At 67.3% G+C, this 173,455-nt stretch carries 181 protein-coding genes, 2 tRNA genes, 2 pseudogenes and 1 riboswitch (1 of these 186 only partly in view); of the genes and pseudogenes, 68 read left to right on the top strand and 117 right to left on the bottom strand.

The genetic code is table 11. The features are described from left to right. From MFM001_RS15185 to rimP, 4 genes are all read right to left on the bottom strand, one after another. Nucleotides 1-313 (bottom strand): translation initiation factor IF-2 N-terminal domain-containing protein (locus tag MFM001_RS15185; RefSeq protein WP_238159187.1); only part of this gene is annotated, 313 nt, incomplete at its 3' end. A gap of 66 nt (nucleotides 314-379) precedes the next feature. After that, the gene (locus tag MFM001_RS15180; protein ID WP_192886951.1) at nucleotides 380-742 is read right to left on the bottom strand and encodes a YlxR family protein; all 363 of its coding nucleotides are present in this window, start codon (nucleotides 740-742) and stop codon (nucleotides 380-382) included. Nucleotides 743-837: 95 nt separating this feature from the next. Then, nucleotides 838-1,881: a transcription termination factor NusA gene (gene nusA / locus MFM001_RS15175; protein ID WP_083129383.1), complete on the bottom strand. Its 1,044-nt coding sequence runs from the start codon at nucleotides 1,879-1,881 to the stop codon at nucleotides 838-840. Beyond that, entirely contained in the window at nucleotides 1,881-2,417 is a 537-nt protein-coding gene (gene rimP / locus MFM001_RS15170; protein WP_116376071.1) for a ribosome maturation factor RimP, read from the bottom strand. The genes nusA and rimP overlap by 1 nt, the downstream gene beginning before the upstream one ends. A 147-nt stretch (nucleotides 2,418-2,564) precedes the next feature. Between rimP and MFM001_RS15165 the strand changes: the two genes are divergently transcribed. Next, nucleotides 2,565-3,077, top strand: coding sequence for a hypothetical protein (locus MFM001_RS15165; protein WP_116376070.1), 513 nt, complete (start codon nucleotides 2,565-2,567; stop codon nucleotides 3,075-3,077). Continuing rightward, nucleotides 3,074-3,508, top strand: coding sequence for a ferritin-like domain-containing protein (locus MFM001_RS15160; protein WP_238159186.1), 435 nt, complete (start codon nucleotides 3,074-3,076; stop codon nucleotides 3,506-3,508). Before MFM001_RS15165 ends, MFM001_RS15160 begins: the two co-directional genes overlap by 4 nt. A gap of 58 nt (nucleotides 3,509-3,566) precedes the next feature. Here MFM001_RS15160 and MFM001_RS15155 read toward each other — a convergent pair whose 3' ends face one another. The 8 genes from MFM001_RS15155 to mqo all read right to left on the bottom strand — a co-directional run bounded on the left by MFM001_RS15155 (nucleotide 3,567) and on the right by mqo (nucleotide 14,045). Continuing rightward, nucleotides 3,567-5,315, bottom strand: coding sequence for a proline--tRNA ligase (locus MFM001_RS15155; RefSeq protein ID WP_116376068.1), 1,749 nt, complete (start codon nucleotides 5,313-5,315; stop codon nucleotides 3,567-3,569). Between the two features lie 174 nt (nucleotides 5,316-5,489). Beyond that, nucleotides 5,490-7,079 (bottom strand): MFS transporter, encoded by a 1,590-nt coding sequence (locus MFM001_RS15150; protein WP_116376067.1) that lies wholly within the window; start codon nucleotides 7,077-7,079, stop codon nucleotides 5,490-5,492. Between the two features lie 33 nt (nucleotides 7,080-7,112). Next, a complete protein-coding gene (gene cobA, locus MFM001_RS15145) occupies nucleotides 7,113-8,309 on the bottom strand; it encodes a uroporphyrinogen-III C-methyltransferase (protein ID WP_116376066.1) in 1,197 nt (398 codons plus the stop codon). Beyond that, nucleotides 8,306-9,664 carry a cobyrinate a,c-diamide synthase gene (locus MFM001_RS15140; protein ID WP_116376122.1) on the bottom strand — a complete coding sequence of 453 codons (1,359 nt, stop codon included), beginning with the start codon at nucleotides 9,662-9,664 and terminating at the stop codon, nucleotides 8,306-8,308. The genes cobA and MFM001_RS15140 overlap by 4 nt, the downstream gene beginning before the upstream one ends. After that, nucleotides 9,661-10,275 carry a cob(I)yrinic acid a,c-diamide adenosyltransferase gene (cobO, locus tag MFM001_RS15135; protein ID WP_116376065.1) on the bottom strand — a complete coding sequence of 205 codons (615 nt, stop codon included), beginning with the start codon at nucleotides 10,273-10,275 and terminating at the stop codon, nucleotides 9,661-9,663. Before cobO ends, MFM001_RS15140 begins: the two co-directional genes overlap by 4 nt. A gap of 1 nt (nucleotide 10,276) precedes the next feature. Continuing rightward, complete coding sequence (locus MFM001_RS15130; RefSeq protein ID WP_116376064.1) at nucleotides 10,277-12,079, bottom strand: magnesium chelatase subunit D family protein; 1,803 nt, start codon at nucleotides 12,077-12,079, stop codon at nucleotides 10,277-10,279. Then, on the bottom strand, nucleotides 12,076-12,603 hold the full coding sequence (locus tag MFM001_RS15125) for a GNAT family N-acetyltransferase (protein WP_116376063.1): 528 nt from the start codon (nucleotides 12,601-12,603) through the stop codon (nucleotides 12,076-12,078). The genes MFM001_RS15130 and MFM001_RS15125 overlap by 4 nt, the downstream gene beginning before the upstream one ends. Next, the gene (gene mqo, locus MFM001_RS15120; RefSeq protein WP_116376062.1) at nucleotides 12,600-14,045 is read right to left on the bottom strand and encodes a malate dehydrogenase (quinone); all 1,446 of its coding nucleotides are present in this window, start codon (nucleotides 14,043-14,045) and stop codon (nucleotides 12,600-12,602) included. Before mqo ends, MFM001_RS15125 begins: the two co-directional genes overlap by 4 nt. A 60-nt stretch (nucleotides 14,046-14,105) precedes the next feature. Here mqo and MFM001_RS15115 point away from each other — a divergent pair, with 60 nt between their 5' ends. After that, nucleotides 14,106-15,095 carry an alpha/beta hydrolase gene (locus MFM001_RS15115; RefSeq protein WP_116376061.1) on the top strand — a complete coding sequence of 330 codons (990 nt, stop codon included), beginning with the start codon at nucleotides 14,106-14,108 and terminating at the stop codon, nucleotides 15,093-15,095. Between the two features lie 13 nt (nucleotides 15,096-15,108). Further along, nucleotides 15,109-16,488, top strand: coding sequence for a mycothione reductase (gene mtr / locus MFM001_RS15110; RefSeq protein ID WP_116376060.1), 1,380 nt, complete (start codon nucleotides 15,109-15,111; stop codon nucleotides 16,486-16,488). On the opposite strand, the gene MFM001_RS15105 is transcribed toward mtr, so the two are convergent. After that, the gene (locus MFM001_RS15105; RefSeq protein ID WP_116376059.1) at nucleotides 16,471-16,998 is read right to left on the bottom strand and encodes a Fur family transcriptional regulator; all 528 of its coding nucleotides are present in this window, start codon (nucleotides 16,996-16,998) and stop codon (nucleotides 16,471-16,473) included. The two genes, mtr and MFM001_RS15105, sit on opposite strands and share 18 nt — an antisense overlap. On the opposite strand from MFM001_RS15105, the gene MFM001_RS15100 reads away from it, so the two are divergent. Then, complete coding sequence (locus tag MFM001_RS15100; RefSeq protein WP_116376058.1) at nucleotides 16,997-18,115, top strand: alkaline phosphatase family protein; 1,119 nt, start codon at nucleotides 16,997-16,999, stop codon at nucleotides 18,113-18,115. The two genes, MFM001_RS15105 and MFM001_RS15100, sit on opposite strands and share 2 nt — an antisense overlap. A gap of 7 nt (nucleotides 18,116-18,122) precedes the next feature. On the opposite strand, the gene MFM001_RS15095 is transcribed toward MFM001_RS15100, so the two are convergent. The 4 genes from MFM001_RS15095 to MFM001_RS15080 all read right to left on the bottom strand — a co-directional run bounded on the left by MFM001_RS15095 (nucleotide 18,123) and on the right by MFM001_RS15080 (nucleotide 20,074). After that, nucleotides 18,123-18,344 carry a hypothetical protein gene (locus MFM001_RS15095; protein ID WP_116376057.1) on the bottom strand — a complete coding sequence of 74 codons (222 nt, stop codon included), beginning with the start codon at nucleotides 18,342-18,344 and terminating at the stop codon, nucleotides 18,123-18,125. Beyond that, nucleotides 18,331-18,567: a DUF6400 family protein gene (locus MFM001_RS15090; protein ID WP_116376056.1), complete on the bottom strand. Its 237-nt coding sequence runs from the start codon at nucleotides 18,565-18,567 to the stop codon at nucleotides 18,331-18,333. The genes MFM001_RS15095 and MFM001_RS15090 overlap by 14 nt, the downstream gene beginning before the upstream one ends. Before the next feature lie 119 nt (nucleotides 18,568-18,686). Continuing rightward, nucleotides 18,687-19,787: a hypothetical protein gene (locus MFM001_RS15085; RefSeq protein ID WP_116376055.1), complete on the bottom strand. Its 1,101-nt coding sequence runs from the start codon at nucleotides 19,785-19,787 to the stop codon at nucleotides 18,687-18,689. Continuing rightward, nucleotides 19,769-20,074, bottom strand: coding sequence for a hypothetical protein (locus MFM001_RS15080; RefSeq protein WP_116376054.1), 306 nt, complete (start codon nucleotides 20,072-20,074; stop codon nucleotides 19,769-19,771). The genes MFM001_RS15085 and MFM001_RS15080 overlap by 19 nt, the downstream gene beginning before the upstream one ends. A 159-nt stretch (nucleotides 20,075-20,233) precedes the next feature. On the opposite strand from MFM001_RS15080, the gene MFM001_RS15075 reads away from it, so the two are divergent. Beyond that, nucleotides 20,234-20,569, top strand: a complete 336-nt coding sequence (locus MFM001_RS15075; RefSeq protein ID WP_116376053.1) for a hydrogenase maturation nickel metallochaperone HypA — start codon at nucleotides 20,234-20,236, stop codon at nucleotides 20,567-20,569. Nucleotides 20,570-20,581: 12 nt separating this feature from the next. Next, nucleotides 20,582-21,364: a hydrogenase nickel incorporation protein HypB gene (gene hypB, locus MFM001_RS15070; protein WP_116376052.1), complete on the top strand. Its 783-nt coding sequence runs from the start codon at nucleotides 20,582-20,584 to the stop codon at nucleotides 21,362-21,364. 55 nt (nucleotides 21,365-21,419) lie between these two features. Here the strand turns inward: hypB and MFM001_RS15065 are convergent, their stop codons facing one another. Further along, nucleotides 21,420-21,728 (bottom strand): hypothetical protein, encoded by a 309-nt coding sequence (locus tag MFM001_RS15065; RefSeq protein ID WP_116376051.1) that lies wholly within the window; start codon nucleotides 21,726-21,728, stop codon nucleotides 21,420-21,422. A gap of 381 nt (nucleotides 21,729-22,109) precedes the next feature. On the opposite strand from MFM001_RS15065, the gene MFM001_RS15060 reads away from it, so the two are divergent. From MFM001_RS15060 to MFM001_RS14960, 22 genes are all read left to right on the top strand, one after another. Next, nucleotides 22,110-23,165, top strand: a complete 1,056-nt coding sequence (locus tag MFM001_RS15060; protein WP_116376050.1) for a hydrogenase expression protein HypE — start codon at nucleotides 22,110-22,112, stop codon at nucleotides 23,163-23,165. A gap of 34 nt (nucleotides 23,166-23,199) precedes the next feature. Further along, on the top strand, nucleotides 23,200-24,993 hold the full coding sequence (locus MFM001_RS15055) for a nickel-dependent hydrogenase large subunit (protein WP_116376049.1): 1,794 nt from the start codon (nucleotides 23,200-23,202) through the stop codon (nucleotides 24,991-24,993). A gap of 3 nt (nucleotides 24,994-24,996) precedes the next feature. Beyond that, nucleotides 24,997-25,884 carry a NifU family protein gene (locus tag MFM001_RS15050; protein ID WP_116376048.1) on the top strand — a complete coding sequence of 296 codons (888 nt, stop codon included), beginning with the start codon at nucleotides 24,997-24,999 and terminating at the stop codon, nucleotides 25,882-25,884. After that, nucleotides 25,881-26,507 carry a DUF5947 family protein gene (locus MFM001_RS15045; protein ID WP_116376047.1) on the top strand — a complete coding sequence of 209 codons (627 nt, stop codon included), beginning with the start codon at nucleotides 25,881-25,883 and terminating at the stop codon, nucleotides 26,505-26,507. The genes MFM001_RS15050 and MFM001_RS15045 overlap by 4 nt, the downstream gene beginning before the upstream one ends. Then, nucleotides 26,504-27,151 (top strand): DUF6084 family protein, encoded by a 648-nt coding sequence (locus tag MFM001_RS15040; protein ID WP_116376046.1) that lies wholly within the window; start codon nucleotides 26,504-26,506, stop codon nucleotides 27,149-27,151. Before MFM001_RS15045 ends, MFM001_RS15040 begins: the two co-directional genes overlap by 4 nt. Continuing rightward, nucleotides 27,148-28,500 (top strand): hypothetical protein, encoded by a 1,353-nt coding sequence (locus MFM001_RS15035; protein WP_116376045.1) that lies wholly within the window; start codon nucleotides 27,148-27,150, stop codon nucleotides 28,498-28,500. The genes MFM001_RS15040 and MFM001_RS15035 overlap by 4 nt, the downstream gene beginning before the upstream one ends. Beyond that, nucleotides 28,488-28,607: a hypothetical protein gene (locus MFM001_RS25215; protein WP_371685544.1), complete on the top strand. Its 120-nt coding sequence runs from the start codon at nucleotides 28,488-28,490 to the stop codon at nucleotides 28,605-28,607. The genes MFM001_RS15035 and MFM001_RS25215 overlap by 13 nt, the downstream gene beginning before the upstream one ends. A gap of 19 nt (nucleotides 28,608-28,626) precedes the next feature. Then, nucleotides 28,627-29,121 (top strand): hydrogenase maturation protease, encoded by a 495-nt coding sequence (locus MFM001_RS15030; protein WP_116376121.1) that lies wholly within the window; start codon nucleotides 28,627-28,629, stop codon nucleotides 29,119-29,121. A 3-nt stretch (nucleotides 29,122-29,124) separates the two neighbouring features. Then, entirely contained in the window at nucleotides 29,125-29,373 is a 249-nt protein-coding gene (locus MFM001_RS15025) for a HypC/HybG/HupF family hydrogenase formation chaperone (RefSeq protein WP_116376044.1), read from the top strand. Further along, nucleotides 29,370-31,715, top strand: a complete 2,346-nt coding sequence (gene hypF / locus MFM001_RS15020; RefSeq protein WP_116376043.1) for a carbamoyltransferase HypF — start codon at nucleotides 29,370-29,372, stop codon at nucleotides 31,713-31,715. Before MFM001_RS15025 ends, hypF begins: the two co-directional genes overlap by 4 nt. Further along, the gene (locus MFM001_RS15015; protein ID WP_116376042.1) at nucleotides 31,712-32,431 is read left to right on the top strand and encodes a HypC/HybG/HupF family hydrogenase formation chaperone; all 720 of its coding nucleotides are present in this window, start codon (nucleotides 31,712-31,714) and stop codon (nucleotides 32,429-32,431) included. Before hypF ends, MFM001_RS15015 begins: the two co-directional genes overlap by 4 nt. Before the next feature lie 49 nt (nucleotides 32,432-32,480). Beyond that, nucleotides 32,481-33,134: an SIS domain-containing protein gene (locus tag MFM001_RS15010; RefSeq protein ID WP_116376041.1), complete on the top strand. Its 654-nt coding sequence runs from the start codon at nucleotides 32,481-32,483 to the stop codon at nucleotides 33,132-33,134. Further along, nucleotides 33,134-34,246 carry a hydrogenase expression/formation protein HypE gene (gene hypE, locus MFM001_RS15005; protein WP_116376040.1) on the top strand — a complete coding sequence of 371 codons (1,113 nt, stop codon included), beginning with the start codon at nucleotides 33,134-33,136 and terminating at the stop codon, nucleotides 34,244-34,246. Before MFM001_RS15010 ends, hypE begins: the two co-directional genes overlap by 1 nt. 62 nt (nucleotides 34,247-34,308) lie before the next feature. Further along, the gene (locus tag MFM001_RS15000; protein WP_116376039.1) at nucleotides 34,309-34,581 is read left to right on the top strand and encodes a HypC/HybG/HupF family hydrogenase formation chaperone; all 273 of its coding nucleotides are present in this window, start codon (nucleotides 34,309-34,311) and stop codon (nucleotides 34,579-34,581) included. Between the two features lie 8 nt (nucleotides 34,582-34,589). Then, a complete protein-coding gene (gene hypD / locus MFM001_RS14995) occupies nucleotides 34,590-35,723 on the top strand; it encodes a hydrogenase formation protein HypD (protein ID WP_116376120.1) in 1,134 nt (377 codons plus the stop codon). Beyond that, complete coding sequence (locus MFM001_RS14990; RefSeq protein ID WP_255422377.1) at nucleotides 35,720-36,472, top strand: DUF6390 family protein; 753 nt, start codon at nucleotides 35,720-35,722, stop codon at nucleotides 36,470-36,472. Before hypD ends, MFM001_RS14990 begins: the two co-directional genes overlap by 4 nt. A gap of 133 nt (nucleotides 36,473-36,605) precedes the next feature. Then, a complete protein-coding gene (locus tag MFM001_RS14985; RefSeq protein ID WP_116376038.1) occupies nucleotides 36,606-37,883 on the top strand; it encodes an ATP-binding protein in 1,278 nt (425 codons plus the stop codon). A gap of 121 nt (nucleotides 37,884-38,004) precedes the next feature. Beyond that, the gene (locus tag MFM001_RS14980; protein ID WP_116376037.1) at nucleotides 38,005-39,123 is read left to right on the top strand and encodes a HoxN/HupN/NixA family nickel/cobalt transporter; all 1,119 of its coding nucleotides are present in this window, start codon (nucleotides 38,005-38,007) and stop codon (nucleotides 39,121-39,123) included. Nucleotides 39,124-39,306: 183 nt separating this feature from the next. After that, nucleotides 39,307-39,606 carry a PE family protein gene (locus MFM001_RS14975; protein ID WP_116376036.1) on the top strand — a complete coding sequence of 100 codons (300 nt, stop codon included), beginning with the start codon at nucleotides 39,307-39,309 and terminating at the stop codon, nucleotides 39,604-39,606. An 11-nt stretch (nucleotides 39,607-39,617) separates the two neighbouring features. After that, the gene (locus MFM001_RS14970; RefSeq protein ID WP_116376035.1) at nucleotides 39,618-40,838 is read left to right on the top strand and encodes a PPE family protein; all 1,221 of its coding nucleotides are present in this window, start codon (nucleotides 39,618-39,620) and stop codon (nucleotides 40,836-40,838) included. A 55-nt stretch (nucleotides 40,839-40,893) separates the two neighbouring features. Then, nucleotides 40,894-41,283, top strand: coding sequence for a hypothetical protein (locus MFM001_RS14965; protein ID WP_116376034.1), 390 nt, complete (start codon nucleotides 40,894-40,896; stop codon nucleotides 41,281-41,283). A 121-nt stretch (nucleotides 41,284-41,404) separates the two neighbouring features. Continuing rightward, nucleotides 41,405-42,508, top strand: a complete 1,104-nt coding sequence (locus tag MFM001_RS14960) for a PPE family protein (protein WP_116376033.1) — start codon at nucleotides 41,405-41,407, stop codon at nucleotides 42,506-42,508. A gap of 3 nt (nucleotides 42,509-42,511) precedes the next feature. Here MFM001_RS14960 and MFM001_RS14955 read toward each other — a convergent pair whose 3' ends face one another. From MFM001_RS14955 to map, 5 genes are all read right to left on the bottom strand, one after another. Beyond that, nucleotides 42,512-43,288 (bottom strand): 3-oxoacyl-ACP reductase, encoded by a 777-nt coding sequence (locus MFM001_RS14955; protein WP_192886955.1) that lies wholly within the window; start codon nucleotides 43,286-43,288, stop codon nucleotides 42,512-42,514. After that, nucleotides 43,285-43,986 carry a gamma-glutamyl-gamma-aminobutyrate hydrolase family protein gene (locus tag MFM001_RS14950; RefSeq protein WP_238159184.1) on the bottom strand — a complete coding sequence of 234 codons (702 nt, stop codon included), beginning with the start codon at nucleotides 43,984-43,986 and terminating at the stop codon, nucleotides 43,285-43,287. Before MFM001_RS14950 ends, MFM001_RS14955 begins: the two co-directional genes overlap by 4 nt. A gap of 115 nt (nucleotides 43,987-44,101) precedes the next feature. After that, nucleotides 44,102-44,653 carry an alpha/beta fold hydrolase gene (locus tag MFM001_RS14945; protein WP_116376118.1) on the bottom strand — a complete coding sequence of 184 codons (552 nt, stop codon included), beginning with the start codon at nucleotides 44,651-44,653 and terminating at the stop codon, nucleotides 44,102-44,104. 172 nt (nucleotides 44,654-44,825) lie between these two features. Beyond that, entirely contained in the window at nucleotides 44,826-46,325 is a 1,500-nt protein-coding gene (locus MFM001_RS14940) for a cobyric acid synthase (protein ID WP_116376030.1), read from the bottom strand. 79 nt (nucleotides 46,326-46,404) lie between these two features. Continuing rightward, on the bottom strand, nucleotides 46,405-47,262 hold the full coding sequence (gene map / locus MFM001_RS14935; protein ID WP_116376117.1) for a type I methionyl aminopeptidase: 858 nt from the start codon (nucleotides 47,260-47,262) through the stop codon (nucleotides 46,405-46,407). Nucleotides 47,263-47,302: 40 nt separating this feature from the next. Here map and MFM001_RS14930 point away from each other — a divergent pair, with 40 nt between their 5' ends. Then, complete coding sequence (locus MFM001_RS14930) at nucleotides 47,303-47,740, top strand: nuclear transport factor 2 family protein (protein ID WP_116376029.1); 438 nt, start codon at nucleotides 47,303-47,305, stop codon at nucleotides 47,738-47,740. A 9-nt stretch (nucleotides 47,741-47,749) separates the two neighbouring features. On the opposite strand, the gene MFM001_RS14925 is transcribed toward MFM001_RS14930, so the two are convergent. The 6 genes from MFM001_RS14925 to dxr all read right to left on the bottom strand — a co-directional run bounded on the left by MFM001_RS14925 (nucleotide 47,750) and on the right by dxr (nucleotide 54,764). Then, nucleotides 47,750-48,325 carry a DUF1707 domain-containing protein gene (locus MFM001_RS14925; RefSeq protein ID WP_116376028.1) on the bottom strand — a complete coding sequence of 192 codons (576 nt, stop codon included), beginning with the start codon at nucleotides 48,323-48,325 and terminating at the stop codon, nucleotides 47,750-47,752. Between the two features lie 40 nt (nucleotides 48,326-48,365). After that, nucleotides 48,366-50,177: a penicillin-binding transpeptidase domain-containing protein gene (locus tag MFM001_RS14920; RefSeq protein ID WP_116376027.1), complete on the bottom strand. Its 1,812-nt coding sequence runs from the start codon at nucleotides 50,175-50,177 to the stop codon at nucleotides 48,366-48,368. A gap of 137 nt (nucleotides 50,178-50,314) precedes the next feature. After that, entirely contained in the window at nucleotides 50,315-51,169 is an 855-nt protein-coding gene (locus tag MFM001_RS14915) for a GNAT family N-acetyltransferase (RefSeq protein WP_116376026.1), read from the bottom strand. Between the two features lie 30 nt (nucleotides 51,170-51,199). After that, nucleotides 51,200-52,345: a flavodoxin-dependent (E)-4-hydroxy-3-methylbut-2-enyl-diphosphate synthase gene (gene ispG, locus MFM001_RS14910; protein WP_116376025.1), complete on the bottom strand. Its 1,146-nt coding sequence runs from the start codon at nucleotides 52,343-52,345 to the stop codon at nucleotides 51,200-51,202. Nucleotides 52,346-52,356: 11 nt separating this feature from the next. Continuing rightward, nucleotides 52,357-53,565 (bottom strand): RIP metalloprotease, encoded by a 1,209-nt coding sequence (locus tag MFM001_RS14905; RefSeq protein WP_116376024.1) that lies wholly within the window; start codon nucleotides 53,563-53,565, stop codon nucleotides 52,357-52,359. Beyond that, the gene (gene dxr / locus MFM001_RS14900; protein ID WP_192886950.1) at nucleotides 53,562-54,764 is read right to left on the bottom strand and encodes a 1-deoxy-D-xylulose-5-phosphate reductoisomerase; all 1,203 of its coding nucleotides are present in this window, start codon (nucleotides 54,762-54,764) and stop codon (nucleotides 53,562-53,564) included. The genes MFM001_RS14905 and dxr overlap by 4 nt, the downstream gene beginning before the upstream one ends. An 85-nt stretch (nucleotides 54,765-54,849) precedes the next feature. Here dxr and MFM001_RS14895 point away from each other — a divergent pair, with 85 nt between their 5' ends. Then, on the top strand, nucleotides 54,850-55,530 hold the full coding sequence (locus MFM001_RS14895) for a fasciclin domain-containing protein (RefSeq protein ID WP_116376115.1): 681 nt from the start codon (nucleotides 54,850-54,852) through the stop codon (nucleotides 55,528-55,530). Nucleotides 55,531-55,595: 65 nt separating this feature from the next. Beyond that, on the top strand, nucleotides 55,596-55,850 hold the full coding sequence (locus MFM001_RS14890) for a DUF2631 domain-containing protein (protein ID WP_192886949.1): 255 nt from the start codon (nucleotides 55,596-55,598) through the stop codon (nucleotides 55,848-55,850). On the opposite strand, the gene MFM001_RS14885 is transcribed toward MFM001_RS14890, so the two are convergent. From MFM001_RS14885 to MFM001_RS14845, 9 genes are all read right to left on the bottom strand, one after another. Continuing rightward, on the bottom strand, nucleotides 55,843-56,592 hold the full coding sequence (locus MFM001_RS14885; protein WP_116376022.1) for a DUF4097 family beta strand repeat-containing protein: 750 nt from the start codon (nucleotides 56,590-56,592) through the stop codon (nucleotides 55,843-55,845). The genes MFM001_RS14890 and MFM001_RS14885 overlap by 8 nt on opposite strands. A gap of 24 nt (nucleotides 56,593-56,616) precedes the next feature. Next, nucleotides 56,617-57,081, bottom strand: coding sequence for a toxin-antitoxin system HicB family antitoxin (locus tag MFM001_RS14880; RefSeq protein ID WP_116376021.1), 465 nt, complete (start codon nucleotides 57,079-57,081; stop codon nucleotides 56,617-56,619). A 31-nt stretch (nucleotides 57,082-57,112) separates the two neighbouring features. Continuing rightward, nucleotides 57,113-57,967 carry a cytochrome c biogenesis CcdA family protein gene (locus MFM001_RS14875; RefSeq protein ID WP_116376020.1) on the bottom strand — a complete coding sequence of 285 codons (855 nt, stop codon included), beginning with the start codon at nucleotides 57,965-57,967 and terminating at the stop codon, nucleotides 57,113-57,115. Nucleotides 57,968-57,970: 3 nt separating this feature from the next. Beyond that, nucleotides 57,971-58,465, bottom strand: a complete 495-nt coding sequence (locus tag MFM001_RS14870) for a protein disulfide oxidoreductase (RefSeq protein WP_116376019.1) — start codon at nucleotides 58,463-58,465, stop codon at nucleotides 57,971-57,973. 63 nt (nucleotides 58,466-58,528) lie between these two features. Further along, on the bottom strand, nucleotides 58,529-59,611 hold the full coding sequence (rlmN, locus tag MFM001_RS14865) for a 23S rRNA (adenine(2503)-C(2))-methyltransferase RlmN (RefSeq protein WP_116376018.1): 1,083 nt from the start codon (nucleotides 59,609-59,611) through the stop codon (nucleotides 58,529-58,531). After that, nucleotides 59,608-60,501: a phosphatidate cytidylyltransferase gene (locus MFM001_RS14860; RefSeq protein WP_371685543.1), complete on the bottom strand. Its 894-nt coding sequence runs from the start codon at nucleotides 60,499-60,501 to the stop codon at nucleotides 59,608-59,610. Before MFM001_RS14860 ends, rlmN begins: the two co-directional genes overlap by 4 nt. 22 nt (nucleotides 60,502-60,523) lie before the next feature. After that, entirely contained in the window at nucleotides 60,524-61,081 is a 558-nt protein-coding gene (gene frr, locus MFM001_RS14855; RefSeq protein ID WP_116376016.1) for a ribosome recycling factor, read from the bottom strand. A 13-nt stretch (nucleotides 61,082-61,094) separates the two neighbouring features. After that, nucleotides 61,095-61,886, bottom strand: coding sequence for a UMP kinase (gene pyrH, locus MFM001_RS14850; RefSeq protein ID WP_238159183.1), 792 nt, complete (start codon nucleotides 61,884-61,886; stop codon nucleotides 61,095-61,097). A 103-nt stretch (nucleotides 61,887-61,989) separates the two neighbouring features. Next, nucleotides 61,990-63,480 (bottom strand): FAD-dependent oxidoreductase, encoded by a 1,491-nt coding sequence (locus MFM001_RS14845; RefSeq protein ID WP_116376113.1) that lies wholly within the window; start codon nucleotides 63,478-63,480, stop codon nucleotides 61,990-61,992. A gap of 179 nt (nucleotides 63,481-63,659) precedes the next feature. On the opposite strand from MFM001_RS14845, the gene MFM001_RS14840 reads away from it, so the two are divergent. Next, on the top strand, nucleotides 63,660-63,902 hold the full coding sequence (locus MFM001_RS14840) for a CsbD family protein (RefSeq protein ID WP_116376112.1): 243 nt from the start codon (nucleotides 63,660-63,662) through the stop codon (nucleotides 63,900-63,902). A gap of 140 nt (nucleotides 63,903-64,042) precedes the next feature. Next, on the top strand, nucleotides 64,043-64,750 hold the full coding sequence (locus MFM001_RS14835) for a response regulator transcription factor (protein WP_116376015.1): 708 nt from the start codon (nucleotides 64,043-64,045) through the stop codon (nucleotides 64,748-64,750). On the opposite strand, the gene MFM001_RS14830 is transcribed toward MFM001_RS14835, so the two are convergent. Beyond that, nucleotides 64,751-65,686 carry a lysophospholipid acyltransferase family protein gene (locus MFM001_RS14830; protein WP_116376014.1) on the bottom strand — a complete coding sequence of 312 codons (936 nt, stop codon included), beginning with the start codon at nucleotides 65,684-65,686 and terminating at the stop codon, nucleotides 64,751-64,753. It lies immediately after the preceding gene. A gap of 68 nt (nucleotides 65,687-65,754) precedes the next feature. Then, the gene (locus tag MFM001_RS14825; RefSeq protein WP_116376013.1) at nucleotides 65,755-66,252 is read right to left on the bottom strand and encodes an MPT63 family protein; all 498 of its coding nucleotides are present in this window, start codon (nucleotides 66,250-66,252) and stop codon (nucleotides 65,755-65,757) included. A 260-nt stretch (nucleotides 66,253-66,512) separates the two neighbouring features. On the opposite strand from MFM001_RS14825, the gene MFM001_RS14820 reads away from it, so the two are divergent. The 3 genes from MFM001_RS14820 to MFM001_RS14805 all read left to right on the top strand — a co-directional run bounded on the left by MFM001_RS14820 (nucleotide 66,513) and on the right by MFM001_RS14805 (nucleotide 69,696). Next, on the top strand, nucleotides 66,513-67,352 hold the full coding sequence (locus MFM001_RS14820) for a glucose 1-dehydrogenase (protein ID WP_116376012.1): 840 nt from the start codon (nucleotides 66,513-66,515) through the stop codon (nucleotides 67,350-67,352). A gap of 133 nt (nucleotides 67,353-67,485) precedes the next feature. Then, the gene (locus MFM001_RS14815; protein WP_116376011.1) at nucleotides 67,486-68,646 is read left to right on the top strand and encodes a 1,4-beta-xylanase; all 1,161 of its coding nucleotides are present in this window, start codon (nucleotides 67,486-67,488) and stop codon (nucleotides 68,644-68,646) included. Nucleotides 68,647-69,258: 612 nt separating this feature from the next. Further along, nucleotides 69,259-69,696, top strand: a complete 438-nt coding sequence (locus MFM001_RS14805; protein WP_116376009.1) for an anti-sigma factor antagonist — start codon at nucleotides 69,259-69,261, stop codon at nucleotides 69,694-69,696. 25 nt (nucleotides 69,697-69,721) lie between these two features. Here the strand turns inward: MFM001_RS14805 and MFM001_RS14800 are convergent, their stop codons facing one another. Continuing rightward, nucleotides 69,722-70,666 (bottom strand): esterase family protein, encoded by a 945-nt coding sequence (locus tag MFM001_RS14800; RefSeq protein WP_116376008.1) that lies wholly within the window; start codon nucleotides 70,664-70,666, stop codon nucleotides 69,722-69,724. Nucleotides 70,667-70,947: 281 nt separating this feature from the next. Here MFM001_RS14800 and MFM001_RS14795 point away from each other — a divergent pair, with 281 nt between their 5' ends. After that, nucleotides 70,948-71,697: a cutinase family protein gene (locus tag MFM001_RS14795; RefSeq protein ID WP_116376007.1), complete on the top strand. Its 750-nt coding sequence runs from the start codon at nucleotides 70,948-70,950 to the stop codon at nucleotides 71,695-71,697. A 193-nt stretch (nucleotides 71,698-71,890) separates the two neighbouring features. Then, a complete protein-coding gene (locus tag MFM001_RS14790; protein ID WP_116376006.1) occupies nucleotides 71,891-72,535 on the top strand; it encodes a PhoU domain-containing protein in 645 nt (214 codons plus the stop codon). 4 nt (nucleotides 72,536-72,539) lie between these two features. Here the strand turns inward: MFM001_RS14790 and MFM001_RS14785 are convergent, their stop codons facing one another. Further along, the gene (locus MFM001_RS14785; protein ID WP_116376005.1) at nucleotides 72,540-73,778 is read right to left on the bottom strand and encodes a GNAT family N-acetyltransferase; all 1,239 of its coding nucleotides are present in this window, start codon (nucleotides 73,776-73,778) and stop codon (nucleotides 72,540-72,542) included. A 161-nt stretch (nucleotides 73,779-73,939) separates the two neighbouring features. Here MFM001_RS14785 and MFM001_RS14780 point away from each other — a divergent pair, with 161 nt between their 5' ends. Next, complete coding sequence (locus MFM001_RS14780) at nucleotides 73,940-76,258, top strand: MMPL family transporter (protein ID WP_116376004.1); 2,319 nt, start codon at nucleotides 73,940-73,942, stop codon at nucleotides 76,256-76,258. Here the strand turns inward: MFM001_RS14780 and MFM001_RS14775 are convergent. Further along, nucleotides 76,238-77,149, bottom strand: coding sequence for a DMT family transporter (locus tag MFM001_RS14775; RefSeq protein ID WP_116376003.1), 912 nt, complete (start codon nucleotides 77,147-77,149; stop codon nucleotides 76,238-76,240). The genes MFM001_RS14780 and MFM001_RS14775 overlap by 21 nt on opposite strands. 57 nt (nucleotides 77,150-77,206) lie before the next feature. Between MFM001_RS14775 and MFM001_RS14770 the strand changes: the two genes are divergently transcribed. Continuing rightward, nucleotides 77,207-78,643, top strand: coding sequence for an RtcB family protein (locus tag MFM001_RS14770; protein WP_116376002.1), 1,437 nt, complete (start codon nucleotides 77,207-77,209; stop codon nucleotides 78,641-78,643). Between the two features lie 2 nt (nucleotides 78,644-78,645). Further along, nucleotides 78,646-79,062, top strand: coding sequence for an archease (locus tag MFM001_RS14765; RefSeq protein WP_160118018.1), 417 nt, complete (start codon nucleotides 78,646-78,648; stop codon nucleotides 79,060-79,062). 3 nt (nucleotides 79,063-79,065) lie between these two features. Here the strand turns inward: MFM001_RS14765 and MFM001_RS14760 are convergent, their stop codons facing one another. The 3 genes and pseudogenes from MFM001_RS14760 to MFM001_RS14750 form a co-directional block, all read right to left on the bottom strand. After that, nucleotides 79,066-80,535, bottom strand: coding sequence for an NAD(P)/FAD-dependent oxidoreductase (locus MFM001_RS14760; protein WP_116376000.1), 1,470 nt, complete (start codon nucleotides 80,533-80,535; stop codon nucleotides 79,066-79,068). A gap of 58 nt (nucleotides 80,536-80,593) precedes the next feature. Then, the gene (locus tag MFM001_RS14755) at nucleotides 80,594-82,432 is read right to left on the bottom strand and encodes a hypothetical protein (protein WP_116375999.1); all 1,839 of its coding nucleotides are present in this window, start codon (nucleotides 82,430-82,432) and stop codon (nucleotides 80,594-80,596) included. Between the two features lie 228 nt (nucleotides 82,433-82,660). Continuing rightward, nucleotides 82,661-82,972 (bottom strand): annotated as a pseudogene (locus MFM001_RS14750) (PAS domain-containing protein); the annotation flags it as partial. A 124-nt stretch (nucleotides 82,973-83,096) separates the two neighbouring features. Between MFM001_RS14750 and MFM001_RS14745 the strand changes: the two are divergent. After that, nucleotides 83,097-84,272, top strand: coding sequence for a phosphatidylserine decarboxylase (locus tag MFM001_RS14745; protein ID WP_116375998.1), 1,176 nt, complete (start codon nucleotides 83,097-83,099; stop codon nucleotides 84,270-84,272). Nucleotides 84,273-84,308: 36 nt separating this feature from the next. On the opposite strand, the gene MFM001_RS14740 is transcribed toward MFM001_RS14745, so the two are convergent. The 11 genes from MFM001_RS14740 to MFM001_RS14690 form a co-directional block, all read right to left on the bottom strand. After that, nucleotides 84,309-85,400, bottom strand: coding sequence for a wax ester/triacylglycerol synthase family O-acyltransferase (locus tag MFM001_RS14740; RefSeq protein WP_116375997.1), 1,092 nt, complete (start codon nucleotides 85,398-85,400; stop codon nucleotides 84,309-84,311). Nucleotides 85,401-85,403: 3 nt separating this feature from the next. Next, nucleotides 85,404-86,123 (bottom strand): GAF and ANTAR domain-containing protein, encoded by a 720-nt coding sequence (locus MFM001_RS14735; protein WP_116375996.1) that lies wholly within the window; start codon nucleotides 86,121-86,123, stop codon nucleotides 85,404-85,406. A 100-nt stretch (nucleotides 86,124-86,223) separates the two neighbouring features. Then, complete coding sequence (locus MFM001_RS14730; protein WP_202864143.1) at nucleotides 86,224-88,017, bottom strand: complex I subunit 5 family protein; 1,794 nt, start codon at nucleotides 88,015-88,017, stop codon at nucleotides 86,224-86,226. A gap of 7 nt (nucleotides 88,018-88,024) precedes the next feature. Continuing rightward, nucleotides 88,025-88,375 carry a sodium:proton antiporter gene (locus tag MFM001_RS14725; RefSeq protein ID WP_116375995.1) on the bottom strand — a complete coding sequence of 117 codons (351 nt, stop codon included), beginning with the start codon at nucleotides 88,373-88,375 and terminating at the stop codon, nucleotides 88,025-88,027. Then, the gene (locus MFM001_RS14720; RefSeq protein ID WP_116375994.1) at nucleotides 88,372-89,115 is read right to left on the bottom strand and encodes an MnhB domain-containing protein; all 744 of its coding nucleotides are present in this window, start codon (nucleotides 89,113-89,115) and stop codon (nucleotides 88,372-88,374) included. The genes MFM001_RS14725 and MFM001_RS14720 overlap by 4 nt, the downstream gene beginning before the upstream one ends. After that, a complete protein-coding gene (locus MFM001_RS14715; protein ID WP_116375993.1) occupies nucleotides 89,112-89,366 on the bottom strand; it encodes a DUF4040 domain-containing protein in 255 nt (84 codons plus the stop codon). The genes MFM001_RS14720 and MFM001_RS14715 overlap by 4 nt, the downstream gene beginning before the upstream one ends. Beyond that, nucleotides 89,363-89,656 (bottom strand): monovalent cation/H(+) antiporter subunit G, encoded by a 294-nt coding sequence (locus MFM001_RS14710; protein ID WP_116375992.1) that lies wholly within the window; start codon nucleotides 89,654-89,656, stop codon nucleotides 89,363-89,365. The genes MFM001_RS14715 and MFM001_RS14710 overlap by 4 nt, the downstream gene beginning before the upstream one ends. Continuing rightward, nucleotides 89,653-89,907 (bottom strand): hypothetical protein, encoded by a 255-nt coding sequence (locus MFM001_RS14705; RefSeq protein ID WP_116375991.1) that lies wholly within the window; start codon nucleotides 89,905-89,907, stop codon nucleotides 89,653-89,655. Before MFM001_RS14705 ends, MFM001_RS14710 begins: the two co-directional genes overlap by 4 nt. Further along, nucleotides 89,904-90,374 carry a Na+/H+ antiporter subunit E gene (locus MFM001_RS14700; protein WP_116375990.1) on the bottom strand — a complete coding sequence of 157 codons (471 nt, stop codon included), beginning with the start codon at nucleotides 90,372-90,374 and terminating at the stop codon, nucleotides 89,904-89,906. Before MFM001_RS14700 ends, MFM001_RS14705 begins: the two co-directional genes overlap by 4 nt. Further along, nucleotides 90,358-90,771 carry a ChaB family protein gene (locus MFM001_RS14695; RefSeq protein ID WP_116375989.1) on the bottom strand — a complete coding sequence of 138 codons (414 nt, stop codon included), beginning with the start codon at nucleotides 90,769-90,771 and terminating at the stop codon, nucleotides 90,358-90,360. Before MFM001_RS14695 ends, MFM001_RS14700 begins: the two co-directional genes overlap by 17 nt. 16 nt (nucleotides 90,772-90,787) lie before the next feature. Continuing rightward, a complete protein-coding gene (locus MFM001_RS14690; RefSeq protein ID WP_116375988.1) occupies nucleotides 90,788-91,312 on the bottom strand; it encodes a DUF1360 domain-containing protein in 525 nt (174 codons plus the stop codon). 128 nt (nucleotides 91,313-91,440) lie between these two features. Here MFM001_RS14690 and MFM001_RS14685 point away from each other — a divergent pair, with 128 nt between their 5' ends. After that, nucleotides 91,441-92,115: an HAD family hydrolase gene (locus tag MFM001_RS14685; RefSeq protein ID WP_116376109.1), complete on the top strand. Its 675-nt coding sequence runs from the start codon at nucleotides 91,441-91,443 to the stop codon at nucleotides 92,113-92,115. Nucleotides 92,116-92,119: 4 nt separating this feature from the next. On the opposite strand, the gene MFM001_RS14680 is transcribed toward MFM001_RS14685, so the two are convergent. Next, nucleotides 92,120-92,806 carry a class I SAM-dependent methyltransferase gene (locus tag MFM001_RS14680; RefSeq protein WP_116375987.1) on the bottom strand — a complete coding sequence of 229 codons (687 nt, stop codon included), beginning with the start codon at nucleotides 92,804-92,806 and terminating at the stop codon, nucleotides 92,120-92,122. A 46-nt stretch (nucleotides 92,807-92,852) separates the two neighbouring features. On the opposite strand from MFM001_RS14680, the gene MFM001_RS14675 reads away from it, so the two are divergent. Beyond that, nucleotides 92,853-93,272 (top strand): MarR family winged helix-turn-helix transcriptional regulator, encoded by a 420-nt coding sequence (locus tag MFM001_RS14675; protein ID WP_238159181.1) that lies wholly within the window; start codon nucleotides 92,853-92,855, stop codon nucleotides 93,270-93,272. Here MFM001_RS14675 and MFM001_RS14670 read toward each other — a convergent pair. The 3 genes from MFM001_RS14670 to rpsB form a co-directional block, all read right to left on the bottom strand. Continuing rightward, complete coding sequence (locus MFM001_RS14670; protein WP_116375985.1) at nucleotides 93,269-94,681, bottom strand: amidase; 1,413 nt, start codon at nucleotides 94,679-94,681, stop codon at nucleotides 93,269-93,271. The two genes, MFM001_RS14675 and MFM001_RS14670, sit on opposite strands and share 4 nt — an antisense overlap. A 64-nt stretch (nucleotides 94,682-94,745) precedes the next feature. Next, nucleotides 94,746-95,561, bottom strand: coding sequence for a translation elongation factor Ts (tsf, locus tag MFM001_RS14665; RefSeq protein WP_116375984.1), 816 nt, complete (start codon nucleotides 95,559-95,561; stop codon nucleotides 94,746-94,748). Between the two features lies 1 nt (nucleotide 95,562). Further along, nucleotides 95,563-96,390, bottom strand: a complete 828-nt coding sequence (gene rpsB, locus MFM001_RS14660; protein ID WP_116375983.1) for a 30S ribosomal protein S2 — start codon at nucleotides 96,388-96,390, stop codon at nucleotides 95,563-95,565. Between the two features lie 271 nt (nucleotides 96,391-96,661). Here rpsB and MFM001_RS14655 point away from each other — a divergent pair. After that, nucleotides 96,662-97,105: pseudogene (locus MFM001_RS14655) on the top strand (M23 family metallopeptidase); the annotation flags it as partial. A gap of 70 nt (nucleotides 97,106-97,175) precedes the next feature. Here the strand turns inward: MFM001_RS14655 and MFM001_RS14650 are convergent. Genes MFM001_RS14650 through MFM001_RS14625 form a run of 6 tightly spaced genes read right to left on the bottom strand, consistent with a single transcriptional unit; the run spans nucleotide 97,176 to nucleotide 103,167 of the window. Then, the gene (locus MFM001_RS14650) at nucleotides 97,176-98,078 is read right to left on the bottom strand and encodes a tyrosine recombinase XerC (RefSeq protein ID WP_116375981.1); all 903 of its coding nucleotides are present in this window, start codon (nucleotides 98,076-98,078) and stop codon (nucleotides 97,176-97,178) included. A 32-nt stretch (nucleotides 98,079-98,110) separates the two neighbouring features. Next, nucleotides 98,111-99,271, bottom strand: coding sequence for an alpha-hydroxy-acid oxidizing protein (locus MFM001_RS14645; RefSeq protein WP_116375980.1), 1,161 nt, complete (start codon nucleotides 99,269-99,271; stop codon nucleotides 98,111-98,113). A gap of 23 nt (nucleotides 99,272-99,294) precedes the next feature. Then, a complete protein-coding gene (locus tag MFM001_RS14640; protein ID WP_116375979.1) occupies nucleotides 99,295-100,140 on the bottom strand; it encodes a siderophore-interacting protein in 846 nt (281 codons plus the stop codon). Between the two features lie 8 nt (nucleotides 100,141-100,148). Beyond that, nucleotides 100,149-101,291, bottom strand: a complete 1,143-nt coding sequence (dprA, locus tag MFM001_RS14635; RefSeq protein WP_116375978.1) for a DNA-processing protein DprA — start codon at nucleotides 101,289-101,291, stop codon at nucleotides 100,149-100,151. Next, on the bottom strand, nucleotides 101,288-102,799 hold the full coding sequence (locus tag MFM001_RS14630; protein ID WP_116375977.1) for a YifB family Mg chelatase-like AAA ATPase: 1,512 nt from the start codon (nucleotides 102,797-102,799) through the stop codon (nucleotides 101,288-101,290). The genes dprA and MFM001_RS14630 overlap by 4 nt, the downstream gene beginning before the upstream one ends. Then, nucleotides 102,799-103,167: a YraN family protein gene (locus tag MFM001_RS14625; protein ID WP_116375976.1), complete on the bottom strand. Its 369-nt coding sequence runs from the start codon at nucleotides 103,165-103,167 to the stop codon at nucleotides 102,799-102,801. The genes MFM001_RS14630 and MFM001_RS14625 overlap by 1 nt, the downstream gene beginning before the upstream one ends. 129 nt (nucleotides 103,168-103,296) lie before the next feature. Next, nucleotides 103,297-103,358: riboswitch (Fluoride riboswitch) on the top strand. Between the two features lie 158 nt (nucleotides 103,359-103,516). Between MFM001_RS14625 and MFM001_RS14620 the strand changes: the two genes are divergently transcribed. The 4 genes from MFM001_RS14620 to MFM001_RS14605 all read left to right on the top strand — a co-directional run bounded on the left by MFM001_RS14620 (nucleotide 103,517) and on the right by MFM001_RS14605 (nucleotide 106,920). Continuing rightward, a complete protein-coding gene (locus MFM001_RS14620; RefSeq protein ID WP_116375975.1) occupies nucleotides 103,517-103,816 on the top strand; it encodes a PE family protein in 300 nt (99 codons plus the stop codon). A gap of 14 nt (nucleotides 103,817-103,830) precedes the next feature. Continuing rightward, the gene (locus MFM001_RS14615) at nucleotides 103,831-104,901 is read left to right on the top strand and encodes a PPE family protein (RefSeq protein ID WP_202864144.1); all 1,071 of its coding nucleotides are present in this window, start codon (nucleotides 103,831-103,833) and stop codon (nucleotides 104,899-104,901) included. Between the two features lie 32 nt (nucleotides 104,902-104,933). Further along, nucleotides 104,934-106,061 carry a PPE family protein gene (locus tag MFM001_RS25120; protein ID WP_116375974.1) on the top strand — a complete coding sequence of 376 codons (1,128 nt, stop codon included), beginning with the start codon at nucleotides 104,934-104,936 and terminating at the stop codon, nucleotides 106,059-106,061. A 67-nt stretch (nucleotides 106,062-106,128) separates the two neighbouring features. Next, nucleotides 106,129-106,920 (top strand): ANTAR domain-containing protein, encoded by a 792-nt coding sequence (locus MFM001_RS14605; protein ID WP_116375973.1) that lies wholly within the window; start codon nucleotides 106,129-106,131, stop codon nucleotides 106,918-106,920. On the opposite strand, the gene MFM001_RS14600 is transcribed toward MFM001_RS14605, so the two are convergent. From MFM001_RS14600 to rplS, 4 genes are read right to left on the bottom strand one after another with little or no spacing between them, the layout of a single operon-like run. After that, the gene (locus tag MFM001_RS14600; RefSeq protein ID WP_012393608.1) at nucleotides 106,909-107,214 is read right to left on the bottom strand and encodes a DUF2469 domain-containing protein; all 306 of its coding nucleotides are present in this window, start codon (nucleotides 107,212-107,214) and stop codon (nucleotides 106,909-106,911) included. The genes MFM001_RS14605 and MFM001_RS14600 overlap by 12 nt on opposite strands. Before the next feature lie 4 nt (nucleotides 107,215-107,218). Then, entirely contained in the window at nucleotides 107,219-107,959 is a 741-nt protein-coding gene (locus MFM001_RS14595; RefSeq protein ID WP_116375972.1) for a ribonuclease HII, read from the bottom strand. 2 nt (nucleotides 107,960-107,961) lie between these two features. Further along, nucleotides 107,962-108,816: a signal peptidase I gene (lepB, locus tag MFM001_RS14590; protein ID WP_116375971.1), complete on the bottom strand. Its 855-nt coding sequence runs from the start codon at nucleotides 108,814-108,816 to the stop codon at nucleotides 107,962-107,964. Nucleotides 108,817-108,859: 43 nt separating this feature from the next. Then, nucleotides 108,860-109,201: a 50S ribosomal protein L19 gene (rplS, locus tag MFM001_RS14585; protein WP_116376108.1), complete on the bottom strand. Its 342-nt coding sequence runs from the start codon at nucleotides 109,199-109,201 to the stop codon at nucleotides 108,860-108,862. A 348-nt stretch (nucleotides 109,202-109,549) separates the two neighbouring features. Between rplS and MFM001_RS14580 the strand changes: the two genes are divergently transcribed. After that, the gene (locus MFM001_RS14580; protein ID WP_116375970.1) at nucleotides 109,550-110,467 is read left to right on the top strand and encodes a hypothetical protein; all 918 of its coding nucleotides are present in this window, start codon (nucleotides 109,550-109,552) and stop codon (nucleotides 110,465-110,467) included. A 17-nt stretch (nucleotides 110,468-110,484) separates the two neighbouring features. Here MFM001_RS14580 and trmD read toward each other — a convergent pair whose 3' ends face one another. The 5 genes from trmD to MFM001_RS14555 form a co-directional block, all read right to left on the bottom strand. Next, entirely contained in the window at nucleotides 110,485-111,162 is a 678-nt protein-coding gene (trmD, locus tag MFM001_RS14575) for a tRNA (guanosine(37)-N1)-methyltransferase TrmD (RefSeq protein WP_116375969.1), read from the bottom strand. Beyond that, complete coding sequence (rimM, locus tag MFM001_RS14570) at nucleotides 111,162-111,683, bottom strand: ribosome maturation factor RimM (protein WP_116375968.1); 522 nt, start codon at nucleotides 111,681-111,683, stop codon at nucleotides 111,162-111,164. The genes trmD and rimM overlap by 1 nt, the downstream gene beginning before the upstream one ends. A 5-nt stretch (nucleotides 111,684-111,688) precedes the next feature. Continuing rightward, a complete protein-coding gene (locus MFM001_RS14565) occupies nucleotides 111,689-111,931 on the bottom strand; it encodes an RNA-binding protein (protein ID WP_003878715.1) in 243 nt (80 codons plus the stop codon). A 7-nt stretch (nucleotides 111,932-111,938) separates the two neighbouring features. Beyond that, the gene (gene rpsP / locus MFM001_RS14560) at nucleotides 111,939-112,442 is read right to left on the bottom strand and encodes a 30S ribosomal protein S16 (protein ID WP_116376107.1); all 504 of its coding nucleotides are present in this window, start codon (nucleotides 112,440-112,442) and stop codon (nucleotides 111,939-111,941) included. A gap of 130 nt (nucleotides 112,443-112,572) precedes the next feature. Then, nucleotides 112,573-112,992 (bottom strand): nuclear transport factor 2 family protein, encoded by a 420-nt coding sequence (locus tag MFM001_RS14555; RefSeq protein ID WP_062539143.1) that lies wholly within the window; start codon nucleotides 112,990-112,992, stop codon nucleotides 112,573-112,575. Between the two features lie 20 nt (nucleotides 112,993-113,012). Here MFM001_RS14555 and MFM001_RS14550 point away from each other — a divergent pair, with 20 nt between their 5' ends. Beyond that, complete coding sequence (locus MFM001_RS14550) at nucleotides 113,013-113,882, top strand: D-alanyl-D-alanine carboxypeptidase family protein (RefSeq protein WP_116375967.1); 870 nt, start codon at nucleotides 113,013-113,015, stop codon at nucleotides 113,880-113,882. A 163-nt stretch (nucleotides 113,883-114,045) separates the two neighbouring features. Beyond that, nucleotides 114,046-114,456 (top strand): STAS domain-containing protein, encoded by a 411-nt coding sequence (locus tag MFM001_RS14545; protein WP_238159179.1) that lies wholly within the window; start codon nucleotides 114,046-114,048, stop codon nucleotides 114,454-114,456. Between the two features lie 4 nt (nucleotides 114,457-114,460). Here the strand turns inward: MFM001_RS14545 and MFM001_RS14540 are convergent, their stop codons facing one another. The 8 genes from MFM001_RS14540 to MFM001_RS14505 all read right to left on the bottom strand — a co-directional run bounded on the left by MFM001_RS14540 (nucleotide 114,461) and on the right by MFM001_RS14505 (nucleotide 123,648). Then, nucleotides 114,461-115,069 (bottom strand): TetR/AcrR family transcriptional regulator, encoded by a 609-nt coding sequence (locus tag MFM001_RS14540; protein WP_116375965.1) that lies wholly within the window; start codon nucleotides 115,067-115,069, stop codon nucleotides 114,461-114,463. 2 nt (nucleotides 115,070-115,071) lie between these two features. Next, the gene (locus tag MFM001_RS14535; protein WP_116375964.1) at nucleotides 115,072-116,847 is read right to left on the bottom strand and encodes an amidohydrolase family protein; all 1,776 of its coding nucleotides are present in this window, start codon (nucleotides 116,845-116,847) and stop codon (nucleotides 115,072-115,074) included. A gap of 55 nt (nucleotides 116,848-116,902) precedes the next feature. Beyond that, a complete protein-coding gene (locus tag MFM001_RS14530; protein WP_116375963.1) occupies nucleotides 116,903-118,489 on the bottom strand; it encodes a serine/threonine-protein kinase in 1,587 nt (528 codons plus the stop codon). 37 nt (nucleotides 118,490-118,526) lie between these two features. Continuing rightward, a complete protein-coding gene (locus MFM001_RS14525; protein ID WP_116375962.1) occupies nucleotides 118,527-119,594 on the bottom strand; it encodes an amidohydrolase family protein in 1,068 nt (355 codons plus the stop codon). A gap of 4 nt (nucleotides 119,595-119,598) precedes the next feature. Continuing rightward, complete coding sequence (ffh, locus tag MFM001_RS14520) at nucleotides 119,599-121,131, bottom strand: signal recognition particle protein (protein ID WP_116375961.1); 1,533 nt, start codon at nucleotides 121,129-121,131, stop codon at nucleotides 119,599-119,601. Nucleotides 121,132-121,494: 363 nt separating this feature from the next. Further along, complete coding sequence (locus tag MFM001_RS14515) at nucleotides 121,495-121,806, bottom strand: DUF732 domain-containing protein (protein ID WP_160118017.1); 312 nt, start codon at nucleotides 121,804-121,806, stop codon at nucleotides 121,495-121,497. Nucleotides 121,807-121,937: 131 nt separating this feature from the next. Then, nucleotides 121,938-122,432: a hypothetical protein gene (locus tag MFM001_RS14510; protein ID WP_116375959.1), complete on the bottom strand. Its 495-nt coding sequence runs from the start codon at nucleotides 122,430-122,432 to the stop codon at nucleotides 121,938-121,940. A 28-nt stretch (nucleotides 122,433-122,460) separates the two neighbouring features. Beyond that, nucleotides 122,461-123,648, bottom strand: coding sequence for a cytochrome P450 (locus MFM001_RS14505; RefSeq protein WP_142760699.1), 1,188 nt, complete (start codon nucleotides 123,646-123,648; stop codon nucleotides 122,461-122,463). Between the two features lie 467 nt (nucleotides 123,649-124,115). Between MFM001_RS14505 and MFM001_RS14500 the strand changes: the two genes are divergently transcribed. Genes MFM001_RS14500 through MFM001_RS14490 form a run of 3 tightly spaced genes read left to right on the top strand, consistent with a single transcriptional unit; the run spans nucleotide 124,116 to nucleotide 126,546 of the window. Beyond that, complete coding sequence (locus MFM001_RS14500) at nucleotides 124,116-124,985, top strand: PE domain-containing protein (RefSeq protein ID WP_116375957.1); 870 nt, start codon at nucleotides 124,116-124,118, stop codon at nucleotides 124,983-124,985. A gap of 35 nt (nucleotides 124,986-125,020) precedes the next feature. Continuing rightward, nucleotides 125,021-126,208 (top strand): PPE family protein, encoded by a 1,188-nt coding sequence (locus tag MFM001_RS14495; RefSeq protein WP_116375956.1) that lies wholly within the window; start codon nucleotides 125,021-125,023, stop codon nucleotides 126,206-126,208. A 56-nt stretch (nucleotides 126,209-126,264) separates the two neighbouring features. Continuing rightward, on the top strand, nucleotides 126,265-126,546 hold the full coding sequence (locus tag MFM001_RS14490; protein ID WP_116375955.1) for a PE family protein: 282 nt from the start codon (nucleotides 126,265-126,267) through the stop codon (nucleotides 126,544-126,546). Between the two features lie 470 nt (nucleotides 126,547-127,016). Here MFM001_RS14490 and MFM001_RS14485 read toward each other — a convergent pair whose 3' ends face one another. The 11 genes from MFM001_RS14485 to sepIVA form a co-directional block, all read right to left on the bottom strand. Continuing rightward, nucleotides 127,017-129,434 carry a [protein-PII] uridylyltransferase gene (locus MFM001_RS14485; RefSeq protein WP_116375954.1) on the bottom strand — a complete coding sequence of 806 codons (2,418 nt, stop codon included), beginning with the start codon at nucleotides 129,432-129,434 and terminating at the stop codon, nucleotides 127,017-127,019. 36 nt (nucleotides 129,435-129,470) lie between these two features. Next, nucleotides 129,471-129,752 (bottom strand): P-II family nitrogen regulator, encoded by a 282-nt coding sequence (locus MFM001_RS14480; RefSeq protein ID WP_238159211.1) that lies wholly within the window; start codon nucleotides 129,750-129,752, stop codon nucleotides 129,471-129,473. Beyond that, on the bottom strand, nucleotides 129,679-131,202 hold the full coding sequence (locus MFM001_RS14475) for an ammonium transporter (protein WP_192886947.1): 1,524 nt from the start codon (nucleotides 131,200-131,202) through the stop codon (nucleotides 129,679-129,681). The genes MFM001_RS14480 and MFM001_RS14475 overlap by 74 nt, the downstream gene beginning before the upstream one ends. Nucleotides 131,203-131,361: 159 nt before the next feature. Continuing rightward, nucleotides 131,362-132,603 carry a signal recognition particle-docking protein FtsY gene (gene ftsY / locus MFM001_RS14465; RefSeq protein WP_116375951.1) on the bottom strand — a complete coding sequence of 414 codons (1,242 nt, stop codon included), beginning with the start codon at nucleotides 132,601-132,603 and terminating at the stop codon, nucleotides 131,362-131,364. 114 nt (nucleotides 132,604-132,717) lie between these two features. Then, entirely contained in the window at nucleotides 132,718-136,302 is a 3,585-nt protein-coding gene (smc, locus tag MFM001_RS14460; protein ID WP_116375950.1) for a chromosome segregation protein SMC, read from the bottom strand. Nucleotides 136,303-136,340: 38 nt separating this feature from the next. After that, complete coding sequence (locus MFM001_RS14455) at nucleotides 136,341-136,622, bottom strand: acylphosphatase (protein WP_116375949.1); 282 nt, start codon at nucleotides 136,620-136,622, stop codon at nucleotides 136,341-136,343. After that, entirely contained in the window at nucleotides 136,609-137,022 is a 414-nt protein-coding gene (locus MFM001_RS14450; protein ID WP_116375948.1) for an OsmC family protein, read from the bottom strand. Before MFM001_RS14450 ends, MFM001_RS14455 begins: the two co-directional genes overlap by 14 nt. Nucleotides 137,023-137,045: 23 nt before the next feature. Further along, a complete protein-coding gene (mutM, locus tag MFM001_RS14445) occupies nucleotides 137,046-137,888 on the bottom strand; it encodes a DNA-formamidopyrimidine glycosylase (protein WP_116375947.1) in 843 nt (280 codons plus the stop codon). Continuing rightward, nucleotides 137,881-138,561 carry a ribonuclease III gene (rnc, locus tag MFM001_RS14440; RefSeq protein WP_116375946.1) on the bottom strand — a complete coding sequence of 227 codons (681 nt, stop codon included), beginning with the start codon at nucleotides 138,559-138,561 and terminating at the stop codon, nucleotides 137,881-137,883. Before rnc ends, mutM begins: the two co-directional genes overlap by 8 nt. Beyond that, complete coding sequence (locus MFM001_RS14435; protein ID WP_116375945.1) at nucleotides 138,558-139,139, bottom strand: DUF177 domain-containing protein; 582 nt, start codon at nucleotides 139,137-139,139, stop codon at nucleotides 138,558-138,560. The genes rnc and MFM001_RS14435 overlap by 4 nt, the downstream gene beginning before the upstream one ends. Before the next feature lie 26 nt (nucleotides 139,140-139,165). Next, nucleotides 139,166-139,903: a cell division protein SepIVA gene (sepIVA, locus tag MFM001_RS14430; RefSeq protein ID WP_116375944.1), complete on the bottom strand. Its 738-nt coding sequence runs from the start codon at nucleotides 139,901-139,903 to the stop codon at nucleotides 139,166-139,168. A gap of 179 nt (nucleotides 139,904-140,082) precedes the next feature. Between sepIVA and MFM001_RS14425 the strand changes: the two genes are divergently transcribed. Both MFM001_RS14425 and MFM001_RS14420 read left to right on the top strand, forming a co-directional pair. Then, nucleotides 140,083-141,243, top strand: a complete 1,161-nt coding sequence (locus tag MFM001_RS14425) for a permease (protein WP_255422355.1) — start codon at nucleotides 140,083-140,085, stop codon at nucleotides 141,241-141,243. A gap of 67 nt (nucleotides 141,244-141,310) precedes the next feature. After that, nucleotides 141,311-141,406, top strand: a complete 96-nt coding sequence (locus tag MFM001_RS14420; RefSeq protein WP_116375942.1) for a YgjP-like metallopeptidase domain-containing protein — start codon at nucleotides 141,311-141,313, stop codon at nucleotides 141,404-141,406. Between the two features lie 87 nt (nucleotides 141,407-141,493). Here the strand turns inward: MFM001_RS14420 and MFM001_RS14415 are convergent, their stop codons facing one another. Together MFM001_RS14415 and MFM001_RS25210 are read right to left on the bottom strand one after the other, a co-directional pair. Next, nucleotides 141,494-142,018, bottom strand: a complete 525-nt coding sequence (locus tag MFM001_RS14415; protein WP_116376106.1) for a hypothetical protein — start codon at nucleotides 142,016-142,018, stop codon at nucleotides 141,494-141,496. Nucleotides 142,019-142,120: 102 nt separating this feature from the next. Next, nucleotides 142,121-143,155 carry a hypothetical protein gene (locus MFM001_RS25210; RefSeq protein ID WP_371685542.1) on the bottom strand — a complete coding sequence of 345 codons (1,035 nt, stop codon included), beginning with the start codon at nucleotides 143,153-143,155 and terminating at the stop codon, nucleotides 142,121-142,123. 515 nt (nucleotides 143,156-143,670) lie between these two features. On the opposite strand from MFM001_RS25210, the gene MFM001_RS14400 reads away from it, so the two are divergent. Then, entirely contained in the window at nucleotides 143,671-145,035 is a 1,365-nt protein-coding gene (locus MFM001_RS14400) for a 13E12 repeat family protein (RefSeq protein WP_116375940.1), read from the top strand. Between the two features lie 4 nt (nucleotides 145,036-145,039). On the opposite strand, the gene coaD is transcribed toward MFM001_RS14400, so the two are convergent. The 6 genes from coaD to MFM001_RS14370 are packed head-to-tail and all read right to left on the bottom strand — an operon-like array spanning nucleotide 145,040 to nucleotide 152,018. Beyond that, complete coding sequence (gene coaD / locus MFM001_RS14395) at nucleotides 145,040-145,522, bottom strand: pantetheine-phosphate adenylyltransferase (protein WP_116375939.1); 483 nt, start codon at nucleotides 145,520-145,522, stop codon at nucleotides 145,040-145,042. Nucleotides 145,523-145,533: 11 nt separating this feature from the next. Then, nucleotides 145,534-146,100 carry a 16S rRNA (guanine(966)-N(2))-methyltransferase RsmD gene (gene rsmD / locus MFM001_RS14390; RefSeq protein ID WP_116375938.1) on the bottom strand — a complete coding sequence of 189 codons (567 nt, stop codon included), beginning with the start codon at nucleotides 146,098-146,100 and terminating at the stop codon, nucleotides 145,534-145,536. Next, nucleotides 146,097-149,480 (bottom strand): pyruvate carboxylase, encoded by a 3,384-nt coding sequence (locus MFM001_RS14385; RefSeq protein ID WP_116375937.1) that lies wholly within the window; start codon nucleotides 149,478-149,480, stop codon nucleotides 146,097-146,099. Before MFM001_RS14385 ends, rsmD begins: the two co-directional genes overlap by 4 nt. 22 nt (nucleotides 149,481-149,502) lie before the next feature. Continuing rightward, nucleotides 149,503-150,129 carry a vitamin K epoxide reductase family protein gene (locus MFM001_RS14380; protein WP_116375936.1) on the bottom strand — a complete coding sequence of 209 codons (627 nt, stop codon included), beginning with the start codon at nucleotides 150,127-150,129 and terminating at the stop codon, nucleotides 149,503-149,505. Next, entirely contained in the window at nucleotides 150,126-150,878 is a 753-nt protein-coding gene (locus tag MFM001_RS14375; protein WP_116375935.1) for a DsbA family protein, read from the bottom strand. Before MFM001_RS14375 ends, MFM001_RS14380 begins: the two co-directional genes overlap by 4 nt. A 54-nt stretch (nucleotides 150,879-150,932) precedes the next feature. Next, nucleotides 150,933-152,018, bottom strand: coding sequence for an alpha/beta hydrolase (locus MFM001_RS14370; protein WP_116375934.1), 1,086 nt, complete (start codon nucleotides 152,016-152,018; stop codon nucleotides 150,933-150,935). Between MFM001_RS14370 and MFM001_RS14365 the strand changes: the two genes are divergently transcribed. Both MFM001_RS14365 and MFM001_RS14360 read left to right on the top strand, forming a co-directional pair. Next, nucleotides 152,017-152,850, top strand: coding sequence for an aldo/keto reductase (locus MFM001_RS14365; protein ID WP_192886953.1), 834 nt, complete (start codon nucleotides 152,017-152,019; stop codon nucleotides 152,848-152,850). The genes MFM001_RS14370 and MFM001_RS14365 overlap by 2 nt on opposite strands. A gap of 6 nt (nucleotides 152,851-152,856) precedes the next feature. Continuing rightward, complete coding sequence (locus MFM001_RS14360; protein ID WP_116376104.1) at nucleotides 152,857-153,702, top strand: aldo/keto reductase; 846 nt, start codon at nucleotides 152,857-152,859, stop codon at nucleotides 153,700-153,702. A gap of 9 nt (nucleotides 153,703-153,711) precedes the next feature. On the opposite strand, the gene MFM001_RS14355 is transcribed toward MFM001_RS14360, so the two are convergent. The 3 genes from MFM001_RS14355 to MFM001_RS14345 are packed head-to-tail and all read right to left on the bottom strand — an operon-like array spanning nucleotide 153,712 to nucleotide 158,308. Then, on the bottom strand, nucleotides 153,712-154,425 hold the full coding sequence (locus MFM001_RS14355) for an HNH endonuclease family protein (RefSeq protein WP_116375933.1): 714 nt from the start codon (nucleotides 154,423-154,425) through the stop codon (nucleotides 153,712-153,714). Beyond that, nucleotides 154,422-156,644, bottom strand: coding sequence for an ATP-dependent DNA helicase RecG (recG, locus tag MFM001_RS14350; protein WP_116375932.1), 2,223 nt, complete (start codon nucleotides 156,642-156,644; stop codon nucleotides 154,422-154,424). The genes MFM001_RS14355 and recG overlap by 4 nt, the downstream gene beginning before the upstream one ends. Nucleotides 156,645-156,646: 2 nt before the next feature. Next, complete coding sequence (locus tag MFM001_RS14345) at nucleotides 156,647-158,308, bottom strand: DAK2 domain-containing protein (RefSeq protein ID WP_116376103.1); 1,662 nt, start codon at nucleotides 158,306-158,308, stop codon at nucleotides 156,647-156,649. A 198-nt stretch (nucleotides 158,309-158,506) separates the two neighbouring features. On the opposite strand from MFM001_RS14345, the gene rpmB reads away from it, so the two are divergent. Continuing rightward, a complete protein-coding gene (gene rpmB / locus MFM001_RS14340; RefSeq protein ID WP_045380948.1) occupies nucleotides 158,507-158,701 on the top strand; it encodes a 50S ribosomal protein L28 in 195 nt (64 codons plus the stop codon). Here rpmB and MFM001_RS14335 read toward each other — a convergent pair. Both MFM001_RS14335 and MFM001_RS14330 read right to left on the bottom strand, forming a co-directional pair. After that, the gene (locus MFM001_RS14335; protein WP_116375931.1) at nucleotides 158,698-159,381 is read right to left on the bottom strand and encodes a uracil-DNA glycosylase; all 684 of its coding nucleotides are present in this window, start codon (nucleotides 159,379-159,381) and stop codon (nucleotides 158,698-158,700) included. The genes rpmB and MFM001_RS14335 overlap by 4 nt on opposite strands. 28 nt (nucleotides 159,382-159,409) lie before the next feature. Further along, nucleotides 159,410-160,324, bottom strand: coding sequence for a thiamine-phosphate kinase (locus MFM001_RS14330; protein WP_116376102.1), 915 nt, complete (start codon nucleotides 160,322-160,324; stop codon nucleotides 159,410-159,412). Nucleotides 160,325-160,407: 83 nt separating this feature from the next. Here MFM001_RS14330 and MFM001_RS14325 point away from each other — a divergent pair, with 83 nt between their 5' ends. Continuing rightward, nucleotides 160,408-160,929, top strand: a complete 522-nt coding sequence (locus MFM001_RS14325; RefSeq protein ID WP_192886946.1) for a DUF3515 domain-containing protein — start codon at nucleotides 160,408-160,410, stop codon at nucleotides 160,927-160,929. Between the two features lie 69 nt (nucleotides 160,930-160,998). On the opposite strand, the gene MFM001_RS14320 is transcribed toward MFM001_RS14325, so the two are convergent. Next, nucleotides 160,999-162,108, bottom strand: coding sequence for a D-alanine--D-alanine ligase family protein (locus MFM001_RS14320; protein WP_116375929.1), 1,110 nt, complete (start codon nucleotides 162,106-162,108; stop codon nucleotides 160,999-161,001). A gap of 43 nt (nucleotides 162,109-162,151) precedes the next feature. Continuing rightward, a complete protein-coding gene (locus tag MFM001_RS14315) occupies nucleotides 162,152-163,153 on the bottom strand; it encodes an NAD(P)H-dependent glycerol-3-phosphate dehydrogenase (RefSeq protein ID WP_116375928.1) in 1,002 nt (333 codons plus the stop codon). A gap of 42 nt (nucleotides 163,154-163,195) precedes the next feature. Here MFM001_RS14315 and cofC point away from each other — a divergent pair, with 42 nt between their 5' ends. The 3 genes from cofC (at nucleotide 163,196) to MFM001_RS14300 (ending at nucleotide 167,121) form a co-directional block, all read left to right on the top strand. Continuing rightward, nucleotides 163,196-163,849, top strand: coding sequence for a 2-phospho-L-lactate guanylyltransferase (gene cofC, locus MFM001_RS14310; RefSeq protein ID WP_116375927.1), 654 nt, complete (start codon nucleotides 163,196-163,198; stop codon nucleotides 163,847-163,849). A 63-nt stretch (nucleotides 163,850-163,912) separates the two neighbouring features. After that, the gene (locus MFM001_RS14305; protein ID WP_116376101.1) at nucleotides 163,913-166,120 is read left to right on the top strand and encodes an RNA degradosome polyphosphate kinase; all 2,208 of its coding nucleotides are present in this window, start codon (nucleotides 163,913-163,915) and stop codon (nucleotides 166,118-166,120) included. Between the two features lie 68 nt (nucleotides 166,121-166,188). Further along, complete coding sequence (locus MFM001_RS14300) at nucleotides 166,189-167,121, top strand: bifunctional NUDIX hydrolase/histidine phosphatase family protein (RefSeq protein ID WP_238159177.1); 933 nt, start codon at nucleotides 166,189-166,191, stop codon at nucleotides 167,119-167,121. A gap of 66 nt (nucleotides 167,122-167,187) precedes the next feature. Here MFM001_RS14300 and MFM001_RS14295 read toward each other — a convergent pair whose 3' ends face one another. The 3 genes from MFM001_RS14295 to leuC form a co-directional block, all read right to left on the bottom strand. Beyond that, nucleotides 167,188-167,817, bottom strand: a complete 630-nt coding sequence (locus MFM001_RS14295; RefSeq protein WP_116375925.1) for an HU family DNA-binding protein — start codon at nucleotides 167,815-167,817, stop codon at nucleotides 167,188-167,190. Nucleotides 167,818-168,016: 199 nt separating this feature from the next. Further along, nucleotides 168,017-168,613 carry a 3-isopropylmalate dehydratase small subunit gene (leuD, locus tag MFM001_RS14290; protein WP_116375924.1) on the bottom strand — a complete coding sequence of 199 codons (597 nt, stop codon included), beginning with the start codon at nucleotides 168,611-168,613 and terminating at the stop codon, nucleotides 168,017-168,019. 16 nt (nucleotides 168,614-168,629) lie between these two features. After that, nucleotides 168,630-170,042, bottom strand: a complete 1,413-nt coding sequence (leuC, locus tag MFM001_RS14285; RefSeq protein ID WP_371685541.1) for a 3-isopropylmalate dehydratase large subunit — start codon at nucleotides 170,040-170,042, stop codon at nucleotides 168,630-168,632. A 24-nt stretch (nucleotides 170,043-170,066) separates the two neighbouring features. Here leuC and MFM001_RS14280 point away from each other — a divergent pair, with 24 nt between their 5' ends. Both MFM001_RS14280 and MFM001_RS14275 read left to right on the top strand, forming a co-directional pair. Next, on the top strand, nucleotides 170,067-170,768 hold the full coding sequence (locus MFM001_RS14280) for an IclR family transcriptional regulator (protein WP_116375922.1): 702 nt from the start codon (nucleotides 170,067-170,069) through the stop codon (nucleotides 170,766-170,768). 67 nt (nucleotides 170,769-170,835) lie between these two features. Then, a complete protein-coding gene (locus tag MFM001_RS14275; RefSeq protein ID WP_116375921.1) occupies nucleotides 170,836-171,336 on the top strand; it encodes a pyridoxamine 5'-phosphate oxidase family protein in 501 nt (166 codons plus the stop codon). A 25-nt stretch (nucleotides 171,337-171,361) separates the two neighbouring features. On the opposite strand, the gene MFM001_RS14270 is transcribed toward MFM001_RS14275, so the two are convergent. The 4 genes from MFM001_RS14270 to MFM001_RS14255 all read right to left on the bottom strand — a co-directional run. Continuing rightward, nucleotides 171,362-171,434: transfer RNA gene (locus MFM001_RS14270), tRNA-Glu, on the bottom strand. Between the two features lie 72 nt (nucleotides 171,435-171,506). Further along, nucleotides 171,507-171,578: transfer RNA gene (locus MFM001_RS14265), tRNA-Gln, on the bottom strand. A 91-nt stretch (nucleotides 171,579-171,669) separates the two neighbouring features. After that, entirely contained in the window at nucleotides 171,670-173,118 is a 1,449-nt protein-coding gene (gltX, locus tag MFM001_RS14260) for a glutamate--tRNA ligase (RefSeq protein ID WP_192886945.1), read from the bottom strand. Next, nucleotides 173,115-173,455: the final stretch of a fumarylacetoacetate hydrolase family protein gene (locus MFM001_RS14255; RefSeq protein ID WP_116375919.1), read on the bottom strand. 454 nt of this gene lie beyond the right edge of the window; 341 of the gene's 795 nt are visible here — the last part of the coding sequence; the start codon falls outside the window, past its right edge; its stop codon occupies nucleotides 173,115-173,117. The genes gltX and MFM001_RS14255 overlap by 4 nt, the downstream gene beginning before the upstream one ends.

Genomic DNA, 173,455 nt, shown 5'->3' with positions numbered 1-173,455 from the left:
GCGGCGCGGCTTGGGGTTGCGCGGCTTGCGGCTGCGCGGGCGGGGCCGGCGGCGCGGGCGGCTCAGCGGCCGGCGCCTTTTTCTCCGGCGCCGGGGCCTTGGCTGCCTTCGCGGGTGCGCCGTTGCCGGCGGTCTTCTCCGCGGCGGGCTTGCCGCCGCCGAACGATTCACGCAGCCGGCGCGCGACGGGCGCCTCGACCGTCGAGGATGCCGATTTGACGAATTCGCCCTGTTCGCTCAGCCGGGCGAGAACTTCCTTGCTGGTAACACCGAGTTCCTTGGCCAACTCGTGTACGCGGGCCTTGCCTGCCACTACATCTCCTGTCCATGAGGCGACAGCGGTGGTGGGCCGCGCCTCGGGTTTAGCTATGACGCATGGTCATCGGGACTTCACGGTGTGCTCATGTTCTTTGCTACCTGTCCTGTTGCCGGGTGTGCCGAGCGAATCGACATGCTCGACCACCGCGGATGTATCCGGTGAACCGGTGATGCGCAGCGCTCGGGTGAAAGCTCGTCGCCGGATCGCTTCGCGTGTGCACTGCGGTGAGGGATGCAGCCACGCACCCCGCCCCGGCAGGTTACCTGCTGTGTCGACGATTACGGCGGATTTGCCGTTCTCGCTCGACACCGCCACCACTCGAAGCAGTTCGACGGCCAACTCTCGCTTCCGGCAGCCGACGCAGGTCCGCACCGGTCCTTCGGTGCGTCGATGCGCCGAGGCCGAAGTCTCGCGCTGGATCACGGCTCAGTTTACCTGCACCAGGCCGGCGCTCGGCACCGGCTAGCCCGTTGGGTGGCGACCCACTGCGCCCGGCTCCGCCGCGCTTGCGATCGCCACTACCGGTCGTGGGCCATGCCGTGGCTTGCGCCGTGTTCCGGCTGGCCGGCGGGGTGTTCGGGCGAATCGCCGCGGATGTCGATCCGCCAGCCCGTCAGCCGGGCAGCCAGCCGCGCATTCTGGCCTTCCTTACCAATTGCCAGCGACAACTGGAAGTCGGGCACGACCACCCGGGCGGCCCGCGCGGACTGGTCGATGACCGTGACCGAAACCACCTTGGCCGGCGAGAGCGCATTGGCGACGAAGCGGGCAGGGTCCTCGTCGTAGTCGATGATGTCGATCTTCTCCCCGGACAGCTCGCTCATCACATTGCGCACCCGCTGTCCCATCGGGCCGATGCAGGCGCCCTTGGCGTTGAGACCGGGGACGTTCGACCGCACGGCGATCTTGGAACGATGGCCCGCCTCACGGGCGACCGCGACAATCTCCACTGACCCGTCGGCGATCTCGGGCACTTCCAGCGAGAACAGCTTGCGCACCAGGTTCGGGTGGGTACGCGAGAGCGTGATCAGCGGCTCGCGGGCACCGCGGGTCACCCCGACCACGTAGCAGCGCAGCCGGTCGCCGTGCTCGTAGGTCTCGCCGGGCACCTGCTCGGCCGCCGGGATCACCCCTTCGGATCCCTTGGTTTCGCTGCCCATCCGGACGACGACGAGCCCGCGCGCGTTGGCGCGGCTGTCGCGTTGGATCACCCCCGCGACGATTTCACCCTCCCGGGTGGAGAACTCGCCGTAGTTGCGCTCGTTCTCGGCGTCGCGCAGCCGCTGCAGGATCACCTGCCGCGCAGTGGTGGCGGCGATCCGGCCGAAACCCTCAGGGGTGTCGTCCCATTCGGACAGCACATTGCCGTCCTCGTCGACCTCGCGGGCGATCACCCGCACGACCCCCGTCTTGCGGTCGATGTCGATGTATGCGTCCTGCTGGTGTCCTTCGGTGTGCCGGTAGGCGGTGAGCAGCGCCGACTTGATGGTCTCGACGACCACATCCACCGAAATGCCTTTGTCCGCTTCGATCGCGTGCAGCGCGGCCATGTCGATATTCATCAGCGCCGCTCCTCCGTTTCCGCACCCCGACCCACTTGGGTCGCCAGCTCCAACTCCCGTTGGGCGGGCGACGAAAACTCAACTTGCACAACAGCTTCCACGATCTGATCGAGCGGGATACTGCGCAGCGCCCAGTCGCGGCCGTCGCGAACGACCAGCGACACGGCGTTGTCGCGGGTTTCCCCGAGCCGCCCGACCAGTTGGGATCCGTCCGTCAAGGCCATGTCGACCTTGCGGCCGCGGGCGCGGCGGAAATGCTTTTCGCTGGTCAGCGGGCGCTCCACACCGGGCGAGCTGACCTCGAGCACGTACTGTCCGTGAATGCTTTTGACGCCGTCGAGCACCCTCGATGCCGATCGGGACAACGCGGCTATGGTGTCCAGGTCCAAGGCGGTGTCGCCGTCGGCGATCACCGTGATCCGCGGCGGACGGGTTCGGGTGTCGACGACGACGTCTTCGATCTCGTAGCCTGCGCGCGCGAACTCGCCATCGAGTAGCTCGATCACCTGCGTTTGCGAAGGTAGCCCGGTGGCCACGGCGAGCTCCTCATCTTGAGTTGTCCGGTCATGAAGTTCCGGGGAACAGCAACCAACGATACGCCAGGAATCCGCGCTCAGCCGGGGACCGCGAATGCCCGCTCACCGCTTTGGTACCAGCGTCGCGCGCAATGGCAGGATGTTGCTGTGCCACCGACAGTGCCGGTCGTGACCAGGCGACGCGTGCTAGCCGGCGGTGCCGCATTGGCCGCGTTGGGGATCACGGCGTCGGCGTGCGGTTCACGCCAGGAAAAGCCCCCCGAGGTCGACCCACTGCAAGCGCAATTGACGTTGGCCCGCAACGACAGCGAAAAGGCAGCGGCCGCGGCCACTGCAGAGTCGCCGCGCGTTGCTGCCGCGTTGAGGCAGGTCGCCTCCGAACGCTCGCAGCACGCGGACGCGCTGTCGGCCGAGATCGACCGGGTCGCCGGGATCACCTCGAGCACCTCCAGTTCGACGACGACAACGACGAGCAGCGCCCCGCCCGGACCGCCACCGACACTGTCCGACGTCGTCGGCTCGTTGCGCGGGTCGGCCGCAAGCGCCAGTCAGCTGGCCATCACGGAGTCGGGATACCGGGCCGGGCTGATGGGCTCGATCGCCGCCGCGTGTACCGCCGCGTACACCGTTGCGCTGGTGTTCGGGGACGCCACAACGTGACCGCCTACGACGACGCGTTATGTGCGGCGCTGAGCACCGAACACGCCGTCATCTACGGCTACGGCATTGTCTCCGCCCGGTGCGCGCCGGCCATGAACGACCTGGTGGTTGCCTCGATGAACCAGCACCGGGAACGTCGCGACCAGGTCATCGGGATGCTGGACGCACGTCAGGTCACCGCCCCGGTCGCCGCCGCGGGCTACCAGCTGCCCATGCGGGTGGACAACGAGGTCGATGCGGCCCGGCTCGCGGCGCGCATGGAAAAGGACACCGAGGTGGCCTGGCGAGCGGTGGTCGAGCAGGCCGAGGCGTCGCAGGACCGCGGATTCGCCGTCACCGCATTGATCCAGAGCAGTGTGCTGGCGGCGCGGTGGAACCGGGCGGCGGGCGCCTGGCCGATCACCACCGCCTTCCCAGGCGGCAGCGACTAGCCGGGTTAGTGCGGCGATCGCAAGCTCGGCGAAGCCGAGTGCAGCGGGTCGACGCTGGCTACCCGGTGACCGCTGCCGTGATGTCGGTGGCCAGCCCGGCGCCTGCCGTCAGCTCCCGGGTTTCGCCGCTGAACCGGTTACGCAGCTCGACCACGCCGTCGGCCCAGCCGCGACCCACCACGACGATCCACGGCACCCCCAGCAGTTCGGCGTCCTTGAACTTCACGCCGGGCGACGCCTGGCGGTCGTCGAGCAGGACCTCGATGCCCAGCCGGTCCAAATCGCGGGCGAGCGTGGTGGCTCCGGTGCGGGCTTCGGCGTCCTTGTTCGCGATCACCACATGCACGTCGAACGGCGAAACGCTCGACGGCCAGCGCAGACCGAGCTCGTCGTGGTGTTGTTCGGCGATCACGGCCACCAGCCGCGACACCCCGACGCCGTAGGAGCCCATGGTCAGCCGGACCGGTTTGCCGTCCTCACCGAGCACGTCGGCGGTGAACGCATCGGTGTATTTGCGGCCGAGCTGGAAGATATGACCGATCTCGATGCCGCGGGCGCTCACCAGCGGACCGGCGCCGTCGGGTGAGGGGTCGCCGTCGCGCACCTCGGCGGCCTCGATGGTGCCGTCGGCGGTGAAGTCGCGGCCGGCGACCAGACCGACGACGTGCTTGCCGGGCTGGTCGGCACCGGTGATCCAGCTGGTGCCGTCCACGACCCTCGGGTCGACGAGATAGCGGATTTCGTTGTCCCGCAATGCTTTCGGCCCGATATACCCCTTGACCAAGAACGGATACTTGGCGAAATCACCGTCGTCGAGCAGTTTGTAGTCGGCCGGTTCGAGGGCGGCAGCCAGTCGCTTCTCGTCGATTTCGCGATCGCCCGGCACCCCGATGCCCAGCAACTCACGCTCGCCGCCCGGCTGGCGGACCTCGAGCATCACGTTCTTGAGCGTGTCGGCGGCGGTGATCGTGCGGCCGAGGCCGGCGCTGTTGGCCCACTCCACCAGGGTCGCGATCGTCGGGGTGTCGCCGGTGTCGTGGACGACGGCTTCCGGCAACCCGTAGACGGGCCGGCTCTCCGGCCGCGCAGTGATGACCGCCTCGACGTTGGCCGCATACCCGGATTCCAGGCAGCGCACGAAGGTGTCCTCGCCGATCGGGCTTTCGGCCAAGAACTCCTCCGAGGCGCTGCCGCCCATCGCGCCGGACACCGCCGAGACGATGACGTAGCGCACCTGCATCCGGTCGAACATGCGTTGATAGGCCTCGCGGTGCGCGTGGTAGGCGGACTTGAGCCCTGCGTCGTCGATGTCGAAGGAGTACGCGTCCTTCATCAGGAATTCCCGGGCACGCAGGATGCCGGCCCGCGGGCGCGCTTCGTCGCGGTATTTGGTCGCGATCTGGTAGAGCACCAGCGGGAAGTCCTTGTAGGAGGAGTACTCCCCCTTCACGGTCAGCGCGAACATCTCTTCGAGGGTCGGCGCCAGCAGGTAGTCGTTCTCACGCCGGTCATGCAGCCGAAAGATGGTGTCGCCGTACTCAGTCCACCGGTTCGTGGTCTCATACGGGGCGCGCGGCAGCAGTGCGGGAAACAGGATCTCCTGCCCGCCAATGGCATTCATCTCCTCGCGGACCACCCGCTCGATCTTGCGCAGCACGCGCAGCCCGAGCGGCAGCCAGCTGTACAGGCCGGGCGCGATCGGCCGGATGTAGCCGGCCCGGATCAACAGCTTGTGGCTGGGGACCTCCGCGTCGGCGGGGTCGTCGCGCAGCGTGCGCAGAAACAACTCGGACATCCGGGTGATCACAGCGCGCAAGCCTATGCGGCGACTGCAAGCGCGGCGAAGCCGGGCGCGGCAGGTCGCCGCCGCCTATCTGTGAGCCTTGGGGATCCGCGAAACGGCAGCTATGGCTGTGATCCGCGCTGGATCACGACCGTGGCTTCTGCTTCGCGGAACTTCGCGGAACTTCGCGGGACGGAGTTACAGCTCGCCGGCGTCGATGGCTTGCTGGACTTCCTGGGCGTGCGCGACTTGCGCGGAGGTGTAGCCGATGAGCAGCGACACACCGCCGACCAGGACGGCCACGCCGGCCACCCACAGCAGCCCGTAGGTGTAGCCGTGGTCCAGCGCATGCAGCTGGGCGGCGTTCATGTCCTTCACCGGGCCGTTGGTGCCGCCCAGGTAGAGGGTGCGCGACGTGATGACGGCCTGGATGATGGCCAGCACCACCGGGCCGCCGAGGTTCTGCAGCATCAGCGTGATCGCCGAGGTCGGTCCGATCCGGTCGAACCCGACGCCGGCGATCGCCGAGAGCACCAACGGGACGACGATCACGCCGATACCGATACCGCCGACGACGATCGGCATCACGAGGTTCGGGAAATACGGGATGTTGGCGTTCAGCGTTGAGCCGTACAGCATCGCGCCCAACACCAGGATTCCGCCGCCGATCACGAGGACCCGCGGCGGGAACCACGACACCAGTTGCGACGACGCGCCCAGCCCGATACCCATTGCGATCGCGAACGGGATGAAGCCGACGCCGGCGCGCAGCGCGCTGTAACCCATGATGTCCTGCACGTACAGGCCGATCAGCACGGTCAGGGTGAACATCACGCCGCCGGCCAGGAAGATGGCGGCGAAAGTCGCCAGCCGGTTGCGGTCGAAGAACAGGTCGAATGGCACGACGGGATTCTCCGCCGTGCGCTCCACGATGACGAATGCGACGAACGCGCCCAGAGCCACCAAACCCGACCCGATGGTGGTAACCGAGATCCAGCCCTTCTCCGGGCCCACCGAGAACGCGAAAACCGCGGCAGTACAGGCCAGCGTGGCCAGCAGGGCCCCGGTGGCGTCGAGCTTCATCCGCTCCTTCTGCGTTTCCCGCAGCGCAGTGCGGGCCACGTAGACGATCACCAGCCCGATCGGCACGTTCACCAAAAACGCCAGCCGCCACGACAATTCGGTCAGCGCGCCGCCCACTACCAGGCCCATCACCGAGCCGACGCCGGTCATCGCGCCCAACACCGCCGTCGCGGCGTTGCGCGCCGGCCCCTTCGGGAACGTCGTTGCCACCAGCGCCAGAGCAGTGGGTGAGGCGATCGCGGCGCCGATGCCCTGCAGCAGCCGGGCGAGGACCAAAGTGGGCTCGTTCCAGGCGATGCCGCACATCGCCGAGGCGATCGTGAACAGGGCGACGCCGACGATGAAGGTGCGCTTGCGCCCGATGGTGTCGCCGAGCCGGCCGCCGAGCAGCATGAGTCCGCCGAACGTCAGCACGTAGGCGGTGATCACCCAGCTGCGGCCGGCGTCGGACAAGCCGAGCTCGTTTTGAATCTTGGGAAGCGCGACGATGGCGATGGTGCCGTCCATGGTCGCCATCAGCTGCATACCGCTGAGCGCGATGACCGCGGCAACGAACCTGCGCGACGTCAGCCACGTCGGCAAGTACCGGCCGATACGGCCTAACGCTGTTACTGAGGTGTGTGTGGAAGGCATCGGGACCGCTCGTTCGGGGCGTTCAGTTGTCCAGCTTTGGACAGCCTGCTCTACGTCATTAAGAGCCGTCATAAGGGGCTACCCTACAGTAATCTTAAGATTCGCTTAAGTACCGAAGGCGGCCACAGCGCCGATCACGATGATCGCCGGAGGCCGGATACCTTCGGCCCTGATCTTTTCCGGCGCGTCGGCGAGCGTCGCCCGCAACGTGCGTTCGGCGGCCGTCGTGCCGTGCTGAACCACCAGCACCGGCGTATCCGCAGGTCGGCCGCCTTTGCGCAGGGCTTCGGTGAAAAGTTCGATGCGCTCGACGGCCATCAGCAAAACGATCGTGCCGGACAGCGCGGCCAATGCATCCCAATTCACTAACGATTCGGGCTCCCCGGGCGCAATATGGCCGCTGACCACCACAAATTCGTGGTTGACGGCGCGATGGGTGACCGGAACACCCACCGACGCGGGCACTGCTATGGCACTCGTCACACCCGGCACGACGGTCACCGGAATGGCGGCGTCGGCGCAGGCCAGAACTTCCTCGTAGCCGCGGGCGAACACGAACGGGTCGCCGCCTTTGAGGCGCACCACGAATTGCCCGGCCTTCGCGCGCTCGATCATCACCGCATTGATGGCGTCCTGGGCCATCGCTCGGCCGTACGGGATCTTGGCGGCGTCGATCACCTCGACGTGCGGGGGCAGCTCGGCGAGCAGTTCCGGCGGCGCCAGCCGGTCGGCGACGACGACGTCGGCCTGGGTGAGCAGTCGCCGGCCGCGCACGGTGATCAGTTCCGGGTCGCCCGGGCCGCCGCCGACCAGCGCTACTCCTCCGCGGATCACGTCGTCGCTCTCGGCGGTGATGAGCCCGCCCTGCAGCGCCTCACGGATGGCGGAGCGGATTGCCGCCGAGCGGCGGTGCTCACCGCCGGCCAGCACGCCTACCGACAGCCCGGCGTAGTCGAACGTCGCCGGGGTGACGGCGCTGCCCTCGACGGCGATGTCGGCGCGCACGCAGAAGATTCGCCGCCGGTCGGCTTCGGCGACCACCGCGGCGTTGACGTGTGCGTCGTCGGTGGCCGCGATCGCATACCAGGCGCCGTCGAGGTCGCCGTCGCGATACTCGCGCAGCGACAACTGGATTCGGCTCATCGCTTCGACGGCGGGGGTGGCGGAGCGGGTGATGACGTGCACGTCGGCGCCGCTGGCGACCAGCAGCGGCAGCCGGCGCTGGGCGACGGTGCCGCCGCCCACCACGACGACCTTCTTGCCGGCCAGCCGCAACCCGGCCAGATAGGCGTTCTCGGTCACCGGCTAACTCTAGAGGCCGCGGCACGAGCCACGAAGCGTGCCACCGCGTCCGGCGCGGCCGCCGGGTGGGTGTGCAGGTACGCGGCGTGCACGCCGTCGTGTACGGCGCCGTCCCAGGCGCCGTGTCCCGCATAAACCCACGCCGGTTCGTAGCTTTTTCCGAAACTGACTGTGGTGCGGTGAAATTCGTGCCCCACGATCCGTTGGCCGGCGTCGTATAGCGGCGAATCGGTCACTGCGACAGCGTCGCGATAGCCCAACGTCAGCTGCTCGGTGAACCGCGCCGATCCGGCCAGCACGTCGCACATCGGGTATCCGTCGAGTTCGGACACCAGATACACCAGCCCGGCGCATTCGGCGTGCACCGGTGCTCCGGCCGCGGCCAGCGCGTTGATCTGGCCGCGGGCCACGTGGTTGGCGGACAGCTCCGCGGCGAACTGCTCGGGGAAACCGCCGGGCAGCAGCACGGCGTCGGCATTGTCGGGCAGCGGGTCGACCAGCGGGTCGAATTCGGCCACGTCCGCCCCGGTCGCCCGCAACAACTCCGCATGTTCGGCGTAGCCGAAAGTGAACGCCCTTCCACTGGCCAGCGCGACCGTGACGCCGGGGGCCGCGGGGAGTTCGGCCGCGGGATCCCACGGCGGGTCGATCACCCGGCTTGCGGCTGCGGCGAATACCGCGCCGACGTCGACGTGGCGGGCGACCAGTGCCGTCATCGCCTCAACGGCCTGTTGTGCGCGCCGACCGTATTCTGCCGCGGTGACCAAGCCCAGATACCGTGTCGGCACTTCGATTTCGTCGTTGCGCGGGATCACGCCCAGCACCGGCACACCGGCGTGCTCGCACGCCTGCCGCAGCACTTGTTCGTGTCGGGGCGAGCCGACCCGGTTGAGAATGACACCGGCGATGCGGGTCTGGCTGTCGAACGTCGAAAAGCCCTGCAGCAGTGCGGCGATGCTGTGGCTCTGGCCGCGGGCATCGACAACCAGGACGACAGGAGCGCCCAGCAGGGCGGCGACGTGCGCGGTGGAACCGGATGCCGGCACCGCCGTACCGGGGTCGATGCGCCCGTCGAAAAGCCCCATCACGCCTTCGATCACGGCGATGTCGGCGCCGGCGGCGCCGTGTGCGTACAGCGGGCCGACGAGGTGCTCCCCTACCAGTACCGGGTCCAGGTTGCGGCCGGCGCGGCCGGCGGCCAGCGTGTGATAGCCCGGGTCGATGAAGTCCGGACCGACCTTGAACGGTGCGACGACATGGCCTGCCTGCCGCAGGGCGCCGATCAAACCCGTTGCGACCGTGGTCTTTCCGCTGCCCGATGCGGGGGCGGCGATGACGACCGCGGGCGTGCTCACCACTCGATGCCCTTCTGGCCTTTGCGGCCGAGGTCCATCGGGTGCTTGACCTTGGTCATCTCGGTGACCAGATCGGCGGCGTCGACCAGCCGTCGAGGGGCGTCGCGTCCGGTGATCACCACATGCTGGCTGCCCGGGCGGGCCAGTAGGGTGTCCACCACCTCGTCGACATCGACCCAGCCCCACTTCAGCGGATACGTGAACTCGTCGAGCACGTAGAAGTCGTGGCGCTGTTCGGCAAGTCGCCGCGCGATCTCGGCCCAGCCGTCGGCGGCCGCCGCCGCGTGGTCCTCGTCGCTGCCGGCCTTACGCGACCATGACCAGCCGGAGCCCATCTTGTGCCATTCCACCGCTCCGCCAACGCCATGTTCGTCGTGCACGCGGCCGAGTTGCCGAAATGCCGCCTCCTCGCCGACCTTCCATTTCGCGCTCTTGACGAACTGGAACACCGCGACGTTCAGCCCGGAATTCCACGCCCGCAACGCCATACCGAAGGCGGCCGTCGACTTTCCCTTGCCGGGGCCGGTGTGGACCGCCAGGACCGGCGTGTTGCGCCGGGCCCGGGTGGTCAGCCCGTCGTCGGGAACCTGCAGCGGACGGCCTTGGGGCATCTCAGGCGGCCCCGCGCACGGCCTGGGTCAGATAGTCGGCTCGCAGCTGCTCCAGCCGCACCGCCGGCGCTCCGAGTTGGCGGGCCAGCTGCTCGGCCAAACCCAGCCGCACGAAAGATGTCTCGCAGTCCACCACCACCGAGGCGACGCCTTCGGCGACAAGCAACGCCGCTGCGGAGCTGCTGCGCCCCAACGGATCCGGCCCTGCGGTGGCGCGGCCGTCGGTGAGCACCACCACCAGCGGGCGGCGCGACCGGTCGCGCACCTTCTCTCGGAGCACCAGTTCGCGGGCGGCCAGCAAGCCTTCCGCCAGAGGCGTTTTGCCGCCGGTATCGAACCGGGACAGTCGGCGCCCGGCGATGTGCGCCGACGACGTCGGTGGCAGCAATAGTCGTGCCCCGTCGTGGCGGAAGGTGATCACCGCAACCTTGTCGCGGCGCTGATAGGCGTCGCGCAGCAGCGAGAGCGTGGCGCCGCTGACAGCCGCCATCCGGTCCCGTGCCGCCATCGAGCCGGACGCGTCGACGACGAAGATCACCAGGTTGCCTTCCCGGCCCTCGCGCACAGCACGACGAATATCATTGGGCTGCAACCGAAGTCGGCCATCAGTGGTGTGTTCGGCGGCTGCCAGCACGCTGGCGAACAGGTGCAGCCCGTGGCCGTCGGTGTCGCTGGAGGCCACCACGGCGCCGGTGGTGTTGCGGGCGCGGGATCGGCGGCCCGGCGCGCCTTCGCCGACACCGGGGACCGTCAGCGCCCGGGTACGGAAGGTTGCCGACGGCGGCGCGCTGGGCTTGGGAGGTCGAGGTGCCGAATCCCGTTGCGGCGCAGCGTCTGGCCCACTCTGGCCGCCGCCGGGCGGGTCGGGGTCAGGCTCTGGGTCGTCCGGAGCCGCCTGTTGCAGCGCCTCGTCGAGCTGGTTGCGGTCGATGCCCGGCTCGTCGAACGGGTCGCGGCGGCGCCGGTGCGGCAAGGCCAGCTCGGCGGCAACCCGGATGTCCTGCTCGTCGACGGTGTCGGCACCGCGCCAGGCGGCGTGCGCCACCGCGGTGCGCGCCACCACCAAATCGGCGCGCATCCCGTCGACGTCGAACGCCGCGCACAGCGCGGCGATGCGGCGTAACTCGTTGTCCGGCAAAGCGATATCGTCCACCAGGGCGCGGGCCATACCGATGCGGCGGGCCAGCTCGGCGTCCGCGTCGGCGTAGCGCGCGGCGAATTCCTCCGGGTCGGCCTCGTAGGCCATCCGCTGCCGGATGACCTGGACCCGCACGTCGACGTCGCGGGATGCGTGCACGTCGACGGTCAGGCCGAAGCGGTCCAGCAGCTGGGGGCGCAGCTCGCCCTCCTCCGGGTTCATCGTGCCGATCAACACGAAGCGGGCCTCGTGAGAATGCGAGATGCCGTCGCGTTCGATGTGCACCCGGCCCATCGCGGCCGCGTCGAGCAGCAGGTCGACCAGATGATCGTGCAGCAGGTTGACCTCGTCGACGTAGAGGACGCCGCCGTGCGCACGGGCCAGCAGGCCGGGGGAAAACGCGTGCTCGCCGTCGCGCAGCACCCGCTGGAGGTCCAGTGAGCCGACGACCCGGTCTTCGGTGGCGCCGATCGGTAACTCGACCAGCTGAGCGTCTTCGGAAGCGGCCGACAGCAACGCGGCCAGGCCGCGCACCGCCGTCGACTTGGCGGTGCCCTTCTCGCCGCGGATCAGCACCCCGCCGATCTCCGGGCGTACCGCACACAGGATCAGCGCCAGCCGAAGCTGCTCGTGACCGACGATCGCGCTGAACGGGTACGGCTTCACGGGTGGGCCTCCGCGCCGCTACCTGGCTCGCCCGCCGACGATGCAGGCCGTGGAACGGCCTGAGGAGGAGGCGGGCTACCTGGCTTGAGCATCGGCACATGCGGGATGCCGTCCTCGACGAAATCGTCGCCGTCGCGGACGAAGCCGTGCTGGGCGTACATGTCCGCCAGGTAGGCCTGCGCGTCGATGCGGCACGGATAGTCGCCGACCTCCGCCAACGCGGCGCGCAGCAGCCGAGTGGTGTGGCCTTGGCCGCGCGCGCGGCGCTTGGTGCACAGCCGCCCGAGCCGGAACGCCTTCTCGCCGCCGGCGTGCTCTTCCATCAGCCGCAACGTGCAGATCACTTCTCCGTCGGGGGCTTCCAGCCAGAAATGCCGCGTTTCCGCCAGCAGATCGCGGCCGTCCAGTTCCGGATACGGGCAGGCCTGCTCCACGACGAACACCTCCACCCGCAGTTTGAGCAATTCGTAAAGGGTCGGCGCGTCAAGGTCTTTGGCCCACGCGCGGCGCAGCGAGACCGTCATAAGCCCAACACCCTGCTGCCCCACGACCACACCTCCTCGAACAGCGCCGGCTCGCGCGACAACGTAGCCCCCAGCGACGGCACCATGTCCTTGAGGGTCGGCAGCCACGCCTGGTAGCGGTCGGCGAAGCAGCGCTCCAGCACCTCCAGCATTGCCGACACCGCCGTCGACGCTCCGGGCGACGCCCCGAGCAGGCCCGCGATGCTGCCGTCGGCGGAAGTCAGGACCGTGGTGTCGAATTCGAGTCCGCCGCGCCGGATCACCTGCACGCGTTGGCCGGCCGTCACCAACTCCCAGTCGGAATCCGTTGCGCTGGGTGCGAATTCGCGCAGCGCGTCCATCCGGTCGGACTGCGACAGGCGCAGCTGGCCGATCAGGTAGTTCACCAGTCGGCGCTCGCGCACGCCCACTCGCAGCAACGACACAAGGTTGTCCGGTCGCACCGAGCGCGGCAGATCGGTGACCCGGCCCTGCTTGAGGAACCTCGGTGACCAGCTGGCGAACGGGCCGAACAGCAACCACGACGTGCCGTCGACGATCCGCGCATCCAGATGCGGGGCGGTGATCCCCGGCGCGCCGGGCGCGGGAAGGCCGTACACCTTGGCCCGGTGCGCGTCGACAAATTGCCGGCTCCGCAAGAATTGCCCGCCGATCGGGAAGCCGCCGAATCCCCTGACCTCTGTGATGTCGGCTCGCTGCAACAGCCGCAGCGCGTCGCCGCCGGCACCGACGAAAACGAATTTGGTGTTCAGGTTGCGGTTTTCGCCACTGCGACGGTCGCGGATCGTCAGCGTCCAGCCGCCGTCGTAGGAGATGTTGCGCACCTCGTGGCCAAACAGCGCGGTGGCGCCGCCCTGCACGGCGTAGTCGATGAGCTGGCTGGCCAGCACCCCGAAGTCGACGTCGGTGCCATCGGCGGCCCAGTTGAGCGCCACCGGCTCGGTGAACTCGCGTCCCGCCGCCATCAACGGCAGCCGGCGGGCGAACTCGTCGGCGCCGGTGACGAATTCGGTGTGGGCGAACAGCGGGTTGGCGGCCAGGGCCTCCCGGCGGCGCCGTAGGTAGTCGACCCGTTGCGCGCCCTCTACGAAGCTGACGTGCGGGATCGGGTTGAGGAACTCGCGCGCGTCGGACAGGATGCCGTTCTCCACCGCGTACGCCCAGAACTGGCGGGTGACCTGGAACTGCTCGTTGACCCGCACCGCCTTGGTGACGTCGATCGAGCCGTCCGGCCGCTCGGGTGTGTAGAACAGCTCGCACAGCCCGGAGTGGCCGGTACCGGCGTTGTTCCATGCGGCGCTGCTTTCGGCGGCGGCGTGATCGAGACGCTCGACGATCGTGATGGACCAGTCCGGTTCCAGCCGCCGCAGCAACGCGCCCAGCGTGGCGCTCATGATGCCCGCGCCCACCAGCACGACGTCGGTCTTCGCGGTCATGGTCATTGGTCCTCAGGTTATCCCGGCCGGGTCGGGCACGATCGAGCACGCTTTAAGCTGGCGAACGTGACTGGCTGGCAGCGCGATGTCCTGCCCGGTTACTGGCAGCACACCATCGAGCTGGGGCCGGATCCCGACGGCGAGGGCGAGCTTGTAGCGACCCTGGTGCGCCGCGGCGACGCCGCGCCGGCGTCCCATGCCGTGCTGGCCGTGCACGGCTACACCGACTACTTCTTCCACACCGCGCTGGCCGACCGCTTCGCCGACCGCGGTTTCGCCTTCTATGCGCTGGACCTGCAGAAATGCGGGCGGTCGCGGCGGGCCGGGCAAACACCGCACTTCACCACCGAGCTGGCCCGCTACGACGCCGAGCTCGAAAACGCGCTGACGGTCATCGGTGAGCACGCCAACCGGGTGCTGGTGTACGGCCATTCCACCGGCGGGCTGATCGTGTCGCTGTGGCTGGACCGGCTGCGTCGGCGCGGCGCGACCGAGCAGGCCGGCGTCGGCGGCCTGGTACTCAACAGCCCGTTGCTGGATCTGCCCGGGCCGGCGGTGGTGCGCTGGCCGCTGACCGCGGCGCTGATCGCCGCGATCGCGCGGGTGGCCAAGTGGCGGGTGGCCCGGGCGCCCGGCCCGGGTGGGTACGGGGCCAGCCTGCACCGCGACTACCACGGCGAGTTCGACTACGACCTGGCCTGGAAGCCGCTGGGCGGCTTCCCGATCACGTTCGGCTGGCTGCACGCCGTGCGGCGCGGACAGGCGCGGCTGCACCGCGGGCTCGACGTGGGTGTGCCCAACCTGATTCTGCGTTCGGATCACAGCGTGGCCGAGGACGCCGATTCGGTCGAGCTGCAATGCGGCGACGCGGTTCTCGACGTCACCCAGATCTCCCGGTGGGCCGGCTGCATCGGTAACCGCAGCACCGTCGTCCCGATCAAAGACGCCAAGCACGACGTGTTTTTGTCCATGCCGGAGCCGCGGCAGGCCGCGTACCGTCAGCTGGACCTCTGGCTGGACGACTATGTCGGCGCCACTCAACCCGCCCAGTCTTGAGAATGGATGAAGGATGGAAACCTACGACCTCGCGATCATCGGAACCGGTTCGGGCAACAGCATTCTCGACGAGCGCTACGCCGGCAAGCGCGTCGCGATCTGCGAGCAGGGCACCTTCGGCGGCACCTGCCTCAACGTGGGATGCATCCCCACCAAGATGTTCGTCTACGCCGCCGAGGTCGCCCAAACCGTCCGCGACGCCGCCCGTTACGGCGTCGACGCGCACATCGACCGGGTGCGCTGGGACGACATCGTCTCGCGCATCTTCGGGCGCATCGACCCGATCGGGATCAGCGGCGAAGACTACCGACGGTCCTCCCCCAACGTCGACGTCTATGGCCGGCACACGAGATTCGGGCCGGTCCAGCCGGACGGGCGCTACCTGCTGCGCACCGATGACGGCGACGAGTTCACCGCCGACCAGGTCGTGATCGCGGCCGGATCGCGGCCCGTCGCACCGCCGGCCGTGCTCGAGTGCGGCGTCGAGCACCACACCAGCGACACGATCATGCGGATCGCCGAGTTGCCTGAGCATCTGGTGATCATCGGCGGCGGTTTTGTGGCAGCCGAATTCGCGCATATCTTCTCCGCACTGGGTGTCCGGATCACGCTGGTGATCCGGGGCGGCACGCTGCTGCGGCACCTCGATGACACGCTGTGCGAACGGTTTACCCGCATCGCGTCGACCAAATGGGAGTTGCGCACGCAGCGCAACGTCGTCGGAGCGCATCACCAGGGCTCGCAGATCGTGCTGGAGCTCGACGACGGCTCGACGCTGAGCGCCGACGCCGTGCTGGTGGCCACCGGTCGCAAACCCAACGGTGATCTGCTGGACGCCGAGCAGGCCGGCATCGAGATCGCGGGCAGCCGGGTGGTGGTCGACGAATACCAACGGACCTCGGCGCGTGGTGTTTTCGCGCTGGGCGACGTGTCGTCGCCGTACGAGCTCAAGCACGTCGCCAACCACGAGGCCCGCGTCGTGCAACACAATCTGCTCTGCGACTGGGACGACACCGAGGCGATGGTGGCCACCGACCACCGCTACGTTCCGTCCGCGGTGTTCACCGACCCGCAGATCGCCAGCGTGGGTCTGACCGAAAACCAGGCTGTTGCAAAGGGTTTCGACGTGTCGGTGAAGATCCAGGACTATGGCGACGTGGCGTACGGCTGGGCGATGGAGGACACCACCGGCATTGTCAAGCTCGTCGCCGAATGCGGTACCGGCCGGCTGCTGGGCGCACACATCATGGGCTACCAGGCGTCGTCGATCATTCAGCCGCTGATTCAGGCAATGAGCTTCGGGCTGCCTGCCCACAAGATGGCCCGCGGCCAGTACTGGATTCACCCGGCGCTGGCGGAGGTCGTGGAGAACGCGCTACTCGGGTTGCGCTGAGTCGGCCTGGCATTGCGGGCACAGGCCGTGCAGGGTCAGGCCGGCCCGCTCCGACAGCGTGAACGAACTGCCCGCCATCGCATGCTCCAGCGCTGAGGTCAGCTGCTGCGCCGGCACTTCGATGATCGCGCCGCAGCGCGTGCACACCGCGTGATGGTGCGGGTCGGTGGCCAAACCGTAAGTGGTGACGCCGCTTTCGAGAGTCAGCGCATGCAGCACACCCTGGTCGACAAGGGTGGTCACCGTGCGATAGATCGTCGCCAGGTCCGGTGGCGGCTCGCCGGCGGGCAGGCAGTCCCGCAGCCGCTGGTCGATCTCGGCCACCGAGAGATGGCCGTGGACCGGCTCGAGCACCGCCAGCACCGCGATCCGCGACGCCATTCGCCGCAGCCCGTGCGCGCGCAGCAGCTCGCCGATCCGCTCGGTGACGGCCGGGTCCAACGCCGATGGCCTGGTCACCCATCCAGTATCGCGCAGGACGCGCGGCGCGGCTGCCAGACTGACCGTCATGGTCGGTTCCATCTGCGACGTGCTGCCTGCCGCCGCTGCCCTGCTCGGGGCACCGGATGCGGTCGACGCGTTGGGTCTGACCGAGCGGGTCGGCGAGGTGCGTCGCGTCGCGGTGGTGCTGGTCGACGGGATGGGCTGGCACCTGCTGCCGGAGTTGGCCGCGGACGCTCCGCTTCTTGCGTCGATGCTGGCCGGGGAAACCGGCCGGCTCGACGAGCTGGCCTGCACATTCCCGTCGACGACGCCGACCAGCCTGGTGTCTCTGGGCACCGGGGTGCCACCCGGCGAGCACGGCATCCTGGGCTTCACCGTTAAGCTGCCCGACTCCGACCGGGTGCTGAACCACATCTTCTGGCGCGACGATCCTCCACCCGCGGCATGGCAGCCGGTCCCGACCTGGTTCGAGCGGCTGCGTCGGGCCGGCCTGAGTGCGCGGGCCGTGCTGCCGGCCCACTTCATCGGCAGCGGCCTCACCGAGGCGGCCTACCGGGGCGCGAAGTTCCACGCGACGGTCCCGAACGACGATTACGCCGGGCGCCTAGCCGATGTCCTGGCCGCGGGACCGGGCCTGGTGTACGGCTACACCGCGCAACTCGACACCGCCGCGCATCTGTGCGGTATCGGCTCGCCCGAGTGGCACGCTGCGGCGGCCGATGTCGACGCGCTGCTGACGCGGCTGGTCGAGGCGCTGCCGCCCGACGCGGCGCTGCTGGTCACCGCCGACCACGGCGGGCTGAACGTGCCGTCGGCCGCGCGCGTCGACCTCGATGCCGACCGGCGGCTGGCCGCAGGTGTGCGTGCGGTGGCCGGGGACCCGCGGGTGCGCTACCTACATACCGTCGAGGGCGCGACGCCCGACGTGGTCGCCGCGTGGAGCGAACTGCTGGCCGGCCGCGCCGAGGTGTACAGCCGCGACCACGCGGTGGCGGCCGGGTTGTTCGGACCGGTGCGCCCCGAGCACCTGCGGCGGATCGGCGACGTCGTCGTCACGTGCACCGACGACACCGCGGTGCTGGCCACCGATCATGAGCCACCGGAAGTGGCGCGGCTGGTGGGCTTCCACGGCGCCGCCACCGCGGCTGAGATGGCGATCCCGCTGATCACCTTCCGCGGTTGATGCCGGGTTAGGCGGCGCGGGTCGACGACCGACTGTCGATCGACCACAGATGGCCGCAGTCAGGGCATTGCAGATGCAGCAGCCACGCCTGGTTGCTCAACAGGTACTGCCAGTGGTCACGGCAGTTGCGGGTGCTCTGGCACTCGGTGCAACCCGCGCCGTGCTTGCACTGCGGGCAGCCGAACCAGGCGCGGCGACTCCGATCGGCGGTGGGATCAATCGGGAACATGCCCGGTCCTCCGATCCGGAAGCACTCCGGCGACCACCAGCTCGTCGTAGAGACGCTGCTGTTCGTCGTCGAGGCCGGAGTACAGCATCGCGTAGGCGCGTTCCTCTTCGGCAAGCACCTCGACCGGGTCCCAGTCGTCCCCGATCGCCTCGAGGACGGCGGCACGCCGACGTGCCTCATCGAGGGTCAGGTCGTAGGCAAACGCCACATGACTTGGCTCCATGGCCACCGGTTCTCCCCTGAACAAAGATGTCGATCGGGTCAGGGTGGGTGGTCAGAGCTGCGACCGGCAATGGCGCCGGTCACATTCGGCCGTTGACATTGGTCACAATCGGTGCGTATTCACCACGTGGGTGGTGCGGCTCCCCTGCCGAAGCCCCACGTCGACTGGCCCAGCCGGGGCCTGCGCGGATCGTCGGCCGGGTGCCGGCGAAACCGTTGGGCCAGCAGGGGTTCGGGGTCGGCTCCCTCGGTTTGTGCCAGGCACGGACCGCTGAATTCGCACGACTGGCAGTGGGGGGCGAACGTCGGGTAGATCGCCGGGTCACTGGTCATGTCGACGGCCTCGGCACCGATCAACGTGCCGACCGCTCCGATCTCGGCACGACTGCGGCGGATGTGGGTCCGCCGCAGCAGGGCCGCGGTGCACTGCCGGACGCGGTTTGGCTCGTCGGCTCGTTTCGCCCGCGCCGAGTGCCGCCTGTGCTGCGGGATCGCCCGACCGCCGCCGCTGGGCTCGCTTTGACGAACCCGTGTCGACACCCCGTTCGTGGCGCGATCGGAACCAGCCGGGTCGAGCGGGCCGTGGATGCGCACCTCGTTATGGATCGTGCCCACGATCTCCATTCCCAGGTATTCGCGTTCCCAGGCCCAACAGCCTGCGACCGCCGCCTCGTCCCGAATCAACGCGTCCAGCTCCTGCCATTCCTCAACTATCTGGTGGCGCACTACCCAGTACTCGTCGGCGGCGTCGACCGCCAGCAGATCGATCCGGCAGGTGTAGATCACCGGCAATCCGTCCGCGGTCACCAACCCGCGGTCCGGATCGCGCGGATCGGGCACCAGGCCTTGAACGTCATGGCCGATCTTGATGGGCGCGAAGTCGTCGACGGTGCGCGCCCAGGCGTCGTAGGTGTCGAGCAGCGCCGTCACGGTCGGCAGCTGGTCGGTTGCGCAGGCGTCGTCGAGTGCGCGTTTGGCGGCCTTGTGCACCAGCGATTGCTTCAATTCATGTGGCCAGTCCCAGGTGCCCGGGTAGTAGTAGACGGCAAGCGCGTCGTTGAGCGCGGCCGGCAAGGCGGCATCGACGGCGCCGATGGGCTCAAGTCCGCGGCGGTGCGGCGACGCGAAATCCCACTGTCGCCGGCAGCGTTTGAACCGAGCGCGGTCGTCGGGAGTAATCCGGTAGTCCATGGTGGCCCCGATCAGTGGGTGTGCGGCCACGGGTCGTCGATCGGCCAGCGGCATCGATCGGTATGGACGGCCATCGACTCCAGCTCGGCGAGCAGATCGTCGAAGAACGCTTGCAACTGTTGCGGGTCGTCGACGGGCCACTCCGCGGAGAGCGACATCCACACATCGGGCTCAACCGCGGGCCGAAGATCGGCGATCACGCCGTCCACGGGCACCATCCGCCACTCGTATTCGTCGCCACGCCGCGCGAGATACACGATGTCATCGCGACCGGGGCGCGCCGCCTCGATCGAGGCGAACAACTCATCACGCTTCATGCTGCGCCCCGCCGGGTTCAGGATAACCCTGCCGCTCCGCCAGATCCCGTGGTAAAGCGTTGCGGACAGTTGCCCTCCGACGGCGGGCTGCCAGGTGTAGAACGGTGTTCATGGGCCTGCCGGCGATCAGGGGCTCTGTGGGAATGGCGGTGAGTCACCGTGCATGAGCTGTCGCTGTGTCAGGCCATCGCCGGGGTGGTCAAACCGTATGCGGACGGCCGCCACGTCGACATCGTCCGCGTGCGGATCGGGGCCCTGCGCCAAGTGGTTCCCGAATCGCTGTCGTTCTGCTGGAGCCTTGTCCGCGATTATGAGGACATGCCCGACGCCGAGCTGGAGTTCGAGCTCGTCACCGCAGAGGTGCACTGCCGGTCATGCGGCCGGTGCTCGACGATTGCCTCGCAGTGGTGTTTGTTGTGCCCGCTCTGCGAGAGCGCTGACGTCGATGTGCTGCACGGTGACGAATTCCTGGTGACCTCACTGGACGTTTCATGAAAGGTGCTCACCATGGGTAGGTTTCATCGCCACGACGACGGAACCGTGCACACCCACGACCACGACGACCTGCCGCACACCCACGAGCACGACCACGGGGACCACAGCGGCTACGACACCGGCACCGAGCGCATCGACGTGCTGGAGTCGATCTTCGCCGAAAACGACATCCGCGCCGGCTATAACCGAGAGGCGTTCGAGCGCAACGGGATTCGGGCTCTCAACCTGATGAGCTCACCCGGCTCAGGGAAGACGACGATCCTGGAAGCCACCCTCGACGAACTGGCCGGCGACCTCGCGGTCGGGGTGATCGAAGGCGACATCGCCACCGACCTCGACGCGGCCAAGCTCGGTGGCCGCGGCGCTCAGATATCGCTGCTGAACACCGGCAACGGATTCGGCGGTGAATGCCACCTGGACGCGCCGATGGTCAACCGGGCGCTGCAGGGTCTGGACCTGGCCGCGCTGGATCTGGTCATCATCGAGAACGTCGGCAACCTGGTATGCCCGGCGGAGTTCGACGTCGGCGAGCATGCCAAGGCCATGGTCTACTCGGTGACCGAAGGCGACGACAAGCCCCTGAAGTATCCAGTGATGTTCCGGGCCGTGGATCTGGTGCTGCTCAACAAGATCGATCTGGTCCCGTATCTGGATGTCGATGTCGACACGTACATCGCCCGTGTCCGCGACGTCAACCCGACCGCGACGGTTTTGCCGGTCAGCGCCCGCACGGGGGCCGGCATGTCGGCGTGGTTCGGCTGGTTGCGGCGATTCGTGGCGGGCGCTGCAACATGAGTTGATCCGCGCCGAGCGGCTTCGCGCCCGGCGTCTTCTCCGCGGCGGAGCCTCTTCATGACTCGACGGGTTTGACGCCTCCTTCGGCATCGCTCTCCCCGGTCGGCTTGGCTTCCGCCTGGCGTCCCTCGTAAGGCGGGACTGCCGGCCCGGTCGCCTGCGGCGTGAGATTTCCGGTGCCTCCGATTTGGCTTTCGTCGGAGCCGCCGTGCGACGGGACCGCTTCGTCACCCTGAACTGCGCCTTCCGGCCGGCCGGTAGGCCCGCCACCCGGCTGATCGGATCCGGTGTCTCGCGACCCCATCTCGCCTCGCTCGGATTGTGGTTCCTCCGGTACCTGGCCGCCAGATGTGTTGTCTTCCATGGGTCCTCCTTGTGACCCGCAGCGCGCGCTGCGCTGAGGATCACCGGTGGCGTACCCAGGCGTGCGTGACCCCAACCAGGAAAGCACATGACCCGATTGGCTTTTCAGATGCAATCAATTTGCAGGACGACGAAACCGGCCCGATTAATTTGACGCGCGAAAGTTAGCGCCCCGCCGCTGGTGATGTGCGTTCAGAATACGCTGCGCCGCGGCGAAATACGGCGAATAGGACAACTCCGCGAAAGGTTTTCGATTCCCACCACAACATCGTTGACAAGGCAACTTTCCCGGAGTAGACCCAGGAATTAGCGCCGCGTAAGCGGGCCGACGGACGACTCCGGCGGTGTTAGGGACCTCAGTCCGGCCCCGGAAAGCTGCGGTATGCCAACGGAAGCAGCAGTCAAGGCAGAAGAAACTTTGATCCACGTGCTGTGGATCAACGCGGGTCTGAGTTGCGACGGTGATTCGGTGGCGCTGACTGCCGCCACCCAGCCCAGCGTCGAGGAGATCGCGCTGGGCGCACTCCCCGGCTTGCCCAGGATCGCCGTGCACTGGCCACTGATCGATTTCGAATGTGGGCCCAACGGCGGGGCCGACGATTTCCTCGAGTGGTTCTTCAAAGCCGACCGTGGCGAGCTTGAACCATTCGTCTTGGTGGTCGAGGGATCCATACCCAACGAGGCGATCAAAAGCGAAGGGTATTGGTGCGGGTTCGGCAACAACCCGGAGACCGGCCAGCCGATGACGACCAGCGAATGGCTGGACCGGCTCACGCCCAAGGCCACGGCGGTTGTCGCGGTGGGGACCTGCGCCACCTACGGCGGCATTCACGCGATGGCCGGCAACCCCACCGGAGCGATGGGCGTGCCGGACTATCTCGGCTGGGATTGGAAGAGTAAAGCCGGAATCCCGATCGTCTGCGTGCCCGGCTGCCCGATCCACCCGGACAACCTGTCCGAAACATTGACCTACCTGCTGTACATGGCCACCGGGCAGGCGCCGATGATCCCGCTCGACGACGCGCTGCGGCCGCAGTGGCTGTTCGGCCACACCGTGCATGAAGGTTGCGACCGAGCCGGCTACTACGAGCAGGGTGACTTCGCCACCGAGTATGGATCACCCAAATGCATTGTGAAGCTTGGGTGTTGGGGCCCAGTCGTCAAATGCAACGTGCCCAAACGCGGTTGGATCAACGGCATCGGCGGTTGCCCGAACGTGGGCGGTATCTGCATCGGGTGCACCATGCCCGGATTCCCGGACAAGTTCATGCCGTTCATGGACGAGCCGCCGGGCGGCAAGGTTTCGACGACCGCGTCGGGGCTGTACGGCTCGCTGATCCGCAACCTGCGCGGCATCACCGGGCGCACCGTCGACAAGGAGCCGCGCTGGCGGCACAAGGGCACCGAACTCACCACGGGCGCCCGCCGCACCTGGTAAGCCCGTTATTCAGCGATTGAGAAAGTGAATTCCGATGACAACGATCATCCCCGAGCCGTCCCAGGCCAAGCGCGAAGCCGGCCAGCTGGTGGAAATGGCATGGGACCCGATCACCCGGATCGTGGGCAGTCTCGGCATCTACACCAAGATCGACTTCGACAACAAAGAAGTGGTGGAATGCCATAGCACGTCGTCGATCTTCCGCGGCTACTCATTGTTCATGAAGGGCAAGGATCCCCGCGACGCGCACTTCATCACCAGCCGCATCTGCGGCATCTGCGGCGACAACCACGCCACCTGTTCGTGTTACACGCAGAACATGGCCTACGGCGTCAAGCCGCCACATCTCGGCGAGTGGATCGTCAACCTCGGCGAGGCTGCGGAATACATGTTCGACCACAACATCTTCCAGGAGAATCTGGTCGGCGTGGACTTCTGCGAGAAGATGGTCTCCGAGACCAACCCCGGTGTGCTCTCCAAAGCCGAGAACACCGCGGCTCCGCACGCCGATATGCACGGCTACAAAACCATCGCCGACATCATGCGCTCCCTCAACCCCTTCTCGGGCGAGTTCTACCGCGAGGCGCTGCAGGTCAGCCGCTACACGCGGGAAATGTTCTGCCTTATGGAAGGCCGCCACGTGCACCCGTCGACGTTGTACCCCGGCGGGGTCGGCACGGTCGCGACCGTTCAGCTGATGACCGACTACATGACCCGGCTGATGCGCTACGTCGAGTTCATGAAGAAGGTCGTGCCCATGCACGACGACCTGTTCGACTTCTTCTACGAGGCGATACCCGGCTACGAGAAGGTGGGCCTGCGGCGCACCCTGCTGGGCTGCTGGGGCTCCTTCCAGGATCCCGAGCACTGCAACTTCTCCTACAAGGACATGGAGTCCTGGGGCCGCAAGATGTTCGTCACACCCGGTGTGGTCATCGACGGCAAGCTCGTCACCACATCGTTGGTCGACATCAACCTGGGCATCCGGATCCTTTTGGGCAGTTCGTATTACGACGACTGGGCCGATCAGGAGATGTTCGTCAAGACCGACCCGCTGGGTAACACGGTGGATCGGCGCCACCCGTGGAACCAGCACACCAACCCCCGCCCGCAGAAGCGGGACATGGACGGCGGCAACTACAGCTGGGTGATGTCGCCGCGCTGGTTCGACGGCAAAGACCATCTCGCGCTGGACACCGGCGGCGGCCCGCTGGCCCGATTGTGGGCGACCGCGCTGGCCGGACTGGTCGATATCGGCTACGTCAAATCCACCGGGCACAGTGTGCAGATCAACCTGCCCAAGACCGTGCTCAAGGGTCCGGTCGAACTGGAATGGAAGATCCCGCAGCACGGGTCGAACACGATCGAACGGGACCGGGCGCGGACCTACTTCCAGGCCTACGCGGCGGCATGCGCGCTGCACTTCGCGGAGAAGGCGCTCGCCGAGATCCGAGCCGGACGCACCAAGACCTGGGAGAAGTTCGAGGTGCCCGACGAAGGCATTGGTTGCGGCTTCACCGAGGCGGTGCGCGGAGTCTTGAGCCACCACATGGTGATTCGCGACGGCAAGATCGCCAACTATCACCCGTACCCGCCGACGCCGTGGAATGCCAACCCGCGCGACAGCTTTGGCACGCCGGGCCCGTACGAGGACGCGGTGCAGGGCCAGCCGATCTTCGAGGAGAACGATCGCGAGCACTTCAAAGGCATCGACATCATGCGCACGGTGCGCAGCTTCGACCCGTGTCTGCCCTGCGGGGTCCACATGTACCTGGGCAAGGGCAAGACGCTGGAGCGGCTGCACTCGCCGACCCAAGCGACGGAGTGATGCATGGCAGATCGCCCGGAACAATCACAGGGGGACGCGCAATGGCGCACGGCGGGCGATCGGATCCAGACGCTGCTGGACGCGACCTCGACGGGCGGGGTGGCCGCCCGTGAGCGCGCCGAACAACTCGTCCGCGAGGTAGTCGGACTCTACGGTGCGACCTTGTCGCGGATCGTGGATCTGGTCGGCGATGCGGCAGTGGTCGAACGGCTGGCCGGCGACGACTTGGTGGCCAGTCTGCTGTTGGTGCACGGGCTGCATCCGCATGACGTGCACCGCCGTATCTCCGATGCGCTGGACCGGGTGCGTCCCTATTTGGGGTCCCACGGCGGGGACGTGCACCTGCTCGACGTCGTCGATGATACTGTGCGCCTTCAGTTCTCCGGCAGCTGCAAGAGCTGCCCGTCGTCGGCGGTGACGTTGGAGTTGGCTGTCGAGGATGCGATTCGCGCTGCCGCGCCCGAGATTTCGTCGATCGAAGTCGTCACCGCCGACGCCGAGGCGGCGGTGATCCCAGCCGAATCCTTGCTCACCAAAGTTCATTCCAACGGCAGTGCGCCGCACTGGCATCCGGTGCCCGGCTTCGCGGACCTCGTCCCCGGCGAAGTCGGCGGCTTCATGGTCGCCGATATGCCGGTGCTGGCGTGTCGAGTAGGCGACCGGTGCTACGCCTATCGCGACCACTGCCCGGGTTGTGACGGTTCGCTGGCGGGCGCGGAACTGCAGGATGCACTGTTGCGGTGCGCCCGCTGTCACGCCCGTTTCGACGTCGTCCACGCTGGCGCCGGGCTGGATGACACGAGCACACACCTGGATCCCATCCCGCTCCTGGTGCGCGACGGAGTCTTGTCCCTCGCCGTGCCCGCCGAGTCTGTGGGTGTGTCGGCATGACCAGCCCCTACGATGTCTTGGCCCGCATCACCGGCAACCGCCGTGCGCCCGGCCCCGCAGCCCAGCGGTGCGAGATGTGCTCGGAGCCCATCGCGGACGCGCACCAGCACGTCGTGAATGTCGCTGGCCGCCAGCTGATGTGCGTCTGCCGCGGCTGCTATCTGTTGTTCACCGACTCCGAAGCCGAGCTGCGCTATCGCGCAGTGCCCGACCGGTATCTGGCCTTCCCGGATTTCGCACTGGATCGTCGTGCCTGGGAGGCGCTGCAGATTCCGGTCGGTCTGGCGTTCTTCTTCCGCAACTCGGCGCTGGACCGCACCGTGGCGTTCTATCCGGGACCGGCGGGAGCATGCGAATCCGAACTCGACCTCGGTGCGTGGAGCGCGATCAGCACCGCCGAACCCCGGGTGGGACTGCTCGCCGACGACGTCGAAGCTCTGCTGGTGCGTGTCCCCGACGAGGGCCAGCCCGTCTGCCATCTGGTCCCGATCGATGCCTGCTACGAATTCGTGGGCCGGCTGCGAAAGTTGTGGCGCGGCTTCGACGGTGGGCAGGAGGCTCGCGAGTACATCGACGAATTCTTCGCGACACTGGCCGCGCGCAGTACGGAGCGACGACGATGAGCGCGGCAGATCTTGCGTTCGCCGTCGTCGACGTCGCCCCAGAACCGTACGCAGTCACCCCTTCGCTGACTGCGCGTGTCGAGGTTTCGATGTCCGCGGAGGAACCGGTGCACGCGATCGCACTACGCGCTCAGGTGCGGATCGAGCCGCTGCGGCGTAGCTATTCCGACGACGAGGCCGCCGGGCTCACCGATCTTTTCGGGCTCCGGGAACGCTGGGCGACCACCCAGCGCACGTTCCTCTGGCAGCACTGCACGGCGATGGTCCCGGGGTTCACCGGCGCAACCGAGGCAGCGCTTCCGTTGCCGTGCACGTACGACTTCGAGGTCGCGGCAGCCAAGTACTTCCACGCCTTACGAGACGGCGCGGTGCCGCTGCTGTTCCTGTTCAGCGGAACGGTGTTCACGGCGGGCACGCGTGGGTTGTCAGTTCAACAGGTGCCGTGGGAGTGCGAAGACCGTTACGACATGCCGGTTGCAGTGTGGCGGGATCTCATCCGGCAGCACTACCCCAGCAGCGGGTGGGTGCGGCTCAGCCACGACACGGCGGCCGCGCTGGCCGCGTACAAGTCGGCGCACGGCCTGTTGTCGATCGAGGACGCCGTTACCGCGCTGCTCGCAATGGCTCGCCAGGAGGTCCCATGAGCTCTCATTGGGACCGGGCCCGCGCGGTCGCCGACGCGGTGCTCTACGAGGGCTATCTGCTCTACCCGTACCGCGCCTCGTCGAGCAGGAACCAATCACGGTGGCAATGGGGTGTTCTTGGCCCGCCGGGCGCCGCTGATACCGGAATCGGCGAGGATGACAGCCTGTCGGCGCAATTCCTGGTGTCCGCCGATGCCATCAGGTTGGTGCTGCGATTCTTGCAACTTCAGCACCGCAGCGCCCAGCAAGGTCTTGGCGACGGGCGCTACCAGCCGGTCGACGAACTCACCGCTGCGTCCGGCTGCTGGCTTTCCTGGGACGAGGCCGTCGAGCGTGAGTTGTCTTTCGGTCCTTTCGAACTCGACGAGCCGCCCCGGCGGTGGACGGTGCCGGTGACGGTGCCGTCGGGAACCGACATCGAAGTGGTCGGGGGCGGCAGGCTGGTGCGCAGCCGGCAAGAGATACGCGCGTCGCTGACTGTCGACGTCGAGAGTGAGCAGGGTCTGGACCGTGTCACGGTGTCCGTGCACAACAGCGGCGCGCGGGCAGCCGACAAACACGATGCCATCGCCGGATCGCTGATCGGCACGCACATCATCGCCGAAGCGGTTGGCGGAAAATTCATTTCGTTGCTGGATCCTCCGGAGTCCGCCGCGGCCGCCGCCGGACGCTGCCAACAACACCGATGCTTTCCGGTGCTGGCCGGCCCGCCCGGAGAGCATGACTTGCTGCTGATCTCGCCAATCATCCTCTACGACCATCCCGAGATCGCCGAGCAGAGCGAAGGCGCGCTCTACGACGCCACCGAGATCGACGAGATCCTCACCTTGCGAGTGATGACGATGACCGAGGAGGAAAAAGCGCAGGCCCGCGCGACCGATCCGCTGGCTGCGCAGATCATCGATCGCTGCGACGCGATGTCACCGGAGGCGATGCAGCGCATGCACGGAGTGTTGCGCGATCCACACACCGGCAGTGCAGCGGGCCGGCCGGATCTCATTCCCGAGATATCCGACGGTGTGCAGTGGTGGGATCCCCTGGCCGACAACGCCGTCCGGCCTGACAGTGATGCCGTCCTGGTGAACGGTGTGCGAGTGGCCCGCGGCAGCCGGGTGCGGCTGCACCCCGCCCGACGTGCCGACGCGCAAGATCTGTTCTTCTCCGGCAAGACCGCTCGCGTGACCTCGGTACACGAGGACGTCGACGGCAACCAGCATGTCGGTGTCGTGGTCGAAGATGACCCCGCTGCCGAGTTGCATGACTGGTACGGCCGCTATCTGTACTTCGCGCCCGACGAAGTCGAACCGCTCGAAGTCCACGAAGAAAGGAATCCGACATGGAGATCTTAGGTTGGGTGTTCGTAGCCATTCTGGCGGTGATCGGTTTGATCGCGGTTGGTTTGGGGCTGCGATCGGTTCCGGATGCCAGACGGTATCTGAAGATCCGGCACATGTAGCGGAGCCATTGTCGACGTGGTGGCGTCCCGCATCCTGATAGCCGGGATCGGCAACATCTTCCTCGGTGATGACGGCTTTGGTCCCGAGGTGATGCGTTTTGTGTGTGATCGGGTCGCCGGGTCGGATGGGGTACGCGCCACCGACTACGGAATCGGAGGCATGCACTTGGCCTATGACCTCCTTGACGGTTGGGACGCCCTAGTGCTCGTCGACGCGGTGCCCAACCGGGGCTCCCCCGGTACGGTCCACGTCTTCGAAGCCGACCATGGGGCGCACGACTTGACCCCGGCACTGGATGCGCACGGCATGGACCCGGCAGCGGTGTTCGCGAGCCTTCGGGCCCTCGGCGGCGTCGCTCCGCGGACTGTCGTGGTGGGGTGCGAGGTCGCCGACGTCTCCGACGGCCTGGGTTTGAGCGAGATCGTCCAGGCCGCCATTCCGGATGCGGTGGCGGCAGTCGAGTCGGCAGTGGGGATGCTGCGTGACGGGGACCAGAGCCTGCGAGAGGTTTGACAGATGTGTCTGGGTATTCCGGGTCAAGTCGTCCAGATGCTCGACGGCTATGACGGGCAACTCGCGCTAGTCGACGTCGCCGGCGAGACCCGCAAGGTCAATGTGGGCATGCTGCCGGAGGAAACGTTGGCTCCCGGTGACTGGGTGATCATCCACATGGGATTCGCCGTCGAAAAGACAGACCGGGCCGGTGCCGAGCAGGCGATGGCCGGTCTCGAGATGATGGGCCGCGGCGGCGGTGGGGCGACATGACCGACGTGTTGCTGCCATCCGGAGATGTTCGGCGGCGGTTCACCGTGACCGGCGTGGTCCAAGGGGTGGGCTTTCGTCCGTTCGTGCACCGGATTGCCGGCGAGCTTGGTCTGGCCGGGTTTGTCGGAAACGATTCCGGCGCAGTGTTTCTCGAAGCGCAAGGTCCGGCCGCGCGCATTGACGAGTTTGCCCGCCGGCTGCGGGCGGAGGCGCCGCCGCTGGCCCGAATCACCGAAATCTCCGTCGTCGACGTCCAGACCACGTGCGACGCCGGTTTCCGGATCGTCGAGAGTCAATCGGTCCCCGGGGCCACTACGCCGATTCCGCCCGACATCGCGGTCTGCGAGGACTGTGTGCGCGAGCTGTTCGATCCGGCCGACCGCCGTTACCGGCACCCGTTCGTGACCTGTACCAACTGCGGGCCCCGGTTCACGCTCGTCCGCGCGCTGCCCTACGACCGGCCGGGCACGACCATGGCCGGTTTCGCGATGTGCGAGCGTTGCGCCGCGGAATACCACGATCCGGCGGATCGCCGCTTCCACGCGCAGCCGATCGCCTGCCCGCACTGCGGGCCGTCGCTGTGCTTCCGCTCCGACGCCGGCCGCGTCGACGGAGCGGATGCCGCGCTGGCCGCCGCGCAGCAGGCGCTGGCCGACGGGGCGGTGGTGGCGATCAAGGGTATCGGCGGCTACCACCTGGCCTGCGCCGTTGACGACGAGGCGGCGTTGGGCGTGTTGCGGGCTCGAAAAATGCGTGGTGCCAAGCCATTTGCGATGCTGGTGCGGGATCTCGACGTGGCACGCCGCTTTGCGTGGATCGATGACGCCGAGGCCGCGATCATGTCCGGCCCGGCGCGTCCCGTCGTGTTGCTGCGACGGCGCCCCCACGCGCCGGTCGCCGAGGCCGTCGCGCCGGGTAATCCATTGCTGGGGTTGATGTTGCCGTACTCTCCCATCCATCACCTGCTGCTCGCGCCCATCCCCGCCGTCGACACACCGGTGCCCGATGCGCTGGTGCTGACCAGCGCCAACCGCTCCGACGAGCCGATCTGCTTCACCGCCGACGATGCCGCACAACGGCTTCCGCCGCTGTGCGATGCGGTGCTCGATCACAATCGGCCGATCCACGTGCCCTGCGACGACTCGGTGGTACGCGTCCTCGACGGTCGGGAACTGCCCATCCGGCGCTCCCGGGGTTACGCGCCGCTGCCGGTCGATCTCGGCCGCGAAGGCCCGGCCGTGCTGGCGGTCGGCGGCGAACTGAAGAACACGTTCTGCCTCACCGACGGCTCGCGCGCGTTCATGTCTGGACACATCGGTGACATGGGCACGCTGGAGACGCTGCGGGCGTTCGAACGCGCGGTGGACCAGCTCAGCGAAATCCGGCACCAGCCGGTGCGATTGAGCGCCGATCTGCATCCGGGGTATCAGACCCGCAGTTGGGCCGAGCGCCATGCCGGTGGCCGGCCATTGGATCTCGTCCAGCACCACCACGCGCACGTCGTCTCGCTGCTGGTCGAGCATGGCCGCATCGGCGAACCAATCATCGGTGTCTCCTTCGACGGCACCGGATATGGCTGCGACGGCACCATCTGGGGCGGAGAAATCCTGGCGGTCGGTCGCGACAGCCACCGGTTCACCCGGGCCGGTTATCTGATGCCGGTGCCGCTGCCGGGCGGGGATGCCGCAGTGCGCAATCCGTGGCGGATGGCGTTGTCGCAGTTGCGGACCGCCGGCATCGACTGGAGCCGGGATTTGCCGCCGGTGACGGCCGCGACGCCCGCCGAGCTGTCCGCCGTGCGCTCGCAGCTGGACACCGGTGTGGGCTGTGTGCGGTGTTCCAGCATGGGCCGGCTGTTCGACGCGATCGCCTCGCTGCTCGGGGTCCGTCACCGCATCGACTACGAGGCCCAGGCCGCCATAGAACTCGAGGTGCTAGCCGAAACCGCCGGCGAGGCTGCGCCGTTGCGGCTGGAGGTGCGCGACGACGGTGTGATCGACCCGCGTGGCCTGGTGCGGGCAATGGTGTCGGAACTGCGCGCGGGAGCCGAACCGTCGGCGCTGGCGGCGGGCTTCCATGAGGCAGTCGCCGTCGCCGTCGGCGAGGCGGTTGCTCTGGTCGCCGGGCCCGTCCGAGTGGTCGGCCTCACCGGTGGGGTGTTCCAGAACGTGTTGCTGCTTGGCGCATGCCGAGAACGGCTGCAACAGGCAGGATTCGAAGTCCTGACTCATCATATCGTGCCATCTAATGACGGTGGACTAGCGCTCGGTCAGGCGGCAGTCTCCATACTGACAGCGCTTGACTCGCAACACAATTCACTCCTACAGGAGGTGTCCTCATGACTACCACCGCGGTTGACCGCGGACTCGGCGCCGAGCTGACCGCCGATCTGGCTGCTACCGCGCTCACTCTGGCCAGGCGATTCGCGACCGGTGCCACCATGTGGTCTATAGCACCTGGGTGGGAGCCGCACGCCTTACACATCGCGGTGGAGTTCATCCATCCGGTGATCGTGGGCAAGCGGGCATTGCCGGCTGTCGCGTTGACCGGACCCGACGTGGTGGACCTGGTCAGGGTGTCGGTCCGTCCCGGCGACATCGTGGTCGGCGTCGGCGGCGCCGATAATCGCGAGGTCCGGTCGGTGATGCGTCGATGCCCGGCCTGGGGTGCCACCACGGTGTGGATCGGCAGCGGGGAGCGGCCGCCGGCCGGAATGGCGGATCACGTGCTCTGGCTTGACGATCCGGACCCCAGGGTGCCCGCGACGGGGGGCTTCGTGCTGTTCTACCACCTGTTGTGGGAACTGACCCATGTTTGCTTCGAGCATCCGGGGCTGCTGAAACCTGCTGCTGCAGAGGAGGTCTGCACCACGTGCAGCGACGAGGGCCGCCTCGGTGAGGTCAGCGCGGCGTCGGCGGACGGCACAGCGGAGGTGCGCACCGCCCAGGGGGTCGAGACCGTCGCGACCACGCTGGTCGAGCCTGTCGCGCCGGGCGATCTCGTGCTCGTACATGCGGGGACGGCGATCAGCCGGGCCAGCGAGGAGGACGTCCGATGACTCGCGCCGGCGACGATGCAGAGCGAAGCGATGAGGAGGAGCGGCGCCGATGACTGACGAACCGACCAACTTCCTGTACCCGTTCATCGACGCGCAGGAAGACGACGCCACGTCGCTGCTGGCCGATCTCACCGCCTCGGCGCAGGCAAAAGCAACCGAAAGCTTGGCGCTGCGCCGCTCCACCGTGGAATCCAATGCGGAACTATTGGCCACCGCCGCCGGCGAGATGGCGCGCCGGTTCGCGGCCGGGGGGCGGTTATTCACCTTCGGCAATGGCGGCAGCTGCACTGATTCCACCACGCTCGCGAAATTGTTCGCCCGGCCGCCGATCGGGAAGCCGCTGCCGTCCTGGTCGCTGACCGCCGATCAGGCGATCCTGACGGCGCTGGGCAACGACGTCGGATACGAGCTGGTGTTCGCCCGGCAGTTGATCGCACGAGCGAAGCCGGGCGACATCGCGATCGCGATGTCGACCAGCGGCAGCTCACCGAATCTGATGGCGGGGCTTAAAGAAGCGCGTCATCGCGACATGTACACCATCGGTTTCGCCGGGTACGACGGCGGCGCGTTCGCCAAAAGCAAGGATGTCGATGCCTGTTTCGTCGTTCGTTCGCAAAGCGTGCACCGCATCCAGGAAGCCCAAGCGCTACTGGGCTACGAATTGTGGCTGGCGGTGCACCAACAGATGGAAGTGGTTGCCTAATGCCTAAATCAGCAAGCGAATACCTGGCGTCGGGCCCGAAATTCGCCGAGAACGACGTGATCGAACGGATCGAGTCGTTCCGCAAACGCCGGCCTCGGTTGCTCGACGACCACGTGACGCTGGCGCACGGAGCGGGCGGCAAAGCCTCGGCGGCTCTGGTGGACGCGGTGTTCATGGAGGCGTTCGCCAATCCGCTGCTGGCGTCGCTGGGTGACGGCGCGGTGATCGAATTGCCCAGCGGCGAGCGGATTGTGTTGTCTACCGATTCGTTTGTGGTGCAGCCCAGGCGTTTTCCTGGAGGCTCCATCGGTGAACTCGCGGTGCACGGCACCGTCAATGACCTCGCTGTGACCGGTGCTGTGCCGCAATGGATTTCGGCGGCATTCGTGCTCGAAGAAGGCCTGCCGATTGCCGAGCTGAAGGAGATCACCGCGGACATGGCGGCGGCCGCGGCGGCGTGCGGGGTGCAGATTGTCACCGGTGACACCAAAGTGGTGCCCAACGGCGCGGCCGACGGCCTGTTCATCACCACCACCGGCGCCGGCGTCATTCCCGCCGGACGGAGGCTCTCGGCACAGTCGGTCCGCGCGGGCGACGTGGTGCTGCTGTCCGGTTCGATGGGCGATCACGGGATGGCAGTGATGCTGGCGCGCGGCGATTTGGCGATCGAGGCCGACATCTGCTCGGACACCGCCGCAGTGAGCCCGCTGGTGGAACTGCTGTTGGCCGCCGCACCGTCCACCCGCTGGCTGCGCGACGCGACCCGCGGCGGGGTGGGCACCGTCTGCAACGAACTGGCCCAGGCATGCGGTCTCGGGGTGCTGCTCGAGGAAGAGAAGCTGCCCGTGCACCCGATGGTTAGCGGCGCATGCGAATTGCTGGGCATCGACCCGCTCTACGTCGCCAACGAAGGCAAGTTCGTCGCCGTCGTCGCGCCGGAGGAAGCCGACGCCGGGCTGGCCGCGTTGCGGTCCCATCCGCTGGGCGCCGAGGCGGCCGAGGTCGGGGAAATCATCGCCGAACCATCAGAAACCGTCGTGGTGCGCACCGGATTTGGGGGTACCCGGATTGTCGACATGCTCGTCGGTGACCCGTTGCCGCGGATCTGTTGACGTGGCGATCGCAAGCGCGGCGAAGCCGGGCGCAGCTGGTCGCCACGAGAAAGGAGCCGAATATGTGTCTTGGAATTCCCGGGAGGGTTGTCGAAATCACCGACCCGGCCAACTATTTGGCCAAGGTCGACGTCAGTGGCGTGCAGCGCACGATCAGCGTGCGGCTGCTGGAAAAAGACATGCCCGAACCCGACGACTGGGTGCTGATCCACGTCGGGTTCGCGATGGCCAAGATCGACGAGACCGAAGCGCTGCTCACGCTGGCCGCGGTCCAAATGATGGGTGACGCCTACGCCACCGAAATGGAAGCCTTCGACAAGTCCGCGATCGTGTAGGAGTGACCATGAAATTCGTCGACGAATTCCGCGATCCGGCGGCGGCCCGCAGACTGCTGGTGGCGATCGAGCACCTGGCCGGTGACGCCGGTGAGCACTTCAAGTTCATGGAAGTCTGCGGCGGCCACACCCACACCATCTACCGGCACGGCATCGAACACATGTTGCCGGAGAATGTGGAACTGGTACACGGCCCGGGCTGCCCCGTCTGTGTGATCCCGATGGGCCGCATCGACGACGCGATGTGGCTGGCCGAACAACCCGACGTGATCTTCACCTGCTTCGGTGACATGATGCGAGTCCCCGGCTCCAACGGCAGTCTGCTGGACGCCAAGGCGCGCGGCGCCGACGTGCGGTTCGTCTACTCGCCGCTGGACGCGCTCAAGATCGCGGTCGACAATCCGGACAAACACGTGGTGTTCTTCGCGATCGGTTTCGAGACCACCGCACCGTCGACGGCAGTGACGCTGGTGCGGGCACGCGATTTGGGCCTGCGCAACTTTTCCGTGTTCTGCAATCACGTCACGATCATTCCGCCGATCAAGGCCATCCTGGAATCACCTGATTTGCGGCTCTCCGGGTTCATCGGACCCGGTCACGTGTCAACCGTCGTCGGGAACCGGCCGTACCGATTCGTGCCCGAAGTCTACGGAAAGCCCTTGGTGGTCTCGGGATTCGAGCCGCTGGACATCCTGGCTTCGGTCGCGATGCTGCTGACCCAGCTCCGCGAGGGTCGCTGCGAGGTGGAAAACCAGTACAAGCGGGTGGTGCCCGAAAACGGCAACCCGGCAGCGCTGGCGCTGATGGGCAAAGTGTTCGCGCTGCGCCCGCACTTCGAATGGCGCGGACTGGGCTTCATCTCGCAGAGCGCGCTGCGGTTGCACGACGACTTCGCCGAGTTCGACGCCGAGCTGCGCTACGACATGCCCGGCGTGCGGGTCGCCGACCCCAAGGCCTGCCAGTGCGGTGAGGTGCTCAAAGGTGTGCTCAAGCCTTGGGAGTGCAAGGTTTTCGGCACCGCATGCACTCCGGAGACCCCGATCGGGACCTGCATGGTGTCCCCCGAGGGCGCGTGCGCGGCCTACTACAACTTCGGCCGCATGCACCGCGACGCGGTCAAGCTGGTGGGTTCCCGGACGTGACCGTATCGGTCGACACGCGGGGCGCGGAGATGTTCGCCCGCTACGCGTATGCGCCCAATGCCCTCGGCTTTTGCGGCCCGCCGCTGGGTGCAACGCTGCGGGAGGGGTCGGCAGAAGAGGTGCGCACAGCGGCGACGAAGTTTTCCGGCGCCTGGCCGTATCTGCAGGTGCTGTCGGCGATGACCGGTATCGCCGACCCGCTGGATTACCGGCTGGTCGAATCGTATTGGCACGGCGGCGGTGTCGGCGCCGAGGTGGACCCGAAGGCATTCCTCGACGAGTTGCTCGCCGTCATCGGTCCGCAGGCGGGTCGTTACTGGTCATATCTTGGGCCGGATCTGGCACGTGAGGCCGCCGCGAATCACAGCTTCCACGTGTTCGGCATCTACCCGTGGTCACGGTTGCTGGGCCTAAAAGGGGGAAGCCTCGACGAGCACCCGCTCAGCGTCCTGGATAACTGCCGAATCACTTGGGGCACTGTGCTTTCCCGTGACAGCGAAACTGTCGAGGTGTCGTGCCGTCGGCTGGTCTGGGACGGTCACGGGCTGGAGCTTTCCGAGCCGTCGCCGCGTGCACTCGATGTCTGGGTCGACGGGTACAGCGCGGTGCCCGATGTGGCGGTCGGTGACGACGTCGCGATCCACTGGGACCGACTGTGCGGGCGGCTGCAGCCCGAACAGATCGAGGCGCTCGCGGTCAGCACAGCCCGCCAGTTGCGAGTGACGAATAGGCGATTGGCGCAGGCCTAGGCTCGCTCTGCGACGGGCACAATTCACCCGGTCAAGCACCCATTTGGGTGGTTCGGTAGCGCCTGCGGCTCATGCAGAGTGTGTGCCCTGCTCTGACCGGCCTCACCCGCCGTAAGCGGAAGGGTACGACGACATGCCTCCGTGGCGGCTGCGCGACTTTCATGACGACGACTTGGACCAGGCGATTTCGATCTGGGATCAGAGTCGCACTCCAGGCGAGGCACAACCGGCCTTTCTCATCTCGGAGGTGGTGTCGGCGGCGAAGTCTGGGCAGCCCGCTGTCGTCGCCGTGGTCGGCGAGGAGCTGGTGGGCATGGCCGGCGCGCATTTCCAGGGCGAACGAGCGTGGATCTCGCTCGTCGCGCTGAGTAGCCGCTGGCGCAACCGCGGCATCGGCAGCGCGCTGCTCGGCGAACTCGAGCTTCGGCTGCGTTCCCTCGGTGCCCGCCGGATTGGCGCGCTGCTGCCGCCCGAGGCGACGGGGACCGCGGCGCTACGCAACTCGGGTTATCAAGAGCGAACCGACCTTTCGTTTTTCGAGAAAACCGACCATGTCGGCGCCTCGGACGCGGGCCTGCTGGCCGAACTTGGCGCGCAGGTGATGCCTCGCGGGCTGTGGCATGCGATGGCGGGCATGGAATCGGAAAAGCAGATCATCGAACGCCGGATTGTGCTGCCGCTCACCGAGCCGGGAGTAGCCGAGCAGTACGGGGTCTCGGCGCCGAAGGCGGTGATCCTGTTCGGGCCGCCGGGAACCGGCAAAACCAGCTTCGCCAAGGCGGTCGCCGGCCGGCTCGGCTGGCCGTTCGTCGAGTTGTTCCCGTCTCGGCTGGCCGCTCCCGACGTGGCAATGGCCGCCGCGCTGCGAGAGGCGTTCATGACGCTGATGGAGCTGGAAGCCGCCGTGGTCTTCATCGACGAAGTCGAAGAGATCGCCGGGGCGCGCTCGGGGATACCGTCGGATCCGGCTCACGGGGTCACCAACGAGTTGCTCAAGTTGATCCCGGTGTTCCGCCAGCGCGACGAGAGGCTGCTCGTCTGCGCGACGAACTCGGTGCGGTCGCTCGATTCGGCGTTTCTGCGACCCGGCCGGTTCGACTACATCATTCCGGTGCGACCTCCAGATGCAAAGGCGCGGACAGCGATTTGGCGCCGCTACCTTGGGCCGGCCGCCGATTTTGTTGACGTCGGCGCCTTGGTGGACGCCAGCGAGATGTTCACCCCGGCCGATATCGAATTCGCCGCCCGCAAGGGCGCGCAGTTCGGGTTCGAACGGGAGGTCGAGTTCCGTCGCGGCGAACCGGCACAGACCCAGGATTACCTGACGGCGATCAACGAGACGCGTCCCTCGCTGACCGAAGCCATGATCGCGGAGTTCCTGGAGGACATCGAGCAACGCACGCGGCTATGAGTGCATTCGCGACCTATTTGCGAAAAATTTGCAGAATACTTGCGAATCACATGCATGAAGCGGGCGCGTGGGTTACCGTCGTCGCGGTCGGGGGTTTTCTTCTCAGCGCAGGAGAAGCGACATGGCCGGTGATGCGCTCACCCGCCAGAAATCGTCGTGGTCGGGGCTGCGGGCGGCATTGACGCCCACCGAGTGGTTGCGCCTGGGCGTAATGTCCGCGGTGATTGTCGCGCTGCACGTCGTCGGCTGGTGCACCCTGGTGCTCGTCGTCGAGCCGGCACACTTTTCCGTCGGGGACAAGGCATTCGGCATCGGCATTGGTCTGACCGCCTACACGCTGGGTCTGCGGCACGCGTTCGACGCCGACCACATCGCCGCCATCGACAACACCACCCGAAAGCTGATGAACGACGGGCAGCGCCCGCTCGCCGCGGGGTTCTTCTTTTCGCTCGGCCACTCGTCGGTGGTCTTCGGACTGGCCTTACTACTGGCAATCGGCGTCAAAGCCATCGTCGGGCCAGTGAAAGAGGACTCGTCGGCGCTGCATCACTACACCAGCCTGATCGGCACCAGCGTCTCGGGCGTTTTCCTCTACCTGATCGCCGTCATCAACGTGGTCATCCTGGCCGGGATCCTGCGGGTGTTCGCCCGGATGCGTCGCGGCGTCTATGACGAGAACGAGCTCGAAGAGCAGTTGAACAATCGCGGGTTGCTCAACCGGTTCCTGGGCCGTTTCACCGGATCGATCACCGCGTCGTGGCACATGTATCCGGTCGGCGTGTTGTTCGGACTGGGTTTCGACACGGCCACCGAGGTTGCGCTGCTGGTGCTAGCAGGCACCAGCGCCGCCGCCGGCCTGCCCTGGTATGCGATCTTGTGTCTGCCGGTGCTGTTCACCGCCGGAATGTGCTTGCTGGACACCATCGATGGCTCGTTCATGAACTTCGCGTACGGCTGGGCGTTTTCCAATCCGGTGCGCAAGGTCTACTACAACATCACCATCACCGGGCTATCCGTTGCGGTGGCCCTGCTCATCGGCAGCATCGAGCTGCTGGGGCTGCTCGCCGACCAATTCGGCTGGAGCGGCCCATTTTGGGATTGGGTCGGCGGCATCAACCTCAACGCGATCGGCTTCGTCATCGTTGGACTGTTCGCGGTGACTTGGATTGCTGCCATGGCTATTTGGCGTTACGGACGCATCGAGGAGAAGTGGAGCGTGCAGGCCGAACGCGTCGGCTGAAGCGCGTCGACAAACCGGCCTGGATTGATGCCAGGTCGCGTTCGCCCCCGCCGCCGCATGCGGGTTCTCACTCATACGGTGCACAGGCACCGCTAACCACTGATCGTTCCGTTCGATCCGGTCCCGGCTTGAGCCAGGCCAATTCTTAGACACATTTGCGTCTTTTTCCGAAGGAGCCGTCCAATGTCGTTCGTCAACATCGTACCCGAAATGCTTTCTGCAGCAGCAGATAACCTGCACTCTGTCGGCGCGGCGGTGAGCGCCCAGAACGCCGCAGCGCTAGTACCGACCACCGGCCTGATTCCCGCTGCCGCCGACGAGGTGTCAGCGCTGACCGCGTTGCAATTCTCCGCGCACGGCCAGCTGTATCAAACGGTCAGCGCCCAAGCGTCCGCTATTCATCACGCGTTCGTGACCGTTCTGGCAACCAGTGCCGGCTCGTATGCGGTCACTGAAGCCGCCAACACGGTCTGCACGGGCTAGGGAGCGCAGCAATGGATTTCGCAGCGTTACCACCGGAAATCAACTCCGCTCGGATGTACGCCGGAGCTGGCGCTGGGCCATTGTTGACCGCGGCCGCGACCTGGCATGGCCTTGCCGCCGAATTATCCTCGGCCGCCGGCGATTACGGGTCGATTGTCTCCACAGTGGCCAGTGGGCCCTGGCGCGGCCCAGCCTCCGCGTCGATGGCGGCCGCCGCAGCTCCCTACGTCACATGGATGGGACAGGCGGCCGCGCAGGCTTCGCAGACGGCGGTGCAGGCGCAAGTTGCTGCGACGGCATATGAAACCGCATTCGCGATGACAGTGCCGCCACCCGTGATCGCCGCCAACCGGGCGCTGCTGGCTTCGTTGGTTGCGACGAATTTCTTGGGTCAGAACACACCGGCCATCGCAGCCACCGAAGCACACTATGCCGAGATGTGGGCCCAGGACGCGGCGGCAATGTACGGCTACGCCGGATCCTCGGCCGCCGCATCGACGGTGACACCCTTCACTACCCCGCCGACAACCACCAACGGCGCAGGACCGGCCATTCAGACCGCTGCAGTTGCCCAGGCCACCGGCACCGCCACGCCGACAACGGCCCTCTCGCAGTTGACGTCTGGGATTCCTCAAACACTGCAGAGCATGGCATCACCGTCGGCATCGTCGTCCTCGGGCCTTTCGGGAATCCTTGGCCTGCTGACCGGAGGGTCCTCGGGGAATACGGCACTGGATAACTTCTGGAATACCTGGGGTCCGAACGCCAACATCTGGAACACGATTTTTTCGTCGGGGTTCTACATGCCGAGCAACACGATGGCGCCGTTTCTGGGTTTACTCGGCGGCGCGGCAGCGGGTGAGGCCGCCGCTGGAGAGGCGCTGGCACCGGCAGCGGCTGCGGCGGACAGTCTGGGAGGCACGTTGGCGGCTCCGGTTGGTGGACTGGGCGGGCTCGGAGGTCTCGGCGGCGCCGTGTCCGCAGGGCTGGGACAGGCCGGTTCGATCGGAGCGCTGTCTGTCCCGCCGACGTGGACGGCGCCGATCGGCGCAGCCGCCTCGGCGTTGCCCAGTGCCGGCCTGGGCGCTACCCCGAACGCTGCGACAGGTGGCCCGGCGAGCATGCTCGGCGGGATGCCACTCGCGGGTGCGCCCGGGCATGGCATGAACGGTGCCGCGCCTCGGTACGGGTTCCGCCCGACGGTGATCGCACATCCGCCGGCCGCCGGATAGCCGCCGCATCGGTTGCGCTGTCGTTCTCCCTGCGCGCTGCTAGATTCGAGACATTGTGAAATCCAGCGAGGCGCGCACACCGTCGCGATCGGCCATCGCCATTGTCGCGGTGGTAGGCGTGCTCGCCGCCGTCGCGGGATGCTGGCTGCTGCGCGTCGAACGCACCACACCTGACACCGATTCGACGACGCTCACTGTCAGCGTCGAGCAGGTGCATCTCGACCACGCGTCGTCACCGGCGAGTCACACACCGTTCAAGTCCGCGGGCCTGCATCGCGATCGGCCACCGACTCCACTGCGCGTGATACCGGTATCGCAGGCCTTTCCGTCACCAATTTCGTTGCCGTGCATCTCGTGGCGGCCGGATGGAACGCAGGCTCGTGCACCAGCAACGGCTCATTCCGGCCGAGATCTCCTAACCCACTTCTGCATCGCCCGTCGCTGATCGGTCAGCGCTGATCGCTGACCCCGTGGAGCGCTGGCTCGCGACGCGGTAATCGACGCCCGTCATTGGCTGCGGCGTCGCACAAATCCATTTCTTTTTCCAGGAGAACTCGATGTCTTTTATGGACTACGGCTTGTTGCCACCCGAAATCAACTCTGCCCGAATGTATTCCGGACCAGGCCCGGGGTCGATGCTGACTGCCGCGTCGGCGTGGGACGACCTGGCCGCCGCTCTCGGCTCGGCGGCAGTCTCTTACTCGTCGGTGGTCGCCGGGCTGACCGCCGGGCCGTGGCTGGGCCCGTCGTCGACCGCGATGGCCGCCGCGGCCGCACCCTATGTGACCTGGCTGCACACCACCGCCGCGCAAGCCGGGCAGACCGCCGCGCAGGCCAAAGCTGCCGTCGCAGCCTACGAAACTGCGTTCGCGATGACTGTCCCGCCGCCGCTTATCGCGGCCAACCGCGCTGCGCTGACGGCGCTGATCGCGACCAATGTGCTGGGACAGAACGCGCCGGCGATCGCCGCCACCGAGGCACACTACGAACAAATGTGGGCCCAGGATGCGGCGGCCATGTACGGCTACGCCGGGTCGTCCGCGGCGGCCTCACAGGTGACGCCGTTCAGCGCACCGCCGCCGACCACGACGACGGCGGGACTGGCCGGCGGCAATGCGGGCACCGTCATGGCGACAGCTCCGCAGGTGCTGTCGTCGGTGCCTTCCGTGCTGCAGGGGCTCACGTCGCCGTCGACGCCGGGGACACCGTCGCTGTCTTCGTTGACCTCATCTCTGAATACCCTCGCAATCCCAGCGAGATTCGCGACCTACCCGCTGACTTTTCTGATGCGGGGGCTTTCGTTCGCGAAAGCCGGCGCAGTTCCGGCAGCCGCGGCCGCCTCGAGCGTCAAGGCGGCCGGATCGGGTCTCGCAGGCGTGCTGGGCTCGACGCCGGCCTTGAGTGCAGGTGGGGCGGTGTCCGCGGGCATAGGCAAAGCGGTCTCGATCGGACCGCTGTCGGCGCCGCAAGCGTGGACCGCAATCCCAAGCGCTGCAAGCCAATCCGCTGCGGTAGTGCCCGCCGGCGGCGTGAGTGCGGCACCGGCAAGCACGCCTGCCGGCATGCCGCTGATGCCGATCACGAACATGGCCGGGCGCGTTGCGGGCGGTACGACTCCGCAATACGACATGCGGCCCACCGTGATTCCGCGTTCACCATCCGCCGGGTAGCCACTACAGCGGAGTGACGTAGGCGGCGCTGATGCCGCCGTCGACCAGGAACGTCGACGCGGTGATGAACGACGCGTCATCACTGGCGAGAAACGCGACGGCGGCGGCAATTTCGTGCGCCTCGGCGAATCGGCCCATCGGCACGTGAACCAGCCGGCGTGCGGCGCGTTCGGGGTCCTTAGCGAAAAGCTCAGTCAGCAGCGGAGTATTCACGGGGCCTGGGCACAGCGCGTTGACCCGGATGCCCTGGCGGGCGAACTGGACACCCAGCTCGCGGGACATCGCCAGCACGCCGCCTTTGGACGCGGTGTAGGAGATCTGCGAGGTGGCCGAACCCATCACCGCGACGAAGGAGGCGACGTTGACAATGGCGCCCTTGCCCGCAGGGACCATGTGCCGCAACGCCGCCCGGCTGCACAAGTACACCGATTTGAGGTTGACGTCTTGTACCCGCTGCCACACCGCCGGCTCGGTGTTCTCGATCAGCTCGTCGTCGGGTGGGGAGATGCCGGCGTTGTTGACCGCGATGTCGACCGTGCCGTGGCTTGCCGCGGCGGTGTCGAACAGCGCGTTGACAGCGGCTTCGTCCGAAACATCCACCGGCACAAACGAACCGGCCAACTCGTCGGCCGCCTTGGCGCCAGCGCGTTCGTCGATGTCACCGACGACTATTGTGGCTCCCTCGGCGTGCAGTCGTCGCGCCGCGGCCAGGCCGATGCCGCTACCCGCGCCGGTGACGACGGCGACCCTGCCGGCCAGCCGCTGAGTCAGATCCATCAGGCCACGCTCGCATACGCCCGCGCCGCGTCCACGATCGCGGCGAACAGCCGCAAATCGTCGAGGCTTTCCTCCGGATGCCACTGCACGGCGAGCACAAATTCGTCGCCGGGCAACTCGAGGGCCTCGACCACGCCGTCGGCATCCCACGCGCTGACCACCAGGCCGTCGGCGACGTCGGCGATGGCCTGGTGGTGATAGCAGCGCACGTCGGCCGACTCCCCCAGCAGTTTCGCCAGCCGGGTTCCGCGCAACGTGCGCACCCCCAATGTGGTGAACACGGCGTTGCCGGCCCGATGGCCGCTGTGCCCGATGACGTCGGGCAGGTGCTGGTGCAGCGTTCCGCCGAGCGCCACGTTGAGCACCTGGGCGCCGCGGCAGATGCCCAGCACCGGCAGTTTCCGATCGAGCGCCCCGCGCAGCAGCGCGAACTCCCACGCGTCGCGCTCCGGCCCGGGTTCGTCGCTGGCCGGGTGCGGCGGCTGGCCGTAGGCGGCCGGGTCGACATCCTTGCCGCCGGTGATCACCAGTCCGTCCAGGCCGTCGAGCACTCGCGCGGCGATGCCGGCGTCGACGGGCTGCGGCGGCAGCAACACCGCCACACCCCCGGCGAGCGTGACGCCCTGAAAGTAGGCAGCCGGCAAAAAGCTGGCGCGAACATCCCAAATTCCGGTCTGGGCCTGATCCAGGTAGGTGGTCATGCCGATCACCGGCGGTCTCTGCGGCGATCGCAAGCGCGGCGCAGCCAGGCGCTGCGGGTCGCCGCCAATCCTTGAGGCGTGCACGCCACCACCGTAGGCACGATCCGCCGCTGGGTTACCAGGTGCTGGTGCGCAGGACGATCTCGGCAGCCAGTTGTGCGGTGGACTCCTGCGCATTGCGCCGGCTCAGCAGCTCCACGATGCGGTAGTCGGCGTAGACCCAACGTTGGCTGGCGCGCGCGACCGCCTGGGAGGCCGGAGTACTGACCAGCGCGGTGGTGTTGATCTCCACCGGCGGGCAGTGGGCGTCGCGGATCACTCCGGTCGGATCGGCGACCCGGGGGTGCCCACGGTCGATGACGATCAGGCTGGTGAACCGGTCGAGCCGGGTGGCGGCCAACTCCCAGGCCAACTCGCCGCCGATGCGGTCGCCGACCAGCACGCCCCAGTTGATGTCGAGTACGTCCATGATCCCGACCACCGATTTGGGGGTCAGCCGTTGGTCCGGCCCGATGACAATCGTCCGCAGCGACGCGGTGTGCAAGCGTTCGCACACCGGGTCATAGGCGGCGAGCGCCCGCTGCGCCGCACCCAACACCACCACGACGGAACCCTTTTCCGGACCTGCCAGATTGACCTCGATGGGGAATCCGTCGACGGTGGTCATCATCGTCGAAGGCACCTGTGCAAGGTAGCGCCAATTGGCCGGTGCGCGGGGCGTTTCTGCACGGACTCTCAGGCCACTATCAGGCGCAGATTTCTCGGGCGCCGCGTGCGAAGCGACGCATGTGGCTGCTGAGACGGGCGTAAACCCTTGGTGCAGTGAGGGTTTGACGCGACTACGTCAAGTCGGCGACGAGGGTCGGGCGCGGCGGCGGTCCGTCGTCGAGCAGTCCGATAATGGCATCCATGTCGGCGTGAGCGTCCAATAAATCGGCCATTACGTCCAATTGGGCATCGCGGCGGGCCGCCACATTGACATCGTCAGCCACAACGAAACCGCTCCGGCCGGCCGCGGCGGCCGCGACTCTCAGCCACTGGCGGCGGAAATGGTCGTTGTCGAACAGCCCGTGCCAATGGGTGCCGAACACATGCTCGCGGCGATACCCCTGCGGCGATGCGTCCGCGTCGAACCAAGCGGCCTCGGCACAGCGGGTCACCCGCCCGTGGTGGATCTCGTAGCCGGTCAACGGGTTCTGCCACCGCCGCAGCACCTTGTCGGTGTCGAACGCGACATCGACGTCCAGAAGGCCCAAACCCTCGACGCGACCGGATCGCGTCTCCACCGGGTCGTCGATCGAACAGCACAGCATCTGGAAGCCGCCGCAGATGCCCAGCAGCGGCCGGCCCGACGCAGCGTGCGCCACCAGGCCGTCGGCCAGCCCTTGCTCACGCACCCACTGGAGGTCGGCGACGGTGGCCTTGCTGCCCGGCAGCACGATCACGTCGGCGTCGGCGAGGTCGGCAGGCTCGGTGACCCATCGCACCAGCACCCCGGGCTCGCAGGCCAGTGCCTCGACGTCGGTGGAGTTGGAGATTCGCGGCAGCCTGACCGCAGCGACACGCAACCACTGCCGGCCGCGCGGAGGCTGCGGGGTGCCCAGGACCCGGTGGGCCAGTACGGAGACGGAATCCTCGGCGTCCAGCCAGAGCTCGTCGGCGTGCGGCAGCACTCCGTAGGTGGGGCGGCCAGTGAGCTCGGCCAGTTGGCGCAGGCCGGGTTCCAGCAGTGCGGGGTCGCCGCGGAATTTGTTGACGACGAACCCGGCGATCAGCGCCTGGTCTTGCGGGTCGAGTATCGCGACGGTGCCGAACAGGTGGGCCAGCAGGCCGCCGCGGTCGATGTCGCCGACCAGGATCACCGGCAGGTTCGCGGCCCGGGCCAATCCCATGTTGGCCACATCGGTTGCCCGCAGGTTGATCTCGGCCGGCGAGCCGGCGCCCTCGCAGATTACCGCGTCGAATTCTGCTCGTAGACTTGATAATTCGTCTGTCACGACGGTCGCCAGGTGTTCGCGGTGCGACCAGTAGTCGGCTGCGGTGACCGAGTCGGCGACCCGGCCGCGGATCACCAGCTGCGACGTGCGATCGCTGCCGGGCTTGAGCAGGATCGGGTTGAACCTGACGCTCGGCTGTAAGCCCGCGGCCCTGGCCTGCATGGCCTGCGCCCGGCCGATTTCGCCGCCTTCGACGGTGACCGCCGAGTTGTTCGACATGTTCTGCGCCTTGAACGGGGCGACCCGGATGCCCTTGCGGGCCAGCAGTCGGCACAGTCCCGCGACCACCATGGATTTGCCGGCGTCGGAGCTGGTGCCCGCCACCAGCAGAGCACCACTCACTGTGGTTGCGGCGAGTGTGCGGTTTCATACGCGACACGCCGCGGAGGGCGTATCAAACCGCACAGTCGCGGCACGCGCGTCACGGCAGCGTCAGGATTTCGGCGCCGGTCTCGGTGACCAGCAGCGTGTGCTCGAATTGCGCGGTCCACTTGCGGTCCCTGGTGACCACCGTCCAGCCGTCGTCCCATATTTCGTAGTCCAGCGCGCCGAGATTGATCATCGGCTCGATGGTGAACGTCATTCCCGGCTCCAGGATCGTGGTGACCGATGGCTGGTCGTAGTGCAGCACCACCAGCCCGTTGTGGAACGTGGTGCCGATGCCGTGGCCGGTGAAATCGCGAACTACGTTGTAGCCGAACCGGTTTGCGTACGACTCGATGACGCGCCCGACCACCGACAACGACCGGCCCGGCTTGACGGCCTTGATCGCACGCATTGTCGCCTCGTGGGTGCGCTCGACGAGCAGCCGGTGCTCTTCGGTCACGTCGCCGGCCAGGAACGTCGCGTTGGTGTCGCCGTGCACGCCGTCGATGTAGGCAGTGACGTCGATGTTGACGATGTCACCGTCCTCAATGACCGTCGAATCGGGGATGCCGTGGCAGATCACCTCGTTCAGCGAGGTGCAGCACGACTTCGGATAGCCCTTGTAACCCAGCGTCGACGGGTAGGCGCCGTGGTCGACCATGTAGTCGTGGGCGATGCGGTCCAGCTCGTCGGTGGTGACCCCGGGTGCGACGGCCTTACCCGCTTCGGCCAGCGCGCCAGCGGCAATGCGACCCGCGACGCGCATCTTCTCGATCACCTCTGGCGTTTGCACCCAGGGCTCGCTGCCCTCGCGTGCGGTGGACTTGCCGACGTACTCCGGGCGCGGGATCGACTTGGGCACCGGGCGCGTCGGGGACAGCACGCCCGGGGAAAGCGCGGTGCGAACAGGCATGTCGCCAGCGTAGTCGGACCCCGCCGATACATTGACGAGCATGCACGTCGACGCCGAGTTCGCTGCCGAGTTCGCCGAGCGGTTCGCCGACACCTGGCGCACGCCGAACCTCGCCAAGCACGAAGCGTTATGGAGCGACGACATCGTGCTGATCCAGCCCATGATGGGCACCCTGCGGGGCAAGCAGGCGTGCCGGTCGGCGTTTCACCGGCTGTTCGTCCTGGTTCCCGACCTGCACGCCGACGTGCACGCCGTCGGCCATAGCGGCCAGGAGGTGTTCATCGAATTCACCTTGAGCGGAACGTATGGAGGCAAACCGATCGCGTGGGACGCCGTCGATCGGTTCACGTTCACCGACAGTCTGATTGCGCAGCGGGTTTCGTACTTCAATGCCGGCCCGCTGATGCTCAAGCTGCTCGGCCGGCCACGCGGATGGGGCCGGCTGGCGCGCGTCGGGGTCGGGCTTTTCAGGCGCTAGCGCCGATCGCTAGCGCCGGCGCAGCAGCGACCGGCGCGGCCCGCGGATGACCACCGAGCCGCACACCACCCGGCCGGTCAACACCACATGCGGCGTCCCCTCGGCGGGCGGGTTCTTGCGGCGGTCACTTGCGCTGCCGGCGTAGACCTCGACGTCGTCGATCGAGGCGCTGGCGCCGTCGGGCAGGCGAATGTCGACGCCACCGAACTTCATGTCGAGCTCTATCACGACGACCGGCCCGGCGAAGCGGGCATGCACGAGGTCCAATTCGCATGAGCCCACCCGGCGCACCAGTGCCAGCCTGGTCGGCACCATCCATTCGCCGTGCCGCTTGAGCGATCCCAGCCAGCCGCGCAGCTCGACCCGGTCGGCCGCCGAGGTGACGATCGCGCCCGGGCCGGGCAGGTCGCCGACGAGGCTGTCGAGCTCGCTGCGGGTGCGGGCGTACGACACCTGCGACGAGCGTTCCTCGAACTCGCCGATATCGATCAGACCGAGCGCGACGGCATTGTGCAGGCGCCGCAGCGTGCCGTTGCGGTCGGCATCCGATACCCGCAGTTCGGTCAGCTCGTCGGGGCGCGTCATAGCGGTACCAATCTACCGCCACCAGCGGGAAAGCCCAGCGTCACGCCAGGTAGTCGCCTGGCAGCGTCTGGAACATCCGCTTGGTCATCCGGACCGCGTGTTCCGAACTGCCGCCCCCGACGATCAGCGCCGCGAACGCCATGTCGCCGCGGTAGCCGGCGAACCAGGAATGCGACCCGCCGGGAAACTCGGCTTCCCCGGTCTTCCCGAACACCGCACCGCAGTCGGCGATGTCGGTGGCGGTGCCGTTGGTCACGACGAGCCGCATCATCGGCCGCAGGCCGTCGAGCATCTTCGGGGTGATCGGAGTGGTGTCGCCGTTGACTGTCGTCGGCCGGCCTTCAATCAGCCGTGGTACCGGGGTTTTTCCGGCCGCCACCGTGGCCGCGACCAGCGCCATGCCGAACGGGCTGGCCAGTACCTTGCCTTGGCCGAAGCCGTCTTCGGTGCGCTCGGCCAGGTCGACCGTCGGCGGCACCGAACCGGTGACCGTGGTGATGCCGTCGAGCTGATAGTCCAGTCCGAGGCCGTACCGGGCGGCCGCCTGACTCAAACCGCGCGGCGGCATCCGGCTGGCCAGTTCGGCGAACGTGGTGTTGCAGGAGCTGGCGAACGCCCGCGACATCGGCACCACCCCGAGGTCGAATCCGCCGTAGTTGGGCACGGTGCGATGCCCGATGTCGATCTCGCCGGGGCAACCCAGCAGCGTGTTGGGGGTGGCCATGTCGCGCTCGATGGCCGCGCCCGCGGTGACCATCTTGAACGTCGACCCCGGCGGGTAGAGACCGGTGGTGGCGACCGGCCCGTCGGCGTCGGCGGCGCCGTTTTGCGCGACGGCCAACAGCTCGCCGGTCGACGGTCTGATCACCACGATCATCGCCTTGCCGGGCTGAGTGTCGACGGCGTGCTGGGCAGCGTCCTGCACGGAGCGGTCCAGGCTGATCGAGACCGACGGCGCTGGCGACGGCTCGACCTCATGCAGCACCGCGACGTCGACGCCGTTCTGGTTGACGCTGACCACCCGCCAGCCGGCCTCGCCGTCGAGCTGGTCGACCACGGCCTTTTTCACCTCGTTGAGCAGGGCGGGGGCGAAATGGTCGTCGGTGGGCAGCAGCTCGGCCTGCGGGGTGATCACCACGCCGGGCAGCTGACCGATCGCGGGTGCGACGTTGTTGTTGTCGTCGACGCGCAGCGTGATCAGATCCAGCGGCTTGGCCGACGAGCTGGCCTGCTCGGCCAGTTGCTGCGGGTCGTTCAGCGCCTCGTCGAAGGGGTGCAGCGCGTCGACGACGGCGCGGGCCGTCGAGATCAGGTTCGCTCCGGCCCGGGTGGCGTCCAGTGTGTAGTGGTAGAGGTAGCCGGGCACCAGCACGTCGGTGCCGCCGACTTCGTTGACCGAGGCCCGCCGCGGCGGGTCGGCGCGCAGTGCGAACGTCTGGTGCTCGCCGAGCCGCGGGTGCAGGTCGGTGGTGCTCCAGCGGACCAGCCAGCGACCCTCGTCGCGAGCCATCTTCAGCTGACCCTCGTAGGTCCAGGTCCGGTCCTTGGGCAGATGCCAGGTGTAGCGGTAGGCCACCGTGCCGGTGTCCTCGGTGTACTTCGAGCCGAGGATTTCGGTGTCCACGTGGGTGGCCTGCAGACCGGCCCATGCCGCGTTGAGCGCTTCGCGGGCGTCGCTCGGGTCGTCGCTGAGGTCGGCGGCCGCTGCGGTGTCGCCGGTGGACAGCGCGGCGAAGAACAGCTTCGCCGCCGGGGCGGGGCCATCCGGCCGCGGCGTGCAGGCGGGTAAGGCGACGGCTGCGAGAAGCACCAGGCATGCGGCTTGCGATGCCAATGTTGTCTTTGTTGCCATTGGGGCTGATGTTACGAATTGCTAACGCTGATCTGTCGGAGGCGCACCGAGACCAGACAGCGAGGGCAACGCGCGTCACGCCAGCGTGGCCGGCGCACCCGAGCGTCACGCTGGCGTGACGCTCGAGGGCAACCGACTCAGTCGAGGAGCACCGTCGCGAAGCTGCCGACCTCGGTGAACCCGACGCGCGAGTACGCGGCGCGGGCCACGGTGTTGAAGCTGTTGACGTACAGGCTGGCGATCCGTCCCGTGCCGACGATCACGGCCGCCAGCGTCGCGGTGCCTGCGGTTCCCAGACCCTGGCCTCGGCGATCGGGATGCACCCAGACGCCCTGGATCTGGCCGACCGCCGGAGACTGTGACCCGACTTCGGCCTTGAACACAACCTGACCGTGCTCGAAACGAGCCCACGCCCGGCCCTGGGTGATCAGGTTGGCCACCCGGCGGCGGTAGCCGCGACCGCCGTCGCCCAGCCGCGGGTCCACCCCCACCTCGCCGATGAACATGTCGACCGCGGCCACCAGGTAGGCGTCGATTTCGGTGAGCTTCACCTGGCGCACCTCAGGGTCGATCGCGTAACTAGGCATGCGGCCCAGTGCCATCAACGGCTGATGCTCACGCACGTCGCGTGCCGGCCCCCAGGCTGACTCCAGTCGCCGCCACATCGGCATCACCAGTTCGGCGCGGCCCACCAGCGACGAGCATCGCCGCGATCCGCTCATCGCCTCGTCCGCGAAGGCATTCAAGTCGTCCGGCCCGCCGCGCAGCGGAATCAGGTTTGGCCCTGCGTAGCAAAGGGATTCGTCGACGCCGCGCCGGGTCCACAGTTCGCCGCCGATAGCCGACGGCTCGATCCCGTGATCGGCGACCCGTGCGGCCACCATGCACGACCCGACGGGGTCATGGTCGAGAACGCGGCACACCGCCGCGACGTCCCGCACCACCGACACCCGTCGCTCATCGACCAAGCGATGGATGGGGGGAGCCGACATGGTGGTTCTTTCTGCGAAAGCGGGCGCCCCTCAGCTTACGGTCACAACGGGCGAACCGCTTGCAGTACCTTGCTCTCCGGCGAGCCGCATGGCCTCTTCGATCAGCGTCTCGACGATCTGTGCTTCGGGCACCGTCTTGATCACCTCGCCGCGCACGAAGATCTGGCCCTTGCCGTTGCCCGACGCCACCCCGAGGTCCGCTTCGCGGGCCTCCCCCGGCCCGTTGACCACGCAGCCCATCACCGCCACCCGCAGCGGAACCTCCAGGCCGTCCAGACCGGCGCTGACCTCGTTGGCCAGCGTGTACACGTCGACCTGGGCACGGCCACACGACGGGCAGGACACGATTTCCAGCGAGCGGGGCCGCAGGTTGAGCGATTCGAGGATCTGGTTGCCGACCTTGACCTCTTCGACCGGCGGCGCCGACAGCGACACCCGGATGGTGTCGCCGATCCCCCGGCTCAGCAGCGCACCGAACGCGACTGCCGACTTGATGGTGCCCTGGAACGCCGGGCCGGCCTCGGTGACGCCCAGGTGCAGCGGGTAGTCGCACTGCGCGGCCAGCTGCTCGTAGGCGGCGACCATGATCACCGGGTCGTTGTGCTTGACGCTGATCTTGATGTCGGAAAAGCCGTGCTCCTCGAACAGCGACGCCTCCCACAGCGCGGACTCCACCAGCGCCTCCGGGGTGGCCTTGCCGTACTTGGCCATGAACCGCTTGTCCAGCGAGCCGGCGTTGACGCCGATGCGGATCGGAATGCCTGCCGCCGCAGCAGCTTTGGCGACCTCGCCGACCCGGCCGTCGAATTCCTTGATGTTGCCGGGGTTTACCCGCACGGCCGCACACCCCGCGTCGATCGCGGCGAAGATGTACTTGGGCTGGAAATGGATGTCGGCGATCACCGGAATCTGGCTGTGCCGGGCGATTTCGGCGAGCGCGTCGGCGTCCTCCTGGCGCGGGCAGGCCACCCGCACGATGTCGCAGCCGGCGGCGGTCAGCTCGGCGATCTGCTGCAGCGTGGCGTTGACGTCGTGGGTTTTGGTGGTGGTCATCGACTGCACCGCAATCGGATAATCGCTGCCGATGCCGACGTCGCCGACCATCAGCTGGCGGGTCTTGCGCCGCGGCGCCAACGTGGGCGCCGGTGGTTCCGGCATGCCCAATCCGACAGACATCAGTGAATCTCCTACTGGAACAACCTGATCGGGTTGACCAGGTCGGCGGTAACGGTCAGCAGCATGTAGCCGACCACCACGACCAGGATGACGTAGGTGGCGGGCATCAGCTTGAGGTAGTTGACCGGCGCCGCGGCGACCATGCCGCGCGCCGACCGGATCATGTTGCGGATCTTCTCGTACACGGCGATCGCGATGTGTCCGCCGTCGAACGGCAGCAGCGGCAGCAGGTTGATGGCGCCCAGCACGAAGTTCAGCTGGGCCAAGAAGAACCAGAACGCCACCCACAAGCCGTGATCGACGGTGTCGCCGCCGATGATGCTGGCGCCGACGACGCTGATCGGGGTCTCGGGATCACGTTCTCCGCCGCTGATCGAGTGCACCAGCGCGCCGACTTTGGTGGGGATCTTGGCCAGCGACTTGCCCAGCTCCACGGACAAGTCGCCGGTGAACGTGAACGTGGCGGGCACCGCTGTCAGCACGTTGTACTTCGTGGGCCCGGACAGCGCACTGCTGCTGATTCCGATGGCGCCGACGGTCGATGCGGCCTCGGCGTGCTGGGACGTGAACCGCTTTGTCTGCGTGACGTTCACGGTGAAGTCGAGCCGGTGGCCGTCGCGTTCCACCACCACCGGCGTGGGCCCGCTTCGCGGCTGCACGGCGGCCTGCACGTCGGCGAACGAATGCACGTCCTTGTCGGCGACCTTGACGATCACGTCGCCGGGCTTGATGCCGGCGATGGCCGCCGGGCCTGGGCCGGTGCACTGGCCGAGTTCACCCTTGCTGACTTCCGGTGCGACACAAGCGGTTCCGCCGACGACGGCGCGGGTCTCGGGGTGTAGGTTCGGCAGCCCCCAGACGACGGCGATGCCGTAGATCAGCACCAGGCCGATCAAGAAGTTCATCCCCGGCCCGGCCAGCAGCACCGCGGTGCGCTTCCAGGTCTTCTGCTTGTACATCGCGCGGTCGCGTTCGTCGGGCCGCAGCTCCTCGATCGCCGTCATCCCGGCGATGTCGCAGAACCCGCCGGCGGGCACAGCCTTCAAGCCGTATTCGGTTTCGCCGCGCCGGGTCGACCACAGCGTCGGGCCGAAGCCGACGAAATAGCGGCGCACTTTCATCCCCGTGGCGCGCGCGACCCACATGTGGCCGCATTCGTGCAGCGCCACCGAGATCAGGATCGCGAGCGCGAACAAAACGATGCCGACGACGAACATCATCGAGTGGGTATGACCTCCTGTGTGACCGCGCGCCTGGCCGCGTCGCGGGCCCAGCGCTGCGCGTCGAGTACGTCTTCCACGGTAGCGGGTGAAACGGCCCACTGGTCGGCGGCGCTCAGCACGTCGGCGATTGTGCGCACGATCGCCGGGAACCGGATCCGCCCGGCCAGGAACGCCGCGGCTGCTTCTTCGTTGGCGGCGTTGTAGACCGCGGTCATGCAGCCGCCGGTCCGGCCGGCCTGCCGGGCGAGGTCGACGGCCGGAAACACCGCGGCGTCCAGCGGCTCGAACTCCCAGCTCGACGCGGTGGTGAAGTCGCAGGCGGCCGCGGCGCCGGGCACCCGGTCCGGCCAGCCCAGCGCCAGCGCGATCGGCAGCTTCATGTCCGGCGGGCTGGCCTGCGCGATTGTCGAGCCGTCGGTGAAGGTGACCATCGAGTGCACGATCGACTGCGGGTGCACGACGACGTCGATGCGCTCGTACGGGACGCCGAACAGCAGGTGGGTCTCGATGAGCTCGAGGCCCTTGTTGACCAGCGACGCCGAGTTCAGCGTGTTCATCGGGCCCATCGACCAGGTCGGGTGGGCGCCGGCCTGCTCGGGGGTGACGTGTTCGAGCTGGGCGGCCGACCAGCCGCGGAACGGGCCGCCGGAGGCGGTGAGCACGATCTTGGCGACCTCGTGCGGGCTGCCGCTGCGCAGGCATTGCGCCATCGCGGAGTGCTCGGAGTCGACGGGCACGATCTGGCCGGGCTTGGCCGCTTGCAGCACCAGCGGCCCGCCGGCGACCAGCGACTCCTTGTTGGCCAGCGCCAGCCGGGCGCCGGTTGCCAGCGCAGCCAGCGTCGGCCGCAGACCCAGCGCCCCGACCAGGGCATTGAGTACGACGTCGGCCTCGGTGTTCTCGACCAGTCGGGTGACGGCGTCGGGTCCGCGATAGGTGACGTCACTCAGAGGCGCGTGCTCGTCGGCGACGGCGACGTTGGTCACCCCGGTCTCGGCGCGCTGCCGGGCGAGCAGGTCCGGGTTGGCCCCGCCGGCGGCCAGCCCGACCAGCTCGAAGCGATCCGGGTTGGCGGCGATGACGTCCAGCGCCTGGGTCCCGATCGAGCCGGTGCTGCCCAGCACCAGGACGCGCAGGCGTTCGTCGAGCGTGCGGCTAGCTTCACGTTCGGCGCGGCCGTCAGCAGGGCTTGTCACCAATTCATTGTGCCGCGCATCGCGCGGCGGGTTTAGCGTCAGCTCAAACCGGGAAAGGGGACGGACACCTAATGGCAGGGAGAGGATGGCAAAAATGAATAGACCGCTTGCCGCGGCCGGCGTCGTTGTGCTGGCGGTGATGGGGTCGTCGGCCTGTACCACCGAGGTTCACGAACCCGTCCAGTCCCCGCCATCCACCGTGACCACCACGGTCGTCGTCACCTCGCCGACGTCTTCGACCACCAGCGGAACCGCCGCTCCCGCAGGCAATCCCGTCGGCCCCGGCTGTGCCGAGTACGAGCAGCAGGTGCCCACCGGGCCCGGTTCGGTGTCGGGCATGGCCAAAGACCCGGTCTACGTCGCGGCGTCGAACAACCCGCGGCTGACCACGCTGACCCAGGCACTGTCGGGCCGGATGAACCCGGACGTGAACCTCGTCGACACGGTGAACAAGGGCCAGTTCACGCTGTTCGCGCCCACCGACCAGGCGTTCGCCAAGCTCGACCCCGCCACGATGGACCGGTTCAAGACCGACGGAGCGTTCCTGAACAGCCTCCTGACCTACCACCTGGTCAACGGGCAGCTGACCCCCGCCCAGGTCGACGGCGTGCACCAGACCCTTGACGCCAACACCACGCTGACCGTCACCGGCACCGCCGACAGCCTGAAGGTCAACGAGGCCGCGGTCACCTGTGGCGGCATCAGCACCGCGAACGCGCAGCTGTACATGATCGACACCGTGCTGATGCCCCCGCCCGGCCCGTAGCCCGATTGCTCTTTCCCGCGTATGCCAGAATGTCGGGGCGTCGGAGTCCAAGTGGAGGAGTAGCCGTGGCCGGTACTGAGGTGGAGCGTTACACCGGGGTCGACCTTGCCGAAGTGCCCTCCGCGCAATGGGGCTGGAGCAGGATCAACCACCGCACCTGGCACATCGTCGGGCTGTGCATCGCCGGGTTTTTGCTGCTGATGCTGCGCGGCAACCACGTCGGCCACATCGAGAACTGGTTTTTGATCAGCTTCGCCGTGCTGACGCTATTCGTGGTCGTGCGCGACTGGTGGGGCCGCCGCCGCGGCTGGATCAGGTAAGCGTCGCCACGGCCCGGTGGATGTCGACGTCACCGGAGCCGGTGCGCACCTTTACTAATAGCGTCTGGTCACCGTCCTCGGGCCCGTCGGAGGGCTGCAGCCGATTGGTGACGAGGCCGGATCCCGTCATGATGTCGAGCTGAGCCGCGCTTCCCTCCGGGACACCGATTGCGACGTCGCCGCTACTGGTATTCGCGACGACGGCGCCGCTGGCCGCCGCGGTGATGCGAACCGAACCGGACGCGGTTGCCGACTTCACGCGACCCTGCAGCCGATCGATCGACAGTGAGCCGCTGGAGGCCTGGAACGTCAGCTCACCGTCGAGCGCGTCGATGTCGACTCCGCCCGACGCCGTCGAGGCCTTGAGCCTGCCGGTAATGGTTTGGGCCGCAAGGCTTCCGCTGGCCGATGCGAAGTCGAAGTCGGCGAATTCCCCGTCGGCCTGCACATCGGCGGACGCCACCGCAACACGGACCCGGGAGTGCGAGGGCAATTCGACGACGATGTCGACGGCGCCCATCCGATAGCCGAGGAAGCCGAACTTCGACGGCGCGACGGTCAGCTGCCCGTTGGCATAGGACACTCGGGCCTGCTCGGCCGACCGAACGTCGGCCGGCCGGCTTTCGTCGCGCGGTCGGACCTCGACGACGGTGTCGGTGCGGTCAGTGGCGATCAGCCGGATCGAGCCAGCGGCCGCGTCGATTCGCGCGGAGATGGGTTGGGGTGTCGCGAATGTGGGCATCGTTGTCCTCCTTTGGTTTTCGTGTCAACGCACCCAGCCGGTGACGCGGTGGCGGGTGTCGGTTCGTGCCGCCGGTTCGACCCGCGCCGCAGCCGCGCGGACCAACCAGGCGTTCAGCGAAATGCCGTCGCGGCGGGCGGCCGCCTCGATGCCGGCCCGCAGCGATTCGGGGAGCCGCAGGGTGACTCGCCAGGTGCCGCCGTCGTCGTCGACGTTCGCCGCCGGCGCCTCGTCGGCCGGCTCCTCGAGCGGCGCGCTGACGACGAACTCCGGATCGCGGCCTCGCAGCCGGACCTCCACCGAGCGGGGCGCGAGCTCGCGGGTGATTTCTTCGGCGCCGCTCGACAGCGCCTCCAGCAGCGCCAACCGGATGGCCGACTCGAGCGGAGCGATCAGCCGGTCGGCAAGCGCCTGTGCATCGGGGCCGCCGACCGCGGCAGCGACGTTCAGTTCGTGGCGGACCCCGTCGACGTACGGCTGCAAATCCATAGTGTCATCGTGACACCATCATGATGTCATTTCAAGTGTCACGGTGTTTCCGCTGGTACAACGCATGTGCGAGTCCGGCCCCCACCAGCAGGACCAGCGCCGACACCCACGGCCAGGCGCCGTGCTGATGCACCCAGCCGGCCAGTGCGCCCTGGACCCGGCCGGCTGCGGCGATCACCGCGTCCTGCGGATGACCGTGCAAGCTGAACAACCGCACCTCATAGAGGCCGTAGTAGCCGACGTACAGCCCGACGACCACCAGCAGCGCGCCGCCGACCCGGTTCACGAACGGCAGGATCCGCCGCAGGCGATCGGCCAGCGCCGAGCTCGCGCATGCGGCGGCGACGGCCAGCACGCCGACGACCAACGTCAGCCCCGCGACGTAGGCCAGATAGATCACGACGCTGCCCAGAATCGATCCACCGCGAAGACCGGCAGCGGTAACCGCCAGGAACGGGCCGACGGTGCACGACAACGACGCGATCGCATAGCCGAGGCCGTAGCCGTACATCGACCCCAGCCGAACGGTCGGGGCTCGTTGCGTGCCAAGCTGTTTCGGCATCAGCAAGGTCAGCTCTCGACCGGACAGCAGCCAAATACCAAGGGCGACAAGCACAATGCCGATCAACACCGTGACGTACGGCATGTAACGCTGCACCGCCGTCGCCGCGGACACGGTGAGCGCCCCGAACACTGCGAACACTGTCAGGAAGCCGAGCGCCATTCCGACCGTGGCCACCAATGCGCGGCCGACCGCCGTCAGTCCCGACGATCCGCCGCCGCGCACCACCAGAACGAGATAGCCCGGCAGCATGGCGAATCCGCACGGGTTCAGTGCCGCCACCAATCCGGCAGCGAACGCCAAACCGACCAGTCCCTGGTCCACTGATTACTTGAGTGCCGCCACCCGGTCGGACAGCTCTTGCTGGGGCATGGCCGCCGTCGGGTTGTTCACGAACGTCGATGTGCCGTCGGCACGGTAGAACACATACGCGGGCTGCCAGGGCACGTTGTAGCGCGCCCAGATCGAACCGTCAGCGTCGTTGAGGTTGGTGAAGTTCAGGTTGTACTTGGACACGAAGTTCTGCATCGCCGCGACATCCGAGTGCGCCGCGACGCCCACGAAGGTCACCCCGGGATTCGCCGCCGCCACCTGGCTGACGCCCGGCGCTTCGGCGTTGCAGTAGGGGCACCACGGCGTCCAGAACCAGAGCACAGCCGGCTTGCCTTGCAGGCTGGCGCCGTTGAACGGGCCGCCGCTCAGCGTGGTTGCGGTGAAGTTCAGCCGATCGTCGGCCGCCAGCGCACTCGGTGCAATGCTGGTCGCTACCGTGATGACAACCAGGGCAAGCAGTTTCGTCAGGATGGAACAGTGAACCCTCATGGCAGGCCTCCACTTTCGTGTTTAACCTAACCACGTAAAGCGGGCCGGATTTGGTTCAAATGCTCAGCTGTCTGCGGCCAGCTGGCCGCAGGCGGCGGCGATCTCCCGGCCGCGGGTGTCGCGAACCGTGCAGGAGACGCCCTCGGCCCGCACGCGCCGGACGAATTCCCGCTCCGCGGGTTTCGGGCTGGCGTCCCAGTCGCTGCCCGGTGTGGGGTTGAGCGGGATGACGTTCACGTGGGCCAGCGGCCCCAGCGTGCGATGCAACAGTCTGCCCAGCAGCTCGGCCCGCCACGGCTGGTCGTTGACGTCGCGGATCAGCGCGTATTCGATCGACACCCGCCGGCCGGTGACGTCGGCGTAGTAGCGCGCCGCGTCCAGCGCTTCGGCGATCTTCCACCGGTTGTTGACCGGCACCAGCGTGTCGCGCAGCTCGTCGTCGGGCGCGTGCAGCGACAGCGCCAGCGTCACACCCAGCCGTTCGTCGGCGAGCTTGCGGATGGCCGGGGCGAGACCGACGGTCGACACCGTCACGGCCCGCGCCGAGATCCCGAAGCCGGCGGTGATGCCGCGCACCGCGGCGACCACCCGCGCGTAGTTGGCCAGCGGCTCCCCCATGCCCATGAACACCACATTCGACAGACGGTCGCCGAACTCGTCGCGCAGCTCCGCGGCGGCGGAACGCACCTGTTCGAGGATCTCCGCAGCAGAGAGGTTGCGGGTCAGGCCGCCCTGGCCCGTCGCGCAGAACGGGCACGCCATGCCGCAGCCGGCCTGCGACGAAATGCAGACGGTGTTGCGCTGCGGGTAGCGCATCAGCACCGACTCGAAGGTGGTGCCGGCAGGGTCGTTAACGGCCCGCCACAGCATCTTGCGGGTCTGGCCGGCATCGCAGGTGACCTCGCGCGCCGAAACGAGGAGGCTCGGGAACAACGCCTCGGCAACCCGGTCGCGAACCGCGGCGGGCAGGTCGGTCATCTGCCGCGGGTCGGCGATCAGCCGGCCGTAGTACTGGCGGGCGAGCTGCTTGGCGCGATACGCCGGCAGGCCCAGCTCGGCGACGGCGGCCGCGCGGCCGGCTTCGTCGAGGTCGGCGAAATGCCGCGGCGGCAGGGCCCGCCGGGGTGCGTCGAACACCAGCTTCATGGCACCAGGGTCAGCACGACCCAGGCGGCCACCGCCGACGGCAAAAACCCGTCGAAGCGGTCCATCACCCCGCCGTGGCCCGGCAGCGACCTGCCCATGTCCTTGATGCCCAGATCGCGTTTGACCTGCGATTCCACCAGATCGCCGAGGGTCGCCGTGGCGACCACGGTCAGACCCAGCAAAACGCCGATCCACGGTGGCTTGCCGACCAGATACGTCACGCTCAGCGTCGTCGCGGTCGTCCCCAGGATCAGCGAACCGGCCAGGCCCTCCCAGGATTTCTTCGGGCTGATCGCCGGGACCATCGGGTGCTTTCCGAACAACACCCCCGCGGCGTAGCCGCCAACGTCGGAGGCCACCACGCCGATCGCCAGGGAGAACACCCGGCCGGGCCCGTCGTGCGGATAGATCAGCAACGCGGCAAACGACGCGAACAGCGGAACCCAGGCGGCCAGGAATACCGTCGCCGAGACGTCGCGCAGGTAGTTCGCCGGCGAGGCGTCGGGAACCGGCGCTGCCCGGCGACCGTGGCGGCTCAGCAGCCGCCAGATCATGCAGATGACCACCGTGGCGCCGAACCCGGCCAGCGCACCGCGCGCCCCGAACGGCCAGGTGAGCCAGACGGTGGCCTGGCCACCGACCACCAGCGGGATCACCGGAATCACATAGCCGGCGCCGCTTAGCCGCCGCCCCACCTCGAGCGTGGCCAGCAGCACGCCGACGGCAAGGATGCCGACGAACGCGTGGGGGGCGTACAGCAAGCTCGCGACGACGGCCCCGCCTAGTACGGCGCCGACGGTGATCGCGACGGGCAGGTTGCGGCCCGCCCGTGACTTGTTCTGCGCCGACCCCTCCGCCGGGGTGCCTGCGCCGGTATCAGTGTCTGCCACGGACATCGTTGCTGAGCGGCCGCTAGACCTCCAGCAGCTCGCCTTCCTTGTGTTTGACCAGCTCGTCGATCTGGGCGACGTACTGGTGCGTGGTCTTGTCCAGGTCCTTTTCCGCGCGGCCGACCTCGTCCTCGCCGGCTTCGCCGTCCTTGCGGATGCGGTGCAGCTCCTCCATCGCCTTGCGGCGGATGTTGCGCACCGAAACCCTGGCTTCCTCGCCCTTGTGCTTGGCCTGCTTGACCAGCTCGCGGCGGCGCTCCTCGGTCAGCTGCGGCACGGCCACCCGGATCACGTTGCCGTCGTTGGTCGGATTGACCCCCAGGTCGGAGTTGCGGATCGCGGTCTCGATGGCGTGCAGCTGATTGTTTTCGTACGGCTTGATGACAACCAGGCGGGCCTCGGGAACGTTGATGCTGGCCAGCTGGGTGATCGGGGTGTTGGTGCCGTAGTAGTCGATGACGATCCGGTTGAACATTCCGGGGTTGGCCCGGCCGGTCCGGATGGTCGACAGGTCGTCGCGGGCCACCGACACGGCCTTTTCCATTTTCTCTTCGGCGTCGAAGAGAGTCTCGTCGATCATCGCGTCTTCCCCTTTAAGTGGTGACCAGCGTCCCGATTTTCTCACCGGCGACCGCGCGGGCGATATTGCCGTCGGTCAGCAGGTTGAACACCAGGATCGGCATGCCATTGTCCATACACAGGCTGAACGCGGTGGCGTCGGCCACCCGCAGCCCGCGGTCGATCACTTCCCGGTGGCTGATCGCGGTGAGGAGCTCCGCCTCGGGGTTGACCCGCGGGTCGTCGGCGAACACCCCGTCGACCGCCTTGGCCATCAACACCACCTCGGCGCCGATCTCCAGGGCCCGCTGCGCGGCGGTGGTGTCGGTGGAGAAGTACGGCAGCCCCATGCCGGCGCCGAAGATCACCACCCGCCCCTTCTCCAGATGCCGGCGGGCCCGCAGCGGAATGTAGGGCTCGGCCACCTGACCCATCGTGATGGCGGTCTGGACGCGCGTATCGATGCCTTCTTTTTGCAGAAAGTCTTGCAGCGCAAGGCTGTTCATCACGGTGCCGAGCATGCCCATGTAGTCCGAGCGGGTGCGCTCCATGCCGCGCTGTTGAAGCTGCGCGCCGCGGAAGAAGTTGCCCCCGCCGATCACCACGGCCACCTGCACACCGTCGCGGACCACCTCGGCGATCTGGCGGGCCACCTGCGCCACCACGTCGGGATCAAGCCCGACCTGTCCGCCGCCGAACATTTCACCGCCGAGTTTGAGCAACACCCGCGAGTAGCGCGGCCGGCGTGGCGGTTCGGCGCCGGGATAGCCGTTGTCCGGTGGAAATGCCTCGACGCCGTTGGTACTCGTCGACTCCTGCTCCGTCATCAGACTCCTCGCATGCGAGAGCGCCTTGCGGCCACCCCCAGGACAGCACCTTCTATCCTGCCTCATGGCTGGTCGCGGCGTTCGAGGTGGAGCAGAATTCGCGTTAAGACCGGGTCAGGCCGCGAGTCGCCGGTCCCTCCAACAACGTGCCGTCCGGCGCGAAGCGTGATCCGTGCAGCGGGCACTCCCACGCCTTGTCGGCGTCATTCCAGTTGACGATGCCGCCCAAATGCGGGCACACCGGCGAAACCTTGTGCTGCACACCATCAACCGTGCACTGCGCTTGCATATGCCACGGCGGGCCCTTGACCACGCCGCCGTCGGTCGACACATCACGGCCCAGTCGCGTCACCGGTGCCAGCCACCCTTTGGCCATGTGCAGTGCGACCTCGAGATTCGCGCGCACGGCGGTGGTGATGCCGCTGATTTCGTGCGGGCTCCACGCCGCGAACGCCTTCGACCAGTCCATCCGCCCGCCGAGGATGCGGCTGCTGAGCAGAAGCGCCGCCGCCGCCCCGGCGGCCAGCCCCCACTTGTTGAAACCTGTTGCGATCAACACCTTTTCATCGCCCGGCAAGATCGGCCCGACATAGGGCAGATGGTCGGCGGGTGTGTAGTCCTGCGCCGACCACTGGTGAGTCTGCGCGGCGCCGGGATAGTGCTCGCGCGCCCACGACGCCAACTCGTCCAGAGCGGCGGTGGGATTGTTGCGGCCCACCACGTGACCGGCACCACCGACGATGAGCCGTTCGCCGTCGCCGACCGGCGCGTATCGCACCGACCTGGTCGGTGAACCGGCCGAGATGAACATCGGCCGGGTGATGGCACCGGGAACTTCGAACGCCATGCAGTACGACCGGTTGGGCTTCACCCTGGCGAAGTATGCGCCGCGGTCCAGGATCGGCATGCCGGTGGCGAGTACGCACTGCGCCGCATCCACGTCGACCTTTGCGTCGCCGGTCCGCGCGGTCAGCCGCACGCGACCGTCGCGGTGCGACAGCCCCTGCACGCGCACACCCTCGGCGAGTCGGCCGCCGCGCTGGGTGAGCTCACCAATCAGACTGTCCAGCAAGGGCATTGGATTGAACTGCGCCTGGTTGGCCAGCCGTACGCCGCCGTGGTAGGGAAACGGTACGTCGGCGTCGTCGTCCCATTCGGCGTCGAGGCCTGCCAGTCGCGCCGCAGCCAATTCCGCGCGCGCCGTTTCCACCTCGGCTGCGGACTGCGCGTAGGTGTAGGCGTCCTCGCGCTGAACCGGAACCCCGTTCGCCTCGCAATAGTGCAGCAGCCAATCCTGGCCTTCCTGGTTGCCCCGCACGTAGTCGCGCGCGAGGTCGGCGCCGTGGTGGGCCACGATCTGCGAGAGCACGGTGCCCTGCAGCAGGCTGATCTTGCCGGTGGTGTTGCCGGTGGTCACCGCGCCGGCGCTGCGTGCCTCCAGCACCAGCACGTCCTTGCCGGCCCGGGCGAGCAGCACGGCGGTGGTCAGGCCGGTGATGCCGGCGCCCACGACCACCACGTCGGCAGATGGTTGTCCCAGATTGATTTCCGCGTTTTGCCGACTTCGGTCGGCCAGCCACAGCGACGTCGTCATCGCCTCCAAATACCCGGCGCGGCGTGGGCGAAACAACGGAGGTTTGAGCGTGCCGCGCGACGGGAATCCGCCGAGACGCGGCGGGAAGAGCGCGAAGATAACGAAGTCTTTGCGCCGCGCCGACAACCGGTCGAGACGATGGCCGGTCCATGAGCAAGACAGCCAATGAGGAGGAATCCATGGCGGAGGACAACAAGAGCGGACCCGCGGAAGGCGTGAAGGGCGTCGTCGAGGACGTCAAGGGCAAGGCCAAGGAAGCCGCAGGCAACGTGCTCGGCCAGGACGACATGGCCCGCGAGGGTCAAGCCCAGCAGGACAAGGCCGAAGCGCAACGCGACGCGGCCAAGAAGGAAGCCGAAGCCGAAGCCGCCCGCGGCAGCGCCGCCGCCTCGGAAAAGCGCGAGCAGTCTCACCAGCAGTAGCTGGATACAAGGACGGGCCCGGTCTGCGACGACGGACCGGGCCTGTCGCATGTCCGGGGCCGGACAGAAATTCCGGCTTACCGGAATATTTTCCCAAGGATCCGGGTAATCTTTGCCTCTACCAGGGGTTGGAGTTTCGGGTGGACGTCCTGCTGATTACCGATGAAGCCGATTTCGCATCGGTATTGCCGACGCTGGAACTCTTCGCCGAGGACGTCCGCCAGGTCCCGCTCAGCGACAGCACCGCCGGCCGCCACGAGCGCGCCGATGTCGCGGTCATCGACGCGCGGGCCAATCTACCTGCCGCCCGCAGGGCTTGCCGGCGGCTGACCGCGACGGCGCCCGCGATCGCGGTGGTGGCCGTCGTGGACGCCGCCGATTTCGTGGCGGTGGACTTCGACTGGCACCTCGACGACGTGTTGCTGGCCAACGCCAGTGCCGCGGAGTTGCAGGCGCGGCTGCGCCTAGCGATCGCACGCCGGCGCAGCACCCTGGAGGGCACGCTGGAGTTCGGTGACCTGGTGCTGCATCCGGCGCGCTACACCGCAACGCTGGCAGGCCGCGAACTCGACCTCACGCTCACCGAGTTCAAATTGCTCAATTACCTTGTGCAGCATGCCGGTCAGGCCTTCACCCGGACCCGGCTGATGCATGAGGTGTGGGGTTACGAATACGAGCACCGGGCCCGCACCGTCGACGTCCACGTGCAACGCCTGCGCGCCAAACTCGGTCCCGAGCACGAGTCGATCGTGGACACGGTCCGCGGGGTCGGCTACATGGCAATGACCCCGCCGCAACCACGCTGGATCGTCGGCGAGCGGGCGATCAGCCCGGTGCGGGCGTCGTAGTCAACCGAACAGCGGGAACGCCCGCTTGCGGGTCAATGCGTCCATCCCGCGCTGAATGCTGTCCTGCACCTCGCGGTATTTGGCGTCGACGTACTCGTCGTCGTCGGCGCGGGCGGGGTCGTGGTCCAGCTCGACGGGGGGCATGAACCGGGTCCGGATCTTGGCCGGCAGCGGAAACTGCGGCAGCGCCGCAGGAGCAATGCCCCACGGCAAGGAGACCGCCAGCGGGAACACCTTGAGCCGCAACAACTTATCCAGCCGCAGGGCATGGGAGAGCTTGTCGCCGCGGATCAGCACCGGCATAGCGTCGGCGCCGCCCACCGTGGCAATCGGGACGATCGGCACGCCGGCGCGAATCGCCATCTTGACAAAGCCTTTTCGGCCGGCCAGGTTGGCGCGGTCGCGCTCGCTCCACGGCCGCAGCGAGTCCACCTCGCCGCCCGGCCACAACGCGACGTCACGCCCTTCGGCCAGCGCGGTGGCGATGGCATCCGGTGCTGCGGGCAGCACTCCCATCGAGCGGAAGAATTGGCCGAAGCCCGGGATGGCCATCAACGCGTCGTGAGCGGTGCCGTGCAGCGTGCGCTCCGAACCGAACCGCCGCCACCACTGCAGCCCGACGGTCCACGCATCCCACACGAACGGCGCACCCGAATGGATGCCCACCAGCAGCACGGGCGGCTCGCCGACGTTCTCCCAGCCGTCGATCTCCATCCGGAACCAGTAGTCCACCAAGACATTCCAGAAGAACTTCTGGCGGTGCAAACTGGCTTCGTCCTGACGGGACAGATCCCAGCGGCCCGCGCGGCGGGCCACCCAGCCGGAGAGGCCGCCCTGCGCTCCGCTGCGCCGGTCCTCCATTGCCGCACGCGCCCGGTCAGCTTGTTCTTGGGCCTGCCGGCGCACCTCGGCAGGTCGGTGGTCGCTATTAGTCATGGCGGTTTGAGTACCCGATAACAGCCTCCCCGCGCCAAAAATGACGCGGGGAGGTCGCCGATAACCGGTCAGGGATGGGTGACGTTGGACGGCGTCGTCCAGATCAGGACGTCCTCTACCCCGTCGTTGTAGACCACGCCGTTAGGCGGCGGGCCAGTCACGTCGAAGTAGATCTCGCCGTTGGCCTGCTGACCCTGATTCAGCGGCGCAGGCGGAACCCCGTTCGGAGCCGGGACCGTGTCGAGGACGCGGTAGGTTGTCCCGTCGGCCGCGCGGGCGTTGAAGTCGGAGATCAGCGGTGTAACGGTTCCGCCGTCCGACCGTACGGTGACGTCGGCCTGGTAGAGCTTGCCCTGCGGCGTGTAGCCGGGAATCACCGCGTTGCTCGGCTGCAGATTGCTCACCGTGTAGTTGGTGACCATCGGGCCGTCGAACAGCGCTTCACTGGTGCCCAAGGACTGGACGGTCGGGGGCGCCGCCGAGGCTACGCCCGCGCCGAAAACACCGGCAGCCGCAAGTGCCGCGGCCCCTATCCCCGTTTTCACAGTTGTCGAGGTGAACTTCACGCTAACTCCTCCCGTTCGCGTCGTTCAGGATTGGTTTTCGATGCGACGACCGCACTTGTCGTAGTCGCCGCCCGCAATCGCCGCATACCCACCTGTCCGGGCCTCAAACACCCTCAAACACAATCTGGGGGCACTGTGGCAAATACGCCGCTTACCGCCAGGTAAACGCATGCATTCGTGATTAGGCGTTTCTTCACCCGGGTAGCCGACCAAATAGGCCGCCGGCAAAAGAACATTCGACCCTTCGGAAAGGAGAAGACATGAGTTTTCCCGAGCAGCAGCAACCGGTGCCGGGCGTCCAGGCTCGAATGGACCCGGTCCCCGATTGCGGCGAAAAAAGCTACCGCGGTTCGGGAAAGCTCACCGGCAAACGGGCGGTCATCACCGGCGGCGACAGCGGAATCGGACGAGCCGTCGCGATCGCCTATGCGCGGGAAGGCGCCGATGTGCTGATCGCCTACCTCAACGAAGACGACGACGCCCGCGACGTCGCTCGCTACGTTGAGGAGGCCGGCCGCAAATGCGTGCTGGTCCCCGGGGACCTTTCCGAGCCGGCACACTGCCGCGCGGTAATCGACCGGGCCGTACAGGAATTCGGCGGCATCGACATACTGGTCAACAATGCCGGCTTCCAAATGACCCACCAAACCCTGGAAGAGATCAGCGACGACGAGTGGGACTACACGTTCAAACTCAATGTGGGAGCGTACTTCTACCTCACCAAGGCGGCTTTGCCGTTCATGGGTCCCGGTTCGTCGGTCATCGGTAGCTCGTCGGTCAACTCCGACACCCCCAACCCGACGTTGGCGCCCTACGCGGCCACCAAGGCGGCGATCGCGAATTTCTCGGCCAGCCTCGCGCAACTCCTCGGCGACAAGGGAATTCGCGTCAACAGCGTGGCGCCCGGACCGATCTGGACGCCGCTGATCCCGTCGACGATGCCTGCGGAGAAAGTGAAGTCGTTCGGACAGAACGTGCCGCTGGGCCGCGCCGGTCAGCCAGCCGAGCTGGCGTCCGTCTATGTGCTGCTGGCCTCCGACGACGCCAGCTACATCTCCGGCGCACGGGTGGCGGTCACCGGCGGGCGGCCTATTCTATAGGCACCTCGCAAGCCACCGTCAGCCACCCAAACACGTTTGGGGGCATTGCAATTGGTGTAGAATGGCCTTGTGCGGGTGGAGTGACTCCCGCCGCTCCTTAAGAACAGAACGTCGGCCCGCGGTTAGGCAGCTCATGCATCGTCGGACGGTCCTGAAGCTGCCGGTGATGCTTGTCGCAGGCACAGCACTGGCCCGGCTACCGCGCGCCAACGCGGAGGAACCGGGCCGCTGGCCAGCCGAGCGTGCACACCAGTGGTATCGAGCACAAGGCTGGCTCGTCGGCGCGAACTACATCACCTCCAACGCGGTCAACCAGCTCGAGATGTTCCAGGCCGAGACGTTCGACCCGCGCCGCATCGACATCGAGTTGGGCTGGGCCCGATTGCTCGGGTTCAACTGTGCGCGAGTCTTTCTGCACGATCTGCTGTGGGCCCAGGATTACCGCGGCTTCCAGCGACGTCTCGCGCAGTTCGTCGACATCGCGGCGCGCCACGGCATCAAACCGATGTTCGTCCTGTTCGACTCGTGCTGGGATCCGTTCCCCAAACCGGGCGAGCAGCCCGCACCCCGGCCCGGGGTGCACAACTCCCGCTGGGTTCAGAGTCCCGGGGCCGAGCACCTCGGCGACCGCGCCTACATCGGCGTCCTCCAGGACTATGTCACGGGGGTGATGACCCAATTCCGCAGCGACGACCGTGTTTTGGGCTGGGATCTGTGGAACGAACCCGACAATCCCTCTCGGGTGTATCACCAGGTCGAGCGACAAGACAAGCAGGAACTCGTCGCAGACCTGCTTCCCCAGGTGTTCCGGTGGGCGCGTTCCGTCGATCCGAGCCAGCCGCTGACCAGTGGGGTGTGGCGCGGTGCGTGGGCAGATCCGGGGCAGCGCAGCGTAATTGTGGACACCCAACTGGCCAACTCCGACATCGTCACGTTCCACAACTATGGCCAGCCGGCGGCGTTTGAGGCACGGATCGCTGAGCTACTGCCGTTCGGGCGACCGATCCTCTGTACCGAGTACATGGCCCGGCCGCTGGGCAGCACCGTCGAGGGGATACTGCCAATTGCCAAGCGGTACAACGTTGCCGCACTCAACTGGGGCCTGGTGGCCGGCAAGACTCAGACCTACTTTCCGTGGGACTCGTGGGACCACCCCTACCCGGCGATTCCCGACGTGTGGTTTCACGATTTGCTACAGCCGGACGGGCGGCCTCACCGCGATTCGGAAATCGCTGCGATTGCGCCCGTCGATCGGCTGGCGGTCCCCCCGGGCGCTCGGGAGCAAAGCCACTGACCACCGGGCGCCCGTCGGCTGGGCGCGAGGAATCCCCGAAGAAATTCGCCGAAAATCCGCGAAAGTCTGTTTGGTGCTGTTCAATTGAGGGTAGACGGCGAACATGGACGTAACTGCGCCCGCGGTAAAACCGTGCGCAGTTGGCTAACGCCCGGCCGGGAATGCACCGCTTCCGGTTGACCGAGAGGTACGGCGATGGGAACGGCGTCTGCGACAGACGGTGGCACTACCGACCTGATGGAGCCGGCGACGGCCCCGGAATTGCTCCGACTACTGCACGTCGACCGTCAGCCTGTCGCTAAACAGTGGCCGGCAATCACCGAATGGTTGTCGGATCACAAAGCGCCTATCTCGCTGAGGTGCAGTCTGCGCGCCAACGGCTACGGCTACCTGCTGAGGAAAGCGCGGCAGGGCGCTCCGCCGATCGGCAGCATCACGGCGCCCACTCACCATCCATAGCCCCGCCGACTGTTGCATTTCTGCAGCCAATTCTCATAAAGCCTGGACATTGTGACCAATCGGGGTTACTAAGGAGTAACCCGCTGTCTTCAGAAACGTAGGGTCAGCATCCATCGAAGGCGCCCACGGGGGCGCGCACGATAGGAGTGCGTTATGGCCTCTGCAACAATCAAAGTTTCTCGTTCGCGGGCTGATTCGAACCCGCGGCCCAATTCCGAACGCGCTGCGCCGCTCGGCGCGCTGAGTGCCACCACGTCGCAACGCGGCAGGGCGGTGATCATCTCCGTCGCGGGTGAAGTAGATGCAAGTAACGAACGTGACTGGAGATATCTGCTGGCCGAGATGGCTGCGATCGCGGCCGTACCCGGTCGGGTCGTGGTCGACGTTCGCGACCTCGACTTCATGGGCTGCTGCGCCTACGCGGCGCTGGCGCGCGAGGCCGAACGGTGCCGGCGCCGCGGCCTGACCCTGTGCTTGGTCAGCCAGGACCCGATCGTCGCGCGAATCGTGGCGGCGTGTGGGCTGCGCTGGCTCCTGCCGATGTACCCGACGACCGAGGCCGCGTTGGGCATCAAGGGCGAAACCGTTTAGCGGCCAAGGCTTTACAGATCCGGCGTCAGGCCGATCCTGCCCCGGCGCCCAAGGTGCTCTGCATGTCCGGCTTCATCGCCGCCAGCTGCGCACCCCAATACCCCCAACTGTGAACGCCATTGCTGTCGATGTTGAACGTGGCGTTGTGCCCGCCCGCGGCGTTGTAGGCGTCCTGGAAGGCGACGTTGCTTTGCAGGATGATCTGCTCGATCACCTGGCCGGGCAAGCTGCCCTGACCGATGGCTTCCGACGGCGTGCCGTTGCCGCTGTAGATCCACAGCCGGGTGTTGTTGCCGGCCAGTCGTCCAGCCTGCACCGTGGGATCGTTGCGCTGCCACCCCGGGCCGCCGGTTGGTCCCCACATGTCCTGTGGGTTGAAGCCGCCTTCGTCGTTCATCGCCATCCCGATCAAGGTGGGCCCATTTCCGCTGGAGGGGTTCAACAACGCCGATAACGAGCCGGCGTAGGCGAATTGCCCCGGATGGTAAGCCGCCAGGATCAACGCCGACGACCCGGACATGGACACGCCCACCACTGCGTTACGGTTCGCCCGGACCCCTTTGCCCGACAGGTAACCGGGCAACTCGCTGGTCAAAAAGGTCTCCCATTTGTAGGTTTGGCCGTTCGCCGAGCCGTACCAATCGCAATAGAAGCTCGACCGCCCGCCCACCGGCGCCACCACCGATATGCCGGAACCGGCGTAGTCGTTGAAAGCGTTGGTCTCGATGTCCCAGCCGCTGCGGTCGTCGCGGGCACGCAGGCCGTCGAGCAGATAGACCGCCGGCGCTCCCCCGCTTTGGAACTCGACGGTGATGTTGTGACCCATGCTCGGCGAGGGCACCTGGAGAAATTCCGGCGCAGCCGCCCGCGCGGGCGGCACGCTCCCCAGGCCGGCGAGCCCCGGCAACGCAGCGACCGCGACGCCGGCAACCAGTAGTCGACGCATCCAGCGCTGTTTGTTCCCGTTCATCCCCGCTCCTTTCGTTCAGGGGGATTCCCAATTGCGATCTCGGCCGCCCGGCCACCCTTTTTCCGCCCGCTTTCGAATCCAGCGAGCCAGAGGTTCTCGGAGTACCCAGAGCAGCCGCGTTTCTACCGCCGGATGAATCGCCGCCAGATGACGCGCACCGGGGCGCAAGGACGGCGTGGGGTGACGCGTCAACCGTGGCGCGCCCGACCCGGACTCAAGCCCTCAATAAATTGCCAAAAAAACTCTGTTTGGGGACGCGCATGCATGGGCACCTAAGCGGCATGATCGCACATCACAACCTCATTCGTTACCTTGCTCCCGCGGCAGTCGCCGCGGGAGGACTCGGCGCCTGCTACCTCGCCGGCCTTGCGGCCGCTCCATCCGCTTCCGCCCAACCGTGCCCCGACGTGCAGGTGGTCTTTGCCCGCGGTACGGGCGAAGAGCCCGGCGTGGGCCCCACCGGACAGGCATTCGTCGACGACCTGCACAGCCGTGTCGGCCCAAGGTCATTCGACGTCTACCCGGTCAACTACCCGGCCACCGAGCAGTGGGAGACCGGCCTGGACGGTATTCGCGACGAAGGGGCTCACGTCGTCTCCACGGCGCAGAACTGCCCTAACACCAAGATGGTGCTCGGCGGTTACTCCCAGGGTGCGGCCGTGACGGGCTTCGTCACCTCTCCCGCAGTGCCGGACGGCATCGACCCCGCGACGGTCCCGAAACCGCTGGACCCCAGCATCGCTGACCACGTCGCGGCCGTCGTGCTGTTCGGGATGCCCAACGTCCGGGCGATGAACTTCCTCGGCGAGCCGCCGGTCGTCATCGGGCCCGCCTATCAGGGCAAGACCATCAAGGTCTGCGCGCCCGAGGACCCGGTCTGCTCTGACGGGATGAATTTCGCCGCGCACGACGCCTACGCCGAGGACAGCGCAATCATCGACCAGGGGGCGGCATTCGCCGCCAGTCGCCTCGGCGGGAATTCGGCCGGGCTGGCGCCGGGCAACACGCCGGGCGGAGGCTTCGGCGAGTAAGTCGACGGATGGTGTGGCGCACCTCGATGCGACGGTGCGCCATACCCGGTTGGCCTAGCCGTCACGAAAGTTCAATAACCGGAGGCCATTTGGGCTTCCCATGGTGTTGCGCGCATCAAAGCGGTTCCATCCCAGTTCGGTAACAAACCGCGGCGAAGGGTTTAACCCTTGTACCCCAGGCTGATTCATAGGCATGAGAAGCCGATTTCAGTACGAGTTATCGGGGCTTACCGCACAACTCGCACAGATGTGTGTGATGGCCGGGCAGGCGATGGACGATGCCACGTTTGCCTTGCTACAGGCCGACATTGGGGTAGCCGACGGTGTCATCCGTAGGCACGAGGACATTTCGGCGATGGGTTCGAGTGCAGAAGAAACCGCGTTCCTCTTGTTGACGTCGCAAGCGCGGATGGCTGCCGACCTGCGCTCGGTGGTCAGCGCGCTTCACATCACCGCCGACGCGGAACGCATGGGCGAACTGGCGGTGCGAGTTGCCGAGATCGCGCGTCGCCGCCACCCGGGTCATGCGGTGGCCGACCAGGTGAGCGGGCCGGTAGCCGATATGGGTTCGTTGGCGGCGGCACAGGCTCGTACAGCTCAGGAAGCGCTGCTGTCCGGCGAGCCACGAACACCGGTGCACGCACTTCACGACCACGGCGTCATGAAGGAACTCCACCGCCGACTGCTGATCGCGCTGATCGACAAGGGACGGACCGGCGTCGACGTCGCCCTACTGGGCTGCTTGTACGAGCGCTTCTCCGACCACGCCGTCCACATCGCCCGGCACGTCATCTCCCGGCACCCCGCGCACTACGAGCGGCCGGCACTGAGCGGGTAGCGCATCAAAAAAGCGTGCCGCAATACGGTGCACGTTCGGTACAAAAGGCGGCGTCAAGGTCGTGCAGCGCACCGGCATTCAGTTCGGTGATGCGGTTCGCCCGGTGCAGTTCCAGCGCCCGGTGCGCCCCCATATAGATGGTTCCCAGTTCGCCCAGCCCGATTTGGATGTCCGCGGAGCCTTCGTGTGGCACGCATTTCCCGACGCCGTCGCGAGTCTGCAGCAGGAATTGTCCCCCGGCGACGCCGAGCGGATCCGTGACATCCAGGACGACGTCGACATCCGCGGAGTACACGCGCGCCCCCAGCGCTTCGGGCACGTTCATGATCCGCACCCACAAAAAATCTCCCAGGCAGGTCGTTTGGGCGGCGGCCTGGTCTTGGAATTTGAGCGGAAGCGGATCGTCGACCGGGACCTCGATCTCGATGCTGTCGAACATCTCCAAGCCCGACAACGTCGCAAGCAGCTCGGTATGCGCTCGGTCCGTGACCGCGCAGAAGTCTTGGATGACCACTTTTCCGAAAGGCGGCCGAAACGCATGGGCCGGCGCGCCGATCACTCGGTAGGTCAGAAATCCGTCTGGATGGATGACGAAATTGAGCGGCGAGCCATTGTCGCGCTGGGTCAATCGGTCTTCCAAAAAATCGCCCCACCACGAACTGTCCCGACTCAACGCGCCGGGTGTTTTGGCAAACCACCGGTCATAAATCGGAGGTAAGTGGCTTTCCGCCTGGGCCGCCAGCACCTCCCGGGCCGGATTTCGGCTGGGCGCGGATCGCAGTTTCGCAGAATGCGGATCGATCTGGTACGTCCGGGCATAACTCGCCACGCCGGCGCCCAGGATTTCGTACACCGGCGGCCGAGTCGGAACGCCGCACAGGATCGGATAACCACGCTCTTGGAGTATTCCGAAGCCCTGCACGCTGATCTGCTGCCAAATCCCTCGTCTTTGATGCGTCGCCGCGACGGTGATCATGGCCAGCCAGGCCGCTTCGAGGCTGGTGCCGCCTGGCACGGTGATCTGCAGCCGGTAGTAAAGCGAGGTACCGACGAGGAATGGGTTTTGCGGATCGGAGATATCCTCGGCAACCAGAATGTCTTCGGGATTGACCTTGCGTTTCCAGGCCTCGATATCGCGAGGCTCCACCGAATTTCCGTAGACCCGGGCCTGGCTTTCGTAAACCGCCTGCAAGTCGTCGTCGTTGGCAAATCGGATTCTGATGGTTTCGTCTATGTTGTTCATCGGCATCCATGTGGTTTTTATTTGTCGAGACCTGGGTGCAGCTTCGGTTCTGCTTACCCATCGAGCCGCGCGGCCAACCACGATGACGGCGGCTGTGGTCAGCCAGCCCGGATCGGGTATAGCGGTAAGGGCCGGGAAATCGACTGCGGGAGGACGCCGAGATGCTGCACGCAATCACCCGACTGGCCATCGCGGCGCCGCGGCGCATCATCACGGTCGCCATTTTGGCGGTGCTGGCGGCGGCCGTGTTCGGCGTCCCGGTGGTCAACAGCTTGTCGGCCGGCGGTTTTCAGGACCCGACGGCTGAGTCGTCGCGGGCGACCGAGCTGCTGCGGGACAAGTTCGACCAAACCGACCAGAAGATGATGATCGTGATCACCGCGCCGGCCGGCGTCCGCAGCGATCAGGCGCGTCGAGTCGGCACCGACATCGTCGACCACTTGGCACGCTCGCCGTGGGTGCTCAACGTGTCGTCGGCGTGGACGTCGCCGCCCCAGGCAGCCGCCAGGTTGGTCAGCAAGGACAACAAGTCCGGACTGATCGTGGCCAACCTCAAGGGCGGGGAGAACGACGCGCAGAAGTACGCCAAAACGCTGTCGGCGCAACTGGTGCATGACCGCGACGGCGTCACTGTGCGTGCCGGTGGGATGGCGGTGGCGTATGCCGAGGTGAACCAGCAGAACGCGCGCGACTTGCTGATGATGGAGGCGATCGCGATTCCGCTGAGCTTCGCGGTGCTGGTCTGGGTGTTCGGCGGTCTGGTGGCCGCAGCGTTGCCAATTGCCTTGGGGGCACTGGCGATTCTCGGCACCATGTCGGTGTTGCGGCTCATCAGCTTCGCCACCGATGTGTCGACGTATGCACTGGACCTAAGCATCGCGATGGGTCTCGCCCTGGCGATCGACTACACCTTGCTGATCATCAGCCGCTACCGCCAGGAGCTGGTCCAGGCCGGCGGCCGTGAGCAGGCACTGTTTCGGACCATGGCCACCGCCGGCCGTACCGTGCTGTTCTCAGCGACCACGGTCGCGTTGTCGATGGCGGTGTTGCTGCTATTTCCGATGTATTTCTTGAAATCGGCCGGCTACACCGTGGTCGCGACCGCCGTCATCGTGGCCCTGGCATCTGTCGTCGTGACCCCGGCGATCATCATGCTGCTGGGTCCGCGACTGGACGCGCTGGACGTGCGCCCGCTGGCGCGGCGACTGCTTCCCTCGCGACCCGACTATGCGCGCAAACCGGCAAACCCGATGTTTTGGTATCGCTCAACCAAATTCGTGTCGCGCCACGCGGTCCCGGTCGGGCTGAGCGTGATCGCGGTGCTGCTGTTGCTCGGACTCCCGTTCTTGGGGGTGCGCTGGGGTTTTCCCGACGAACGCGTGCTGCCCCCGTCGGCGTCGTCGCGTCAAGTGGCCGACATGCTGGAGAACAATTTCGCCGACGACCTGGGCACGTCGGTGTTCGTTGTCGTCCCCGACGCCCGTGGGGTCAGCCCCGCCGACCTGGATCGCTACGGCGCCGAGCTGTCGCGAGTGCCTGACGTGTCGGCGGTGACCGCCCCAACCGCGACATTCGTGGCCGGGCGCCGGGTGGGCCCGCCCGCGGCGCCGACCGGAATCGCCCACGGCAGCGCGTTTTTGACCGTGGCCAGCACCGCGCCGCTTTTCTCCCAAGCCTCCAACTCACAGCTCGACCGGTTGCACCAGGTCGCCGGACCGGCAGGACGGTCGGTGCAGATCGCCGGGCTGGCACAAACCAACCGCGACAGCGTCGACGCGCTCACCAAACGGCTGCCGGCCGTGCTGTTGCTGATCGCCGTCATCACCTTCGCATTATTGTTCTTGCTCACCGGCAGCGCGGTGCTGCCGCTAGAGGCGCTGGTGTGCAACGTGTTGTCGCTGACCGCCGCATTCGGCGCCATGGTGTGGATCTTCCAGGACGGTCATCTGAGCGCGCTGGGCACCACCCCCACCGGAACATTGAATGCCAACATCCCGGTGTTGTTGTTCTGCATAGCTTTTGGGCTGTCCATGGACTACGAGGTGTTTTTGGTCTCGCGCATCCGGGAGTACTGGCTGGCATCCGGAGCCGCCCGCGAATTGCCACCGAGCTCAGCCGAGGCGCGCGCCGCCAACGACGAGAGCACGGCCCTGGGCATATCCGGCATCGCGCGGGTGGTCACCGCGGCCGCGCTGGTGATGTCGATTTCGTTCGCCGCCCTGATTCCGGCACATGTGTCGTTAATCCGAATGCTCGGGCTTGGGCTGACCCTTGCAGTACTGGCCGACGCCACCCTCGTGCGCATGGTGCTGGTTCCGGCCTTCATGCACCTGTTCGGCCCGTGGAGTTGGTGGGCGCCAAAACCGTTGGCATGGCTGCACGAACGGTTCGCGCCCGGTGAAGCCGCCGCCGCCGCGGTCGGACGCCGGCACTGGACGGCCGAGGCGTCGCCGCCGCGGTTAGCGAGCCAATCGCGTTAGCACGCCGCGTCGTCGGGTTTTCTCCTCGGCGCCCAACCGCGCGGCGATAGCCTCCACGCGCGCCAGCTGGACGATGGCCGTCGTCATCGCCAGTGCTGCCACCACCAGACCGACCATCCCGACGCGACCGGTGTCCAGCGTTTCGCCGAGAACGACGACACCCAGTACTGCCCCTACGACCGGCTGGGACACCTGCAGCGTCGGCATCGACGCGGTCAGCGGCCCGGCCCGAAACGCCGACTGGCTCCACACCAGGCCCCCGAGCACGGCCAGCAGGCAGGCGTAGAGCTCCGGTGTCCGGACCACCGCCCATCCACCGTCGCCGAGCCGGGCGACAACCTCCTTGGTGATCACCGCGAAAACCCCCCACAGCGAGCCCGACACGAAGGCGAACAACACCGCGGCCACCGCGCCACCCCGAATGCGGCCGAACACCACGCATCCAGCCAGCAGCGGTCCCAACGCCACGACCACAGCGGCCCAGGTGTGCAGCGATGCGCCGGTACGACCCGCCTGCGGGTGGCCGACAGTGACGATCACCGCCACCGCAGCGGTCAGCAAGCCGGCCCAGACCCACTCCTGGCCGGTCACCGCGCGCTGCGACAGTCGCGCGTTGATCGGCAGCGCGAACAGCAGCGAACACGTCAGCAACGGCTGTACCAGCAACACCGAACCCGCGCCCAGCGCAGCCGCCTGCAATCCGATGCTCGCGATCAGCACCAGGGCGCCCAACCACCACCGTCCGTCGCGCAGCAACTTCGCCAGCAATTCGAGGTGGCCGACCGGTTTGTCGGTGACCCGGTGCGCCGCCCGCTGCTGGACTACGTCGCCAATCGCCACGCACAGCGCCGAAGCCAACGCGAGCAGGGCGGCCAGCTGCATCGGGGTCATCACCGCTAGTTACCCCTTTTCCGCTGGCGCGAAAGCCACATAGCGCACGATGGTGATATGCGGATCTCACCGTCGGCGCTGACAGCGGAAACACCGTTTCGCTTCCGCATCGAGCGATCCGGCGCCATGTTGGTGCCCGGGGTGATCTTCGCCTCACGATCGCTGCTGCCCGAGACCAACCTGGACCCGCTGCTGGCGCAAGTGGCGAACGTCGCGACCCTTCCCGGCATCGTCGAGGCGTCGTATGCGATGCCGGACATCCATCTCGGATACGGGTTTCCGATCGGTGGTGTGGCGGCCACCGATGTGCGCGACGGCGGCGTGATCTCGCCGGGCGGAGTGGGATTCGACATCTCGTGCGGTGTCCGGCTGCTGGCCGCCGACCTCGACCGGGCGGACTTCGTCCCTGTCGCCGGCAAGGTGATGGACGGATTGAGCAAGCGGATCCCGCGGGGTGCCGGACCGGGAGCTGTGTGGTCGGGCGTGAACGGCGGTGAACTGGACGAGGTGCTGCGCCGCGGTGCGCGCTACGTGGTCGAGCACCGTGGGGGCTCTCGACTGGACGTGGAGCGCTGCGAAGACGGCGGCGCGTTCGACGACGCCGACCCCGCGGCGGTCAGTGAGCAGGCGCGCGCCCGCGGGATGCGCCAGCTCGGCAGCCTGGGCTCGGGGAACCACTTCCTGGAGGTGCAAGCGGTGTCCGAGGTGTTCGACGAGCCGGCCGCCAAGACGTTCGGGCTGCGCGTCGGGCAGGTCTGCGTGATGATCCACTGCGGCTCGCGGGGCCTTGGCCACCAGATCTGCACCGACCAGGTGCGAGGCATGGACCAGAGCATGCGCCGACACGGCCTGCAGGTTCCCGACCGGCAACTAGCTTGTGCCCCAGTCGATTCCGCCGAAGGCCGGCGTTACCTGGCGGCGATGTCGGCCGCGGCCAATTACGCGCGGGCCAACCGACAGCTCCTCGGATCGTCGGCAAGCGAGGTGTTTCGGTCCATCACCGGCAAGGGGCTGGAGTTGGTCTATGACATCTCGCACAACCTCGCCCGGATCGAGCGGCACGAGGTCGACGGCCAGGTCCGCGAGCTGTGCGTCCACCGCAAGGGTGCGACCAGGGCGTTGCCACCCGGGCATCCTGATTTGCCAACGGATTTGGCCGACGTGGGTCAGCCGGTGCTGATCCCCGGGTCGATGGGGACGTCGTCGTATGTGCTGGCCGGGGTACCAGGCGGCGGCGCGTTTCATTCGACGTGTCACGGCGCCGGCCGGCGGCTCAGCCGGCACCAGGCGGCCCGCTCGGTGACCCCGAAGGCGCTGCGGGACCAACTCGAGCGACAGCAGGGAATTCAGGTCAGGGGCGCGTCAGCGCGCGGGCTGGTCGAGGAGGCGCCCTCGGCCTACAAGGATGTCTCCGAAGTCGTCGCCGTCGCCGAACAGGCGGGTCTGTGCCGCACGGTTGCCCGGCTGGTGCCGCTGGGCGTGGTGAAAGGCTGACCGTGGCCGGCAGCGGACATCGAACTGTGCCGCATCCGGCCGACGTGACGATCGAGGCGTGGGGACCGACCCGTGAGGCATGTCTCGGCGAGGCGGTTGTCGGGTTGGCGGCCAGCTTCGTCGACCTCTCCGATGCGAGGCCCGTCGACACCGTCACGTTGGATCTGGCTGCCGCCGACGACGAGGACCGCTTGGTGGCGGCGCTCGACCAGCTGATCTATCTGCTTGACACGCAAGGAGTTATCCCGACGGGCGCCGACGTGGACATCGGCGGACAAACGTTCCGGCTGACCATGCCGGTGGCTTCGATTGACGACGTCACGACGATCGGCGCGTCACCGAAGGCGGTTGCGCTGTCCGGGCTGGAATTCCGGCGCGCCGGCGACGAGTGGCGCTGCCGCGTGACGATCGACGTGTGATCGCTAAGCCGCCAGCGAGACAGGCTTTTTGGTGAACCGCAGCCCCTCGTCGTCGACCTTGCCGCGCCTGATCATCTGCACGTCGAGCAGATAGTTCTGGTTCAGCCGCCACGGTTTGCGTGAGCCCTGTTTGGGCAGCTCGTCGAGTTTGCGCAGGACATAGCCCGGGGTGAAATCCAGGAACGGCCGCTCTTCGACGTCCGGGGCCGGCTGCTCGGGTACCACGACGTCATAACCGTTGGCGTCCATGTAATTCAAGATGCGGCAGACGAATTCCGACACGAGGTCCGCCTTGAGGGTCCACCCGATGTTGGTGTAGCCGACGGTGTAGGCCAGGTTGGGCAGACCCGAAAGCATCATGCCCTTGTAGGCCATTGTCTGGGTCAGGTCCACCTCCTGCCCGTCGACTGTGCCGGTCGCCCCGCCGAACAGTTGCAGGTCGAGTCCCGTGGCGGTGACGATGATGTCGGCGGCCAATTCGCGGCCCGAGCCGAGCTTGATGCCGGTCGAAGTGAACCGGTCGATGGTGTCGGTGACCACCTCGACGTTGCCGTGGCGGATGGCACGGAACAGGTCGCCGTTGGGCACCACACACAGCCGTTGGTCCCACGGGTTGTAGCGCGGGCCGAAGTGCTTTTCGACGTCATACCCCTTGGGCAGTTGGCTTTTGACAAGGGCCATCAGGACTTTGCGCATCCGCTGCGGGAACCGTCGGCACAGCTGGTAGAGCATTACCTGCAGTACCACGTTCTTCCACCGGAGCATGGCGTAGGCCAGGCCTTTGGGCAGCCAGCGGTTAAGCCCGGACGCGACGGGATCACGCTCGGGCTGGGAGATGATGTAGGTCGGTGAACGCTGCAGCATCGTGACATGCTTGGCCCCCGAATTAGCAAGGGCGGGAACCAGTGTCACCGATGTCGAACCGCTGCCGATGACGATGATGTTCTTGCCGCTGTAGTCGAGGTCTTCCGGCCAGTGCTGCGGATGGATGATCGGGCCGGTGAAGTCCTGGCGGCCGGGAAACGTTGGTGTGTAACCCTGCTCGTAGTTGTAGTAGCCGCTGCACAAAAACAGGAACGAGCAGCTGATCGTGCTGTCCTGCCCGTCTGTCTCGACGCGCACGCTCCAGCGGCTCTCGGCGCTCGACCAGTCGACGCCGACGACCTTGTGGTTGAACCGGATGTGCTGGTTGATGCCATACGTGGCGGCGGTGTCCTTGATGTACTCCAGGATCGACTTGCCGTCGGCGATGGCCAAGCTGCCGCTCCACGGCCGGAAGCGAAAGCCGAGTGTGTACATGTCGGAGTCGGATCGGATGCCCGGGTACCGGAACAGGTTCCAGGTGCCGCCCATGTCCGGCCGCTTTTCCAGGATGGCGTAACTCTTGGTGGGGCAGCGTTCCTGCAGATGCCAGGCGGCGCTGATTCCCGAAATGCCGGCTCCCACGATTACGACGTCGAAGTGTTCGCCCATAGCCCACGGTAACAACAGATTGAGCAGCGGTTTCGGTAATTCGCGAGGTCGCATGCCCTCATGCGGCTTGTGGTGGGGAGAGGTCGGCTGCTGCTTCTTCGGGTTGGGTGGGAACGGTATTGGCCGCGTTGATCCGGCCGGCGCCCCAGGTTAGCGCCGAGATGACCATCAGTGTGAAGATCAGCACCACGATGCCGCCGGCGGTGAACAACCACGCGGGCACGTTCGGGTCGCGTTCGCGCTGCAGGATCGACACCTCCAGCACGAACGGCCGCGTGCTGGAGCCCAATGCCGGAATCTCGGGCGCAGGAATGGCGTCGTCGGCCGGGGCGTAGATCGGCACCCCGGTCATTGTCCTGCCGTCCTGCACGCGCACCAGCGTCTTCCAAGTCCCCCACACCGGGATGGGCTGGGTGGAGCGATAGTGGCCGGGTCCGACTTTGTCGAGCCAGTCGATGACCAGGCCGCGGTGGTGCTCCATGCGGCCCTGCCACGACAAGATGGTCAGCCAATCGGGGTGCTCGCTGACCAGGGTGGGTGGATTGATCTGCACGTCGGCGGAGACCATCCGCTGTCCCGGTGGACTGGGCAGATCGGTCAACGTGATCATGGCCGTGTCGTGTTTGGGCACTCGGATGTGCAGTCCATTGGCCACCGCACCGCCGATCACCAGGACCGTCAGCGCCACCACCGCGATGCCGATCGCGCGGCCGGGCAGGCGTTGACCGGTCAGCACCATGCCCAGCATCGCCCCGCAGATTCCGGTCAGCACCGACGCCGGCACCGCCATCGCCAGCGCTTCGCCCCAGGCGCTGACCGGCCACGGGTAGTGATACACCGCGCCGATCCACAGCGACTCCAGCCACAGTCCGACCGTGCCGACTAGCGCACCACCGACGGCGCCGAACAGCATCGGGCGGCGCAGAAGCGGTGTGAGAGCCAGCAATTCGACCACCACCGCCGGACCCAGATACAGCGGGAACCAGTTGATCGGCGCACCCAAAATCGGGCCGACCATTATCGCCACCGCGGCGCGCAACGTGATCGCGAACAGCGCCGCGATAATCGCCCCGCCACGCCCCATCGTCATGCGGGCTGCCACAGACGCGACGGCCGCCGCCGCGGCAATCAGCATCGGCTGGAACACCAACCGGAACTGCGGCACACCGAAGTCGAACTCGATCTGCCACACCGACATCCCGATGAACAACCCGCCGAACGACAGGTAGCGCAGAAGCCTGACGAACAGTCCCTTGATCGGCGCGTCGGGAAGTACTTGCCCCCCTTCGTAATCCAGCATCAGCATCGCAAACAAAGAGAAGCCGGCGCCGCCGATCATCATCAGATGGGTTGGGCCCCACAGTGTTACGTCTTGGCCGAAGATGCGGTGCCAGATGTCGTCGAGCGGAAAGCCAATCAGCGCGTACAGCCCGCAACCGGCCATCAGCACGCCGCCGACAGGTGCGTACCAGTCGCGAGTGATGCGCACCGCCGCCCGCCCGGGTTTCTCGAACGGCACGACGACCGCGATCGCGCCGGCCAGAAAGATGCCGAACAAACCGATCACGATGAAGTAGTGCGCCGGGTTGGCCAGCGGGCCGGGGTCGCGGCCGTTGCCGATATGCCAGCTGACGTCCCAGATGAACCCGAACAGCGCACAGATGATCGACGTGGTGAATACCAGCACCGGCAGCGCCACCCACGGCGGGTTGTCGAACTTCCGGCCCATCCAGTCGGCGGCGCGCGCCAGCCAGGTGATCCGGTGGGTGCGGTGCGCATAGCCGGTCCACAGCATCAACGCGGCGATCACTGCCGCGGCGATCGACAGACCGATCACCTGGTTCAGCCCGGCGCCACGCGCCGGCGCCTCGGCAAGAACAGCTAGTCCCACAGTCATCCCCTCCAGGGCCGGGAGATCCGGTAGCGCGCACTCAAGCTAATGAGCACGGCTGTTCACTGAAAGTGACGGTACCACCGGAATAGCAGTGGTCAAACCCCTAGAAAGTTTCGCCAGTTAGAAGTACACCCGTTCACTAGTCCAAGGTGAGCAGGGCGTGGTCCACGTGCGCCACGGAGTCGGTTGACACCTTGCCCGCGACGGCGGAAAGAAACCGCGCGGCAAGGACGCGGACCTCGACTCACCCGAAAGCACCCGGCCCAGCACCGCGGCGACGCGCTGACGATCCTCGGGATGCTTGTGCTGCAGTAGCAGTTCGGTGGTGGGCACCACCGTCCCCGGCTCGTAGCCGTGCATTCGCGCCACGGCGTCCGACCACTCCCAGCGCTGGCCGTCGAGGAAGAACCAGAATCTGCCGACGCGCTGCGGCTCGCCCGAGGCAATGACCAGGTGAACGGCGCTGAGCTCGTCGGGCCCGACCGAGTCCAGTACCGGCTCGACCGAGGCCTGAGCGGGTTTCTCTTCGATGTTGTCAGCCATCGCCCACGCGTCCTTTCCCAGGTGACCCGAGTACCCGTCCACAACCGCGACGAAGCCGGGTAAATCACCTTTTCTGCGGGTATCTCCGATGGGACGGACAAGCACAGCATCGAGGAGTATCCCCATGGGCCCGCCCGAAGCGATCGTCGCGAAACTGCGAAAGACGCTCGATAACGAGCCGAGCCTGGCCGATCTGCTGGAGGGCTCGTTGGTCAAGGCCCGGGAGTGGGCTGAGGCCGACCTAGACCCCCAGCTGTTCGAGGCGCTGGAATGGCCCACCGACATCGGTCAGTACGAGGAGTATGTGAAGCGCTTCGTGCGGTGGGTCCCTCACGAAACGGATGCGGCAGCCTGGAAGCAAGAGGGCAGCGCCCAAGAGCTCAGCGACCGGATGAGCCACTTCTACTTTCTGGCGAGTCAGAAAGTCGGCGACAAGGCGCTGCAAGACTCCGACGTGTTCCGGGAGTGGATGACCGAGTTTGCCCGTGAGTGGGGCGAGTTCCTGGACTCGCCGGAGTCGTTCAGCCCGGAGGCGTTGCAGTCGTTCATGGACAACGCGCCCGAGTACCGCCTTCACGAATCACTGATCGACGGCACGCCGAACGCTCCCAGCGGCTGGCTGACCGCGAATCAATTCATTGCCCGAGAAATCAACGGCGGGTTGCGCCGGATCGCCGAACCAGGTAGCAATGCGGTGATCACCCGGCCGGCCGACTGCAGTTACCAGCACGCCTACGACATCGACGCCGAGTCGTACATTCCCGCCACCACTGTCAAGAGCGAAAAGTACGGCAACATCAAGCAACTCATCGAAGGCAGCAAGTACGCCGAGAGCTTCGCCGGGGGCACGTTCGTGCACTACATGCTGCCGGTGCATGCCTATCACCGCTACCACCTGCCGGTCGGAGGCCTGGTCAACGAGTCGTTCCGGATCAACGGCAAGGTCTTCATGCAGGTGGGCATCGAAGATCAGCAGCTCCAAGGCAGCGACAGCGCCAGCAGTGGATACGAGTTCTCCCAGACGCGAGGCGTGGTGACCATCGACACCGCGCAATCCGACTGCGGCGACATCGGCGTCGTCGCCGTGATTCCGGTGGGTATGGCGCATGTGTCGTCGGTGGTGCTCACCTCGACCGCCGGGCGGCACATGGCCAAGGGAGAAGAGTTCGGCTACTTCCAGTTCGGCGGCTCGGACATCATCATCCTCTTCCAGAAAGGGGTTGACCCGCAGATAGACAGGAGTGAGGAGTTCCGGCTCGTGGGTACACCCGTAGCCCGCTGCAACCCTCGGTGTCGATGAAGTCCAGGGTTGGTTGCCGGGTCGAGACCGAACCTGTCATCCAGGTCTTGGGCGGGTAGGACGGCGTCGGCGCGGTCGCGCGCTGCGATCACGGCGGCTCGACGCGGGGAGTCGATGGAAGACGTCAAGGAGGTCGAGTTCGCGGCCGAGGAAATCTGCGAGGGTACCGATCGCCGGAACGGCGCGACGGCAGCCGGTCAAGCCGAAGGCGAGCTGGCCGTTGGTACTGGTGCAGGTGATGTTGAGGGTCTGCCCGTCAACCGGAACAGACAGCGGGTAGAGCGGGTCGAAGCGTGCGCCGTTCCAGTACAGCGGGGTGGCCGGGCCGGGAACGTTGGAAATCATGACGTTCGGCGGGCGCGGCGGGCCAGACGTACGGCCCAGCGCCATGGCGAGCGCTAGCGGCGCGGCGCCGAGCGCGCTCATCGCCAAAACCTGCAGCCGGCTGCGGCCGGCGGACGCGGCCTTGCCCTCGCCCATACTGGTCTGCACCGCCGCGAGTCGTTCGGCCGGGTCGGCCAGGTGAGTGCCCAGCGAGCACATCAAGGTCCCGATGTTGTTGCCGGGTACCTCACCCGCCGTGACAACGGGCTCGTCGCCGCGCAACGATACCGGCACCATCGCCATCAGCGGCGCGGTCGGCAGCGCGTTGCGGGCCAATAGGTAGCGGCGGAGTGCGCCCGAGCACATGGCGAGCACGAGGTCGTTGAGGGTGGCTTCGGTGTGCTTGGCGACCAGCCGCAGCCGGTCGATGGGGAAGGTGCATCCGGCGAATGTCCTTGCGTCGCTTATTGGTACGCTGAGCGGGGTATGCGGTGCGGCCAGGCTCAGAGGACCTCCGCGGCCTCGCACCGCCCGCCAGGCGGTGTCGACAAGCGCGGCCGGTACTCCCGCGAGGTCTCTGGTCGCACTGACCACACGCCACCCAGCATCTAAAACATCATGTGTCCCAGCGGGTTTCGCGGCAGGCTCGGTTGTCTCCCATAGGGCCGGCATCCCGCGCTGACCGGGGTCTGAGCTGACCGTCTGCTGTAACAACCGCATCGCCGAAACCCCGTCGGCCAGTGCACGATGCGTTTTGATGTAGATGGCGAATCGCCCGTCGGCGAGGCCTTCGAGCGACCGCACGTGCTATGTCGGCGGGCGGTCTGCGAACACGAGTTTGCGAGCGATCTCGTATAGGGGTGTGTTCGAATTCTGCGACAGCTTGGTAAGCAGAATGAAAGCCTCGCCCGAAGTGACCTTATAGCTTTCCATGATGATGCCCTTGGCTTGGCCGATGATGTCGCGCGAGGCCAATGCACTCCGCAGGTCGTCGCTGCTGCGGGCGGCGGCGAGTCCGACAGCTGCTTGAGCGGCCAGCGCCACCGCAAGTTCCTCGATTTCAGGCGTGAAGGTGCCGGCTTCTTCAGAGTACAAGTTGAGCGTCCCGAGCTCATTTTCGTTGGTGTAGAGCTGGATGGACAAACTAGAGCGCACGGGTGTCTGTTCGACCAAATCGGCGACGAAGTCGGGCCAACGCGTCTCCTGGTCATAGTCGTCGACGCGGACGGTGTACTGGTTCCACAGCGATTCCAGGCACGGCCCTTGCTGATGCTCGTCCTGCAGCCTGTCAATCGCTCTGGCGACCGCCCCGGTGGCAGCGACCGATTCAAGTGCTCGGCGGCGGCGGTTGACGACGAGTGCCACGCCGCCATGCGCCACCCCCGGCAGAATCTGCGTGGCAAGTTCGGTCACCCCGCGCAACAGTCGGTCGGAATCAAGGTCGCTCGCCTGCTGACTTTGCAAGCTGCGCGCCAGCCGCCCCAAATCGAGATAAATGTCCTGCTTAGGTTGAGATTCGTCGCTCATTGCGGGCTCCCGATTTTTACGCCGGACTACGACGACTTGTCAATCCCTCGACCCCCGACGCCACCTGCAGTATACCGACCAGCGATCTCCTGAGTGTTGCTCACCGGACCTGGATGCCCATCGCCGCCGCCAGCACACTCAGCGCGGCGAATAACCAGGCGGCATAGTCGCCAACGTGTCCCGAGTGAACCTTGTGTAGCACCGCGACAGCCGGTTCGTACACACGCCGTAGTGCAGATTTATTGTCCCGCAAGCCAATAGCTGCCACGCCGACGGCGGCTGTGACTGCGATCAACGCCAGGACTATCCCCCAGACAGACCAACCCGGCGCCGGACCGGCCGGCGCACTGGTGCTGTGCCCGAGGATGGCGGCCAGGTAGCCGGCCGTGTCGACGAAGTGTCGTCCGGCAACGTGCGCGGCCTCGGATACTCCGGGCAGCACACCGACCGCGAGGCAGCCGGCCAACAGCACGGCGATCGCGACGTACATGCTCGGCGGGGTGCGGCTCAACACCGTGTCCGGTTCCTCCTCCCCCTTCGTCGCACCGTTCGTGGATTCCTCCGCGCCACTGCCCCATCGGGTGAAGCACCGCACGCCGGCACGCAACACCGCGCCGCCGGTGACCGCCGAGATCACCAGGAACAGCACAGCACCCCATCCCGACTCGATCGTCTCCTCGCACAACGACTTTCCCAGCGCCGTGCCGAACGGCGGCAACCCGGCCAGCGCCGCGGCCGCCAGCAGGTAGAACCCACCCAACAACCATTGGCCTCGCCCACGCCCGGACAGCTCGAATTCGTCGACCGTCTGATGGCGGTCGAGCAGCAGCCCCACGATCAAGAACAGTGCCGACTTCGCCCCGGCATGGCCCACCACGTACACCGCGGTCCCGCCGACCGCTTCGGGCCGCAGCGTCGCAGTGGTCACCAAAAACAAGCCCATGTGGCCGATCGTCGAATAGGCAAGCAGCCGCTTGAGATGCCGCTGCAGCAGGCACATTACGGCGCCAACTGCCGCCGTCAGCACCCCCACGACCACGAAGGTGTGCTCGACGGCCGAGCGCGGCAGCGCCCCGGCGAACGTCACCCAGTACACCCGCCACATCCCGTAGAGGCCGAGCTCGACCATCACGCCGGAGAACAGCACGCACACCCCGGCTGGCGCGACGGCGTGTGCGTCGGCCAGCCAAAAGTGCAGCGGCACAATGGCGCCCTTCACCAGCAGCCCGGCGAGGATCAGCACGAACGCGGCGACGGTGACCGCCTTGGGTGCACCCCGCGCCAGCGCCATCCCTGCCTGAGCCATGCCCAGCTGGCCCACCTGCGCGTAGAGCATCGCGATGCCGACCAGCGACAGGCACGCCGAAAGCGATTGGACGATCCCGAAATTGAGCGCGCCCTGGATCGCCGACTTGTCTTCGATCTTGATGCCGGTCAACGCATAGGCGACGGCGCCCATCAGCTCCAGAAACACGAATAGGTTGAACAAATCGCTCGCCAGCACAAAGCCGTTCATCGCCGCCAGGAACAGCAGCATCAGCGCATCGAAGCGGGGGCCGGCCTCGTCGAGGCCCCGACGGCTGTAGAGCGCCGCACAGGCCATCAACACGCTCACCAACGTCGCCAGGCCGGCGGACAACGGGTCCGCCGCGAGCGCGATGCCGACCGTTGCGCGCCCCAGCATGGACCAGCCGCCGATCCAGGTCACCAGCATGTGCTCCCGTGCGGCCACTGCAGCGAACCCGGCAACGCCGGCCGAGGCGATCGACACCGCCAATGTCAGCCACGTCGCCGTCGTACGCGAGGCCCGGGCACCGAGCGCGAGCAGCAGGCAGCCCGCCACGATGGGCACCGCGACCAGCAGCGGCAGCAGCTGCGCCGCAGTCGTCTGCACGGCCGGCTCAGCCCTTCAGCGCCGAGAGCTCGTCGGGATCCAAAGTGCCGTGGCGCTTGTGGATCTGGATGGCCAGCGCCAGCAACAGCGCGGTGACGGTGGCCTGGATGACGATGTCGGTCAGGGTCATCGCCTGCACGACGGGATCGACGACGTTGGTCGGCGGCGGCGGATTGGGCCCGGCGAAAATCGGCGGCGCGGCGCCGCGTTGAAATCCGATCGCCAGCAGAAGAAGATAAGTGCCGGACTGCGCGACCGACAAGCACACCACTGCGTGGATCAGGTTGCGGCTGCGCATGATTCCCCAGGCGCCGATCAGCACCAGCCAGCCGGCCACGCAGTACGGGTAGATGCTCATCCGCCGTCACCCCGCTTGACCACGGTGATCTCCTGGGCCAGGAATTGCGCCAGCAACACCGTCATCCCGCAGGCCACCTCCACGCCGACGGCGATGTTGAGCAGCACCACCGAACCCGACGAGAACAAGTTGCCCATGGTCCCGGTCGGCAGCAGGTTGACGAAAAACACTCCGCCGACGACCATCCCGGCCAACCCGATCGCCACGAATGCCGCCGCCCCCAGCGCCTCGCCGATGTCGAAGACGTTGACGGGCCGCAGCCGATCCAGCGCCCGGAAGCTGCCGGTGATGTACAGCAGATGCAACCCGGCGGCCAGCACCACCCCGCCCTGAAAACCACCGCCCGGCGTGAGATGCCCGTGCACGACGATGTCGATACCCAGCGCAATGGTCACCGGCAACATCAGATAGCCGACCAGCCGGGTCGCGTCCAGCGCCGAACCGCGGCCCGGTGCGTGGTATTCGCGCTCCTCGATGGCCGGGCGCAGCAGCGCCATCACCCCCGTCACCGACCCGAGCAGGATCGTCTCCTCCCCCATGGTGTCCAGCGCGCGCTGATCGAAGTTCACCGAGGCGACGACGTTGGCGGTCGCGCGTGAAAACGCCGCCGGCACAGCCAGATCCCGATACAGGTGCCGGGCCTGCCCGAAAGCCGGCAGTTGCGCGAAACCCAACCACAGCAGCACCGCCAGCCCGCCCGCCCCGGCGAGGAAAAGCGCCGTCCGCACACCGCGATTCATCGGCTGTCCTCTTCAGCTTGGTGACGGCGTACGGCGCGAAAGGTCAGCATGACCATCAACGGCACCACGACCCCGCCGATCACCAGTTGCGACAGCGCGACATCGGGAGCCTGCAGCACCACGAACAACATCGTCAACGCCAGACCGAAGACAGACAGCGGGATCGCCTGCTGCTCGGGGCGGCCGGTCAGCGCGACCACCGTGCCGGTCACCCCGACTAGCGTGATCACCACCAGCACCAGGGGGGTCACGACGGCGAGTCCTCGTCGACCAGGCCCTCGTGCTGTGCCGCCAGCCGGCCCGTCGCCGCTGAGATCACCGGAGAGCTCACTGCCACCAACACGGCCGTCACCGCGATCATCGCCGACGATTCGGTCCAGCCCTGCGAAATCATCAGCCCCACACCGGTCAACGGCGCGCCGAGCGACGTCGTGGCTGCCAGCAGGTGCAGCCGGTCGAACACCCGGGGCAGCGTGGCGGCGCCCAACGCGGACAGCGCCATGACCGCAATGCCGGCGAAAACCACGCACCACGCGATCACGTCTTACCCACCAGCAGCCGGGTGAACACCAACGTTCCCGGCAACGTCACCAACGCCAACACCAATGCAACGATCAGATCTGAATTCCGTTGCCAGGCAACAGCAACCACCATCACCGTCATGACCGCCGCGACGCCGGCGAACTCCAATCCCACCAGCCGGCTCCGGGGCTCACCATGGGAAGCGATCCAGGCGCCGGGCAGGAACACGCCGAGTAGCAAGGCCAGCGCCGCGAGCTCCCCCGGGTTCACCGCTGCACCACCGTCGCCAGCCGACCGGTACCCGGCCGGATCCGGTGCAGCAGGACCTGTGAATCGCAGTCCAGCACAACAGTTCCCGGCGTGGCGGCAAACGCCAACACCGCCAGCGCGCGTCGCGCGTTCGCAACCGGGTCAGGTTCGGCCGGCAAGGGCACGGCGCTGATCACGCCGCGCCGGCGTCGCATCAGCACGTATGCCCACGCCTGGACGGTTTGCACCGGTACGTCGCGCAAAACGGTTGCCGCCCAACGCAACCAGCCGACGCGGAACCGCCAGCGCCCCCGGTTGGCCCGTCGCGCAGACCGTGCCGCCACAGCGCAGGGCAACGTGGCGCCCACGGCCACCGCGAGTTCGGCGGCGGTGAACGACGTCAGGGTCGCAATCCAGAACACCGTGGTGGCTACCCACCACGCCAGGATTTCGGTCAGTGCTGCGAACCGGTCACCGGGTCCGGGCACGACGGTTGGCCTTTTTGATCGCGTCGACCAACTGGGCCTTGTTCATCGTCGAGCGTCCGTGAACGTCGAGGCGGCGCGCGACGTCGAGCAGATGCTTCTTGCTGGCGTTGGCGTCGACGCCTTCCGCCGACGGGATCGGGTTGCGCAGACCGCCGCGCTCGGAACGCTTGTCGGACGGCCCTTTCTTCTTCTTGGGCTCCCAGTGGTCGCCGACCTTTTCGAAGCTGTGCTTGACCGCGGAATAGGCGACCCGGTGGGCCCGCTCCTCGCTGCCGTATTCTTCGGCGGCCGCGTCATGCGCTTTGGCGAATGTGCGCTGGGCCTTGCCGCTGGAGCGCTGAAGCGTGCTGGGCAACTCGCTCTTTTTGGCCTGGCCGCCCTTCGTGGTCTTGGGCATGAATCCTCCTTGTTTGTCAACCTTGAGCGGATTGCTGCGCCATCGCGTAGGCGAGCTGTAAGAAGTCGGCGCCGGCCAGTGCGGTGAAACTGCCGGCCACCAGCCGGGTGAACCGGGGCGCGAAGATCAGGCCGATGACAAACACGGTGGCCACCCACATGTCCAGACAGAACGGGCAAGTCAACAGCTCGCCCAGGCTATGCCGCATCTGGCTGTCCTGCCGGGTCTCCTCCTGCACCTCGGCAGGGCCGCCGGTGCCGGCATAGTGGGCGAACGGCGCCCGCAGCGGGCTGGTCACCGCGTCTTTGGTCAACGTGCGGGACAGCTTGTGGGACCCGAGTGTCACCGTGAGAAGGTCTTGGGTCAGCCACCGTTCGGGCAGTTTGCGCCCGGTGAGCGAGGCAATGATCGCCGTCACCGCGATCACCGTGCCGTACACGAACAGTACGACCAGGTAGCCACCCAACGGCCGTGGATTGTCGCCGCGGTAGGCTTCGGCCTCCTGACGGGCCCGTTTGCCGATTTCCCTTACGTCGCCCACAACACTCCTCGAGGTCGGCTCCGGCACCCGGTTACCCGATGTCGGCGACCGGCAATCACGGGAGGGGTTGGCGGACCGCCGACTGGGTATTCACCGGCTGGCCCACTGATGGAAAGGATTGCGTGGTCATGGTCGAACCCAAACCGGCTGTGCTCTTCGATGTCGACGGAACGCTGGTCGATTCCAACTTCCACCACGTCGTGGCGTGGCATCGCGCACTTCTCGACGTCGGCAAGGAGGTGCCGTGCTGGCGCATCCACGGGCTGATCGGCCGGTCGGGCTCGGAACTGGTCCAAATTCTGCTCGGCGACGAGTTCGCCGAGGTACACGGCGCCGACGTCGAAAAGCGCCACACCCGCTACTTCCTCGACAGCGCGTCCACGCTGCGCACGCTTCCTGGTGCGCGTGAGCTGCTCGGCGCGATCGCCGACCAAGGCTGGCGGGCGGTGTTGGCGACGTCTGCGGGCGAAGAGGAGTTGGCCGTACTGCGCGACGTGCTCGACGCCGAGGACCTGGTGGCCGCGGTGACGTCGGCGGCCGACGCCGACAAGAGCAAGCCGCACCCGGACATCGTCACCAGCGCGTTGGAATGCATTGGCGCCCAGCCGGGCCAGGCCGTTTTTCTCGGCGACACCGTCTGGGATGTCCAGGCGGGCCGCCGCGCCGGCGTTCCGACCGCCGCGGTGCTCAGTGGCGGTATCGCCCGGGAGGCGCTGGAACATGCCGGCGCGGCGGCAATCTATGCCGGACCACTCGATGTGCGGGCCCACCTCGAGGAGTTCGGCCAACTCCTGCGGTTGTGACCGGTCAGCCCAAGTGGGCGGACAGCAGCCAGGCGGGCACCGACTTGCGTCCGTTGCCCTCGTCGCGCAGATCCACCACCGGGAACTCCGGGGACGGGCCGCCGGGGAAGTTGGCGTGAATCCGCGCGGGTCGGATTTCGTCGATCACCCAGTACTTGGACACCACGTCGCGTAGCTCGTCTTCGGTGACCGGATTGGGGCCAGGGCTCTCCGGCATTCCGGCGCGGTCGAAGACCAGCACGAAGTACGACGCGCCGGGGGCGGCGGCGCGGACGATCGATTGCTGGTATCCGTCGCGAAGTTCGACCGGCATCGAATGGAACAGCGTGCTGTCGATGATGGTGCCGAATCTGCCGTCGTAGCCGGTGAACGACGAGATGTCGGCGACCTCGAACGTGGCGTTGGTCAACCCGCGCCGGGCGGCCTCGGCCCGGGCCAACTCGATGGCGGTGGGCGATGCGTCCAGCCCGACGGTGTTGTGTCCCAACGCCGCCAGGTGCAGCGAGACCGCTGCCTCGCCGCAGCCGGCGTCGAGCACGTCGCCGTGGATCTTGCCTTGGTCTATGAGCGCCGCGATCTCCGGTTGCGGCTCACCGAGACTCCATGGCGGGCGGACGCCTTCGCCGAACTGGGGTGCCTCGCCGCGGTAGGCCGGGTCGAAATCGAAATCGAATTTCTGCGTTTCAGTCATGCCATCCTGTATATCAACCTGCCTGATATATGTCAAGATGGTTGATGTGGGTCAGACGAACGACGCGCCGCTCGGTTATTTGCTGCACCGGGTTGGGGCCGCGCTGCGCCCGGAGGTGACCGCGGCGCTGCGGCCGCTGGGCCTCTCGCTTCCCGAATTCGTTTGCATGCGAATACTTTCCCTGTACCCGGGGATGTCGAGCGCTGAGCTGTCGCGCTACGGCAACGTCACACCGCAGGCGATGAACACCGTGTTGCGAAGGTTGGAAGACCTCGGCGCAGTGTCTCGGCCGGCATCGGTGCCGTCCGGGCGGGCGCTACCGGCCACACTCACCGGGTCGGGCCGAACGTTGCTGAAACGCGCCGAAGCCGCCGTGCGGGAAGCCGACGCCCGAATCTTGGGCAAGCTGTCTGCGGCCGAGCAGCGCGAGTTCAAACGGATGCTCGACGCGCTGGGCTCAGATTAGCCATTCCGGTGGATGCGCGCCCAGGGGCGCGCCTCTTCCAACTCGTAGCTCAGCTCCAGCAGCCGCGCTTCCTGCCCGAGGTCGGCGGAGAACATCATGCCCACCGGCAGACCGCCCGCAGATTGGGCCAGCGGCAGCGATATTGCGGGTTCACCGGTGACGTTTTGCAGCGGCGTGAAGGCAACCCAGTCGATCAATCGGTCAATGATCTGCTGATAGTCGGCGGTCGGGTCGAGATGGCCGATCAGCGGCGGCGGGTCGGCCACGGTCGGCGTGAGCACCGCATCGTAGGTCCGGAAGAACTGCGCAGTGCGTCGCCGTATCGCACGCAGCCGCATGACAACCCGCGGCATCCGATGCAGGTTGCGACCGGCGTGCCGAGCAAGCCCCAGCGTCAGGTTGTCCAGCCGGGTGCGGTCGAAGCTCGCACCGAAGAAGTGCCGACCCGTACGCACCTGAAACAGGGACAGCAGCGACCAATACAGCACGAAGTCGTCCGCGAAACTGGTTGGCACCGGCGGTGTGTCGACGTGCTCGATCTGGTGGCCGAGTTCCTCGAGCAGCCGCGCGGACTTCAGCGTCAGGTCACGGATTTCGGGGCCGCATTCGCGTTCCACCGAGCGGGTGATGACCGCGATCTTCAGCCGCTGCGTCCCGGACCGCCGCACGTCGCCGATTGGCGGGAGCCTGCGCGGTTGCCAGGCCCGTTCGGCTTCACGGTAGAAGGCCGCGGTGTCGCGCACCGAGCGGCTCAGCACGCCGTTGGCGACGATTCCGATCGGCAGCCGGCGCAGCTCGCCGTCGACCGGCAACCGGCCCCGCGTCGGCTTCAAGCCCACTAATCCGTTGCAGGAGGCCGGAATTCGGATCGACCCGCCGCCGTCATTCGCGTGCGCGATCGGCACCACCCCGGCGGCGACGAACGCTCCGGATCCCGACGACGAGGCGCCCGGGGTGTAGTCGGTGTTCCACGGGTTGCGCACCGGCCCGAGTCGAGGATGCTCGGCCGATGCGCTGAACCCGAATTCCGACATCTGCGTCTTGCCCAGCGGTGTCAGGCCGCTGGCCAGATACACGTTGGCGAAGTCGCTGTCGGCGCGCGCCGGGTGGGGCAGCCACGCGTCGGTGCCCCGCATTGTCGGCATCCCGGCGACGTCGACGTTGTCTTTGACGAACGTCGGCACACCGCTGAAAAAGCCAGGCTTCGGCGGCTTCGACGCGTCGGCACGCGCCCGGTCGAACGCCTGATAGGCCAGCCCGTTCAGCGTCGGGTTGACGGCTTCGGTGCGGGCGATCGCTGCCTCGACGAGTTCGCCGGGCGAGACGTGGCCGGCCCGCAATTCCTCGACGAGTCCGACGGCGTCATGCGTGCCCAGGGCGTCGTCGCCGAAGGCGTGCACGTGTCGCATGCCCGCACACGCTATGCGATTTCGGCGCGATTATGTGCGCTGGGCGACGATTATCGCGCCGAAATCAGCTTTGGCCGACCTCGAAACGGACGAATCGCGTCACGGTGACGCCGGCCTCGTCGAGCAACGCCTTGACGGTCTTCTTGTTGTCGGACACCGACGGCTGCTCGAGCAGCACGACGTCCTTGAAGAACCCGTTGAGCCGGCCCTCGACGATCTTGGGCAGCGCCTGCTCGGGCTTGCCCTCGTTCTTGGCGGTTTCCTCGGCGATGCGGCGCTCATTGGCCACCACGTCGGCGGGCACGTCGTCGCGGCTCAGGTAACGCGCCTTGAGCGCGGCGATCTGCAGTGCGGCCGCGTGCGCGGCGTCTTTGTCGGAGCCGGTGTACTCGACCAGCACACCCACCGCCGGCGGCAGGTCAGCGGCCCGCTTGTGCAGGTAGGTCTCCACGGTGCCGTCGAAGTGGGCCACCCGGCGCAATTCCAGCTTTTCGCCGATCTTGGCCGACAGCTCGGCGATGGCCTGTTCGACGGTCTTGTCGCCGACTTTGGCTGCCTTCAGCGTGTCGACATCGGAGGCCTTGGCGGCCGCGGCGGCGCTCACGATGTCGTCGGCCAGCTTCTGGAACTCGGCGTTCTTGGCGACGAAGTCGGTCTCGGAGTTCAGCTCGATCAGCGCGCCGTCCTTGGCGGCGACCAGACCCTCGGCGGTGGCGCGCTCGGCGCGCTTGCCGACGTCCTTGGCGCCCTTGATCCGCAGCGCCTCGACGGCCTTGTCGAAGTCGCCGTCGGTTTCGGCCAGCGCGTTCTTGCAGTCGAGCATGCCGGCGCCGGTGAGCTCACGCAGCCGCTTGACGTCGGCAGCGGTGTAGTTCGCCATCTCAGCCTTCCGTGGTGGTCGTGGTGTCAGTGGTGGTCTCGGCGCCGGCCGCAGGGGTAGCGGAGGCCAGCAGTTCCTGCTCCCACTCGGCCAGCGGCTCGGCGGCCTCGGCCTCGGGCTTGCCGTCGCCGCGCCCCAGACCGGCGCGGGCCTGCAGGCCCTCCGCCACTGCCGAGGCGATCACCTTGGTCAGCAGCGCGGCCGAGCGGATCGCGTCGTCGTTGCCCGGGATCGGGTAGTCGACCAGGTCGGGATCGCAGTTGGTGTCCAGGATCGCGATCACCGGGATGCCCAGCTTGCGGGCCTCGCCGACGGCGATGTGCTCCTTGTTGGTGTCGACGACCCAGACCGCGGACGGCACCTTGTTCATGTCGCGGATACCGCCGAGGCTGCGCTCCAGCTTGTTCTTCTCGCGGGTCAGGCCCAGGATCTCCTTCTTGGTGCGCCCCTCGAAGCCGCCGGTCTGCTCCATGGCCTCGAGCTCCTTGAGACGCTGCAGCCGCTTGTGCACGGTCGAGAAGTTGGTGAGCATGCCGCCCAGCCAGCGCTGGTTCACATACGGCATGCCGACGCGGGTGGCCTCGGCGGCGATCGACTCCTGCGCCTGCTTCTTGGTGCCGACGAAGAGGATGGTGCCGCCGTGGGCGACGGTCTCCTTGACGAACTCGTACGCCTTGTCGATGAACGTCAGCGTCTGCTGCAGGTCGATGATGTAGATGCCGTTGCGGTCGGTGAAGATGAACCGCTTCATCTTGGGATTCCAGCGACGGGTCTGATGCCCGAAGTGGGTGCCGCTGTCAAGCAGCTGCTTCATGGTCACTACGGCCATGGGTGTGCCTAGCTTTCATGTGTCGGTTGTCGCCCGGCGACGGGTGAAGCCGGGCCCTGGTGTCTGCGGGATGCCAGACCCTTGGGAGGGACCGAGCGACATCCGTTCGGCGGCAGACACGCGAAGTCAGCCCGCTTGACGCGAACTGCGTGGATGAGTTTACACGCAGGTAGAGGGTGCTTTGTCCACAGCCCGGCTGGCGGGGCGGTCGGCGACGGGGTGAACTCGGCGAGTGCGGCTCTTGGCGATCCCGCTGGTGGCGGTGGTTTGCGCCGTCCCGGCGGTTGCCGACGACGTGCGGCTGGACTGGCCGTTGCGGCCGCGCCCGGCGGTGATGCGGGCGTTCGACGCGCCGTCGCCGGATTGGAACCGGGGCCACCGCGGCGTGGACCTGGCCGGCGTGGCGGGCCAGCCGGTGTACGCGGCGGGGCCCGCAACGGTGGTGTTCGCCGGCATTCTGGCCGGTCGGCCGGTGGTGTCGCTGGCCCATCCCGGCGGCTTGCACACCAGCTACGAACCGGTGCGGGCGGCGGTCCGGCCCGGACAGCGAGTGAGCGCCTCGACCGTGATCGGCGAATTGGTGTCCGGTCATCCGGGCTGCGGGGCCGCCGCGTGCCTGCATTGGGGCGCCATGTGGGGTCCGGCGTCGCGCGCCGACTACGTCGACCCGCTGGGGCTGCTGGCGTCGACGCCGATCCGGCTGAAGCCGCTTTCCTGATCGCCGAATGTGGGGTTGAGGCACGCTTCGGGCGAAAAAGCGTGACACAAGTCCACACTCGGCGGGCCTAGGCCCGCGGGTGGGCCTGGTCGTGCACCTTGCGCAGCCGGGCGACCGTCACGTGGGTGTAGAGCTGGGTGGTGGCCAGGCTGGAGTGGCCGAGCAGCTCCTGGACGACGCGCAGGTCCGCCCCGCCTTCCAGCAGATGGGTGGCCGCGCTGTGCCGCAGCCCGTGCGGGCCCATGTCGGGTGCGCCGTCGACGGCGGCGACGGTCTGGTGCACGACGGTGCGGGCCTGACGCACGTCGAGGCGCCGCCCGCGGGCACCCAATAGCAGCGCGGGCCCGGACTGCGCGGTGGCCAATGCAGGGCGGCCGTCGGACAACCATGCACTGAGCGCCTCGGCCGCCGGCTCGCCGAACGGCGCGGTGCGCTGCTTGTCACCCTTACCGAGTACGCGCACCAGCCGATGCCCGGTGTCGACGTCGTCGATGTCCAGCCCGCACAACTCGCTGACCCGGATGCCGGTGGCGTAGAGCAGCTCGACGATCAGCCTATCCCGCAGCGCGAGCGGATCACGTTGCTGCGTACCGGATTTCGCGGCGGTCATGGCGGCCAGGGCCTGATCCTGGCGTAGCACCGCCGGCAGCGTGCGATGCGCCTTGGGCATCTGCAGCCGGGTGGCCGGATCGGTGCTCAACAGGCCGCGCCGCGTCGCCCACGCGGTGAACGCCTTGACCGCCGAGGTGCGACGGGCCAGGGTCGTGCGGGCCGCCCCCGAACCCGCTTGCACCGCCAGCCAGGAGCGCAGTATCGGCAGCGTCAGCCCGGACAGACCCGATCCCGGGGCACGCTCGTCGATGAATGCGAACAGCGACCGCAAATCACCGAGGTAGGCGCGCCGGGTGTGCGCCGACCGCCCGCGCTGCAGCGCCAGGTAGTCGTCGAACTCCTCGAGGATCGCCTCCACGCTCCTACGGTCACAGACCTCGGCCGTCGGGCTCAGGTGACGCGCCGGAGCGCGTCGCGATCGAGATCTTCCCGGGTCGCATACCCGTCGACGGCCATGATCAGGTCGGCTTCGGCCAGCAGCGTGCGCAGTACGTGCACGATGCCGTCGACCCCGCCGAGCGCCAGCCCGTAGGCATACGGGCGGCCGATGCCGACCGCCGTCGCACCCAGCGCCAGCGCCTTGACGACGTCGGCGCCGGTGCGGATCCCCGAGTCGAACAGCACCGGCAGTCCATCGGCGGCGTCGACGACCGCCGGCAGACAGTCCAGGGCGGGCAGCCCGCCGTTGGCTTGCCGCCCGCCGTGGTTGGAGCAGTAGATACCGTCGACGCCGCCGTCTTTGGCGCGACGGGCGTCCTCGGGATGGCAGATGCCCTTGACGATCAGCGGCAGGCTGGTCAACGAGCGCAGCCAGGGCAGGTCGTCCCAGGTGAGCGGGTTGCCGAACAGCTGCGCCCAGCGCAGTACCACTGCCCGCGGGTCGGCTTCCGGGGGCTGTTGCAGGCCCGCGCGGAACACCGGGTCACTGGTGTAGTTGGAAAGGCAATGTCCGCGCAGCTGCGGGAAGTTGGCGGTGGTCAGGTCGCGCGGGCGCCAGCCCGGCACCCAGGTGTCGAGCGTGACGACGATGCCTTGATAGCCGGCGGCCTCCGCGCGATGCACCAGGCTGGCCGCCAGCTCGCGGTCTTTCGGGGTATACAACTGGAAAAAGCCTGGGGTATCGCCGAATTCAGCGGCGACGTCTTCGAGCGGGTCGGCGGTCAGCGTCGACACCATCATCGGCACACCGGTGCGTGCCGCCGCGCGTGCGGTGGCCAAGTCGCCGTGGCCGTCCTGGGCGCAGATGCCGATGACGCCGATGGGCGCCATGAACAGCGGCGCGGGCAGCGTCATCCCGAACAGCTCGACGGACAAGTCGCGGTCGTCGGCGCCGACGAACATCCGCGGGATCAGCCCCCAGCCTTCGAAGGCCTCGCAGTTGGCCCGCTGGGTGCGTTCGTCGCCCGCGCCGCCGGCGACGTACGACCACACCGACGGGGACATCGCGGCCTGCGCTTTGGCCTCCAATTCGGCGTATGCGATCGGCAGCGACGGCACCACCCCGGCGAGGCCCTGCAGGTAGATCTCGAACTGGTAATCGCCGAATGCCATGCGCTGAGAATGCCAGGCCGCGGTCAGCCGGCTGCTTCAGCCTCGGCCAGTTCCTTTTTCCACTGCCGGAAGGTCTCTTCGGTGCGGCCGCGGCGCCAGTACCCGGAGATCGAGGCCCATTTGGCGTCGACCTCGCGGTCTTTGCGGATGTAGGGCCGGAGGTTGTGCATCACGGCCTGGGCCTCGCCGTGGACGAAAGCGTGCACCTGACCCGGTAGCCATGCTGTGGTCTTGACCGCCTCGATCAGCGGGGCATGGTCGCCGGCGCGATCCTCGGGAACCAGGTCGGCGCGCCCGCCGCGGTAGATCCAATTGATCTGCACACCTTCCGGGGCGGTCAGCGGGATCTCGTCCTCGGGGTCGGCCACCTCGATGAACGCCTTGCCGATTGCGTTGGCGGGCAAGGCTTCCAGGGCCACACTGATCGCGGGCAGCGCGGTTTCGTCGCCGGCGAACAGATGCCAGTCGGCGGCCGGGTCGGGGGCGTAGGCCCCGCCGGGTCCCATCAGATACGCCGGCTGCCCGGGCTCGGCCGCCACGGCCCACAGCCCGGCCGCGCCGTGCTCGCCGTGCACCACGATGTCGATCGCGATCTGCCGGTTGGCCGGGTCGACGCGGCGCACGGTCATCGTGCGGATGACGGGCTGCCGTTCGGCGGGCAGCTCGGCGAAGCTGTCCAGCGTCAGCGGCTGCGGCAGACCGGCCACGTCGACGTCGTCGGCGACGAATACCAGCTTGACGTAGGAGTCGGTGAACTCGCTGGGCCTGAAGGTGTCGAACCCACTGCCGCCGAGCACCACTCGGACGATATGCGGCGCAAGCTCCTCGGTGCGCACTACTTCGAAGGTGTGTACTGGTCGACCGGCCACGTCGTCGACTATACGGACACCTCCTTTCGCCGCCGGACGATGCGCCAGCCGCCGTCATGCCGCTCGGCCAGCCCGGCCATCTCCAGCATCGCCAGCGGGCCGAGCACCCGCTCCGGGGCCAGGCCGGCGGTAACGGCGATCTGGTCGACGGTCGCGATTCCGCGGGCCGGCAGCGCCTCGTACACCTGCCGCTCGCCGTCGCTGAGGCCGTCGAGCGCTGTCGTCGGCCGGGGCGGCTCGGTGGCCAACTCGCCGATGCGGCCCACCAGTTCGACAACGTCCGCAGCGCGGGTGATGACTTCCGCGCCGTTTTGCAACAGGACATGGCAACCCGCCGACGCCGACGACGTCACCGGCCCGGGCACTGCGCCCACCACGCGGCCCTGTGCGCGGGCCCAGGCGGCGGTGTTGGCCGCGCCGCTGCGCAGACCGGCCTCCACCACCACCGCCGCACCGGCGAATGCGGCCACCAGGCGGTTGCGGGTCAAAAACCGGTACCGCGCCGGGCGTACACCCGGCGGGTATTCGGTGACCAGCAGTCCCTGGCCGGCGATGCGGTGGAGCAGCGCGGAATGCCCTGCGGGATAAGGGATGTCGATACCGCTGGCGAGAACCGCGATGGTGATGCCGTCCGCGGCAAGCGCGGCCCGGTGGGCAGTGCCGTCGATTCCGTAGGCGCCGCCGGAGACGACCGTCACCTCACGCTCGGCCAACCCGGCCGCGAGGTCGGCCGTGACGAGCTCGCCGTATGTGGTGGACGCCCGGGTTCCGACAAGGGCGGCCGCCCGCAGGGTGATCTCGTCGAGCCGTTCCTCCCCCAGCACCCACAGCGCCATCGGCGGGCCGCTTCGCGGTTTGGCGGCCATCGCCGGCCCGGCGAAGGCAGTGAACGCCAGCACCGGCCACTCGTCGTCGTCCGGTGTGATCAGTCGCCCGCCGCGACGGAAGAGCAACTCGAGATCGTCTGTTGCCCGGTCGATTTCGCGTCTGGCCTCGGTGTGCCGAGCCAGGGCGTCGTCGACCTGGCCGCGCCGGATGCGTTCGGCGGCATCCACCGGGCCGACGAGGTCCACCAAGGCGCCGAGTTCCGGGCACGGCGGTTCGGCCACCCGTGACAGATAGGCCCATGCCCGCAGCGTCGGATCGCTCATCGCGACGCCCCGGCTTGGCGGAAGCTCAACGCGGCGGCAACCTCTTCGATCCCCGGCGATGTTCGGCCGGCCAGGTCTGCCAATGTCCAAGCAACTCTTAGTGTTCTGTCCATACCGCGAATGGACAGCAGTCCGCGGTCCAGCGCGGTGCGCAGTGGTGCCATGACGGCGTGGCTGAGGCGGAATTTCCGCCGCAGCAGCGGGCCGTTGACTTCGCCGTTGGTGGAAAAGCCGTGTGCGCGCCAGCGTTCGGCGGCGGCCGCGCGGGCCGCTGCCACCCTGGCGCGCACCTGTGCCGTCGACTCGGCCTCCGCGGCCGAGAAGGCGTCCCGGGGCACCGAGTGCATTTCGACGCGCAGGTCGACGCGGTCCAGCAGCGGCCCGGACAGCCGACCCAGGTAGCGGCGTTTGACCGCTCCGGCGCAAATGCAGTCGCGCGGATTGGCGGGCGCACAGGGACACGGGTTGGCGGCCAGCACCAGTTGGAACCGGGCCGGGTAGCATGCCACACCGTCGCGACGGGCAAGCCGAATCTGTCCGTCCTCCAACGGTGTTCGCAATGCCTCCAGCGCGCTGACCCCGATTTCGGCGCACTCGTCGAGAAAGAGCACGCCACGATGCGCCCGGCTGACGGCGCCTGGCCGGGCGAGTCCCGACCCGCCGCCGACCAGTGCGGCGACGCTGGAGCTGTGATGCGGCGCCACGAACGGCGGCCTGGTGATCAACGGCGTGGCATCCGACAGCAGCCCGGCAACAGAGTGGATCGCGGTGACCTCCAGCGACTCGCTGTCCGACAACGGCGGCAGCAGACCCGGAAGACGTTGGGCCAGCATCGTTTTGCCGACCCCGGGCGGTCCGGTCAACATGAGGTGATGAGCACCGGCGGCGGCCACCTCGACGGCGAAGCGCGCCTGAGCCTGTCCGACGACGTCAGCCAGATCCGCCGTCGGCTCTGGTGCGGTGATCGCGCCGGTGACGCGCCCGGCCAATTGCTCCCTTCCGCGCAGCCAGGCCTTCAGCTGCTGAAGCGTCTGCAAACCCAAGACCTCGATGCCGTCGACCAGGCTGGCTTCGGCCAGGTTCTCGACCGGCACCACCACGGTCCGCCAGCCGTCGTTTTTGGCCGCCAGCACGGCCGGCAGCACCCCGCGCACCGGCCGGACCCGGCCGTCAAGCGCCAATTCGCCCAACAGCACCACGGACTCCAGCCGCCGCCACGGTTTTTTTCGCTGCGCTGAGAGCACGGCCGCGGCCAAGGCAACGTCGTAAACCGAGCCCATTTTCGGCAGCGTGGCCGGCGAGAGCGCCAGCGTCAGCCGGGCCTGCGGCCACTGGTTGCCGCAGTTGGTGATCGCCGCCCGCACCCGGTCGCGGGACTCCTGCAGCGCGGCGTCGGGCAGCCCGACCAGGTGCACTCCCGGCAGGCCGGAGGTGATGTGCGCCTCGATCTCCACGATCGCGCCGTCCAATCCACGCACCGCCACCGAAAACGCGCGCCCCAGCGCCATCAGCCGACTCCCCGCAGATGAGTGATTTCCGGAGTGCGCTGCCGGCCGATCCGCACACCGACCACATCGATCCGGATCGCCGCCCAGCGCCGATCCTGGCCGGCCAGCCACAGCCCGGCCAGCCGACGCAGCCGTCGCACCTTCTGCTCGGTGACCGCGTAAGCCAGCCCGCCGAAGCCGTCCCCCGTGCGGGTCTTGACCTCGACGAAAACCACAGTGCGCGTTGACGGCTCGACGGCGATGATGTCGAGCTCGCCGTATCGGCAGCGCCAGTTGCGGGTCAGCACTTCCAATCCCAGCCCCATCAGGTGGTCGACGGCCAACCGCTCACCCAGCGCTCCGAGTTGGGCCCGCGTCAACGTCGTCATGCCGCTACCCTGCGCGCCAGCCCCGACAAGTGCGGTCAAGCGCCGCGCTGCAACAGCCAGTTATCCACAGTTGCACAACAATCCACAGGCTGGTCATTCCATTGCGCGCTCAGTCGGCCGAGGCGTAGCATCCGGCTAGGCGATGAAGCTCGCCTTAACCGCCGCACCCGGCTGATGGCTTCTACCCGTAGGTAGAAGGCTGGTGGCGGCGAATGGCATGGATTGCCAATCTTTCTCGCGACGTGCTGCAAATGCACTCGTGGACTCGCGCGCTCGTTATCGCGGCCAGGGCTCCCCCGGCGGATTGCGCGTCGAGTCACACGTCATCACCGTAGAGAAAGGAAATCCCATGTCATTCGTTACCGCACAGCCAGAAGCGCTCACCGCTGCAGCGGGCAGCCTGGCGGGTATCGGCTCAACGATTACCGCCGAGAATGCGGCGGCGGCGGCCCCCACTACCGGCGTGGTACCGGCCGCGGCCGACGAAGTGTCCGCCCTGACCGCGGCGCAGTTCGCCGTTCAAGGGCAGCTGTATCAAGCGGTCAGCGCCCAAGCCGCGGCGATTCACGAAATGTTCGTCAGCACATTGGGTATCAGCGCCGGCTCTTACGCCGCCACCGAGGCAGCCAACGCCATCGCGACTGGCTAGGAGGTGGCTTCGTGCTGGATTTCGGGGTTCTACCACCGGAGATCAACTCGGCCAGAATGTATGCCGGCCCCGGATCGGGGCCGATGCTGGCCGCCGCGGCAGCCTGGGACGCACTTGCCGTCCAGCTGTCGGCCAGCGCAGCCGGCTATGGATCGGTGGTCTCCGAGCTGGCCGGCGCGGGGTGGCTGGGGCCGGCATCGTCGTCGATGGCCGCGGCTGCCGCACCGTATGTGGCGTGGCTGCACAGCACCGCCGCGCAGGCCGAGCAGACCGCGGCCCAAGCCAAGGCCGCCGCGGCAGCCTACGAGTTCGCGTTCGCGATGACGGTTCCACCGCCGGTGATCGCGGCCAACCGCAGCTTGTTGATGACTCTGATCGCCACCAACTTCTTCGGGCAGAACGCGCCGGCGATCGCCGCCACCGAGGCAAACTATGCCGAGATGTGGCTACAGGATGCGGCCGCGATGTACGGATACGCCGGATCATCGCTTGCTGCAAGCCGATTGACGCCATTCACGCCGCCGAAGCCCACTACCGATCCGGCCGGGGTGGTTGCCCAATCCGTCGCGGTGGCCAAGGCCGCCGCCCCGCTGCAGGCGCCCGCACCGCCGTCGGCGCCGTCCCCGCTGCTGTTGGTGGGAACGCTGGAGCGTATCCCGAACGTACTGAACACCGTGCTCTCGTTCACCAACGCCGCGATGTCCGGACGCAACATCCTCATCACGAACGAGCGCCTTGCGTTCCAGCAGGCTCAGGACGCGGAAAGGGGCGCCGAGTTCGGCCGTCTCGTCTCGACGGCTCCCGTCCGGCTGGGCGGCTCGGCAGTACGGGCGGTGTCGGCGGGAATGGGTCGCGGCACGGTGGTCGGATCCTTGTCGGTGCCACCGAACTGGGCTACGGCCGCGCCGGAGATCCGAACGGTCGCATTGGCTTTGCCAGACACCCCGGCCGAGGCGATAAATATGCCGCAGATTCCGGGAAGCGCGTTCAGCCAATCGGTGCTGGGGACGCTTTCTCGGCAAGGCTTTGACGGCCCTCGCGCGAAGAGCAAACCGGTCATAGTGCGGTCTCCGGCCGCCGGATAACGCACGGATTTAATCGAGAAAGGGTTTCAGACATGGACTTTGGCGCTTTTCCCCCGGAAATCAACTCAGCCAGAATGTATTCCGGCCCCGGCTCGGCTTCCATGGTGGCCGCCGCCTCCGCCTGGGGCCAACTCGCGCACGAACTGAACTCGTCGGCTGCGGCCTACGGTTCGGTGATTGCCGGGCTGACCACCACGGGATGGCAGGGCCCGTCGTCGATGATGATGGCGAATGCCATCGCGCCCTACGTGGCGTGGATGCACAGCACCGCCGCCCAGGCCGAGCAGACCTCCGCCCAAGCCATGACCGCTGCGGGCGCCTACCAATCGGCGTTCGCGATGACGGTTCCGCCGCCGCTGATCGAGGCGAACCGCACCCAGCTGACGTCGCTGATCGCGAGCAACTTCTTCGGCCAGAACAGCCCGGCGATCGCGGCCACCGAAGCCGACTACGACCGGATGTGGGCCCAGGATGCCGCGGCGATGTATGGCTATGCCGCGTCCTCGGCGACGGCGTCGCGGCTGACGCCGTTCACTGCCCCGCCCCGCACCACGGATCCGGCCGGTGTGGCCGCCCAAACGGCGGCAGCCGCGCAGGCCGCGGGCAGTCCGGCGCAGGCCGCCGCGCCGCAGTTGCTCGCTCAACTACCGATGGCCATGCAGCAACTCGCCGCGCCGGCGCAAGCCCCTGCGCCGCCCGCCCTGCCGTCACCCGCGGATCTGCTGCTGCAGATCCCGTCGATCACCAGCGCGACGGCGTCGATTTCGAGTTCGTCGTTCTCGGGTGCGGCCATTGCCACCACGAATCGCGCCATCACGATCAACGCCATGCGCGACGAGGCCCAGGGAATCGGGCCGTTCCTGGCGGGGTCGACGGGACCGGTAGTGCCGGCGGGCGTCGGCGGGCCGGCGGTGTCGGCCGGGATGGGCCGGGCCAGTCTGGTCGGCACCTTGTCGGTACCGCAGACCTGGGCCGCGACTGCCACGCTGCCCACCAGCTCGGCGACACCGTTGCCCGCCGCCCCTGTGGCCGCCGAAACCATGCCTGGCAGCGGCATGTTCGGCGAAGCGCTCCTGGGCACATTGGCCGGACGCGGCGTCAGCAATATCGCCGGCAAGATGCGCAGCAGCGTCGTACCCAAGTCACCTGCCGCGGGATGAGGCCACCGGGGCAGCCGACCAGGTATAGCGTGGGATCCGGCGCACCCGGTCGGCGGGAGGCCCTGAGATGAGGAACACCGTGGCAGACGAGGCACAAATCGGCGCGGAGGGATCGGTTCAGCCGGTCAAGGCGGATCCTGCGACGGTGTTCGCGGCGCTGGCCGAGATCATCTATCAGGGCTCGGACCCCGCCGAGTTGTATGCGGCCCTCTGCATCGCCGCGACCCTGGTCGTGCCCGGCTGCGACCACGCCAGCCTGCTGACCCGCCGCGGCGATCGCTATGTCACCGTCGGTGCCAGCGACCGCATCGCCAAACGCATCGACGACATGGAGCGCGCCGTCGGCGACGGGCCGTGCGTCGACGCCATCGAAGAAGAAACCCCGCAAATCGAGACCGACCTGACCAGGCCGTCCCAATGGCACGGCCTGGCCGCACGGCTGGTCGCCGACACACCGGTGCGCGGCGCGATGGGGTTTCGGCTGCTGATAGACCAACGCAAAGCCGGCGCGCTGAACCTGTTCAGCGATACCCCGAACCGCTTCGACAACGAATCGGCCGACCAGGCCATAGTGCTGGCGGCGTTCGCCAGCGTGGCGATCAACGCCATCGCCCGGGGGGAAGACGCCGCCACGCTGCGTCACGGGCTGTTGTCCAACCGGGAGATCGGCAAGGCCGTCGGCATGCTGATGCTGCTGCACAACATCTCCGAGGATGAGGCGTTCGACGTGCTGCGCCGCAACTCCCAGGAACTCAACATCAAGCTCGCCGACGTCGCACGGACGGTCATCGAAAACCGCGGCAAGCTGCAATTCGGCGACGACGAGCTGTCGCTGGGTAGTCGAGACCTACTCGGGTAGGCGCAGCTCCGGCTTCTCTACCTCTTCGATGTTGACGTCTTTGAAGGTCACTACCCGCACCTGCTTGACGAACCGAGCCGGCCGGTACATGTCCCACACCCAGGCGTCGGCCAGCCTCAGCTCGAAGTACACCTCGCCGTCGGCGTTGCGCGGCACCATCTCCACGCTGTTTGCCAGGTAGAACCGCCGCTCGGTTTCCACGACGTAGCTGAACTGGCCCACGATGTCCTTGTATTCGCGGTACAGCGAGAGCTCCATCTCGGTTTCGTACTTCTCGAGATCTTCGGCACTCATCTGCTCAGCCGTCCTTCTGCTCGCCGTTCTGGTCCCATCTTCCTCCATCGGGAGAGCCCGGTTTGCATTCGGCCACCACCCGGGTGCCCGATCCGGTTGCCACCCGGCGCACGTTGATGAACGAATAGCGGTGTTGCGGGCAGGGGCCCAGCTCGGTCAGCGCCGCCGAGTGGGCCGGCGTGCTATAGCCCTTGTGCTCGGCGAACCCGTAGCCGGGATGCTCGGCCTCCATCGCCACCATCAACCGGTCGCGGCTGACCTTGGCCAGCACGCTGGCCGCCGCGATGCAGGCCGCGGCCGCGTCGCCCCCGACCACGGGCAGCGACGGCACCGGCAACCCTGGCACCCGAAAGCCGTCGGACAGCACGTACCCGGGACGCACCGACAGCCCGGCGACCGCGCGCCGCATGCCCTCGATGTTGGCCGCGTGCACACCGCGCCGGTCCACCTCGGTCGACGGGATGAACACCACGTGGTACGCCAGCGCGTAGCGGCGGATCAGCGGGTACAGCTTCTCCCGCGTCTGCTCGGTGAGTTTCTTCGAATCATCCAGGGCGGCAAGGCTTTCCAGTCGGCCGGGGCCCAGCACGCAGGCCGCCACCACCAGCGGGCCGGCGCACGCTCCACGGCCCACCTCGTCGACCCCGGCCACCGGTCCCAGCCCACTGCGGTACAGCGCCGACTCCAGGGTGCGCAAACCCGAAGATTTGCGGATCACCGTTCGCGGCGGCCAAGTGGTGGCCATGACTACCGATTCTGCTGCGGATTCACCGAACCGACACCACCCCACCGCGACGGCGGCCACACGATGAACCTGGCCTTGCCGATCACGTTGTCCACCGGCACGGTGCCCGACATCGGGTCACCGGTGCACAGCAGGCCCTTCATCGCGTCGGCCGGGACGCTGGTGCAGTGCGCGCGCGAGTCCGCCGAGTGAGTCCGGTTGTCGCCCATCACCCACAACCGGTCCGGCGGCACGGTGACCGGCCCGAACTCGTTGCCCAGGCACGGGTAGACCGACGGGTCGGCCATCATCGTCGCCGGATCCAGGTATGGCTCGTCCAGCCGCTTCCCGTCGACGGTCAGGCCGGTGTTGGCGCGGCACTGCACGGTCTGGCCCGCCACCGCGATGACGCGCTTGACCAGGTCGTTCTCGTCGGGCGGCACGAAGCCGACGAACGAGAGCGCGTTTTGCAGCCAGCGCACCACGGTGTTGTCCGACCGGATCGACTTGTAGCCGACGTTCCAGGACGGCGGTCCCTTGAACACGATGACGTCGCCGGGACGCGGCTCGCCGAACCGGTAGCTGATCTTGTCCACCATGATGCGGTCACCCACGCAGCCCGAGCATCCATGCAACGTCGGCTCCATCGACTCCGACGGGATCAGGTAGGGCCGGGCCACGAACGTCAGCATGACGTAGTAGAGGACCACGGCGATTGCCGCCAGGATCGCGACTTCCCGCAGCGCGGCGCGCTTCTTGCCTGTGAGCTCTTCGGTGGTCTCGGCCTCGGGCGTCGCGGGATCGCGAGTAGCGACCTTGGGTTCGACCGGGCCGGAATCGGGTTGGTCCTCCGGCGACGAATCGGTGGTGTCGGTCACCAGATCAGCGTAGCCAGGGCGAGGTGCGGCAGCTGCGGCACACTCAGCGCTTCTCCTTGATCTTGGCCTTCTTGCCACGCAGCTCGCGCAGGTAGTACAGCTTGGCGCGACGGACGTCGCCGCGGGTCACGACCTCGATGTGGTCGACGTTGGGCGAATGCACCGGGAAGGTGCGCTCGACGCCGACGCCGTAGCTTTCCTTGCGCACGGTGAAGGTCTCACGGACGCCGCCGCCCTGCCGGCGGATCACCACGCCCTTGAACACCTGGATGCGCTGCTTGTTGCCCTCGATCACCTTGACGTGCACGTTGACCGTGTCGCCGGGGCCGAAAGCCGGGATGTCGTCGCGCAGCGACGCCTTGTCGACGAAGTCCAGCGTGTTCATTTCCGAAGACACTTCCTTGCGGTTCGCGGCTGCCGGTACGACCAGGGATTCAGCGGTCAACCGAGCCGATGGTTCGGGCATCTGGGCGCATCTCGCAGCAGGCGGCACAGCCCGGCCGGCCGGCAAACTGCTGGAGACAACTGGTCAATTGTGCCAGATGGCCCGCAGGGAGTGAAATCACACAAAAACGCCGCTCAGCGCGGCCGTCTCAACGGCGTGCGAGTGGTACATATGAACGGGGTCGCACCACACCAACTGGAAAACCACACGTTAATCTGACGGGTCGGGCGGATGGCGGTTGTGGCGAGCCCGACCCAGGTCATTCTCGGTAACCGGTTGAGGAGACGCATGCGAGCGCGGCCCCTGATGCTGCTCGTCGCCACCGTGTTGGCGGCGGTGCTGGTCGCGGGCTGCGAAGCCAAGGTCTACGGCGCCGCCAACAGCAGGTCTCCGGAACACCGGACGAGCCGCGTCGCGCCGCTGGTGCAGGCAGTCATGCCTCCCGAATTGCCGCAGGCCGTGCCCGCCGCCGCGCTGACCGGGTTGCCGGCCCGCATCCAGCAGGCCACCGAAGAAGCCGCGGACCAGGGCGCCACGATCTCGGTTGCGGTGTTCGACCGCGTCACCAACCAGACGTTCTCCAACGGCAACGACCGGCTGATCGGCATCGCGTCGGTGGCCAAGCTGTTCATCGCCGACGACCTGTTGCTGCAGGAATCCGAGGGCAAGACCCACCTGTCGGCGGAAGACCGCCAGGCGCTCGACGCCATGCTGCGCTCCTCCGACGACGGCGCTGCGGAGAATTTCTGGGCGCAGGGCGGCGGCGAGTCGATCATCACCGAGGTCGCCGCCCGCTACGGGCTGACCTCCACCACGCCGCCCAGCAGCGGCCGCTGGTGGGACACCATGAGCTCGGCATCCGATCTGATCCGCTACTACGACATGCTGCTTGCCGGCTCCGGCGGCCTTCCCGCGGAACGGGCCGACATCATCGTCAAGAATCTGGCGCAGTCCACCCCGATCGGGATCGACGGCTATCCGCAGCGGTTCGGCATCCCCGAAGGGTTGTACGCCGAACCCGTTGCGGTCAAGCAGGGTTGGATGTGCTGCATCGGCAGCGACTGGATGCACCTGTCGACCGGGATCGTGGGCGCGGACCGGCGCTACATCATGGTGATCGAGTCGCTGCAGCCCTCCGACGACGCCGCCGCGCGGGCCACGATCACCCAGGCGGTCAAGACAATGTTTCCGCAGGGCCGGATTTAACGCGCGAGCAGACGCGCTTACTGCAGGAGGTCCGGGCGGCGCTCGCGGGTGCGCTGCTCGGAGGCTTGCCGCCGCCACTCGGCGACGCGGGCATGGTCCCCCGACAGCAGCACCTCAGGCACGTCGAGCCCGCGCCACGTCGGCGGCCGGGTGTACGACGGGCCTTCCAGCAGGCCGTTGGAATGCGAATCGTCTTGGTGCGACAGCGGATTGCCGATGACCTCGGGCAGCAGCCGGACCACCGCCTCGATCATCACCAGCGCCGCGGATTCGCCTCCGGGCAGCACGTAGTCGCCGATCGAAACCTCCTCGACGCGCATGCGCCGGGCGGCGTCGTCGACGACCCGCTGGTCGATGCCCTCGTAGCGACCACACGCGAACACCAGATGTTCCTCGGTGCTCCACCGCTGCGCGGTCGCCTGGGTGAACAACCTGCCGGCAGGGGTGGGGACAACGAGAAGCGAAGTCTCCGAGCAGATTTCGTCGAGCGCCTCCCCCCACACCGGTGCTCGCATCACCATCCCGGGGCCGCCGCCGTAGGGGGCGTCGTCCACCGAGCGATGCACGTCGTGGGTCCAGCGCCGCAGGTCGTGCACCCCGAACTCGACGACACCCGATTCGATTGCCTTGCCCGGCAACGACTGTCGCAGCGGCTCCAAGTAATCCGGAAAGATCGTGACGACATCGATGCGCACTACTGCCCCAGTTCCAGCAGACCCTCGGGCGGGTCGATCTCGACGGTGCCGGCGTCCAGCGACACCGTCGTCACGATCGCGCCGACGAACGGCACCAGCAGTTCACCACCGTCGTCGCGGCGAACCGCCAGCAGCTCAGCGCCGGCGGTGTGCAGCACCTCGGCGACGGTGCCGATGTCGCGCCCGGTTGTCGTGCGCACCCGAAGGCCTTCCAGCTGGTGGTCGTAGTAGGTGTCCGGCTCGTCGATCGGCGGCAGGTCCGCCGAGTCGATGACCAACAGGCTGCCCCGCAACGCGTCGGCGGCATCGCGATCGTGTATCCCCGCCAACCGGACCAGCAGCCGCGCGCCGTGATCGCGGGCGGCCGCTACGGTGTAGTTACGCTCGCGGCCGTCAGATCCCTTGGCCCGCAATACCGTTCCCGGGGCGAACCGGCTGTCGGGGTCGTCGGTGCGCACCTCGACGACGACCTCGCCGGCGATGCCGTGCGCTTTGGCCACCCGCCCTATGACGAGTTCCATCAGAACTACTGGTCGGTGTCCACCACGTCGACGCGGATTCCGCGGCCACCGATTCCGGCGACCAGGGTGCGCAGCGCGGTCGCGGTGCGCCCACCGCGACCGATCACCTTGCCCAGATCGTCGGGATGGACGTGCACCTCGACGGTTCGGCCGCGCCGGCTGGTCACCATGTCGACCCGGACATCGTCGGGGTTGTCGACGATCCCGCGGACCAGGTGCTCGACGGCGTCGACGACGACGGTACTCATGGTCGGGTCAGCTTTCGGCTGGCGACTCGGCCTGCTCGCCGGCGGTGTCGGCTGCGGCGGCGGGCTCTTCGGACTTCTCGGCCGGCTCGTCGGCCTTCTCGGCCTTGGCGGCCTTCTTGGCCGGGGCTTTCTTCTTCTTCGGTGTCGCCGCCTCGGTGGTGGGCCCACCCTCGGCTGCGGCAAGCGCGGCGTTGAACAGCTCCAGCTTGCTCGGCTTGGGCTCGGCGACCTTCAGCCTGCCCTCGGCGCCGGGCAGCCCCTTGAACTTCTGCCAGTCGCCGGTGATCTTCAACAGCTTGAGGACGGGCTCGGTGGGCTGGGCACCCACCGACAGCCAGTACTGCGCGCGCTCGGAGTCGATCTCGATCAGGCTCGGCTCTTCCTTGGGGTGGTAGCGGCCGATGATCTCGATGGCGCGGCCGTCGCGCCGTGTGCGAGCGTCGGCGACGGCGATGCGGTACTGGGGATTGCGGATTTTGCCAAGCCGGGTCAGCTTGATCTTCACAGCCATGAATTGCTCCTGTGGTGTCACGCTGCAATTCAGCGATCCGGGCGGGATGCCGGGATCCGGTTTTGCCTCGCGTGTGCAGCCGCCCATTGTGCCAGAGCCCGCTGGTCCGGCGGAAATCCGGCCGCGAGCCTCAGGGCCGCCGGTCGAAGCACTTGGTCTCGACGCGCCGGCTCATCCGCCAGCCGTCGGCGGTGCGGACGAACTCGTCGTCGTACCAAAGACCCAGCAGCATCGTGCTGGGCGCCTCGCCGCCGAACACCATCGGGTTGAAGCAGAACGTCCGCGCGGTGGCGGTGTCTCCGTCGATGCGGATCGACGGCAGGCCCAGCATGTGGGCGTAGTTGGCGAAATTCGGCAGCACCTCCGCAAGCCACGCCTTGACCTCGGGATAGCGGCCGACGATGCCGTCGAAGGCGCTGTAGTCGATGTGTGCGTCGGGGGTGAACACCGCATCCAGGTCGTCGAACCGGCGGGTATCGATCGCCGTCGAGTAATCCACGAGTAGCTGCTGGATCTCCAACCTGTCGGAGATCTCGGCTTGGCTGAGCATGCCGGTTAGGCTAATCGGCCATGCGGAGGCTTCTGGCCGCAGTGGCGGCTTTTCTCGCGGTCCTCGGATGCACTGCGACGGCCGCTGCCGATACCAGCGTGCAGCCGGTCGGCTCGGTGCCCATCCCCGACGGCCCGGCGCAGACCTGGATCGTCGCCGACCTGGACAGCGGACAGGTGCTGGCCGCGCGCGACGAAAACGTCGGGCACCCGCCGGCCAGCACCATCAAGGTGCTGTTGGCGCTGGTCGCCCTCGACGAGCTGAGCCTGGACTCCACCGTGGTCGCCGACGAGTCCGCCACCCATGTCGAGTGCAACTGCGTGGGCGTCAAACCCGGCCGCACCTACACGGCGCGCCAACTCCTTGACGGCCTGCTGCTGGTGTCGGGCAACGACGCTGCCAACACCCTGGCGCAGATGCTGGGCGGCCCGCAGGCCACCGTGGCCAAGATGAACGCCAAGGCCGCGTCGCTGGGCGCGGTGAACACCCACGCGGCGACCCCGTCGGGCCTCGACGGCCCCGGCGGCTCGGGCTCCTCGACCGCCCACGACCTGGCCGTCATCTTCCGGGCCGCATTGGCCAACCCGGTGTTCGCCGAGATCACCGCCGAGCCGTCGGCGATGTTCCCGGGCGACGGCGGCGACCGTCAGATCGTCAACCAGGACGAACTGCTCTACCGCTATCCCGGCGCGATCGGCGGCAAGACCGGCTTCACCAACGCCGCCCGCAAGACGTTCGTCGGCGCCGCGGCCCGCGACGGGCGCCGGCTGGTGGTCGCCATGATGTACGGGCTGGTGCACGAGGGCGGGCCGACCTACTGGGACCAGGCGGCTACCTTGCTGGACTGGGGCTTCGCCCTCAACCCGCAGTCGGGCATCGGGACGCTCTAGATCGGTGCGCTAATCTGCCACTGCCGTGGCATCCTGTTCTGCAGATGTCGAATATGGTTTCCGCGGCACCGCGCCGACACCCGTCGACGCTGTTCATTCGTGGGTTGAGCTCACAGCCCTTGCCAGCATGCCGACGTCGCGAACTGGCCGCACAAAGGTGCGCATGGAACGAGGATCGATGATGGCCGAACACCACCACGCTGCGGAGGGTTCTCCTCAACCCGCCAAGGACGACTTCAACGTCGACGAGAAGTGGGTCGACCAGCTCGTCGTGCTCTCGGTATCCGGCAGCGTGGACATGCTCAGTGCGCCGTGGCTGACCGCCGCCATCGAATCCGCTCGTGCCAAGAATCCGGCCGGAATGGTCGTCGACCTGTCCCATGTCGAGTTTCTGGGATCGGCGGGAATCAGCGTGCTGATCGCCACCCACGAAAACATCGGTGGCTCAGGCAAATTCGCCGTGGTCGCCAACGGGCCGGCCACGCACCGGCCACTCACCCTGTTGGGTCTGGGCGAGATCATGTCGCTGTACCGCACATTGGACGACGCGCTGAGCGAACTCTCCGACCGGTAACAGCTCAGCCAGACTCGGCGTCGGGCGCATACATTTCGTTCAGCAGCGACGCCAGCAACCCGATGCGCTGCGCCTCGATATCCGGTTGCGGCAGCACGGCCCGCACCAACGCGGCACCGTCGAACGTATTCGTCATCACCGCCACCAGCGCCGGGAAAACGTCCTCCGGGATGCTGTCGGCACCGGGCAGCTCCCGCGCGGCGTCGTGGATCTTGGCGCCGTACTCCTCGAGGACGTTCTGCAACGTGGCTTTGAGTTTTTCGTCGGTACGTGCGGCGACCATGAGTTCGTACATCACGGTGTTGGTGGCGTTGGCGGTCAGATCGCGCAAGATGGTCAGCGCCGCCTCCAAAACCGGTTTGTCAGCGGGTATTTCGGCGACCTTTTTGCTGAATTCGCCGAGTTGACGGCGCATCACCTCGTAGGCGGTGGCGGCCATGAAATCGCCCATGGTGTCGAAGTGCCGAAACAGGGCGCCCACAGAGACGTTGGCGCGCTTGGTGATTACCGCGGCCGACGCGCGGGCGTAGCCGACTTCGGCGATTGTCTCGATGCTGGCATCCAGCAGCCGCGCGACTGTCTCCTCGCGGCGCTGCTGCTGGGTTCTGGCCATCGTCAGACCCGCTGCAGTTGGCGCGCGCCCGCCCGCAGGAAACGCCCCGACTTGACCGTGCTGCCGTACCCCTCACGAAATCGCCCGTCGCGGAACACCACAACACCGCCGACCCCGGTGGCGACGACGGCGGCGTCGTTGCGGTTCACCATGCGGCGCAGCCCTCCGTAGAACGGCACCTCTTCCTCGTAGTAGCCCTCCACGGATTCGTCGAGACCGGCCGGATCGATCACCGCGAAATCCGCTCGGTCCCCTTCCCGTAAGGTGCCCGCGTCGAGTCCGAACCAATCAGCCACCTCGGCGGTCAGCCGATACACGGCGCGTTCCACGCTGAGGAAGGGCGCGCCGGTGCGGCTGGCGTCCAACGTGCGCTTGAGTAACCGCACCGGATAGTTGTAGAAGGCCATGTTGCGCAGATGCGCGCCGGCGTCCGAAAACCCCATGTGCACACTGGGTTCGGCGGCCAGCTTGTCGAGCTGCTTGGGGCGGTGGTTGGCCAGCACGGTGGTCCAGCGCACGTTGCGTTCGCCGTTGTCGATCAGCACGTCGAGGAACGCGTCGAGCGGGTGCAGCCCGCGCTCGTCGGCGATCGTGCCGAAGCTCTTACCGATCAGCGTCTCGTCCGGGCATTCGACGATCACCGCGTCGTGAAAGTCGCGGTGCCACAACGACGCCCCAAGTTTGCGGCGGTCGAACTCGCGACGGAACGTGCGGCGATATTCCGTGTCGGCGAACAGCTGGTTGCGCTCGAGTTGGTCGCGCAGGTGCAGCGCCGCGGTGCCGGCGCCGAACTCCTCGAAGACCGGCAGATCGATTCCATCGGAGTACACCTCGAACGGCACCGGAAGATGCTGGAACCGCACGCTGGCACCGAGGACGGCGTTGAGCAGGCGGGTGAGCGGACCGAAGATGGTTGCCGAGCCCGGCATCGCCTTGGAGTCCGCCGAGACCAGCAGGCTCATCCGAACACCCTTGCGCCGACCGAACATTCGGCTGCTGGCCAAAAAGAACAGCACGCCCGACAGTATGTTGTCGACATCGGGTGCGCTCTGCAGAATCCGGCCGCGACGGCGCAGCACGCCGATCAGCTTGCGGCGTTCGCGCCAGGTGGCAAACGTCGAGGGCAGCGCCCGGGAGCGGTAGCGGTCGCCGTCGAGTTTGTCGATCGCCGCGTCCATCCCGGACATGCCCAAAATACCGGCGTCCAGCGCCTCGTCGAGCATGGCGGCCATCCGGTCCAGTTCGGCGTTCGTCGGCGTGACATGGTCGTCGGTGGCGCGGCCCAGCCCGAGCACCGCGGTGCGCAGATCCGAATGACCCAGCAGCGAGCCGACATTGGGGCCCAGCGGCAGTTCGTCGAGCGCCCGAACGTAATCGGCCGGCCCTGACCAGGTCTTCTTGGCTTGCAGCGCGCCGAGGACGAATTTCCGCGGCACCGCCTCGACCCGGCTGAACAGGTCCGCGGCGTCCTCGGCGGTGGCGTAAATCGTCGACAGCGAGCAGTTCCCCAGCAGCACGGTGGTGACCCCGTGCCGCACCGATTCCCGCAGCCCGGGATCCAGCAGCACCTCTGCGTCGTAGTGGGTGTGCACATCGATGAAGCCGGGCACCACCCACTTGCCGGCCGCATCGACCACCTCGCCGCAGCCGGTCTCGTCGAGCGGCTTGGCCGACACCACGGAGACCACGCCGTCGCGGATCCCGAGGTGGCGGACCTGCGGCGGGGCGCCGGTGCCGTCGAACCACAAACCGTCGCGGACGATCACGTCATAGGCCATGGCAGCAGACGCTAGCAGAGATAGTGAGTACTTACAATCTTTTTGTCGATGCTGGTCAGCGGCCCGGCGTTGACGGCGGGGCGGCGGGGCTTTCGGTAGACGGCGCAGCGGGGCCGGTCGTGGGCGGTGCCGCGGTGTCGGTGGCCGCCCCGGGGCCGGGGATTGTGACGTCGGGCGGGGCAGCGCCGACCCGTCCGGCCACCGCCGGGATCGTGATCCGGCCGCCCTGCTGGGCGCACTCGTCGGTTTCGACGGTCACCGTCATCACGCCACGCAACGGGCCGTGAATCTGCGGTTGCAGGGACAACACCTGCGTCGTCGTCTCGCTGTCCGCGGTCCCCTTCGGCCCGATGCAGGGGAACCGCAGCGTTTCGGGCCGTGATTGCCAGGCGCCCTGGCGGAAATCCAGCGTGAGCGTGCCGCCGGGATTGCTCGCCGTTCGGTGGTCGTTGTCGTCGAGTTGCGTTCCGGCGGCGACACATCCGGCGGACGTGCACCAAGAACGGAATGCCCACCACGTGGTGACGTCGGGCGGTTGCGGGTCCGGGTTGTCGTTGAACGTCTGCTGGGAGCGGTTGATGTCCACCTGGTAGGTGCCGTCGAGCAGCTGGTCCCGAGCGGGCATGACGGGCGCGGTGGTGGTGGTCGTGGGGAGAGCGGCCGGCGCGCGGACCGTGCTCGACGGGCCGGCCTGGGTGACGGTCGGGTGGTTCGTGCGGCCGAGCAGGAACCCGGCCAGCAGGCCGGTCAGCAGCAATAGCACCGCGACTGCTGCTGCCGCCGGCAAAAGCCACGGCCTCGGGCGTCGGGTCGGGGCGACGGGCTCTGCGTCGTCGGGATAGTCGACGACGGCGAGAGCGGCCTCGGGGCTGCGCTCACCGGTCCAGCCGCCGGCCCGCTCGATGAGCGCCGCAGCGAAGTCGCCGCACCGCCCGAATCGGTCCCGGGGGTTCTTGGCCAGGGCCCTGGCCAATACGTCGTCGAGCCGCGCCAGCTCGGGGCGTCGCGCGCTGAGTCGCGGCGACTGGTCCGGTGGCGCACCGGTGAACAGGTGATAGGCAGTGGCCGCCAACCCGTATTGATCGGCGCGGCCGTCGATGTCGGCACTCAGTAATTGCTCGGGCGCGGCGTAGCCCGGTTGACCTGGATATCGCGTTATCCCGAAGTCGCTCAACAGGATTCGCTGCTCACCAGCCTGCGGGTTGGTGAGCAAGATGTTGCTGGGTTTGACGGCGCGATGCAGGAGTCCGCGCCGGTGAGCGTAGTCCAGCGCCGCCGCCACGGCTGCGACGATCGCCAGCACGTCGCCGGCGGGCATGCCGCCGGGATGCCCCTCGGCGACGAGCTGGGCCGCGTTGATCCCGTCGACGTAATCCATCGCGATCCACAGCCGGCCGTCGAACTCGCCGCGGGCGTGCACGTCGACGATGTGCGGGTGGTACAGCGTCGTCACCGCCTCGGTTTCCCGGGTGAACCTCTCACGGAATTCGGTGTCGGCGGTCAGCGCCGCGGGAAGGACTTTGAGGGCGTCGTAGCGGGTCAGCGTGGGGTGCTGCGCCAGATACACCTCGCCCATGCCGCCGAAGCCCAGCATCCGAAGGATGGTGTATTCAGCAAACGTCGTGCCACTGGCCAACGACATCCTTCGATGCTAACGGCCAGTCCCCTACCTCGCCGGGTCAGAACACCCGGCCGCGCAGGATCACCAGGTCCGGCCGGTTGAGCACAGCCGCGCCGCGACGCGGATCGTCGGTGTAGCACAACAGATCTGCCGAGGCGCCGTCCTCCAGACCCGGGCGGCCCAGCCAGCGCCGGGCGTCCCAGCACGCCGCCCCGAGCGCCTCGGTCGGGCTCATCCCGATGCCCTTGAGCGCGTCGACCTCGTCGGCGATGCGACCGTGACTGATACCGCCGCCGGCGTCGGTGCCGGCGTAGATCGGCACGCCGGCGTCGCGCGCCGCACCGACCCGCTGACGGCCGCGGGCATACAGGTCGCGCATGTGGTCGGCGTAAACCGGGTAGCGCGAGGCCTTCTCGGCGATGCCCGGGAAGTTCTCGATGTTGATCAGCGTGGGCACCAGGGCGGTGCCGTGCTCGACCATCAGCTCGATGGTCTCGTCGGTGAGCCCGCTGCCGTGCTCGATGCAATCGATGCCGGCGTTGATCAGCCCGGGCAGCGCGTCCTCACCGAAGACGTGGGCGGTGACGCGGGCGCCGTGGGCGTGCGCGGTGTCGATCGCAGCCTTGAGCACCTCGTCGGACCACAGCGGCGCCAAATCGCCGACCTCGCGGTCGATCCAGTCGCCGACCAGCTTGACCCAGCCGTCGCCGCGGCGCGCCTGCTCGGCCACCGCCGCGGGCAGCTGCGACTCGTCGTCGAGGTCAATCGGCAACCCGGGGATATAGCGTTTGGGTTTGGCCAGATGCCGTCCGGCGCGGATGATCCGGGGCAAGTCCTCGCGCTCGTCGAGACTGCGGGTGTCGATCGGTGAACCGCAGTCGCGCAGGAGCAGAGCACCGGCGTCGCGTTCGGTTTCGGCCTGCCGGATCGCCTCGTCGAGCTCGACGGCGCCGCCGGGGCCGACGCCGACGTGACAGTGCGCGTCGACGAGGCCGGGCAGGATCCAGCCTTTGTCGAAAACGGTTTCGGCGCCCGCGACCGGCTCGGCGCTGAGCTTGCCGTCGACGATCCACCACTGCACCGGTTCGTCGTCGGGCAGTCGGTGGCCGCGGACGTGAAGCCGCATCCGGCTACTTCTTGCCGGGGAAGTTCAGCTTGGACAAGTCGAGATCGGCGAGACCGGGCGGCAACTCGTCGAGACCGGCCGGCATCTGTGACAGGTCGGGGAAACCGGCTGGCAGCCCGACCGGGCTGCGCTTCGGCGGGGTCGGGCCACGCTTCTTGCCCTTCTTGCCCTTGCCGCCCTTGGCTTTTCGCGTAGCCGATTTGCGGCCCAGCCCGGGGATGCCCATGCCGCCGACCATCGACGACATCATCTTGCGGGCCTCGAAGAAGCGGTCGACCAGCTGGTTGACCTCCGAGACGGTCACCCCGGAGCCGTTGGCGATCCGCAGCCGGCGCGAGGCGTTGATGATCTTCGGGTCGGCGCGCTCCTCGGGTGTCATGCCGCGGATGATGGCCTGCAGCCGATCGAGTTGCTTGTCGTCGACGGCGGCCAGGGCCTCCTTCATCTGGCCGGCGCCGGGCAGCATGCCGAGCAGGTTGCCGATCGGTCCCATCTTGCGGATGGCCAGCATCTGCTCGAGGAAGTCCTCCAACGTCAGCTCGCCCGTCCCGATCTTGACCGCGGCGGCCTCGGCCTGTTGCGCGTCGAAGACCTGCTCGGCCTGTTCGATCAGGCTCAGCACGTCACCCATGCCCAGGATGCGGCTGGACATCCGGTCCGGGTGGAAGACGTCGAAGTCCTCCAGCTTCTCCCCGGTCGAGGCGAAAAGTATTGGGACACCGGTCACTTCGCGGACCGACAGCGCAGCGCCGCCGCGGGCGTCACCGTCCAGCTTGGTCAACACCACACCGGTGAAGCCGACGCCCTCGCGGAACGCCTCCGCGGTGGTGACGGCGTCCTGCCCGATCATCGCGTCGAGGACGAACAGCACCTCGTCGGGATCGATAGCCGCCCGGATGGCGGCGGCCTGGGTCATCAGTTCGTCGTCGATGCCCAGCCGCCCGGCGGTGTCGACGATGACGACGTCGAAGTGCTTGGCCCGGGCCTCTTCCAGACCCGCCGCCGCGACGGCGACCGGGTCGCCCGGTCCGGACTCGGGGGACGCGCCGGGATGCGGCGCGAAGACCGGGACCCCGGCACGCTCACCGACGACCTGCAGCTGGTTCACCGCCGCCGGCCGCTGCAGGTCGCAGGCCACCAACAGTGGTGTATGGCCCTGAGCTTTTAGCCAGGTGGCCAGCTTGCCGGCCAGTGTCGTCTTACCGGAGCCCTGCAGGCCGGCCAGCATCACCACGGTCGGCGGGGTCTTGGCGAACGCCAGCCGGCGGGTTTCGCCGCCCAGGATGCCGATGAGTTCTTCGTTGACGATCTTGACGACCTGCTGCGCCGGGTTGAGGGCACCGGAGACCTCGGCGCCCTTGGCGCGCTCCTTGATCCGGCTGACGAAGGCGCGCACCACCGGCAGCGACACGTCGGCTTCCAGCAGCGCGAGCCGGATTTCGCGGGTGGTGGCGTCGATGTCGGCGTCGGTCAGCCGGCCCTTGCCGCGCAGCCCCTGCAGGGCGCCGGTCAGCCGGTCGGACAGCGATTCAAACACGCCGCCCAGCGTAGCGGGGCGACGACGAGCACCGGCACGGTGCGAGGAAGAGCCGCGCCATCAGCACCGTGCGGTCGCAAGCGCGGCGTAGCCGGGCGCGGCGGGCCGCCACATCAGCACAGCGGGGCGACGACGAGCACCGGCACGGTGCGAGGAAGAGCCGCGCCATCAGCACCGTGCGGTCGCAAGCGCGGCGAAGCCGGGCGCGGCGGGCCGCCACCATCAGCACAGCGGGGCGACGACGAGCACCGGCACGGTGCGAGGAGGAGCCAGCCGGGGCGGAAGAAATGTTTGTAATTATCAACCGCCGGTGATGCCGTAATTTCGCGATGCATTCCGACGGCTATAAGCAAAAGCAACCTGTTAGTTGTCGTTTCCGCCGCCGCTCGGCGGTAGTCGTTCAGGGCAGTACGCATTCAACGAAATTCCCAAAAACATCCTTGCCCCATCCGACGTGATTCCGGGATTGGCGCTCTGCAGCACCGAAAGAACTTCCGGGCCTTGTTTTCCGTTGGCTATCATCTGGCACACCGTGTGCGCGGCCGTGATGGCTTGGTCGGGGTTTCGGAACGAAATGTTGGCTTGCTGAAGCGACGCGAGAAACGCGTCGTCGGTGCTGTCGGCAACGGCGGGCGAAGACACGGCAAGACCGACTACAGCGGTCGTGCTCAGCACTAACATCCACCGTCTCATGAAGCGCATTGTCACACGAGGCGGCGTTACGCGCATGGCGTCGACCATGATGGCCTTGCACCCGCTCCCCGGTACGCGGCCGGCGCAGCCGATCCCTGTCCGTGCGCCAAGCCCTAATCGCCGGCCGCAGGCGGGAAGCGCTCCAGGCAATACGTCGTGAAGTCAACCACCAATTCGTCGAGCTGACCCTGGCGCGGCAGTCCACGAGCCCCCGCACCGAGAACCGTGAGGAACACCCGGACGAGGGCCCCAGGATTCGGCTCCCTCGCGGCATCTTCAAGGCTCGCCAGCACTTTCGGGACTTCGTCGGCATCTCCGGCCACCAGCGTCATCATCGTCTCAACCCGTTCTGTTATTTCGGTTTCATCCGTCAACTCACAAATGGCGAGACCGTGTGACGCTATCCGCCCGTACATGTTCTCCAAGCCCTGCCCATAGATCGTTTTGAGGTCGTTGACATAGCGTCGCAAGTCCTCAATATCCCGCAGGTCCGGTTTTTCGACTTGTGTCAGGTTGTTCTGGATCAGTTCGTCCGGACGTTGGTCAAGCGCCCTCAGGAATTCTTTGATGTGGTGCTCCAGCTCGGCGTCGCGCATGTCGCCGGTCATCCGAAACCGGCCCGCCTTGGCAGCGCACTCACCGGGCCTTCCAGCGCAGCATGAGACTGCTCAGGTGAGTCACGCTGGTCGGTTTGTGCGCGACGGCCGGCATGAAGCCGGGCTCCAGCTCGAACTTTGGGACACGACGCAACCACTCGGTCAAAAACGCGGCCATCTCGAGACGGGCCAGGTGCATGCCCAAGCATCTGTGCATGCCACCGCCGAAGGCCCAATGCCGCTGCCGGCGAACCTTTCCGTTGCCGGCGGTCGCAATCACGTCGCCGCCGTTGGCTCTGCCCGCCGCTTCCAAGGCCAGCCATACCGCGCTGCGTGCGGGGATCGTGACGCCCCCGACGGTGACGTCCCTGGTCGTCACACGCGGAATGGCCGGACCCGGCGTCTCCAACCGGAAAATCTCTTCCGCGAACGCCGGAAGCTGTGCTGGGTCCTCGCGCAGCCGGTCCTGCAGTTGTGGATCTCGCGCGAGATGTAAAAGTGCGAAAGAGATTGCAGCGGCAACCATTTCGATGCCTGCAACCGAGAACAACAAGAGGATGGTCGCAATCACTTCCACCCTGCTGAGTGGAAAGTTCGGGTCATTTGCGAGTTGTTCCAGCAGCGGCCAGAGCACGCCCGGCGGCCGCTGGGGATTCCACATCCCCGCGTCCAGGTTCACGTTCAGCCACTTGACGAGTTCAAGTTGCGCTCCCCCACCGGAGTCGCCGATTACCGCGGCCCTGATCAGCCGAGGCGCTCTGCGGTTGTCCGCCGGCAACCCGCACACCGTAAGCAGCGCTTGGCAGGCATAGGTATCGGCCACACTGGTTGCATCACACTGCTTTTCGGCGACGACGGCGTCGACCAGCGTCGCGGCCTGAGCACTCAAGACGGGAGCAAACGGGGCCAACCCTTTGGGGCTGAAGAGAGGATGTAAGACACGTCCGAAACGAGCATGCTCCGCCCGTGTTGCGCAGGAGAGCGGCACCTGGGGAAGCGGCACACCGAACAGGGCGATCGCAAAGGTTTTCGGAGGGGATGCAAACGTTTCGGGGTCGAGCAGCGCCGCGCGCACGTCGTCCCGCCCGGTGAGATAGTAGCCGTGCAGTAGCGGATCGCCAGTCGTAATTTCCACTACCGGTCCCAGCTCGCGCAGGTGGCGCCAATAGGCGCCACGATCTGCTGCGAAGTACGGACTTTCCTTGTGGTGTAACGGAGGAGAAGTCAAGCTACCTCCTCAGCGGGCAGGGCGGGCGCGGCAACTGCGCATTCTCGGCGTCGACCAGCTTTCCGGTCAAGCTCCCTGTACCGCAGTGGTTTCCGAACACGACATCGCCGTTGAGGCGTCCGGCTTGGCCGGGACGCCACGCGCCGGCGAGAGATAATTTGGTAATGCATTTTTAACTGTCAGCCGGGCGATAAACGCGGGTCCGATGCCACGGTGAGCATTCGGTAACTTTTATGAAATTAATTGCAGTGAGCTTTCCTTAACCGCCCGGTTACTTTAGCTCTCGTGCACACCGCAAGCAGCGTGTTAAAAGTTCGGCTGCGGACGTTAAAAAGCCATTAACCAGCTAGGCGCTATCCGTCGATTTCCGCGATCGTGTAACAGGATCCTTTTGACGGATACCTCGACGCAGCGGAAACGCTTGACCGAATCCCGTTAGGGATCGGTTTATGCCATAGGAGAAATACATGTCGTTCGTACGAACGGTGCCCGAAGCGATTGCAGCCGCCGCGGCGCAGCTCGAAGGCATCGGCAACGCGTTCTCCGCCGAGAGCGCCGCCGCCGCGCCGCCGACCACAGCCGTCGCCCCCGCGGCCTCCGACGAGGTCTCGGCCCTGCAGGCCGGTGTGTTTTCTACCTACGGTCAGCTCTACCAAACGGTCAGCGCTCAGGCCCAGGCCATCCACCAGCAATTCGTGAGCCTCATGCAGACCACGTCTGGCTCCTACGGAACGACCGAAGCGGCCAACCAGGTCGCGGCGGCCTCGACCTCCGCGCAGTCGGGCGGCGGACTCGCAGATTGGATCAACAACCTGGCCAACTTCCTCGGCGACACCGGTCCTGGTGGTTTGTCGAGCGGCATGGTCTCCATGCCGATGGATGAGCTGGGCAACTTCGCCTCCGCCGAGTCGGACCTCATCGGCATGGGCGGCGGTGGTCTGCTCACTGCGTTAGAAGCTCCGGAGGCCGACCTCGGCGGTCTGTCGGCCGGCTTGGTCAGCTCGGTCAACCCGGCGACGGCCGCCGGTGCTGTCGGTGCTACTGGAGGCGCCCTGGGCGCAGCCCCGGTGCTGGCCGGGGTCGGCCAGGGGGCGTCGATCGGCGCCCTTTCCGTGCCGCCCAGTTGGGCCGGCGGAGTCCCGACGGCGAGCACGCCGGTGACGTTGGCGGCCCAGAGCTGGACCACCGCCGCGCCGACCACCGGCGGGTCGGGGGCCGTGCCGGCCGGAATGCCCGGAGTGGCGTCGGCCGGTCGCGGTAGCTCCGGCTTCGGGGCCCCGCGCTACGGGGTCAAACCCAAGGTCATGCCAACCGTCCCCAAGCCGACCATCACCTAGAAACCCATCGAAACGAAGACGGGGCGTAGAACACTATGTTTTTCGATTTCGCAGCGCGACCCCCGGAGGTCAACTCCGCACTGATGTACGCCGGCGCCGGAGCCGGGCCGTTGATGGCCGCCTCTTCCGCATTCGGCGCGCTGAGCGCGGAACTGAGCTCGAACGCGGCGTCTTACGAGGCGGTGATCTCCCAACTCACCGGCTCGGAGTGGCAGGGGCCGTCGTCTCAGCTGATGGCCGCCGCTGCTCAGCCCTACATCGCCTGGCTCAACACCACCTCCGGGCAGCTGCAGGAAGCGGCTGCCCGGGCCACCGCGTCGGCGGCGGCGTACGAGACGGCGTTTACCGCCACGATTCCGCCGCCAGTGGTCGCCGCCAACCGCGCGCAACTGGCGGCGCTGGTGGCGACCAACATCCTGGGCCAGAACACGCCGGCGATCATGGCCAACGAGGCCATGTACGCCGAGTTTTGGGCCCAGGACGCCGCCGCCATGTACGCCTACGCCGCTGCTTCGGCAGCAAACGCGATGCTGTCGCCGTTGACACCGCCGGCCCAGAACACCAACCCCGGCGGGCAATTAGCGCAAGCTGCCGCGGTCGGCAACGCCGTCAACAGCAATGCGACCACGTCGACGCTCAACAATGCGCTCGGCGGCTTGCAGAATCTCCTGGGTTCGGCCGCCAACCCGGCCGCCAGCGTGGCGCAGGCCAGTGGTCCGGGTGACGTCTTGTCTGCTGTCAACAACCTGTTCAACGTCCCGTTCGTCCAAAACGTCGTCTACAACATCGGTGTCACCGCGGCCTGGAACCAGGCGATGCTGACCGCGACCATGCCGCTCCTCGGTCACTTCCTTAACGCTGCCCCCTACGGCGTCACCATCGGCGACGTCACCCCCATCGGCGACGGCGCGGGCTTCGGCACGACGCTGGCGGGCGCGACGACGCGAGCCGGCGGTGGCGCGGTATTGGCGGGCATGGGCACGGCGTCCGAGGTCGGAAGGCTCTCGGTGCCGGCCGCATGGTCGGCGGCCGCTCCGGCAGAGACCGGTGCGACGTTGGCGGGCACGGGCTGGACCGTGGCCGCCGAGGAGACCGGCGCTGCGGGAGGGGTGCCGGGCGTCATGCCGGGGATGGCATCCGCTGCCGGCCGTCAGGGCCTCGGCATCGGCGCTCCACGCTACGGCGTCAAGCCCAAAGTGATGCCCAAACCGGTATTTGCCTGACGGCGCGAACCGTCCCGTCAATCGACTCATCTTCTCGCAGAAAGGTTTTCGTCATTATGAACGCTCGGCCGGAATCGCTGTCGGCAGCGGTAAAAATGTTGCAGAACGCGGGCGTGGCGATGGCCACGCAGGACGGCGCACTCGCGCACACGACGGCCGGGCTGCCGCCCGCCGCCGACGACGAGGTGTCGGCCTTGATGGCGACGCAGTTCGCTCTGCACGGCGAGATGTATCAGGCAATCAGCGCACAGGCCAAAGCGATGCACGAAATGTTTCTCGGCATTCTGAGCGCCGGCGCCCAGGCGGCCACAGGCACGGAAGCACCGAAGCCTGTGTAGGTCCGTCTCTTGGTTTGACGCCGATCGTCCATAACCACAGGCAATAGCTCGTTTCAGTGGACGAAATACAACTTAAAGACCGCTTGCGTATTTATCAGAGCACCGTAGTTCACTTTTTCGGACTACAGTGGCTGTATGGAGCCGTCGCGAGGGAAACGGACAGCTGGCCACCCGCACGGACAGGCCCACGCCGGGAACCAGACAGCGCTGAGATTGCTCGTGGTGGTCGGCGCACTTTCCGCGCTACCACTGGTCGGTATCGGCAGCGAGCAACCAGCAGGCCACCCGCCAGTGACAGCCGGGTACTCGCTGAGCGCTCAAAGCCGGCCCGCTGGAATACCATTCGGACACTTGCCGAACGATCCGAACGACCATCCAGAGAAGTACGGCAGACCGCCGAAGCGACCACTGTTCCCACCCCCACCGCCGCCGCCGGACGTGGCACCGGGCGCGGCCTGCCCCGACGGTTGCTAGCCGGCTTTCGCGTCGTCGCCGGACAGGGGTTCGTCCAAGGCAGCGAACAGCACACGATCGATCGCCGCTCGCATATCCGGGGCGGGCCCAGCCGGCAGCACAACGCAGAAGACGTCGTCGACCATCGACCCCACCGTGGTGACTCTCGCCCATGCGATGTCGGCTCCGGCGCGCTCCAGCACGCGGGCGAGTCGCGCCAGTAGGCCGGGTCGGTCGGTGGCGCGGATTTCGACGATCGTCCGGCCCGGCGGCCCGTCGAACCACACGATGCGGGGCGGCGCGATCGAATCGTGGACCGGAACGCCGGTCGGCACCTCGCGGACCGGAGCGCGGTGGGTGTCGCTTTCGCGCCGCTCCAGCATGTCGAGGACGTCGACGTCGCCGTCGAGGGCAGCCGCGAACTGCTGGCGCAGCAACTCGGCGGCGACCGGGGATCCGAAGTGCGGGGACACCACGAACTCGTTGATTGCGGCGTCGTCGTGGATGTTCACCGACGCCGAATGCACCCTCAGTGAGTTCAGCGCCAGCACGCCCGCGGCTTTGGACAACAGGCCGCGCTGGTCCGGGGCGATCATCGCCACGTGGTAGCTGCGCCGGCTGCTGCCGCGCCGCAGCTCCACGTGCACCCCGTGGTCCGCCGCCAGCGAAAGGTATTCCGGATCAATCGGATCCGCCTGCGGTAGTGCCTCACCGGCCATCACCAGCCGGCAGCGTCGTACCAGTTCAGCAACCAGCGACGCCTTCCACTCGCTCCACACCGCGGGTCCGGTGGCCAGCGCGTCGGCCTCGGTCAGCGCGTGCAGCACGTCGAGCAGCACCGGATCCCCGCCGAGGGCCTCTGAGACGGCGGCGATGGTGTCCGGGTCGTTGAGGTCGTGGCGGGTGGCGGTCTTCGCCAACAACAGATGGTGCAACACCAATGTGGAGAGCATCTCGACGTCGGAAGGCCACATTCCCAGTCGGGTGCCGACCTGGGTAGCCAGCTCAGCGCCGATCAGGCTGTGATCGGTGCCCCGGCCCTTGCCGATGTCGTGTAGCAGCGCGGCAAGTATCAGCAGGTCCGGCCGCGCTACCCGAGTCGTGAAAACCCTTGCCCGGACTGCTGTTTCGACCAGGTGGCGATCCACCGTCCAGATGTGGACGACGTCGTGAGGTGGCAGGTCGCGGACGGCTTCCCATTCCGGGAACAGCCGGCCCCACAGGCCGGTGCGGTCGAGCGCCTCGATGGTTCCCACCATGGCCGGCCCGGCGGCCAGCAGAACCAATAGGTTGTTCAGCGCCTCCCGCGGCCACGGCGTGCGCAACTCGGGTGCGCCCTCGGCAAGCCGACGCAGCGTGGACGCCGCGATCGGCAGGCCGGTGGCGGCCGACGCGGCGGCCACCCGCAACACAAGGGCGGGATCGCGCTCGGGCCGCGCGTCGCGCGCCAGCACCACTTCCCCGGCGTACTCGACCACACCCTCGTCCAGCGGCCGGCGCAGCCTTGGCCGCATCGCCGACATCCCGCGCCGCGGCAGCGCGTTGGCGGCGGTGCGCAGGCCGGCGTCGACCCGGTAGCTGACGGTGCGCGCCACGTCGGAGAGCGTGCGAGCCAGGTCGTATCGGTCGCCGACGTGCAACGCCGCGCTGATCTCGTCCGCAAACTGGGCCAACAGCAAGTCATGGCCGCGACCGGAGACGCGGTGCAGTTCGGTGCGAACGTCGAGCAGGGTCCGGTAGGCGCCTGTCAGTGAAGCGCCGTCACGGTCGGCGAGTTGGGCGACGGCCAGCGCGTCGAGCAGTTGGACATCGCGCAGCCCGCCGCGGCCGCACTTCAGGTCGGGCTCGGCGCGGTGCGCGATCTCGCCGCTGCGACGCCACCGAGAATGCGTGGCTTCGACGAGTTCGCCGAAGCGCGAACGGATTTCGGCTCGCCATTGCTGGCGTACGCCGTCGACCAGCCGCGCCGAGGGCTGCTCGTCTCCGGCGATGTGCCGCGCGTCGAGCATGGCCAGGCCGGCGGAAATGTCCTCGCCCGCAACCTGCAGCGCCTCGCTAACCGTGCGTACGCTGTGATCGAGGCGAATATTGCTGTCCCACAACGGATACCACAAGGATTCGGCAACCTGACCGACAATGTCAACGGGCATGCCGTCGTGCACCAGCAGCAAGTCCAGATCGGAGTACGGCAGCAACTCGCCGCGGCCCAGGGAACCGGTCGCGACGACGGCGAAACCACTGCCGGCGGTGACGCCGATCTCCTTCGCCTTGGCGGCCAGCCAGAATTCGTGCAGCTCGGCCCAGGCCCGACGCAGCGCGGCCGCATCGAGCTGATCGGGCGGGCTGGACAGCAACTGTTGTCGGGCAGCAGCCAAATCGGTTGCCGCGGTGTCCGATTCGAACACCCCGGGCCGATCCGGGCCGCGTTTGGTCATCCCGGCCCGGATCGGATCAGATGCTCACGGCGGGTCTCAGATCGCGTCGACGCCGCGTTCGCCGGTACGCACCCGCACAACGGTTTCCACGGGACTGACCCAGACCTTGCCGTCGCCGATCTTGCCGGTGCGTGCCGCCCGCACAATGCTGTCGACAACCTTGTCGGCGGCGTAGTCGTCGACCAAAACCTCGATCCGCACCTTCGGTACGAAGTCAACCGAGTATTCAGCACCGCGGTAGACCTCAGTGTGACCCTTCTGCCGCCCGTACCCCTTGACTTCGCTGACCGTCATCCCGAGGTGTCCCGCCTCCTCCAGGCTGGTCTTGATGTCTTCCAGCGTGAACGGCTTGACGATCGCGGTAATCAGCTTCATGTCGTTGTTCCTCTTCTCCGCCCTGTGAGTCGTGGTGAGCAATAACCGAACTGCTGACAACCGCGAAGTCGTAACCGCCCTCGGCGTGTTGAGCTTCGTCGATACCCGAGGCTTCATCCTCCGCACTGAGGCGCAGTCCGATGGTGTATTTCACGACCAGAGCCAAGATAGCCGTACCGATCGCCGAATAGGTCAGAACACTGCCGGCGCCTATGGCCTGTCGCCAAAGCTGATCGAAGCCGCCGCCGTAGAACAGTCCGGGCGACACGCCCGAGACACCGGCGATGGCGACGGTCTCCGGTGCGGCGAGTAGACCTATCAGCAAGGTCCCCACCAGACCTCCGACCAGGTGCACGCCGACCACGTCCAGCGAATCGTCAAAGCCGAACCGGTATTTCAGGCCGACTGCCAGTGCGCACGCGACGCCGGCGACCGCGCCGATCACCAACGCGCCCAAAACATTCACCGACGAACACGACGGCGTGATCGCGACCAGCCCGGCCACAATGCCTGACGCCGCACCCAACGAGGTCCCATGACCGTCGCGAATGCGCTCGGTGAGTAGCCAGCCCAGCATGGCGGCGGCGGTCGCGATCGTGGTGGTGATGAACGTCGAACCCGCGGCGCCGTTGGCGCTGGTGGCCGAGCCCGCGTTGAACCCGTACCAACCGAACCACAGCAGCCCGGCGCCGAGCATCACCAGCGGCAAATTGTGCGGACGGATCGATATGCCGGGCCAGCCCTTGCGCTTGCCCAGGATGATCGCCAGGACCAAACCCGCTGTGCCGGCGTTGATGTGGACGGCGGTGCCGCCGGCGAAGTCGATCGCGTGCAGCTTGTTGAGAATCCAACCGCCATGGGCCGACGCGGCCTTGTCGGCCGCGAACACCCAGTGCGCAATCGGGAAGTAGACGACGCTCGCCCACAACGCGGCAAACAGCATCCAGCTGCCGAACTTCAACCGGTCGGCGACCGCCCCGGAGATCAACGCGACGGTGATGATCGCAAACATCAGTTGGAAGGCCACGAAAACGGTTGCAGGCAAGGTGCCTACTAGTGGGATCTCGACCGCCGCGGTGTGGGTGGCCAGGTCGGCCGCCACAGCGTTGACACCGATGAGACCCTTCAGGCCGAAGTATTCGGCGGGGTTGCCGGCGACGTTGCCGACGTCGTCGCCGAACGCCAGCGAATAGCCGTAGAGCACCCACAGCACCGTGACGATGCCCATCGCGCTGACGCTCATCATGATCATGTTCAGCACGCTCTTGGCGCGGACCATCCCGCCGTAGAAGAAGGCCAGCCCCGGCGTCATCAACAGCACCAGAGCGGAACTGGCCAGCATCCAGGCGGTATCTCCGGTGTCCGGCACCCCCAGCATCGGGAAATGGTCCACGCGCCCCAACCTCCTGTGATTGACCTGGTCAAACAATGAGCAGTGGTTGTTTCCGCGTGGGCGCGCCGCGGTTTCGCAGAAGTTACAGGGTTCTCACGGGGCGATTGTGGCGACCCGCTGCGCCCGGCTGCGCCGCGCTTGCGATCGCTACGTGCGAGATCAGCCCAACAGCGCGTCGACGAACGCAGCGGGCTCGAACGGCGCCAGGTCGTCAGGCCCCTCCCCGAGGCCGACCAGCTTGACCGGCACACCGAGTTCCTGCTGGACCCGAAAGACGATCCCGCCCTTGGCGGTGCCGTCCAGCTTGGTCAGCACGGCGCCGGTGATGTCGACGACGTCGGCGAACACCTTCGCCTGCGCCAGCCCGTTCTGGCCGATCGTGGCGTCGAGCACGAGCAGCACCTCGTCTACCGCCGCGCGCCGGCTCACCACCCGTTTGACCTTGCCGAGTTCGTCCATCAGCCCGGTCTTGGTGTGCAGCCGCCCGGCGGTGTCGATGACGACGACGTCGGCGCCGGCATCGATGCCCTTGTCCACGGCGTCGAACGCCACGGACGCGGGATCGGCGCCCTCGGCGCCGCGCACCACCTCGGCGCCCACCCGGGCCGCCCAGGTCTGCAGCTGATCGGCCGCGGCGGCCCGGAACGTGTCGGCGGCGCCCAGCACCACGCGGCGGCCGTCGGCGACCAGCACCCGCGCCAGCTTGCCGACCGTCGTGGTTTTGCCGGTGCCGTTGACGCCGACGACCAGCAGCACCGACGGATGGTCGGCGTGCGGCAGCGCGCGGATGGAGCGGTCCAGGTCGGGCCGCAACTCGCCGATCAGCACCTCGCGGAGCACCGCGCGGGCGTCGGCCTCGGTGCGCACGTTCTTGCTGGCGAGCTGGCTGCGCAGCTGTGTCACCACCGAGGTGGCGACCACCGGGCCGAGGTCGGAGATGAGCAGGGTGTCCTCGACTTCCTCCCAGGAGTCTTCGTCGAGGTCTCCGCCACCCAGCAGGCCCAGCACGCTGCGGCCCAGCGCGTTCTGCGACCTGGCGAGCCGCCCGCGCAGCCGCTCCAACCGGCCCTCGGGCGGCGCGATGGCCTCGATTTCCGGCGCTGGAGGTGGTGCCGCAGTCTCGGGTTCGGGCAGCTCGATGTCGGTGATGGTGCGTTTGGGCGCGTCGCGCGGAATGGCTGCGTCGTCGCCGACGCCGGGCAGCCCGGTGGTGTCAATGCGCTCCGTCTGGCTGAACGTGATTCCGGACGACGCGGTGTAGCCGCCGGAGCGGTCGAGGGTCTCGCCGCGGGCCGATAGGCTGATCTGCCGCCGGCGGTAGCGGACCAGGCCGAAGACCAGCGCGGCGATGACGACCAGTGCGGCGACGACCGCGATTGCGATCCAGAGGCTTTCAGACACCCCGTCATTGTTCCAGGGGCGTAACGCGCAACCGCGGGCCCCTAGCGCTCGACTGTGAACCATGCGACGGGTTTTCGGCGTGTCGCGTCGCCTCGTTCACACTCGCGGCCGCGGCTATCCCGCGGCGACCAGCTCCTGGCCACGCATCCGCTGCGAGATGACCGCGGTGATGCCGTCGTCGCGCATGGTGACGCCGTACAGCGAGTCGGCCACTTCCATCGTCGGCTTCTGATGCGTGATCACGATCAGCTGCGACTGGGCGCGCAGCTCTTCGAACAGCCGCAGCAGCCGGTGCAGGTTGGTGTCGTCGAGTGCGGCCTCCACCTCGTCCATGATGTAGAACGGCGACGGGCGGGCGCGGAAGATCGCGACCAGCATCGCCACCGCGGTCAGCGATTTTTCGCCGCCGGACAGCAGCGACAGCCGCTTGATCTTCTTGCCGGGCGGGCGGGCCTCCACCTCGATGCCGGTGGTGAGCATGTCGTCGGGATCGGTCAGCCGCAGCCGGCCCTCGCCGCCGGGGAACAGCGTCGCGAACACCTGCTCGAACTCGCGTTCCACGTCGGCGTAGGCGTCGCTGAACACCTGCAGGATGCGGGCGTCGACGTCGGCGACGACGTCGAGAAGGTCCTTGCGGGCCGCCTTGACGTCCTCGAGCTGGGTGGACAGGAAGTTGTAACGCTCTTCCAGCGCGGCGAACTCCTCCAGCGCCAGCGGGTTGACCCGGCCCAGCTCGGCCAGCTCGCGCTCGGCGCGTTTGGCCCGGCGCTCCTGGGTGGCCCGGTCATACGGCATCGGCGCGGGCGCGGTGACCTGCTCGCCGCGTTCGCGGGCCTGCTCGTATTCGGCCATCTCCAGCTCTGAGGGCGGTAGCGGGACGTCCGGGCCGTACTCGGCGACCAAGTCGTCGGGCGCCATCCCGAACTGCTCGAGCACCATCTGCTCGAGCTGCTCGATGCGCAGCGCGGCCTGCGCCTTGGCCACCTCGTCGCGGTGCAACGACTCGGTCAGCGTCGCGACCCGGTTGCCCAGCGCGTTCACCTCGTCCCGAACTGCCGCCATCGCCGTCGACCGCTGTTGACGCTCGGCGGCCAGCGCGTCGCGGTTGCGCGACGCCGCGCGCACCACCTGGTCGAGCCTTTCGGCCAGCAGCCGCCCGGCGTCGGCCACCGCGGCGGCCACGGCAGCCGCATGCTCACGGGCGGCGCGGGCCTGCTGGGCGCGCACCCGCGCTTCCCGTTCGGCGGCGGCGGCGCGGCGAAGCGAATCCGCCCGTCCCCGAACGGCATTCGCGCGTTCCTCGGCGGTGCGCACTGTCAACCGGGCTTCCACCTCGGCGGCCCGGGCGGCCTCGGCGGCGGCCGCGATCTGCTGGCGGTCGACGGGCTCGGTGGCCGACTCGGGCTGGGTCTGCTCGGCGTTGCGTAGCCGGGTCTCCAGCTCGCCGAGCTCCTCGAGGGTCTGGGCGCGACCGGCCTCCAGCTCCTCGCGCTGGTGCAGCAGTCGGCGCCATTCCTCCTCGGCGGTGCGGGCATCCTGGCCCAGCCTGCCCAGCTGCTCGTAGATCGCCGAGATCGCGGCGTCGGATTCGTTAAGTGCAGCCAGCGCCTGCTCGGCGGCGTCCTGGCGGGCGGCCTGCTCGCTCAACGCCCCGGACAGCGCCGCGGACAGCTGGCTGACCTGCGCCTCGGCGGCGGCCAGCTCGGCGCGGGCCTTGTCGATTTCGCTGGTGATCTCCAGCGTCGAGGGCTTGCGGTCCGAACCGCCACTCACCCACCCGGCCCCGACCAGGTCGCCGTCGAGGGTGACCGCGCGCAACTTCGGTTGTCCCGCAACGAGATCCAGGGCTGCGGTCAGGTCGGCGACGACGGCGACGCCGGACAGCATGGCGGTCATCGCGCCGCGCAGCCGGGGCGGCGCGTCGACAAGGTCCAATGCCCAGCGGGCACCGTCGGGCAAAACGCTGTGTGGCACAGGCTCTTCGGGCCAGTCCCCCAGCACGATCGCCGCGCGCCCCCCGTCGGCCTGCTTGAGCGCGGTCACCGCCGAGCGGGCCGCGCCGAAGCTGTCGGCCGCGACCGCGTCGGCGGCCGCGCCGAGGACCGCCGCCAGCGCCGTCTCGTAACCGGAGGCGACTTTGACCAGTTTCGCCAGTGTCCCGAAAATACCTGCGCCACTGCGGTTTTCGGTCAGCCAGGCGGCGCCGTCCTTGCGTTCGAGCCCCACCGCCAGCGCGTCGATGCGCGCGCGCAGCGACGCCACCTGCCGTTCGGCGCCGCGCTCGGCGGCCTGCAGTTCGGCGACCCGCTCGTCGGCCAGCCGAAGCGCCGCCACCGTCCGGTCGTGGTGCTCGTCGAGACCCACCTCGCCCTGGTCGAGCTCGCCGACCCGGCCCTGCACCGTCTCGAATTCGGCCTGGGCATGCTGCGCGCGGGCGGCGGCTTCCTCGATGCGCTCCGAAAGCTTGGCCACTTGGGAGTCGGTCGATTCCACCCGGGCGCGCATGGTCTCCACCTGGCCGGCCAGCCGGGCCAGGCCCTCACGCCGGTCGGCCTCGGCGCGCACCGCCGCCAGGTGCGCCGCTTCGGCTTCGGCGGCGTGGCGTTCGCGGTGGGCCAGCTCCGCGCGGGCCGCCTCCAGCCGGCTGCGCGCGCCGGCCAGCTCGGCGAGCAGCTGTTGTTCTTGCGCGGCGACCTGCTCGGCTTCGGCCTCCAGCGCGTCGGGGTCGGGGCCGCCGGTGGCGGCGGGCTCGACGTCGAGATGCTGGGCGCGTTCGGTGGCGATGCGCACGGTGGCGCTGACGCGTTCGGCCAACGCGGACAACCGAAACCAGGTCTGCTGTGCCGTTTCGGCCTTGTGCGACAACGCGGCCAGCGCCTGCTCGTGGGCCGCCAATTCCTCGGATGCGACCGACATCCGGGCCGCGGCCTCGTCGTGCTCGCGGCGCAGCGCCGCCTCGGCCTCGTTGGTGTCGTTGAGCTCGGCCTGGCGGGTGACGACGTCGTCGGCGGCCAGCCGCAGCCGGGCGTCGCGCAGGTCGGCCTGGATGGTCGCTGCGCGACGGGCCACCTCGGCCTGGCGGCCCAGCGGTTTGAGCTGGCGGCGCAGCTCGGTGGTCAGGTCGGTGAGCCGGGCCAGGTTCGCCGACATCGCCTCCAGCTTGCGGACCGCCTTTTCCTTGCGCTTGCGGTGCTTGAGCACCCCGGCGGCTTCTTCGATGAACGCCCGGCGGTCCTCCGGCCGCGACTCCAGGATTTCGTTGAGCTTGCCCTGCCCGACGATGACGTGCATCTCGCGGCCGATGCCGGAGTCACTCAGCAGCTCCTGCACATCCATCAATCGGCAACTGCTGCCGTTGATTTCGTATTCGCTGGCGCCGTCGCGGAACATCCGCCGGGTGATCGACACTTCGGAGTATTCGATCGGCAGCGCGTTGTCGGAGTTGTCGATGGTGACGGTGACTTCAGCTCGGCCCAGAGGCGCCCGCGACGACGTGCCGGCGAAGATGACGTCTTCCATCTTGCCGCCGCGCAGCGTCTTGGCGCCCTGCTCCCCCATCACCCAGGCCAGCGCGTCGACGACGTTGGATTTGCCCGAGCCGTTGGGCCCGACCACGCAGGTGATGCCCGGCTCGAAGCGCAGAGTCGTCGGCGAAGCGAAGGACTTGAAGCCCTTGAGCGTCAGACTCTTGAGGTACACGACGTGTGAGACTACCGGCGGTCCAGATCTGCGTGCGGTTACCGCGCGCTGAATCCGTCGATGTCCTGTGGTTGCTGCGACCAGTCGGCGACGACGTTGTCGACCCGACCAGGCGTGGTGCCGCCTTGCAGCAAATGCAGCAGCTGCTCGCACGCGTCGCGCGGCCCCTGCGCGACAACCAGCACCCGCCCGTCGACCTTGTTGGCGACGTATCCGGTGAGACCCAGCTCCAATGCCCGGGAGCGGGTCCACCAGCGGAAACCGACCCCCTGCACCCGTCCGCGCACCCAGGCGGTCAGCCGGACGTCAGGCTCCGACATCGGTTACCTCGAAGGTGACTTTGGTGCCGGATTTCAGAGTGCGGCCGACGGTGCAGACCTGGTCGACGGCGCGCTGCACGACGGTCAGCACGCGTGCCTTCTCTGCGTCGTCCAGGCCGGATAGGTCGAGCTCGAGGGTCTCCTCGAGCAGCGGGTAGCGCTCCTGCTCCCGGTCGGCCGCGCCGGATACCCGGACGACCGCGTTGTAGTCGTCGCCGAGGCGACGGGCCAGCGGCTGGTCGCTGGCCATCCCGCTGCAGGCGGCCAGCGCGATCTTGAGCAGCTCGCCCGGCGTGAACACGCCGTCGACGTCCTCCGAGCCGACCAGGACCTCAGCGCCGCGCGAGCTGTGCCCGGTGTAGCGCCGTGTGCCCGTGCGTTCGACCCATAGCTGCGTCATGGCTTCTTTTCTACCGGTGCGCGTCAACGCCGCTGACAGCGTGGGCAGTAGTACGACGAGCGGTTCATGAACTTCTCGCGGCGGATCACCGCGCCACACCGCCGGCACGGTTTGCCGTCGCGGCCGTAGGCGTCCAGCGACCGGTCGAAGTAGCCGGATTGGCCGTTGACATTGACGTAGAGCGAATCGAACGACGTGCCGCCCTGCTCCAGCGCGTCGCGCATCACGTCGGCAGCCGCCGTTAGGACGGCGGTCAATTTCAGCCGGGTCAACGTGTCGGCGAGCCGCGTGCCGTTCACCTTGGCCCGCCACAGCGCCTCGTCGGCGTAGATGTTGCCGATCCCCGACACCACGGTCTGGTCGAGCAGTTGCCGTTTGATCTCGGAATGCTTGCGCCGCAACACCTTAACCACCGCGTCGACGTCGAAGCGCGGGTCCAGCGGGTCGCGTGCCAAGTGCGCCACCGGCGCGGGCACCACACTGCCGTCGACAGTCACCAGGTCGGCCAACAGCCACCCGCCGAACGTCCGCTGGTCGACAAAGCTCAATGCGGTCCCGTCGTCGAGTACCGTGGCAATCCGCAGGTGACCGGTGTTGGGGACTGCGCCGATCAGCATCTGCCCGCTCATGCCCAGGTGCACGACGAGCGCGGTGTCGCCGTCGTCCAGCGTCAGCCACAGATACTTGCCGCGCCGGTCGGTGCCGGTGATGCGCGCGCCGAGCAGCCGCGACGTCAGGTCGGCCGGGCCGGCCTCGTGCCGGCGCACCGCGCGGGGATGATGCACGCGAACCGCGGTGATGGTCTTGTCAACCACATGGTCAGCCAGCCCGCGCCGAACCACCTCGACTTCGGGTAACTCAGGCACTGTCGAGAGCGGTCCACGCGGCCGCCGCGGCCTTCTGCTCGGCTTCCTTTTTGGTCCGGCCTACCCCCGAGCCGTACTCGGTGTCCATCACGATCACGACGGCGGTGAATTCTTTGTCGTGGTCCGGGCCGGTGGCGGTGACCTGGTACGACGGGGGGCCCAGGCCACGCGCCGCGGTCAGCTCCTGCAGGCTGGTCTTCCAGTCCAGGCCCGCGCCTAATGTGGGCGCCGCGTCCAGCAGTCCGCCGAACAGCCGCAGGATCACCTCACGGGCGGTGTCGATCCCGTGGTGCAAATAGATCGCGCCCAGCAGCGATTCCATCCCGTCGGCCAGGATGCTGGATTTGTCGGCGCCACCGGTGTTGGCCTCGCCGCGGCCCAGCAGCAGGTGCGCGCCCAGCCCCTTGTCGGTCAGCCCCCGCGCGACGTCGGCCAGCGCATGGGTGTTGACCACACTGGCGCGCAGCTTCGCCAAATCCCCTTCCGAGCGGTCGGGGTGGCGGCGGAACAGCTCGTCGGTGACCGTCAGGCCGAGCACGGCGTCGCCGAGGAACTCCAACCGCTCGTTGGTGGGCAGCCCGCCGTGCTCGTAGGCGTAGCTGCGGTGGGTCAGCGCCAGAGTCAGCAGCTCGTCGGGGAGGTCGACCCCGAGCGCGTCGAGCAGGTCACTCACGGTCGCGCCTCGTCGTCGGGAGGCAGCATCGCGGTCAGCTTCGCCCAGCGCGGGTCGATCTTGTCGTGGTGATGACCGGGCTCGGCGGTGGCCAGCGGGACGCCGCAGTCCGGGCACAGACCGGGGCAATCCGCCTGGCACAACGGCGACAGCGGCAGTTCCAGCCCGACGGCGTCGATGACGGGCTGCTCGAGGTCGACGATGTCGTCGACGACGCGACCGACCTCGCCTTCCTCGGTGGTCGCGTCGGTCGCGCTGTCGGGGTAGGCGAACAGTTCGGTCAGCTCGACCTGCACGTGCCCGGTGACGGCCGTCAGGCAACGGGCGCACTCGCCGGCGGTGGGCGCATCCAGCGTTCCGGACACCAACACGCCTTCGGACACCGACTCGACCCGCAAATCCAGCTCCAGTGGGGCACCGCGCTCGATCGCGATCAGATCCAGCCCGATGCGGGACGGGCTGGCGACGGTGTCGTGCACCGAAAACATCGCTCCGGGGCGGCGTCCCAGTCGCGAAATGTTGATCGCCAGCGGCGAGATCGGATGCCGCTGGGCCGTCGAACTGTGCTGCCTGGGCATGCCCGTAATCCTACGGGCGCAGAACGTTACCGCTGCGCGTAGTCGTGCATGCCGGCCGCGGTCCGCAGCTGGTGGCGGCCACGGTTGACCGACCGCAGCGTGCCGTTGAGGAACTCCTCGAATTCGGCCAGCTTGGAGTCGACGTAGATGTCGCATTCGCCGCGCAGCCGATCGGCTTCGGCGTGCGCCGCGTCGATGAGCCGGGTGGCCTCCGCGTTTGCCGACGCCACCACCTCGGTCTGCGACACCAGACGCTGCTGTTCCTTGATGCCCTCTTGGACGGCTTTCTCGTAGGAGACGTTGCCCTCTTCCACCAGCCGGTCGCATTCCGCCTTGGCGCGACCAGTGGTGGCCTCGTACTCACGCTTGGCCGCGGCCGCAATGCGCACCGCCTCGTCGCGCGCGTCGGAAACCATCCGCTCGGTGTGCTGACGAGCCTCGGCGACCATCCGGTCGGCCTGAGCCTTGGCGTCGGACAGGATCCGGTCCGCTTCCGAGCGGGCGTGGTTGAGCATCGACTCCGACTCGGTGGTCGCCGAGGACACCATGGAGTCGGCGTGGGTCTTGGCGTCGTGCAGCAGCGAGTCGCGGGCGTCGAGAACATCCTGGGCGTCGTCGAGTTCGCCGGGGATCGCGTCCTTGATGTCGTCGATCAGCTCCAGCACGTCGCCGCGCGGCACCACACAGCCCGCCGTCATCGGCACGCCACGGGCTTCTTCGACAATGGCGCCCAACTCGTCGAGCGCTTCGAAAACTCGGTACACCGCAACACCCTCCCGGCATCGTTGTTGTTACCAGTGTGCCTGGTGTTGCGTCTGTGACAGTGTTGCCGGGCCCGGTGTGTCGAATATTGACGGGCCTGAGCTGTGCCGCTCACCTGCACACTTGGCGTCATTATGTCGGCCTGCACCGACGTGCGCCAGCGCGCCCCACAATGAGACGGGTGGACGCCGTACTTCGCGCACTGGGCCTGGCGGGCTCGATGACGTGGGAAATTCTGTGGGCACTGGTCCTGGGTTTCGCGCTGTCGGCGGTGGTGCAGTCCCTGGTGCGACGCTCGACGATCGCCGGCCTATTAGGTGACGATCGTTTTCGCACCCTGGCGGTAGCGGCGGGACTCGGCGCCGCGTCGTCGTCGTGCTCCTACGCCGCGGTGGCGCTGGCCCGATCGCTGTTCCGCAAGGGCGCCAATTTCACCGCCGCGATGGCCTTCGAAATCGCCTCGACGAATCTGGTGGTGGAACTGGGCATCATCCTGGCGCTGCTGATGGGCTGGCAGTTCACGGCGGCGGAGTTCGTCGGCGGACCCGTGATGATCGTGGTGCTGGCCCTGCTGTTCCGCGTTTTCGTCCGGTCGCGGGTTGTCGACGCCGCCCGCCGCCAGGCCGAACGCAGTATCGCCGGTTCGATGGAAGGCCATGCGGCCATGGACATGTCGGTGCAGGGCGAAGGCTCGTTTTGGCGACGGCTGTTGTCGCCACAGGGTTTTACTGCTGTCTCGCATGTGTTCGTCATGGAATGGGCGGCGATCCTGCGTGATCTGGTGATCGGGCTGTTGGTCGCCGGCGCCATCGCGGCCTGGGTGCCCGAAACATTTTGGCAGAGCTTCTTTTTCGCTGACGATCCGACGCTTTCCGCGCTATGGGGGCCGATCGTCGGACCGCTGGTGGCGATCGCGTCGTTCGTCTGCTCGATCGGCAATGTGCCGCTGGCGGCGGTGCTGTGGAACGGGGGCATCAGCTTCGGCGGCGTCATCGCGTTCATCTTCGCCGACCTGCTGATCCTGCCGATTCTGAACATCTACCGGCGCTACTACGGCTTTCGGATGACGCTGACGCTGCTAGGCACCTTCTATGCCGCGATGGTGGCGGCCGGATACGTGGTCGAATTGCTTTTCGGCACAATGCATCTCATTCCTCGCCAGCGCGTCGCGACGGTGATGCATGCTGGTGTGTCGTGGAACTACACGACGTGGCTGAACATCGTGTTCCTGGTTGTGGCTGTGGGATTGGTCGCCAGGTTCGTGGCGACCGGTGGCGTGCCGATGCTGCGGATGATGGGCGACTCACCCAGCGAGCATGACGGGCACCGCGAACACAGCTGAGGGTGGCGGCAGTCATCTGATACCAGAGTGATTCAAATCTGGAGCTTGCCAAAGATATCCGGAGTGCTTGGGGTACATCGCCGTTCACGAGATGACGCACTACATCGAGCGCAATCAAGGCCAACGGTTCACCAAGCTGATGAACGACTACCTTCCCGACTGACGCACCCGGCGCGATCAGTTGAACGAAGGACCGCTGGCTCATGAGGAATGGCCAGCATGAGACCAAGTCCAAGTCGCGCGCGGCGTATCACGTCTGAGGATCTTTTGGGTCCGACACCCCGGGTATGTATGGGGGAAAACCTTCGGTGTGCCACCCGACCGGCTGATTACGCCATTCGTCCGGGATGTCCGGCAGCGTGAAGTCATTTTCGTAGGCAGAGCAACCGACCGTTCGGCCGATATCCAGTGCCACATCGGCTAATTCGCTCAGATCAATACCCGTCCCAGTCGACATGATCTCGATGTAACAGTTACCAACGATGGCCCTCAAAGTCCCTAGGTAGTCGAGCACAAACACATACTCGCCGGACGATAGACCAGTTATCTCGTAGGCCTCCGGGTTCGGGCCCCCAAGATCCAAGTCAGGCGAACACTCCTCGCTCATCATTTCTCGGGTGTCGTTGGCACGCTCTTGGCCGTCGCGCACTTGACAGATCGACACAGTCACGGTCCGGGTGTATCCGGTTTCTCGATCACCCCAGCTACACCACAGCGAGTTGTCCCAGAACTCCTCGGCGGCTTCCGAAGTGGGCCTCGTGTTCTTCGGAACCATAGAGCTGATCTGAAAATACGGCTCCAGCTTCTCGGCGATGACGTCCCGCCGGCCGGTGTAGGTTCGCGGGGGCACCGTCACACTGTCCTCAGTCAAACCTGCTCATCCCTTCGTCGTCGGGAAGGCCGTGATGATTTTCCCGTCGCTTGCCGAAATAACAACGCGCACCGTGAATGCGTAACTGCCATCTGCCCTGGAGATCTTCCTGTATAGGGCAAACGTGTCGTTATTTTGGTTGTACTCCACCCGCTCGGGGTAGGCCAGCGCCGCGCCTATCGAGTAATCGGCAAGGTATCGCCAGTTGCCCCCGCCCGGAAATCCTGAGTCAGCAATCTGTTGCCATTGCGCTCCGTGCTCCTTTTGGATGTGCAACATTCCGTACTTGTCGTTGCCGCAGTACAAAACGGAATCACCGAGCGGCATCGATCGAAACCCCGCGCTGATCGGCGCGTGGTAGAACGTCCTGACAACCTTGCCTGGATCCTGGCCGCGCGCCCGGCAGGCGGCCCACACTTTCGGTTGGTAGGGAGGCATCGGCACCGGCGGGGGCGGCGGCTCCTGCGGTACTGGCCCGCCGGCAAATATAGGTGACTCAGTGAAGCTGACACCTCTAACGCCTGCCGTTGCAGATGGCAACTTGTCGGCGATGCCCTGTTGAACTGTGCCCACCCTGCCTGCCAGGGTCCGGATGTTGCTCTCCCAGGCCTGGGCATGCGCCTGACGAAGTGTTGCGTCAAACGCATCTCCGCCGGTTTGGCGGCTCGTGACGGTGAGATCCTCGCTGACATTGAACCCCGCGGCGCGCGCTTTATCGATCTCGGTGAGAGCCCGCTGCTGGGCGTCATAGAGGTCGCCGGTGCCCGTGCGAGCGATCGTGGCCGCGTTGCGCAACTGAGTTGCTAAGCCTTGGACTTTGACCAGATCGGGAGCAGCCCGGTTATTCAACGCCGCATCGGCCGCGGTGCCCTCCCAATATGTCCCGCCCGGACGTTGGATCTGCTGATGGACTGCGCTGAAGGCTTCCTCCCATTTCGAAGCCGTACTGTTCCAAAAATCCGCCGCGGCATGGAGAGTTCTTATGTCCGCAGTCACATTTTCGATCTGCGACAGGCTTAGGGGCAGCTCCTCCGCACCCACTTACTTCCCCACAGCAGGCAGAAATTCAGCCGCACGATCGAGGTCACTCGCTGACCCGGCGTCCTGTCCGGCGTATGCGGCGCTGGCGGCGCTCAGTTTGGCCGCCGTCATCTGCATTCGGGCAACGAGCGCAGCACTGGCAGTGTCGATATCGGTATGCACCGCATTAACGGCAGCCGCAATGGTCCCGCCTGCCCCTCCCGAGGCGGGCGGGGTAACACTGGTCAATCGTTCAGCCAAGGCTTCACAGTGGTCAGCCAGCGCGCCAAGCCCGGCAGGATGGACCCGCAACGATCGCACATAGCGACTATAAAGCCGACAAAATGACACGACCTGCACTAATTCCTTGGGCCCGCCGCGTTGTTGGCGTCTGGCCCCAGTTCTCGACCGATTTGCCGAAGGTCAACAGGTACTGAGCCAGTCGTCCCCCTAAATCACTGTAACCACTTGTGTCACTTTGGTTTTGCCTCTGGATTCTGCTGGCGACTGTCCGCCCGGCGTGATAGTATTCGAACATGCGTTCGAGTAGCCGTGAGGAGATCGTCGCGGTCTTCGACTCGCTCGAGGCTGACCTGAAGCGCGCCCTGGATCTGGACTTCGACGTGCTGACCACGCCGGAGCGGCTCGCACTGCTGGAACGCTGCGAGACGGTGCGCCGCCGGCTGCCCGCGGTCGAACATCCGCTGATCACCCAGCTCGCTACGCAGGCCAGCGAGACCGAGCTGGGCGGCACGCTGCGCTTTGCGCTGGCCGAACGGCTACGCATCACCCCCGCCGAGGCCTCCCGGCGCATCCACGACGCCGAAGACCTGTGCGCGCGCCGGGCGCTGACCGGTGAACCGCTCGAGCCGGTGTTGCCCGCCACCGCCGCCGCCCAGCGCGCCGGACAGATCGGTGCCGGTCACGTGGCGGTGATCCGCAGCTTCATGCACCGGCTGCCCGGCTTTGTTGACGTCGAGACCCGCGAGCACGCCGAGGCCCATCTGGCCGGGCTCGCCGCCCAGCATCGCCCCGACGATTTGGCCAAGCTAGCCGCCCGGCTCACCGATTGTCTGAACCCCGACGGTGATTTCACCGACGACGACCGAGCCCGCCGGCGCGGGCTGACCCTTGGCAAGCAAGGCCCCGATCAGATGTCACAACTCAGCGGCTGGATCACCCCGGAGCTGCGCGCCACCATTGAGGCGGTGTGGGCCAAGCTGGCCGCCCCGGGCATGTGCAACCCCGACGACCCGGCGCCAGTGCTGGACCGGACACCCTGTGAGCAGACCGCCCAGCGTGACTCGCGCAGCACCGGGCAGCGCAACCACGACGCCCTGCTGGCTGGGCTGCGGGGACTGCTGGCCTCCGGAGAGCTGGGTCAACACAACGGGCTACCGGCCACCATCATCGTGACCGCCAACCTGGGCGATCTTGAAGCCGGCACCGGCCACGGGCTCACCGGCGGCGGATCCCTGCTACCGATGAGCGATGTGATCCGGCTGGGCTCGCACGCGCACCACTACCTCGCGATTTTCGACCAGGGCAAAGCCTTGGCGCTTTACCACGCGAAACGCTTAGCGTCGCCTGCTCAGCGGATTGTGTTGTACGCCAAGGATCACGGCTGCACCTTCCCCAACTGCCCGCTAGGCGGCTATCACTGCGAAGCCCACCACTGCACCCCCTACGCCCAATGCCGCACCACCGACGTCAACGACCTCACCCTGGGCTGCGGCGGGCATCACCCGCTGGCCGAAGAAGGCTGGACCACCCGCAAAAACTCCAAGGGCGACACCGAATGGATCCCACCCCCACACCTCGACCACGGCCAACCCCGCACCAACCGATACCACCACCCCGAAAAGCTGCTCAGGCCAGACGACGAAGACGACGACCCGTAGCGAATTACGCGCCGTGCGAAAGCTTTTCGGCCAGGCGGCGGTTCACCGGCTCGGGTAGCAGCTCGGAGACGTCGCCGCCCATCGAGGCGACCTCCTTGGCCAGTGACGACGACACGAACGAATACCGCGGCGTGGTCGCCACGAAAAACGTGTCCACACCGGCGATGTGCTTGTTCATCTGCGCCATCTGCAACTCGTATTCGAAGTCGGTGCCGGTGCGCAGACCCTTGACAATGGCGGTCAGCCCGCGGGACCGGACGAAGTCGACCACCAAACCGGAGCCGGACTCGACGCGCAGGTTGGGCAGGTGCGCGGTGGACTCCTCGATCATCGCGATGCGTTCCTCGACGCTGAACATGCCCTTCTTGTTCGGGTTGACCAGCACGGCGGCCACCACTTCGTCGAACTGCGCAGCCGCCCGCTCCAGGATGTCGACGTGTCCCAGCGTCACCGGATCGAATGACCCAGGGCATACCGCGCCACTCATGGCTCACGACGCTACACGGTCGCCGAGGACCGTTCGGCCAGCTCCAGCCGGGTGTCGCCGTAGCGGCGTGACGGCAACGTCACCCAGCCGTCCGGCCACACCAGCGGCGCACTCGCAACAGCACGCTCGAAAACCGCAAGGGTCCCGGAAGCTGCCCAGCCGTGCGCGTTCAATGCGCCCAGCACCGCCTGTATCTCCGCGGCGTCGACGTCGTAGGGCGGATCGGCCAGCACCAGGTCGACCGGGGCTGCAGCGCCGCCGGCCAACACCGCCGAAACGCTCCCGCGGCGAAGCGTCGCCCCGGCCAGGCCCAGCGTCGAGATATTGCGTTCGATCACCGCCGCGGCCCGCCGATCGGACTCGACGAACAACACCGACGCGGCTCCCCGCGACAACGCCTCCAGACCCAGCGCCCCCGAGCCCGCGTAAAGATCCAGCACCGAGACACCGCCGAAATCCAGTCGCGCACTCAACACGTTGAACAGCGCTTCGCGCACCCGATCGGTGGTCGGCCGGGTCCCCCGCTGCGGCACCGCGATTCGTCGCCCCCCCGCGACACCGGCGATGATGCGGGTCAGCGCAGCACCACCAGCAGATCCCCGCCCTCGACCTGGGCAGTGGTGGAGACCGCCACCCGTTCGACGGTGGCATCAACCGGCGCGGTGATCGGGGCCTCCATCTTCATGGCCTCGATGGTCGCGATCGTCTGCCCGGCACTGACCCGATCCCCTTCGGACACACCGATGGTGACGACGCCGGCGAACGGCGCGGCGATGTGGCCGGGGTTGGTGCGGTCGGCCTTTTCGGCGGCGGGAATGCTGCTGGCAATGCTGCGGTCTCGCACCTCCACCGGTCGCAGCTGGCCGTTGATGATGCACATCACCGTGCGCATGCCGCGTTCGTCGGGTTCGGAGATGGCCTCCAGCCCGATCAGCAACTCCACCCCGGGCTCCAGTTGCACCCGGTGCTCTTCGCCTTGGCGCAGGCCGTAGAAGAACTGGTTGGCTGACAGCTGCGACGTGTCGCCGTAGGCTTCGCGATGGGCCTCGAATTCCTTTGTCGGACCGGGAAACAGCAGCCGGTTGAGCGTGGCTTGCCGCTTGGGGCCGGCCAGCGCCAACGTCGCCTCGTCTTCCGGGCTCAGCTCGGGAGCCGGTTTGGCCGGCGCACGACCGGCCAGCGCGTTGGTGCGCAGCGGCTCGGGCCAGCCGCCGGGCGGATCGCCCAGCTCCCCGCGCAGGAATCCCAGCACCGATTCGGGAATGTCGAATTTCGATGGATCCGAGGCGAATTCGTCAGCGGTGATCCCCGCGCCGACCAACGCCAGCGCCAAGTCGCCGACGACCTTCGACGTCGGGGTCACCTTGACCAGCCGGCCCAGCAGTCGGTCGGCGGCCGCGTAGTTCACCTCGATCTCCTCGAAGCGGTCACCCAGGCCCAGCGCGATCGCCTGCTGGCGCAGATTCGACAGCTGGCCGCCCGGGATCTCGTGGTCATACACCCGGCCGGTCGGCGCCGGCAACCCAGACTCAAAGGGCGCGTACACCTTTCGCAGCGCCTCCCAGTACGGCTCCAGATCGCATACCGCCGACAGCGACAGGCCGGTGTCGTAGTCGGTGTGTGCGGCCGCCGCGACGATCGAGCTCAGCGCGGGCTGGCTGGTGGTTCCCGCCAAGGGCGCCGCGGCCCCGTCGACCGCGTCGGCCCCGGCATGCCACGCCGCCACATAGGTGCCCAGCTGCCCGCCCGGGGTGTCGTGGGTGTGCACATGGATCGGCAAATCGAACCGGCTGCGCAATGCAGGAATCAACCGCTGGGCGGCGCCGGCCCGCAGCAGGCCGGCCATGTCCTTGATGCCCAGCACGTGCGCACCGGCGTCGACGATCTGCTCGGCAAGCTTGAGGTAGTAGTCCAGCGTGTAGATGTTCTCGTCCGGGTCGGACAGGTCGCCGGTGTAGCACATCGCGACTTCGGCTATGGCAGAACCTGTTTCACGCACTGCGTCGATCGCCGGCCGCATCGACTCGACATTGTTGAGCGCATCGAAGATCCGGAAGATGTCGATCCCGGTTGCCGTGGCCTCTTCGACGAACGCCGACGTCACGATCTCCGGATACGGCGTGTAGCCGACGGTGTTGCGGCCCCGCAACAGCATCTGCAGGCAGATGTTGGGCATCGTCTCGCGCAGCGCTGCCAGCCGCTCCCACGGGTCTTCCTTCAGAAAACGCAGTGCCACATCGTAAGTCGCCCCGCCCCAGCATTCCATCGACAGCAGCTGCGGAGTGAGCCGCGCGATGTACGGCGCCACCCTCAGCAGTCCGGCGGTCCGAATCCGAGTAGCGAGCAGCGACTGGTGCGCGTCGCGGAACGTGGTCTCGGTGACCAGAACCGCCGCTGATTCCCGCATCCAGCGCGCGAAGCCCTCCGGGCCCAACTCGACCAGCCGTTGCTTGGACCCAGGCGGTGGCGCGGCCTCCAGGTCGATGTCGGGCAGCTTGTCGTGCGGATACACCGCCGACGGCCGGGAACCGTGCGGCTGGTTCACGGTGACGTCGGCCAGGTAGTTCAGGATCTTGGTGCCGCGGTCGGCCGACGACCGCGCGGTCAGCAGTTGCGGGCGCTCGTCGATGAACGACGTGGTGATCCGGCCGGCCCGGAAATCCGGGTCGTCCAGAACCGCTTGCAGAAACGGGATATTCGTCGAAACACCGCGGATCCGGAACTCGGCGATCGCGCGACGCGCCCGGGCCACCGCCGCCGGAAAGTCACGGCCCCGGCAGGTCAGCTTCACCAGCATCGAATCGAAGTGCGCGCTGATCTCCGCACCCAGATTGGTGCCGCCGTCCAGCCGGATGCCCGCCCCACCGGGGCTGCGGTAGGCGCTGATCCGGCCGGTGTCGGGCCGGAACCCGTTCGCCGGGTCTTCGGTGGTGATCCGGCACTGCAGCGCCGCACCGTGCGGCCGAATGCTCTCCTGCCGCAGCCCGAGGTCGTCGAGGCTCTCGCCGGCGGCGATGCGCAACTGGCTCGACACCAGGTCGACGTCGGTGATCTCCTCGGTGACGGTGTGCTCGACCTGGATGCGCGGATTCATCTCGATGAACACGTGCTGACCGCTCTCGTCGAGCAGGAATTCCACCGTGCCGGCGCAGCTGTACCCGATGTGGCGGGCGAACGCCACGGCGTCGGCGCAAATCCGTTCGCGCAACACTGGATCCAGGTTTGGCGCGGGCGCGAGTTCGATGACCTTCTGGTGGCGGCGCTGCACGCTGCAGTCCCGCTCGTAGAGGTGGATCACGTTGCCGTGGGTGTCGGCCAGGATCTGCACTTCGATGTGGCGCGGGTTGACCACCGCCTGCTCGAGATACACCGTCGGGTCCCCGAACGCCGACTCGGCTTCGCGGCTGGCGGCCTCGATGGCCTCGCCCAGCGCACTAGCGTCGTTGACGCGCCGCATACCCCGACCGCCGCCACCGGCAACGGCCTTGACGAACAACGGGAAACGCATCTTCTCCGAGAAAGCCAGCAACTCGTCGACCGACGCCGACGGCGCCGAGGACATCAGCACCGGCAGGCCGGCTTCGCGGGCGGTCGCGATCGCGCGTGACTTGTTGCCGGTCAGCTCCAGCACCTCGGCGCTGGGACCGACGAACGTGATGCCCGCCGCGACGCACGCAGCCGCCAATTCCGGGTTCTCCGAAAGGAATCCGTATCCGGGGTAGATCGCGTCGGCGCCTGCGCGGCGGGCGGTGTCGACGATCTCGTCGACCGACAGGTAGGCCCGCACCGGGTGGCCTTCCTCGCCGATCTGGTAGGACTCGTCGGCCTTGAGCCGGTGCACCGAGTTGCGGTCTTCGTACGGGTAGACCGCGACGGTGCCGATACCTAGCTCGTAGGCGGCGCGGAACGCGCGGATCGCGATCTCACCGCGATTGGCAACCAGCACTTTGGAGATCATCCGCGCGCCCCTTTTAGACCCTTTAGAGAAGTGTCGACCAGTAGTCCCAGAACCGCGCCAGGATCATCAAAAAGACCGCGGTGAACCACAGCGCGGTAATCGACCACCGCCAATGGTAGAGCCCGCGCAGCACCGCGTTTCCCTCGATCACCGGCCGCAGCGCGATCGATGCGACCACCACCAGCAGCGGGATGGTCACCGCCCACACCACCATGCAATACGGGCACAACGCCCCGATCCGATACAGGCTCTGAAAGATCAGCCAGTGGACGAACCCCGCCCCGGCCAGCGTTCCGGCGGCCAAGCCAATCCAATACCACTGCGGCAGAGCAATTTTCGCGACGGCGAGCACGCCGGTGACCACGACGACGGTGAACGCGGCGATGCCGATCAGCGAGTTGGGGAAGCCCAGCACCGAGGCCTGCGGGGTCGTCATCACCGAGCCGCACGACACCACCGGGTTGATGTTGCAGGATGGCACGTACGACGGATTGAGCAGGATGTCGATCTTCTCCACCGTCAGCGTCGCGGAGGCGACCAGGCCGGCCACCCCGGCGATCAGCACCCACCAGGCGCTGAGCGGACGGACCGGCGACGGGGGCGAATCCGCAAGTGGCTCACCCGGTTGCGCGGACACCGCGGTGGTCACGACGCCGGCGTCGCCGCCGTGTCGAGGCCCGGCACGTTCCCGACGATTTCTTTGATCTTGGCGACCAACGCGTCGGGGGTCGACGGATCGTAATCCTGGCCGTTGATGCGGATCGTCGGTGTGGCGTGAATATTGGTGGCCGCCGCCATGCCGTCGACCAGCGGAATGTACTTGCCGCTGTTGACACAGTCGGGCACCTTGCCGACGACGCCGGCCTGGCGGGCCCGTTCGATCAACTGCGCGTTGTCCGGGAACTTCGTACCAGTCTCGGAGGGCTGCAGGTCCTTGGTGAACAACGCGGTGTGGAAGCGGCGGAACGCGTCGAGGTTTTCATCGGCCACGCAGTAGGCCGCGGCCCCGGCGCGACTTGAATAGTCGTCGTTGTGCGGGCTGCTCAGGATGCCGACCATGTAGTAGTCGGCGGCGATCGCGCCCGAGTCGATCAGCTTGGAGACCGTCGGCCCGAACGTCCGCTCGAAGTTGCCGCAGGCCGGGCAGAGGAAGTCTTCGTAGAACGAGACAACTGCCTTGGGGTCTTTGGTGCCTTCCTTGGTGACCAGCTTGCTCGACGTCACCCGCACCGCGCGTCCTGCGTGTTCGGTCTTCTTGTCGTGCGAGATGACGATGTAGCCGATCACGACGACCGCAAAGATCACCACGATCAGGGTGATCCCGATCTGGAATGCGCGATCGCGTCGGCGACTCGCGAGCTTCGGGTCGTAGCCGGGGCGTTTGGGTTTGTTGGCCACTGGTTGGCTGACCTCCGGTTGTCGGCTGGGGGCTGGCAATCGCCCCTAGCGTACTCAGACCCTGCTCAGGTGGGCCCGCAGCGCCGAGACCAACTCGGCGGTGCCGGTCGCGCTGCCGCCGCCCAGCGGGAACAGGTTCGCGAAGCCGTGCGTCAGCGACCCCAGGCATCGCAGGTCGACCGCATTACCGGCGGCCCGCAGCGCCGTCGCGTACCGCTCACCCTCGTCGCGCAGCGGGTCGAAGCCCGCGACCGTGATCAGCGCGGGCGGCAGCCCGGACAGCGATTCGGCCAGCAGCGGAGACACCCGCGGATCTGCGGCGTCGACGCCGGAACCGCCCAGATAGTTCGCTTCGAACCAGTCGATGTCGTGCTTGGTGAGCAGGAACCCGCTGGCGAACAGCGACAGCGACCGGGTCTGCGCGGTGAAGTCGGTTCGGGGATAGACCAGCCACTGCAGCACCGGCGCGGGGCCGCCGTCGTCGCGCGCCAGCTGCGACACCACCGCCGCGAGGTTCCCGCCGGCGCTGTCGCCGCCCACGGCCACCCGCCCGGGGATCGCGCCCAAGTCGCCGGCGTGCTCGTGCGCCCACCGAAACGCCGCATAGGCGTCGTCGACCGCGGCCGGCGCGGGATGTTCGGGAGCCAGCCGGTAGTCGATCGAGAGCACGTGGATGTCGGCGTCGCGGCACACCAACCGGCACAGCTGGTCATGGGTGTCCAGATCGCCGAGACACCAGCCGCCGCCGTGGTAGAAGACCAGCAGCGGGGTGGGTTCCGCGCAGGCCGGCCGGTAATGCCGGGCGCCGATGTCGCCGGCCGGGCCGGGTATCGACAGGTCGCTGACCGCGACGTGGATCTGCGGGCCCGGAAACGCGGCGGTCAGATCGCGCATCTGGGTGCGGGAGGCGGCCGGGTCGTCGTCGGTCACCAGCCCGTCGACGCCCATCACCCGCATCCCGGCCAGCGTCAGCTGCAGCGTGAGGTCCAGCGTGTTGCCGTCGATGGTGACCGAGCGGCCGCCGGCGAGCAGCCGCTTGACGCCGGTCGGGATGAACGGAATGACCTTCATGCCGACATTGGCGGCGGTGTTCTGCAACCGGCTGGTCAGACCGGGCACGCCTGGCAGACTTTTTGTCATGGCTGCTCCCCTAGTCACGCTCAACGACGGCAATTCCATCCCCGCCCTGGGATTCGGTGTTTTCCAGATTCCACCTGCGGACACCGAGCAGGCGGTGGGTGCCGCGCTGCAAGCCGGTTACCGGCATATCGACACTGCGGCGGCCTACCGTAACGAACGCGAGACCGGCCGTGCGGTAGCCAATTCCGGCGTGCCCAGAGACGAACTGTACTTGGTGACCAAGTTGTGGAACGCCGATCAGGGCTACGACAGCACGCTGAGCGCGTTCGACGCCAGCATGGACCGGCTGGGCCTCGACTATCTCGACCTGTACCTGATCCACTGGCCGATGCCCCAGCTGAACAAGTTCGTCGACACCTTCAAGGCGTTCGCGCGCCTGCGTGATCAGGGCCGGATCCGCTCGATCGGGGTCAGCAATTTCGAGCCTGAGCACTTGCAGGTGCTCATCGACGCCACCGGGATAGTGCCCGCGGTCAACCAGGTGGAGCTGCATCCGCGGCTGCCCCAGACCGCGTTGCGCGAAGTCCACTCCCGTCTCGGCGTCGCCACCGAGGCGTGGAGCCCGCTCGGCCAGGGTTCGCTGCTGGACCATCCGACGATCAGCGCACTCGCCGCCGCCCTTGGCCGGACACCTGCCCAGGTGTTGATCAGGTGGCATATCCAGCTAGGTAATATCGTGATCCCCAAGTCGGTGAACCCTGCGCGGATTGCGAGCAACTTCGAAGTGTTCGATTTCGAACTGAGCGACGACGAGATGGCGTCGATCTCCTCGCTGGATGACGGAACACGGCTTGGTCCGGATCCACGAACCTTCAATTTCACAGGCAGGTGAATGACGTTGACTGGCGAGTCGGGCGCCACCGTCCCCTCTATTGCACTCAATGACGAGAACACGATGCCGGTGCTCGGCCTCGGTGTCGCGGAGCTGTCCGACGACGAGACCGAACGCGCGGTATCGGCGGCGCTGGAGGCCGGCTGCCGGCTGATCGACACCGCGGCGGTCTACGGCAACGAAGCCGCCGTGGGTCGCGCGATCGCCGCGTCGGGGATCCCGCGGGCCGAGTTGTTCGTCACCACCAAGCTCGCCAACGCCGACCAGGGGTTCGCCAGGTCGCAGGAGGCATGTCAGGAAAGCTTGGAGCGGCTCGGCCTGGAATACGTCGACCTGTACTTGATTCATTGGCCCGCGCCGCAACTGGGCGAGTACGTGAACAGCTTCGGCGGATTGATCCAGGTGCGCGCACAGGAGTTGGCTCGCTCGATCGGCGTGGCCAACTTCACCGAGGAGCACCTGTCGACGGTCATCGACCTCACCTTCGTCACGCCCGCCGTCAACCAGGTCGAGCTGCACCCGCTTCTCAACCAGGCCGAGTTGCGCAGCGCCAACGCCAGCCACAACGTCGTCACCCAGGCCTACAGTCCGCTGGCCGTCGGCAGGCTGCTGGACAACCCAACGGTGACTTCCGTTGCGGCGGAATACAGTCGCACACCCGCGCAGGTGTTGTTGCGCTGGAATCTGCAACTGGGCAACGCGGTGGTCTTCCGGTCGGGGAAGCCCGAGCGCATCGCCACCAACTTCGACGTCTTCGATTTCGAGTTGGCCGCCGAGCACATGGATGCGCTCAACGGCCTGAACGACGGCACGCGGGTGCGTGAGGATCCGCTGACCTACACGGGTATCTGACCCCGCGCGCTAGCCGGCCGGGCACGTGGCCGCGGCCTGACGCAGCACGTCGACCGACGCCTGATCCATCGGCAGCGCATACCCGCGCAGTACCGCGATGAACTGCATGCCGTATTGGCACCAGAACGCGGTGTTGGGCGGCATCCACAGCGCCGGTTGCGAATCGCCCTTGTCCTCGTTGGCTTTTCCGGCGACCGCCAGCAGGTTGGCGGGATCGTTGGCAAAGCGGACGCGTTCGGGAAACGCCCAGGCGTAGGCGCCCATATCCCACGCCAACGCCAGCGGGACGATGTGGTCGATCTGCACCGACTCCCCGATTCGGGCGCCCCGCTGGAACGGCACCGTCGCGTTGGTGTACGGGTCGTGCAGTGTGCCGGTGGCCACGGCGTCGGGGCAGCGTTTGATCGACACGTAGGTCTTGTCGACGAGATCCCGGTTGAGGATGTCGTCGCGGGTGTCGCATCCGTTGTGTCCCCCCGGTGCGTCGTTGTCGTCGGTCCAGGCGTCGCCGAACGCGGCGCGACGGTAGTCGTAGCGGTGAATCCTGGCCGGCACCACCGCGATTCCGGCCAGCACGTCGACACCGGGCTGCACGGTCGGAACGTCGGCGCGCGCCGCGAACCCCTCGGCGCGGTTGCCCGCCGACGCGGCCATCACCTGGTAGGCGACCACCACCGCGAGCACCGCGATGGCCGACAACCACAGCAGCGTCTTGCGGCTCACGACTTGTCCAGGTACTCGATGCGATCGCTGCCGGTGAACGGCGCAGCCAGCAGCGCCATCCCCTTGTCTGCCGGGTTCTCGTCGTACATCCGCTCGCAGAGGTCGCGGGCCGACTCGATGACCTGTCGGTGCTTGGCCAGTGACAGTAGCTTCAGGGTTATGGGGCGGCCACTTTGGCTGCGACCCAACACATCTCCCTCGCGTCGTTCGTCGAGGTCGAGGTCCGCCAGCGCAAACCCGTCGAGGGTTTCCGCAACGGCCTTCAGGCGCTGGGCGGATCGGGAATTCGGCGGCACCCAACTGGCCAACAGACACAGGCTCGCGTGCGCCCCCCGGCCGATGCGGCCGCGCAGTTGGTGCAACTGGCTGATGCCGAACCGGTCGGCGTCCATCACCAGCATCACCGTCGCGTTCGGCACGTCGACACCGACCTCGATCACCGTGGTGCACACCAGCACATCGATCTCGCCGGCGCGAAACGCCGCCATCACAGCATCTTTCTCGTCAGTGCTCAGGCGCCCGTGCATGAGGCCCAGCCGCAGTCCCGCCAACTCGTGTCGGCGCAGCGAGGCGAACAGTTGCACCGCTGTCGCCGACGGCCTTCCGTTCTCTTCGCTCTGCTCGCTGTCGTCGCTTTCGTCGATCCGCGGCGCCACCACATAGGCCTGGCGTCCGGCGGAGACCTCCTCGATGATGCGCCGCCACGCGCGGTCCAGCCATGCCGGTTTGTCCTTGACGAAGATCGTGTTGGTGGTGATCGGCTGACGTCCGCGGGGAAGCTCACGCAGGGTCGAGGTCTCTAGGTCGCCGTAGACGGTCAGCGCCACCGTCCGCGGTATGGGCGTCGCCGTCATCACCAGAAGATGCGGTGTGATGCCGGCAGGAGCCTTGGCCCGCAACTGGTCTCGCTGCTCCACACCGAACCGGTGTTGCTCGTCGACGACCACCAGGCCCAGCCGGTGAAACTCGACGGCATCCTGCAGCAGCGCGTGGGTTCCGACGACGATGCCGGCCTGCCCGCTGCCGATCTCGTCGCGGACCTGTTTCTTCTGCGCCGCCGACATCGAGCCGGTGAGCAACGCCACCCGGGTGGCGTTGTCGGCGCCGCCGAGCTGACCGCCCAGTGCCAGCGGGCCCAGCACGTCGCGGATCGACTGGACATGTTGTGCGGCAAGCACTTCCGTCGGTGCCAACAATGCACACTGGTAGCCGGCGTCGACCATCTGCAGCATCGCCAACACAGCGAGGATCGTCTTCCCCGACCCCACCTCACCTTGCAACAGCCGGTTCATCGGACGGCTGGCGCTCAGCTCGGCGGACAACACGTCGAGCACCTCGCGCTGACCGGAGGTCAGCTCAAACGGCAAGCGCTGCAACAGTTCGTGTTTCAGACCGTCCGATTGCGGCGGGGCCGCCGGGCCGGATTGCGACAGTTCGCTGTGCCGGCGGGACACCAGCGCCCACTGCAAACCGACGGCTTCGTCGAAAGTCAGCCGCTCGCGGGCGTTTCGGCGCTCGGCTTCGTCTTCGGAGAGGTGGATCGCGCGCAGCGCGCGGTCCTCGGAGATCAGGCCGTGCTCGGCGACCACCACATCAGGCAGCGGGTCCTCGACGGGGTCGAGCACCGCGAGCACCTGACGCACGCATGAAAAGATGGTCCAGCTTTGGACTTTCGCGCTGGCCGGGTAGATCGGGAAGAAGGCCCGTTCGAAGGCCGACTGCAACACTTCGCCGCTGACCGCCCGCGACGCGCCGGCGATCTCGCGCAGTGACGTGCTGCCGTGGTCCTTGCCGTCCGGCGAGTTCAGGATCAGGAAGTCGGGGTGGGTCAGTTGCATGACGCTGCCGTAGTAGCCCACCTCTCCGGACAGCATGATCCGCGTTCCTTTGGACAGCTGCTCTCGGAACCACTTCTTTGGATGAAAGAACGTGGCGGTCACCCTGTTTCGGCCCGAGCCGATGGTGACGATCAGGAACTTCTCGTTCGGGCGTTTCTTCATTGGCTTGAGTTCCGACCCAGTGATGGTGTCGACGAGCGTCACGTGCTCGCCGACCGGCGGGCGCTCGTCGCCGGCGCCGCGCACCGTCGCGCCTTCGACGTAGCTGCGCGGGTAGTGGCGCAGCAGGTCGTCGACGGTGCGGATTCCGAACACCTCGTCGAGCGGTTTCGCGGATTTCGCCCCGATGAGGTAATCCAGTCGGTCGCTTAGCGTCGCCATGCCTACTCGACCCCGATCAACAGCGCATCGCCGCGATGTCCGGTGTGGTAGGTCGCCAACTCGGTGCCCGGATGCTGGTCGTGCACATGCTGCTGGAGTGCGTCGCCGAGAGCCGGGTCGACGTCGGCGCCCACCAGCACCGTCACCAATTCGCCGCCGGCCGCCAGCAGCACGTCGATCAGACCGGTCGCCGCCGACGTGACGTCGGGGGCCACGATCAGCACCTCGTCGCCGGCGATGCCCAGGCCGTCGCCGGGCTCGCAGGTGCCGGCCCAGGTCAGCGCCCGCTCGGTCGCGACGCGTACCGAGCCGTGCCGCGCGGCGCCGACCGCGCGCGCCATCGTGTACCCGTCGTCGACGGCCTGGCGGTCCGGTTCGTGCACGGCCAGCGCGGCCAAGCCCTGCACCATGGACCCGGTCGGCAGCGGCACCACGTCGATGCCCCAGCCGATGGCGGCGGTGCAGCCGGCGACCAGTTCCTCGGCGGCGACGTAGCCGTTGGGCAACACCATCACCTGCGCGGCGCCGGTGTCCACCACGGCCCGCAACAGCTGCTGGGCGCTGACCGCGGTGGTCGGGTCGGCGGCGTCGGGGTCGGGCCGCAGGACGCAGGCGCCTTCCCCGGCGAACAACTCCGCGGCGCCGTCGCCGTCGACGACGGCCAGCACGGCCCGCTCGCGGATCCAGCTGCCCGGAGGTAGGCCGGCGGGACCGCCGTTGAGCACCGAGATCTGGATCCGGTGCGGCCGGCCGAACGCCAAACCGGCCTCGACGGCGGCGCCCGCGTCATCGGTGTGGACGTGGACCGAGTAGCCGGCCTCGGATGTCGCGGACGCGGACGCGGCGATGGCCACCGAGTCGCCGAGCTGGCCGAGGCGGTCGTGCAGCGCGTCGGCGCAGTCGGCGTCGCAGTCGCCGAGCAGGTACATCACTTCGAACTGCGGGGCGGGCTGCTCGGGGGCGGCGTCGGCGGGCTGCGGGCGCGGCGACGGCTCGTACACCGTGCGGGCGGGCGCCTGACCGCTGATCGTGGTGCGCAACGCGTCGAGCAGCACCAGCAACCCGCGCCCACCGGCGTCGACCACACCGGCGTCACCCAGCACGTCGAGCTGTTCGGGCGTTTTCTCCAGCGCGACGACCGCTGCATCGCCGGCGGCGGTGATTGCCCTCACCAGTCCTTCGCCGGCGTGCTGCTGCGCCGCGCAGGCCGCGGCCTGCAGTACCGAGACGATGGTCCCGGCGACCTCCTGACCGCCCATCGAGGCGACGACCAGGTCCACGCCGTGCCGCAGCGCCGAGCCGAGGGTTTCGGCGTCGATGTCGTGCAGCTCACCGCCGGTTCGGGCGGCGGCCTCGGCGGTTACGTCGGCGATCCCCCGCAGGATCTGCGACAGGATCACCCCGGAGTTGCCGCGGGCGCCGTTCAGCGCACCGGCCGACAGCGCCGCCGCCACCCGCGCGACGTCGCCCGACCGTGCTTGGGTGTTGGCCTCGGCTAGCGCCGAGCGCATGGTGAACAGCATGTTGGTGCCGGTGTCGGAATCGGCGACCGGGAACACGTTGAGGCGGTTGATCTCGTCGATGTGAGTGATCAGGTCGCCGACGGCGGTGTGCGCCCAGTCACGCAGCGCGGCCCCGTCCAGCAGGCGTTCCGGTGTGTCCATTTGCGACACCTGGCCCACCTCCTCGCGCCTCCTACGGTGGGCGCCAGCCTAGCCAGTGACGGCGACAGGACCGGTCATAAGGTATCCGGCGACTGTTGATCGTTTTGGCACTTCCGCCCGGCGGCGGCTATCCTGACCAGGTTGTCGTGGCCACCCGAGGCTCGGTCGTTGGCCCCAGAGATTTGAGGAGTTTCAGCTATGGCCGCCGTGTGCGACATCTGCGGGAAGAGCCCCGGCTTCGGCAAGTCGGTTTCGCACTCGCATCGCCGGACCAGCCGCCGCTGGGACCCCAACATCCAGACGGTGCACGCCGTGACCCGCCCCGGCGGTAACAAGCAGCGGCTCAACGTCTGCACGTCGTGCATCAAGGCCGGCAAGGTCGTCCGCGGCTAAGGCAGTCGCCAGTCGACGGGCTCGGCGCCCATCTTTTCCAGCAGTTCGTTGGCGCGGCTGAACGGCCGCGAGCCGAAGAACCCCCGCGACGCCGACAACGGCGAGGGATGCGGCGATTCGATCGCCACACACTCCTCGCCGGCCAGCATCGGCTTGAGCGTCGACGCATCGCGGCCCCACAAGATCGCCACCAGTGGCTGGCGGCGATCCACCAGGGCGCGGATGGCGCACTCGGTGACGGCCTCCCAACCCTTGCCTCGGTGCGACGCCGGGTTGCCGGGCTGCACGGTGAGCACCCTGTTGAGCAGCATCACCCCACGCTTTGCCCACGGGGACAGATCACCGCACGACGGCACCGGATAGCCCAGGTCGCTGGTGTATTCGGCGAAGATGTTCTCCAGGCTGCGCGGCAGCGGCCGGACCTCCGCAGCCACCGAGAAGCTCAGCCCCACGGCGTGTCCGGGTGTCGGATACGGGTCTTGGCCGACGATCAGGACCCGGACCTCGTCGAAGGGAAAAGTGAAGGCGCGCAACACATTCTGGCCGGCTGGCAGATAGCCGCGGCCGGCGGCGATTTCGGCGCGCAGGAATTGGCCCATCTCGGCGACCTTTTCGCCGACCGGTTCCAGCGCACGCGCCCAGCCGTCCTCGACGAGCTCACGCAGCGGCCGCGCGGTCACGCCAGGCCTTTCGTCAGCAGCACGACCGTCACCTTACTGAGCCGAACGACTCCCAGCCCGCATATCCCTGCCACTCTTGTCCGTCGACAAGCACCCGCGCCGGCCCGTCGAGCACCCGCCCGATGACGCGCCAACCGGGCGGGACCGAGCCGGCGAACGCGGCGACCAGCGCGTGGTCTTCTCCCCCGCCGAGCACCCACGACCACGGGTCGGCGTCGACGGCCTCGGCAGCTGGCACCAACGCCTGCCGATCGGCCGCCAGCGCGTCGGTGCTCAGGTCAATGCCGACGCCCGACGCCTCGGCGACGTGCCGCAGGTCGCCCACCAGACCGTCGGACACGTCGATCATCGCCTGCGCGCCGGCGTCGGCTGCTGCGCGGCCCTGCCGATAAGGCGGCTGCGGCACCAGATGACGGCGCCGTAAGTCCTCGAAGTCGCTAAACCCGTTGCACCACAAGGCATATCCGGCCGCCGAGCGCCCAAGCTCGCCGGCAACCGCAACCACCGAACCGGGTCGCGCCCCGGAGCGCAACACCGGCTCGCGGCCCGCCAGATCACCCAGCACGGTCACCGCCACCACCCACTGCGGGCTGCCGACCAGGTCGCCGCCGGCAACACCGGCGCCGACGCGCTCGGCCTCGTCCCACAGGCCGTCCGCCAGCGCATCGGCCTCGGTAACCGGCGTCTCGGGCGGCGCCCCGAACCCGACGACGAACGCGGTGGGCCGCGCACCCATCGCCTCGATATCTGCGGCGTTTTGGGCGATCGCCTTGCGGCCAACGTCCTGCGGCGTCGACCAGTCCAGCCGAAAGTGCCGTCCCTCGACCAGCATGTCCGTCGACACCACGACCCGGCCGTCGTCGGCCAGGACCACTGCTGCGTCGTCACCGGGCCCCAGCGCAACCGCGGGCGGCTGACCTCGACGCACCAGCCGGCCGATCATGCCGAACTCGCCGAGTTCACCCAGCGTGCTCACATGGCCTCCTGGCGGGTACGTTCACCAACGACTCCGGGGAGTGTAAGCACGTGGACAACTACGAAGGCCCGCCGCGCGCCGTGCTGATCGCCGCGCTGGTGATCGCCGTCGGCGCGATCGGCGCAGTGCTGGCAATCGCGGCGACCCGCCACCCGGCGCAGCAACCGGTCGCGATTGCCGCCGTGCCGGCGCCGCAGGCCGGAAATCCGGCCTGCCGGGCGCTACTCGACGCATTACCGCAGCGACTCGGCGACTACCCGCGCGCCGCAGCCGTGCAGCCGGCGCCCGCCGGCACCGCCGCCTGGCGAGCCCAGGATGAGCCCGTCGTATTGCGGTGCGGCCTCGACCGTCCCGCCGACTTCGTCGTCGGCGCGCCGATCCAGGTCGTCGACCGGGTGCAGTGGTTCGAGGTTCGCCAGGACGACCGATCGACGTGGTACACCGTCGACCGGCCGGTCTATGTGGCGCTCACCCTGCCGCCGGGCGTGGGCCCGACGCCCATCCAGCAGCTGTCCGAGGTCATCGACCGCACGATGCCGGCCGTCCCGATCAGCCCGGCACCCCTCGGTTAGCGCGAATGTGGAGTTGTGGCACGCGAATTCGCGTCAGGCGTGTATCAAGTCCACACTCGACCAAAGCAGTTAGCGCAGGCCGGTGCCGCGCGCCAACGCCGTCTCGACCATCGTCGCCAACAGGGTCGGATAGTCCACCCCGCTGGCCGCCCACATCCGCGGATACATCGAGATCATGGTGAATCCGGGCATCGTGTTGACCTCGTTGATCAGCGGCCCGTCGTCGGTGAGGAAAAAGTCCACCCGCGCCAGGCCCTGACAGTCGATCGCGCGGAACGCCCGAATGGCCAACTCGCGCACGGTGTCTGCCACTTCGTCGTCGATCTTGGCGGGCACGTCCAATTCGGCGGCGTCGTCGAGATATTTGGTCGCAAAGTCGTAGAACTGGTCTTCGCGTCCGCGCACACCGGCTACCCGAATCTCCCCTATTGTGCTGGCTTGCACTGTGCCGTCAGGGAATTCGAGCACTCCGCATTCCAGTTCGCGGCCGGGAATCGCCGCCTCGATGATCACCTTGGGGTCGTGGCGGCGCGCTTGGTCGATCGCCGCGGACAGCTGCTCCCACTCGGTCACCCGGCTGACACCGATCGACGAGCCGCCGCGCGCAGGTTTGACGAACACCGGCAGCCCAAGTCGCTCGCGTTCGGACATGTCCAGCGTCGGCTGCGACGCCCGCAGCACGGCGTATGCGCCCACCGGAAGCCCTTCGGCCACCAGCAGTTTCTTGGTGAACTCCTTGTCCATGCCCGCCGCGCTTGCCAACACGCCGGCGCCGACATAGGGCACGCCGGCCATCTCCAGCAGGCCCTGAATGGTGCCGTCCTCGCCGTAGGGCCCGTGCAGAACGGGGAAAACGACGTCGACGGACGCCAGCACGTCGGGGTCGCCGGGCGACAGCGACACCAGCTGACCGGCTCGCTGCGGGTCGGCGGGCAGCGCCAGCTCGGCGCCCGACGCCGAGGTGATCCCGGGCAGCTGCCGGTTGGTGATGGCCAGCGCGTCGGGGTCGCCGTCGGTGAGAACCCACGAGCCGTCCGGGGTGATGCCGACGGCGGTCACGTCGAAACGCTGCGGGTCCAGGTTGCGCAGGATGCTGCCCGCGGAGACGCAGGAGATGGCGTGCTCGTTGCTGCGTCCACCGAACACGACGGCGACGCGGATGCGGTCACGGGCAGTCACAACCTAAAGAGGCTACCCGCCGGCTACGCCGCGCTTGCGATCGTCACTCCGGCTTGGTGCTGCGGCCCAGCAGCAACAACACCGCCTCGCCGACCGAAAGCCCTTTGTGGCAGACCCGGTGCACCGCGTCGGTGAGCGGCATCTCGACGTCGTAACTCGAGGCCAGGGCCAGCACCGATTCGCACGAGGTCACCCCCTCGACGACGTGGCCGTCGGTGGCCTGCAGCGCCGACTCCATCGTCCCGCCGCGGCCCAGGCGCTCGCCGAAGGACCGGTTGCGCGAATGCGGCGAGGTGCAGGTGGCCACCAGGTCTCCGACCCCGGCCAGCCCGGCCAGCGTCGCGCCTTTGGCGCCGACCGCGATGCCCAGCCGCATGATCTCGGCCAGCCCGCGGGTGATGATCGCCGCCGCGGTGTTCTCGCCCAGGCCCACTCCGGCCGCCATCCCGCACGCCAACGCGATCACGTTCTTGCAGGCACCACCGATTTCGGTGCCGATCACGTCGGAGTTGGTGTACGGCCGGAAGTACCCGGCGTTCAGCGCGCGCTGCAGGGCGACGGCGCGTCCGGAGTCGGTGCATGCGACGACGGTGGCGGCGGGCTGGCCCTCCGCGATCTCGCTGGCCAGGTTGGGTCCCGAAACCACCGCGACCTGCGCGGGGTCGACACCCGTCACCGCGACGATCACCTGGCTCATCCGCATCAGCGTGCCCAATTCGATGCCCTTGGCCAGGCTGACCAGCGTCGCGCCGTCGCGCCACAGCCCCGCCCATTGCTCGAGGTTGGATCGCATGGTCTGCGCCGGCACACCGAGCAGCACCGTGGAGGCGCCGCCCAGCGCCTCGGCGGCGTCGTCGGTGGCGCGAATCCCCGGCGGCAGTTGCACACCGGGCAGGTAACCGGAGTTGCGCCGGGTGGCATTGATTTCGTCGGCGACGTCGGCCCGGCGCGCCCACAGGGTGACGTCGACGCCGGTCTCGGCCAACACCTTGGCCAGCGCGGTGCCCCACGCGCCGGCGCCCATCACCGCGACCCCGCTCACCATGCGGCAACCCTAGCCTGGGCCCGGCTTTGGCAGGATGAAGCAATGGACGGCAAGCGGGCCGACACCGCTGGTGACGTCGGCTTGATCATTGCCGTCAAGCGGCTGGCGGCCGCGAAGACCCGACTGGCGCCGGTGTTCTCGGCGCAGACCCGGGAAACTGTGGTGCTGGCCATGCTCGTCGATACCCTCACCGCCGCCAGGGGCGTCGCGTCGCTGCGCTCGATGACTGTCATCACGCCCGACGACGCGGCGGCGGCAGCGGCGGCCGACCTCGGCGCGGACGTGCTGTTCGATCCGACTCCGGACGGTCATCGTGACCCCCTGAACAACGCGATCACCGCGGCCGAGCGGTCGGTGGCCGAGTCGACACCGAATATCGTTGTGCTGCAAGGGGATTTACCGGCTTTGCAGACGCAGGAGCTTGCCGAGGCCATCGGCGCCGCACGCGGCTATCGGCGTAGTTTCGTCGCCGACCGGCTCGGCACCGGAACCGCGGCACTGTGCGCGTTCGACACCCCGCTCGATCCGCAGTTCGGCCCGGATTCCGCGGCGCGGCATCGGCGTTCGGGTGCCATCGAGCTGACCGGGGCATGGCCGGGGCTGCGCTGCGATATTGACACGCCCGACGATCTGAAGGTGGCCCGGCGCCTCGGGGTCGGGCCGACGACCGCGCGCGCGATCGGCGCCCACCGATAACGCTGGGGTAAACAGCACACCAACTGCGCATCGATGTGGGCCGGCTGGTGGCAGCACGACCCGCTGATGAGTAATGATCGCAGGGTGACCGAAACAGAAGCCAGGGAAGCCACCGCCGCCGAGGCGCGGCCCGACGAAACGGTGTGGCATCCGGGTGACTCGGCGCCGGGCGCGCCGCCTGCCGCAACCGCGGCAGCGGCCGTTATCGAGGACCAGCTCCCCGAGCACCGCTACCTCAATCGGGAACTGAGCTGGCTGGACTTCAACGCGCGGGTACTCGCACTGGCCGCCGACACGTCGCTGCCGTTACTCGAGCGGGCCAAGTTTCTGGCGATCTTCGCCTCCAACCTCGACGAGTTCTACATGGTCCGAGTCGCCGGCCTCAAGCGCCGCGACGAGATGGGCCTGTCGGTGCGCTCCGCGGACGGACTGACCCCCCGCGAACAACTGCGTCGCATCGGCGAGCAAACCCAGCACATCGCCAGCCGGCATGCGCGCGTCTTCCTCGACTCGGTGCGGCCCGCGCTCGCCGAGGAAGGCATTCACGTCGTCACATGGGCCGATCTGAACGAGGCCGAACGCGACAAGTTGTCGAATTATTTTCACGAGCAGGTCTTCCCGGTCCTCACGCCGCTGGCGGTCGACCCCGCTCACCCGTTCCCGTTCGTCAGCGGGCTGAGTCTGAACCTGGCAGTCACCGTGAACCGGCCCGACGACGGCGGCACCCACTTCGCCCGGGTCAAGGTGCCCGACAACGTCGATCGCTTCGTCGAGCTCGGCGGTAAGCGTGCCGACGGCACCCCCGAAGTCCGGTTCCTGCCAATGGAAGAACTGATCGCGGCGTTCCTGCCGGTGCTGTTCCCCGGGCTGGAAATCGTCGAGCACCACGTGTTCCGCATTACTCGCAACGCGGATTTCGAGGTCGAAGAAGACCGCGACGAGGATCTGCTGCAGGCGCTCGAACGGGAACTGGCGCGCCGGCGGTTCGGCTCGCCGGTGCGGCTCGAAGTCGCCGACGACATGACCGAGAACATGTTGGAGTTGCTGCTGCGCGAACTCGACGTGCATCCCGGCGACGTCATCGAGGTGCCGGGACTTTTGGATCTGTCGTCGCTGTGGCAGATCTACGACCTCGAACGGCCCGCGCTGAAGGATCGGGCATTCGTACCCGCCACTCATCCCGCATTCGCCGACCGGGAAACGCCCAAGAGCATTTTCGCGACGCTGCGCGAGGGCGACGTGCTGGTGCATCATCCCTACGATTCGTTTTCCACCAGCGTGCAACGGTTCATCGAGCAGGCAGCCGCCGACCCCAACGTGCTGGCGATCAAACAAACGCTGTACCGCACGTCGGGTGACTCGCCGATTGTGCGTGCACTGATCGACGCCGCCGAAGCCGGCAAGCAGGTGGTGGCACTGGTCGAAATCAAGGCTCGCTTCGACGAGCAGGCCAACATCCGGTGGGCCCGCGCGCTTGAGCAGGCCGGTGTGCATGTGGTGTATGGGCTGGTGGGCTTGAAAACACATTGCAAGACTTGCTTGGTGGTGCGCCGCGAAGGGTCGGCGATCCGGCGCTACTGCCATGTCGGAACCGGCAATTACAACAGCAAGACCGCGCGGCTTTACGAAGACATCGGTCTGCTGACCGTGGACCCCGACATCGGCGCCGACCTGACCGACTTGTTCAATTCGCTCACCGGCTATTCGCGCAAGCTGTCCTATCGCAACCTTTTGGTGGCACCGCACGGTATTCGCACCGGCATCATCGAGCGCGTCGAGCGCGAAGTCGCCGCCCACCGCGAAAACGGCAACGGCCGCATCCGGCTCAAAATGAACGCGCTTGTCGACGAGCAGGTGATCGACGCGCTCTACCGGGCGTCGCAGGCCGGCGTGCGCGTCGAGGTGGTGGTGCGCGGCATCTGCGCGCTGCGCCCCGGTATGGAGGGGTTTTCCGAAAACATCGTGGCGCGCTCGATTCTCGGCCGCTTCCTGGAACACTCGCGGATCCTGCATTTCCGCGCCATCGACGAGTTCTGGATCGGCAGCGCCGACATGATGCATCGCAACCTCGATCGGCGCGTCGAGGTGATGGTTCAGGTCAAAGATCCGCGGCTGACCGCGCAACTCGACGACATGTTCAATTCGGCGCTGGATCCCGCGACCCGGTGCTGGGAGCTCGGGCCGGACGGCCAGTGGACCGCATCGCCGCAGGAGGGTCGCACAGTGCGCGACCATCAGGTATCGCTGATGGAGCGACACCGCAGTACGTGACCGAAATTCCCGTCCCGACCTTCCGGCCGCCGGGCCCGGTGGGCCCGAATTGACTTGCAGGAGTGAGGGTGTCGACACAAACCTCGCCGAAACGCACGGCGGGTAAGACCGTGTGCGCGGCCGGCGCCGTGCTGTGGCGGCCCGGGCACCGCGAGTCCGCGCCCGAAGTTGCGCTGATCCACCGGCCACGCTACGACGACTGGTCGCTGCCCAAAGGCAAAGTCGATCCCGGTGAAACAGAACCGGTGACCGCGGTGCGGGAGATCTTCGAGGAGACTGGTCACCGGGCGCACCTGGGTCGGCGCATCACGACGGTGAGCTACCCGATCGAACAAGGCACCAAGAAGGTGCGGTACTGGGCGGCGTGCAGCCTCGACGGGAGCTTTAGTCCCAACGGTGAAGTCGACGACCTGATCTGGTTGCCCGTGCCCGCCGCAGTCAAGAAACTGTCGTATTCACAGGATCGAAAGGTCTTGCGACGGTTCGCCAAACATCCGACCGATACCCAGACGGTGTTGGTGGTCCGGCACGGTACCGCGGGCAGTAAATCCCGCTTCAAAGGCGACGACACCAAGCGGCCGTTGGACAAGAAGGGCCGCGCGCAGGCCGAGGCACTGGTCGGTCAGCTGCTGGCGTTCGGCGCCACCGACGTGTACGCAGCCGACCGATTGCGTTGCCACCAAACCGTCGAACCACTGGCCGAAGAACTGGGCGTGGTCATCTGCAACGAACCCACGCTGACCGAAGAAGCTTATGCCGACAACCCGAAACGCGGCCGCCGCCGAGTCCTGCAGATCGCCGCGTTGAAACGCACGCCGGTCATCTGCACACAGGGCAAGGTCATTCCGGATCTGATCGGCTGGTGGTGTGACCGCGATGGTGTGCGCCCCGACAAATCCCGCAACCGCAAAGGCAGTACCTGGGTGCTGTCGCTGTCAAACGGGCACCTGGTGGCAGCGGATCATATCGGCAGCGCACTGGCCACCAACGTGCTGACCTAGCACGCAGATTCGCCGCGGCCCACCCCGAGAGCGGGACCGCGACGAATCCGCGTGTATGTGGTTGTGTTACCGGCGGCCGCGCCGAGCAGTCGCCTTCTTGGCCGGCGACTTCTTGGCTGCAGTCTTACGGGCTGGAGCCTTGGTTGCCTTCCTGGCGGTCGACTTCGTTGCCTTCCTGGCTGTCGACTTGGTCGCCTTCTTGGCCGGCGCCCGCTTGGTGGCCTTCTTGGCAGCCGTCCGCTTGGTCGCGGCCTTCTTGGCCGGTGACTTCTTCGCAGCCTTGCGGGCCGGCGCCTTCTTCGCAGCCTTCTTGGCAGTCGACTTGGTGGCCTTCTTGGCCGGCGACTTCTTCGCCGCTTTGCGTGCGCCGGTCGCTGTCACACCACGTTTCACGGCAGGTCCTTCCGCTGGGAGGCGCTGTGCGCCAGAGACAACCGCTTTGAATTGAGCACCTGGACGGAATGCCGGCACCGATGTCGGCTTCACCTTCACCGTCTCACCGGTGCGCGGATTGCGAGCCACGCGTGCTGCGCGGCGGCGCTGTTCGAATACGCCGAAACCGGTAATGGTGACGCTCTCACCCTTGTGCACCGCCCGCACAATGGTGTCGACGACGTTCTCAACGGCGGCGGTGGCCGACCTACGATCCGAGCCCAATTTGTCTGTGAGTACGTCGATGAGCTCCGCTTTGTTCATGCAAACCCTCCGAAACCAGTGGTCCTTGTTGGACCGACTAGTGGACACGGTAAACCCTGACACCACTGATTTCCAAGAGCCACGCGCAATTTCAATGGCTTCTGGCGAACTTTTTTGGAAACCGGTTGCCGCCCTTGGCCGGTGGACAGCCGGTCAAATAGTCGCGGCGCGGGCCCGGAATTCGGCTCCGATCCAGCGTTCAGGAAGCCGACAGAGTGCGCGGTTTCCAGGTTTGGCGAGTCGCCTCGAAAGTTTCGATCTGATCGAGTTTCCGCAGCGTAAGGGCTATATCGTCAAGGCCTTCGGCCAGTCGCCAGGCCGTGTAGTCGTCAATCTTGAACGGCACCACCACCGTTCCCGCGGCCACATTCCGATCTTGAAGATTGACAGTGATTTCCAACCCTGGGGACTGCTCGATGAGCTTCCAGAGCAGTTCCACGTCATCTTGGGCGACTTCGGCCGCCAACAGCCCCGCCTTGCCCGCATTGCCCCGGAGAATGTCGGCGAAGCGAGATGAGATGACCACCTTGAATCCGTAGTCCATCAGTGCCCACACCGCGTGCTCGCGCGAGGATCCGGTGCCGAAATCGGGTCCGGCGACCAGTACTGAACCCCTGTCAAATGGGCTGAGATTCAGCACGAAAGACGGGTCGGTGCGCCAGGCCGCGAACAATCCGTCTTCGAAACCCGTTCGGGTTACGCGCTTCAAATAGACCGCGGGAATGATCTGATCGGTGTCCACATTCGACCGCCGCAACGGCACCCCGATGCCGGTGTGAGTGCGAAACGCTTCCATGCTTATCTCCTCTACGTCAGTCCAAGTCGGCCGGCGCGGACAGTTTTCCGCGGATTGCGGTGGCCGCGGCCACCACCGGCGACACCAAATGTGTGCGGCCGCCCTTGCCCTGCCGCCCTTCGAAATTGCGGTTGGACGTCGCCGCGCATCGCTCTCCGGGCGAAAGCTGATCCGGGTTCATACCGAGACACATCGAGCAGCCGGCTTGCCGCCACTCGGCGCCCGCGGCCGTGAAGATCTCTGCCAGTCCTTCGGCTTCGGCCTGCGCACGAACACGCATCGACCCCGGCACGACGAGCATTCGCACGCCGTCGGCCACTTTTCGGCCGCGCAACACGTCGGCCACCGCGCGCAGGTCCTCGATGCGGCCGTTGGTGCATGATCCGACGAACACGGCGTCCACCGCGATGTCCCGCATCGGGGTGCCGGGTCGAAGGTCCATGTACGCCAACGCCTTCTCGGCGGCCTGACGCGCGGCGTCATCGGTCATCAGCTCGGGGTCCGGCACCGCGGCCGCCAACGGCACACCCTGACCCGGGTTGGTTCCCCACGTGACGAACGGACTCAACGATGCGGCGTCCAGATAGACCTCGGTGTCGAATTCGGCGCCCTCGTCGGTGCGCAGCTGCTGCCAATACGCCAGTGCGGCATCCCACTCGGCGCCGGTCGGTGCATGCGGGCGCCCACGCAAGAACTCGTACGTCGTCGCATCGGGCGCCACCATTCCGGCACGGGCGCCGGCTTCGATGCTCATATTGCAAATCGTCATCCGGGCCTCCATCGACAGCGATTCGATGGCGCTGCCGCGGTATTCGATGACATGGCCCTGGCCGCCGCCCGTGCCGATCTTGGCGATCACCGCGAGAATGATGTCTTTGGCCGTCACGCCGTGCGGCAGCTCTCCGTCGACGTTGACCGCCATCGTCTTGAACGGCCGCAGCGGAAGCGTCTGGGTGGCCAGCACATGTTCGACCTCGGAAGTCCCGATTCCCATTGCCAAAGCACCGAATGCGCCGTGGGTGGATGTGTGGCTGTCGCCGCAGACGATCGTCATGCCGGGCTGCGTGAGTCCCAATTGCGGTCCGACGACGTGCACGATGCCCTGCTCGATGTTGCCCATCGGGTAGAGGCGGATGCCGAATTCCTCGCAGTTGCGTCGCAGCGTCTCGACTTGCTTGCGTGACACCGGGTCGGCGATCGGCTTGTCGATGTCGATCGTCGGCACGTTGTGGTCTTCGGTGGCAAGCGTCAGATCCGGCCGCCGGACCGGGCGGCCGGCCAACCGCAGACCGTCGAATGCCTGTGGGCTGGTGACCTCGTGCACCAGGTGCAGGTCGATGTAGATCAGGTCCGGTTCGGTTCCGCCACCCGACACCACGACGTGGTCGTCCCAAACTTTCTCGGCCAGCGTGCGCGGCCTTGTTCTCACATTCTGAGACGATAGTATCTCCATATGAGACAGGATAGCGGCATCGGCGTCCTCGACAAAGCCGTGGGTGTGCTGCACGCGATTGCGGAATCACCCTGCGGGTTGGCCGAATTGTGCGACCGCACCGGGTTGCCCAGGGCTACCGCGCACCGGTTGGCCGCCGGACTGGAAGTTCACCGGCTGCTGGCGCGCGACGGCGAGGGTCGTTGGCGGCTCGGCCCCGCAGTCAGCGAGTTGGCGGCCCAAGCCACCGATCCGTTGTTGACGGCAGGCGCCGCGGTGCTGCCCCGGCTGCGTGAGATCACCGGCGAGAGTGTGCAGTTGTACCGCCGCGAGGGCAGCTGGCGAATCTGTGTGGCCGCACTGGAACCGCCTGCGGGGCTTCGCGATACCGTTCCCGTTGGCGCACGGCTGCCGATGGCCGCGGGGTCGGGCGCCAAGGTGCTGTTGGCGTACAGCGACGCCGCTACCCAGCGGGCCATCCTGCCGTCGGCGAAATTCGGTGAGCGGGCGCTGGCAGAAGTGCGTCGGCGCGGTTGGGCGCAGAGCGCCGCCGAACGCGAGCCGGGTGTCGCCAGCGTGTCGGCGCCCGTGCGTGATAGTCGCGGCGATGTGATCGCGGCCATTTCCGTGTCCGGGCCGATCGACCGGATGGGACGACGGCCGGGCGCGCGCTGGGCCGCCGACTTGCTGGCCGCCGCCGACGAGCTGACTCGCCTCCTGTAGTTCTTGTGCCGAGATTGCGCCCAGCGCGTCGCAGAGTCGAATTGGCGACCTGACACACTTTCAAGCCATGGGAACCAACCAGCGTGCGCAGATTGTCATGTCCGAGGCGGAGATCGCCGACTTCGTCGCCACCAGCCGCACCGGCACCTTGGCCACCATCGGGCCCGACGGGCAGCCGCACCTGACCGCGATGTGGTACGGGGTGGTGGACGGCGAAATCTGGCTGGAGACCAAAGCCAAGTCGCAGAAGGCGGTCAACCTCCGGCGCGATCCGCGGGTGAGTTTTCTGCTGGAGGGCGGCAACACCTACGACACGCTGCGTGGGGTGTCCTTCGAAGGTGTGGCCGAGATCGTCGACGATCCCGACGCGATCTTCCGGGTGGGAGTCAGCGTGTGGGAGCGCTACACCGGCCCCTACACCGACGACATGAAGCCGATGGTGGACCAGATGATGAACAAGCGGGTGGCGGTGCGCATCGTGGCCCGCCGCACCCGGTCGTGGGATCACCGCAAGCTGGGCCTGCCCGCGATGCCGGTGGGCGGTTCGACCGCGCCGGCCGCCGTCTAAAGGCGACCAAACGCCAGGAAAAAAGTAGCCCCGATGGGATTCGAACCCACGCTACCGCCGTGAGAGGGCGGCGTCCTAGGCCGCTAGACGACGGGGCCAGAACTGATCCGAGCTGTCAGCATAGCTCACAGCCGTATGCCCACCTAATTGCTTGTGGTGGACAAACTTTGCTGGGGTACCAGGACTCGAACCTAGAATGGCTGAACCAGAATCAGCTGTGTTGCCAATTACACCATACCCCATTGGCGCCCTAAAACCGCTGGTCAGAGCGTCTTGCCGCCGCTACTGCCAACCGCTCGAGGACCGACGTGCAGACTACCAAAGAATCCGGGCTCAGTGCTCACGCGCTGCCCGCAGCCGGCGCAGACTGCGGTCGCGCCCAAGCAGCTCCAGCGATTCGAACAGCGGCGGGCTGATCGACGCGCCGGTGGCAGCAACGCGGATCGGTCCGAAAGCCTTCCGCGGCTTGAGGCCGAGGCCCTCCAGCAGCGCGGCCTTGAGCGCGCTCTCGATCTCCGCCGCCGTCCACTCCGTCACGCCGTCGAGCGCCGTCGTAGCCGCGTCGAGCACGGGGCCGGCATCGGGGCCGAGCTCCTTGCCCGCGGCCTTCGGGTCGATCGCGTACTCGTCGTCGTTGAGGAACTTCAGCAGATCCCAGGCGTCGCCGAGCACCACAATGCGGGTCTGCACAAGGCCCGCCGCCACCGCGAATGCCGCCTCGTCGAGCCCGGTGTCGTAGCCGTGCACGTCGAAGTACGTCCGCAGTCTGGCGGTGAAATCGTCGGGGTCGAGCAGCCGGATGTGCTCAGCGTTGATCGCGTCGGCCTTCTTCTGGTCGAACCGGGCCGGGTTGGCGTTGACGTCGGCCACGTCGAAGGCGGCCACCATCTCCTCGATGCTGAACACGTCGCGGTCCCCCGCAATCGACCAGCCAAGCAGCGCCAGATAATTCAGCAGCCCTTCGGGAATGAAGCCGCGGTCGCGGTGAGCGAACAGATTCGACTGCGGGTCGCGCTTGGAGAGCTTGCGGGTGCCTTCACCCAATACCGTTGGCAAGTGGGCGAATTCGGGGACACGCTCGGCGACACCGATGCGGATCAACGCCTGATACAGCGCAATTTGCCGCGGCGTCGACGGCAGCAGGTCTTCACCGCGCAGCACGTGGGTGATTTTCATCAGCGCGTCGTCGACGGGATTGACCAAGGTGTACAACGGATCCCCCGTTGCCCGGGTCAACGCGAAATCGGGCACGGTGCCCGCCGCAAAGGTGGTCGTCCCGCGCACCAGATCGTCCCAGCCGAGGTCCTCGTCGGGCATTCGTAACCGCACCACGGGTTTACGGCCCTCGGCCAGAAATGCCGCGCGCTGTTCCTCGGTCAGATCGCGGTCGAAGTTGTCGTAGCCCAACTTGGGGCTGCGGCCGGCCGCCAGATGGCGCGCCTCGACCTCTTCGGCCGTCGAAAAGGCCTGGTATGCCTCGCCAGCCGCCAGCAGTCGATCCACCACGTCGCGGTAGATGTCGCCGCGCTGCGACTGCCGATACGGGCCGTAGGGGCCGCCCACCTCGGGGCCCTCGTCCCAGTCGAGTCCGAGCCAGCGCAGCGCGTCCAGCAACGCCAGATAGCTTTCCTCGGTGTCCCGTTGGGGATCGGTGTCTTCCACCCGGAATACGAACGTGCCGCCGGTGTGCCGCGCGTAGGCCCAGTTGAACAACGCGGTGCGAATCAGCCCGACGTGAGGGACGCCGGTGGGCGACGGGCAGAATCGTACCCGAACGTTCACGATTTTCCTTTGCGCACAACAGGATTGGTCAATGTGCCGATTCCGTCGACGGTGATGGTGACGGTGTCGCCGTCCTCGATCGGCCCGACGCCTTCGGGTGTGCCGGTGAGGATGAGATCACCTGGCAGCAGGGTCATCACGGCCGAGATCCATTCCACGATGGCGCCGATGTCGTGGATCATCATCGACGTGCGGCTGCGTTGTTTGACCTGTCCGTTGACCTCGGTGCACAGTTCGAGATCGGACGGGTCGACGTCGGTGACGATCCACGGGCCAACCGGGCAGAAGGTGTCGTGGCCTTTCGCACGTGTCCACTGGCCGTCGGACTGTTGTTGGT

This window comes from Mycobacterium sp. MFM001 (assembly GCF_003402475.1).
Lineage (GTDB): Bacteria > Actinomycetota > Actinomycetes > Mycobacteriales > Mycobacteriaceae > Mycobacterium.
This window is presented reverse-complemented; position numbering and strand designations above follow the sequence as displayed.

Coding starts and splice junctions, on each gene's coding strand:
- coaD (WP_116375939.1), bottom strand. CDS start 145,522: ATGAGTGGCGCGGTATGCCCTGGGTCATTCGATCCGGTGACGCTGGGA.
- MFM001_RS15150 (WP_116376067.1), bottom strand. CDS start 7,079: ATGACGGCTCTTAATGACGTAGAGCAGGCTGTCCAAAGCTGGACAACT.
- MFM001_RS14820 (WP_116376012.1), top strand. CDS start 66,513: ATGAGTTTTCCCGAGCAGCAGCAACCGGTGCCGGGCGTCCAGGCTCGA.
- rpsB (WP_116375983.1), bottom strand. CDS start 96,390: ATGGCCGTAGTGACCATGAAGCAGCTGCTTGACAGCGGCACCCACTTC.
- MFM001_RS14530 (WP_116375963.1), bottom strand. CDS start 118,489: ATGTCGTTGGCCAGTGGCACGACGTTTGCTGAATACACCATCCTTCGG.
- MFM001_RS15125 (WP_116376063.1), bottom strand. CDS start 12,603: ATGACGGTCTCGCTGCGCCGCGCGTGGGCCAAAGACCTTGACGCGCCG.
- MFM001_RS14895 (WP_116376115.1), top strand. CDS start 54,850: ATGGCAAAAATGAATAGACCGCTTGCCGCGGCCGGCGTCGTTGTGCTG.
- MFM001_RS14755 (WP_116375999.1), bottom strand. CDS start 82,432: ATGACTGTGGGACTAGCTGTTCTTGCCGAGGCGCCGGCGCGTGGCGCC.
- MFM001_RS14280 (WP_116375922.1), top strand. CDS start 170,067: ATGAGACAGGATAGCGGCATCGGCGTCCTCGACAAAGCCGTGGGTGTG.
- MFM001_RS14550 (WP_116375967.1), top strand. CDS start 113,013: ATGCGGAGGCTTCTGGCCGCAGTGGCGGCTTTTCTCGCGGTCCTCGGA.
- MFM001_RS14670 (WP_116375985.1), bottom strand. CDS start 94,681: ATGCGACACGTGCACGCCTTCGGCGACGACGCCCTGGGCACGCATGAC.
- hypB (WP_116376052.1), top strand. CDS start 20,582: ATGGGTAGGTTTCATCGCCACGACGACGGAACCGTGCACACCCACGAC.
- MFM001_RS14905 (WP_116376024.1), bottom strand. CDS start 53,565: ATGATGTTCGTCGTCGGCATCGTTTTGTTCGCGCTCGCGATCCTGATC.
- MFM001_RS14950 (WP_238159184.1), bottom strand. CDS start 43,986: ATGACCACCTACCTGGATCAGGCCCAGACCGGAATTTGGGATGTTCGC.
- MFM001_RS15035 (WP_116376045.1), top strand. CDS start 27,148: ATGAGCTCTCATTGGGACCGGGCCCGCGCGGTCGCCGACGCGGTGCTC.
- MFM001_RS14845 (WP_116376113.1), bottom strand. CDS start 63,480: ATGACGACGTCGCTGTGGCTGGCCGACCGAAGTCGGCAAAACGCGGAA.
- MFM001_RS14885 (WP_116376022.1), bottom strand. CDS start 56,592: ATGCCCACATTCGCGACACCCCAACCCATCTCCGCGCGAATCGACGCG.
- MFM001_RS14625 (WP_116375976.1), bottom strand. CDS start 103,167: ATGACGACGTTGACGCGGGCCCAACTCGGAGCGCTGGGTGAGCGGTTG.
- frr (WP_116376016.1), bottom strand. CDS start 61,081: ATGATCGACGAGACTCTCTTCGACGCCGAAGAGAAAATGGAAAAGGCC.
- MFM001_RS14545 (WP_238159179.1), top strand. CDS start 114,046: ATGGAACGAGGATCGATGATGGCCGAACACCACCACGCTGCGGAGGGT.
- MFM001_RS15105 (WP_116376059.1), bottom strand. CDS start 16,998: ATGACGGTCAGTCTGGCAGCCGCGCCGCGCGTCCTGCGCGATACTGGA.
- MFM001_RS14980 (WP_116376037.1), top strand. CDS start 38,005: ATGGCCGGTGATGCGCTCACCCGCCAGAAATCGTCGTGGTCGGGGCTG.
- MFM001_RS14365 (WP_192886953.1), top strand. CDS start 152,017: ATGGCTGCTCCCCTAGTCACGCTCAACGACGGCAATTCCATCCCCGCC.
- MFM001_RS14760 (WP_116376000.1), bottom strand. CDS start 80,535: ATGGGCGAACACTTCGACGTCGTAATCGTGGGAGCCGGCATTTCGGGA.
- MFM001_RS14490 (WP_116375955.1), top strand. CDS start 126,265: ATGAACGCTCGGCCGGAATCGCTGTCGGCAGCGGTAAAAATGTTGCAG.
- MFM001_RS15080 (WP_116376054.1), bottom strand. CDS start 20,074: ATGAAGCGTGATGAGTTGTTCGCCTCGATCGAGGCGGCGCGCCCCGGT.
- MFM001_RS14915 (WP_116376026.1), bottom strand. CDS start 51,169: ATGTCGGCTCCCCCCATCCATCGCTTGGTCGATGAGCGACGGGTGTCG.
- MFM001_RS14735 (WP_116375996.1), bottom strand. CDS start 86,123: ATGAGCGACGAATCTCAACCTAAGCAGGACATTTATCTCGATTTGGGG.
- MFM001_RS14450 (WP_116375948.1), bottom strand. CDS start 137,022: ATGACGCAGCTATGGGTCGAACGCACGGGCACACGGCGCTACACCGGG.
- MFM001_RS14930 (WP_116376029.1), top strand. CDS start 47,303: ATGCACGTCGACGCCGAGTTCGCTGCCGAGTTCGCCGAGCGGTTCGCC.
- cofC (WP_116375927.1), top strand. CDS start 163,196: ATGGACGGCAAGCGGGCCGACACCGCTGGTGACGTCGGCTTGATCATT.
- MFM001_RS14495 (WP_116375956.1), top strand. CDS start 125,021: ATGTTTTTCGATTTCGCAGCGCGACCCCCGGAGGTCAACTCCGCACTG.
- MFM001_RS14725 (WP_116375995.1), bottom strand. CDS start 88,375: ATGAGCATCTACCCGTACTGCGTGGCCGGCTGGCTGGTGCTGATCGGC.
- dprA (WP_116375978.1), bottom strand. CDS start 101,291: ATGAGCGATCCGACGCTGCGGGCATGGGCCTATCTGTCACGGGTGGCC.
- MFM001_RS15040 (WP_116376046.1), top strand. CDS start 26,504: ATGAGCGCGGCAGATCTTGCGTTCGCCGTCGTCGACGTCGCCCCAGAA.
- MFM001_RS14680 (WP_116375987.1), bottom strand. CDS start 92,806: ATGACTGAAACGCAGAAATTCGATTTCGATTTCGACCCGGCCTACCGC.
- MFM001_RS25120 (WP_116375974.1), top strand. CDS start 104,934: ATGGACTTTGGCGCTTTTCCCCCGGAAATCAACTCAGCCAGAATGTAT.
- MFM001_RS14945 (WP_116376118.1), bottom strand. CDS start 44,653: ATGACCACCGTCGACGGATTCCCCATCGAGGTCAATCTGGCAGGTCCG.
- tsf (WP_116375984.1), bottom strand. CDS start 95,561: ATGGCGAACTACACCGCTGCCGACGTCAAGCGGCTGCGTGAGCTCACC.
- MFM001_RS15050 (WP_116376048.1), top strand. CDS start 24,997: ATGGCAGATCGCCCGGAACAATCACAGGGGGACGCGCAATGGCGCACG.
- MFM001_RS14330 (WP_116376102.1), bottom strand. CDS start 160,324: ATGATCGGCCGGCTGGTGCGTCGAGGTCAGCCGCCCGCGGTTGCGCTG.
- MFM001_RS15060 (WP_116376050.1), top strand. CDS start 22,110: ATGCCAACGGAAGCAGCAGTCAAGGCAGAAGAAACTTTGATCCACGTG.
- MFM001_RS14620 (WP_116375975.1), top strand. CDS start 103,517: ATGTCATTCGTTACCGCACAGCCAGAAGCGCTCACCGCTGCAGCGGGC.
- MFM001_RS14525 (WP_116375962.1), bottom strand. CDS start 119,594: ATGCGGCTTCACGTCCGCGGCCACCGACTGCCCGACGACGAACCGGTG.
- MFM001_RS14775 (WP_116376003.1), bottom strand. CDS start 77,149: ATGACCCCGATGCAGCTGGCCGCCCTGCTCGCGTTGGCTTCGGCGCTG.
- rimM (WP_116375968.1), bottom strand. CDS start 111,683: ATGGAACTCGTCATAGGGCGGGTGGCCAAAGCGCACGGCATCGCCGGC.
- MFM001_RS15065 (WP_116376051.1), bottom strand. CDS start 21,728: ATGGAAGACAACACATCTGGCGGCCAGGTACCGGAGGAACCACAATCC.
- MFM001_RS14400 (WP_116375940.1), top strand. CDS start 143,671: ATGCGTTCGAGTAGCCGTGAGGAGATCGTCGCGGTCTTCGACTCGCTC.
- MFM001_RS14605 (WP_116375973.1), top strand. CDS start 106,129: ATGAGGAACACCGTGGCAGACGAGGCACAAATCGGCGCGGAGGGATCG.
- MFM001_RS14455 (WP_116375949.1), bottom strand. CDS start 136,622: ATGTCGGAGCCTGACGTCCGGCTGACCGCCTGGGTGCGCGGACGGGTG.
- MFM001_RS14790 (WP_116376006.1), top strand. CDS start 71,891: ATGAGAAGCCGATTTCAGTACGAGTTATCGGGGCTTACCGCACAACTC.
- MFM001_RS14745 (WP_116375998.1), top strand. CDS start 83,097: ATGGGCCCGCCCGAAGCGATCGTCGCGAAACTGCGAAAGACGCTCGAT.
- rpsP (WP_116376107.1), bottom strand. CDS start 112,442: ATGGCTGTGAAGATCAAGCTGACCCGGCTTGGCAAAATCCGCAATCCC.
- MFM001_RS15090 (WP_116376056.1), bottom strand. CDS start 18,567: ATGGAGCCAAGTCATGTGGCGTTTGCCTACGACCTGACCCTCGATGAG.
- MFM001_RS15045 (WP_116376047.1), top strand. CDS start 25,881: ATGACCAGCCCCTACGATGTCTTGGCCCGCATCACCGGCAACCGCCGT.
- cobO (WP_116376065.1), bottom strand. CDS start 10,275: ATGCCCCAAGGCCGTCCGCTGCAGGTTCCCGACGACGGGCTGACCACC.
- MFM001_RS14685 (WP_116376109.1), top strand. CDS start 91,441: ATGGTCGAACCCAAACCGGCTGTGCTCTTCGATGTCGACGGAACGCTG.
- MFM001_RS14985 (WP_116376038.1), top strand. CDS start 36,606: ATGCCTCCGTGGCGGCTGCGCGACTTTCATGACGACGACTTGGACCAG.
- MFM001_RS14770 (WP_116376002.1), top strand. CDS start 77,207: ATGCGGATCTCACCGTCGGCGCTGACAGCGGAAACACCGTTTCGCTTC.
- MFM001_RS14580 (WP_116375970.1), top strand. CDS start 109,550: ATGCGAGCGCGGCCCCTGATGCTGCTCGTCGCCACCGTGTTGGCGGCG.
- MFM001_RS14595 (WP_116375972.1), bottom strand. CDS start 107,959: ATGGCCACCACTTGGCCGCCGCGAACGGTGATCCGCAAATCTTCGGGT.
- MFM001_RS15055 (WP_116376049.1), top strand. CDS start 23,200: ATGACAACGATCATCCCCGAGCCGTCCCAGGCCAAGCGCGAAGCCGGC.
- ispG (WP_116376025.1), bottom strand. CDS start 52,345: ATGTCTGTCGGATTGGGCATGCCGGAACCACCGGCGCCCACGTTGGCG.
- nusA (WP_083129383.1), bottom strand. CDS start 1,881: ATGAATATCGACATGGCCGCGCTGCACGCGATCGAAGCGGACAAAGGC.
- MFM001_RS14630 (WP_116375977.1), bottom strand. CDS start 102,799: ATGGCGCTGGGGCGCGCGTTTTCGGTGGCGGTGCGTGGATTGGACGGC.
- MFM001_RS14805 (WP_116376009.1), top strand. CDS start 69,259: ATGGCCTCTGCAACAATCAAAGTTTCTCGTTCGCGGGCTGATTCGAAC.
- MFM001_RS14830 (WP_116376014.1), bottom strand. CDS start 65,686: ATGACTAATAGCGACCACCGACCTGCCGAGGTGCGCCGGCAGGCCCAA.
- hypE (WP_116376040.1), top strand. CDS start 33,134: ATGCCTAAATCAGCAAGCGAATACCTGGCGTCGGGCCCGAAATTCGCC.
- MFM001_RS14535 (WP_116375964.1), bottom strand. CDS start 116,847: ATGGCCTATGACGTGATCGTCCGCGACGGTTTGTGGTTCGACGGCACC.
- MFM001_RS14785 (WP_116376005.1), bottom strand. CDS start 73,778: ATGAACAACATAGACGAAACCATCAGAATCCGATTTGCCAACGACGAC.
- MFM001_RS14815 (WP_116376011.1), top strand. CDS start 67,486: ATGCATCGTCGGACGGTCCTGAAGCTGCCGGTGATGCTTGTCGCAGGC.
- MFM001_RS15095 (WP_116376057.1), bottom strand. CDS start 18,344: ATGTTCCCGATTGATCCCACCGCCGATCGGAGTCGCCGCGCCTGGTTC.
- MFM001_RS14485 (WP_116375954.1), bottom strand. CDS start 129,434: ATGACCAAACGCGGCCCGGATCGGCCCGGGGTGTTCGAATCGGACACC.
- MFM001_RS14370 (WP_116375934.1), bottom strand. CDS start 152,018: ATGACAAAAAGTCTGCCAGGCGTGCCCGGTCTGACCAGCCGGTTGCAG.
- MFM001_RS14695 (WP_116375989.1), bottom strand. CDS start 90,771: ATGCCCAAGACCACGAAGGGCGGCCAGGCCAAAAAGAGCGAGTTGCCC.
- MFM001_RS14975 (WP_116376036.1), top strand. CDS start 39,307: ATGTCGTTCGTCAACATCGTACCCGAAATGCTTTCTGCAGCAGCAGAT.
- MFM001_RS14540 (WP_116375965.1), bottom strand. CDS start 115,069: ATGGCCAGAACCCAGCAGCAGCGCCGCGAGGAGACAGTCGCGCGGCTG.
- MFM001_RS14510 (WP_116375959.1), bottom strand. CDS start 122,432: ATGACCGGCGACATGCGCGACGCCGAGCTGGAGCACCACATCAAAGAA.
- MFM001_RS14800 (WP_116376008.1), bottom strand. CDS start 70,666: ATGAACGGGAACAAACAGCGCTGGATGCGTCGACTACTGGTTGCCGGC.
- MFM001_RS14600 (WP_012393608.1), bottom strand. CDS start 107,214: ATGAGTGCCGAAGATCTCGAGAAGTACGAAACCGAGATGGAGCTCTCG.
- MFM001_RS14925 (WP_116376028.1), bottom strand. CDS start 48,325: ATGACGCGCCCCGACGAGCTGACCGAACTGCGGGTATCGGATGCCGAC.
- hypD (WP_116376120.1), top strand. CDS start 34,590: ATGAAATTCGTCGACGAATTCCGCGATCCGGCGGCGGCCCGCAGACTG.
- MFM001_RS14275 (WP_116375921.1), top strand. CDS start 170,836: ATGGGAACCAACCAGCGTGCGCAGATTGTCATGTCCGAGGCGGAGATC.
- MFM001_RS14960 (WP_116376033.1), top strand. CDS start 41,405: ATGGACTACGGCTTGTTGCCACCCGAAATCAACTCTGCCCGAATGTAT.
- MFM001_RS15010 (WP_116376041.1), top strand. CDS start 32,481: ATGACTGACGAACCGACCAACTTCCTGTACCCGTTCATCGACGCGCAG.
- MFM001_RS14565 (WP_003878715.1), bottom strand. CDS start 111,931: ATGAGTACCGTCGTCGTCGACGCCGTCGAGCACCTGGTCCGCGGGATC.
- MFM001_RS14500 (WP_116375957.1), top strand. CDS start 124,116: ATGTCGTTCGTACGAACGGTGCCCGAAGCGATTGCAGCCGCCGCGGCG.
- MFM001_RS14645 (WP_116375980.1), bottom strand. CDS start 99,271: ATGGCATTCGGCGATTACCAGTTCGAGATCTACCTGCAGGGCCTCGCC.
- hypF (WP_116376043.1), top strand. CDS start 29,370: ATGACCGACGTGTTGCTGCCATCCGGAGATGTTCGGCGGCGGTTCACC.
- MFM001_RS14555 (WP_062539143.1), bottom strand. CDS start 112,992: ATGCTCAGCCAAGCCGAGATCTCCGACAGGTTGGAGATCCAGCAGCTA.
- MFM001_RS14315 (WP_116375928.1), bottom strand. CDS start 163,153: ATGGTGAGCGGGGTCGCGGTGATGGGCGCCGGCGCGTGGGGCACCGCG.
- MFM001_RS14920 (WP_116376027.1), bottom strand. CDS start 50,177: ATGGCAACAAAGACAACATTGGCATCGCAAGCCGCATGCCTGGTGCTT.
- map (WP_116376117.1), bottom strand. CDS start 47,262: ATGCCTGTTCGCACCGCGCTTTCCCCGGGCGTGCTGTCCCCGACGCGC.
- MFM001_RS14880 (WP_116376021.1), bottom strand. CDS start 57,081: ATGGATTTGCAGCCGTACGTCGACGGGGTCCGCCACGAACTGAACGTC.
- MFM001_RS14435 (WP_116375945.1), bottom strand. CDS start 139,139: ATGCCCAGGCAGCACAGTTCGACGGCCCAGCGGCATCCGATCTCGCCG.
- rlmN (WP_116376018.1), bottom strand. CDS start 59,611: ATGAAGCTGGTGTTCGACGCACCCCGGCGGGCCCTGCCGCCGCGGCAT.
- MFM001_RS15015 (WP_116376042.1), top strand. CDS start 31,712: ATGACTACCACCGCGGTTGACCGCGGACTCGGCGCCGAGCTGACCGCC.
- MFM001_RS14870 (WP_116376019.1), bottom strand. CDS start 58,465: ATGAGGGTTCACTGTTCCATCCTGACGAAACTGCTTGCCCTGGTTGTC.
- MFM001_RS14415 (WP_116376106.1), bottom strand. CDS start 142,018: ATGGTTCCGAAGAACACGAGGCCCACTTCGGAAGCCGCCGAGGAGTTC.
- MFM001_RS15100 (WP_116376058.1), top strand. CDS start 16,997: ATGGTCGGTTCCATCTGCGACGTGCTGCCTGCCGCCGCTGCCCTGCTC.
- MFM001_RS14795 (WP_116376007.1), top strand. CDS start 70,948: ATGATCGCACATCACAACCTCATTCGTTACCTTGCTCCCGCGGCAGTC.
- MFM001_RS14840 (WP_116376112.1), top strand. CDS start 63,660: ATGGCGGAGGACAACAAGAGCGGACCCGCGGAAGGCGTGAAGGGCGTC.
- leuD (WP_116375924.1), bottom strand. CDS start 168,613: ATGGAAGCGTTTCGCACTCACACCGGCATCGGGGTGCCGTTGCGGCGG.
- mtr (WP_116376060.1), top strand. CDS start 15,109: ATGGAAACCTACGACCTCGCGATCATCGGAACCGGTTCGGGCAACAGC.
- MFM001_RS14970 (WP_116376035.1), top strand. CDS start 39,618: ATGGATTTCGCAGCGTTACCACCGGAAATCAACTCCGCTCGGATGTAC.
- mqo (WP_116376062.1), bottom strand. CDS start 14,045: ATGACCATGACCGCGAAGACCGACGTCGTGCTGGTGGGCGCGGGCATC.
- MFM001_RS14295 (WP_116375925.1), bottom strand. CDS start 167,817: ATGAACAAAGCGGAGCTCATCGACGTACTCACAGACAAATTGGGCTCG.
- MFM001_RS15000 (WP_116376039.1), top strand. CDS start 34,309: ATGTGTCTTGGAATTCCCGGGAGGGTTGTCGAAATCACCGACCCGGCC.
- pyrH (WP_238159183.1), bottom strand. CDS start 61,886: ATGACGGAGCAGGAGTCGACGAGTACCAACGGCGTCGAGGCATTTCCA.
- MFM001_RS14720 (WP_116375994.1), bottom strand. CDS start 89,115: ATGAATCGCGGTGTGCGGACGGCGCTTTTCCTCGCCGGGGCGGGCGGG.
- MFM001_RS14345 (WP_116376103.1), bottom strand. CDS start 158,308: ATGGACACACCGGAACGCCTGCTGGACGGGGCCGCGCTGCGTGACTGG.
- rpmB (WP_045380948.1), top strand. CDS start 158,507: ATGGCCGCCGTGTGCGACATCTGCGGGAAGAGCCCCGGCTTCGGCAAG.
- recG (WP_116375932.1), bottom strand. CDS start 156,644: ATGGCGACGCTAAGCGACCGACTGGATTACCTCATCGGGGCGAAATCC.
- MFM001_RS25215 (WP_371685544.1), top strand. CDS start 28,488: ATGGAGATCTTAGGTTGGGTGTTCGTAGCCATTCTGGCGGTGATCGGT.
- rplS (WP_116376108.1), bottom strand. CDS start 109,201: ATGAACACGCTGGACTTCGTCGACAAGGCGTCGCTGCGCGACGACATC.
- MFM001_RS15025 (WP_116376044.1), top strand. CDS start 29,125: ATGTGTCTGGGTATTCCGGGTCAAGTCGTCCAGATGCTCGACGGCTAT.
- MFM001_RS14780 (WP_116376004.1), top strand. CDS start 73,940: ATGCTGCACGCAATCACCCGACTGGCCATCGCGGCGCCGCGGCGCATC.
- MFM001_RS14385 (WP_116375937.1), bottom strand. CDS start 149,480: ATGATCTCCAAAGTGCTGGTTGCCAATCGCGGTGAGATCGCGATCCGC.